The sequence below is a fragment of the Paractinoplanes brasiliensis genome (genome assembly GCF_004362215.1).
Lineage (GTDB): Bacteria > Actinomycetota > Actinomycetes > Mycobacteriales > Micromonosporaceae > Actinoplanes > Actinoplanes brasiliensis.
This window is the reverse complement of record NZ_SNWR01000002.1, coordinates 569,304-799,989: the sequence shown is the minus strand read 5'-3', so window position 1 is coordinate 799,989 and position 230,686 is coordinate 569,304. Positions and strand designations below refer to the sequence as shown.

Genomic DNA, 230,686 nt, shown 5'->3' with positions numbered 1-230,686 from the left:
CAGCCGCAACCAGGTGTGGGACATCGTGCGCATCGTCGTCGCCAACGGCACGACGGTGCTGCTGACGACCCAGTATCTCGACGAGGCCGACCAGCTGGCCGGCCGCATCGCGGTGATCGACCACGGCCGGGTGATCGCGGAAGGCACCCCGGGACAGCTCAAGTCGTCGATCGGCGCGGGCACGATCCACGTGCGTCTGCGTGACGCGGCCCAGCGTCCGGCCGCCGAAAAGGTGCTGGCCGAGGTGCTCGGCACAACAGTGCAGCAGGAGGCCGATCCGGTGGCGCTGACCGCCCGGGCCGAGGCCGGCGGGTCCGACCGGGGCGCGGCCGAACTGGCGTCGCGGGCGCTGGGGCGGCTGGCCGAGGCGGGCATCGTGGTCGACGACTTCTCGCTGGGCCAGCCCAGCCTCGACGAGGTGTTTCTGGCCCTGACCGATCGGAAGGTGGCGGCATGAGCACGACGACGGAGACCGCTGAGACCGTCACGACCTATGCGCCGTCGAGCGAGACGCTGGGCGCCGTGCTGGCGCGGGCCGACCGCCCGAAACGGCCGAGCGCGCTGGCGGCGTCGCTGACCTTCGGCTGGCGGGCCGTGCTGAAGATCAAACATGTGCCCGAGCAGCTGTTCGACGTGACCGCGTTCCCCATCATCATGACGCTGATGTTCACGTACCTGTTCGGTGGCGCACTGGCCGGCTCGACCCGTGAATACCTGCAGTTCTTCCTGCCCGGCATCATGGTGACCAGCGTCGTCATGATCACGATGTACACCGGCGTGGGCCTGAACACCGACATCGAGAAGGGCGTCTTCGACCGCTTCCGCACGCTGCCGGTGTGGCGCCCCGCCGCCCTGGTCGGCATGATCTTCGGCGACGTGCTGCGCTACATCCTGGCCGCGACCACCATCATGATCGTCGGCCTGATCCTGGGTTTCCGCCCCGAGGGCGGCGTGATGGGCGTGGTGGCCGGCATCGGCCTGCTGGTCGTCTTCTCGTTCGCGTTCTCGTGGATCTGGACGATGTTCGGCCTGTTCCTGCGTTCCGAGAAATCGGTGATGGGCGTGAGCATGTTGGTGCTGTTCCCGCTCACGTTCCTCAGCAACGTCTTCGTCGACCCGTCCACCATGCCCGGCTGGCTGCAGGCTTTCGTCAACGTCAACCCGATCTCCCACCTGGTCTCCGCCATCCGCTCCATCATGGCCGGCGCCCCCGACATGCCCGAGATCATGTGGACGTTCATAGCGAGCGCCGCCCTGGTCACCGTCTTCGGCACCCTGACCATGCGCCTCTACAACCGCAAATGAGCGAACGCCTCGGCGTGGCCCGCGACCACGCTCCCCGTCGACCACGTCCGCCCCCATGCGTGTCCGGCATGCCGGACACGGTAGGCGGCGGCACCTCGCCCACCCCATCGACCGCGTACGCCTCCATGCGTGTCCGGCATGCCGGACACGGTAGGCGGCGGCACCTCGCCTACCCCACCAGCAACCGGCGCCTCGGCTTGCGGACAGTGGCGGCCGACCGGCGGATCCTTCGACTGCGCCGCGCCGAGCGCCGCTCGGCCGGGGGCGTCGGAGCCTTCGCGCCGCCGGCTTGGAGCATTACGCAATGGGCTCGGTGGAAGCCTCCGCCGGCTCGTCGCGTGCGAGTTGCGGGGCGTCACAGGTGACCCGGGCCGGCCCGTGCGCGGCTCCCGACAGGTGCGGTCCGCTCATTGCGCGGCACCAGCTGCGTACGGGCGTGCTTGACGCCGGGCTGCCGGTCAAAGGCGTCCACGAGGCGCAGGCGCGGCAGGGTTCGGCAGGAAGACGGACGTCAACACCGGCCCGTGGGAGCCGGTGTTCCCGAAGCCGGCCCGAGCGAGGCCAGGTCGTCGACGCCGACATCGGCGAGCTCGACGCGGCTCGCGCGGTATGACCGCGGCCCAGCCGGAGGAGAGTGACAGCGGGACGAGCACCCGCACCGCAGTCAGGTCGGCGGGGTCTGCTGGGCCTACCGGCTGCGGCGGGCCAGCACCAGCCAGCAGTTCGGGGTGCCGTCGCGGCGCCGGCCCAGCGCGGCGAGGGGCTGCGTGCCGACGGTGAAGCCGGCAGCGGTCAGGTCCTTCTCGAGCGCGCGGATCGGAGTCGTGCGGTAGTACATGACGAAGGGCGGGCGCCATACGGCGTTGCGGACCCGCATGACCCCGTCGAAGCCGAGCAGCATCCAGTGCGCTATCGACGTCACGGGTGGTGGCTCGCCGATCGCGAAGGCGAACAGCCCGCCAGGTCGCAGCGCCCGATGCACGCCCTCGAACAACGCCGGCCGTTCGCTCGGCAGGAAATGTCCGAGCGCCCCGAAGCTGACGGCCAGGTCGAAGCTCCGGTCGAAGGGCAGGGCACGCACGTCCGCTCGTACGAAGGTGGCTTGCGGATGGTGACGGCGGGCCTGTGCGAGCATGCCCGCGCTGAAGTCGACGCCCGTGATCGGCCCCCGGCAGACCTCGCGGAGAACGGTCAGGCCCGCGCCGGTGCCGCAGCAGACGTCCAGCCCCGTGCCGAACGGCCCCAGGCCGGCCAGCGTTTCGGCGGTCGCGTCGATGATGCCGTCCGGTGTGCGGAAAGGCGTGTGATCGAATTTCGGCGCGAGCAGGTCGTAGCCGCGTTCGACCGAGGACAGCGCTTGAACGGTCAGTTCGCGCAGGGACGGGCCACGGGACGAGAACACGGCCCGAGCGTACCGTCCACCGCCACGCCCGACCGGTGGCCGGCGCTTCAGAACGCCCGTGCCCGCCGCGCGACCTCCCCCAGGTGCCGCCACGTGCCGTCGCCGGCTTCCTGCAGGACGACGTACATCGCAGTCATCGCCGCGCGCTCCGTTCCGTTGCCCGCCGGCCCGGCCGGCGTACCGGTCCGGGCCGTTTCCTGGCGCTTCGCGTTCCTGGCGCTTCGCGAGTTCCCACAGCACCGCGAGTGTTCCATCGGCGTTCCGCGAGGGTTGTCAGCGGTCGTTGGAGCGGCCACCGAGGATCTGCAGGAAGAACAGGAAGACGTTGAGGATGTCGAGGAAGATCGAGGCGGCCAGCACCGGGGCCGAGGCGACGCCGGTGTTGCGGCGCAGGCGCTGGAAGTCAACCATCGTGAGGACGGCGAAGATGACCAGGCCGAGGACGGCGTAGATCAGGGCGCCGTTCGGGATGCTGACGAAGATGAGCACGATGCTGAAGGCGATGAGCGCGACCAGGGCCCAGAAGGCGTACCGGGCCAACGCCGACAGGTCGCGGCGGGTGGCGTAGCCGGCGGCGCCGAAACCGGCGATGAACAGGGCTGTCGCGCCGCCGGACTGCCACAGCGCCTGCGGGTTCTCATTGGCGTAGAAGGCCAGGGTGGGGGCCACGGCCAGACCGATGAACAGGCCGAACAGCGCCAGCAGGCCGATCGTGAGCTCCCGGGAGCGCCGGGCCGCGAACTGCATGCCGATCAGGGCGGCGAACGACGCGATGTAGGCGATGACGGCCGCGCCGCCGCCGAAGTCGCGTCCGAGGTAGGCGCCGAGGGCGAACAGGCCGGCGGTCCCGGCGACGAACCCCATCGTCTGCGCGAACAACGTGTGGCTCTGGTCCCGGGTGGCGATGCCGCCGTATGCGTACGATTCCATGACCTCACCCTTGTCTCCCCACCCGCTGCTCGCGCCAGGGGCGATCCCTGGTCTCCACCGGCCACCGGGTACGGCATGCCAGTGCCCAGCCGAGGCCCCGCGGGCCCGGCCCGGTGGCGACGGTCACGGGGTGACGCCGGTTACGGGCGCCGGTGTTCACCGTGGAACTGAGTAGTCGAGCAGCAGCCCGCCCGAGGACGTCGATCGGGCGCTGAGCAGGTGAAGCCGAGTGAGCGGCCGGCCGTCGGCGAACAACTTGCGTCCGTTGCCGGCGACGGCCGGGTACACGACGAGGCTGATCCGGTCGACGAGCCCGGCGGCCAGCAGCGCACGCGACAGGCCGATGCTGCCGTGTACGCCGATGTCGCCGCCGGGCTGTGCCTTGAGTTCTCGGACGACGTCGAGCGAGTCCACAGTGCTCGTGCCCGTCCACTCGACCGTCAGCGGTGACGACGTGAACACGTACTTGGGAACGCTGTTGATGAAATCGGCGAACGGCTGCATGTCGGACTTCGGCCAGTAGGGGGCCCACTCCTGGTACTGGCGCCGGCCGAGCAGCACGGCGTCCTGCGCGCCGATCACCTCGGCGAGGTTGGCATGCATCTCCTCGTCGAATTCGAGGACGAAGGTGTCAGGGTTCTCCGCCACGCCGTCGAGGGACATCAGGGTGTAGAGCACAACGCTTCGCATGGCGGTAGGACCGCCGCGCCGGCCGGAACTAATCGGTGATGTCGACGATTTCGCGGCCCAGCGGCCAGAAGGCGACCGGCACCAGTTTGAAGTTCGCGATACCGAACGGAATGCCGATGATGGTCACGCACTGCGCGATGCCGGCCACGATGTGCGTGAGCGCCAGCCACCAGCCGGCCACGACCACCCAGACGATGTTGCCGACGCCCGAGGCCACACCGATTCCGGGGCGGCTGACGACCGTACGCCCGAACGGCCACAGCGAATACACGGCGAGCCGCAGCGACGCTATCCCGAACGGGATGGTCACGATCAGCACGAAGCAGATGAGGGCAGCCAGCCCGTAGCCGATCGCGAGCACGAAACCGCTGCCGAAGATGAACCAGAGGACGTTCAGTATCAGTCGCACACGTCAAGCATGCCCGGCCGGATCAATCCCCGTTGTTCTTGCGCTCCGCGTCGTCGGCCGTTTCCGCGATCGCCGTCGCGGTGGCCAAGGCTGCGGCGTCGTGGTCGGACGGCGGCAAGGCATCCCCCGGGTCGGCCGGATTGTCGTCGGGTTCGCCCTCGGACGGGCCGACCGCGGAGGCCAGCAGCGCCGAATTCGGAATGTTCAGCGGGCCCTCAGCGGTATCGAGAACCGTGTAGAGCAGCCCGGCCGAGATGATCGTGCCGTAGTGCGGCCCGCCGATGGCGCCGGAGAGGACCCGGACGTGTTGCCCGGGAATGTACGGACGCGCGAAGAGCAGCACGAGACCGGCGAAGAGGTTGCCCAGCACCGGCTGCGCGGCCAGGCCGAGGATGACCCCGGTGACCGCGCCGCCGACCAGCAGGTGTTGCAGGCCGACGCCGAGCAGGTCGCACACGGCGAACACGGTGACCAGGTAGCCGCCGAGCAGCGTGAGCAGGCGGAGCGGCGTGGCGGCCGAGACCCCGGCGCGCGCCTGAGTGATCCGGTGCACCTCGCGGGCGGCCGTGCGGCTGGCGAGGATGCCAGCCACCGCGACCACCACCGCACACCCGTACGCCATCAGCCGATCGCGCAGCACGGACGAGTCGATGTCGCCGACCTGGCTGCCGACGACCAGCGCGGCCAGCGCGATGAACCCGAACACCACCGCTTTGCGGAAGTCGGGACGGACATGCTGTTCCAGCAGCGGCATTCCGAACATGGTGCCGAAATCCTATCGGTGCCCTCCCACGATCAGATCCCCGCCCCGGAAACGTCCGACCATTCACCGAAACTTCCAGGAGGTCCTGACCGGTTTCGCCTACGAAGACCTGTCCGTTTGCAGGTTTTCGCAGGAGAACGACCCCCCTGAACAGCCAGTAAGCTCACCTGTACACCAAGCAGTTACCGCGAACTTTCCGGAAGTTGTTGACATCGCAGCACCGCCGCAACAGTATTAGTGCCATCGACGGACCTGAAAATCCGCCGAGCCGGGCTCCGCAAGGTCCCGGTGCCGGCGTCGTCCCCGCCGGGCGCCGGCCGGCAAATCCCGCGCTGCGACGGCGCCGTCGTGCGGTGGTCTCCACCCTTGACCACCGAATCCGCCACGCCGGCGTCGTCGCTCGCTCCCCCGGCACACCGACGGACGGTCACCTGTTGCTGGCGCGTCTGCCAACGTCGCCGGATCACGATCGCCAACCTGCGAAGCAGGCGGGGCTACCAGGCCCAGCTGACGGACATCGTGGTCGTGAGCAGGCTCTTCGCCGCCGCCCGGCCACGGGGCGACAGCAGACGCATCATCCGGAGCCCGTTGTACGGCCAGCTCTCCGAGCCGGTGACGACCCGGGTGCCGCCGGGGCACGGCAGCCAGCCTGCTCGCGCGTAGAACGATTCCAGATCGGGCGCGCAGAACAACGCGGCAGCGTCCGCGTCACTGCCGTCCAGCCACTCGTTGACCCGCTCCACCACCCGCCGGCCGTATCCCCGCCCGCGGTACGGCGTCGCGGTCAGCACATTGCCCACGCCGTCGATCGCGTAGTCCGTGCCGTCGTGCGAAACGGTCACCCTGATCACAGCGGCGTAGGACACGAGCACCTCGTCCTGGTGGATCACGACGTGGAACGTGGTGAGATCCGCCGGGTACGGCTCGCGTAGCCAGGTCAGCCCGCCGGTGAACAGTGACGGCCAGATCTGGCGCATGTACGCGACCGCTTGCCAGGAGAAAGCGCTCGGCAATTCGGCGTGCGCGAAGGTGGACAGAATCGGCACCCGGCAAACGGTACCCAAGAAGGATCGAAAATGGTGCCGCGCGGCAACGACCTGCGATGTTGCGGAACCGCGCCGAGCGGGGAGACGCAGCCGCAGACGGATCAACGGTTTCGCGTGCCGGCCAACGATGCCGGGCCGGCTGTGCGTTCTGCCGAGCGGTACTCCGACCACGGAACCGCCGGGCGGGGCAAGTTCCGCTTGGCCAGATAGCGGGCCGCCGTTTTCCGTAGACCCAGGATCGTCCGGAGCATGGTCAACGGCGTCATCCTGTCGGCCGTGGAGATGTAGCGTTCCGGGTTCAGAACCCACGCGCCGCTCGAGGGGGTCAGCGTTCCGGTCACCACGAAAGCCCGCAGAGCGTCCAGCTTGGCGTCGTGACTGTGCCACAGCAGGCTCGCCCGGCCGGCGACGAGCCCGTCGACGGCGTCGAGGACGAATCTGCCGTCGACCGCGGACGGGTGGACGCGGCGCATGGCGGGGGCTCCGGAAACGTCGTACGCGCTGAGCACCGCGCCTCCGAAGGCGGACATCCGGCGTACGGCTGGGAAGGAAGTGTCCCCGGACCGCGGGGGCGGCGGAGCCGGGCGGTAGGCCGGGAACGTCGTGACCTCGCCGGGAGTGATCGTGATCAGCAGGCGCATGTAGTACCAGTCCATCAGTCGGCGCAGGCCGGGCACGCGGTGGTAGGCGGACGAGGGCTGCACCCGGCGGATCCGCAGCCACAGGTCGGCCCACGGGCCGGGCGCGGTGACGACCTCGTCGGGGCAGGTGGCGGTCCCCTGGAGCAAGACCTGCGAAGGCTCGTCCAGGCCGCTGCCGGTCGGGTCGGAGAACAGCACGGCGACCCGGTTGTCGCGGCGGATGTTGAGGGCCTTCTGCGGCAGGCCGATCGACGTGCTGATCAGGAACGTGCCGTCGGCGCGCCGGATGCCGACCGTCGGCCACGCCACGGGGGTGCCGTCGCGCCCCACGGTCAGCAGTTCGCAGGTGCGGTAGGCGTCGATGAGTGAGTCCATGACAGGCAGCGTCCGGTGGGCGTCTTGTGGCCGGCTGAAGAAAGGCCTTCAGCCGCGCTCAAGCGGGCGCGCGCACGCTGCGGGGCATGACGACGACTGAGCAGCTGATGCTTCCGGGACAGGCCGCGGCGCCGGACGGGCCGAACGATCTGACCGGGATGTTCCTGATCCATCACGCGTTCCGGCGGGATCTGCGCCGGTTCGCGGCCGCGGTGACCGCCACCCCGGCGCACGAGACGCGGGTGTGGCGTGCCCTCGACCGGCGTTGGCGGATGTTCGGCACGTTCCTGCACCACCATCACACCATCGAGGACGCGGCGATCTGGCCGGTGCTGCTCGGCCGGGTCGACCCTTCGGGCCGCGCGACGCTCGAGGCGATGGAGGCCGAGCACGGCGAGATCGACCCGCTGCTCGAGGCGTGCGGGTCCGGGTTCGCGACGCTGGCCGCCCGGCCCGACGAGGACGTACGGCGGTCGTTGGAGATCAGGATCGTGGCGGCGGGCGAGCGGCTGAACGCGCATCTGGCGCACGAGGAGACCGAGGCGCTCGTGCTCGTGCAGAAGCACCTCACCGCCGACGAGTGGCAGGTCGTGGAGGAGAAGAGCGCGAAGGGCGCGTACTCGTTCCGGGAGTCGATGGCCGCGGTGCCGTGGGTGATGCACGAGCTGCCCGCCGACGCCCGGAAGCGGCTGCTCAAGATGGCCGGTCCGGTGCTGGCCGTGCTGTGGCGGCTGACGCGCGGCGGCTTCCTCAGGCGAGAGACAACAGCTTTCCGGTACGCCTGATCCACTCGGCCACGAGCGGGAGGCGCCACTGGTCGCACAGCGCGAGCGCGTCCCGTGCGTGGCGGACGGCCCGCTCCCGTTCACCCGCCGCGGCGGCCGCGATCGACAGGTACGCGTCGACGGGCGGCTGCCCGACCGCGCCGCCGGCCGAGCACGGCCTCCCCGCGTACGGGGAAAGCCTGTGATAGATCTTCGCGGCCAGCACCAGATCACCGAGTCCGGCGCTGGCCTCGGCCGCCTGGCACAGGTTGACCAGCGTGTACCAGTCCTCGGGGTGATCGATGTCGAGCCCGTGGGCCGCGTGCCACGCGCGGGCCTCGTCGGCGAGCCCGGCGCGCAGCAACAGCATCACGATGCTGGAGTCCAGCGGCAGGCGGCTGTGCGGGGCGAGCGCCTGCAGTTGCCGGGCCATCTCGGCGCTGTTGTCACCGCGGATCATGCGGAGCATCAGCGCCGAGCCGGCCGCGCTCTCCACGGCCTGCGGCATCGACGTGCGGGACATGAGGTCGTTGGTCTCGGCGAACAGCTTCTCGGCGTCGGCAAACCGGCCGCGCAGCGCCAGCCACGGCATCTCGAGCCAGCCCAGCGCGACCAGCGGCGTGGCGAGCCGGTACCGCTCGGCGTCGGCGCGGGCACGGGCGATCTCCTCGTCCATCTCGGCGATGCGGCCGGTTTCCTGCGCGCTGATCGCCACCAGCGTACGCACGGTGACCTCACGGATCCGGTTGCCGCTGCGGGTCGCGGCGGTCAGGGCCTCCTGCGCGAGGGCCCAGCGTTCCTCGGCGGTGGACGGCCGCCAGATCGCGAGCCACGCGACCGTGCACGACCAGTCGAGCAGGCCCGGGTCGGCCAGCCGCCGGGCCATCGCGAGGCCCTGTTCGACCAGCGCGCGGCGCTCGGCGGGCGCGTCGGCGAAGTACAGCTCGACCGCGAGGGCGAGCATGACCTGACAGCGCAGCTCGGAGTCGGCGGCCGGCAGCTTGCGCAGCACGCCGCGCAGGGTCGTGGGCAGGGTCGGATGCACCGTCGGGTGCGGGCGCGGGAGCCAGACCGCGCCGTCGACGGCTGCGATCGCCGCCCGGGCCTCGGCCCGCACATCGCCCGTCCCGGCCGCCACCTCCACGGCGGCGACCTGCGCCGCGTCGAGGCCGTCGAGGTCACCGCCCTGCCGGCACGCCACCACACGGTCCATCAGCACGGCGTAGCGCTCGCTTGCCGTCACCGCGGGATCGTTGCCCTGCGTGTCGATCGCGGTGGCGAGCAGGGCGGCCGCCTCGTCCCAGGCGTGCACCGCGGTCGCTTTGCGGGCCGCCGCCACGCAGGCCTGCCACGCGTCGCGGGCATGCCTGGGGCCGGCGGCGAGCCAGTGCCGGGCGGCGCGGGCCGGGTCGGTGACCCGCGCGGCGACCGACGCGTGGCGGCGGGCCCGCCGGGTGGCCGGGATGCCGTCGTGCACGGCGTCGCGGACCAGCGCGTGGGAGAACCGGAACTCCTCGGGCCCGGCCTCGGTCACCAGCCCCTCGGACAGGGCGGGTTCGAGCCGGTCGAGCACGTCGTCGGCGGACTCGCCGGTGACCGCCGCGAGCAGGTCGAGGTCGAAGTCGCGGCCGATCACCGCGGCGAGGCGCAGCAGGTCCCGGGCCGGTTCGGGCAGCTTGGCCGTGCGGGCGGCGACGACATCGGCGACGGCGGCCGGAACCACGCCGCCGCGGAGCGGGTCGCGCGGGCCGCTGTCGCCGACCGGTGTGTCCAGCTTGACGAGTTCGGTCAGCAGGAAGGCGTTGCCGCCGGTGCGATCCCGCAGCCGCGCGGCCTCGTCGTGGCCGGCGTCGCGGCCGGTGATCGATCGGACCAGCGCCCGCACGTCGGGCTCGGCCAGGCCCTCGAGGTCGATGCGGGTGGCGCCGTGGCGGGCCAGTGCCTCGAGGACCTCGCCGAGCGCGCCCGCCGGCTCGGGGTGGGAGCGCCGGGTGGTGAGGATCGCGAGGCGGCCGGTGGCGGTGGCGATCAGGTGGCGCAGGAGCTTGAGCGTGGACGGGTCGGCCCAGTGCAGGTCGTCGAGGACGATCAGCAACGGCCGGCGCTCCGCGGCGCCGGTCAGGGCCGCGGTGACCTCGTGCCAGAGCGCGAACTGGTTGTCCCAGGTTCCGGTGATCAGCCTTTCGGCCAGCGCCGTGTCCCGCAGCTGTCTGAGCACGCCGGACCACGGCCAGAGCGGCGGGGCGCCTTCGTCCTGGGAGCAGCGTCCGACGCCGACGGCGAACCCGCGGGCGGTCGCGTTCTCGACGACGGCTCCGGCCAGGCGGGTCTTGCCGATGCCGGGCTCGCCGACGAGCATGGCCACGGCCGGGGTCCCGGTTGCGGCGGCGTGCGCGAGGGTGCGGTTGAGCTGCGCCAACTCGGTTTCCCGGCCGGCCATCGGAGGGTCGCGGGGCTGCTGCGGGCGTACGGGGAAGGTCTCTTGCCGCGGGACGGCCGTCTCCAGCTCACGCAGCGCCGGGCCGGGCTCGATGCCCAGTTCCTCGTCAAGGCGCCGGCGCATCTCGCGGAGCAGCTCAAGGGCGCGGCCCTGATGTCCCGCGCGGGCGTGGGCCCGGACACGCAGCGCGCAGATCGACTCGCGCAGCGGGTGCTCGGCGGCGAGCGCGGCCAGTTCGGCGGCGACGGCCGAGGGCTCGCCGAGCGCCAGCCGGACGAGCGCGCGGTCCTCCAACGCGACCAGGCGCAACTCCTCCAGGCGCGCCCGTTCGGCCCGGGCCGGGTCGCTGTCACCCAGATCCGCGTACGGGGCGCCGGCCCACAACGCCAGGGCGGCGTCGAGCGTGGCGCGCAGCTGCTGCAGGTCCTCGGGGGGACGTTCGTCGGGCGGTGCGGTGGTGTTCAGGTCGCGGTGTGTCCGCTCGACGACGGCGGCGAACTCGATCGCGTCGATGCCGGCGACGTCCAGACGGTAGCCCTGCGGCGTGGTCAGCAGGATCTCGGGCGGGGTGCGGGCGGCGCGGCCCGGTTCGAGCGCCTTGCGCAGGTGCGCGACGTACGTCTGCAGCGCCGCGGCGGCGGCCGGTGGCGGGTCGTCCCCCCAGAGCAGGTCGATGAGCGCGTCGGCGGTGACCGGGCGCCCGGCGTGCAGGGCGAGCGCGGCCAGCAGCGCGCGATGCTTGGGCGCGCCGAGCACGACCGGCTCACCCGCGCGCGTGGCACGGGCCGGGCCCAGGACGGCAACCTGCACGGGCCGAGAGTAGGCCCGCTCCCCCGGCTCGCGGCACCGCCGAACGTCCGAATCACCGGGCCCGGGCGCCGGAGTAATACGCTGCGAGAACCCGCAAATGGATTTATTGACCGCAATATGTCTGGATGCAATTCCGCAGATCCGCCGGACACCCCGGGAACCGCAAGTGTCCCAGGCAATTGCTGTCAGGCCTCGTGAGGCTGGGCGGCCGGGCGGCCACCCCATGAGGTGTCACATCGGCAGGCCCGGCGGTGACGTGAGGTCGTACCCGGAAAGTGTGAGGAGACCTCGATGAACATCGCACTGTGGGTGGCGGCCGGACTGCTCGCCACGGTTGCCTTTTCCGGCGGTGCCGCCATCGCGTGGGGACGGTTCCCGGCATGAGCGACGCGAACACCGAAACCTTCGTCGCGCATCGGAATCTGCTGTTCACCGTCGCGTACGAGATGCTCGGCTCGGCCGCCGACGCCGAGGACGTGCTGCAGGAGACGTGGCTGCAGTGGACCAAGATCAACCTCGGGGACGTACGGGATCCCCGGGCGTTCCTGGTGCGCATCACAACCCGGCAGTCGCTGAACCGCTTGCGCACGGTGAAGCGCCGGCGGGAGGCGTACGTGGGATCGTGGCTGCCCGAACCGCTGCTGACCACGCCCGACGTGGCCGAGGACGTGGAACTCGCCGAGAGCGTGTCGATGGCGCTCATGCTGGTGCTGGAGACGCTGTCGCCGACCGAGCGGGCGGTGTTCGTGCTGCGTGAGGCGTTCGACCTGGGCTACGACGAGATCGCCGTCGCCGTGGAGAAGACCCCGGCCGCCGTACGCCAGATCGCCCATCGCGCCCGCAAGCACGTGGACGCCCGCCGCCCGCGCGAGGCCGTCACCGCCGCCGAGACCCGCGCCGCCCTCGACTCGTTCCGTCAGGCCCTCGAAACCGGTGACCTGCAGGGCCTGCTCGACGTGCTGGCCCCCGACGTCGTCCTGCTCGCCGACGGCGGCGGTCTCAAACAGGCCGTGCCCCGCCCGATCGTCACCGCCGGCAAGGTGGCCCGGCTCATGCGCGCCGGCTACGGCAGGGAAGGGCACCGCCTGTCGGTGGGCGCCGCCACCGTCAACGGCAGCCCGGCCCTGGTCATCAGCCTCGACGGCGAGCTCGACGGGGTGCTGGCCGCGCACGTGCGGGAGGGCCGGATCACGGCCCTCTACTACGTGCGCAACCCGCACAAACTGTCCCGGCTGGGCAGCGCGACGCCGTTGACCCGCTGATTCAGCTCGCGGCCGGCTCCCAGACGTACGTCTGCGGGGCCACCACGGCCGTCGAGCGGAAGTTGGCGTCGACCGTGGCCAGCTCGCGCGCATTCGGGTACGCGTTCGTGCACGAGCTGGGGCACGGACGAGAAACGCTCATACAGGGACGTCTGCACTGACACATCGGAGGCTGGGCGGGCCCCGTGTCGATGTGTCACGCTCGAAAACGAGCGTCCCGATCGGGAGGGGAGTGCCGGTGTTCGAGATCCCACGTCAGCCCACCACACCGGAGACAGCCTCGCGACCCCCGTCCGTCCCTGGGGCGAACCCAGAGCGCCCGGAGCTCCGCCACCTGCGAGCCGACACCGGCTACGTCCGTCATGAGCCGGACGCCTTCACACCACCAGCCGTCGCCGACTACCAGCGCCTGCACATCCTCCGCCCGAGCCGGGAGCAAACGGACACCCCCACACCACCCGCCACCGCCGACCACCAACGCCCAGACATCCTCCGCCCGAGCCGGCACCAAACGGACACCCCCACACCACCCGCCACCGCCGACCACCAGCACCCAGACATCCTCCGCCCAAGCCAGCACCAAACAGACACCGAGATCGATCTCGAGCGCGCGTCGCCCCGCAACGAAGAGGGCGACGTGATGCCCGAGGCGCAAGCCTCGGACGGAGACCTGTCGGAAGAGCTACGCGGCGCGGCCGGAAAGGTGGGCACGCAGCCACGCTCCACCCGTCTCCCGTCCCCTCCCGCCGTTGTCGCGAGGCGTCGCGCGCCCACCGACCGGCCGGAGACCGCGCAACGGGATACCCCCGCCCCGCCCCGCCCGGTCGATGCCACGCCAGAGGACAGACCTGCCCCCGACTCCGAGGTCGTCGGCGCGATTTCTCCAATCGAGTTGCCTCCGGGTCCAAACGGGCACTCCGACGGCGTCGGCGGCGCGGAGAACGACGAGCAGCCGGAGCCTGGCAAAGCGCGAGGGGTCGTCGTGCCAATCGACCGGCTGACCGGGCACTTCGTCGATGTCGGAATGAGTGGGCTGGAAAGCTCGCTCTGGAAGGTCGGCGAAGAGCTGGCAGACCGACTGCATTCGGTCGGGCCGCAAGTCGTGCGAGGGCTCTACCTCACCAAGCAGGTCGTCGAGATGTTCAAAGGGCACCAGTCCGGGGACGGGTTTTACTTCAAGGTCTCGGCACCCGGTCTCGATCTTCCCTCGGGTTGGAGCTCGTCTTCCGGATCCGCCTCGGGTGCCTGCACCGCGACGCGGCGGGTTATGGGTTCAGAGCGGAAATCCAGGTCTTCGAGCCGTGGTTCCCCGATCTGGACGTGAAGCACCGGCTGCCCGACACCGCTGGGAAGCTCGGCCGGGGCATACCTCCGACGTACACGCCGCCGCCGCGCCGCGATGACCCCTGGCGCGTGTGGCTCGTGCTGATCGGCGACGGCCTCATCCTGGACCTCGCTGGGACGCTCGCCGATACGACCGGCACGCCGGTTGACGAGATGACCGCGCGCCTGCTGGCCTTCCGCGCCTGCGGCCGAAGTGAGACTCGGCTCGCCGGCCCGGGATGGCTGTGATCGCTGGGCCGAGCTCACGATCGACTCCACTCCCTCGGCGCGGAGGTCGGCGGCCAGAGGCAAGAGGGTGAGGACCTGGCGGGTCGACTAAAGAGCCAGGGGGCAGGCGACTTCGTTCGGGGACCATCTGGGGACCGCACGTCATGCGCTCCGGTGCTCTGCCATGTCATCCCGACGTGGATGGTGTCGACTCGGCCGCGCCCGGCATCCGGGGTGCGATTTCGTCCGTACTGTCTTTACGGGTTCTTTATCGAAGATCTGGCAGGGTGGTGCTTGTGCGTGTGCTGATCGCCGACGACGAGAGGATCCTGGCCGACACCGTCGCCGACGGGCTCCGGGACTTCGCCATGGCCGTCGACGTGGTCTACGACGGCGAGGCCGCACGCGAACGAGTCACCGTCAACCGGTACGACGTGGCCGTGCTCGACCGCGACATGCCGGGCGCGACCGGCGACGAGGTGTGCCGCGAGATGATCGCGGCCGGTCTCGACACCCGCGTGCTGCTGCTGACCGCGGCGGCGGGCATCCGCGACCGGGTGGAGGGTCTGGGGCTGGGCGCCGACGACTACCTGACCAAGCCGTTCGCCTTCGCCGAGCTGGTCGCCCGGGTGCAGGCGCTGGGCCGCCGGGCCAACGCCGTGCAGGGACCGGTGCTCGAACGCGACGGCATCGTGCTCGACATCCCCCGCCACACCGCCGCCCGCGACGGGCTGCCGCTGCGGTTGTCACCCAAGGAATTCGCCGTGCTGCGGGTGCTGCTGCGCGCCGACGGGGCCGTGGTCAGTTCCGAGGAGCTGCTCGAACAGGCCTGGGACGAGCACACCGACCCCTTCACCCACACCGTACGGGTCACCGTGATGACGTTGCGCAAAAAGCTCGGCGACCCGCCGGTCATCCACACCGTGCCCCGCGTCGGCTATCGGCTCGGCCGGTGACGCTGCGCTCGCCGCGCTGGACGGCCACGCTGATCTGCGCGGCCGTCGTGCTCGTGGGCTACTTCACCCCCGAGCTGGCCGACCGGCTGGCCGGCAGCTGGCAGCGCATCCTGCGTACGGTCTGCGCCCCCTCCCGCGGCGGCGGCTCGACCAACTTCGTCTGCACGCACCTGTTCTACCCGGCCGACACGTACTGGATCTTCAAGGGCTTCGTGCTGGCCGTCGCGCTGGGCCTGGCGCTGCTGGCGATGAACTGGACGGTCCAGCCGATCCGTGACCTGGCCGCCCAGATCCGCGCCCTGGGGCCGCAGAACTTCGCTTTCCGCGTACGCACCTCCCAGCGCCGCGGCGAGATGGCGGACCTCGCCGCCGCGGTCAACGACATGATCGCTCGCGTGGCCGTCGGCTACGAGTCACAGCGCCGTTTCGCCGCCGACGCCGCGCACGAGTTGCGCACCCCGCTGGCGGTGCAGCGCACGCTGATCGAGGTCTCGCTGGCCCGCAACCCCAGCCCCGAGCGGCTGCGGGTGGTCGCCGAGCAGCTCCTGGAAACCAACGAGCGCAACGTACGCCTCATCGAGGCCCTGCTCGTGCTCAGCGAGAGCGACCGCGGTGTGGCCTCCCGCAGCCTGCTGCGCCTCGACGAGATCGTGGCCGACGTGGTGGCCGACCACGCGGGCGCGGCGGCCGACGCCAAGGTCACCGTCGGCACGACCCTGGCCCCCCGCACCGTGATCGGCGAACGGGTGCTGCTGGAACGCCTGGTCAGCAACCTGGTGCAGAACGCCGTCAAGTACAACCGCCCCGGCGGCACGGTGGCGGTGACCGTGGGCGACCAGCCCGCCCTGACCGTCGAGAACACCGGTGACGACGTCCCACCCGACGAGGTGGCGGGCCTGTTCGAGCCGTTCCGCCGCCTGCACGGCGCACGGATCGACCACTCCGGCGGCGCGGGCCTGGGCCTGACGATCGCCCGCTCGATCGTCCGCGCACACGACGGCTCGATCACCGCCCGCCCCCTCGGCCACGACGGCCTGCGGGTCGAGGTCACCCTGCCCTCGTCGAACACCCCTTGAGAACCCCCGCCGCGGGGCTGATCTGGGGCTGATCGCCGACCTCACCTCGGTCAAAGTCTTCTTCCTGATCTGCGTGGCAGTCGCCGGCCTGTACGGCGCAGCCACAGTCAACAAGCGCATCCTGTACATCCAGGTCGCGCCGGCCGCCCTCGCCCTGATCTTCGTGGCCCTCGCCCGCTGACCCCTCACCCCTGGCGGCCTCGTCTCGCTCGCCCACACTCAAGCCTGACCGGCCCGCCGCCCTCGCCGTCCGCCTGGCCCTCGCCCTCGCCGGCTCCCCTGTGGCCCGGTTCTGGTCGCTCACCGTCCCGGTTCGGGCTCGGCCACTGATCCTTGTCATGGCCGCGTGCTGCGCCCCAGCCACGCCCGCCGAGCCGTTTCCGGGCCGACGAGTTCCTCAGTGGGCCAGCTGTGTTCCTCAGGATCTCGGGGAGCCGATGCCCGTTGCGGACGGTGACCCGCCGATGGGCCGGCTGCGCGGCGGAGTCGTCGCCGAGCGCACCCGGCTGTAGCCGCCGATCCTTGTCGGTCATGCCGATCAGTTCCTGGGCGAGTGCTTCGTTCACCATGCCCGCAAGGCAAGCAACCAGGAACCCAGCCCAGCGGCCCGAGCCGCGCCGACCGTTACCCATGCGCTCACATTGCCAGGAGCCTGTCCAACCCCCGCTCGAACAGCGAGTCGTCGCTCCAGCGGGTGGTGTCGAGGTGACCGGACGCGTTGAGGATCGGATGGGCCCCCGGGTCCGCCGTGACGTGGCGGCGTGCGTCCGCCCCTCGCCGGCGATCGTGGCAGCCGCGGTCAGGGCCGCGCCGATCACATAGCCGTCAGCCCACCGGCGGCGTGGCAGCTCGGGTGGACCCCGCCGCCGAGCCCGTGTTCGTCGGCATCACGAACGGCGAGCCGGTCCGCCTGCTGTACGACGTCGAGGTCTGTCCGGAGACAACGCCGTGATCAGCGGGAAACGCGGAGGGTCACGATCTCGAACGGGCGGAACGTGATCTCGATCGGCTCGCCCGCCGACCAGCTGGAGGCCTGGACCGGCGGGCCCGTCGGCGGCCGTTCGAGCAGGTCGGTCGTCCAGGCCCGGCCGTACGGCTCGGACACCGCGACGCGGGTGGTCGTGCGGGCGCCACGGGCCTCGTACAGCCGAACGACCAGGTCGCCCGACCTGTCCTCGGCGAGTTTGACCGCCTCGACGATCACCGCCGGCGAGGCGACCGTGAGCAGCGGCTGGACCGGGGCGCCGCCGGGGACCGTACGGGTGGGCAGGTTGATCTGATAGCCGCTCGCCAGCGCCTCGAGCACGGTGGGCGCCGGGCCCACGGCCGACCGCAGCACGTGAACGCCCTGGTCGGCGTGGGGGTCGGGGTAGCGCGGGGCCCGCAGCAACGACTGCCGCACCTGGGTGAACGTGGCGCCGCCCGCCGTCCAGCGGCGGGTGACGTCGTGCCCGTACGTCGAGTCGTTCGCCACCACCGCGCCGAATCCGGGCTCGCCCACGTGCACCCAGCGGTGGGCCACGGTCTCGAAGCGGGCGCTGTCCCACGACGTGTTGGCGTGGGTGGGCCGGTGCACGTGCCCGAACTGAATCTCCGAGGTGGCCCTGTCGGCGTGCACGGCGAGGGGGAACGACAGTTTGAGCAGTTTCTGCGTCTCGTGCCAGTCGGCACGGGTCTCGACGTCGAGCCGGGTCGCGCCCTCGGCCAGGCGGAACGTCTGCACGAACGTCGAGTCGCGGTAGGAGCGGCGGACCACGATCGCGTCGGCCTCGGCGGTCACCGCGTCGGCCGAGCGCAGTTCGGTGACGTGCCGCTGGTAGTGGGCGTCGATGTCCCACGCGTCCCACCGGTTGGGGATGTCGCGGAACACCTGCAGCAGCGCGCCCGCTTCCCCTTCGGGGACGAGCTCGCGGCCCTCGAAGACGAACGACACGAGCAACCCGGCGTCGTCGAGGACCACCCGCACCAGCCCGTTGTCGAGCACACTTCCATCCGCAGGGGACACCCAGCCTGGCGCAGCCGCGACGGCCGCGCCGAGAGGCGGCACCCCGGCGGCGGGGACCGGGGCGGCGTTGAACACCACGCCGGACGAACCGGGGCCGGCGAGCAGTTTCTGCGCCTGGTCGATCAGCGTGGTCAGCGCCACCCCGGCCAGCGCGTAGTTCCGTTCGGCTTCCTGGTGCACCCAGGCGATCGACGAGCCGGGCAGGATGTCGTGGAACTGCTGCAGCAGCACCGTGCGCCAGACCGCGTCCAGTTCCTCGTACGGATAGGAGCCGAGCCCTCGCCACGCCGCCGTGGCCCACCACAGCTCGGCCTCCCGCAACAGGTGCTCGCTGCGCCGGTTGCCCTGTTTGGTGCGCGCCTGGGTGGTGTACGTGCCCCGGTGCAGCTCCAGATAGAGCTCGCCCGACCACGTCGCCGGCGCGGGGTGCCCGGCCAGCGCGGCGTCGAAGAACGAGCGCGGCGTGCCCAGCGAGACACGCGGTGAACCTTCCAGGTCGCGGGTGCGGGCGGCCGCCTCGAGCATGTCGCGGGTCGGTCCCCCGCCGCCGTCGCCGAACCCGAACGGCACCAGCGAGACGTCGCTCAGCCCGTTCTCGGCGTACTGCCGCTGGGCGCGGGCCAGGTCCGCTCCGGACAGGTCGGAGTTGTAGGTGTCGACCGGCGGGAAGTGCGTGAACACCCGGCTGCCGTCGATGCCCTCCCACCAGAACGTGTGGTGCGGCATCCGGTTGGTCTCGCTCCACGAGATCTTCTGGGTGAGGAACGAGTGGCTGCCGGCGGCCCTGGCGATCTGCGGCAGCGCGGCGGTGTAGCCGAACGAGTCGGGCAGCCACACCTCGTCGGGCTCGACCCCGAACTCGCGCGCGAAGAAGCCCTTGCCGTGCACGAACTGCCGGACCAGGGCCTCGCCGCCGGGCATGTTGGTGTCGGACTCGACCCACATGCCGCCGACGGGAACGAACCGGCCCTCGGCGACCCGCGCGCGAATGCGTTCGAACAGCGCCGGGTAGTGCTCCTTCATCCACGAGTACTGCTGGGCGCTGGAGCACGCGAACACGAAATCCGGGTGCTCCTCCATCAGGGCGAGCACGTTGGCGAACGTACGGGCGCACTTGCGGATCGTCTCGCGCACGGGCCAGAGCCAGGCGGAGTCGATGTGCGCGTGCCCGACCGCGACCACCCGGTGAGCGCTCGGGCAGGCCGGCGAGGCGAGCACACCGGCCAGCGAGGCTCGCCCCTCGGCTGCCGTCCCCGCCACGTCGTCGGGGTCGACGGCGTCGCACATGCTTTCCAGGGCGCGCAGGATCGAAGCACGCCGGGGCAGCGCCGGATCGAGCTCGCGCATCAGCCCGCTCAGGGTCCGGATGTCGTGCAGCAGGTGATGGACGGTGAGGTCACGCTCGACCAGGTCGATGCCGCGCAGAGTGTAGAGCGGCTCGTGCCCCGCGGTCGCCCGGTCGCCCATCGGCGTGGGCCGCCCGTGCGACACGTCCGGGTTGGACGCGGCCTCGATGAACAGCTCGACCGGCCCCGTGACGGCGACAGCGTCGTTCAGCGGCTCGATCCCCTTCACGATCTCACCGTCGGGCCGGAACACGAGCCCTTCGGCCTGGAACCCGGGATGCGCCGCCGAAAACCCCAGATCAACCACGATTTCCCGGACGACGTCAGGACCGCCCCACCCGTCGGGAACCTCGCCGGTGACGTGCAACCACGTCGTGCCCCACGGCCGGCCCCACGCGACCCCGGGTTTGACCGGCGTGAACTGCTGCCGCACCGCCTCGGCGAACGGCACCGGCTCGCCCGGCACGTCCCACGCGGACACGTCGAGAGGCGCCCGTCGTCGATACAGCGCGGGACGCAGGTGTTCCCGGGTGAAGCGCTCGACGCGGGCCTCGATCGTGCGTGCGGAGTCGTGCATGGCCCCGATCCTGCCGCCCGCCGTGGCGACTCGCCAAAGCCGTTGGAGCGGGACACGCGGCCCGGTAGCTTTCTGGCATGGCGAGATTGACCCGGCTGGCCGGCCTGATGGCGGACGTCGCGCTCGGGCTGCCGAGGCGCGCGGCGCGGTACGAGGTCCGCAAGGACGTGGCGGTGCCGATGCCCGACGGCGTCACGCTGCTGGCCGACCACTACCGGCCTGCCGGCCACGACGAGCCGCTGCCCGTGGTGCTCGTCCGGGTGCCGTACGGGCGGGCCGGCGCGTTCGGGCAGCTGTTCGCCGCGCCCCTGGCCCGACGCGGCTTCCAGGTGTTCATGCAGGCCACGCGGGGCACGTTCGGGTCCGGCGGCCAGTTCCGCCCGTTCACGACCGAACGCGACGACGGCCTGGCCACCGTCGACTGGCTGCGCAAGCAGTCGTGGTGCGACGGCCGCATCGCGATGGCCGGCGCCAGCTACTTCGGGCACACCCAGTGGGCCGTGGCGCCGTACGCGGAACCGCCCCTGACCTGCGTCATGCCGCACATCACCTCGGCCAACATGACCGGCCGGCTGTTCTACGAGCACGGCGTCCCGCAGATCCACACGGCGCTGAGCTGGTCGGCGACGATCGGCCGGCAGGAACGGCCGGGCCTGCTGAGCAGCCTGCCCGACCCACGCGACCGGTCCCGGGTCAACCGCGCGCTCGGCCGGCTGCCGTTGCAGGCTGTCGATGTGGCGGTGGCGGGCGCGCCCGTGCCCTTCTGGCGTGACTTCGTGGCGCACGCCGAGCCCGGCGACACGTTCTGGCAGCAGGCCGACCACGACCAGGCCGACCTGAGCCGGATGCCGCCGGTCAGCACGGTCACCGGCTGGTGGGATCTCTTCCTGGCCGGCAACCTGGCCGACTACACGGCGTTGCGGGCGGCCGGGGTGCAGGCGCGGCTGGTGGTCGGCCCGTGGATCCACGGCGAGCCGGGCGAGCTGCGGACGATCGCGCAGACCGACGCGGCGTGGCTCGGCCACCACCTCAACGGCGGGCCGGCGCCGGCGGGAGCGCCGGTGCGGGTCTACCTGCAGCAGGCGAAGCGGTGGCTCGAGTTCGAGACGTGGCCGCCCCCGGGCGTACGGGAAACGCTCCTGCATCTCGGGCGGGGCGAGCGGCTCGTGACCCGGCCGGACGACGAGGCCGAGCCCAGCCGGTTCACCTACGACCCGGCCGACCCGACCCCGACCGTCGGGGGCCCGCTGCTGTCCCCGCCCGGCAAGCAGGCCGACAACACGAGCGTCGAGAAACGCGACGACGTGCTGGTCTTCACCGGCCCGGCGCTCGACGGCGACTTCGACATCGCGGGCCCGGTGAGCGCGACGATTTTCGTGCGCACTTCCCTGCCGTACGCGGATGTGTTCGTCCGCCTGTGCGATGTGGACCCGAAAGGCGTGTCGCGCAACGTCGTGGACGGCATTCAGCGCCTCGACCCGCGCCTCTCCGAGGAGCCGGGGCCCGACGGGGTGCGCACGGTTCACGTCGAACTGTTCCCGACGGCGTACCGGTTCCGAGCCGGGCACAGGTTGCGGGTGCAGGTCAGCGGCGGCGCGTTCCCCCGGTACGCGCGCAACATGGGCACCCCGGAACCGTTCGGCGCCGCCACCGAGGGCGTGCCGTGCGACTTCGAGGTCCTGCACGACACCGCCCACCCGTCGCACGTTGCGGTACCCGCTCTGTAGCCCGGCCGCACTAACATTGACCCCTACGCATCAATAGAGGGGGCCCGTGCGTGCAATCAGTGATCTCCGGTTTCGGCGAGCACCTCGGGTCGGTCCTCGGCGCCTTGGTCGTCACGGTCCTGGTCGCGGCGTTCAACTGGCCGTTCCGGTGGCTGCGCCGCAAGGGTGAGAAGGCCATGGCCGTCTATCTCGGCGCCACCCCGGACGAGCTTTCCCGGCACCGTGAGGCGGTGGTGGCCCGGCTCGGCAAGGACCCCGTCACCCTGGTGGAGGACCCCGGGCCGGACGCGCGGGCGAAAGCCATCCGGGACGCGAACGTGTTCGTCGGCCTCTACGGCCTGGAGTACGGCCCGCGTGAGGACGGCGGCAAGTCGGCCGGGCACCGGGAGTTCGAGCTGGCCGCCGCGCGGCCGGGTGGCCGGAGCCTGCGGTTGTGGCAGGTCGACGAGGTCCAGGCCTGGCTGCGCGTCCCGCCCACTCCCGAACCGGCCCTGCTGCACGAGCTGACGGCCGAGGTGAAGGAACATACGCCGAAGTCCATGCCGCTCGAGCCCCGCGACCTGGCCCAGCAGGTCGCCGCGGCGGTGCGGGAGGTCCGGCGTGCCCAGGTGCCCGAGTCGCGCTACCTCGACAGCCTGCTCGAGCCCCGCTCGTTCGTCCTCGGCGCGCTGGTGGCCGTGGGCGCGTCGCTGTACTTCACGATCCGGATCGCGGCCACCGGCGCGCCGGCCTCGTTCACCACCGTCCTGCTCCTGTCGCTGGCCTGCGGGGTTGTCGCCTATCTGGTCCGGGCCGGCGCCTCCATCGCGTTCCTGAGGTGACGATGGATCCGAGCCGTGGTGGCCGCGTGCTGGCCGACCTGGTCGGCGGCCTGATCGCCCTGATCGTGGTCTACGGCGTGGGCCAGGTGGCGTTGCCCTCGGGAGACAGGTGCCACGGCACGTCGATCACGGTCTGGTCGTCGACCGAGCCGGGGAAGGCCCGCGCCGACACGACGGCCGAACTCGGAGTGCTGCAGCGAGCCGCCGAGGAGTACGGGTGCGTCGAAGTGGTGCCGAAAAGCTCCGGCTTCGCGCAACAAGAGATCGCCGACGCCCTCAACCACGACAACAACAGCCGGCTGCCGGACGTCTGGCTGCCCACACACTCGTTCTGGAACGAGCTTCTCAACGAGCACGACGGCCGCTACGACGACAGCCTGGGCTCGGTCACGACGAGCCGGATGCGGCTGTACGTCAAGTCCGGCACCCCGCTGGCGACCTCCCTGGGCAGCGCGAGCTCGGTCGGCTGGAAGGCCCTGGCCGAGCGGGCCCGAGCCGGCGAGCTCGACCTGGTCAAGGAGAACGCGCTCAACTCGACCTCCGGCGCGATGACCACGATCCTGGCCTTCGAGGCGGCGGCGGGCGGCGGCAGCGGCATCTCGGCCGACGACGTACGGGCCGGGAAGCTCGACACCTACGCCGCGCCGCTGGAAAGGTCGGTCGCCTCCTACCCGGGCGAGATCGTCGAGTTCCTGAGCTCGTTCCAGCCACCGGTCGACACCGCCACGCTGCCCACCGCGATGATCGTCGAGGAGGCCGTCTACAAGGGCTTCCCGCATCTCGCTCAGCACTACCGAGGCGTGGACCTGGCCGGTCCCGATCCGACCCTCGACCACCCGTTCCTGATCCGGCCCGGCCTCGACGACCGCCGGAAACGGCTGGCCACCGCCCTGCACCGGACGCTGGTCAGCGACGGGTGGCAGAAGCAGTTCGACCGGGCCGGTTTCGACCCCACCGGCACGGAGCATCCACTGACCGCGCGTGACGGCAAGGTCGTCGCGGCGGTCCTGGAGCGCTGGCGCGAGACCCTGCGCAAACGGATCAGCCTGGCCATCACGATCGACCAGTCGGGCTCGACCGAGCCCCACAAGGCCGAGATCACCGAGGCGATCTCGGTGGCGCTGGACAGCCTGACCGAGACCGACCGGGTGGCGTTCTACGGTTTCCCGGCCGGACGCGGCGCGGTGTTCGGCCCCCTGTCGGCCCCCGGTTTCTCCGACCCGAAGAAGCTGGCCGTCCCCGAGGTGGCGAACCTGGGCGGTTCCAGCCCGGTGATCCAGGCCGTCCGCGAGACCGCCGACCTCGTCCGGGACGAGGTCGGCGTCAACGCCGACAACCCCCGCAAGCAGGCCGTCATCGTGATCACCGACGGCGAGCAGGCGGGGGCCGGCACCGCAGAGGAGCAGAGAAGCGCCGCCGAGAGCATCCGGCGCTACCGGGCCAACGGCGTCCAGGTGTTCTTCGTGCTGGTCGGCGACAAGCCGCTGTGCACGGTCGACCGCGTCTACAGCACGGTGGCCTCGGACTGCCGCAGGCCCGGGAACCGGCCCGCCCAGATCGGCCACGACGAGCGGCACTGGGTCTATTGCGTGACCGAGCGCCCGGACTGCCCCACGCCGCTCGAGTCCCAGAAGGGCAAGAGCGACGAGGAGCACATCCGGGCGATCGTGCAGCAGATCTTCGACCAGCTGGGCGGCGCTCCGCTCTGACCGTCAGCGCCGCAGGGTGGCGACGTCGATGACGAAGCGGTAGCGGACGTCGGACTTCAGGACCCGCTCGTAGGCGTCGTTCACCTCGTCGGCCCCGATCAGCTCGACCTGCGGGACGATGCCGCGCTCGGCGCAGAAGTCGAGCATCTCCTGGGTCTCGCCGATGCCGCCGATGCTGGAGCCGGCGAAGCTGCGGCGGTTGTTGAACAGCGAGAACACCGGCACCGCGAGCGGCTCGGGCGGGGCGCCCACACTGACCAGGGTGCCGTCGAGGCGCAGCAGCCCCAGGTAGGCGGCCATGTCGATGGGGACGCTGACCGTGTTGATGATCAGGTCGAAGCTGTTGCGCAGGGCTTCGAACGTCGCCGGGTCGCCGGTGGCGTAGTAGTCCGACGCCCCGAACGCGAGGCCGTCGTCCTTCTTGCCGAGGGTCTGCGACAGCACGGTCACGTCGGCGCCCATGGCCACGGCGATCTTGACCGCCATGTGCCCGAGCCCGCCCATGCCGACAACCGCGACCTTCTTGCCCGGCCCGGCGTTCCAGTGCGCGAGCGGCGAATAGGTGGTGATGCCCGCGCACAGCAGGGGCGCAGCAGCCTCGTACGGGATGCTCTCCGGCACCCGCAGCACGAAGTCCTGGTCGACGACGACGTGCGTCGAGTACCCGCCCTGGGTGATCGTGCCGTCCCGGTCGACGGCGGCGTAGGTGCCCGTGGCGCCGTCGAGGCAGTACTGCTCCTGCCCGGCGCGGCAGTTGTCGCACTCCCGGCACGAGTTGACCATGCAGCCGACGCCGACCCGGTCGCCCACGGCGTGCTTGGTGACCTCGGCGCCCACCTCGGTGACCTCGCCGACGATCTCGTGCCCGACGGTCAGCGGGTACGCCACCTCGCCCCACTCGCCGCGCACGGTGTGGATGTCGGAGTGGCAGATCCCCGCGTACCGGATCTCGATGAGCACGTCGCGAGGGCCCACCTCGCGGCGCTCGATCGTGGTGCGCGCCAGCGGCTCGGTGGCCGAGGTCGCGGCAATGGCGTTGACGCTGAACATGTGTGTCTCTCCGTTGGTCCGGTGGTGACGGCAGTGCCAAGCACACTCCCTTCCCCGGGGCCCGGGGAAGTCACCGCCGATGGGTGTACTGGTAGTACATCTCAGCCGCGGCCGCCGCGTCGTACCGTCGGGGGCGTGGACAACCGAGCCGAGGTACGCGATTTTCTCACCACCCGCCGGGCGAAGATCACACCGGAGCGGGCGGGGCTGCCGGTGACCGGGCAGCGGCGCGTGCCGGGGCTGCGGCGCAGTGAGGTGGCCGCGCTGGCCGGGATGAGCGTGGAGTACTACGCGAAGCTGGAACGCGGTTCGCTGGCCGGGGTGTCGTCGGGCGTGCTCGATGCGATAGCGCGGGCGTTGCAGCTCGACGAGGCGGAAAGGGCCCATCTCGTCCGGCTGGCACACGCGGCCAACGGCAGCGCGGCGCTGCTGCGTCCAAGCCGGCGTCCGAAACCGTCGGCGGTGCGGCCCAGCCTGCGGTGGTCGCTCGACGCGATCACCAGCCCCGCGATCGTGGGCAACCTGCAGCAGGACCTGGTGGCGGCGAACCTGCTGGGCCGGGCCATGTACGCCGACGCCTTCGCCGGGGCGGGCGGCGTCCCGAACCTGGGGCGGTTCACGTTCCTCGACAACGCGGCGCACCGGTTCTATCCCGACTGGAACCTGGCGGCCGACATGCTGGTGGCCAACCTGCGGACGGCGGCCGGCAAGGACCCGCACAACAAGGGCCTGCACGATCTGGTCGGCGAGCTGTCCACCCGCAGCGACGACTTCCGGCGGCGCTGGGCGGCCCACAACGTCCGCATTCACGGGACGGGGGTCAAGCACTTCCGGCATCACGTGGTGGGGGAACTGGAGCTGGCGTACGAGAGCATGGATCTGCGCGCCGACCCTGAACTGACCCTCACCATCTTCTCGGCCGAGCCGGGTTCCGCGACGGCGAGCAATCTGACGCTGCTGGCCTCGTGGGCCGCGACCGACGAGGCCGCGGCCCAGCAGGTCTGACGAGCACGAACAGGGGCCGGTTCTTCGATGGTCCGGGCGTGACGAAACCTCGGCCCGACGGATTCAGCGCGTCACCACCGACCATCCATGAGCCGGAACGACAGCGGGGTCGCCGGAGACGGGCGACGACGACTCGAGCACCTGCGCCTCCGGCGGCACGTCCGGGAAGCGGTAGTCGCTGTCCGCCACGTTGAGCAGCAGCGTGACCGGCCCCGACGTGAAGGCGGCGGCAGTGTTGGTGAGGTGGGTCGCGGTCGTCACCGCGTACGTGATCTCGGGGTGCCTGCGCCGTAACCCGATCAGCCTCTCGTGCAGGCGATAGGTCGGCCACCCGAGCGGGGACAGCTCGGACGGCGAGCCGGGGAAGGCGGGGCGGATCTCGTCGTCGCCGCCCTCGCGTTCCTCCTTGACGCCGCGGAAAGCCTGCTCGTCGCCGTAGTAGATGCTCGGCACCCCCGCCACCGTGCACAGGATCGCGACCGCGTGGCCGAGGTGCCGCGGGTCGTCGAGCTTGCTGGCGATCCGGGTGACGTCGTGGTTGCCGAGGAACGTCATCGGCAGCCCGGCCGGCAGCAGCTCACCGTGCCGTTGCAGCGCGTGCGCCAGCTCATAGAAGTTGCCGTCGTTGAGGCTGCTCCAGATCGCCTTCCACAACTCGTACTGGGTGATCGCGTCGAGCCCCGAGTCGCGCAGGACCGCCGCGTAGTCGCCGTGGATGACCTCGCCGACGAACCAGGCGTCGGGGTGCAGCGGGCGCACCCGGTCGAGCGCGGCCTTCCAGAACTTCGGATCGACCGCGTACGCCGCGTCGAGCCGCCAGCCGTCAGCCCCGCGCGAAAGCCAGTGGTCCATCACCCGTACGACGTGGTCAAGGACCTCGGGTTGCGTGTGGTCGAGCTCGCGCAGGCTGTCGTGGCCCTCGAAGCTGCCGCCGGTGAACCAGTGCGCCGGCGCCTGGAATCCGCGCCCGACGTGGTTGAACACACCGTCCAGCAACACCCGTACGCCGCGTTGCCGGGCCGCCGCGATCAAGGCGTCGAAGTCCGCGTCGTCGCCGAGCCGCGGGTCGACCCGGAAGTGGTCGATCGTGTCGTAGCCGTGCGTCTCGGACGCGAAGAGGGGGCCGAGCTGCAGGCCGTTGGCCCCCAGCTCGACCTCGTAGTCCAACCACCCGGCGATCTTGTCGAGGCGCCCGAAGCCGAGCGGATACACGTGCCACCAGACGGCGTGGCCGACCCAGCTGCTCATCCCGGCGACCCTACCCGCCGCGCCCGGTTCAGGCAGCGGCAACGGCGTCCAGGATCGGCCACGGCCACGGCCGGGGGCTGCGAGACGCTCAGCGCGTGCGACCCGCCGGCCACTTCGCGCACCGATCTCGCGCCGGCCCGTGACAGAGGCGCTCGTCACTGGCTTTCCGCTGCTCGCGTGTCAGGATGAGTGGCCGGGAGGGGGCGGGCATCATGGGTCTGGGCGATCTGAACGAGGCTGCGCGGGTCTTCACGGAGGTGCGGCCGCGCCTTTTCGGGATCGCCTATCGCATGCTCGGCAGCGCCACCGAGGCCGAGGACCTCGTGCAGGACGTGTGGCTGCGCTGGCAGGCGTACGACCGTGACACCGTGGAGAATCCCGGCGCTTTCCTGGCGACCACCACGACCCGCCTCGCCATCAACAACCTGCAGTCGGCCCGGGTACGCCGGGAGACGTACATCGGTCCGTGGCTGCCCGAACCCGTCGACACCAGCGCCGACCCTTATCTGGGCGCGGAAACCGGCAACGCGCTCGAATTCGCCGTCCTCATGCTCCTGGAGAAGCTGACACCCACCGAACGGGCCGCCTACGTGCTGCGGGAGGCCTTCGACTACCCGTACGGGCAGATCGCCGACATTCTGCGGAGCAACGAGCCCGCCGTCCGGCAGTGGGTGTCCCGCGCCCGCAAACACGTGGCCGGGCAACGCAAAGCGCCGGTGTCGCCGTCGGCGCAGCGGGAATTGCTGACCACTTTCATCACGGCGGCCCGGTCCGGGGATCTGGCCGGGCTGGAGAAACTGTTCGCCGCCGACGTCGCCAGCATCACCGACGGCAACGGCGCCAAGCACGCGGCCCGCCGGATCGTCGTCGGCGCGGAAAGGGTCGCCAAGTTCATCGCCGCGTTCTCGCCGTTCTGGTGGGACGGGGTCGAGCCGAGGTTCGTCGTGCTCAACGGGCGGCCGGCCGCGGTGCTGGAGCACGGCGACGAGGTCAAGGCCGTGCTGGCGCTCGAGGCCTCCGGCGACGGCATCGACCGGCTGCTCTGGATGATGAACCAGGAAAAAATCGCCGCCGTCCGCTGAAAGCTGTCACAGAACCGAGGCCCACCCGGTCCAGCTCATCGGGAGGGCACAATGCGAACAATTCTGGTGGTGGGCGGGGGCTATGCCGGCTTCTACACGGCGTGGGGCCTGGAGAAGCGGCTGCGCCGCGGTGAGGCCCGGGTCGTTGTCGTCGACCCCCGCCCCTACATGACCTATCAGCCGTTCCTGCCCGAGGTGGTGGCCGGTTCCGTCGAAGCCCGGCACGCCGCTGTTTCGTTGCGGCGGCACCTGCGCACGACGGAGCTGGTCAACGGCAGCGTCACAAAAATCGACCACGAGCACCGTACGGTGACGGTCCGGCCCGCCGTGGGCGAGGAATTCCCCGTTCCGTACGACGTCCTGGTCGTGACCGCCGGGGCGGTGACCCGCAAACTGGCAGTTCCCGGGGTGGCCGACAGCGCGATCGGGATGAAACACGTGGAAGAGGCGGTGGCCATCCGCGACCGGTTGCTGACGGCTTTCGACCAGGCCGCCGTCCTGCCCGCACCGCAACGGCGCCGCCTGCTGACCTTCACATTCGTCGGCGGCGGCTTCTCCGGGGTCGAGGGTTTCGGCGAGCTCATGTCGCTGGCCCATTCCCTCGTACGCAAGTATCCCGCCCTGTCGCCGGCGGAGCTCAATTTCCATCTGGTCGAGGCGCGCGGCCGCATCCTGCCGGAGGTGACCGAGGAACCGGGCCGATGGGTGGTGCGGCACCTGACCCGGCGCGGCGGGACGGTCCACCTGAACGCGCAGCTGCGCTCGGCCGTGAACGGTCACGTCGTGCTGTCGACGGGCGAGGAGTGGGACTCGGAGCTGATCGTGTGGACGGCCGGCAACGGCGCCAACCCGCTGGTCCACAACCACACCGACCTGCCGATCGACGAGCGCGGCCAGGTGGTCGTACGGGCTGACCTGCGCATCGGGACGGACACGGCGCCGGTGGCGGACGCGTGGGCCGCGGGCGACGACGCCTCCGTGCCCGACCTGACCATCGCCCGGCCCGGCGCGGCGACCGTGCCGAACGCGCAGCACGCCGTACGGCAGGGACGGCTGCTGGCAAAGAACATCGTCGCCGTGCTGCGGGGGCGTGAACCGAAGCCGTACGTGCATCACAGCCTGGGCACCGTCGCGACGCTCGGCCTGGGCCGTGGCATCTTCCAATGGCGCCGCGTCGTGATCAAGGGTTTCCCGGCCTGGCTGATGCACCGCGGCTACCACGTCCTGGCCGTGCCCACCTGGGAGCGCAAGGTGCGGGTGGCAGCCGTGTGGGCGACCGCGCTGTTCTTCGGCCGCGACATCGTCTCGCTCGCCTCGGTGCAGAACCCGCGCCGGGCCTTCGAAACCGGCGGCGAACCAGCCCCGGCCGCTGCCCCGGCCCGTGCGCGCGGCTGACCCTTGGCCCCACGGGCATGCACCCCGTTCGCCGGCTTGCCCGCGCGTGCTCCCGCTCCGACGTCACCGCCGTCGAGGCATGCCTGGCCGCCGACGTGATCGCTGTCTGCGACGGCGGCGGGGTGGTCGACGTCCCGGCGGCGCCGGTGCGCGGCGCAGGGGAGGTGGCGGCGCTCCTGTCCGGGCTGCTGGGGCGTGGCTCGCTGACGGTCGAGAGCGTCAACGGCGAACCGGGCGTCGTGGTTCGCTCGTACGGCCGGACCGCCTTTGCCGTTGTGGCCGCCGACTGCTCCCCGACCGGGATCACCGCGCTCTGGCTCGTCCTCAACCCGGCCAAGCTGACCCGCTGGCACCGCCGCGACTAATCCCTGAGCGCCAGGGACAGACCGGCCGCGGTGAAGCCCAGGCCCAGGATGACGTAGAAGAGGACGCTGCGGACGTTCTCGCGGCGCTCGTCGAGGAAGGCGCTCGCCGGGTCACCGGCCAGGTAGCGGACGGTCACCGGCGAGCCGATCGGCATGGTCGGGACCGCGGACGACAGGTTGCTCGTCAACTGGCGCGGGGTGCCCAGCTCGTCGGTGTAGGCGACGATCACCGCGCGGCTGCCGCCGGCCCGGGTCTCGTGGCCGGTCACAGTGCCGGCGGCCGCACGACCCTCGGTGCGCAGGCGGCGCAGGTGCAGCCATTCCCGTACGCCCCGGTAGAGCACGAACACCCCGACGAGCCCGATGACGACCGCGAACACCATGCCGGTCATCCTCGGGCACGGCCGCGCGGCCGTCGACCACCTTGACGGTGACTTGTGGTGAGCGTTCGGCTGGTGGACGTGACGTCAGCCGGTCGGCGTGCTTTCGGTTCCGCCGGTCGCCGCCGGCCGCTGCGCCCTTTCCGGGTCGAGTGACGGTCCCGGCACGAGCAGGCTCACGATCTCGCTGGGCACCGCGACCGGCTTCACCTTGCCGTACCCCAGTTTCGCCAGCAGTTCCGGGCGGGCCAGCGGGAACATCGTGCCGGTGTCGGTGACGATCCCGATCGTGCCGAGCCGCGACGAGTCCGGATTGGGCAGTGAACCGACCACCGCTCCCCGGCCGCGCGGCACGTACACCGCATCGGCGCGAACCTGCCCCTGCACGGCCACCGGCGGCACCGCCGTACCGTCGGGAATGTCCGGGTCGATGCGGACACCGTCGCGTGCCGCGTCGCGGATGGGCAGCGTCACGCACGCGCGCTGCGGGGTGCCGTCGGCCAGCGCCGGGACGGTCGCCGGCAGCCCACCGGCCTGGCCCGCGTCGGTGATCCGGGTCCGCGAGGGCCGCAGGTCGACGAAGTTGTCCACCGGCACCTCCGACTCTGCGCCCGGAACAGCCTGCAGGAGCTTCGCCTGGAACGGCGTCACGGCGGCCACCCCGTCCGACAGCAGCACCGCGAACTGCGTACGCCCCACATCGGTGATCACCCGACCGATCTCGAGCCCCGGCACCGGCGACCGGTCGTCCCCGTCCGGCAACCGCGGCGCGGCCAGGTCGGGCCCGCTCGGAATCGCGTTGATCCACGCCGTCGTGACCGGCCACGGCGTCTGCGCGTTGTAGCCGAGTGCGCGCTGAGTACGCAACTCCGCGCCCGGCGGGATGCTGAACTTGCGGTTCCCGTCGATCAGCGACACCCGCCCGTTCGGCTCGCTCACCAGCAACGCCTCCCGCTTCGCCGAGGCAAGCCGCCCACCACCCGGCGTGGTGCCCACCAGCACGGTCGACCGCAGCCCCGCATCCTCACGCTGCGTGCACACCGACCACGACCCGTCGAGCAGCGCCGACTTCTCCGGCAGCGAATCGGGCGCCCCCGGAATACCGAGCGCCGGCCCCAGCGGCACATCGGCCAGCTTCCGCGCCGAAATCCCCTTCACCGCGGCCGGCGACCCCTCCGCCAGCAGAAGCCCCGACGTGTAATTGAGCACCGGATGCAGGCGGCTGTCCGCCTTGAGATAGACGAACTGCGCGCCCGTCCCCTTCTCCTGCAGAATCACGCTGGAATCGCGCGGACTGGTGTTCCCGTTCCCGGTCACAATCCCGTAGATCGCCGTCGCCCCCACCGCCAGAGCGGCAATCAGCAAACTGATCAGCGCCGTCGTCCCCGCCCGCCGCATGGGCGACCGCGCCGGATCCGGATCCCGGTTGACCAACGCCGCCACCACACGCTGCATCGCGTACTGATAGGAGTGAAGCTGGTCCTGACGCGTGGGCATGGCCTCACTGTAGAGCCCCCGCTCGATACCCCACCGTCCCCCTTGTTCCCCGAACCAACCCCTATCCCGTACGCGACATCGCCACCCACAACCGCACCACGCCAGCCCCCAAGCTCCCTCGCGACCTGCGCGAAACACCAGGCCGCAGCGCGGGCCCCGGCCGTGGCGCCGATACAACCCCTATCCCATACGCGACATCCCCTCCCACAACCACACCAAGCCAGCCCCCAAGCTCCCTCGCGACCTACGCGAAACACCAGGCCGCAGCGCGGGCCCCGGCCGTGGCGCCGATACAACCCCTATCCCATACGCGACATCGCCTCCCACAACCGCACTACGCCAGCCCCCAAGCTCCCTCGCGACCTACGCGAAACACCAGGCCGCAGCGCGGGCTCCGGCCGTGGCGCACCCCGAGCACGACACCCACCCGCCGGGCCTGCGCCTGACTTTCGCCCCGGGTTTCGTCGCAACCAAAACACCGACAGTGCTGCTCTCTCCATGCGTCGAGTCGTAGCCCCGCCATCCCACCGGCGCGTCCCCGCCGACTGCGATGACTCCACCCCCACCCCAGCCGTCCTGCTCGCGGCAGCTTCGCGTCCAGCCCGGCCCCCCAGCCCGACCTCAGCCCGACCTCCCAGCCCGACCTTCCGGCGCGTCCCGCCGACCCGTTCCCGCCGCCGTGTTACAGCAGCGCCAGCGGCTACCCGCACCGGATCCTGAGGGCACTGTCGGGGCTTTCCTGGCCGGGGGTTTGGGGGACCAACTCCTCACCGCACCCGTCACGCCGTCGCCGCTGGGCACAGCCAGATCGGCGGCTCCAGCACGAAGCCTCCTCGTAGGGTGGACGAGCCGAAACCATCCGATTCAATCCATTCCGCAAAGGTGAAATGCGACGTCAAAACCTGTTCGAGCACGCCGAGCGAACCCGCCACCGGCAACTATTCACGACCCAGGCCGAAAGTCGAGGCACCTCGAAGCGAGTGACCTTCTCCGGCCTTGCCCACGACATTATGAGCAGCACCCGGCCGTCGCCCGGAAACGGCATCGAGATTCACCGTGACCGTCGCAAAACAGCAACCCCGTTGGTGGCCGACGCGCTGATCCGGGTGCCCGGCCTGGTCACGGTCGACGACGCAATCCACCCGCGGTTCGTGCTCGGCAACCAGCCGCGGCTCGTTCCTGCGCGGGGCGCGTGGCAGGCGCAGCGACCCGGGGGGGGGACCCCTGCCCGCACATTCGCCGTTGCGCGTCGGCACCGATCGCGCGTACGTGCGCCAGAGCCTGCCGAAGAAGCGCGGACACCAGACCGTTGCCGTCGAGGTAACGGGCGCAGCGCCCTTGTGAGCCCCTGCCCTGAGCGCGGGACTGTCCCTCGGAAGAACCATCGCGCCGCCGGATCTCGTCGGCTGACACGGACTCGGCCAGCGCAAGTTGATGCCGCGCAGACGTCTTCCCACCGATGTGGACTGCACTCGCGGGCGGCCAGCCGGTCGGTCAGCTCGGCCAGCAGGGCCGCCGGGCACGTGCCGGTGGCCGTCCCGCACGATCGCGACAGCCCTCCAGCGGGATCGCTCAGGGCGCTTCGAAGGGCGCCCGCCGCAGGCTCGCGGTCCGCGCAAGTCGGGAGCGACATGAACGACCCTGCGAAGCTGGGCTGCCGGTGTGAGCTTCCGGCCCTGAACATCTGACCTGCCAGCGAACTTCAGCCCATGGATCACTGCCGCCGGCGCCGATTCCTGCCCACGGACGGCGGGCAGCCAGCGGGTCCTCGGCGCAGGCGCGAACTCCTGCCCGCAGGCTTCGGTGACGACCGGACCGACCGCGGACGTGATCCCGCATTCCCGGCTGCCGTCGCCGCGCGCAGATCCCCGTCGTTTGATCGCGTTCTCGCGGGCGCGACGACGTGAGGAGGCGTCGGGCGCGGGCCCTTCTCCGCGGGTCTCGGCTGTGGGCGCAGGCCCGCGTTCATGAGTCTCGGTTCCAGTCCCCTGTCCGCCGACCCCATGTGCAGGCGAAGCCGGCCCGGGTGCGTGTGGACTCGGTGACCGGGATTCCCCAAGAGCCGGCCGACCAGCCACGGCCGTGCGTACGGGGTCGGGTCGGCGAGCCTCACCCGCGGACTGCCCACGGCCTGGGGACCCACGCCGCACGGAAGCGTGGCCCTTATGTGCGGCCTCGCCCAGCACCACCGCTTCCAGGCCGTATGGCGCCCACCCCACGCCGAGCAGAGTTCCGCCGCCCTGCTGACGGAGCCAGGCAACTTCCGAGCATGACGCTGCCGGAGACCCCACTCACGACGACGTGCATGCTCGCGGCGGAATTCGTCAGTCGACGGGGAGTAATTACGTCGGCGCGTCCGATCCCGCATCGACGATATTTCCGCCCGGCTGAACAACGACAACTGCGGCATACCTCTATTGTTTCGAACCCGTCGCACGCGTTGTAAGCATTTGATCATGCCATTTCCGGCTCCTGAGGGATGTGCGGACCGTGCAAAAAGAACGACAAATCCACGACCGGCCGAGAAAGGCGCCACCACGGGGGATTCGACGGCTGACCTTGATGATTCGCGGGTGTTGACCCGACCCCTGAGCCGATCCTAGCGACACAAAAATCCCGATTTGGCACGACACCGAGATCGGACGGCTCCGGAAAGGAACGCGGAGCCCTCGGTGGGTAGTTCTCACCACAAGATCACCTACACGGTGAGGAGTCCGCGGGATCGCTGATCGTGCCATGATCGACGTCCCCAGGGAACTCGTGCAGTACGTCGGCCGGCTACTCGCCGCCGAACGCCGAGGCCGAGGAACCCGGCCGAGCGCCGAGGCCGAGGAACCCGGCCAGACGCCCCGCGAGGAGAGGACCGTTCATCAGTGGCAGCGGGCCGTTCTCGACCACGGAGTGGAGTGTCGTCGGCGCGGCCCGCGATCGGCCTCGAAGCGCTGTCCGATGGCTTCGAGGCCGAGTTCGTTGAGCCGGCAGAACGATGTCAGATCAGGACCACCGAGCTGTCCGTCGATGGTTGCTCCAGACAGCGGCTTCGGATGGTGACGCGGCCTGATGGCGCGGGCTTACCAGCTCACTGTCCCGTTGACGTCGACGAACGTCCCCGTGGCGCCGTCGGAGGACAGGGCCGCGGCTTGGACGATCACCTCAGCAGCTTCCTCGGGTGTGGTGGGCGCCTGCTCCTTGTTGGCGGGGGTGAGGTCGGTCCGCACGAAGCCCGGACACACTGAGGTCACCTTGATCGGAGTGTCTGCCAGGGCCTTGGCCAGCACGATCGTGATGGCGTTCAGCGCCGCCTTGGAGGACTGGTAGGCCGGCACGACCATGGAATGCCACGGGGAGTTGGGGTCGGTCTGATGCGCCAGGGATCCCATCGCGCTGGAGACGTTCACGATCCGGCCAGCCGAGCTCTTGCGGATCAGTGGCAGGAATGCCTCGATCACAGCGACCGGGCCGAAGACGTTCGTCGCATAGGTCTGTTCGAACATCGCCAGGTCGAGTGCTTCCTTCGGGTCAGCGTGGGTTGCCTCGGGCAGGATTCCAGCGTTGTTGACCAACACGTCGAGATGCCCGAACCGTTCCGACACCTCGGCAGCCGCGGCGCGTACCGAGGCGGCATTGGTTACGTCCATGGTCACGTTGCTGACGGAGAAGCCCTCGCGAGACAGCCGGTCGGCGGCTTGCCGGCCGGCCTCCGTGTTGCGCGCGGCGACGATGACGTGGCCGCATTCGCGCGCCAGCCGACGAGCGGTTGCCAGGCCGATGCCCTTGTTGGCACCGGTGACGAGCGCAATCTTCATGGTCAGAACTCCTCCGTAGACGCCATCGCGACCCCGCCGGGTGCCGCACGAAGAAGCACATCAGCCACCTGCTGCAAACACTCGCGAGAATCGGACGTCACGATCCGAGGAGCTTGCTGCCTCGTTCTGGAAACCCCGCTACACCCTCAAATGCGAAGAGCCGCGAAACCATCGACGCCTGGCTCTCCGGAAAGCACCGCGACTTCGGCGCGAATATCCAAGCCGTCATGCGCCCGGACGGACTTCCCATCTGGAACCTCCGCTGCGATGCCCGGCCATCTGCATGACACCGGCTGCGCCCGCGACCTCCGCGTCACCGCCGCGCTGAACTGGGCTGCCGCCGAACCCGGCCTATCGCCATGGCCGACTCCGGTTACGAAACACAGGCCACGGCATCAAGACACCGGTCAGGCAAACCTCTCGCCGTCGACAACCGGCTGCTACGCGATCCGCGCCGCCAGGGCGAACGCGGGTTCGCGATTCTGATCGGCCGCTGGAAAACTGCGTCACACCACCGTCAGCGCGCGCCGGATCGGCGGCATCGTCGCCGCCGCATTGCACCTGACTCACTACGAACACAAATGTCTATCCGGATCTTGGTGAGATCAGGTCACTTGATCGAGCCGTGTTGCTGATGATTGGGGCCTGGGCGTGCCGGCGGGCCGCCTGTCGCGGTGGTGGGCACGGTCTCCTGGGTTCTCCGGTCGTAGTTCGGGCCGACTCATCCGGGTGCGGGGTCGCCGTTGCGCAGATGGGCCAGGGCGAGCAGGGCCGGCCGGCCCGGGGTCAGCCGGCCCATCGGGATTTGCGCTGCTGGCGGCGGATGCGGATGCGGTCGGCGAGGTGGTTCAGGGTCCGGCTGGACAAGGTGATCGTGGCAGGTAGGAGAGCATGGCGAGACTCCGGGTCGGGGCATCGGGTTGTGGACGATTTGCTGTCCTACCTGGAGCCTCGCCTCTTCGATCAGCGCCCCTGCCGACCAGGCCTCACCTGCAAGGTCAGGCTGGAAAAGGCTCAATGAATATTTCGGTGCGGAACTCGGAAATGCCCGAGGTCCGCGGCAACCGGGACTCCTGGACGAACGGTCATGAGGAGATCCTGGAACAGGATCCGGCGTGGCACAGGTATTGACGGATGGCCGTGACATTGAAGATACTCTCCGCACATGATCGTTACGCGAGATGGAGCGTTCGTTTGTCCTCACGAAGGATTCTGCCCGCCGCCGTCACTGTAATCGCCTGCGCTCTTGCCCTGATCCCGGGCGGAGCCGCACAGGCCAAGACTGACGTATCCGCACAGACTCAGGATGACGGCTGGTTTCGAATCAAGAATGTCCGCAGCGGCCTTCTCCTCAAGCCCAATACCACGGAGAGTGGCGTCGCCGTCCTTCAGGACGTCAAAGGCAGCAACAGCAGCTTGTCCGAGTGGCATCAGATCTCCGACGGCCACGGATATGCCCAGCTCGTCAACGGCGCAACGTCGAAATGGTACGCATTGACGGTGAGCAACAGCGTCGATTGGATCAACCGGCCGGTCATCGCATATGAAAGAAGCTCCACCTCGCTGCCGTTCCAGAGCTGGCGGATCATCAATAACAATCTTGACCAGACCAAGCGCATCGTCAACACGGCCACCGGGAAATGTCTGCGCATGTACAACAAGTCTGAGCAGATCGGTGCGCAGGTGTATGCCTACGACACGTCTCTCTGCGTTGAGGGCGACAATTCTCTGATGTGGACCTTCGTCGACGACTGATGCGTCCTGCGCCCCGGGGGGCCGCGCGGCAAAGCTCGGGCGGTCGTCCGGTCGGCCGATGCTGCCGGCTTCCCATGTGCAAGGCGCGCTTCGGCCGCCGGGGGCGGGCACGGTCAGGCCGATCAGCGACCGGCGCGCCATGGCGAGCGGCCGGCCGGGGCAGCCAGGCCGTACGCTGGCGGGAAACCGGCCGGAGGAGCTTGAAGTGGCAGCCGACAACGACGCGAAGCTGGCGGTGCTCATTGATGCCGACAACGCGCAGGCGCGGATCATCGAGGCGTTGCTGGCCGAGATCGCCAAGTACGGCACCGCGCATGTCAAGCGGGCGTACGGGGACTGGACCGGGCCCAACCTGAAGGGCTGGAAGGATGAGCTGCTCGAGCAGTCGATCCAGCCGATGCAGCAGTTCGCGTACACGAACCGGAAGAACTCGACCGACTCGGCGATGATCATTGATGCGATGGATCTGCTCTACACGGGGCGGTTCGACGGGTTCTGCATCCTGTCCAGCGACAGCGACTTCACCCGGCTCGCGTCGCGTATCCGGGAGTCGGGGCTGACCGTCTACGGCTTCGGCGAACGCAAGACACCCAAGTCGTTCGTCGCGGCGTGCGACAAGTTCATCTACACCGAGAACCTGACCGGCCCGACCCCGTCCGAGCCCGTGCAGCTGAGCGCGCGCAGCAACTCGGCCCTGGTCAATCAGCTGCGCAACGCCGTCGAGGCGGCCTCCGACGACGACGGCTGGGCCACGTTGTCGCACGTCGGCCAGATCCTGACCAACCAGAGCCCGGATTTCGACTCGCGCACGTACGGGTTCAGCAAGCTGAGCGATCTGATCGGCGCGATCACCCTCTTCGACCTGGAACGACGTGACCTCGGTCCGGGCAAGAAGGCGGTTTTCCACGTACGGGACAAACGCCGCCGCATGAAGAAGGACGTGTAGGGCTGTCACACCCGGGAGGGCTGCCCGGTCGAAATGGGTGACCGAGGCAGAACACGAAGGGTGTGATGGAGATGAAGATCGCCGTGCTGGGCGGTACCGGGCTGATCGGTTCGCAGGTCGTCAAGCTGCTGGGTGAACATGGCCACGACGCGGAGCCGCTGTCCCCGTCGAGCGGCGTCGACCTGCTCACCGGTGAGGGGCTCGACGCGGGCCTCAAGGGCGCCGAGGTGGTGGTGAACCTGACCAATTCCCCGACCTTCGACGAGAAGTCGCCGGCGTTCTTCCAGCAGACGATGGACAACATGCTCGCCGCCGCGCAGCGTCAGGGGGTCGGGCACGCCGTCATCCTGTCGATCGTCGGCGTCGACCAGGTGCCCGCGCTGGACTACTACAAGGCCAAGGTGCTGCAGGAGGACGTGCTCAAGGCCGGCCCGATCCCGTGGTCGATCGTGCGCGCGACCCAGTTCTTCGAGTTCGTGAAGTCCGTGCTCTCCTGGACCACCGAGGGTGACACCGTACGCCTTCCCGCCACGCCGGTGCAGCCGCTGGCGTCGGCCGACATCGCGCGGGCCGTGGCCCAGGTGAGCGCCGGCGAACCGCTGCTGGGTGTCCGCAACGTCGGCGGTCCCGAGGTGTTCACGCTGGACGAGCTGGGCCGCATCGCGCTGCAGGCCACCGGCGATCCCCGTACGGTGGTGACCGACCCGGCGGCCGGAATGTTCGCCGTCGTCCCCGGTGACGTCCTGACCACCCCGGCCGACGCGGTGATCGCAACCACGACGTTCCGCGAGTGGCTGTCCGCCCAGAAGTAGCGCGCACCCCCGGGAGCACCGCTCCCCGGCCGGACCCGGCGGCGGCGTCCAGGACAGGCACGAGCGTGCCGATCCGCGACGCCCGCCGGGCCTGAGCCGGCCAAGAAGCCAACCGAAAGACGGCGGGCACGAAGCCAACCGAGAACGCCAGGAAAGAAGCCGACCGAAGGGCGCCGGGGCCAGAAGTCGAACGAAAGACCCCGGCCCAGAAGGCAACCGAAAAACGCCAGGCAAGAAGCCGACCGAAGGGCACCGGGGCCAGAAGTCGAACGAAAGACCCCGGGCCAGGAGCCAACGGGAAGACGCGGCCCTGGAGTCAGCTGAGGACGCCGGCGTGCCGGGCTTCTTGCGCCTCCCGCCGCAGCCCGTCCCCGGTCCGTTGTGCGGTCGCGCCCAGGGTTCGCCAAGCGCTGGCCGACGCCACCGCCAGCGGCAGCAACAGCAGGAACGCCAGCAGCACCCAGATCCTCGCGCCGAGCCCCGCACCGACGATCATGCCCGCGGCCAGCGTCGGCAGGACCACCGAGCTGACCAGGGTGAACATCGCCGTGGCGCGGGCGAGGGCGCGGCCGGCGTGGCGCCGCCGGTTGCCGACGCCGGTGGCGAGCAGGCCGAGGAACGCCCCGGCGATCATCGCGGCGCCGCCGAACTCCATCAGTTCGTCGAGGAACGCGAACCACCACGTGTCCGGCGTCTGCGCGGGGGCGGCCAGCTCGGCGAGCCGCAGCCCCTTGTCCCACAGGAACGGCTGGAACACCAGCGCCAGCACCAGGATCCCGGCCGTACGCCGGGAGGAGGCCACGGCCAGGGTCGTCTGATAGGCGTCGGCGATCTCGTCGAGCGGCCCGAAGTCGGCCTCGGCGCGCGCCCTGGCCTCTCCGGCCGGCCAGCCTTCGGCGACAAGCGCCTCGGTCGCGTCCTCCAGGTGGTCGGCGGCCTCCTGCAGCAGGTCACGTTTGGCCCGCCGCGGTCCGACGAGGGCGGCGTCGAGCTCCGCGAGGTAGGTCACCCAGCCATCCTGCCGATCAGCCGGGCCGGCCACATCCGGAATCACCCTTAGGCCGGTCTGAGGACGTCGCCGACCACGCGGGCGAACTGGTCCCACTCGGCGCGGGCGGCGGCCAGCTGTTTGTGGCCGGAGCGGGACAGGGTGTATGTGCGACGCCGGCGGCCGGTGTCGTCGGACCAGTCGCTGCGCAGGTAACCGGCCGCTTCGAGCCGCCGCAGGGCCGGGTAGACCGTGCCGGTGGGCAGGTCGAGCTCGCCGCCGCTGCGGGCGGCCAGCGCCTCGATGATCGCGTAACCGTGCCGGGGCTGGTCTTCGACGGTCGCGAGGATCAGCGAGTCCAGGTGACCACGGAGCGCGTCGGCCTTCATGTAGACAGCCTACACAACGTCGCTATATGTTGTCTGCCTACACGTAGGCAGACGATATGTAGGGAGCCTTCCGTTGACCACCACCGAGTCACCGCCTGCCGCGCCGCGCGGGGAGCGCCACACCCGGATGACCCGGCTCGCGGGCTGGTCACAACGCCACCACTGGGCCGCCATCGCGCTGTGGGTGGTCGCGCTCGCCGCGATCATCGGCGGGTCCGCCGCGGCGGGCAGCGACTACCGCAACGACTTCTCGCTGCCCGGCACCGAGTCCGGGCAACTGCTGGACGCGTACGCGAAACACAACCCGCAGCAGCGGGGCGACAGCATCACCGTGGTCGTGCAGTCCGCCGACGGTGTCGAGGCCCAGTCGGCCCGCATCGACGCGCTGCTCGCCGACCTGCGCGGGCTCGCGCACGTGGCCGCCGTTCAACCACCTGACCCTCGTACGGGGGGAGTCTCGCCCGACGGCACGGTCGGGCTAGCCACCGTGGTGCTCGACGACGCCGCGGGCTACATCCCGGCCGAGGACAAGCGCGCGATTCTCGACACCGCGCTCGCCCACGACCATGACGGTTTACGCGTGGAGTTGTCGGGCGACGCCATCCGCGAGGTCCAGGAGTCGGGCGGCGGCGCGAGCGAGGGCGCTGGAATGCTCGCCGCGCTGATCATCCTGCTGTTCCTGTTCGGCTCGCTGCTGGCCGCCTCGCTGCCCCTGATCACCGCGGTCTTCGCCGTGGGAACCACGTTCGGCCTGGTCGCGCTGGCGTCGCACGTGATGACGATCCCCGACTACACGGCGCCGATGCTGATCCTCGTCGGGCTGGGCGTCGGCATCGACTACGCGCTGCTGGTTTTCGCGCGCTATCGCTCGGAGTTGCTGGGCGGCGTCACCCGCGAGGTGGCCGGGCGGATCGCCCTGGACACCGCCGGCCGTTCGGTGCTGTTCGCCGGGGCCACCGTGGTGATCGCGCTGCTCGGTCTGTACACGCTCGGGCTGGGCTCGCTCGAGGGCGTCGCGCTCAGCGTCACGCTGACCGTGCTCATGACGATGCTGGCCTCGCTCACCCTGCTGCCGTCGCTGCTCACCATCTTCGGCCGGCGGCTGGAACGCAGCATCCGCAAGCACGCCGCCCGCAACGAGCGCCGCGGACGGGTTCCCGGGCGTCGCTGGCGTTCCTGGGCCGGCCTCGTGCAGCGTCGGCCCGTGCCCGCGCTGCTGATCGCGGTGGCCGTCCTCGCCGTCCTGTGCGCGCCGGCGCTCGGCATGCGGCTCGGGCTCGCCGACGAGGGCAACGACGCGCCGTCCAGCACCACCCGGCAGGCGTACGACCTGATCGCGTCGTCGTTCGGGCCCGGCGCCAACGGCCCGCTGGTCGTCGTGACACTCGGCGGTGACGAGCAGAAGGCGCAGACCGCGTACGGGGTCCTGCGCGGTTACGCCGGTGTCGCCGGCGCCACTGCCCCGCAGCCCTCGCCCGACGGGCAGCTCCTGACCAGCCTGGCGTTCCCGGCCACGGCGCCGCAGGACTCCGAGACGGCCGACCTGGTCGAGAAGCTGCGCGACGACCTGCCCGACGGGGTGCTGGTCGGCGGCCCGACCGCGGCCACTGTCGACTTCGCTTCTGCCGTGGACAAGCGGTTCCCGCTGTTCATCGGGGCCGTGGTCGGTTTGTCGGCGCTGCTGCTCCTGCTGGTGTTCCGCTCGGTGGCGATCGCGATCAAGGCGGCGATCCTCAACCTGCTCTCGATCGGCGCCTCGCTCGGCGTGATGGTGCTGGTCTTCCAGAACGGCTGGCTGTGGGCCGAACCGGGTCCGATCGAGGCCTTCGTACCGGTGATCATCTTTGCCGTGGTGTTCGGCCTGTCGATGGACTACGAGGTCTTCCTGGTCTCCCGCATGCACGAGGAGTGGACCCGTACGCGGGACGCCGGCCACGCCGTACGGGAGGGTCTGGCCACCACCGGCAGCGTCATCACGGCGGCGGCCGCCATCATGATCGTGGTGTTCGGCGCGTTCGTGCTGAGCCCCGACCGCATGCTGCAGATGATGGGCCTCGGCATGGCCACCGCCGTCCTGCTCGACGCCCTGGTCATCCGCTGCCTGATCGTCCCGGCGGTGATGCGCCTGCTCGGCGAGAAGGCCTGGTGGGGGCCACGCCGGCTGCAGCGGACGCCCGCCGGCCCGGCGCCCGGCTGGGGGCCCTGATCAGGAGAGCTCCCGGTAACGCAGGGCCATCAGGATGTCGGCCCGCACCAGGGCGGCCGGGGAGTCGACGCCCAACGCGTCGGTGATCTGGCGCAGGCGATAGGTCACCGTGTTCTCGTGCAGGCGTAAGGCGGCCGCGGTGGCCCGGGTCGACAGGCCGCTGTGCAGGTAGACGCGCAAGGTTTCGACCAGCGGTGGCTTGCCCAGCAGGGGGCCGAGGGCGCTGCGCACCACCTGCCGGGCGTCGAGCGGGTTCTCCAGCAGCAGCACGTCGGCGGCGACGGCCGCGAACTCGACCACCCCCGTCGTGCCGGCGCGGCGACCGGCCTCGGCCGCGGCCATCGCCTCACGGCAGGAGCCGGCCACCTCGCCGAAGCGGGGACGGGGCAGGCCCGCGCCGATGAGCAGGCCGGGGCTGCGGGCGACCCGGGTCAGGGCCGCGATCAGGCCGGGCACCTCGGGCGTGACGATCACCGCCACGTCGTCGCGGGTGCCGACCACTGTGCGGCTGTGCAGCATCGGGCGCAGCGCGTCGAGGACCAGGCGCTGGGCCCGCGGCAGCAACTGGGACCCCCGTACGGCCAAGGCTCTGTGCTCGCCCTGCACGGCCACACCGATCAGTTTGGCCCGCTCCTCGATGACCTGCGGGTCGAGCAGCTCGCCGCCGGTCAGCCGGGACACCAGGTCGGTCGCCATCTGCTCGAGGTGCGCGGCCACCTCCGTACGGGCCCGGCGGTAGGCCTCGGTCGACGTCGAGGTCATCAGGTCGACGGCGGCGGCGAGATCGCGGGTGACCTGGCGGTGCTCGTCGGGGGTCAGCGGCGCGTCCACGGTCGCCAGCCACGAGAAGACCTCACGCTCGGCCCTGTGCCACGACGTCACCACGGCCTCGATCGGCACGCCCTGGATGGCGCGGCGTTCGCCCAGGGCGGCCGCGGTGATCAGCTCGGGACCGGCCGGCCGGCGGTGCTCGGCCACGCAGCACAGCAGCGTACGGATGTTGGGCGTGATCGCGCCGGCCAGGTCGGCCAGGTCCATGCGGTCCTCGTCATAGCCCGGTAACTGCCGCCAAACATCGGAGACCAGCACTTGCGCCAAATCGGTCACACGGCTGAGAAGAAGGTGTGCTCGTTGTGGGATGTCCACAAGAACTACCCGCCGTTCTTCCAGTCTGCCTGGATAGCCTCCACGAAGCCGGTTCAAGACTATGTGAGGAATCGCCAAACGAGGAGGGCAGGATGACGACCGACGAACGAACGGCCGGCGCCGCCGAGGAAGATCTTGCCCGCGACGATGGACGACCACGCGCTGGAGCCGGTCCCGGCCGCCCGGCGCCGCCCGCTGCTGCAGCTGATCGTGGTGCAGGTCGGCTGGAACATCAGCGTCAGCAGCTTCCTGGTCGGCGGCGTCATCGGCGCCGGCACCACCTTCGGCGAGGGCATGCTGGCCATCGGGCTGGGCAACGTCGTGCTGGCCGTGGTCGCGTCGCTGATCGGCATCATCGGCTTCCGCACCGGCCTGACCAGCTATCTCGCGTCGCGGGCGGTGTTCGGCCGGGCCGGCTCGGTGCTCGTCTCGATCGTGCTCGGCATCGTGGCCATGGGCTTCATCGGCGTCCTGATGGACACCTGGGGCGGCGCGGTCAACAAGCTGATCCCGGCGATCCCGGCGTCGGTGTTCGTGCTGGTCTTCGCCGTCGCCATCCTGACCACCGCGATCTTCGGCTTCAAGGGCCTGCACACGTTCTCGATGGTCGCGGTGCCGGTGCAGGTGGCGATCGGCCTGTTCGCGCTGTTCCGGATCGGCACGCTGGACGGCGGTTTCGCGGAGGTGTTCGACGCGAGCCCGGTCGCCGCGATCGGCTTCTCGGCCGCGGTCAGCTCGGTCATCGCCACCTGGGTCACCGGCGCGGCGCTGGTCTCCGACGTCCAGCGGTACGCGCTCAAGGCCCGCGACGTGGTCATCTCGTGCGTGCTGAGCTTCGTCGTCGGCGTCGGCATCTTCGAGGTCATCGCCACCGTGTCGGCCATGAAGGTCGGCAACAGCAACTTCGTGGTCGTCATGCAGGGCCTGGGCCTGCTCGCCCCGGCCGCGGTCCTGCTGTTCCTGGCGCTGTGGAACACGGCCGACAACAACATCTACTCGGCCTCGCTGGCCTTCACGTCGGCCTCCAACCTGCTCAAGCTCAAGCTGAAGAAGCCGGTCTGGACGGTCGTGGCAGTGGTGATCGCGGTGGCCATCGCGTTCCTGGGCGTGGCCGACCAGTTCGGCAAGTTCCTCACCGTCATCGGCGTGGTCGTGCCGCCGTTCGCGGGCCTGCTGATCGCCCACTTCTGGGTCGTGCAGCGCAACGCGGCCGAGGCGTTGCGCAACCTGCCCGCCGTACGGTGGGAGTCCCTGATCTGCTGGATCGCGGCCGCGCTGCTCGCCTACTACGGCGACTTCCTGCTGGTCAACGCGATCGAGGGCCTGGTCGCCGGGTTCGTGCTCTACGCCGCGGCCGGGCTCGGGCTCAGGAAGGCAAAGGCCGGCGCATGAGATACGGACTCGGAGTGCCCACCGGAACCGAGGGGCTGATGTACGCCGTCCCGTACGCGGGCATCGACCAGGCCGTCGCGCTCGCGGTGAAGGCCGAGGAGTTCGGGTTCGAGTCGGTGTGGGGCAACGACCACGTCACCACCCAGCGGTACGTGCGGGACAGCTTCGACACGCCGCCCCGCTACTACGACCCGTTCGCGTACTTCAGCTACGTGGCCGCGGTGACCGAGCGGGTCCGGCTGGCCACCGCGATCATGGTGCTGCCGTTCCGCAATCCCGTGGTGGCGGCCAAGCAGGTGGCGACGCTCGACCACTTGTCGCACGGCCGGGCGGTGCTGGGGGTCGGTATCGGGGCCTACCGGGAGGAGTTCCAGGCGATGTCGCCGGGCGTGCCGCTGCACCGCGGCGAGCACGCCGAGGAGGCGATCGCCGGTCTGCGGGCGCTGTTCACCGAGCGGCGGGCCACGTACGAGGGGAAGTGGGTGAGGTTCGACGACGTGGAGAGCTACCCGAAACCCGTACAGGATCGACTGCCGATCCTGTCGGGCGGCAATTCCCCCGGCAGCCGGTCCCGGGCGGCGCGCCTGGGCGACGGGTGGCTGCCCGCGTGCCTCTCCCCCGCCGAGGCGGCCGACGGCCTGCGCAAGATCAAGGCAGAGGCGGAACAGCACGGCCGTACGCTCGACGACCGCTTCGAGGTGGCGTTGCAGGTGTGCGTCAGCGTGGCGCCGACCCGCGAGCAGGCGTGGCGGCGGTTCGAGTCGTCGCAGCTCTTCCACCACCTGGTGTCGCTCTCCAAGACGACGCTGAAGGACCAGGGCGTCGACGACCTCCTCACCCGCAACCTGATCGGCACCCCGCAGGACATCGCCGAGCAGATCTCCCGGTACGAGGCGGCCGGGGTCAACACGATGGCCGCGTTGCTGTTCGCGGCGGACTCGGTGGACGAGACGATCGACATGATGGCCCAGTTCGGGCAGGAGGTGATCGCGCGATGACGGGTGATCTCACGCGGGAGCGGCTGGCCCGGCTGCGCAAGGGACTGGCCGGCGCGCCGTTCGACGCGATCGTGCTGACCGAGCCCGAGAGCGTCCTGTACGCCACCGGCTACCGCAGCATGCCCGGTCAGGTGTTCCGCTCGCACCGCATGGCCGCTGTCGTCACCGGCGACGACCTGTGGCTCGTCTGCACCGCCGCCGACGCCCCCGCGGCCGCCGCGGCCGGGATCCCGGCCGACCGGCTCGTGCCGTTCGGGCGGTTCTATGTCGAGGGGCCGGACGAGGAACTGACCCGGATGGCTGACCGGCACACCGACCTGGAGAGCGCGCTGCGGGCCGCGCTGGGTCAACTGCCGCCGGGCATGCGGGTGGTGCGCGAGCCGGAGACCGACGTCGCCGCCGAGGCCCGCATGATCAAGCTGCCGGCTGAGGTCGCGTTGCTGCGGCGGGCTGCCCGGCTGTGTGAGGACGCGGTGGGCAAGGCCCTGGGGGCGGCGCGGCCCGGCATCACCGAGCGCGAGCTCGCGGCGGTCGTCGCGGCCACGATGGCCGAGGGCGGGGCCGACCCGCGGTTCGTCGTCGCGAGCGTCGGCGAACGCAGCGCCCTGGCCGACGTCGTGCCCGGCGACCGGGCGTGGCAGCCGGGTGAGATCGCACGGTTCGACGTCGGGTGCGTGATCGACGGTTACTGGTCCGACATCGGGCGTACGGCCGTGCTGGGCGAGCCGGACGAGCGGCAGCGCCGGGTCTACGCCGCCGTGCACGCGGGCGAGCAGGCGCAGCTTGACGCGGCCCGGCCCGGGATCACGGCCGAGGAGATGTTCCGGCTCGGCCTGGAGGCCACCGCGGCGCGGGTGCCCCGGTATCGGCGGCAGCACTGCGGGCACGGCATCGGGCTGTCGATCTACGAGCCGCCGATCCTCGCGCCGGGCGGGACGACGCCGCTGCGGGCCGGGATGACGTTCTGCTTCGAGACGCCCTACTACGAGCTGGGCTGGGGCGGCATGATGATCGAGGACACCGTGGTGATCACCGAGGACGGGTACGAGATGCTGTGCTCCGGCGAGCGGGAGCTGCTGGTGGTGCCGGCGTGAGCGCGTACACGGGGAATCTGGTCTGTGTCCGCTGCGGCGCGGTCCATCCCGAACCGGCGCTGGAGTTGATCGGGGCGGGGTGCCCGGCCTGCGTCGGCGCGAACGTCTTGCCGCAATACGACATCAACGTCCTGCCGGGTGTGCGGCCGGGTTGGTCTCGCGGGCGGGCGACGCTGCCGCTGGTGGACGGGCAGCCGGGCCTGTTCCGCTACCGGGCGCTGCTGCCGATCTCGGACGACGTCACGCCGGTCAGCCTCGGTGAGGGCGGCACGCCGGTGGTCGAGCTCCCCCGGCTGGCCGACAGCATCGGGCTACGGGGTGTCTGGGTCAAGGACGAGAGCCGCAACCCGACCTGGTCCTACAAGGACAGGCTGGCCGCGGTGGCGACGACCAAGGCGGTCGAGCTGGGCGCGGAAACGGTCGTGGTGGCGAGCACGGGCAACCACGGGGCGGCCGTGGCCGCGTACGCCGCGCGGGCCGGGTTGCGCTGCGTCGTGCTGACGCTGGCGTCGGTGCCGGCCACGATGAAGACCCTCATGCAGGCGTACGGGGCCGAGGTTGTTGCTCTGCCCACGCCGGCCGATCGCTGGCACCTGATGGGTGAGCTGGTGCGGGCCCGCGGCTGGATGGCGATGTCGGGCTACGCGGACCCGCCCGCCGGCTCCCACCCGTACGGGGTCGACGGGTACAAGACCATCGCGTACGAGCTGGTCGAGCAGCTGCCGGCGCCGCCCGACGCCGTGGTGGTGCCGGTCGCGTACGGCGACGGGCTGGCCGGCATCGCGCGTGGGTTCGCCGACCTGGCCGCCCTCGGGATCATCGCGCGGGTGCCCCGGTTGATCGCGGCCGAGCCGTTCGGGCCTCTCGCGCGGGCCCTGGCCACCGGCGCCGACACCGCGGGTCCTGTGCCGGTCGGCCCGTCGGTGGCGTTCTCGACCGCGTCGCCGTTCGGCACGCAGCAGAGCCTGGCCGCCCTGCGCGGCAGCAACGGCGCGGCCGTCGCGACCCCGGACAACGACGAGATCATGGACGCGCAGCTGGCCCTGGCCGGCGGGTCCGGGCTGTACCTGGAGGCGTCGAGCGTGACCGCGGTGGTCGCGCTGCGCAGGGCGGGGCTCGGGCCCGGCGAGACCGCGGTGGTCATCGGCACCTCGACCGGCCTCAAGGACGTCGGGGCGACAGCGGCCCGGCTCGGCGAGGTCCCGGTGATCGAACCGACGATCGTGGCGCTGGACAAGGTGCTGCGATGAGGCTGGCCTTCTCGATCTCGGGACAGCGCGACTCGGCCGGCGCGGTGCGTGCCGCGGTGGCCGCCGAGCGGGCCGGGTTCGACGACGTGTGGCTCACCGAGGACTACTTCGAGCGGGGAGCGTTCGCGCTGGCCGGGGCGGTCGCCGCCGGTACGGGCAAGGTCCGTGTGGGTTTGGGCGTGGTGAACCCGTGGACCCGGCACCCGGCGCTGACGGCCATGGAGTTCGCGACCCTCGACGAGCTGAGCGGCGGCCGGGCGGCGCTCGGGCTGGGCGCCAGCAATCCGCACTGGATGAGCGACCGGATGGGGATCCCGTTCGACCGTCCCCTGGCGCGCACCCTCGAGGCGACCGGCCTGATCCGGCAGCTGCTGACCGGCGCGCCGGTGACTTTCCGGGGCGAGTTCTTCACGGTGGACACCCGGCTGTCGTTCCCGCCGGCGCGGCCGGACCCGCCGATCGTGCTCGGCGTGAAGGGGCCGCGGGCGATCACCCGGGGCGGCGCGGTGGCCGACGGGTTGCTGCTGTCGATCCTGGCCGGGCCGGGGTATGTCCGCTGGGTGCGTTCGCGGGTGGGCGCCGGGCCGGAGCTGTCCGCGTACGTGGGGATCGCCCTCGACGACGACCCGGCGAAGGCGCGCGAGCGGCTGCGGCCGATGGTGGCCCGGTTCCTCGGCGTGCACGGCGACCACCTGATCACCCGTACGGCGGGGGTGCCGCCCGAGCTGGCAGCGGAGTTCCGCGCGGGCTGGTTGGCCGGCACACCCCGGGCCGACCTGGTCGGCGACGAGCTGCTCGACGAGGTGGCGGTGGCCGGTGACGCCGCGGGGGTCACGCGCGGGCTGTCCCGGCTCGCGCAGGCCGGTCTCGACGTCGCCGTGATCCGCGACGACCCGGCCGTCGATCCGGAGGAGACCCTGGCCGCCGCCCTGGCTACCCGAGCTCCTTGACCATGTTGCGGCCGGTCTCGAGGAAGCCGAGCTGCTCGTGGAGCGAGCGGGCGCCGGTGTTGTGGGCGAGAGGCGCAGGCCGATCAACGGCCGGGCGGGGCCTGACTTCCCGCCCGGCCGCCCGGGGAGGATCAGGCGTCCTCGGTGACGGTGGACTCGACGGCGGGGCGCTCGCCGGCCACGGTGATCGGGATGCGGCGCGGCTTGGCCGCCGCGGCCACCGGCAGTGTCAGCGTGAGCACGCCGTCCTGCCACGTGGCGGAGATGTCGGACACGTCGACGCCGTCGCCCAGGGTGAGCCGTCGCTCGAACGTGCCGGTCGGGCGCTCACGGCGGACCCATTGCAGGTCGTCGTCGGCGCGCGGGGACCTCTCGGCACGGATGGTCAGCACTCGGTTGTCCACGTCGACCTGCACCGAGCCGGGGTCGACGCCGGCCAGGTCGCAATGCAGCACGAAGTGGTCGCCGGACCGGTAGAGGTCGATCGGCATGGCCATCGTCGCGGGGCCGGCCGCGGAACCGAGCATCTGCTCGGCGAGCCGGTCGAAGTCACGGAAAGGATCGAAAGTCAGCACCACGAACACCTCCTCGGGACCCGCCCGCCGGCCTGTCCGGCGGACGCGTGGCGCTCGGCTAAAGATCAATTCTGCCGAGGTGTCGTCTGATCGTCCGAGGTGCATCACCGCGGTGACCAGCAGCGACTAAGACTTTTTTAGCACTCCTGCTCGCCGAGTGCCAACTCCTCGGCGGAAAAATTCCGGGCCCATTCCCGTACGAGGTCACGGAGCTCGGCGGGTTCACGCACGGTGAACGGCAACCCGAGGCCGCCGAGGACGCCGGGCACCCAGTCCAGCCGTTCGGCCCGGAACCGGACCACCACCCAGCCGTCCTCCGGATCGGGCTCGACGGTGGCCAGCCTCTGCGGGAGCCGGGCCCGGACAACCTGGGCCGAGCACCGGACCCGTACGACAACCTCGTGCCGCCAGGGCGTGCCGGCCAGTCCCGCGAGCACGGTGGCGGCGGGGTCGAAGCCGCGGGGCACGACGAACGGCTCCGCGGCCGGGCTGACCCGCGCGACCCGGTCGAGCCGGAACGTACGCACCTGCCCCGACCGCCCGTCGTGGCCGGTGACGTACCAGCGGCCGCGGTGCGCGACGATCCCGTACGGGCAAAGGGTCCTCTCGCCGGCCCGGTCGAGCCGGTTGGTGTAGCGGATCACGACGGCTCGCCGCTCGCGGGCCGCCTCGGCCAGGCTGAGCAGCACCGACGCCTCAGGATTCACGGGTGCGGGGCCGGGGGTGGCGAACTCGGCCGTCTCGAACAGCGCCTCCATGCGGGCCTTGAGCGCCTTCGGCAGGACCCGGCGCACCTTGGCGGCGGCGCTGTCGGCGGCTCCCCCGGCCTCCCCGGCTTCTTCCGCTGTCCGGGCGCCGGCGTTCACCAGGCCCAGCAGCACGGCCAGGGCCTCCTCGTCGGTCAGCATCAGCGGCGGCATCCGGAACCCGGGGGCCAGGCGGAAGCCGCCGTACCGGCCACGGACCGTCTCGACCGGCACCTCGAGGTCGAGCAGGTGCTCGACGTACCGGCGTACGGTCCGTTCGTCCACGCCGAGACGGGTGGCGAGCTCGGCGGCGGTGCGGGTGCCGCCGTTCTGCAGGATCTCCAGCAGCTGCAGCACGCGGGCGGTCGGGCGGGACATGTCTTCGATCATCCCGGAAAATCCGGGCGGAAGGTGCCCGGTATTGCTTCTAGCGTGGCCGCATGAACCTCACCTCGATCCGGCTCCTCACCACGGACGTCGACCGCCTGACCGCCTTCTACGAGTTGATCACCGGCGTCACCGCCCAGCGCCCGGCCCCGGTGTTCGCCCAGATCGCCACGCCCGGCGCGACGCTGGCCATCGGCGCCACCGCCACGATGCCGTTCCTGGACACGGCCGCCCTCCCCGCCGGACCGGCGATCGTCGAGTTCCAGGTGGACGACGTGGACGCCGAGTTCGCCCGGCTGCGCGAGGACCTCACGGACGTCGTACTGGAACCGGCCACCATGCCGTGGGGCAACCGCTCGCTGGTGGTGCGCGACCCGGACGGCAACCTGGTCAACCTCTTCACGCCACCGGTCGCGGGCTGACAGCGCCACGGCGACATCCGGCCGCCGTCCGCTCAGCGCTCGGCGGCCTGCTGGTGCAGCACCCGCATCTCGTCGTCGAACGGCAGGACCGGGCCGGTCACGGACAGGCCGGGCACGACCGTCGTGACGGGCAGAACGGCCACCGGCGACGAGGGCAACCCCCATCCCGTACGCCAGGCCGACAGCTGGGCGGCCGACGCGGCGTAGACGATCGGCCCCAGGCCGGCCCACCCGTGCGCGGCCGCACACATCGGGCAGTGCTCCCCCGACGTGTAGACCGTGCACCCGGCCCGCTGATCGGCCGGAACGTTGGCGACGGCCCACCGGGCGAGCCGCAGCTCCGGGTGCGCGGTCGGGTCGGCGTCGGTGTTCTCGCGGTTACGGTCCTCCGCGAGCACCGTCCCGTCCGGCCCGGCGAGCACCGAGCCGAACGGGTGGTCGCCCGCCGCCAGGGCCTCGGCCGCCAGCTCCACACATCGCCGCAAGTGTTCCGTCGTCATGGCACCATCATTCACCAGCCCCGGATCCGGCTCGCGAAAATACTCGGCCCCGCGACCCAACCGAACGTGCGCCGATCCGCGTCGGATACACAGTGACGGTGACAGGGGGCGGGACGGCGGATGCCGAGAAGAACCGACAGCGAATATCTGGCCTTCGTGCGCGGCCGGGTCGGCGGAATGCGACGAGCGGCCCATCTGCTCTGCGGTGACTCGCACGCGGCCGACGACATCGTGCAGGAGACGCTGACCAAGCTCTACACGCGCTGGCCGCGGATCAGCCATGTGGAGAACCTCGACGCGTACGTCAACACGATGCTGGTCCGGGTCTTCCTCGACGACCGCCGCCGCGGGTGGTGGAAGGTCGCGCTGCTCGACTGGCTGCCCGAGCGGACCCCGGCCGCGCCACCACCAGCCGAGGACCGATCGGTGGTGCGGCAGGCCCTGATGGATCTGCCACCGCGGCAACGCGCCGTCGTGGTGCTGCGCTATCTGTGCGACCAGCCCGTCAAGGAGGTGGCTCTGATCCTGGGCTGCTCCGAGGGCACCGTGAAAAGCCAGTCGGCGCACGCGCTGGACCGGCTCCGTCAGATCTTCGACGAGAAGATGCCCGAGATCACCGCCGCGCAGGACAGGCCATGACCGAGGAGAAGAGAACTATGACCGAGGACGATCGCGCGGTGCGGATCCTGCGGACGATGGCGGACGAGCCGCTCGCGCCGTCGACCGTCGACGTGGCGCGGACGATGCACGAGGGCCGCCGGCGCCGGCGGGCGCGCCACTGGTCGGGCGGGGTGGCCGTGGTGGCGGTGACAGCGGTCGCGGCCGGCGGGGGCACGATGGCCGTGGCGGCGATGCAGGACGCGCCGCAGCCACCGGTGGTGACACCCACGACGGTCGCGGCGGCGCCCACCCCCGTGCCGAAGAACTGCCGGGTCACCCTGCTGCCGTCCCGCGGGATCAGCAAGGCTCTGGTCACCGCGGGTGACCCGACCGGGCGATACCTGGCCGGGCGCGTCTATCCCCCGGGCGGGGTGGAAACGGTGCTGTGGAAGGACGGCAAGTTGCTGCCGGCGCCGCCGATGCCGGGCGCGGACGCGTCGTGGGACGACATCAACTCCTCCGGGCTGGCCGTGGGCTACAGCAACGACGCCAAGGGCCGGCAGTCGGCGTACAGCTCCCGGGCGGGTGGCACCAGGCTGGCCGGTGGCAGGGCCGTCGCGGTCGCGATCAACGACGCCGGGGTCATCGCCGGCACCCTGGCGGAGCCGCACTTCGGCGGGAAACCGGCCCGGTGGGCGTCGGACAAGGCGAGCCCGGAGGAGCTTCCGCTCCCGGCCGGGTACATCGGCGGCGACGCGACCGAGATCGACGAGGACGGCACGATCGCCGGGCGGATCTATCGCAAGGCCGGTGAGGGCCACGGCTACCTCTGGCTGCCCGACGGCACCGGCCGGCTGCTGAGCCCGCCCACCGTCGACGGCAAGAAGGCCGCCTTCTTCTGGCCCGAGTCGATCATCGAGGGCGTGGTCTACGGGCGCACGGTGGGCGACCTGAAGGACGGCACGGTCCGCCCCTCCGCCCCTTTCCGGTACACGATCGCCACCGGCGCGTTCGAGCGGCTGCCCGGCGGTGACCTCGGCACGCCGGTGCTCGGCGCCGCCAACGGCTGGGCGCTCGGCACGAAAGGCATCAACGACGCGGTCATCGCCGTCGGCGACAAGGTGGTCCCGCTGCCGCGCTACCAGGGCATGCGCGAGTACGTGGTGAGCGCGTTCAGCGCCGACGGCAAGGTGGCCGGCGGCTACACGACCGACATGAGCGACGAGGATGTCGCCAACCGCCCGCTGGTGTGGAACTGCGAGGCCTGACGGACCGTCGAAGCCCTCATGAGACTGGTCGCGGGGGCGTTGAGCGGGGTTCTGCTGCTGGGGGCGTGCGCCACGGGGAGCAGCGAGCAGGAGGCAAGACGGGAGGGCTGGCGGCAGGTGTCCGCCGGCCCTCTCGGCCCGAGGGAGCAGGCGCTCGGGTTGTGGACCGGGCGCGAAGTGCTGCTGATCGGCGGCGCCGGCGGTCCCCCGTGCCCGCCCAACGCGAGCTGTGCGACCGACCCGACGCCGCTCACCGACGCGGCCGCGCTCGATCCCGGCACGAACGGCTGGCGCACGATCGCCGCTCCCCCGGTCCCGACGCTCGGGGCGCAGGGCGTGGTGCTCGGTTCCACCGCCTTCGTCCTCCCGTACGGGTCCCGGCGCGAACTGCTCGTCTACCGCGTCGACCGGGACGCGTGGAGCCGGCTGCCCACCCCGTTCGACCCGGCTCGCGGCTTCCAGCTCGTCGCCGCCGGGAACGGCCTGGTCGCGTACGGGGGAACCGACGAGGCCGGGCCGGGCGACGACTTCCTGCTCGACCCCGGCACCGGCACGTGGACGACCCTGCCCGCGGATCCGCTGGGACCGGCCTTCGATCGGTCGATGGCGTGGACCGGAAGCGAACTGGCGCTCTTCGAACACGAACTGGTTCCCAACCCCGGCGCGGACGGTCCGTCCCTGACCCGGGCCGCGCTGCTGGACCTGGACAGCCGGTCGTGGCGGCGGCTGCCCGATCTGCCGATGCTCCGCACTGGCCCGTGGCTGGCCACCGGGGACGAACTCGTCAACCCCACCCTGGGCGGCGCGGACGGCGGGCAGGTCGGCAACTGGGGCCGCAGCTATCCGAACGGCGGCATCGTCGACCCGGCCACCGGGGCCTGGTCACCGTTGCCCGACCCGCCGGGCGGTCACTCGCTGGAGGCCGAAGCGCTGGGCGGCGGGGCTCGCACCGGCACAGCCGCGCTCTATCCCGGGCCCGCCGACGCCGTGCTCGACACCGTGACGAACACATGGGAGCGCCCCGGCGACCCGTCACCCCGAAACGTCACCGGCCGGACAGTCGTGGCGGCCGGCGCGGCGATGGTGATCTTCGGCGGCGCCCGATGGGACAAGGACGACGGCGGCACGCTGCTCGACGACACCTGGATCTGGACCCCGGGGCGTTGACGGTCAGGCCAGGCGGCCCCACGATTCGGTGCTTGAGCGTAGTGTCATACAGTCATACAATCCAGCGGTGACCGACCTGATACCGGCAGCGCTGCCGGACGGCTTCGGCGCCCTGCTCGACGGGGCGATCGACGTCCATGTGCACGGCCAGCCCGACCTCTCCCCCACCCTGGCCAACCGGGGCGCCGACGTCGAGGTGGCGCGCCTGGCCCAGGCGTACGGGATGGGGGGCTGGGTTCTCAAGTCGCATCTGTGGGCCACCACCGACCGCGCGCGGGCTGTGCGGGAGGCGCTGGACGGAACAGGGTTCATGGTGCACGGCAGCATCACGCTCAACCCGCCGGCCGGTGGGCTCGAACCGGCGGTGGTCGAGCTGGCGGCCGCCCACGGCGCGCGCGTGGTGTTCCTGCCGACCTGGGGCACGGTCGCCGACACCGCGCGCGGGGGCTACATCTCGACGCTGCTGGGACGGCTTGCGCCCTCGTTCGACACGTACGCGGCCCGCACCGCCGTCGCGCTGTGCGAACCCGGCGGCGCGCTCTGCGGCCGTACGAGGGAAGTGATCGATGCCTGCAAGGACCGGGGCGTGGCCCTGGCCACGGGGCACGCATCGATCGAGGAGAGCCGGGCGGTGGCCGCCTACTGCGCCGAGATCGGGCAGCGGCTGCTGATCACCCATCCGCTGCACTACACGTCGGACCCGGCCGTGCTGCGCGACCTGGCCGGCGCGGGCGCCTGGCTCGAGTTCTGCAACGCGCCGCTGGTGCACCCCGACGCGCACCTGACCGTCCGCGACGTGCACGCGGCGCTCACCGCGGTCGGGCCCGAACGGTCGATCCTGACGACCGACGTGTTCTCGCGCTGGGTGCCGCCCGAGCCGGAATGCCTGCGCATGTTCGTCGAGCAGCTGGCCTACCTGGGCTCGGCCCCCGCCGAGATCCGCACGATGGTGTGCGACAACCCCCGCCTGTTCCTGGGAGATCCGCTTGTTGCCGGGAACCGCTCGTCCCTGGGAGAGCCGCTTGAGAATCGATGACGTCGACCCCGCCGCCATGACCGCCGAGCAGCGGGAGCTGTACGACATCTACACCAGCGGTCCCCGGATCGCCCCGGCCAGCCCGTTCTCGCTCGTCGGCGACGACGGCCGGCTCCTGGGCCCGCCCGCGATCTGGATCATCAACCCGGTGTTCGGCCGGGCCATGCAGCAGATCGGCAGCGCCGTCCGGTTCGGCTCGCAACTTCCGCTGCGGGCCCGCGAGATCGCCATCCTGCTCGTCGGCCACCACCACAAAAGCCCCTTCGAGCTGTACGCCCACGAACGCGCCGGCGCCGCGGCCGGGCTCACCGCCGACGACCTGGCCGGGCTGGCCGACCGCAAGGAACCGGCCGAGCTGTCCGAGGTCGAGGCGTGCGTTTTCCGTACGACGGTGAGCGTGCTCGACCACGGCACGCTCGACGACGACGAGTTCCGTGCGGCGGCCGGACTGCTGGGCGAGGCGGGGCTGCTCGAACTGGTGACGCTGGTCGGCTACTACACGACGGTCGCGTGGCAGCTCGCCGTCTTCGACGTACGGCCGCCGGCGTGAACTGGTCGGTCACGGTCCTCGAATACGGCTACGTCGACAGGTTCCCGGCCAGCAACCTGTTCGCCGCGCAGCCCAACGAGGGGTACCGGCGCATGCCGTACTGCTTCGGACTGCTGCGCTCGGCCGACCGCTGCATCCTGGTCGACACGGGCTTCCACGACCCTGCCGTGCATCAGCGGCTCACCGGAAAATACGGGCGCACGCAGTGGGCGAGGCCGGTCGACGTGCTGGCCCGGGTGGGCGTACGGCCCGAGCAGGTCGACACGATCCTGCTGACCCACAACCACTTCGACCACGCCGGTTGCGTCGGCGACTTCCCCGGCGCGCACGTGTGGATCCAGCGGCGCGAAATCGATTCGTACGTGGCCGCGGCCGCCCGCCCGGCGCGTTTCGAGTTCCTGACCCGCTCGTGCCAGGCCGACCTGCCCGCCCTGCTCGACGCGGGCCGCGCCACCCTGGTCGACGGCCGAGCAACGGTCGCCCCGGGCGTCTCGCTGCGCCCGGCCCACGACACCCACACCGCGGGCTCGCAGGTGGTCGCCGTCGGTCCCTGGGTTTTCGCCGGCGACAACGTCTACAGCTACGAGAACCTGGAGGGCCTGCACGGCGACGGCATCCTGGCCCCCATCGCCATGACGACAGGCAGCGCCTCGCGGTGGCTCGACTTCGCCGACGAGCTGCTCACCTCGGTCGACGGCGACACCAGCCGGGTGCTCCCGTTCCACGAGGCCGCCCTGTGGGACCGCTTCCCCACCACCGTGGGCCCGGACGGCCTGCACATCGCCGAGATCTCCACCCTGGACAGCTCGCCCCGGTAAGTGAGCACTCGCAACCCTTGAGACGGCCACGCGCTCATCGGAAGTATCGATGAAGCGCTACCCTGTCCGTGTTTTTGGCGGGGCAAGCACGGGGGATGCTGTGGCAACGGCCGAGGAACAACCGCGTAAGGCGCCGGAACAACACGACCAGCCGTTGCATCGTGGGGATGAACCGGAAACGGCCCGGCCGACGGCAACGGAGGAGGCATCCGGTGGCGGCGCCCTGCCTTCTCCGGAACAGGGTTTTCTGCAGCGGCTGGATCAGCGGCCCGGCCTGACCGCCCTGGTCGCGCTGTCCACCTTTGCCGCGCTGGCGATCGGGGTGCTGGCCGCCGTGCCCGACTGGCGCGACATGCTGGCCGGTGACGAACCGGCGGCCGCCCCGCCGGCCACCAGCGCCGCGGCCCCGACCTCGTCGGCGGCGCCTCGGCCGACCGGCCCGCGTGTGATCGACCTGGTCGTGCGCGACTCCGAACTCAACGGTGACCCGAACGACGTGAACACCGGACTAACGCGGCCCGCGGTGGAGTTCACGCTGCTCAACCGGGCCGCGCAGCGGTCGGTGACCACGCGGGTGCTCGTGACGGTCGAGGAGTCGATTGTTGTCGAGCAGTGCGGTTCCCAGGGCGGGGCGCTCACGGTATCTGGAGCGTACGACGTCGAGCTGCCGCTGCGGCCGGCTCCCGGCACCGTGCTCAAGGTGCCGGTGAGTCAACAGCAGGCGGCCGACGAGGCCGACCGGTTCGCGCTGCGCTTCACCACCGCACCGCGGCAGGAACCCACCACGATTCATCTGTATCGGCTCACGTTCGAGCTACTGGCCGACGGCAACGCGACCGGGCTGCCCGCGGGCACGGCCGTCGTCAGCGTTCCGGACGCTCCGAGCGGCGCCGACGCATATTTCATGGACGAGGATCGCGAGAAGCGCCTGAACAATCCCGATCCGGATTCCTATCAGTACTCCGATGAGGAAATCGCGTGTCTCAAGGGGAACAGCACCGTCTTGAAGGAGTTCCTCAACAAGGACGCGGAGCTCTCCCCCGACATGGCTCAGGCGAAGGCGGAGATCAAGGCATGAGCGCCGTCGCTGTCAGCGGGTGCGCAGGCCCAGGCGGTCGATGAGGCGGGTCGCCAGCGCGTACGCCAGGTGACCGGCCGGCCATTGGGTCACGTTGTGGCCGGACGGGTCGTGGTAGTAGTTGTGGCAGCCCGAGTTCATCGCCGACGCGCTGGTGGCCAGGCGTTTGTCGACCCACGCGACGAACCGGCGGGTGGCCTCGGGCGAGGTGTCCACCGTCCGGCGTGAGCGCTCCATCCGGCGTACGGCCCGGACGACCACCTCGGCCTGCCGTTCGAGCTGGGCGATGACCGAGACCCCGCCGTTGGTGTTGGGGCCGTAGAGCATGAAGAAGTTCGGGAAGCCGGGCACCGTGATGCCGAGGAAGGCGCTGGCCCGTTCCCGCCACACGTCGTGGATGCTGCGCCCGTCACGGCCCTTGACGTCGAGGCTTGCCAGGAACTTCGTGGGCTGGAATCCGGTGCTGAGGATGAGCACGTCGACGTCGCGGGAGACACCGGTCGCGTCGGTCACCCCGTACGGGGAAACGTTTGTCACCGCGTGCGGCACGAGCTCGACGTTGTCGCGGTTGAGGGTGGGGTAGAACGTGGACGACAGCACCGGGCGTTTGCAGCCCCACGGGTAGCCGGGGGTGACGGCGGCGCGGGTGGCCGGGTCGGCGATGCTGCCCGCGATGAAGCGCTCACACACCTCGCGCATGCGGCGTTGCCGGCGGGACCGTACGTCGTAGCCGCGGAACCGCTGGTTTCCCTTGTGGAAGATCCAGGCGCGGTGCAGGCGCTGGGCGAGCGGGACGGTCCGGAAGATCCGCCGTTCGCGGTCGGTGTACTCACGTTCGTTCTTGGGTTCGATCCACCCGGGTTCGCGCTGGAAGACGTGGACGCTTGCGGCGACAGGCGCGATGGCGGGCACGATCTGCACGGCGGTCGACCCGGTGCCCACCACTGCCACGTTCTTGCCGGTGAGGTCGTGTTCCTCCCAGCGTGAGGTGTGGAAGCACGGGCCGGCGAACGTCTCGAGGCCCGGCCACTCGGGGTACCGCGGGACACTGAGCAGCCCGAGCGCCGAGATCACGACGTCGAACTCCTCGGTGTCGCCGGTGGAGGTCGACAGCGTGTACGTCGAGCTCGACTCCTCCCACACCAGGTCGGTGACGCGCGTGTTGAGGCGCAGGAAGGGGCGCAGCCCGAAGCGGTCGACGACGTGTTCCGCGTACTCGAGAAGTTCGGGCTGGGTCGCGTGGCTGCGTTTCCAGTCGTACTTGAGGAACGAGAACGAGTACGCGTGCGAGTGCACGTCGACCTCGCAGCCCGGGTAGCGGTTGTCGAACCAGGTGCCGCCGACGCCGGCCGACTGCTCGTAGATGACGATCTCGGCGGAGGTGCGGCGGCGCAGCTTGACCGCGGCCGCGATGCCGCCCATCCCGGCGCCGACGACGGCCACCCGCAGGCGCTTCACCGGGGTTCCGGGGCGGGGTAGTCGGCGGCGTTGAAGACCCAGCCCTCCATGGCGGAGAAGTCGAAGCGCGGCGGGCAGAACACGTCGATCAGGTGGTTGGTGCCGGCGCTGATCGCCTCGCTGGTGTGCAGCGACGGCGGCGGGATGACGGTCACCGCGGGGGCGGCCACGCGCTGGTGCTCGTCGTCGCGCCAGTTGGCCTTGTTGGTCGTCCACGGCCAGCGGATGTGGTGCACGTACTCCCCGGCCAGCACGATCGAGCACTGCTCGAAGTCGTCGTGCTTGTGCGGCGACATCTTCGACGGGTCGCGCGGGCCCTGCTTCGGGTCGATGAAGTTGACCATGAACGTGGTGCAGCGGTAGAGCCGGAACGGCGGGTTCTTCAGGGGCTCGACGGTCAGGTCGTACGTGCGGACGCGATAGCCGCCGACGGGTTCGGGCCACGGCTCGTACGGGGCGATGTTCTCGTGCCGTTCGTCGTAGGAGGCGGCGTTGGCGGCCAGCGCGGCGATGTCGGGCGACCGGGTGGTCAGCAGCCGGATCACCCGTCCCTGGCCGGTGACGGTCACGCTGCTGTCGCCGGGCGGGACCACGATCATGGTCTTGCCCGACACGGAGACCTCGCCGACGGTGGCGCTGAGCGTGTCGTCGGCCAGGAGCACCACGTACTCGTCGGGCTGTTCCGTGCGGCTGAACGTGGTGGCGCCGTCGAGCTCGGAGTAGCCGACCACGAAGTTCTGCCCCCGGGCGTACCAGGTCGAGACGGTGTCGTCCTTCTCGGCGGGGGCCAGGTCGCGGAACTGCACGTGTTCGGCGCCGGAGAACCGGTCGGGGGCAGGCGCCGCGGCGGCGGCCGACGGCAGGGTGGAGCGCAGGTCGGTGGAATCGAACGCCATGGGGGTCTCCTTACGAGCCGTGGAAGCCGGCTACGGCGGACGTCGCGGCCGACCTCAGCAGGCTGGTGTCGTTGCTGACCATCACGTACGAGTAGCCGCGGTCGGCCGCCTCGCGCGCCTGCTCCGGGGTCTGCACGGCGGTGCCGGCCGGAATGCCGCGGGACCGCGCGACCGAGAGCAGGAAGTCGACGAGCTTCTGGATGGACGGGTCGGAGGCGGGGAGCCCGGAGGACAGGCCGAGGTCGCCCATGCCGAGGAAGACGCCGTTGAGGCCGGGCACGTCGAGGATCTCCTCGGCCCGTTCGACGGCGGCGCGTTCCTCGAGCTGGACGGCGCGCAGCACCTCCTCGTCGCCGAAGCGCAGGTATTCCGAACGGGGCAGACCGCCCCAGCGCCCGGCCCGCGAGGTGGTGCCGAGGCCACGGTCGCCGCCGGGCGAGAACAGCATCTGCCGTACGGACGAGGTCGCCTCGGCCACGGTGGTGACCCGCGGCACGAGGATGCCGTCGACCCCGCTGTCGAGCAACCGCTGCAGGTGGCTGCCGCTGCGGTCGGGGACGCGGACGAGGACGGAGAGGCCGGCGCCCTGCGCCGCCACGGTCGCCTGATAGGCGAACTCGAGGGTGAGCGGGGCGTGTTCCTGGTCGATGACGATGTAGTCGAAGCCGGCGTCGGCCAGGATCTCGATCGGCTCCAGGGCCGGGATCTTGAGCCAGGTGCCGATGAGGCACCGGTTTGCCGAGGTCAGACGACGAGCGAAACCCATTCGCGGCATGCCGAGGATTGTATCATCGTCATACGATCTGGCAACCCGCTAGAATGTCCGACAAACACACAGGGGAGAAGCCGTGAGTCAGACGAACGGGTTGCGCGTCGAGCGGGCCCCGGCCCTGATCCGCTCGCAGGTGACGGACAACCTCCGGCAGGCGATCATCGACCGCCGGCTCGCCCCGGGTCAACGGCTGATCGAACGAGAGCTGGTCGAGCAGACCGGCGTCTCGCGCACCAGCATCCGCGAGGCGCTGCGCGAGCTCACGGCCGAGGGCCTGGTCACCGCGATCCCCAACAAGGGCACGGTGGTCACCAGCGTCAGCGCCGACGAGGCGCGCCAGCTCTATCAGGTCCGCTCCGCGCTCGAGGCCCTGGCCGGCCGCCTGTTCGTCGAGAACGCGGGCACGGTTCACCGCAAGGCGCTGGCCCGCGCGCTCGACAAGATCGAGCGGCTCAAGGACAAGGGGCAGCCGATCCTGGCGGCCAAGGACGCGTTCTACGACGTGCTGTTCTCCGGCGGCGGCAACGACGCGCTCCGGCAGGTCGCGGCCGGGCTGCACGCCCGGGTCAGCGTGCTGCGCTCGCTGTCGATGACCGTGCCCGGCCGGCTCGACCACAGCGTCGAGGAGTTGCGCGCGATCGTCCGGGCCGTCGACGACAACGACGCCGAGGCGGCCGCCGAGGCGTGTGCCCGGCACGTCGAACAGGCCGGGCTGGCCGGGTTGCGAGCCCTGGCCGAGCAGGACTGACGCTCGCCGTAAGGCCGTCCAGGCCCCTTCGGAGCAACACCGACCTTCTCAAGATTGTATGACCGTCGTACGCTGTCTCTGCCCTCGAAGGCACGAGACAGGAGCGATTCATGGAGGAAAGCAGGCTCGAGCGCGGCAACCGGGTGCGGCGTGAGGTGCTCGGCGACGCACACGTCGACCGGTCGATGGCGCGGGCGACCGAGTTCACCCGCCCCGTGCAGGAGTACGTCACCGCCGGCTGCTGGGGTGACGTGTGGTCGCGCCCCGGCCTCGACCGGCGCACCCGCAGCCTGCTCAACCTGGCCATGCTCACGGCGCTCAACCGGCCGCACGAGTTCTCGGTGCACGTGCGCGGCGCGCTGACCAACGGCTGCACCGAGAGCGAGATCCAGGAGGTGTTGCTGCAGACGGCCGCGTACTGCGGCGCGCCGGCCGCACTGGAGGCGTTCCGGCTGGCCGAGAAGGCCATCACCGAGTGGCAGCAGGAGCACGCCCCGGCCGGGACAGTCGCCGGATGACCCGCCGTGCCGGCGCCCGGGTCGTCGCCGACATGCTCGACGGCTACGGCGTGACCCACGTCTTCCTGGTGCCCGCGATCCTGCGGCGCACGATGGCCGAGCTGGAACGGCGCCACCCGCACATCGAGCGGGTGGTCACCCACGGCGAGAAGGCGGCCGCCTACATGGCCGACGGCTACGCGCGGGTCTCGGGCCGCCCCGGCGTCGCGGCGGCCCAGGTGGTCGGCGCGCTCAACCTGGCCGCCGGGCTGCGCGAGCCGTTCCTGGCCGGTTCGCCGGTGATCGCGCTGACAGGGGGCCGCTCCCCCGCGACCAAGTTCCGCGCGGTGTACCAGGAGGTCGACGACCTTCCGGCGTTCGACCCGGTGACCAAGCTGAACGCGACCGTCGACGACGCCGGCCGCTTCCCCGACATGCTGCGGCAGGCCTTCCGGGTCGCCACGACCGGCCATCCGGGCCCGGTGCACCTGCAGATCCAGGGCAACGAGGGGCAACTCGACACCGAGGAGACCGACGCCGAGCCGCGGGTGGAGGCCACGTTCGCGCGGGTGCCGGCCGTTCGGCCCGCGCCCGGCGACGACAGCGTGCGCGAGATCTTGCGGCTGCTGGGCGAGGCGGAACGGCCGGTGATCGTGGCCGGCGGCGGGGTGCGCGCCTCGGGCGCCGGGGCCGAGCTGGTCGCGCTGGCCGAGACGCTGGGCATCCCGGTCGCCACGTCGGCCAACGGCAAGGACACCATCCCCGGCACACATCCCCTCGCGCTCGGCGTGGTCGGCACGTACTCGCGCGAGTGCGCCAACCAGGCCGTCGCCCGATCCGACCTGGTGCTGTTCGTCGGCACCCGCACGGGCAGCATGACCACGCACTTCTGGGCCGTGCCGCCCGAGGGCACCGCGGCCGTCCAGATCGACCTGGAGCCCGCGCACCTGGGGCTCAACTACCCGCTCCGGGCCTTCCTGGCCGCCGACGCCAAGGCCGCCCTGTCCCGGCTGGCGGCGCTGGCCCGCCCGCTGCACAAGGACGGCTGGCTGGCCGAGACCGAGCGGCTCAAGGCGGAGTGGCGGGACCGCTATCGCGAGGTGCTGACCAGCGACGCCGTGCCGATCCGGCCCGAGCGCATCGCGGGCGAGCTCACGGCCGGGCTGCCCGCCGACGCGGTGCTGGTCGCCGACACCGGGCACGCCGGGATGTGGATGGCCCAGTTCCACGACGTCACCTCGCCGGGGCAGGGCTATCTGCGCAGCGCGGGCCATCTGGGCTGGGCGTTCTCGGCCGGGGTGGGCGCGAAGTGTGCGGCGCCGGAGCGGCCGGTGGTGGTGTTCACCGGGGACGCCGGGCTCTACTACCACCTGGGCGAGATCGAGACCGCCGTACGCCGGCGGGTCAACCTGATCACCGTGGTGAACAACAACCACGGGGGCAATCAGAGCAAGCGGGGCTTCGACCGGGCGTACGGCGGGGCCCCGACCGGCAAGTCGCGCGAGCTGTGGACGTACGAGGACGTGGATTTCGCCCGGATCGCCGAGGGGATGGGCGCGCTGGGCCTGCGCGTGGACAAGCCGGGCGACCTCAAGCCGGCGCTGGAAAGGGCGCTGTCGGCGGGGCGCCCGGCCGTGATCGACGTGCACACCGACATCGAGGTCGTCGCGCCGCTGCCCTACCGGCCGTAGAGCGAGCGGTCGTAGGCGGCGAAGTCCCACGCGCCGGCCCCGCCCGAGGGCCGGACCGTGCTGACGATGCTGGCCCCGCCGTCGACCGAGACGACCTCGCCGGTCATGTAGGCGGCGTCGTCGCTGAGCAGGAACGCCACCACGCCCGCGACGTCGTCGCCGGTGCCCGCCCGGCGCAGCGGCGTGCTGCTCGCGCGGCGGGACATGTCGTCCTTGCCGCCGGCCGCGGCCGGGGTGGCGGCGAACAGGTCGGTGGGCACGATGCCGGGGGCCACCGCGTTGACCCGTACGCCCAGCGGGCCCCCGTACATGGCCGCGCCCTTGAGGATGCCCAGCACGGCGTGCTTGGACGTCTGGTACGCGAGCAGGTCGGCACTGCCGCGCAGGCTGCCGATCGAGCCGGTGATCACGATGTTGCCGGCGGTGCCCTGCTCGGCGTACCGGCGGAAGGCGGCCCGCACGCCGAGGAAGACGCCGCGGACGTTGACCGCCATGACCCTGTCGAACTCGGCCGCGCTCAGCTCGGGCAGCGTGGCGAACGAGCCCGGGATGCCGGCGTTGAGGTGGTGCAGGTCGACCCGGCCGAACCGCTCGACGGCGGCGCTCAGGTAGCCGGCCACGCCTTCCTCGGACGACACGTCGGCGGCCACACCCAGCCCGCCGACCGACTCGGCGACCTTGCGCACCCGCTCCTCGTCGAGGTCGACCGCGACGACCCGCGCACCCTCCTCGGCCAGCCGGCGGGCGGTCGCCGCGCCTATCCCGCCCGCCGCGCCGGTCACCACGACGACCTTGTCCGCGAGTCCGCGCATGTCCACACCCTTCGATCCCGGTCAACACTGGCCACGGATTGTATGTCAATCGTACAATGTTGTCACCGCCGAGATTTAACTTCGGGGTAGTCGACAGGAAATCATCCGCGGACCTTGACATGTCGCGGGATGGATCACCTAGATTCCTCGGTACCGGATTTCCGGATGGCCACCCCGCAATGCGGGACAAGGCAAGGAGGACGCATGACGAGCACCTCTCGCAGCCCGCGCGCCGCGGCCGACGGGCTCGAGATCGCCAGCGGCGACCTCCAGGTGGTGGCGCGGGTCGCCCAACTGCTACGGCTGCTCGCGGCCCACGACACCATCGACCTGGTGTCCGCGGCCGAGGAACTGGGCGTCGGCAAGTCAACCGCCCACCGATACCTGGCGTCGATGGAGAACCACGGTCTCCTGCAGCGCCGCGACCGCAACCAGTACGAGTTCGGCGTGCTCCTGGCCGAGCTGGGCACGATGGCGCTGTCCCGGCTCGGCGTGCTCGACCTGGCCGGCCCGGTCATGGACGAGATCAGCGACCGGGTACGGCTGACCGTCGTGCTCAGCGTCTGGAACGGCGTCTGCCCCGTGGTGGCCCAGGTGCGCGAGGACAGCAGCCGGACGGCACACGTCTCGATAGCGGTAGGCAGCCGACTCGGCCCGGACGCGGCGCAGACCATGGTCTTCTGGGCCTTCCGCGACGAGTCCTACTACCGCTTCCGCGAAAGCGCCCCACCGGTCGACGCCACCGAGGCCGAGCTCGACGTGGTCCGCCGCACCGGAATAGCTTTCCGCCCCAGCCCGCAGAACGGCATCACCGCCGTCGCCACCGCCGTCCGGGACCCGGGCGGGCAGGTCGTGGCCACGCTGGCCGCCGTCGACATCGCCCAGTTCGTCCCCGAGGGAACCGACAGCGAGGTCGCCCGTGCCTTGCTGGCCGGCGCCGAAACGATCAGCCGTCGAATGGTCAGTCCGCTCGACTGACCCCGTAGGACACGTGCGCCCCGGCTGCCTGTCGGGGCGCGGTTTCCCGCTGCACAGAAGAGGCGATTAATATGAAAACCTACCGATTTCTGACGACAATAGCAGCGGCCGGCCTCCTCCTTTCCGCCTGCGGGGCCGGCGGCGACTCCGGCGGCGGGGGCTCCGACGAGAAGGCCCTGACCTGGGCCAGCACCGGCGGGCAGTTCCAGGAGGACGAGAAGAACGCCCTTCAGGTGCCGTTCACCGCCAAGACCGGCACCAAGTTCACCAATATCAGCCCGGCCGAGCAGGCCCAGGTCCGTACGATGGTGGCCTCCGGCAAGACCATCTGGGACCTGGCGAACATGAGCTGGATCTACGCCGGCGCCTACTGCGGCGAGCTGTTCGAGAAGCTCGACAACCCGGCGCTCGACCGCAGCAAGTTCCCCGAGGGCACGACCGGCGAGTGCTTCGTGCCGACGTACCGGTACGCCAACATCTTCAGCTACAACGCCGACCTCTACCCGAACGAGAAGCCGACGAAGATCGACGACTTCTTCGACACCAAGAAGTTCCCGGGCAAGCGGATCGTCTACGACTACCCCAAGGCCGGCCTGTTCGAGGCCGCGCTCGTGGCCGACGGCGTGCCGGTCGACCAGGTCTACCCGCTCGACCTCGACCGGGCGTTCAAAAAGATCGACACCATCAAGGACTCGCTGGTCTTCGCGCCCAGCTACGGCGCGATCCAGCAGGCGATGGTGGACAAGCAGGCCAGCATGGTGCTGACCGTGACCGCCCGCACGATCGTGTCGGCCCAGAGCGGCGCCAACCTGGTGCCGGTGTGGGACTTCAACACCACCGACATCGGGGCGCTGGTCATTCCCAAGGGCGCGCCGCACAAGGAGCTCGCCCAGGAGATGCTGGCCTTCGTCACCGAGCCCGCCCAGTCGATCGCGTACGCCAAGCTGACCGGCACCGCCCCGTCCCGTCCCGAGATCGACCTCAACTTGGTCGGCTACACCGACGAGCAGAAGAAGTTCAACGCCTTCCTGCCCGACCGGGGCCGCACCCTCGAGCAGGACAAGCAGTGGTGGATCGAGAACACCGACGCGCTGGTCAAGCGCTGGACCAGCTGGAAGGTCGGCTGACCATGGCTGTCGACACAGCCACGCGGGAGGCGCCGGCCCCGGCCCCGGAAAAGGTCCGGGTCCGGCGCACCTCCGGCTGGCTCTATCTGGCTCCGGCTCTCGTCGCGCTGGTCGTTCTCTTCGTCGCCCCGCTGGCGAGCCTGGTGGTCGACAGCTTCACCGAGCCGGAGACCGGGCTGGGCAACTACGCCTCGCTGTTCACCGACGGCTACACGGTCAAGGTGCTGGGGCGCACCCTGCTGGTCGCCCTGATCGTGTCGGTGGCCGGGGTGCTGATGGCCTACCCCTACGCGTACGCGATGACGCTGTGCGGCCCGATGATGCGCGCGGTGCTGGTGACCGTGGTGCTCGTGCCGTTCTGGACGAGCATGCTGGCCCGCAACTTCGCCTGGCTGGTGCTGCTGCAGGACGGCGGCGTGGTGCAGAAGATCCTCACGCCGTTCGGGCTGGGCGACGTGCGACTGCTCGGCACTCCCCTGGCCGTCGGCATCTCGATGACCCAGGTGCTGCTGCCGTTCCTGGTGCTGCCGCTCTACAGCGCGATGTCGCAGATCGACGGCCGGTTGGTGGCGGCCGGGCAGAGCCTGGGCGCGCCCCGGGCCCGCGCCTTCCGCCGCATCTATCTGCCGCTGTCGACACCCGGCGTGGTGGCCGGCATGTCGCTGGTCTTCGTGCTGGCGCTGGGCTTCTACGTCACCCCGGCCCTGCTCGGCTCGACCCGAAGCGCGATGATCGCCCAGGTCATCAACGTGCGCGCCCGGGACCTGCTCGACTTCGGCGGCGCCGGCGCGATGGGCATGTTCCTCCTGGTCGTCACGCTCGTCGTGCTCGGGCTGAGCCGGCGGCTGGCCGGGCAGAACGTGGCCGTGACGGCGGCCGGCGGGCAACCCACGCGGGCCGGCTCGACCGGCGGGGCGCAATCCTCCCCCGTACGCCCGTGGCTGCGCGTCCACACCATCGTCGTCGCCGTCATCCTGGTCGCCCCGACGCTGGTCGTGATCCCGATGAGCTTCTCGGCCTCGTCGACGTTCCGGTTCCCGCCCGACGAGTGGTCGCTGCGCTGGTACGAGAACCTGTTCACCTCGCCCGGATGGACCGCCGCCATCCTCAACACCCTGCAGGTCGGCCTGTACGTGGCCGTCATCGCGACGGTGCTGGGCACGATGGCCGCGTTCGGGCTGGCCCGGCTGAGCCCCCGCCCCCGGGGCGCGGTCAACGCCTTCCTGCTCTCCCCGATGATCGTGCCGCACATCCTGGTCGCGCTCGTGGTGTTCTCGGCGTTCCTGCGCACCGGCCTGAACGGCACCCTGTTCGGCATCATCCTGGCCCACACCGCGATGGCGCTGCCGTTCGTGGTGATCGCGGTGACGGCCCGCTTGCAGGGCATGGACGCCCGGCTGCCGGCGGTGGCGGCCAGCCTCGGCGCGAGCCCGGTCTCCGCCTTCCGGCGGGTCACCCTGCCGCTCGTGATGCCGGGCATCCTCTCGGGGGCCGTGCTGGCCTTCGTGTCCTCGCTCGACGAGGTCGTCATCGCGCTGTTCCTGCAGGCGCCCGGGGCGATCACCCTGCCCGTCCAGATGTTCAACAGCATCACCGTCCAGATCGACCCGACGATCTCCGCCGCCTCCAGCCTGATGGTCGTCCTGGTCAGCGTTCCCATTTTGCTCGCCCAACTCGCGGGGGCACGGAAGCGGAGGTCCCGATGACAGGCGCCCGGGTTCAACTGGCCGACCTGACCAAGCAGTACGGCTCCGGCACGCCCGCGGTCGACCACATCGACCTCAAGATCCAGCCGGGCGAGTTCCTGACGTTGCTCGGTCCCAGCGGTTCCGGCAAGACCACGACGCTCAACATGATCGTGGGCTTCACCGAGCCGACCTCGGGACGCATCGAGCTCAACGGCAAGGACATCTCGCGGACACCGGCCCACAAGCGCAACTTCGGCATGGTGTTCCAGAACTACGCCCTGTTCCCGCACCTCACCGTGGCGCAGAACGTGGCTTTCCCGCTGCGCGAGCGCAAGGTGCCCGCGGCCGAGACGGCCAAGCGAGTCACCGACGCCCTCGAGCTGGTCGACCTCGGCGGCATGGGCGAGCGCCGCCCGCACGAGCTCTCCGGCGGTCAGCAGCAGCGGGTGGCACTGGCCCGTGCGGTCGTCTTCTCGCCCAACCTGCTGCTGCTCGACGAGCCGCTGAGCGCGCTGGACCGCAAGCTGCGCCAGTCGTTGCAGCGCGAGATCAAGCGCCTGCACGACGAGCTCGGCCTCACGTTCGTCTTCGTCACGCACGACCAGGACGAGGCGATGACGCTGTCCGACCGGATTGCGATCTTCGACAACGGCCGGATCGTCGCCGTGGGCACGCCGACCGAGCTCTACCACCGGCCCACGACCCAGTTCGTGGCCCGCTTCCTGGGCGAGTCGAACGTTTTCGCGGGCCGCTACCGGCCCGAGTCCGACGTCTGGGAATGGCACGACCGCAAGTGGGCGGTCGAGGCCGGCAGCCGGGCCGGGGACAAGGCCCTGATCGTGCGGCCCGAGCGTCTGCGGGTCGCCCTCGACGAGACGTCGGTGCCCGCCGGGAGCAACGTCGCTCCGGCCACGGTCACCGACGTCTCCTTCTACGGCACGTACTACCGCATCGAGCTGGCCTACGCCGACGACTCGGCCGGCTGTTCGGTGCTGCCCGTCGGCGCCCCGGCGGCGATCGCCCCGGGCGCCCGGGTCGTCGCCCACTGGCGGCCCGAAGACCAGGTCCTGGTGAGCGAGTGAGGAACACGATGGAATTCGAGTACGGCTTCACCACCGAGAACGAAGACCGGCAGCCCGACGAGCAGGCCGACAGCCTGCTGGTGGGGGCGGTCGACCTGCACCAGCACCCCGGGCCCAGCCCGTTCCCGCGGCGCATGAGCATCCTGGACGCGGCCCGCGACGCCGCGGCGTACGGCTACCGGGCCATCGTGGCCAAGTCGCACCACCACAGCATGGTCACCGACATCCTGGCGCTGCGCTCGGCCGGGCTGGCCGACGTGACGACCGAGGTCTACGGCGGGGTCGCGCTCAACCGGACCGTGGGCGGCCTCAACCCGTACGCGGTGGAACTGGCCCTGCGCATGGGCGGGCGGATGGTGTGGTTCCCGACGCTGTCCTCCACCGCCCACGTCAAGCACCACGAGCACCACGACACCGGCTTCCCGACCCCCGAGGTCGACCTGCGGCCCAACGAGATCATCACGATCCTCGACGACACCGGCGCCGTGCTGCCCGAGGTGCGCGACATCCTCGACGTGATCGCCGCCGAGCAGGCCGTGCTGACCTGCGGGCACCTCGGCGTCGAGGAGTCCGACGCGCTGATCGGCGCCGCGCTCGAGGCCGGGGTGAGCCGGATCGTGGTCAACCACCCGATCTTCGTGGTGGGCGCGTCGATCGAGCAGGCAGTCGCGTGGGCCCGCAAGGGCGTGACCATCGAGCACTGCGTGGTCATGTACTTCGGCCGCGAGGAACGCCGGCGCGACCTCGACGAGCTGCTCACCTTCATCAAGGAGGTCGGCGTCGAGCGGACCGTGCTGTCGTCGGACTCGGGGCAGAAGAACAACCCGCTGCCGGTGACGCTGTTCCGCCGGGCCGTGCGCGGGCTGCTCGACGCGGGCATCGGCGAGGACGACATCCGCCGTCTGGTCGGCACGACGGCCGGGCAGCTGCTGGCGCCGTGAGCCGCTATCAGGTGACGATCGTCAAGTACGGCACCCGCCGGACCGTGCGCAGCGACGTCTTTCTCAACCACCACCTGTACGGCGAGCCGGACGGCCCGATCGGCATGGACTACTTCTTCTGGGTGGTCCGCAACGCCGAGCACACGATCGTGGTGGACACCGGGTTCTCGGCCGCGGGCGGGGCCGGCCGCAAGCGGACCACGCTGATCCGGCCCGTGGACGCGCTCGACGCGCTCGGTGTCGACCGGGACGCCGGGCCGCCGGTCGTCGTGACCCACGCGCACTACGACCACATCGGCAACCTCGACCTGTTCCCCCGCTCGCCGGTGATCATCGCGGCCGCCGAGTACGACTTCTGGACCGGCCCGTACGCGTCGCGAACCCTCGTGCACCACTCGGTCGAGGACGCGGAGATCGACTACCTGCGCCGGGCCCGCTTGCAGATCTTCGACGACGAGACCGAGGTGGCGCCGGGCGTGCGGGTGATGCGGCTCGGCGGGCACACCCCGGGTCAGAGCGTCGTCATCGTGCCCACGACGGCCGGGACGGTGCTGCTCGCCTCGGACGCCGTGCACTACTACGAGGAACTGGACCGCAACATGCCCTTCACCCAGGTCGCCAACCTCATAGACATGTACGCCGGCTTCGACCGGATCCGCGCGCTGAGAGCGGACCACATCGTCGCGGGCCACGACCCGGACACGCTCGGCCGTTTCACCCCCGTCGGCGGCGAGCTGGCCGGCTTGGCCGCCACCATCGGCCTCGCCCACTCCTCCTCCACAGGCCGCGCGTCATCCACAGGCCCCGTGTCGTCCACAGGCCGCGCGTCATCCACAAGCTCCGTGTCGTCCACAAGCTCCGTGTCGTCCACAGGACCCGCGTCGCTCACCAAGCCTGCGACGTCCGTGGGGCGTGGGGCGACGGGGCGGGGGGAGTTCTGATGAGGGTCGGCTTTGTGGGGCTGGGCAACATGGGCGGGCGGATGGCCGCCTGCGTCGTGCGGGGCGGGCACGAAGTACTCGGCTACGACGTCCGCGCGGAGAACGTCGCCGCGGCCGGCGCCAAGCCCGCCGCGTCGGTGGGTGCGGTTGCCGACGGCAGTGACATCGTGCTGCTGTCGCTGCCGGACAGCCGCGTCGTCGAGGCCGTGATGCAGGAACTGCTCCCGCACGCGCGGGCCGGCCTGCTCGTGGTCGACCTGTCCACCGCCGCGCCTGACTCGACCGTACGGCTGCACGGTTTGCTCGCTGCCCGCGGCGCCGCCTATCTCGACGCGGGCATCTCCGGCGGCGCGGCAGCGGCCGAGAACGGCGCGCTGACCCTGATGGTGGGCGGCGACGCCGACGTGCTCGATCGGGCGCGGCCGGTGCTCGACCTGTTCTCGGCGCACATCTTCCACTGCGGGCCCAGCGGCGCCGGGCACACGGTGAAGCTGCTCAACAACTTCCTCAACGCGATCGCGTTGTCGGCCACGGCCGAGGTGATGGTGGCGGGCAAGAAGGCCGGGCTCGACCTGGAGACTCTGCTGGCCGTGCTCAACGCGAGTTCCGGCGTCAACTTCGCCACCCTCAACCGCTTCCCCAAGATCATCCACGGGGACTACCTCAAGGGCGGGCTCACCAACACGTTGATGCTCAAGGACGTCAACCTGTACGTCGAGCTGGCGGCCCGGCTCGGGGTGGCCAGCCTCAACTCGGCCGGGCCCGTGGCCAGCTTCGGAACCGCTCGCGCGCTCGGTTACGCCGACGAGATCAGCAACACCGTGGTCGACGCGATCGGGGACCTGTCCGGCGGCGTCCGGCTGCACACCCCTGCCGACAAGGAGCACTCATGAGGATCGTCCGCACGTCCGAGCGCGGGCCGGTCGACCAGCGCACCACCGTGACCGGGCAGGTGTGGTTCGAACCGGTGCTGCCCACCACCGACGACGCCACGATCGCGTCGGTGACCTTCGCGCCGGGCGCCCGCACGTTCTGGCACGAGCACGAGCGCGGGCAGATCCTGCACGTCGTGACCGGCCGCGGCCTGGTCTGCTCGGACGGCGGCGAGCCGCAGATCATCCGGGCCGGTGACATCGTGTGGGTGCCCGCCGGGGAACGGCACTGGCACGGCGCCGCCCCCGACTCCGTGATGACCCACCTGGCGATCTCGCTGGGCGTCACCCGCTGGGCCGAGGAGGTCGCATGACGACGATCGGGTTCGTCGGCCTCGGCAACATGGGCGGTCCGATGTCGTCGCTGTTGGTCCAGGGCGGTTTCCCCGTACGGGGTTATGACGTCTCCGCCGAGGCCCGCGCGGCAGTGGCGTGGTCGGTGGAGAGCCTGGACGACGCCGTGCGCGACGCCGGCGTGGTCATCCTGATGCTGCCGGACTCGGACATCGTCGAGGCGACAGTCCGCTCGATGACGGTGGGGCCGGGCACGACCGTCGTCGACATGAGCTCGTCGGAGCCGCTGCGTACCCGGGCCCTCGCCGAGGAGCTGGCCGGGCGCGGGATCACGCTGGTCGACGCGCCGGTGTCGGGCGGGGTCGCCAGGGCCCGTACGGGGAAACTGACGATCATGACCGGGGGCGCGCCCGGCGATCTCGCGCTCGTGGAACCGATCCTGGCCTGCCTCGGCACCACCACGCGGGCCGGTGACGTGGGCAGCGGGCACGCCGTGAAGGCCCTGAACAACCTGATGTCGGCAACCCACCTGCTGGTGACGAGCGAGGCGATGCTGGCCGGCGAGCGTTTCGGGCTCGACCCGGCCACCATGCTGGAGATCTTCAACGGCTCCAGCGGGCGCAGCGGCTCGACCGAGAACAAGTGGCCCAGCTTCGTGCTTCCCGGGACGTTCGATTCGGGTTTCGGGCTGCGGCTGATGCTCAAGGACATGCGTATCGCGGTCGGGCTGGCCGCGCAGGTGGGCACGCCGGATCCGCTCGGGGAGGCCGCCGTCTCGTTCTGGGAGCGGGCCGCCTCCGTCCTGCCGGCCACCGCCGACCACACCGAGATCGTCAACTGGCTGCGAGAGGAGCTGCCGCGATGACGCTGACCGCCCGGCAGGAAGAGATCAAGAACGAGTTCATCCGCGTACGGGGGACGTGGAGCGACACCTGGGAAGGCGTGCTGCGGCTCGACCCCGAGTTCCTGCGGGCGTACCTGAACTTCTCGGCCGTGCCGTGGCGCTCGGGTGTGCTCGATCCCAAGGTGAAGGAGTTCATCTACATTGCGATCGATGCGAACGCCACCCACATGTACCTGCCGGGCGTCCGCCAGCACATCCGGGCCGCCCTGGCCCTCGGCGCGACCCCCGAAGAGATCATGGAGGTGCTGGAGCTGTCGGCGACCCTGGGCATCCACGCCATGAACATCGGCGTGCCGATCCTGGTCGAGGTGCTCGAGGAGAAGGGCCTGCGGGACGGGCCGGCGCCGCTGGACGAACGGCAGGAGCAGCTCAAGGCCGACTTCACCAAGACCCGGGGGTACTGGCACGCGTTCTGGGACGAGATGCTGGAGCTGGACCCGGACATGTTCGAGGCGTACACCGAGTTCTCGTCGGTGCCGTGGCGCACGGGCACGCTGGAGCCGAAGGTCAAGGAGTTCGTCTACATCGCGTTCGACACCGCGGCCACCCACCTGTACGTCAAGGGACTCAAGCTGCACATCGAGAACGCGATCGGGTACGGCGCCACGCCCCGCGAGATCCTGGAGGTCATGGAGATCGCGTCGGTCCTCGGCATTCACGGGGTGACCGCGGCCGCCCCGATCCTGCTCGAGGAGATCTCTCAGCGGGCGACGTAGCCGCCGTCCACGCTCAGGATCGTGCCGGTGATCCCGGCCGATTCCGGCGCGGCCAGGAAGACGATCGCGCGGGCCACCTCGCCGGGCGCCGACATGCGCCCGATGGGGTGGTTCGCGAGGGTCACGGCCAGGCTGGCGGCCGGGTCGGGGTCGGCCGCACGGGCCTCGTCCATGAACCCGGTGTCGACAGCTCCGGGCGCGACCGCGTTGACCCGCACCCCGCGGCCGGCCCACTCCACGGCGAGCTGCCGGGTGAGCTGCACGACGGCGCCCTTGGTCATCGCGTACACACTCTGATTGGCGATGCCGACCAGCCCCGAGATCGAGGCCGTGTTGACGATGCTGCCGCGGGTCTCGGCCAGGTGGGGCAGGGCGGCGCGGGCGAAGCGGAACGCCGGGCGCACGTTGGTGGCGAACAGGGCGTCGAAGTCGTCGTCGGTGGTTTCCAGCACCGGGCGGCGCAGGAAGCGGGCCGCGTTGTTGACCAGGAGGTCGAGGCGGCCGAACTCGTCGATCGCGCGCCCGATCGCGGCCGCCGGCGTCCCGGGAGCGGTCACGTCGGCCACCAGCGGGACAACCGCGCCGGCCTTGGCCAGGTCGTTCACCTCGGGCGAGAGGTCGACCGCGACAACCCGGTAGCCCGCCGCACTCAACTGCTCCACCACTTCACGCCCGATCCCCCGGGCGGCTCCCGTCACTACCGCGCTGAGTTCCATGGCTCCCCTTCGTATGATTGTATGACAGTCATACACTCTAGTCGTACGGAGGGCCGCTGTGGAAGATGTCGACCTCGCTGTCAGAACCGCCGCGGCGGCCGCACCGGGCTGGCGCCGGCTGGCCGCCTTCGACCGGGGGCGGGCGCTGATGGCGATCGCCCGCCGGATGGTCGCCGAACTCGAGGAGCTGACCCGGCTCGAGTGCGCCGAGACAGGCAAGCCGGCCGCGCTGGCCGAGGCAGAGATCCGCGGCGCCGCGGAGTACTTCGAGTTCTACGCCTCGCTGGTGCACCTGCCGTCCGGCGACGTCCTCGACGTGCGGCCCGACCTGCACGTGTACACGGTCCGGGAGCCGTACGGGGTGGTCGGGGTCATCACCCCGTGGAATCTGCCGCTCAACCAGGCCGCCCGCGCGGTCGCCCCCGCCCTGGCCGCGGGCAACGTCGTGGTCGTCAAACCCGCCGAGGTCACCTCGGGCACGACCGTGGAGCTGGCGCGGATCGCTGACGAGGAGGGGCTGCCGCCGGGTGTGCTCACCGTTGTCGTCGGGCCCGGGGCGACCGTGGGCACGGCGATCGTCGAGCACCCGCTGGTCCGCAAGGTGGCGTTCACCGGGTCGGTGCCGGTCGGGCAGAGCATCGGGCGGATCGCCGCGGAACGCATCCTGCCGCTCACCCTCGAACTGGGCGGCAAGTCGGCCACCATCGTGTTCGCCGACGCCGACCTGACGCGCGCGGCGTCCGAGGCCGTACGGGCGTTCACCACCAACGCCGGACAGGTCTGCTCGTCGGGCACCCGGCTGCTGGTCGAACGGCCCATCCACGACGAGTTCGTCGCGCTGGTCGCCGCGGCCGCCTCCGCCGTCACGGTCGGACCGATGATCACGGAGAAGCAGTTCGAGACCGTACGGCACTACCTGACGGTGGCCGAGGCCGAGGGCGCCCGGGCGGTCATCGGCGGCGCCGTGGGCGAGGGACGGCACGTCCCCCCGACGGTTTACACCGGGGTCACCAACGACATGACGATCGCCCGGGAGGAGATCTTCGGCCCGGTGCTGGCGGTGATCCCGTTCGACACCGAGGCCGAAGCGGTGGCGCTGGCCAACGACAGCGACTACGGGCTGGTCGGCGGGGTGTTCACGGCCGACATGTCGCGCGCGTTCCGGGTCGCCGGGGCGATCGAAGCCGGTCAGGTCTACATCAACTCGTGGTCGACGCAGTCGGTGCAGATGCCGTTCGGCGGGCACAAGGCCAGCGGGTACGGGCGGGAGAAGGGCATCGAGGCGCTCAACCACTACTCCCACGTGAAGAGCATCAGCGTCCAGCTCTGACGATCGCGGCCACTGCGTCCCGGCCCGCCCGGTTCGCGCCGACCGTGGACTGGGAGGGCCCGAAACCGATCAGATGCACCCGCGGCTCCGCGGCGGCCATGGTGCCGGACATCCGGATGCCGCCGTCGGCGTTGCGCAGCCCCAGCGGGTCGAGGTGCGCCAGGGCGGCCTTGAACCCGGTCGCCCACAGGATCACGTCGACCGAGGTGAAGGACCCGTCCGATTCCCGTACGCCGTAGGGCTCGATCGCCGTGAACATGGGCCGCCGCTTCCGCTCGGCCTCGGCGGCGAACGCAGTCCGCAGCAGTCCCGTGTACGAGACGACGCTGCCGGTCGGACGGCCCGCCTCGACGTCCGCGGTCACCCGGGCGATGACGTCGCGCCCGGCCGCCTCCGGCTCGAACCCGTCGGTGCGGAAGACCGGGACCCGGCGCGTGTACCAGAACGTGGTCGCCACTCGGGAGATCTCCTCCAGGTGCTGGAAGGCCGAGATGCCCCCGCCGACCACCGCGACCCGCTTGCCCGCGAACCGCTCGGCCGACACGTAGTCGCGGGTGTGCAGCTGCACCCCGGCGAACGTCTCCCGCCCCGGGTAGTACGGGAGCACCGGGTTGGTCCAGGTGCCGGTCGCGTTGATGATCGCCCCGGTGGTCCAGCGGCCGGCGCTCGACTCGACCAGCAGCCCGTCGGCCCCCTTGTCGTGCACGGCGGTGACGGTGACCGGCCGCAGGATCGGCGGGTCGAACCTGCGCTCGAACGCCTCGAAGTAGCGGGGCACCGCCGTACGGCTGGGCTCGGCGGGGTCGGGCTCCGGCTGGGCCAGGCCGGGCAGGTCGAAGATCCCGTTCACGGTGCCCATCCGCAGCGACTCCCACCGGTGCCGCCACGCCCCACCGGCCCCGGTCCCGGCATCCAGCACAACGAACGTCCGCTCCCCGCCCCCGGACCCGCTCCCCGCGGCATCGCTTCCGCGCGCGAAGCCGCCGTTCCCTGGGCCGCTCCTCGAGCCACCGCTTCCGCGGCCGCCACTTCCGGCGCCCCCACTGCCGAGGCCGTTGCTCTCCAGGCCGCCGCTCTCCCGCGCTCTGCTCTCCAGGGCGCTGGTGAATCCCCGCCGCAACAGGTGATACGCGGCGGACAGGCCGGACTGGCCCCCACCGATCACCACCACCGACGCCGATCTCTCTGCCACGCCCAGCAGAACACTTCCCGGTGCGGCCGCATTTCCGGCCGGCCCTTCCTGAACATTTCCGATATATACGGCAGCGCGTCAATGAAGCCGGTGCCGTACCTCCGGTAGGCCTGCGACCGGCTCGCCCCGTCGATGCATCATCCATGCTGGTCGTCACCCGGAAGGGGCCGGAGAGCCGCACGTTTTATCCGGTTTATTCGGTATAAATCTAGGGCGTGTTCATCACTCGCCTGCTCGCCGCCACGCTCGCCGGCAGCACCGCCCTCAGTGCCGCCGCGTCGCCGGCCATGGCCGATCCCGCGTCCGACCGGTTCGGACCGGCCCACGTCTTCCGGTGGACCCCGCAGCCCGCCCCGATGCCCGCGCCGGGTTCGATCATCAGTTCGGCTCCCCGCGCGCTGCCCGAGGGACTGCGCTCGCTGGCCCGGGCCAAGCAGATCAAGTACGCGACCACCGACGTACGGGGCAACGCCACCTTCGCCTCGGGCCTGGTGCTCACGCCGCTGAGGAACAAGAAGAACAAGACCGTCGTGTGGGCCCACGGCACGACCGGCATCGCCGACAGGTGCGCGCCTTCGGCCAACGACGACGTGTTCTGGCCGGAGGCCCGGGTCGCCGTCTCGTCGCTGCTGGAGCGCGGCTGGACGGTGGCCGCACCCGACTACCCGGGGCTCGGCACCCCGGGACCGCACCCCTACCTGATCGGCGACAGCGAGGGCCGCTCGATCATCGACAGCGTCCGGGCCGCCCGCAACCTCGACGACGACCTGTCCCGGGAGTACGTCGTGGACGGCCACTCGCAGGGCGGGCAGGGCGCGCTGTTCGCCAACCAGCTGGCCGGAGGGTACGACGGCGGCCTGCAGCTGCGTGGCACGGTGAGCATCGCGCCGACGAGCCAGACCCGGGTGCTGGCCGAGGCGATCCCGGGCACCGAGGGGCAGGGCTTCATGGCCATGGCCCTCTACGGGCTCAACGCCGTCGAGCCGTCGTTCAAGCCGGAGACCGTGCTGACCGGTGCGGCGCTCGGCCAGGGCGACGCGCTCCGCCAGGGCTGCCTCAACGAGGTCCTCGCGACCTACGCCCCGCCGCTGAAGCTGCTCAAGGGGGACAGGCTGCCCGAGGCCTGGGTGGACAAGCTGGCTGACTACGTCGACCCGGCGCAGACGCCGCTGACCGCGCCTGCCTTCATCGTGCAGGGCGCCGACGACGCGATCGTGCCGGCGGCCCTCACGGACATCCTGGTCGGACAGCTCAAGGGCGCCCCGGTCCGCTACGACACGCTGCCCGGCCGCGATCACGACAGCGCGGTCGTCGACTCGACCGGCCGGGTGGCGGCCTGGATCAACCAGCGCTTCGACCACCCCTGAACTGCGGAAACGCCGGAACCCTCAAGGTCAACCTCAACCTGAACCTCAAGTAGAGGTCGAGGGTTTCACGGGTTGTCCAGCAGGTGCGCCAGGCGCAGGATCGGGTCGAGCGGGACGGGCGGCCGCAGCGCTCCCTCGGTCCAGGTGATCAGCTGCCGGCCCGACATCGTCCACGGCACCGGGACGTGCCCGGACAGGTGGGCCGTCATCAACGACGGCGTGCACCATGGGCCGGGAGCACCGCGGATGCGGAACGCCTTGTCGAACCGCGGGTCGCCGCCGGCGGTGTCGCCCGGCCCGAGCAGCCCGGCCTTGGCCCGGGAAAGGCGTCCCCGCGCCGAGACGGTGACCGAGGGTTGCACGCGCTGCAAGGCGGCCACGGTCACCACGTACAGGTGGGTGTTCGAAGTGGTGGTCGGGTTGCCGTCCGCGTCCGTGGAGATCTGGGCGTCGGTGACCTCGTACTCACCCACCATGACCGGCCGCCCGTGCACCTGACCGGCCAGCATCACCCGTACGCCGTGGGGGTTGCGCCCGGGCAGGTGCCGCGCCCAGTCCACGGCGGGCCGGGTGATCAGCTGCCAGCCGTTCGCTGCCGCCCACTCCTGCAGCTGCCGCTCGCGCCGGCGCCGCTGCCGCACGGCGACAACGCCGATGAGCACCGCGAGCAGCAGCCCGGCAACGCAGAACACGCCGACGACGGTGACGAACGGGTCATCCATGACGCCGGCCGGCCCTCCCCGCAGCATGCCTCCCTGTCACAGGGGCGACACCTTCAGCGAACCGATGCCGCCGACCGCCTCGATGGTGAGGCCGCCCGACTTCTCGTCGCTGCCGCGCGAACGCACCACCTCGCCCCGGTCGACGCCCTCGTCGCGGTCGCCGTTGAGCGAGATCTCGCCGGCGCCCTTGCGCACCCGCACCTTCACCTCGAACTCGCCCTCGGTGCCGATCCGCCACTCCCGGACACCGCCGGTCATCCGGATCTCGATCTCCCGTTCCTGGCGGGGCAGCGTGAGCTCGAGCCGGTTGGCGCCGCCGTCGAAGAAGAGGTCCCGCACCGAGCCGGCCGCCAGGTCGAAGTTCCCATTCCGGACGCCGCCGTCCATCCGGATCGTCCACGTGATCCGCTCGTCGAGCACCACGGTGACGTCGCCGGTGCCCTCGTCGCTCTTGCGCTCGGCGGTGAGCGTCAGCTCGGTGCCGTCGAGTTTCGCGTCGGGCACCACGCCGCTGCTGTCGGGCGAGCTCACCTTGGCGATGCCGTTGCGGGGCGGCCGGCCCAGCGACACGTTGATCTCGGTGAGGCCGGAGGCGAGCACGAACGTGCCGGCCTCGAACGCCGGCCCGGCGGGCGGGGGCGGGGTGGTCACGGCCGGCGACGAGGCGGGTGTGGAGGCCGGCGTGGAGGGTGAGGTGGAGGCCGCGGGCGGGGCCGGCTCGATCGAGACCGGCGCGCTGGGCGCGGCGCCGACGATGATCTCGGGGTCGGGCGCGGCGGCCGGGGGCGGGACCGGGCTGTCGTCGCTGACCAGGCGGGTCACCACCACGCCGCTGACACCGAGGACGGCAAGGGCCGTGGCCGTCATCGCGACCAGGCGCAGGGGGAAGCGGCGGCGCGGCTGTTCCGGGGCGGCCCGCGGCCGGTCGTCCTGGTCCGGCCAGTAGTCCGAGATCCGCGGCAGCGAGATCGCGGCGGGCTCGGCCGGACCCGCGTACGTCCCGGAGTCGTACTCGGGAAGCAGTGTGTACTCCCCCGTCGGGGGCAGTTCGACGTCGTCAGTCTGCGGAGGGCGGGCGGAGCCGTCCATCGCGCCTCCTCGGTGCGGCCGCGGCAGCCCGCGGACCCGGGCGCCGTCACCCGGTGGTACGGGCCGGACCTGAGGAGAGTTCGATTCTCATCGGCTTCTCGTCGAAGAGCCCGAACCCTTGCCATTGGCGGCTTTCGCCGTAAGAATGCCTTTCCGACAGCTTAAGAATGTCTTAGCCGGCGGCTCGCGGATCGGATTTCACATGCCCGACGAGGATAAGCCCGAGGGGTTACGGATCGGTGGCTGGGTCCCGCCGTATCGCGACACCAAAGGTCCTCTCCGTCCCCCTGTCCCACCCCGCCGGCGCGGCGCCGCGGCCGCCTTCTCCGCGGCGCTGTGGAACGGTCCGATCCGCCGGCACTCCGGCGGCGGCCTGGGCCGCCGGGCGATCGCCGCGGTGGCCACGGGCGCACTGATCGCGGTCGTGGGCCTGACGGCGCTGACCCTCGGCGACGGTGACGACGACTCCTCCCTGGCGCAGCGGGTGGTGCTGCCGCCGTACACGCCGTCGGCGGCCATCGAGATCCTGCCCGAGCCGTCGGCGAGCAGCACCGCGGCCGGCTCCGTCACCCGTGCGCCCACCGGCGCCCGGCCGACCGACGCGGCGGCGAACGCGACGCGGCCCACGAGCCGCCCGCCGGCCACGACCCCGCCCCCGGCCACCACCGCCCCACCCGCGGCCCGGCTGATCGTCGACGAGACGGTCGGGCTCGCCCTGGCCGACTCCCCCGGCTTCCGGCTGCGCCACCGCAACTTCGTGGCGCAGGTCGACAACATCGACGCCGGCAGCTCACGGGACGCCCGGAGTGACGCTCAGTTCATCGTCCGGCGCGGCTTGGCCTCGGCCGGCTGCTTCTCGCTGGAAGCGGCGAACCACTCCGGGTTCTTCCTGCGGCACCGCGACTTCGTGCTCCGCCTCGACCGGTGGGACAGCTCGCAGCTGTATCAGAGGGACGCGACCTTCTGCACCCGCCAGGCGCGCGGCGGCCGGGCCCTCATCCTGGAGTCGATCAACTACCCGGGCTACTTCGTACAGGCCGGCGGTGGCAGCGTGCGCCTCCTGCGGGTCGACGACGCGCAGGCCACGGCGTATCTGGTCCGCGAGCCGCTGTGAGCCCCGGTCAGCGCGGATCGTCCTCCAGGTAGGGCCGGCCCACCGGCCGGCCCCCGCCCGACCACGACATCCGTACGACCAAATGCCCCTCGGCGGCGGTGCGCGCGAACACCGCGGCCTCGGCCTCCGCCTTGAACTTCACGCCGAACTCCAGCTCCACCTGGTCGGGGCCGCCCTCACCCTGGCGGAACGTGTCGAGGGCCTTGAGGGCGATGCTGCGCACCCCGTGCAGGGCCTCCTCCAACGTCTCGCGTGACTTGAAGACCCGGCCGTCGAACGCCACCTCACCGAACCCGGCGTCGGGCGCGTCGATCTCCATCAGCACGACGCTGCCGTCCTCGGCCTGCACCTGCATGAGCTCACTCGGCACGGCTGTCCTCCAGGGTGTCTCGGGCCCGCACAGCCCGACCCTATCGGCCGTACGGCCCGGCCACCGCCGGGCGACCCAGGTGATAGCCCTGACCGTGGTCGCAGCCCAGATCACGCAGGGTGGCCAGCTGCTCGGCGGTCTCGACGCCCTCGGCGGTGACGGTCATGCCCATCGAGTGGCAGGCGTCGACGACGTGGCGCAGCACCGCGCCGTGCGAAGCGCCGGTCAGGAACTCGGCCGCCAGCTTGGCCTCGGTGAACGGCAGCCCGGTGAGGACGGCCAGGCTCGAATATCCGGTGCCGAAGTCGTCGAGGGCCAGCCGCACCCCGAGACCACCCAGCGCGGACAACACCGACCGGTACGGCAGCGCCTCCCCGGTCTCGGTGATCTCCAGCTGGAGGCGGGCGGCGGGCAGGCCCGTACGGTGCAGGATGTCGGCCACCGCGGCGACCAGCCCGGGGTCGCCCAGCTGCACCGGGGACAGGTTGACGCTGATCAGCAGGTCGCCGCCCCACGCCGCGCCCTGCCGGCAGGCCTGCTCGAGCAGGGCCCGGCCCAGCCGGTGGATCAGCCCGGTGCGCTCGGCGACCTGGATGAACTGCAGCGGGCCGGGCGCGCCGGTCCGGTCCCAGCGGGCCAGGGCCTCGACCCCGATCACCTCGGCATCGGCCAGGCGCACCAGGGGCTGGTAGCGCAGGGTGAACTCGCCACGTTCGAGCGCGGCCGGCATCTCGGCGGCCCAACGCTGCCGGCGGCGTTCCTCCTCGGCCCGCGCGGGGTCGAACAGCTCGGGGCCGCGGCGGCCGTGCCGCGCCCACCGCATTGCCAGCCGGGCGTCGTGCAGCCAGCTGCCGGGGTCGCTGCCCGCGACCGGCCGCTCGACCAGGCCGATGCAGGCGGTCACGTGCAGGTTGTGGCCCTCGATCGGGAACGGGCCGGCCAGCAGGCGGGCGGCCTGGTCGGCCACCTTGATCAGGTCGTCGGGGCCGGTGGTGTCGGGCGCCAGCACGGCGAACTGGTCGTCGGCCAGGTGGGCCAGCACCCCCAGCGGCCGCAGCCGGCGCGCCACCGCGGCCAGCAGACGGGCGCCGCGGGCGTGCCCCAGGGTGTCGGTCAGCTCCTCGTAGCGGTCGAGGCTGATCAGCAGAAGGCCGAGCCGCCGGTCGCCGGCGAACTCGGCCAAGGTCTTGCGCAGGTGCTGCTCGTTGGGCAAACCGGTGTCGGGGCGGTGCAGGACGGCCTGCTGCAGGCGGCGTTGGAGGTCGACCTGCACGTTCCTCCAGTGAATCTTCTCGGAACGGTTCATCTCTTCGGCGGCGCGCACGGCGGCGTCGCGCTGGGCCGCCACGAAGCCGGTGACCAGACGATCGAGCAGGGCCAGCACCCGCGTACGGGTCTCTTCGTCCACGTTCGCACGATCGCCGGCCCGGCCCTGGTCGTCGCCGGCGTGTTGGACATGGCCGCTGCCCTGGGCCTGGCCGGCATCTTGAACCTCGCTGCCGTCGTGGCCACGGCCGCCGCCCTGAGCCTGGCCGACATCCTGGACCCCGCTACCGTCGTAGCCACGGCCGCCGGCTTGGACCTGGCCGACATCGTGGACCTGACCGCCGTCGTGGCCACGGCCGCCGGCTCGGATGTGGGCGTCGGCGCTGAGGATGGCGGGCAGATGTGCGGCGAGCAGGTGGACGGTTGTGCCGAGCACCGGAGGCGCCGACATACGCAGGTCGACCAGCTCGGCGCCGATCCTCGCCCCCGGCGACGGGTCGAACGGCTCGGCCCGGACGGCAGCCACGAACTCCTCGAGCAGATCACGCAGGGCGGCACGGGCCCGGGCGCGGACACCGGGAACGAAACCCGCGGCGGCGACGCCCCGCAACCATTCGTCGGTGAGCTCGCCCAGCGTCATGACCGGGCGTCTCGTTTCCGCGCGAGCGCGACCAGGGCGGTCGCCTGCGGCGGGTCACCGGCCTCGTCCGGGTCGGCCTGCCACTCGGACGCGGTGACCACACCCGGCTCGACCAGCTCGAAGTCGTCGCCGATGAGCGCGGCCACCTGCTCACGGGTGCGGATCACGACCGGGGTCGGCGTCTTCTCGTACAGCGCCCGCGCCCGCTCCTGCGCCTCGCGGCCCTCGGGCGTCGCGTCCGGCCCCAGGTGCGAGATCACCAGGTAGCTGCCGGAGACGAGCGGCTCGCCCAGCCGGCGCAGCAGGCCCGCGGGATCGGCCTCGTCGGGCACGAAGTGCAGCACCGCGACGGTGAGGACGGCGACCGGCTCGGAGAAGTCGAACAGGTCGAGCACCTGCGGGTGATACAGGATGCCGTCGGGTTTACGCAGGTCACCCTCGATGACCCGGGCGTACGGGTTGCCCGCGAGCAAGCTGCGGCTCTGCTGCACGGCGATCGGGTCGATGTCGACGTACATCACCCGCGCCTCGGGGTCGGCCTCCTGCGCGACCTCGTGCACGTTGCCCAGCGTGGGGATGCCCGACCCGATGTCGAGGAACTGCCGGACACCGTCCGCCGCAAGCCGGCGTACCGCCCGCCCCAGAAACGCCCGGTTCGCCCGCGCTACCAGCCGTGCGTCGGGGAACAGTTTCTCGGCCCGATGCCAGAACTCCCGATCCACGGCGAAGTTGTGCACCCCGCCCAGCGCATAGTCGTAGACCCGCGACGCGTCCGGCACCGTGATGTCCACACCCTCGGGCACCCATCCGTACGATTCGGTCATCTTCTCCCCAGACTCCGACCCCGCGGCACAGCCTACTGCCCATAGTGGAGAGATCGCCCCAAGTCGATCTTCGAGATGCGCGTTCGTCCACCGAAACCAGCCGGACGCCTCGGAACCGTTCCAGACTGCGGACGTGTCCCCCGCCGCCGAGCTCGACGCGGCCGTGCACAACAACGCGGACTGGGTCTCCTCGGTCTGCCGCGCGCACAGGATCGGCTGGTCCTTCAGCCCGCGCGCTCGGCGCAGCGCCAACCCGACGCCGCAGTTCCACCCCGGAGGCGATCACGCTCCGCCCGAACGCCACAGCCGCGGACGTCCACCCACTCGTCGGTTACGAACTCGGCGACGACCTGGCCCTGGCCCACGCGGCCGGTTTCCGCTCCCTCGGCTCCCTACGAATCTGGAGTCGCACCGCCGAGAACCACGTCGGCGATGTGCTCGGCGATGGCCATGCTTGACGTCGCCGCTGGCGAGGGCGCATTCCGCACTGCCGTCACCGCCCCGAGCCGATGGATGCGAAAGTCATCGACCAGGCTCCCGTCACGGTCAAGAGCCTGCGCCCGCACCCCGGCCCCCGCCCGGACCACGTCACCCACCCCGATCGACGGCACATAACGCTGGGCTCTACGCATGTAGGCCCGCTTCGACACCGACCCGTGCAGTTCCCCGAGCCCCGTCCGCCAGTGCCGCGCCGCCATCCGCCACGTCCCCGGCCACCCCGCGATCAACCTGAGTTCCGGCAGCGACACGTCGCTCAGCCGATACCCCTCACGAGCCCCAGCAAGAACCGCGTTCGGCCCGACCTCCACATCCCCGTTCACCCGCCGCGTGAAGTGCACACCGAGAAACGGATACCGCGGATCCGGAACGGGATAAATCATCCCGCGCACCAGGTGCGTCTTGCCCGGCAGGACCTTCATGTACTCCCCCCGGAACGGCACGATCCGCGGCCCTTTCCGATCCCCGGCCCGCTCGGCCAGCCTGTCCCCCTGCAACCCGGCACAGATGATCAACCGATCGACCCGGGTGCCGGCGGCCATGACCCCACCCCGGCCGGGCTCGATGGCGTCGACAGCCTGCCCGAGCCGGATCTCCCCGCCCGCCGCGACCACGTCCTCGGCGAAAGCCCGCGCGATCGCCGGATAGTCGGTGATCGCAGTCCGCGGCGAGTAAAGCGCAGCGACCCCGGCGGCGTACGGCTCGATGTCCCGGATCTCCCCGGCCCCGATCCGCCGCAACCCGGGCACGGAATTGCTCCCCGCCCGCTCGGCCAGCGCCTCCAGCCTGGGGATCTCCGCCGCTTCCACGGCGACAACCAACTTCCCGCATTCCTCGTACGGGATGGCCCGCTCCTGGCAGTACTCCCGCAGCATCGCCCTTCCCCGCGTGCACAATCGCGCTTTCAAACTGCCCGGCTGGTAGTAGATGCCCGCATGCACGACCCCGGAGTTGTGGCCGGTCTGATGCGCCCCGACCCGATCTTCCTTCTCGAACACCACCACCCTCGCCCCCGGCCGTCGCCTGCCAACCTCCCGGGCGACGGCCAGCCCGACGATCCCCGCGCCCACAACGCCGATCACACTGTCCGACACTCATCCCCCTCAACCGCACGCGAGGCGCCGCCACCAAGGCTGGCCCAGGTGGAGCCGCCGATGGGCACCCCACCGACGACGGCGGCGGCGGCAGGAAGGCCCAGGCGCAGGCTCGCCTACGCCGAGGCAAGGATCACCCCCGCATCCCCGCCATCCGGGCCGCGACTCGACCCCTGCGACGACCTCCCAGCCCGCACGCCACACAGCCAGGCGCCCCGCCGGGCTCCCAGCAGGGAAGCCCGTTCCGGCATATCGACACCTCCGTTTCCTTCCGGCTGCGAACCCGAACCTAAGCCATTCCCGGAGATCACCACGCGTTATCCACAACGCCGGGTTGTCCACAGGGCACCCCGTCAAGATCGATGAATTCGGGGAGAATGGAAGGTGGCGGTGGCCCCCTGGGAGGGCGGGCTATGCGGAGGGCAAGCTATACGGCAGGCGAGCTACACGGCAGGCGAGCTATACGGCAGGCGAGCTATACGGCAGGCGGGCTATGCGCCGGATCAGGCCGTTCACCGGGACAGCCGCAACATGACCGCTCGCGTGCCGCTCCCGGGCCGGTGCCGGCGCGACGTCGACGAGGGATGAGCGCGGCAACCCGGCCGCCGACGCCAGCGGCGTCCACACCGAGCCGGCCGACTCTGTCCGGACGGGACATTCACGTACGGCGTTCTTCTGTGCGTCGCGACGATCCACGAGCGTCCTTACCTCAACCCCAAGGTTTCTAGACGGCCGAAGGCGCGCGGTGCAGTGCCTCGTGGACGGTGTGGAGCAGGGTGTGGGCGGTGAACGGCTTCTCCACGAACGGCGCGGACGCGTCGAGCAGGCCCGCGGCGTCGAGCAGGCCCCTGCTGTAGCCGGACATGAAGATCACCGGCAGGTCGGGGGCGCGTTCGTGCAGCAGTTCGGCCAGGCGCGGGCCGGTCATGTCGGGCATCACGACGTCGGTGATCAAGGCGTCCACCGTACGGTCGTCGGCCACCACCAGGGCCTCGGGTCCCGTCGCGGCGGTGAGAACCTGGTAGCCGGCCACCGTCAGGATGCGCGTCGCCGCGCGGGCCAGGGCGGGCTCGTGCTCGACGACCAGGACCGTACGCCCGTCGCCGGACGGGGGCAACGTCGGCAGGACAGGCGGCGCGGACGCGGCCACCAGGGGCAGGTGGACCCGGAACGTGGTGCCGATGCCGGGTTCGGAGTAGACGGCGATCGACCCGCCGGCCTCGGTGACCATGCCGTACACGGCGGCCAGGCCCATGCCCGCGCCCTTGCCCGGCCTGGTGGTGAAGAACGGCTCGAACACGCGCTCCGCCACCTCGGCCGTCATGCCCGTGCCGGTGTCGGAGACCAGCAGGCGGGCGTGGTCGCCGGCCGTGTTGGTCTCGAGCACCAGGGTGCCGCCGTCGGGCATGGCGTCGCGGGCGTTGGTGCTGAGCTGTTCGAGGATGTTCTGCAGCTGGGCGGGGTCGGCGCGCACGGTGAGCGGCACCGGCGCGGGACGGGCGACGATCGTGATGTGCTCGCCGACCAGCGGTTGCAGGCGGGCGTGGGCCTCCTGCAGGGCCGCGTTCAGGTCGACGTCGACGGGCTGGCCGCCGGCGCCGCGGGTGAACGTGAGCAGCTGCCGGGTCAGCGCCTGCGCCCGGTCGGCTGCCGCCCGTACGTGCTGCAGGTCCTCCCGTACGGCGGGCTTGTCCTCGGTCTCGTCGATCGCGAACTCGGTGTAGTTGACGATGATGCCGAGGATGTTGTTGAAGTCGTGGGCGAGCCCGCCGGCCAGTTTGCCGAGGCTCTCCATGCGCTGGGCCTGGTGCGCCCGCTCCTCCTCGGCGTGGCGCTGGTCGGCTGCCGCCTTGAGGGCGCTGATCTCGCGAGCGGTCACCGAGACACCGGTGACGGCGCCGGTGGCGTCCCGGATCGGGGCCATGCTGATCGACAGCTCGAGCGGCGAGCCGTTGCGGTGCACGCGGCGGGTCTCGTAATGCACGGTGCGCTCGCCGTCGCGTACGCGGGCAATCATTGCCATCTGGTCCGCCGCGCCGGACCCGCCCGAGAAGATGGACATCGGCCGGCCTGTCGCAGCGCTCGCGTTGTAGCCGAACAGCCGCTCGGCGCCACGGTTCCAGGCGGTCACCCGGCCGTCCAGGTTCACCCCGATGATCGCGTCGTCGGTGTGTTCGACCACGGCGGCCAGGGTCGCGCGGCGCTTCTCGGCGGCGTCGTGGGCGGCCCGTTCGCGCGCCTCCTCGTGCCCCCGCTGCTCGCCGGGGGATCTGAAGATCGACCCGAGCGCCCTGTGACCGCGACGCAGGGTCACGAAGTAGAGGACGCCGACCAGCGCGGTGAGCAGGTCCCACACGGCCACGGGCCACGCCCAGCCGGGCTGCGGATACTCGCCCGCCGGCGTCACCCGGACGGCCATGAGGGCGTGCAGCCCATGGCTCACCGCACCGCTGAAGAAGACCACGGCGGTGGCCACGGCAAGCTTGTTGCCCCGCAGCTGCCCGGCCCGGATCACCGGCGTCAGGACCGCCGTCATGATGGACGCGTACGCGACCACGATCACCAGGTTGCCCAGGATGAAGAGCTGTTCCGGCACGATCGTCCTATCGGCGGCCGTCCGGGGCAACTGAGCCCGTGACCTGCCGTCCCGCGAAATTGTCGTACCCCCGGGGCAGACTCCCCGCCATGACCGAGCAGACGACACACCAGCACCACACGATCAACTACGTCGAGATCACGGTCGGCGACCTCGCCGAGGCCAAACGGTTCTACGCCGAGGCGTTCGGGTGGCAATTCAACGACTACGGGCCCGCGTACGCCGGCATTCGCGGCCCTGACGGCGACGGTGAGGCCGGCGGCCTGCGCCATGGCGAGCCGGTCGGGGTGGGCGGCCCGCTGGTCCTGCTCTACTCCACCGACCTCGACGCCTCCGTCGAGGCCGTTCGCGCCGCCGGCGGCCGGGTCGTCGAGGGGCCTTACAGCTTTCCCGGCGGGCGCCGGTTCCACTTCGCCGACCCCAGCGGCAACGAGCTGGGCGTCTGGGCCGAGAAATAGCCGTGTCAGCGCACCGCCGGGCCGACCTTCAGCGTGCCGGTCGCGGCGTCCAGCCGCGCGTGGACGCCGAGGCCGACAGCCACCTGTTCGTCACCGTGCCCGATCGGAAGACCACCCAGCACCGGTACGCCCAGACCGGCCAGCTGTTCCCGCAGGACGTCCACCACCGGTGGATAGTGGGGGTTCCGGTCGACGCAGTTGGTGAACTGCCCCAGCGCGATCCCCCGCACCCCGTCGAACCAACCGGCCCGGCGCAGGTGCACCAGCATGCGGTCGATCCGGTACGGCTCCTCGTCCACGTCCTCCAGCAGCAGGATCGCGCCCTCCGTCGCGAGCGCGTGCCGCGTGCCGACGGTGGTCGCGAGCATGACGAGGTTGCCGCCGAGCAACGTCCCTTCGGCAACCCCTTCCACCCGTACGCCGTAGGTCAGCTCCTCCGCGTCGGCCGGCACGGTGACAGGCTCGGCCTGCATGACGGCTCGCCGGGCCGCCCGTACGGTGACCGACGCGGCCCCCCGCTCGAACTGCCCCGCGGTCGGCCCGTGCACAGTCACCAGCCCCGCCTCCCGCCAGAGCGCCAGATGCAGCGCCGTGACGTCGGAGAACCCGATCACGACCTTGGGGTCGTCCCGCACGGCCCCGAAATCCACCCGATCGACGATCCGCTGCATGCCGTAGCCCCCACGCAGGCAGAACACGCCCCGCACCTCGGGGTCCCGCAGCGCCCCGTTGAGGTCGGCCAGCCGCTGCTCATCGGTGCCGGCGAAGAAGAGGTGCCGCCCGGCCGCGTGCTCCCCCAGCCGAACCCTCAGTCCCCATCCTTCGAGAGCCGCCACCGTCGCCGCCACCCGCCCACCGTCACTGGCCCCCGACGGCGAGACCAGCGCAACCAGGTCCCCGACCTGCAGACGCTCCGCTCTCACCACCCCCGGAGCCTACCCAGCAACCCACCACCCGCAGCCCACCGAACAGGCCACCGAAAAATGGGCACGCTCAACCCCGCGGCCGGCCGCTACCGCGCGGTGTCCCCGCCCCTTCGGTCGCCTCCACCACGCAGATCCACATCCGTGGTCAGCGCCTCGCAACACGCAGTCCGCACGCCACAGCGGACCGCCCTCTCGCCCCGTCCACCACAGCCGACCGCCGACCACAGCGACCGCTTTCTCGCCCGTCCGTCACAACCGCCCGTCCGCCAGAGCCGACCGCCCACCACAGCGACCGCTTTCTCGCCCGTCCGTCACAACCGCCCGTCCGCCAGAGCCGACCGCCTCTTGCCCACCCGCCACAGCAGACCACTCTCACCTGCCCGCCATAACCGGCCGCACTCCCCCGTCACAACCGACGGTCCTCCCCCGCGCTGAACCCACATCAGTCGTCTGCCGTCCACCGGGTCTGCAGGAACGCCGCAACCCTTGGGATGCAGGATCATCACGCTGACCTGCGCTGCGAGGTGTTCGGTCCACTCCTCGCCCAGCGCCGCCCTGAGAACATTCTTGGTGGACAGCTTCAACAACCCCGTCCGGGCCGGTCAGCTCCAGGCCCCGTTGCTGGCCTCGGCCACCATCGCGGCCACCGCGGCCTGCTCACGCGACAGCTGACGGACTCGGCGGGCGTTCTTCCTCGGAGAATGCACGATCTCTGTGGTCATTACTCACAGGCCCAAACCGCCGGACCAAATCCGACGTCCGGGAAGTCCGACCCCTCCGGCAGCTCGAATCGGGCCAGAAACACCGTTCGTAGACGTTCGCAATGCAGGATGCATCCACATTCCTGCTAAATGTAGCCATGGCTGTCACCTCGCGTCGCGGCGTCAGACCTGGGGTGGCACCGTGCCAGACCTGGGGGTGGGTCCGTCGCAGACCCGGGGTGGGGCCGTGCCAGACCCCCGGAGTGGCACCGTCCCAGACCCGGCGTGAGACGTGCCAGACCCCGGTGGCACCCCCAGACCCGGCTGCAGACCCCGGAGTGGCACCGCCCCAGACCCGGCGTGAGACCGTGCCAGACCCCCGGAGTGGCACCGCCCCAGACCCGGCGTGAGACCGTGCCAGACCCCCGGAGTGGCACCGCCCCAGACCCGGCGTGAGACCGTGCCAGACCCCAGGAGTGGCACCGCCCCAGACCCGGCGTGAGACCGTGCCAGACCCCGGAGTGGCACCGCCCCAGACCCGGCGTGAGACCGTGCCAGACCCCAGGAGTGGCACCGCCCCAGACCCGGCGTGAGACCGTGCCAGACCCCCGGAGTGGCACCGCCCCAGACCCGGCGTGAGACCGTGCCAGACCCCCGGAGTGGCACCGCCCCAGACCCGGCGTGAGACCGTGCCAGACCCCCGGAGTGGCACCGCCCCAGACCCGGCGTGAGACCGTGCCAGACCCCAGGAGTGGCACCGTGCCAGACCCCCGGGGTAGGCCGTGACTGAACTGGGAGCAGGGCCGTGCCAGACCTGGGGTGGGCCGGGGCGAGTGCCACGCGGGGGCGATCCCTGCGCCGTATGGACCGGAAGCGCGAGCGGCCCGGGGCTTCGCAGAACAGGCGCGCGGCCGAGGCGAGTGGGCGAAGCCCCGATGGGCTCGTCCCCGCCGCTGGTCCTGGGTTCGTGGCGGACCAAGCGGCGGGCGTCCGGGTATGGGCTACTCGCCTGCCAGTGCCTGTTTGTCGGGCTTGCCGCTCGGGGCCAGGGGCACGTGGTCGATCACTGTGACGCTGCTGGGCGCGGCGGGGTCGCCCAGGGTTTTGGCTACCAGGTGGGTCAGGGCTGGGACGTCCGGGGTCGAGCCTGGGGTGGGGACGACGTAGGCGTGTACCGATTCGCCTGTTGTGTCGTCGGGGCGGCCGATCACGTACGCCTCGGCGACTGTGGGATCGATGACGAGGACACGTTCGACTGCGCCGGCGTAGACGAGCTCGGCGTGGACGATGATGACGTCGCGGGCTCGGCCGGTCAGGCGGAGCAGGCCGTCGTTGCCGAGGGCGCCGAGGTCGCGGGTCCGGACCCAGCCGTTCACGAAGACTGCGGCGGTTTCCTCGGGGTCGTTCCAGTACGACGACGCCTGGGCGGGGGTGCGCACATAGATCTCGCCGTCGCGTACGTCGATGTGGACCGGGGGCCGGCCGACCGAGTCCAACGCGGACGGGGTCATCTCGTCGGGGGTCAGCATGGCGATCATGCCGGTCTCGGTCTGCCCGTATCCGTGGAACACCACCGGCCCGAGCACGTCCAGCGCTTCCCGCAGGCGTCCGGGCGGCAACGGCGAACCGGAGACCAGCAACGCCCGCAGACTGCCGAGGTCGACCGGCTTCGCACGCTGGTCGCGGACGAGCTGGTTCAGCTTGCCCACCGTGATCACGCCGGCGGTGGCCCGATGCCGCACGATCGCGTCCGGGAAGCCGGGTGGCCGCGCCGCGACCATCGTCCCGCCCGCGGCCAGCGTGAGCACGCCGTACTCGAGCATGACCTGGCTGCTCAGCGAGCCGAAGACGAGATAGCGCTGCAGCCGGGTCGCAAGCGAACGGACCGCGGGCGGCCACCGATCCGGGTGCGCGGCCCAGGCGGCGCTCATCGAGGCGTACGTCTGGCAGCAACCCTTGGGGGCGCCGGTGCTGCCGCTCGTCCACAGCACCCGGGCGATGTCCCGGGGCCGCCCCGCCGGCTCCTGTGGATTGTCCGGGCCCTTCATCCACATGTTGACGCGCTCGTCGTCAATCAACATTGATCCCGCATCGTCCGGCAACACTTGATCCCGTACGCCGGAGACCCGAGCCCCCACCACGAAGGCACCCATGATCGCGGCGAGCGCCTCCGGGTTGACGCCCAGCCGCAGCACCACCCCGTCCCCGGCCACAACCCCGTCCGAGCGCAGCCCACCGGCCACCCGCCAGATCATCGACAGCATCTCGTCGCCCGAGACGAACCGTTCCCCGTCCTCGAACACGATCCGCGAGCCGGCAGCCCTCAGCACATCGAGAACTCCTTGCGGCCACACCTCGTTCACACCCACCTTCACCTCACGCCCGCATCCCCGTGGACAACGGAACGGGCCCACCACCCACCCCTACCGCGGGCATCCCACCTCGCCAACATCCGGCCTGTGGACAACCAGGCAGCCCACCGCCCAGCCTTTACGCGACGGCCGATCGGTGGACGACCGCAGACACCCCGCCCGCTCAGCCAACCTGCGGAAACCGCTGCGGCTTACGCCCCGAAATACCGCTGCCACCGGCCCCCGCTATGAAGCACCCGCCGCCGACCACCCAGCCCCAACAAGACAGCCCACCAGTGAACGACCGCAGACATCCCACCACCCCACAACCAACCTGCGGACACCACTGCGGCTGACGCCCCGAATACCGCTGCCGCCGCCCCCGCTACGAAACACCCGCTGCCGACCGCCCAGCCCCAACAAGACAGCCCACCGGTGAACGACCGCAGACATCCCACCACCCCACAACCAACCTGCGGACACCACTGCGGCTGACGCCCCGAATACCGCCGCCGCCGGCCCCCACTACGAAACACCCGCCGCCGACCACCCAGCCCCAACACGACAGCCCACCAGTGAACGACCGCAGACATCCCCCAGCCAACCTGTGGACAACGGAACGGCAGCGCCCGGGCCCAGCCACGGGCATCCCACCCCAACGACCAACCTGTGGACAGCGGACCAGCCGGACAACCATCACGTCCGAGCTCCGAGCTCCGAGCTCCGAGCGACGAGCGACGAGCGACGAGCACAAAACCTCCGGTCCGTTTGTCACCGGATGTCGGCCAGGACGCCCTTGATGAAGACGGCCAGCGGCTCGATGTGCACGTTCGGCAGGTTCCAGTGGTTCTCCAGGTTCTCGGCAAGATGGTGGGTCGCCACCACCTCGCCGGCCCGGTAGGCGCGCACCACCGGGTGCAGGTACGAGGCGTCGGCGGCGGCCGCGGCATCGTTCTCGGCTATCCGCGGCACGGTGATGTCGAACGGGTCCACCTGGTCGTGTCCCGGCCCGTATTCGAGCGTCACCACGAACGCCGTGTCGTAGGCGCCCAGCTCCCCCGACTTGAAGTACGCGACCGGCACCTCCTCCAAGTAGGAGGCCGCCCCACCCCGGACCGTCACCACGTCGCCGAGGACGGCGAACTGCTGCCACAGCGCCGACGTGCGGTTGATCCGTGCGATGACCGCTCCGGTGATGGCCTCGGGCGTGTTGTCCACAGGCGCCGACGGCCACGGCCGGTTGTGGTGGCGGGCGCCGAGGATCCTGTGGAGGGCGCGCACCCCGTACCGGAAACCGTGGATGAACCCGCTCGTCGACTTCTTGAAGTCGCGCTGCTGGGTGAGCGTCCCGGCGAAGTACAACCCGGGCACGTTCACCGACTCGTACGCCGGGGTCTGCGACGGGAAGCGGTCGTTGATGACCAGTTCCGGGCGCGCCGACGCCTCGAACGGTGTGGCGTCGAAGGCGAAGCCCGTGCACAGGATGACCCGGTCGTATTCGAGCACCCGGATCGACTCGACCGTGCGGGCATAGCGGAAGTCGACCCGGTAGCCGCCCTCGGCACGCCGCGAGATCCGTTCGACGGTCCCGTCCAGCACGGCGTTCTGCGACTTCAGCTGGTACGTGTCGAGGAAGTTGTTGTTGACGGCGCGCAGATGCCCGACGTAGTGGGTCTGCCAGGCCAGCCGGATCGAGTGCGGCCCGGCCACGTGGATGACCGCCGCGGTCTCGATCAGCGCGTCGGCCGTCTCGAAGCCCGAGTTGCCCTTGCCGATGATGAGTACACGTTGATTGACGAAATCAACAGGGTCAACATTGACGGTGTCGTACCGTTCGGCCAGCGAAGCGCCCGGGATCGGCGGCACGTACAGCCGCGACACGCCCGTCGCCACGATCACCCGCAGCGCCGTGAAGGTCTGGCCGCCCGCGGTCACCACGAACTCGTCGCCCGTACGGGCAATGGACGTGACCGGCGTGTCGTAGCTGACCCGCAGCCCGCGCGCGAAGTCGCCCAGGTATCGGACCAGGTCGTCGGCGGCCGGGAAGTACCGTGTGCTGTAGTTCTTGAACAGCAGCGCCGGGTCGTCGGTGAGCAGCGAGTTCCAGTCGGCGCGCAGGTTGAACTCGGGATCCTCCGACCCCGTCCACACCTTGTTGATCGAGATGAGCGTACGGTGCCTCGGGTACGTCCGGAAGAACGTCCCGGGTCTCTCGCCCGCCTCCAGTACGAGGTAGTCGTGACCGTCGCGTTCCAGCAGGGCGGCGAGCTGCAGCCCGGCCGGTCCGGCTCCGATGATCAGGTACTCGTGCATCATGCGCCGGAACCTAGCCGGGCGATTTCAGAGGCTTCTGAGAATTCGGCTCTAGCGTCCGGCCCATGACGATTCAGGTAGACCTGGGCGGTCCGCTGAGGCCGTCCGACCTGCTGGCCGCCCGGGAACCCATCACGGTCACGACCGGTCCCGCCGTCCGCGAACGGATGGCTGCCGCCCGCGTTTTCCTGGACAAGGCGCTCGGCGACGACCGGGCCGTGTACGGCGCCACCACCGGCTTCGGCGCGCTGGTCGGCTACGCGGGCCGCACCGACCAGCGGGATCAGGCCGACAACACCCTCGCCCACCTCGGCGCCGGTCAGGGCCCCGACCTGGATCCCGCTCTCGTCCGGGCGGCCCTGCTCGTCCGCGCGTGGTCGCTCGCCCAGGGCGTGTCGGGCGCGTCGCCGCATGTCGTGGACGCGCTCACGGCGATGCTGGCCACCACGTTCACCCCGGCGGTGCCGCGGTTCGGGTCGGTCGGGGCCAGCGGTGACCTGATTCCGCTCGGCGCGGCCGCCCAGGCGTTGCGCGGCCGGGGACACGCGTACGTGGACGGCGAACGCCTGGAAGCGGCGGAGGCTTTACGCCGTACGGGAATCAAGCCTTTGACCTTGGACGGACGGGACGCGCTCGCCCTGGTCAACGGCACGTCGCTGACCACCGCCGCGCTCGCGCTCGCGCAGGCCGGCGTCCGCCGCTCGCACCGCTCGGCCCAGTTGCTGACCTGCCTGCTCGCCGACCAGCTGGGCTGCGACCCGCAGTTCCTCGACCCACGGCTGATCGGCCGCTTCCACCACCCGGGCGTGTCGGCGGTGGCCGCGAGCATGCGTGCCACGCTCGACGGCTGTGTCCCGTCGGGTGAGCGGCCGCTGCAGGAGCCGTACAGCATCAGATGTTCTCCACAGTTGCTCGGCGCGGCCGAGGACGCCTTGCGCTATGTGGACAACGTCGTCGAGGCCGATCTGGGCGGTGTCAGCGACAACCCGCTGCTCTTCCCCGACGACGACGCGGTGGTGCACGGGGGCAACTTCTTCGGGCAGCCCGCGTCGTTCGCGGCGGACCTGCTCACCATCGTGGAAGCCCAGGTGGGCAATCTGGTCGAGCGGCAACTGGACCTGCTCGTCGACCCGCACCGCAACGGCGGGCTGCCGCCCATGCTCGCGGCGGGTCCCGGCCGGCAGCACGGGTTGCAGGGGGTTCAGCTGGCGTCGACGGCGCTGATCGCCGAGATCCGCCGGGACGCGACGCCCGCGAGCATGCAGAGCCTGCCCACCAACCTGCACAACCAGGACGTCGTCCCGTTCGGCACCCAGGCCGCCCTGCGCGCCCTCGACCAGGCCGGGCTGCTGCGGCTGCTGTGCGGGTCGCTCGCGCTCGGGCTGCGCCAGGCCGCACACGTCGGCGCCCGGCGGCCGTCGTCGCACGGATGCGAGACGCTGCTCGCCGCGCTCGAACAGGCCGTGCCGCCGATCGATCCGGACCGTCCGCTCGAGGCCGATGTGCACATCTGCGCCCGGACCGTCGAGGATATTGAAATTTCTCTGATTTCCGGTTCGTAGCGTCCGGTCCGTGACGCTCGACTACCTGATCATCGGGGCGGGACCGGCCGGCCTGCAGCTGGCCGCCCTGCTCGAGGACGCCGGCGACCGACCCGACTACCTGGTGCTGGAGGCGGGCGACGGGCCCGGGACGTTCTTCCGGACGTACCCCCGCCACCGCACGCTCATCTCGATCAACAAGACGCACACGGGCACGGACGATCCCGAGCTCAACCTGCGCAACGACTGGAACTCGCTGCTCACCGACGACCCGGCCCTGCTGTTCACCGGTTACACCGGCCGCTACTTCCCCGACGCGAGCGTGATGGTTCGGTACCTGGCCGACTTCGCCGTCAAGACCGGCGTGAACGTCCGCTACAACACGCGGGTCACGACCATTTCCCGTACGGGCGACGAGTTCGCGGTCCGCGCGGGCGACGAGACGTACCGGGCCAAGCGGGTGATCGTGGCAACCGGCATGTCCCGGCAGCACCGGCCCGACATTCCCGGCCTGGAGCTGGCCGAGGGCTACGACGAGATGCCGGTGGACCCGCACGACTTCCTCGACCAGCGGGTGCTCATCATCGGCAAGGGCAACTCGGCGTTCGAGACCGCCGACAACCTGATCGAGACGACCTCGCTGATCCACGTGGCGGGGCCGCACTCGATCAAGCTGGCGTGGCGCACGCACTACGTCGGGCACCTGCGGGCGGTCAACAACAACTTCCTCGACACGTACCAGCTGAAGTCGGCCAACGCGATCCTCGACGGCACCGTGCGTGGCATCGAGAGGGACGGTGACGAGCTGAAGGTAACGTTCGCCTTCGCCCGAGCCGACGAGGTGGTCAAGGAGCTCCGGTACGACCGGGTGCTGGTCTGCACCGGGTTCGGGTTCGACGCGTCCGTCTTCGACGACAGCGCCCGCCCGTCGCTGGCCATCAACGACCGCTTCCCCGCGCAGACCTCGGCGTGGGAGTCGGTGAACGTGCCCGGACTGTATTTCGCCGGCACGCTCACCCAGCAACGCGACTTCAAGAAGTCCACCAGCGGGTTCATCCACGGGTTCCGGTACAGCGTACGAGCCCTCCACAGGATCCTCGATCAGCGGTACGGCGGCAGGCCGTGGCCATCGGCGCCGGTGGACAACACGCCCGAGGCACTTACGGACGCGATCGTCGCCCGGGTCAACCGCACCTCGGCCCTGTGGCAGCAGTTCGGCTTCCTCGCCGACGTCGTCAAGGCCGACGGCGAGTACCTGCGGGAGGTGCCCGTCGACTACTTCACCGAGGGCGGCGTGGGACAGGGTCCCGCCTTCGTCGTCACGCTCGAGTACGGGCCGCAGCACGACCAGGTGGACCCGTTCGACATCACGGTGAGCCGCATCGCCCAGGACTCCCCCGGTCAGGCCCACGACGCCGCCTACCTGCACCCGGTGGTCCGCTTCCACGCCGACGGCCAGGTCCGGGCCACCCACCACCTGGCCGAGAACCTCGAGAACCGATGGGACCGGCCGGACGTGCACGTGGCGCCGCTGGCCGCCTTCATCGCGCGATGCCTGGGCCGATGACCGAGCCGGACGGCGCCGCGAACCGCGCGGACCTGCCGGGCCGGGTCGCTCTGAACCCGGTCCACCGGGATTTCTTCGCCGGCGGCGCCGGGGAGGAACGCACGCTGCGGCGCAACGAGGAGGCGTTCGCGCAGCGGTGGATCGTGCCACGGGTGCTGCGCGGCGCGGGCGCCCGCGACCTGCGGACCACCCTGTTCGGCACCGACCTGACCATGCCCGTGCTCATCGCGCCGACCGCTTTCCACCGGCTCGCCCACCCCGCCGGGGAGGTCGGCACGGCCCGGGCAGCCGCCGCGGCCGGAACAATCATGGTGCTGAGCATGGCGGCCACCCAGCCGGTGGAGGACGTGGCCGCAACCGGCGCACACCTGTGGATGCAGGTCTATCCACAGCCCGACGAGGACTTCCAGCGCCATGTCGTCAAGCGCGCCGGGGCAGCCGGTTGCCGGGCGCTCGTCGTGACGGTCGACTCGCCGGTCCTCGGCCGCCGCGAACGCGACCGCCGCCACGGCTTCCGCGACCTGCCCGCCGGGTTCGCCTGCGAGAACATGCGCGACGCGGACGGCCGCCTCCGGGACATCGCCATGGATCCCGCCCTCAGCTGGGAGCACATCGACCGGCTGCGGGCGTCCACCGGGCTGCCGATCCTGCTCAAGGGAATCCTCCATCCACAGGACGCGCGGCTCGCCGTCGAGCACGGTGTGGACGGGCTGATCGTGTCGAACCACGGCGGACGCCAGCTTGACGGCGCGCTCGCGACTGTGGACGCGCTGCCCGCCGTGGTCCGGGCTGTGGACAACCGGATCCCGGTGCTGCTCGACGGCGGGGTCCGGCGGGGCGCCGACGTCGTGGTCGCGCTGGCCCTGGGCGCCACGGCCGTGCTGGTCGGCCGCCCCGTCATCTGGGGTCTTGCGGCCGGCGGCCCCGGCGGCGTACGGGATGTGCTGGAGACCCTGCGCGACGAGCTGGACCACACCCTGGCCCTGGCCGGAGCCCGCCGCCCGGCCGACCTGAGCGCGGACCAGGTCGCGTGAACGCGCCGACGGCCGTGGCGGTCATTGTGCTCCTGGGCGCCGGGCTGTGGACCCTGCCGGGATGGCTGCCACCGGCCGTGATCCGGCTGCGCGAGCACATTTTCCGGCGGGTCAACGGAACGGAAGGCATCCCCGTGCCGGGTCCGCTGATCGGGGCGGAGGACTTCGAGCGCGTCTACAGCAACCCAGCCGCCGACGGGCGCAGCAGGGGCGCCGGGCTGTCGGACCTGTTCTGGTACTGGCTCGCGCCCGGCCCACAGATGCACCAGGAACACCTCGAACCCGGGGACCGGTACCGCGCCGTGGCCCGCACGACCCGCCAGGTCCTCGCTGTCCCGCACAGCCGGTCGGACGAGCTGGCCACCGCGGCCACCCGGCGTGTCCTCGACGAGCTGCCCCTCGACCGTACGAGTTTCACCCGCGTACGGGATCTCATGATGCCCGTCTGGGCCGAGGTCTACCACGAGCTCGTCTTCCAGGAACCGTGCGACCGGCGTGTCCGCGACCTGATCGTGGCCAACGCGGACGACGTCGTCACCGCGCTCAAGGGCACCCGGCCCCGCAGGATGTGGCGGCGCGCCAGGCTCACCCGGCATCTGCGGGCGCGGGTGGACGACGGCGCCTGCCCGGTCGTGCTGCCCGAGCCGTTCACCGCCGAGGAGACGACCTGGTATCTGCAGGGCGCCTTCTTCAACACCGCCGTCGTGCAGATGTCCGAGGCGATGGCGCACATCCTGCTGTGCGCGGCGAGCACCACCGCCGACCCGGACGACGACGACGCGCTCGACCGGCTCATCGACGAGACCCTGCGGGTGCATCCGCTGTTCGGCATCGCGCACCGGATCACGTCCGCGCCGATCGAGCTGGACAGCGGCGTCACCGTTCCCACCGGGTCGGTTCTGCTCTTCAACTACCTCGCCTTCCAGCGCACCGGGCCGGCCGGCGACGACGAGTTCCGCCCCGGCCGATGGCTCACGCTGCGACGCAAAGAGGCCCACTTCATCCCGTACGGGATAACGGCGAACCGGGCCTGTCCGGCGCGCGGGGTCGCCCCGGTGATGCTGCGCGCCGCGACCCGGGAAGTGTTGCGCCGCTTCGCCGTGACCTCGACCGCCGCGCACACCCGTTCGCTGCCGAGCCGGGGACCGGCCTACCTGACCCCGGCCGGACGGCGCGAGCCCGGCTCGTCGCGGCGGCAGTGGATGCGCGTACGGGATCGGTGGGAGAACGCCGGACGTTCGGTGCTGCAGCTCGGCTTCGGCACGTGGATGGTGTTCGACGCCCGTCGTCAGCGGCTCTGCGCCACGTATTTCGACCAGGTCCATCAATGACCGAGGAGGCACGGCAGTGACCCCGACCGAGTTGGCGCCGCGGTTCTTCATCGCCGTCGCGGTGATTCTGCTGTTCTGCAAGCTCATCGCCTGGCTGCTCGGCAAGGTGGGCCAGCCGCCGGTGGTGAGCGAGATGCTCGCCGGCGTGCTGCTCGGGCCTTCGCTGCTCGGTCTGCTGCTCCCCGGCGTACAGGGATCGCTCTTTCCCCCCGCCCTGTACCCGGTGCTCTATGTGGTGGGCCAGGTCGGGCTGGTCCTGTTCATGTTCCAGGCCGGGTACGCCTTCAAGAGCCATCGCACGCCGCGGCTGGCCGGAACGGCGGGTGCCGTCTCGCTCGCGGGCATCACGGCGCCGCTGATACTCGGGGTGCTGCTCGTCCTCGTGGCCGGTGGGCCGGTCCGCAAGGAGGGCGTGTCGACCGGGGTGACCGCGGCCTTCGTCGGCGTGGCGCTGGCCATCACCGCGTTCCCCATGCTGGCCCGCATCATCACCGAGCGCGGGCAGGCCGGCACCCGGCACGGGTCGTTGTCGCTGGCGTCCGGCGCGATGGACGACCTGGTCGCCTGGATCATGCTGGCCGTGGTGCTGGCGTTCGCCTCCGGCGAGTCGGGCCCGGCGCTGGTCACCGCGGGTGGCGCGGTCATCTTCGGCCTGGTGATGTGGCTGGCCGGCCCCCGGGTGGCGCGGGCGCTGATGTCCAGCGACCGGATCGCCGAACGCGGCCGGCTGCTCGGCACGGTGGCGCTGCTGTTCCTGGTCGCCTGGTACACCGACGAGATCGGCCTGTACGCCGTGTTCGGCGCGTTCGCGGTCGGGGTCGTCATGCCGCGGCACGAGCGCACCGACAGGGTCGTCGAAACGCTCTCGCCCGTCGCCACGGCCGTCTTCCTGCCGCTGTTCTTCACGTTCTCGGGCCTGCGTACGGAGTTCGGCCTGCTCAGCGACCCGGCGGTGCTGCTGTTCGCGGTGGTGTGCGTGACGGCGGCCATCGTCGGCAAGTTCGGCGCGTGCTGGGGCGCGGCCCGGCTGCGGGGCGAGACGAACGGCGTGTCGCTGCGTGTGGGCGCGCTAATGAACGCCCGCGGGCTGATGCAGCTCATCGCGCTCAACGTCGGTCTCGAGGCCGGGGTGGTGAACTCCTCGCTGTTCACCGTCCTGGTGCTGGTCGCGCTGGTCACCACCATCATGACGACGCCGCTGCTGAGCTTCATCGAACGCCGCGAGCGCCGGGCGGAGCCCGTACGGGAGAAGCTCGCAGTCAATTGAGAGGTTGTGAACTCAACTTTCGCCTTTGCAAGCACCAAGACATATGCGACTGTCGATGGATGCGCCGCCTTCTGCTCGTCGAGGACGACACCGAGCTGAGCGAACTGCTGACCGACGCGTTACGCGACGAGGGTTACGCGGTCGATCGGGCCCCCGACGGGCAACGCGGCCTGCACCTCGGGCTGACCAGGCCGTACGACGTGATGGTGATCGACCGTCTGCTGCCCGCGCTGGACGGGCTGGACCTGCTCGCGCGGCTCCGCTCCCGTGCCGTGCCCGCTCGCGCCCTGATGCTCACCGCGCTCGGCACCGTGGCCGACCGGATCGCGGGCCTCGACGTCGGCGCCGACGACTACCTGGCCAAACCGTTCGACCTGGACGAGCTGAGCGCCCGGCTGCGCGCCCTGTGCCGGCGCACGCCGGACACGGCCGAGGTGCTGCGCGTCGGTGACGGGCTTCTCGACCTGGCGATGCGCGACGTCGTGCTGGCCGACGGCGGCCGGGTGGCGTTGTCCTCGCGCGAGTTCGAACTGCTGCGTGTGCTGGCCGCACGGCCGTCCACGGTGCACTCCCGCGATCAGCTGCGGGCGGGCGTGTTCGACGAGGCGCCGGCCGCGTCCATCGTGGACACGTACGTCTATTACCTGCGGCGCAAACTGGGCCGCGGCGTCGTGCGTACGGTGCACGGCCTGGGTTACCGGCTGGGCACGCTGTGACCGAGCCCGAACGCGCGATCATACGCCGCGCCCGGATCCGGATGAGCCTGCTGGTCGGCACGGCCGTCGGGCTGCTGCTGGCGTTGGTCGGGGCGGTGGCGTACACGACGCTGGTGGCCGGCCAGGAACGCCAGATCCAGCGGGAACTGGCGTGGGGCGCCGAGAACGGCAGCGTCACCGGGCCGGTCGGCTGCACCTGGATCATCGTGCTCGAGCAGGGCCGCATCACCGCCGGCCCGGCACAGCCCCCGGCCGGTTTCCCCTTGCGCGACGCCATCTATCGGGTCGCTGCCGGTGGCGACCGCGAGATCGTGACCGTTCCCCGGGACGGCACCGTCTATCACGTACGCACCCAGGCCACCGACACCGGCGTCGTCCAGGCCGTGTTCGACGCGCGCTACCAGCTGGCCGACCGGCGGCACCTGCTGTGGGCGTTCGCGCTGGCCGCCACGATCGGCGTGCTGGCCGCGCTGGCCACCGGGCTCGTCGTCGCGCACCGCTCGGTGGCTCCGCTGGTCGAGGCGCTCGCCCGGCAGCGCCGGTTCGTGGCCGACGCCAGCCACGAGCTGCGCACCCCCATCGCCCAGGTGCACACCCGCGCCCAGCTGCTCGCCCGCCGCGCCCGCAGCTCCGACCGCCGCGACCTGGAACGGCTGGTCGGCACCACCCGCCGCCTGGGCGAGATCGTCGAGGAGCTGCTGCTCTCGGCCCGGCTGGCCGGTTCCCCCGACGACCGCCCGCCCACCGCTCCGGTCGACCTGACGGCGCTGGCCGAGGCGGCGGTGGCACACGAGTCCGACCGGGCCGCCGAGCGATCGGTCACCGTCACCCTGAGCACACCGGAGCACCCCGTGGAGGTCGACGGCGTGCCCTCGGCCCTGCGCCGGGTGGTGAGCGAGCTGCTGGCCAACGCGCTGACGCACACTCCCCCGGGCGGCGCCATCGGGGTCACCGTACGCTGCACCGAGCGCAACGCCGAGGTGCGTGTGGAGGACACCGGCCCCGGCTTCCACCCCGCCGACGCCTCCCGCCTGTTCGACCGCTTCCACCGCGGCGCGGGCGCCGGTGACCGCCGGTTCGGGCTGGGTCTGGCCCTGGTGCGCGAGGTCGTCACCAGCCACGGCGGCACCATCGCGGCCGAGGGCCGCCCGGGCGAGGGCGCCACGTTCACGGTCACCCTGAAGCGTCACCGGGCTCGGCCCGCGGCACCAGTTTCCGCAGCAGAGCCGCCGGCGTCTCCCGCTCGGTCGCGGTGAGCGGGGGCCGGCAGGGCCGCTCCGGCCCCATAGCTTGACCCTGCCCCCCACGGCGCGACCGGCGTCGGCAGAATCATGCGACATGACGCTCAGCGAGGCCGAGACGGCCGTGGTGGCAGCCGCACGGGCGGGCACCCGGGTGGACGTACGGGAAGACCCGGTGCTGCGCGGGCCACAGCTTGCCGAGGCGTTGCGGACTGCGGGTGACCTACGTTCCGTCCACATCGCCGGCGCGACGGTCGAGGGCGCGTTCGACCTGGGGTTTGCCGAGATCACGGCGCCGCTGCGGTTCGAGGACTGCGACTTCGACACCGCGCCCGACCTGAGCTGGACGCATCTACGGTTCGTCAGCTTCACCGGCTGCACGTTGCCCGGCTTGAGGGCGGCCAACGCCACCGTGAACGGCGACATCTCGGCCCGCGGGTCCACCCTGCGGGGGCGGCTCAACCTCTTCCACACCCGGTGTTCCGGCAACATCACGCTCGACGACGCCACTCTGGGTTCGGGTATCTCGGCCGACAGCGTCGTGGTGGAGGGCGGCTTCTTCGCCCGCCGCTGCACAGTGGACGGTGAGGTACGGATGCGGCACGCCCGCATCGGGGACGCGCTCACGTTCACCGGGTCGACGCTGCGCAACCCGGGCCGCGTGGTCGTCCGGCTCGACCGGGCCACCCTGAGCGGCGGGTTGTTCCTGGGCAACGGCACCGAGATCACGGGCGAGGTGCGGGCCCTGAGCACCGAGATCCACCGCACGCTCAGCCTGGCCGAGGGCGTCTTCGAGCGTACGGGCGGGGTGGCTCTTCGCTTCGACGCCGCCCGCATCGAGGGGGAGCTCGACGGGCGGCACAAGCTCCGGGTGCGGGGCGCCTTCCGGATGGAGGACGCCGTGGTCAGCGGTCCCGTCCGGCTCGAAGGCGCGTCGCTGGCCAACCCGGGCGGAGCGGCGCTGGCGGCCAACGGGCTGCGCGCCGGCGGCCTGCTCAACTGCTGCGACGGTTTCCGGGCCGAGGGCAGCGTGCATCTGACCGGGGCGCAGATCGGCACCCGGCTCTGCTTCGACGACGCCGCCGTTGAGGAACTGCACTGCTGGCGGGTGCAGGCGGGCGAGATCACGCTGCGGTTCGCCGCGCCGCCCGGATCGATCGACCTGCGTTACGCCCGTACGGGGGTCCTGCGCGACGACCCGGCGACCTGGCCGGCGGTGCTCCTGCTGGACGGGCTCACCTACGACATCCTCGACCCGCAGACCACCCCGGCCCGCCGCGTCGACTGGCTGTCACGCGACCCCGGCGGGCACCACCGCCAGCCGTACGAGCAACTGGCCACCGTGCTGCGCGCCCAGGGCCGGCCCGACGCCGCCCGCGTGCTGCTGCTGGCCCGTCAACGCCGCGACACCCGGCGCGCGAGCCGGGCCGCACGGGTGTGGGGTTACCTGCAGGACGCGACGGTCGGCTACGGTTACCTGCCCCAACGGGCCGCGGTCATCTTCGCCGCCCTGCTCGTGCTGGGCACCGTCGTCTTCGGCGCCAGTCCCCCCGCCGCCGCCGAGCCGGCCAAGGCGCCGCCGTTCAACGCCCTGATCTACACGCTCGACCTGCTCCTGCCGATCCTCGACTTCGGCCAGCAGTCCGCTTTCGTGCCGCGCGGCGCCCACCAGTGGGCCTCGTACGCCTTCATCATCGCCGGCGTCATCCTGGCCACAACCATCGCCGCCGGCCTGTCCCGCTCCCTTCGCAGAACCTGAAAAACACACACCCATCGATGGAGTGAGCCGGGGCGGTACGGCTCGCCTCGGGCGGCTATGGTCGGGCGCATGCCGACGTTGCCCCCGGCTGAACCAGCCGCACTCGACGACCTGCGCGCCCGGCTGCGCGCCACCCGCTGGCCCGACACGCCCGAGGAAGCCGGCTGGGAGCTCGGCGCCGACGTCGGCTATCTGCGCGAGCTGGTCGAGTACTGGGCCGACGGTTTCGACTGGCGCAAACAGGAGGCCGCGCTCAACGAGTTCCCGCACGTGCGGCGCAACGGCATCCACGCGATCCACGCCCGGGGCCGGGGCCCGGCGCCGTTCCCGCTCCTTCTCTGCCACGGCTGGCCCGACTCGTTCTGGCGCTACCTCAAGGTGATCCCGCTGCTCACCGACCCGGGCGCCCACGGCGGCGACCCGGCCGACGCGTTCGACGTGGTCGTGCCCGACATGCCGGGCTTCGGCTATTCCGAACGGCCCGCTCAGCCGCTGAACTCGATCGACGTCGCCAACCTGTGGGCAGCCCTGATGACCGACCTGGGCCACCGCCGTTTCGGCGCCGCGGGCGGCGACATGGGCAGCCACGTCGCCCGTTACCTGGCGCTCGACCACCCCGCCCGCGTCACCGCCGTGCACCGCACCGACGCCGGCCTGCCCGTCTTCACCGGCGACCCGGCCACGCTGACCCCTTCGGAATCCGCTTACCTGCGCGAAGCCGCCGAGTGGGGCGCGCGCGAGGGCGCGTACGCGATGATCCACCGCACCAAGCCGCAAACCGCGGCCGTCGGCCTCACCGACTCCCCCGCCGGCCTGGCCGCCTGGATGGTCGAAAAGATGCGCTCCTGGAGCGACTGCGCCGGCGACCTCGACCGCAGCTTCACCCGCGACGAGATCCTCACCAACGTGACGATCTACTGGCTGACCGGCACGATCGGCTCGTCCATGCGCATGTACAGGGCCAACGCCGCCATCGACCCCGCCCAGCACGCCCGGCGCGTCGAGGTCCCCTCCGGCTTCACCCTCTACCGCGGCGACGTGCTGCAGCCACCCCGCGCCTGGCTCGACCGCGTCGCCAACACCGTCCGCGTCACCGAGGCCCCCCGCGGCGGCCACTTCGCCCCGTTCGAGGAACCCGAGTCCTACGCCCACGAACTGCGCGAGTTCTTCCGCCCCTACCGCAACCCCTGATCCCGTACGCCTCGTCACCTCCCCCAACCGCACCCCCCACCGAACCGGGGGCGCCTCGCGAGCCCGCCGGGGCGCAAGGTCCGTGCCGCGAGCTCCGGCCGTGGTGGTCCAAGATGGGGCATGCGACCCGTCCCGCCCACCATCGCGCCCGGAAGCCTCGCCGTGCGCCCCCAACCCACCATCGCCGGACCCGGCGGCCTGGTGCTGCGGCCGTGGGAGGCCGGTGACGCGCCGGTGTTCTTCGCCGCCTACCAGGACCCGGCCATCCAGCACTGGCACGGCCGCCACCCCGAGTCCGAGGCCCAGGTCCGCGAATGGTTCGAGCAGTACCGCCAAGGCTGGCAACAGGAGCGCGGCGCCAGCTGGGCCGTGACCCACGAGAACGGCGAAGTGCTGGGCCGCACGGCGCTCGGCCGGTTCGACCTGCGGGAGGGGTCTGCCGTCTGCGCCTACTGGGTTCTCCCCGCCGCCCGCGGAACGGGCGTGGCACCCCGGGCTCTCATCGCGGTCAGCGCCTGGGCCCTCGGCGAGGCGGGCTTCCACCGCCTGCATCTCAGCCACTCCACCCGCAACAACGCATCCTGCCGTGTCGCCGTGAAGGCCGGCTTCCAGCTCGAAGGCACCAAGCGCAGCGACGCCGTCCACTCCGACGGCCGCCACGACATGCACCTGCACGCCCGAATCCGGGGCGACGCGTAGCCGGAGCACAGCTCACCAACCGCCGGCGCGGCTCCCCCAATCCCGCAAGTCAGTCGGCACGGCACCCCCACCCCAGCCCACCAGCGGGCACGACACCCCACCCCCGCAAGTCAGCCTGCGCAGCTCCGCCACCCCGCCCACCAGCAGGCACGGCATCCCCCTCCGCCCACCAGCGAGCACGGCGTCCCACTCCCGCCCACCAGCAGGCACGACGTCCCACTCCCGCCCACCAGCAGGCACGACGTCCCACTCCCGCCCACCAGCGAGCACGACGTCCCACTCCCGCCCACCAGCGAGCACGACGTCCCACTCCCGCCCACCAGCGGGAGCCGTGGCCCCGAGCGGCCAGCCATCCGCCGGCGCTCACGACGTCGGCGACCCCCGTTGCCGGCGCCGCGGGACCAACGCCACCATCCACGAACGAGTCCCACCCACTCCGGCTCCACCCGTAAGTGAGTACTCGCATCCGACCCGGTCGCTGCGCCGCTCGGGCTGTGCCGGCTACAACGGTCTGCGGGCTGGTGACGCCGGTCAGGCGGTGCGGCGGTAACGGATGTGGGTGGTCAGGGGCGAGTGCAGGACCTCTACGGGTTCGAAGCCGAACGACTCCACGCCGTCGAAGATGCGTTCGCCCGAGCCGAGCAGGACCGGCGTGATGTCCAGGGTCAGTTCGTCGATCACACCGGCGAGCAGGGCCTGCCGGACGGTTGAGGCGCCGCCGGCGATGTCGATGCCCTTGTCCCCGGCCGCCTCGCGGGCAGCGGCGTAGGCCGCGTCGAAGCCCCCGGTGACGAAGTGGAAAGTTGTGCCGCCTTCCATCTCGATCGGGTCGTGGGCGTGATGGGTCAGCACGAACACCGGCGCGTGGTACGGCGGTTCGGCGCCCCACCAGCCTTTCCAGTCCTCGTCCCAGTCACCGCGGATCGGGCCGAACATGTTGCGGCCCATCACGTACGCGCCGCGCGGGCGCAGCAGCCATTCGCTCGCGAGCTTGTCGGCGTCGGTGGCCCGTGGATCGCCGATGTGCCAGGCGTGCAGCTCCAGCCCCCGCCGGCCGAGTGGATGCTCGCGGCTCTGATCTGGCCCCGCGACGAATCCGTCCAGCGATATCGACATGTGACAGGTGGTGTCCGGCACTGCGAGCCTCCCAAGTGATTGCGTTTTGCAACCGGTAATGCGCACAATAGCAGCCGACGAGTCCGCCGGTGCGCCCCACTGTTCCGCCGCCCGCCAGGCTCGCAAGACCCAACCGGAGGCGACGTGGACGACGGCGGCCCCGGTCACGCGGCGCTTGACAGACGAAAGGCCGACCACCACACGGACGGAGCACCAACCCAACCCGGACAGGGTCGGTCGGCAGGGCCGCACAGGGCCGGACATCACGACGGTGACCGCGCAGGGCGGCGTGTAGGGATTTGAGCCGCTGAGGGCGCTGCGTCAGGAGGGACGATGGCCACGTTCGTGTTGATTCATGGGGCCGGAGATGTCGGGTGGTATTGGCATCTGGTCGAAGCGGAGCTCCGCCGGCGCGGCCACGACACGGTTGCGCCCGATCTGCCGTGCGACGACGACACCGCCGGGCTGACCGAGTACGCCGACGCCGTGATCAGCGCGGTCGGAGCCAGTACCGGGAATTTGACCGACGAGCACACGGGGAAGCCGGCCGACAACCGTACAGGGAAACCAGCCGACGAGCGCACGGGGAATCAAGCCGGAGAGCGCACAGGAAAACCAGCCGACAACCGCACGGGGAAACCAACCGACGAGCGCACGGGGAATCCGGGCGGGGGGCGTACGGGGAAGGTGGTTGTGGTTGGTCAGTCGCTGGGCGGCTTCACGGCTCCGCTTGTCTGTGAGCGGCTCAGGGCCGACCTGCTCGTGCTCGTGGCGCCCATGATCCCCGCCCCGGGTGAGTCGGTGATCGAGTACTGGAGGAACACCGGGTACGACCAGGAGCCGACCGGCGACCACAACGGCACGATCGAGCTGTTCTATCAGGACGTGCCGCCCGCCCTGGCCGCCGAGGCCGTTGAGCGCGGCAAGAATCAGTCCGACGCCCGGATGGGTGAGCCGTCGCCGCTGACCCGCTGGCCCGACGTGCCGACCCGCGTGGTCCTGTGCCGTGACGACCGGCTGTTTCCACCCCGCTATCTGCGCCGGGTCGCCGCCGAACGGCTCGGAGTCACGCCGGACGAGATCGAGGGCGGCCACACCCCCGCGTTGAGTCGCCCACGGGAGCTGGCCGCCCTGCTCGATTCGTTTCTGAGCCGTTAGGCCGGAACCGGCACCGGGCCGGCCGTGGGGCGGGTCAGCAGCAGGGCCCAGGCGGCGACCGCGAGCACGGCCCCGGCGACCGTCAGCTGCAGCAGCATCCACGGCGTCCCGTACGACCAGTACGGGCCGGCGTTCAGGGCGCTGTGCACCGTCCAGGCGACGTCGTCGGACGAGGCCAGCACCCGCCACACGTTGACCCAGAAGGCGAACGCCGGCAACGCGAGGGTGGCCAGCCCGGCGGCCGCGAGCGCGGAAGCGAGTCGGCGGCGCGGCACGGTCAGCGCGCGCACCCGATAGGCCCCCGCGGCCGCCACGAGCCATCCGCCGACGAGGCCCAGCAGCGCGCCGGCCAGCGCGGCCGGGATCATCGCGCCCGTGCCGGCCGGCCACACGTTGACGGAAACCGTGCCGTGACCGTTGCCGACGTAGCCGCTGACCTCGAGACGCAGCCCGTCACGGGTGGCCTCGAACTCGCTGCCGTGCAGGGGCACCTCGGCCACGGCGCCGGTGTCGGGATCCCACGCGAAGGACTTGCCTGTACGGGGTGCGATCGCGCCGGTCTGCCACCCGTCGGCCGCAAGGCGCTGCTGGGCCGCCTCGGGTGTCCAGCCGGGTTGGTCGGTCGTGGCCGAGGCCATCGTCGTCCACCAGGGCGACGCCGAGCGGTCGGAGCCGAACTCGACCCCGCCGCCTGCCACCTGGCGCGTCAGGGCCTCGAGCCGGGCGTCGCCGGGCAGGTCGGCGAACGTCCGCTCGGCCGCCCACGAGCCCGCGGCCGCCCCGAACGCGCCGCCGATCACCGTGATCAGCACCGCCGCGAGCCAGGCCAGCGGGCGGCCGGAGGGCAGGCGAAAGCGTTGACGCGCGCCGCTGAGCACCAGATGCCAGGAGTCGGCCCGGGTGGGGCGGGTCTGCTCGTCGCCGGCCATCTCGAGCAGGGTGGTGACGATCTCGGCGCCGTGACCGCGCCGGTAGGGACCGGGGTAGGCGAGCAGGAGGCGGCGGTAGCGGCGTTCGATGCTCACGCGGCACCGCCGAACGACAGCTTGGGGCGCTTGCTCAACCTCTTCTCAGCGGCCGCGGCGTTGCGCCGCAACCGCTCGATCTCGGACGCCAGCGCCCCCGCGCCGCTGTCGGTTATGCGGTAGTAACGCCGCAGCCGGCCCTCGACCACCTCTTCGCGGTCGACCTCGATGTGGCCCTGCTCAGCAAGGCGTTCGAGAGCGCCGTAGAGCGTGCCGGCGCGCAGATTGACGTGGCCGTCGGAGAGCTCGGCGACGGCCTGGATGATGCCGTAGCCGTGCAATGGCTGGTCGGCCACCGAGGCAAGGATCAGGAAAGTCGGTTCCCGCATGGCCCCCACAGTACGGCTAGCGATATATACCGTCAACCGTGTGCTCGAGCATCGACCAGCAGCCCTTCCCGTCACGCTTGGCGGCGTACATCGCCGTGTCGGCCCGGTGCAGCAGGCCGCCCACGTCGTCGCCGGGCGCGGCGCAGGCCACCCCGATGCTGGCGTTGGCATGCACGGCGGTGCCCTCGAACGGAATTGGTTCTTCCAGCGCGGCGAGGATCCGGTCGGCCGTGCGCACGGCCTCGCCGGTGTCGCAGTCGCGCAGCAGCACCGCGAACTCGTCGCCGCCCAGCCTCGCGGCGAGGTCGCCGGGGCGTACGGAGGAACGCAGTTTTTCCGCCACGCCGATCAGCAGCGTGTCCCCGGCGGCGTGGCCGAGCGTGTCGTTGACGGCCTTGAACCCGTCGAGGTCGATCAGCAGCACGCCGATCCGGCCGGGCAGCGCCGGCGCGACCTGGTCATGGAAGTGGGTACGGTTCGCCAGCCCGGTCAGGCCGTCGGTCTCGGCCTGCCGGCGCAGCCTGACCTCGTGTTCGCGCAGCTCGGCCAGGGTGGCGTCGAGCCGTTCGATCAGGCGGGTGTTGTCGTGGAAGGCGGCCAGCTGCCGGCACACCACGAGCGCGAAGATGAGGCCCAGCCCGGTGAGCGCACCCCACAGGCGGGTGCTGGGCTTGTCGGGCAGCACCACGAGCACCGAGGCAAAAGCCACCGCGATCGACCCGTACGGGAGGAGGCTGTAGGGCTTGCGACGGCGCGTCCCGGAAGTCGTGGCCTCGGAGTCGCGCACGACGATCTCCTGCAACCGCGGGCCGATCAGGATGAGCATCGACGGGAGCAGCCGTACGGCGTAGACGTGGGCGGGCATGGGGCCGTCGGCCGCCGGGGCGAGGAAGAAGCCGATCGTGTTGACGACAGCCGAGCCGATCATCGGCAGGGCCGCGAAGCGGTGCATGGGCGCGTTGCCGCTGAGCACCAGCTTCACCGCGGCGAAACCCGAGGTCAAGATGACCGCGCCGGAGACCAGCGTGCTCAGCACGTTGCCCGGCTCGCTCGGGGCGACAGCGAAACACCAGGCCACGACGGCGCCGCCGATGAGCACGGTGGCCGCGTCGAGCCAGAACGCGAGCATCTCGCGGCGGCTGCGACCGGGCATGGGATGGGCCAGCATCGCGACGATCAGCACGCCGACGCCGACCGCGAAGCAGCCGCTCTGGATCGGGCCGCCGACCGTCGACCACTGGTCGTGTCCCCGCAGAGCGAGAACCACCTGGGACGTGTCGCCGATCGTGAACGTGGCCGCGACCAGCGTCAGCACCGCCCAGAACCGGCGGGCCGGCATCGTGGAGATCCGGTATACCCGCCACGACGAATAGACGAGCACCAGGTCGAGCGGCGGCTGGAACAGCCAGAAGAGCTGGACCTGCCGGTTGGCGTCCCCGGCGGCGGTGAGGATCAGCAGGCAGCCGGTCAGCACCCACAGGGCGGACGCGATGATGACGGGGTCCCGTCGGAAAGCGGTGAGACCCGACCTGTGCTGCTTCACGCAGTCGCTATCGGCTGCCGGGGCGAAGGTCTGAGGTTTCACCCCGTACGGTCGCCGGGGTCAGCCCGTCAGGAGCGCCGCCTTGGGGCGCGCACCCCGCCCGGCCGCCGCGACGAGCGCCGCAGCCTGATCGGCGGCGTGTCGGCCGGCTTGACCCGGCGGCATCCCCCACCGGTCACCGGCCGCGCGGCGACGCTCGCGGAGCACTGCTTCCGCCGCCAGAAGAACGACCATTGCCCAAGACCACGCATGCGGGCTCCTCCCCCGTCCCGACCCGGAGCCCCAGTCTCGGCCACACCTCCGACCGGCGCCAACCTCCCTCAGCCCGCTGTCAGCTTCAGCACACCGGCCCGACCGCGATCGTGCGCCGGCACGCCGCCCCGATCCCGGCCGGCCGAACCGGGAACGGCCCCCCGATGCCATGCGGCCCGTGGCCCACGGGCGGCCACCCGGGATCCGGGCCGGGATTCCTGAGCCGGGGACGACGTTGGTCTCAGCGATCCGTGTTGAGCTTGGAATGGCGACGGCCGCAGAAGGCGTACAGGATCGAACCGAGCAGAAACCACGCGGCGAAACGCGCATCCACAACGGCCGATCCGTCACCCACGGGCCAGGGCGATGGCGATGAACAGCCCGTAAAAGACGACGAAGCCCGCGATCAGGGCAATCGTCGTGCCGGGCCCGATCGTGTGCTCCCACTCCTCGTCATCCACAACCACCCAACGACACTCCCGCCACAGATCGACGACCTTTCACCCGTACGGGGGGCCGGCGGCGACGGGGTCGATCGGGACCCCGTACGGGGTCGGGCGGCGAACACGCGACCGACCAGGACGCCCCACAGGGGCCAGCAGCGAACACGCGACCCACCACGACCCCGCACAGCGGCCAGCAGCGAACACCCGACCCACCACAACCCCGCACAGGCGCCGGCGGCGAACACGCGACGACCAGGACGCCGTACAGGGTCAGCGTGAGAGGCGGGCCGTCAGCTCGTCGGCGGCCGCCTGCCAAGCGCCCTCGGTGTCGCCGGTGAGTTTCTCCAGCAGGGTGGGGACGCCGTCGACCTGGCGGGGGTCGCCCGACCAGCGCAGCAGCGTGTTCGCCGCGTGGTAGCGGACCAGGTATTCGGGGTCGCGGACCGCCGTGGCCAGCGCCCGCACCAGGGCTGTGCTGGGCGGGAAGCTGCCCAGGGCGACGGCGGCGTCGAGGCGTACGAGCTCGGAAGTGGCCCCGGACAGGGCGCCGGCGATCGGCATGGCCCAGCCGGGGTCGCGGGTCAGGGTGTAGAGGGCCTCGGCCACGCGGATGCGGAACTCGTCGGTGGCGCGGACGAGAGCTGTGCGCAGGATGCTCACGGCGTCGGCGGGGGCGAGCCCGGCGGCGGCCAGCGCGGTGAACGACTGGGCCGCCAGCATGTCGCCGGCGGCCAGTCCGGCTCGCAGCATCCGTTCGACGCGGCGCGGCTCGCGGCGGGCAGCCTCGATCAGGCCCGTGAACTGCGGCCCGTCACGCCGCACCGTGCCGGGGACGCCGAAGGTCTCGCGCCGCCACTGCTGCCACTCCGCATCCCCGTTCATCGACGGACATTATTACCATGGCTAGCTGAGAGTGGTCACATCGCCACCCGGCGAGGCGCGGAAATCAGCGGGACACGGCCGGCGACCCACAGAAGACCGGAACCCGGCGGGCCACGGCCTTCGGCGTTCGGAGCCGAAGGCCGTGGCCCGATGCGGAACGGAAATCGACGTGCCACGGCCTTCGACGCGTCGGGGTCGGCGGCCGGCTGCGGAGTCAACGGACCACGGCCTTCGACGCGTCCCGGGTCGGCGGCCGGCTGCGAAGTCAGTCGGCCACGGCCTTCGACGCGTCCGGATCGACGGCCGGCTGCGAAGTCAGTGGGCCATCGCCTTCGGCGCGTCCGGGTCGACGGCCAGCGGGCCGCTGCGGAACAGCAGCGCCGAGACGACCGCGCAGGCCAGGAACAGGCCGCACGACCACCAGAACACGGTGTGGTAGCTGGCGAGCGAAGCCTCGGCCATCAGGGTGGCCGAGCGCGGGTGCGAGGTGGCGTAGTTCGTGGCCGCGGTGGCCGCGAACGAGCTCAGCAGGGCCGTGCCGATCGAGCCGCCGATCTGCTGCACCGTGTTGATCATTGCCGAGGCCACGCCGGCGTCGCGGTGCTCGACGCCGCTGGTGGCGGCGTTCTGCGTGGGCGCGAAGACCAGGCCGAGACCCAGGCCGATGACCAGCAGGCCGGGCAGCACGCCCGACGCGTAGGTGGAGTCCAGGTCGAGGCGGGTCAGGAACGCCATGCCGCCCGCGGCGATCAGCGCGCCCAGCGGAACCAGCGGGCGCGGGCCGATCCTGGGGGTGAGCATCGAGCCGGCCGTGGTGGCCGAGAGCATGATCGCGCCGAGCATCGGCAGGAACGCCAGGCCGGTCTGCACGGGCGTGAAGCCGAGGTTGCCGACCAGGTAGTACGTGAGGAACAGGAAGATGCCGAACATGCCCATGCCGGAGATGCTGATCGCGGCGTAGGAGCCGCCCCGGTTGCGGTCGAGCACCACGCGCAGCGGCAGCAGCGGGTTGGCGACCCGCAACTCGATCACCACGAACGCGACCAGCAGCACCACACCGCCGATCATGGGCGCCAGCGCGGTGGCCGAGCCCCAGCCGTCGGTCTCCACCTTGCCGAGGCCGAAGACCAGGCCGACCAGACCGAGGACCGAGGTGACCACTCCCGGGATGTCGATCCGGGCGCGGGACGTGACCGGCTCGTCGGTGAGACGCCACAGCGCACCGGCCACGGCGACCGCCGCGATGACCAGGTTGACCAGCAGGCACCAGCGCCACGAGGCGTACTCGGTCAGGAAGCCGCCCAGCAGCAGTCCGACCGCGCCGCCGGCGCCCGAGATCGCGCCGAAGATGCCGAACGCCTTGCCGCGCTCGGTGGGTTCGGTGAAGGTGGTGGACAGCAGCGAAAGGGCGGCCGGGGCGAGGGCGGCCCCGAAGGCGCCCTGCAACGCGCGGGCCGCGATCAGCATCTCGAGCCCGTCGGCGACGCCGCCGAGGGCCGAGGCCAGCGCGAAACCGACGAGGCCGATGAGGAACATGCGCTTGCGGCCGAAGAAGTCCGACAGGCGCCCGCCGAGCAGCAACAGGGAACCGAAGGCGAGCGCGTACGCGGTGACGACCCACTGCCGGTCGGCGTCGGAGAACGCGAGGTCGGCCTGGGCCGTCGGCAGCGCGATGTTCACGATGGTCGCGTCCAGCACGACCATGAGCTGGGCGGTCGCGAGCACGACGAGCGCCCACCAGCGGCCCGTCTGTGCCGGTGGCGCGGGCGGCGGCACAGCCGGGCGCGCCTGAATGTCGGTGGTCATCCGTAACCTTCCACGTACGCGGGTTGGTGTCGTTCCCCGCATCGGCAGAGGTCCGGACGGTCATGAGACGCCCGCTCGGGAAAGCTACCGATCGGCGACCATCTCGCGCCGGACCCGCTCCTGACGGACGGCGAGCCCCCAGCCGGCGTCACCTGGGCGTTCTGCGCCGGCCCGCGTTCGAGCACCTCGGCGCGCAGCCCCGGCGGACGGGCCGGGTGCGACCCGGTATCGACCACTGTGGTTCCCGGCTGCGACCATGGTCGTCATGCGTCGGCCGCGACTGCCCGGGAGCAGATACTGGTTGTCCTACCTGTACGCCGGGATCGGCATCCTGTTGTTGCTGGGCAGCTTCCTGACGCTCTATCCGCTGCGGCACACCGAGGGTTTCGGCACCGAGCTGCGCATCAACATCGGGGCGAACCTGTTCGACCTGGTGCTGGCGGTGCTCGTGCTGCAGCCGCTGGTGTTGTCGCTCAACCGCAACGCCGTACGCTGGCGCACCCGGCTCGACTACCGCGACGTCATCCGGCGCATCGACAGCGCGACCGACCGCGTCGACATCTGGAAGCACTGGACAGGCCTGCTCGAGACGGAGCACCTGGACGGGTTCCGGGCCGCTGTGATGGCCGCGCTCGACCGGGGTGTGCACTTCCGCATCATGCTGACCGACCCGTCGTGCCCCGACGCCGCCGAGCGGGCCCGGCAGGTGGCCCCGACCGACGCGATCGCGCTGATGCGGCTCAACATCGAGCAGCTCGACGCGTTCCTGCGGTCGCTGCCGGGGCGCCACCGCGAGCGGTTCCAGGTGCGGATCAGCCAGATCGGCCCGGCCCACGCCTTCTATCGCGTCGACAACTGGCTCTCGTACGGGCTGTTCCGTGACCGCCGCGTGAGCGAGAACCACCAGCGTGAGGTACGGGTGCGCGGTGACGTGGGCGGGCTCGCGCTGGAGGCCTTCACGACCCGGTGGGGCGCGGCGGGCCTGCTGGACCTCGCCGACCACTACCGGCTGCGGGTCGGCGAGCTGACCCTGCGTTACGTGCTGCACGAGGGCGAGCACTGGGTCGACATCGACGAGAGCGAGCTGCCGCGCGAGGTCGCCACCACGACGCTGGCCGACGTCAGCCCCGAGACCAGGAAGAGCGTGCTGGCCCTGTACTCCGCGAAGTACGGGCCGGGCCGGCACGCCGTCCTGCTCCGGCTGGCCGCCGCGTGATCAGGCCAGCAGCTTGCCCACGTTCTCGGGGGCGAAGAACTCGACGGGCGACGTCACCCCTGAGTTGAGCCGCGCGAACGCGTCCATGGCGGGCTGCTTGCCGGCGATGCCCGACACCAGCGCGATCATCTGCTCGTCGGGCGGCTGCAGCGAGGCGATGCCCAGCGTCATCCGGTAGTGCGGCATGGCCCGGGTGTCGCGGCGGCTCTGATAACCGGCCAGCGCGTCGTCCCACGGCTTGCCGCCGCCCAGCGTCTCGGCGAGCGCCTCGGCCAGGCCCTCGGCGTCGAGGAAGGCGTCGGTGATGCCCTGCGCGGTGATGAAGTCGCGCGAGTAGCCGGCGTCGCCGACCAGGGCCCAGCCCGGACCGTACGGGACCCGGAAGTAGTTGGGGACCGAGGCGCCGACCAGTTTCTCCTCGCGCTTGGCGTCGCGGATGCGCTCGGCGAACCCGGGCGACGACTCGAACATCGCCATCAGCGTGCCCTCGACGTCGTTGCGGTGCTCGGCCAGCTCCGCGTGCGGCCAGCCGCCGATCACCAGGGTGAGGTCGTCGTTGGTCGGGCACACCGCCCAGCCCCGCCCGGGCCGGCTGTACGCCTCGAACGTGTCGGTCGGCAGGTTGCTCCAGTACGAGTAGTAACCCACCGTCAGGGGCGGGTGATCCTCGTACGCGGGTGCCTGTGCCGCCTTGGCCACCACCGAGTTACGCCCGTCGGCGCCGACCACCACCCGCGCCCGCTCGACCTGCCCGCCGCTGCCCCGGATGCCGGTGACCCGCCCGTCCTCGACCAGCACTTCCTCGACACCGAAACCTTCGCGCACCTCGGCCCCGGCAGCCGCGGCGGCGTCCAGGAGGATCTTGTCGAGCAGGAGGCGGCGAGGCGCATACGCGTACGGGGATTCGGCCGTGCCCGGCGCGCCGGCGAGCTGGACCGGCCCGAAGTCGAACGAGTAACGCCCCACCGGCGGGCACCCGGTCGCCGCGACCTGGCCGAGCAACCCCCACCGCTGCAGCGCTGCCGCGCCCGGCGGGTGGATCACGTGGGTGGAGACGGTGTCGCTGGGAAAGGTGGCCCGGTCGACCAGCAGCGTCCGCAGGCCCCGGCGGGCGAGCAACATGGCCAGCGGAGACCCGGCACAGCGGGCACCGATCACGATGACGTCATACACCTCGCCATAGTGGATGACGCGCGTCACCCGTGTCGACGCCCGATCAACCATCATTGTCCGACTTTTCCGGCCCTTGCCTCCCGGACGACCGCCTCACAGCCAGTCGTGTTCGCGGGCGTAGCGGGCCGCCTCGTGCCTGGTCGAGGTCTGGGTCTTCTGCATGGCGCTGGACAGGTAGTTGCGGACGGTTCCGGGGGCGAGGTGCAGCCGGGCAGCGATGTCGGCCACCGAGTAGCCCTCGCCGGTCACCCGCAGGACGTCCAGTTCGCGGTCGGTGAGGGGGACGTCGTCGATGACGGCCAGCGCGGACACGTCCGGGTCGATCCAGCGTTTGCCCCCGTGCAGTGTGGCGATGACCGTCGCGATGTGCGCCGGGTCGGCTGACTTGCTCACGAACCCCTGCACCCCCAGTTTCAAGGCCTTCCGCAGCACGCCGGGACGGGCGTGCCGGGTGAGCATGAGGATGACCTGCTGGGGCCGGGACTTACGGATCTCGGCGACTGCCCCCAGCCCGTCCACGTTCGGCATCTCCAGGTCGATCACCAGCACGTCCGGGGAGTGCCGCAGGGTCGCGGCCACAGCCTGCTCGCCGTCGGAAGCCTCGGCCAACACGGTGATGTCGCCCTCGAGCGGCAGCAGGGCGGCGATCGCCTTGCGCAGCAGCGCCTCGTCGTCGGCCAGAACCACGCTCGTCATCGAGCACCCACCCCAGGAAGGCCGGCCGGCTCCACGCTCGTCATCACGCACCCACCCTCGGGAAGCCGGCCGGCTCCATGTTCGTCATCACGCACCCACCCTCGGGAAAGACGCCGCTGTCGTGAACTCGCCGGATGCGGACGCCACGGTCAATTCTCCCCCGTCCCCGGCGATCCGCTGCCGCAGCGCCGAGAGCCCGTGCAGTTCGAGCTTCCCGTTGCTCGCCGCGCCGTCGTTGACGATCGTGATGCCCGCCGCGCCGAGCGTGATCCGTACCCGTGTGGCCTGGGCGTGCCGCAGGATGTTGGTGGTCGTCTCGCGCAGCACCTGCCCGAGCATCTCGCTGACCCGTGGGTCGGCCTCGGACTCGCGGGTGACACGCACCCGGATCCCGGCCGCCTCGAACAGGTTCTTCGCGTTCTCGAGCTCGGCCGCCAGGTTCAGCCGCCGTTGCCCGTACGCGAGCTCCTTGGTCTGCCGGATCGTGTCGCTGACCAGTTCGTGGATCTCTTGCAGCTCGGCCTCGGCGCGGGCCGGGTCGCTGTGCACGAGTTTGCACGCGAGCGCGGCCTTCAGCTTGACGACGTGCAGCGTGTGCCCCTGGATGTCGTGCAGGTCGCCGGCGAACCGCACCCGTTCACGGGTCACGGCCAGCTCGGCCTCGCGTTCGCGGGCGACCTCCAGTTCCTGCACCAGGTCGTAGAACCGCTCGCCGACGAAGGAGAGCACGATCACCAGCGTGGTCAGTCCGGTGGGGATCAGCACGAACTTGACGAACACATCGCCCTGGGACAAGAGCTGGAAGACGCCGACGCCGGCCGTGGACCCGTCGCCGGAGTCGATCAGCAGGCGGGACGCGCCGGCCGCCGCGACGAAGACCACCAGGGCGCCCGCGGCCTCGTACCGCCGGCGGGACAGCCGGGGAATGGCCATCGAGGCCACGGTGGCGATTCCCCAGTACGCGTTGGGGCTGCCCACCACGAGCGCGCCGACCGGCCACACCACGGCCGCGACCACCGCGCACGGCAGAGCGACCCGGCCGATGTCGTTGGCCGTCCATCGCTCGAAGGCCACCACCGCCGCGATCACGCCCGGCGCCAGGACCAGCGCGTGCCACCAGACCCGCACGTCGACAGCCACCACGACCACGGCCGCCAGCATGAGCGGCGGCAGCGCGGTGTACAGGTTGAGCCGGCGCAGGCGTCCCTGGGTGGCCTCGGTGATGCGCAACGCCCGTGAGTTCACCTCACCAGTATTCGCGGTGCCGGGGGCCGCCAGTAGTGACACCATGTCATGTCCGCTCATGACACAGCGGCACTGACCGTACGGCGATTCCGCTGGTTCTCTCGACTCATGTCCACATCGCCAGTCATCGAAGTCGACCACCTCAACCTCACGTACGGCGACTTCCACGCCGTCAAGGACCTGTCGTTCGAGGTCCGGCCCGGGGAGCTGTACGCGCTCCTGGGCACCAACGGCGCCGGGAAGACGTCGACCCTGGAGATCGTCGAGGGTCACCGCGCCCCGTCGTCGGGCACCGTGCGCGTTTTCGGCCGCAGCCCCGGCGACCGTACGGCGGTGCGCCCCCGGATGGGGATCATGTTGCAGGAGAGCGGGTTCTCGCCCGACCTCACGGTACGCGAGTCGGTCGGCCTGATCGGCAAGCTGACCCGGCGTACGGATGATGCCGACCGCGTGATCGACGTCGTCGACCTGACCCGCAAGGCCGGCACCCGGGTCGGGCAGCTCTCCGGCGGTGAGAAGCGGCGGCTCGACTTCGCCACGGCCGTCTGGGGCACCCCGGAACTGATCTTCCTGGACGAGCCGACCACCGGCCTGGACATCCAGTCGCGCGACCACCTCTGGAACGCCGTCGACCGGTTGCGTGAGAACGGCTCGACCGTCGTGCTGACCACTCACTACCTGGAGGAGGCACAGCAGCGCGCCGACCGCATCGGGCTGATGCACCAGGGTGTCCTGAACCGCGAGGGCACAGTCGCCGAGCTGACCCGCACGCTGCCCTCGGTCATCAAGTTCACCCTGGCCACGCCCGTACCGGCCCTGCCGCTGCAAGGCGCCGTGGCCGCCGACGGGTCGGTGGTCGTCGAGACCTTCACCCTGCAGAAGGACCTGCACGTGCTGCTCACCTGGGCGCAGGAGAACGCCCTGGACCTGCGTGACCTGTCGGCCGGGGCGACCCGGCTGGACGACGTCTTCCGCGCCATCGAATCCTGAAAGAGGCTCCCGTGCTCGCCATCGCCCGTTCCGAACTCACCCAGATCTTCCGCAACCGGCTGGTGCTGGTCACCAGCCTGATCATCCCGATCGCGATCGGCGCGTTCTTCGTCTACCGGCACGAGGTTTTCGCCGAACAGGCCAGTCTGGGCTACATCGCCGCGATCGTGATGTTCACCGTCGGCGCCTTCGGGCTCTACACCTCGACGGTGACGACGCTGGCCTCGCGCCGGCAGAACCTGTTCCTCAAACGGCTGCGGTCCACTGCCGAGAGCGACCGCGGCATCCTGGCCGGGCTGGTGCTGCCCGCCACCGTCATCGCGCTCGTGCAGCTGGCCGGCATCCTGGTCGTGTTCGGCGTGGTCGCCGGGCAGCCCGACAACGTTCCGCTGCTGGTGGTGGCCGTGATCGCCACGGTGGCCATGATGATCGGTCTGGCCCTGGCCACGGCCGGTGTCACGAACTCCCCCGAGCACGCCCAGGTCACCACGCTGCCGGTCAGCCTCGGCGTGATCGCCGTGGCGAGCTGGGTCGGCATCACCGGCACCGAGGAGCTGGCCCGGGTCAAACGGATCCTGCCCGGCGGCGCGGCCACCGAGCTGGTGCTCAACGCCTGGAACGGCGGGGTGGCGCTGAGCGACTCGCTGCTGCTGCTCGCGCCCACGTTCGCCTGGGTGGTCGTCGCGGTCACCTTCGCCCGGCGCATGTTTCGCTGGGAACCGCGCCGCTGACCCTGCTCAGCGGCGGTGGCTGCGGGGCCGCACCACTGGGAGCACCACCGTCGCGTCGGCGTCGGTGGCTCCCAGCCGGCGGGCGCGCAGGCGCTGCCAGATGAAGTAGCCGATCCCGATGGCCACGGCCGCGATCACGAGCTTCTGGAAGACGCCCGCGTACCCCTCGACCCGGTGCCAGTTCTCACCCAGCGCATACCCGGCGCTGACGAACAGGGTGTTCCAGATGAAGCTGCCCAGCGTGGTGAGGGCCGTGAACTTCCAGAAGCTCATCCGCTCGACCCCGGCGGGCAGCGAGATGAAACTGCGGAACAACGGCACCATGCGGCCGAAGAAGACCGCCTTGGTGCCGTGCTTGGCGAACCACTCCTCGCAACGGTCGAAGTCCTGCACCTTGACCAGCGGGATGTAGCCCACCAGGGTGCGGGTGCGCTCACGGCCGAGCAGGGCGCCTGCCCAATAGACGATGATCGCGCCGAGCACCGAGCCCAGCGTCGTCCAGAACAGGGCCTCGGGCAGGCTGAACACGCCCCGGCTGGCCGAGAAGCCGGCCAGCGGCAGCACCAGTTCGCTCGGGATGGGCGGGAACAGGTTGTCGAGGCCCACGATGAGGGCGGCGCCCACGCCACCGAGCGATTCCATCAGGCCGACGGCCCACCCGGTCAGCCCGCCGGCAGTTTCGGGGGCGGCTTCGGCGAGCACAGTCACAAACGCTCCTCGAGGTCGTCGTCGGCGGGTCCGGTCTGTGGCCCCCTGCAGTATCGACGGCCTGCCTGAGAGTTCCCTGGTTGAAGGTTGCTCACAGTCCGTGACGAACGGCGCGACTCCTCCCTCCGTCCGCCCCGGCGAGCGGTGAATCCTGTCCGCGTGCTCCCATCCGCGGTTCGACCCCATCCGCGCCGCCTGAGCTGGGGGTTCGTGGATTTAAGGATCTTTAAGGTTCCTGTTCTGATCCGTCGTTGCGGGGCCGGGCGTACTTGTCGGTACCTGCACGAAGCAGCCCGACGACCTAGGAGCACGCATGTACCGGAGCCAGACGCGCAAGATGTCCTCGACGACCCGCAAGGTGGTGCTGGGCGCCTCGGCCGTGGTGCTCGCGGGTGGGGCCTTCGCGATCAGCACCGGGATGAGCAGCGCGGGCGAGAACTGTGCCGGGCTGGACCAGGCGCTGCGGCAGAACCTGCAGTTCATCGCGGGGCAGCGGGCGGCGCCGGACGCTCAGTCGGAGGCGCGGATCGCCAACCGGCAGGCCGTTGTCGACCTGATCAACCAGCGACGGGGCGTGGCGGGCTGCACCGCCGACGTGGCAGCCGAGGTCCCGGGCGCGGCCGCCGGCAACCAGGGCGCCGGCCAGCAGGGCGGGAACAAGGGTGGGCAGCAAGGCGCCAACCCGCCGGCAGCCGCCAACCCCCCGGCCGCGCCGCCCGCCGCGGGGAACGGCTCGGCCAACGGGCCAGCGAACGGCACCGGGGCCGGCGAGGTTGTCTGCAAGGGCTCGACCGTCACGCTGTCCGGCGAGGCCGGCGCCCCGTTCGCGTCGAGCGGCACGTTCCCGATCGGCACCACTCTGAAGGTCACCAACCTGGACAACAACAAGAGCATCACCGTCAAGGTGGAGACGACGTCAGGTAGCTGCGTTCTGCTCAACAACGCGGCGTTCGAGGGTGTGCGGGAGCCGGGCAAGTTCCTGATCCGCCGTGCGGTGATCGAGCGGGTCGGCTGACCCGCGGAGTCCGGCGGGAACCGCCCGGCGCGGCGTCAAAGCTCGCCGGGCGTTCCCGCGTTCAACGGCTGAACCCGCAACGGCGCCTTGCGCACCTTGCCGGATCCGGTGCGCGGAAGGTCCGGGACCATCTCCACGTACACGGGCATCTTGTAGCGAGCGAGCCGCCCGGAGAGGAACGCGCGCAACCCGGCCGCGTCGACCCGGCGCCCGGCCACCGGCACCACGAAGGCCCGCCCCACCTCGCCCCAGCGGTCGTCGGGCACGCCGACCACGGCCACCTCCGCCACGTCGGGGTGTTCGAAGACGGCCGCCTCCACCTCGGCCGGGTAGACGTTCTCGCCGCCTGACACGTACATGTCCTTGAGCCGGTCGACGATGTGGAAATGCCCCTCGTCGTCGACCACCGCGACGTCACCCGACCGGAACCACCCGCCGTCGGCGAACGCGCCCGCCGTGGCCTGGGGATCCTCCCAGTATCCGGGCGTCACGTTCGGCCCCCGGATCAGGACCTCCCCCGGCTCGCCCGGTTCGGTGTCGGTGAGGTCGGGCCGCACGCATCGCACGTCGGCGAAGAACACCGGCACCCCCGCCGACCCTTTGTGCGCGTGGCTTTCCCGCGCCTCCAGGAACGTCGCGCCCGGCGCGGTCTCCGTCATGCCGTAACCCTGGCAGAAGGTCAAACCCCTTTCCTCGTACGCGGTGATGAGCGCGGCGGGTATGGAGGCGCCCCCGCTCATGACGCTGCGCACCGACGACAGGTCCGCCCCCGCCCAGCGCGGCGACCGGGTGAGCGCCGCGAACATGGCCGCCACCCCGAACATCCAGGTGACCCGCTGCTCCTCGATGAGCTCGAGCGCACGGTCGGCGTCCCAGGCCGGCATGATCACGCTGGTTCCGCCCTTGAGGAAGGTGGGCAGCAGGCACTGGTTGAGCGCGGCCACGTGGAACAGCGGCGCACCGATCAGCCCGACCTCGTCTCCGGCGACGTCCACGCCGACGAGCAGGTTGAAGCAGTTCCAGATGACGTTGCCGTGGGTGAGCACCGCCCCTTTCGGCCGCCCGGTGGTGCCCGAGGTGTAGAGGATGAACGCCGGATCGTCGTTGTCCACAGGCACGTCGAACGCGGGCCGCGGCGCGTCCACCAGCCACTGCTCGTACTTGTCCACCAGGCCGACAAGCATGGGTCCTGTGGACAACGCCCGGACGACCGGCTCGCTCGTGGGTGCGTACACCAGAACCTTGGGGCCGCTGTGGGCGAGCATGTAGTCGATCTCGGGCGCGGTCAGGCGGAAGTTGAGCGGCACGAACGTCGCCCCGAGCAGGTGGGTCGCGAACATCGTCTCGACCGCCGACGGGTGGTTCGGCCCCAGGTAGGCGACCCTGTCACCCCGGTCGACGCCGGCCTCCCGCAGCCGGCCGGCCAGCCGTGTGACACGGTCGTGCAACTCGGCGTAGGTGATCCGCCGTCCCTCGAAGACGAGCGCGGTGCGACCCGGCGAGATCGCGGCACGCCGGGCCGGCCACGCTCCCAGGCCGGCGTTCCTCATGCGTAGTAGCGGTACACCGGCCGGGCCACACAGGCGGGCTTGTCCACACCGTCGATCTCCACGGTGAAGTCGAGCACCATCTGCACGCAACCGGGCTTGATCTCCTGCACCTCGGCGACCGCGGCGGCCAGGCGGATCTTCGAGCCCACCCGTACGGGGCTGGGAAAACGCACCTTGTCGAGGCCGTAGTTGACGCCCATCTCGATGCCCTCGATAGTGAGAATCTCGGAGAAGAACGGGATGACGAGCGACAGCGTCAGGTACCCGTGCGCGATCGTGCCTTTGAACGGCCCGCCGCGCGCCCGTTCCAAGTCGACATGGATCCACTGGTGGTCGCCGGTGGCCTCGGCGAACGCGTTCACCCGCTCCTGCGTCACCTCGAGCCAGGAACTGTGCCCCAGATCCCGGCCGGCCAGCGCCTTCACCTCGTCGAGTCCGTTCACGGTGATCATGCGATGGTCTCCTTGTCGTCGGCGAGCCCGAGCACCCGGGCGGCGTTGTCCTTCAGGATTTTGGACCGCACCCCGGGTTTGATGTCCAGTGCCGCGAAGTCGGCCAGCCAGCGGTCGGGGGTCAGCACGGGGTAGTCGGAGCCGAACAGCACCTTGTCCTGAAGCAGCGTGTTGGCGTACCGGATGAGCTGCGGCGGGAAGTACTTCGGCGACCATCCGGACAGATCGATGTGGACGAGCGGTTTGTGGGTGGCCACGGCGAGCGCCTCGTCCTGCCACGGGAACGACGGGTGCGCCAGGATGATGGTCAGGTCGGGGAAATCCACAGCCACGTCGTCCACAAGCATCGGGTTGGAGTACCGCAACCGGATGCCGCCGCCACCGCGCACACCGGCGCCTATCCCGGTCTGGCCGCTGTGGAAAAGCGCGGGAACACCCATCTCCTCGATCGCTTCGTACAGGGGGTAGGCGATTCGGTCGTCCGGCGCGAACCCCTGCAGGCTCGGGTGGAACTTGAACCCCCGCACGCCGTGATCCCGCACCAGACGGCGAGCCTCCCGCACCCCCGCCCGGCCCCGATGCGGGTCGATCGACGCGAACGGGATGAGCACATCGCCGTGCGCCGCGCAGGCCTCCGCGACCTCCTCGTTGCGAATGCGGGGATGCCCGGTCAGATGTTCGGCGTCGACAGTGAACACGACCGCGGCCATACGGCGCTCGCGGTAATAGGCGGCAGTCTCGTCGACGGTGGGCTGCCGCGGGCCACCGGCCTTGAAATAGGCGGCCGAGGCCTCGAGCAGTTCCGGGCTGAGCGAGACATGCCCGTCCCGGCTGACCTCGCAATGCGTGTGCACATCAATGGCCGTCAAGTCGTCAACATTCATACCGGCGTCCGAAATGTCCAAGCGAGCGGGCGGGACGGGCGAGAGGAGCGGGGCACAACGTCCGAGCAGGAGGACGGGGCGGGCGAGAGGAGCGTGGGAACGACGTCCGAGCAAGAGGTCGGGGCCGACGAGACAACGGCGGGCAGCCGGTCATTGCAGGCTTCCCGGGGCCGGAATGCCGTACGTCTCGGGTTGCGCGCCGATTCCCGTGGGCCATTCGGCGGCAATGGCCTCGGCCGACCATCCCCCGCCCGCGAACGCGACGGCTTTCTCGCTCGGATGCGACCACAACGACAGCCGGTCCCCACCGATCCCGATCGCCTGTCCGGTGACGTCCGCGGCCGCCTCCGACGCCAGGAACACGACCAGCCCCGCGGCGTCGTCAGCGGTTCCCAGACCTTCGTCGCGCCGCAGCCAGTCGGGCAAAGGCTCCCCCGTACGCTCCGACTCCTCGATCAGCGGCGCGAAGGCGGGAATGGTGCGGGTCATCTCGGTCGCCGCCACCGGCACGACCGCGTTGACGGTGATCCCCGCACGGGCGAGCTCAAGAGCCCACGTACGCGCCATCGCAGCGATCCCGGCCTTGGCGGCAGCGTAGTTGGTCTGCCCGAAGTTGCCGCGCTGCCCGGCCGGCGACGACACCAGGATCAACCGGCCGCCCTCCCCCTGCTCGCGCATGCGCGCCGCCGCCGCCCGCGCGCACGTGAACGTCCCGCGCAGGTGGACGCGCACGACCGCGTCGAAGTCGTCGTCGGTCATCTTCCACAGCACCCGGTCCCGCAGGATCCCGGCATTGGTCACCATGATGTCGAGCCGCCCGAACTCCCGTACGGCGGTTTCGACGAGCTGGTCGGCGGCGGCGCTGTCACCCACCGCGGCCGCCACACCGGTCACCCGCCCGCCGTCCGCGCCGATCGCCGCGACCGCCTTGTCCACCACTTCCGGGTCGAGGTCGTTGACCACAACGGCAGCCCCCGCCGCCACCAGCGCTCGCGCGTACGCGAACCCGAGCCCGCGACCGCTCCCGGTAACAATGGCCACCTTGCCGCTGAGATCCATCACTCCTCCTGTTCCGCCGAAGGCCCCGTCGTCTCCGCGCCGGACACGTCCGTTCGCGGCACCCGAGCCGATTCGGACGCCCCCGTCCGGCTCATCACCGGCCGATCGCCCGAGTCCGCCCGATCTCGCCCCTTCCCGCCACCGAACGGCAGGGGCCCACCCGTTGTCCCCGGCTCCTCACCGGCACTCCGTGGCCCCGAAACCGTGGGCCCGCTGCCTGTGCGGTCCCCGGCACTGGTTCCTGCGCCGACCCCGGAACCCGAAGCCGCTCCACCCCCGGCCCCTGCGCCGACCCCGGAATCCGAAGCCGCTCTGTTCCTGGTGCCGGCTCCTGCGCCGACCCCGGATTCGAGTGCCGCCGGCGCATCGTCGGTCCGGGGGCCGACCGTCACCGACCCGGCCCGCCCGCCGTCTGCTGCGGGCCCGCCCGGCCCGCCGCCCGTCGCAGACCCGCCCGACCCACCGCCTGTTGCCGACCCGCCCGGCCCACGGCCTGTTGTAGACCCGCCCGGCCCGCGGTCCGTCGCAGACCCGCCGTCTGTTGCCGACCCGGACAGCCCGCCGTCTGTTGCCGACCCGGACAGCCCGCCGTCCGTCGCAGACCCGCCCGGCCCGCCGTCTGTTGCCGGGCCGGTGAGGATCGCGGGAAACAGCCGGCGCGTGAGACGCTGGGCGGCGGGCACCAGACCGCCCGGCAGGTAGCGCACCGCGATCACCAGCAGCAGCGCGTACACCGCGTACGAGAGCACGCTCGGAGCGTACGAGGGCATGCCGGGCTGGGTGCCGAGCGTGTTGAGCGCCTGCACCAGCAGCACGATCACGACCGCGCCGACCAGCGGACCGGACAATGTGCCGAGCCCGCCGACGACCGCCATCACCACGAACTCGATCGAGAGCAGCACGGGGAACGATCCCGGCGACAGGTAACCGAGATAGAACGCGTACACGCCCCCGGCCAGGCCCGCGAACCCCGCCGACAACGCGAACACGGCCAGCCGATACGCCCCCACGGGAACACCACTGGCCGCCGCCGCGGTCTCGCTCGTCGCCGCCGCGCGCAGGGCCCGGCCGGATCGCGACCGCACGACGTTGCGCGAGACGAGCAGGGCCACCGCCAGAACACCCCAGGCCACGTACGCGTAACCGACGTCCTCGCGCAGTTCGAAGCCGGCCACCGACAACCGTGGAATGCCCTGCAACCCGATCGCGCCGCCCGCCCAGGTGCCCTGGCTGAGCAGCGACAGCAGAATGAGCTGGACGGCGAGCGTCGCGAACGCCAGGTGATGCCCGCGCAACCGCAGCAGCGGCGCCCCCAGCAGCACGGCCGCCACCGCGGCGATCAGCGGCGCGACCAGCAACCCGAGCAGCGACGGGAACCCGTGCACCGCGAGCAGCCCGGCCCCGTACGCCCCGATCGCGTAGAACGCCGCCTGCCCGAGCGGCACCTGCCCGGCGTACCCCATCAGCAGCGAGACCCCGACCGTGACCGTCGCGGTCAACCCCAGCAGCACGTACGTGGCCAGGTGCCGTTCCGGAAGCAGCGGCGGCAGTGCCAGCGTCACCAGCACGACCACCCCGGCCAGCCATTTGTTCATGTGGCCTCCCGTACGCCACCCGCACGCGCGGCCTGCACGATCATCACGGTGAGCATGAGCAGCAGCGCCACCTCGAGCTGGTACGCGCCGCCGCCGTAGCCCGCGATCAGCGTCTGCGCGACGCCGAGCAGCAACCCGCCCGCCAGCGCCACGAACGGCCTGGTCAACCCGCCGAGCACGGCGGCCGCGAACCCGTTCACGATCAGCGTCACGTCGCTGTCGAACGTCACCTGTTGCACCGGCGTGGTCAGTACCCCGGCCAGCCCGCCGAGGGCGCCACCGATCGCGAACGCGAGCAACCCCATCGCCCGTACGTCGATGCCGACCACCCGCGCGGCGTACCGGTTGCTCGCGCACGCGGTGAGCGCCTTGCCCAGGTCGGTGCGTGTGAAGAAGGCGGCCATCGCCACGAACACCGGCACCGTCACGCCGAGGATCAGCAGGTAGTGGGCTTGAATACGGGCGCCACCCACGGAAACGACGCCCGGCAGACCGCCGTACGAGCGCGGCTGGTCACCCCAGAGGACGATCTCGACCGCGTACGCGAAAACCCCCAGCCCCAGCGTGATGATGAGCGCGGCGCCCGGCTCCGTACCCGGCTTCCCGATCGCCACCACGCCGACGAGCAGCCCGACGCCGGCCGCCACCAGCACCGCCGCGAGCTCCGACAGCACGTGCGGGAGCCCGATCCCGAGCAGCGTGGACGTCAGCATCGCGGCCAGCACCGCGAACGCCCCCTGCGCGAAGTTGACCACGCCGGTCACCCGATAGATGGCGACCAGCCCACTGCCGACCAGCGCATAGCCCGCGCCCACACCCAGGCCCGTGACCACGTACGCGAGGAGGTCGTTCATCCGACCGGCCCGCCCAGGTAGGCGGAGACCACACGGGGGTCGCGGGCCAGGTCGGCGGTCGGCCCTTCGAGCACCATCCGGCCGGCTTCGAGCACGTACGCGCGGGCACAGAGCTCGAACGCGAGCGCCGCGTTCTGCTCGATCAGCAGGACGGCCAGCCCACGCTCGCGGTGCAGGGCACGAAGGTGCGCGGCGAGCGTGTCGACGACCATCGGGGCCAGGCCGAGGCTCAGCTCGTCGATCGCGAGCACGTCCGGCCGCGCCATCAGCGCGCGCCCGATCGCCACCATCTGCTGCTGCCCGCCCGAGAGTGTCCCGGCCGGGCGGCGGCCCAGCCCGTTCAGTTCCGGCAGCAGCTCGTAGATCGCGCTGGTGTCCCGCCCGTGCCGGCCGTTGCGCCAGCCGCCCAGCCGCAGGTTGTCGTCCACGCTCAGCTCCGCGAACATCTCGCGCCCCTCGGGGACCTGAGCGAGCCGCCCCTGGACATGCACCGTCCCGCCGGCCGCGGAGACCAGCCCCGCGAGCGCCTTGACCAGGGTGGACTTCCCCGCGCCGTTGGCGCCGATGAGGGCCACCATCTCGCCGGGGCCGACACGCAGATCGACACCGTCGAGCGCGGTCGCCGCCCCGTACCGGACGGTCAGCCCCGCCACGTCGACCACCGCCTGCCCGCTCATGCGGCCGATCCCTGGTGGTCGCCCAGGTAGGCCGCGATGACGGCCGGGTCGGCGCGGACCTCGGCCGGGCTGCCCTCGGCGATGACCCGGCCCAGGTCGAGCACTGTCACCCGGTCGGCCAGGCGCATGACGAAGCCGACGTCGTGTTCGACCAGCAGCATCGTCAGGCCCTCCGAGCGCAGTTCGGCCAGCAGCGCCGCCAGGTGCTCGCGTTCCCCCGTACGCAGGCCGGACGCGGGCTCGTCGAGCAGCAGCAGACGCGGCCGCCCGCACAGGGCCCGGGCGAGCTGGAGCGCACGCTGCTGCCCGAGCGGCAGCGACTCGGCCGGCCTGTCCGCCCACTGGGCCAGGCCGACCCGGTCGAGCGACGCCCGCGCCCGGGAAGCGATCAGACGCTCCGACCGTGCGTGCGCGGGCAGCCGCAGCGCCGCGGTCAGGAAGCCCGACCGGGTCGCCGTGTGCGCGCCGACCATGACGTTCTCGAGGGCCGTCATGCGGGGGAAGATGCGGGCGCCCTGAAAGACCACGCTCACCCCGAGCCGCGCCCGGCGGTGGGCGGGCAGCCGGTCGATCCGGGCGCCGTCGAGCCTCACGGTTCCCGCATCGAGGGCGAGCTGCCCGCCGATCAGGGCGAACAGGGTCGACTTGCCGGCCCCGTTCGGCCCGATGACCGCGCGCAGCTCCCCCGGGGGGACGTCGAGGCCGACCTCGCGTACGGCGTAGACCCCGCCGAACGCCCGCGACGCCCCCGCGACGCTGATCGAGACTCCCATCATTTGCCGCCCAGGCCGGCCAGCTTCTCCTGGGAGTAGGTGGTGGGTTCCATCTTTCCGGCCCTGACCGTGTTGACCGAGATGAACTCGGTGGTCAGGCCGCTGTGGTCGGTGGCCGAGTACTTGTACGTTCCGTTCGGGGTGGTCAGCGTCAGGCCTTCGAGCGCGTCGCGGACCTTGGCCCGGTCGGTGCTCCCGGCCTGGGTGATGGCGGCCGCGAGAAGCTTGACGCCGCTGTAGCCGTCCTGCGCGAACTGCGGCGGCGCGTAGCCGTGCTTGGCGGTGAACGTCGTCGACAGTTCCTCGATGGACTTCTTCTGTTCCCCGTCGGGCAGGGCGTCGCCGACCACGCCGATCGAGCTGATGATGGTCACGCCCTCGGCGGCGGGTCCGGCCGGTTCGAGGAACAGCTTGCTGGCCTGGGAACCGGTCAGCACCAGCGGAATCTTCAGGCCGCTGGCGGCGTACTGCTTGGTCAGCGCCACGGCGGGGGCGCCGGTGCCCCACACCATCAGGGCCTGCGCGTCCGACGAGCGTACGTGGGTGAAGACGGCGCTGAACTCGGTAGCGGTGGTCTGGAACTGCTCGATCGGGTTCAGCGTGACCCCGTACTCGGAAGCCTTTGCCTGCAGGCCCTTGAAGCCGGCCGTGGCGTAGCTGCTCTTGGTGTCGTAGGCGACCGCGACGCGGGTCAGCTTGCCCGCCTGGAAGTACTGGAGCGCGGCCTCGGCGTACGTGCCGGACAGGGCGGGCACGACGAAGACGTACGGGTGGACGGGGTTGACCTGCTCGTCGGCCGGTGTCAGCGAGATGTACGGGATCTCCTCGCGGTCGACCAGCGGGACGACGGCCAGCGCCGCGTTGGAGAACGGCGATCCGATGATGGCGTCGGATCCGTCCTTCAGCTCGTTGAAGGCGAGCACCGCCTGGTCGGGCAGGCTCTTGTCGTCGCGTACGGAAAGCTCGATCTTCCGGCCGTTGACGCCGCCGGCGGCGTTGATCTGCTCGACGGCGAGGGCGACCGATTTCTGGTTCTCGGTGCCGAGCGGTGAGTAGTTGCCGGTCAGCGAGACGATCTGACCCACTTTGATGGGGTCGTCGCCGCCGGAGGACGAATCGGAGTTGCCGCCGCAACCGGTGGCCACGACGAGCACGAGAGCGGTGATGAGGACGGTTCTGCGCACGTATACCTCCCAAAGCCGGGAGCACGTTGACGAGGAATATCGGAACCGAAGTTAGGCGCATCGGTGACTGCCGTCAAGAAAATGCCTAACATCTTCCGTATGGTGCAACCGCAGACGCTGCTGCTGATGTTCTTCGGCGACTTCGTGCTCGACCGGCAGGTCTGCGTCTTCTCGGGCAGCGTGATCGACGTGTGCGCCCGGCTGGACATCTCGGAGCACGCGACCCGGTCGACGCTGACCCGGATGGCCGGGCGCGACCTGCTGCGACGGGAGCGTTCCGGGCGGCGGGTCTACTTCGGGCTGACCGAACGCTCGACCGAGATCCTGCGTGACGGCCGTACGCGCATCTGGGAGACCGGCGCGGTCAACGACGGCTGGGACGGAACCTGGACGCTGCTCAGCTTCTCGCTGCCCGAGGCGTGGCAACGGCAGCGGCACGACCTGCGTTCGCAGCTGGCCTGGGCGGGGTTCGGGCCCATCCAGGGCGGCCTGTGGATAGCGCCCGGGGCCGTCGACGCGCAGCAGATCGTCTCGTCGCTCGGGCTGAACGCGCACGCGCGGGTCTTCACCGCCCGCGCGGGCTCGCTCACCGACGTGGACGCCATGGTCCGCGACGCGTACGACCTGACCGCGCTGGCCGCACGGTACGAAGCCTTCCTCGACCGCTGGGGTGGCCCGTCCCCGCTGCGCGACCCCCTCGCCGCCCGGCTGACGCTCACCGCGGAGTGGCTCGAGGCCATCCGCCGCGACCCGCGCCTGCCGGTCGAGCACCTGCCGCCGGACTGGCCGGCGCGGCGGGCCCAGAAACTGTTCCGCGAGCTGGAATCCGCGTACCGGCCGCCCGCCTACGCCATCGCCGAGGAACTGCTGCAGGTCCTCTGATCAGAGCGGGCTGGCGCTCGGTGGCGGTTCCTCGTCCGTACGGTCGGCCGCGGGCAGCCACAACACGAACGTGCTGCCGTTGCCGGGCGGCGAGAACGCGGCCACCCGGCCCCCGTGCGACTCGATGATCTGCCGCACGATGGCCAGGCCCAGACCGGTGCGGCGCTCCCGGCGGACGCCGTTCGCCTCGCCGTCCTGACCCCGCCAGAAACGATCGAAGACCCGCGCCAGATCGGCCGGGGCGATGCCGGGGCCCTCGTCGGCCACCGCCAGCCACAACCACGACCCGGACTGGCCGGTCGCCACGGTCACCGTCGAATGCGAGGGCGCCAGCCGTACGGCGTTCGACAGCAGGTTGCCCACCGCCCGCCGCAGCGCGTCGGCGTCGCCGATCAGCCGCAGGCCGGCCGCCGTCTCGTAGCGCAGGTGCAGCGGACGCTCGGTGACGAACGACTCCTCCCCCGCCTCGCGCGCCACCGCCGACAGGTCGACCTCCGCGTCCACCGTGGCGTTCGAGTCGCGGCGCGCGGTGGCCAGCAGATCCTCGACCAGGCGGGACATGCGGGTCGTGGCCCGGTCGACCACCGCGACGGCCCGCGTGCGTTCCTCCGGCGTGGCGTCGGGCGCGGTGAGCGAGGCGTCCAGGTTGGTCCGGATGATCGCGAGAGGGCTGCGCAGCTCGTGCGAGGCGTCGTCGATGAGCTGCCGCTGCGCCTGGAACGCGTGGTCGAGCCGGTCGAGCATCGAGTCGATGGTGTCGGCCAGGTCGCGCAGCTCGTCGGGCGGCCCGCCCAGCCGGATCCGCCGGGACAGGTCGGTCGCCTGGATCTCACGCGCCGTCCGGGTGATCGCGCCGACCGGCCGCAGCACCCGCCCGGACAGCACCCAGCCGATGCCGAGGCTGGCCACGAACAACCCGCCCAGCCCGATGAACGACCACCGCCGCAGGCTGGTCAGCGTGTTGTAGTTGACCGCCGCCTCGATCTCGCTGACCTCGGCCACCGTGGTGGTGCCGAGATATTCGCGGTCGGTGCTGTAGACCTTCGCTATGCGCTCGGTCACCGGCCGGGGCGACGTGCTCTGGGCCACCGCGAGATAGACCACCCCGAGGGTCAGGCCGGCCAGCGCGAAGAGCACCGTCGAGTACACGACGGTGAGCCGGAACCGGACCGACCGGAACACCTCGGGGCGTTTCACGACCTATCCCTCCCGCAACCGGTAGCCGCGGCCGACAACCGTCTCGATCGAACCCTCGCCCAGCTTGCGGCGCAGCGTGCCGACGGTGACCCGCACGGTCTGGGTGAACGGGTCGGCGTTGGCGTCCCAGACATGCTCGAGCAGCTCCTCGCTCGAGACCACGTGCCCGGGCCGGGTCATCAGGTATTCCAGCACCCCGAACTCCTTGGGCGTCAGCGCCAGGGGCCGCCCGGCCACGGTCACCTGATGCCGGGCCGAGTCGAGCACGATGTCACCAACGGTGAGCCGGGCCGACCCGCCCCCGGTGTCCCGGCGCAACAGGGCCCGTACGCGGGCCTGAAGTTCCGCCAGATGGAACGGCTTGACCAGGTAGTCGTCGGCGCCCCCGTCCAGACCCCGGACCCGGTCGTCGAGCCCGCCGCGCGCGGTCAGCATCAGCACCCGCAGGTCGCCGTCGCCGGGCGTCTCCACGTCACCGGCGCGCAGCGAACGGCACAGCGTGAACCCGTCGCCGTCGGGCAGGTTCACGTCCAGCAGCATCAGGTCGTACTCGTTGACGGTCAGCCGGTCGTACGCCTGGGCGGCGTCGAGCGCGACATCGACCGCGTAACCGCTGCGGGCGAGCCCGACACGCAGGCCCTCCGCCAGATCCTCTTCGTCCTCCACCACCAGCAACCGCATCTGTCGACTATCCCCGCGCGATGAGCGAATCGGCCACCTGCCGGGCCCGCTCGATCGGCACCGCGAAGCCGATCCCGATCGATCCGCCGCCCTCGAGCGTCGCGATGGCCGTGTTGACGCCGATCACCTCGCCACGGGCGTTCACCAGCGGCCCGCCCGAATTGCCGGGGTTGATGGAGGCGTCGGTCTGCACCGCCGTCTGCCGTGTTTGCCCACCCAGCCGTACGGGCCGGTCGAGCGCGCTGACGATGCCGGCGGTCACGGTTCCGCTCAGCCCCAGCGGCGAGCCGACGGCCAGCACGGCCTCGCCGACCCGGGTCGCGCCGGGGTCGGCCAGGGCCAGCGGGGCGGGCGGGGAACCGTCGGTGACCCTCAGCACAGCGATGTCGCTGCCGGGGTCGGTGCCGACGATCTCGGCGTTCCGGCGCTGCCCGTCCGAACCGACGATGCTCACGCTGCCGCCCCGGCCGGCCGCGACGACGTGGTTGTTGGTGACGATGTGGCCGCGGTTGTCGAAGACGAAACCAGAACCGGAGGCGCCGCCCTGGCCGGTGCGCACCTGCACCGAGACGACGCCGGGCAGCACCCGGGCGGCCGCGCCGACCAGGTCGGCCGGGACGTTGCCCTGGGGCAGCGGCGCGGCGGTGGCAGCCTCGCCGGGGCCGTCCTCGCGTCCGGCCAAGTAGCCGGCCGTGCCGCCGGCCCCGGCCGAGAGACCGACGACGGCGAGCGCGGCGAGGGCCGCCGCGGGGAGGCGCTTGCCGCGGGTCGCCGCGGGTGGCGGGGTGTGGGCGGGAGCGGGCGCGGCGGCCCAGTCCGGCGAGTGGAATTCGGGTCCGCGCGGTGTCCCCAGTCCAGACATGGTGTTCCTTCCGTTCGCGGCAGGCGGGTTCGCAGGGAGTCGGGTTCTCAGGGGAGGCGGGTTCTCAAGGGCAGCTGGTTCTCAAGGGCAGCGGGTTCTCAAGGGCAGCGGGGTCTCAGCCTCACGGGAGGCGGGCGAACCAGAACATCGACGCCAGCGCCGCGATCAGGGCGAGCCCGAGTCCGATGCCGATGAACCGGGCCGACACGTCCCGGACCTCGGTCTGGTAGCCCACGGAACTGCCGATGTCCCCGTACGCGTCGCGCAGCTCCTCGGTGCTGGTGGCCTCGAAGTAGCGCCCGCCGGTGGCGTCGGCGACCGACCGCAGCGTCTCGCCGTCGACCGGCACCTGCTGCCCGTCGCCGATCGTGCCCGCCGCCGTGCCGAACGAGATGGTGTCGACCGGCACGCCCAGCTCGGTAGCCATCCGGGCAGCCTCGGCCGGGTCCTGCCCCGACGTGTTCGCGCCGTCGGACAGCACGATCACCCGGGCCGGCGGCACGTCCTCGTCCGCCGCCGCGTCGACCGAGCGGATCTGCTCGAGCGCCGAGGCGATCGCGTCGCCGATAGCCGTTCCGGCCTGCCCGGCCGATCCGTCGGCCAGCCGATCGATGCCCGCGCCCAACTGCGTACGGTCGGTGCCCGGCGGCACGAAGACCGACGCCTGCCCGGCGAACCCGACCAGACCGACGTTGAACTGCTCGGGCAGGTCCTCGACGAAGCCGCGGGCCGCCGCCTTGGCCGCGTCGAGCCGGTTGGGCGCGACGTCGGCGGCCAGCATCGACCGCGAGACGTCGACCGCGACGAGCACGGTCGCCCGTTCCCGCGGGACCCGCACCTCGGCCTGCGGCTGGGCGAACCCGACCACGAGCAGCCCCAGCATGGCCAGGAACAGCGAGGCGGGCAGGTGCCGCCGCCAGCCGGGACGTTTGGGCGCGACCCGGTCGAGCAGCTTGAGGTTGGTGAATCGTACGGCGTACTTGCTGCGGCGGCGCTGCGCGACCACGTACGCCACGGCGAGCGCGGCGACACCGAGCAGCAGCCAGAGCCGTTCCGGGGAGAGCCAGGTCATCACGTTGTCCTTTGTGGTTTCGCCGCGGCCCGGCTCAGGCGACGCCGCGCGTGCACGTGACGCACGATGTCGGCCACCCAGTCGCGGTCGGTCCGGAGGGGAAGATGGGCGGCGCCCGCACGTTTGACGGCGTCCGCGATGGTGGCCTGCTGTTCGGCCGCGGCCGCCGCGTACTTGGCGCGCAGCTTCCGGCTCGCGGTCGGCACCTCACGCCGGCGTCCGGTCTCCGGGTCGATCAGCGTGAGCAGCCCGACGTCCGGCAGCTCCTGCTCCCGCGGGTCGCCGACCTGCACGGCGAGCACCTGATGGCGGGCGGCGAGCCGGCGCAACGGCTCCTCCCATTCGGGAGCGCCCGGTCCGAGCCCGTCCTCGTCGAGGCCGTCGAGAAAATCGGACACCACGACCACCAGCCCCGTACGGGGTGCCTGGCGGTGCAGGGCCTCGATCCCGGCGCCGAGGGACACGGGCCGCTGATTGCGCGGCGTGAGCATCATCGCTCGTAGCAGGGAAAGCAGGGCCACGCGTCCGCCACGGGCGGGGAACCGCCGTACGCCCTCACCGGAAAGCAGGTGAGCGCCGAGCCGGTTGCCGTTGCCCAGCGTGAGGAAGCCGACGGCCGCGACCGCCGCCAGGGCCAGCTCCCGTTTCTCGAGTTCGGCCGTGCCGAAATCCATGCTCGCGCTCGCGTCGACCAGCACGTGCGTGGCGAGTTCCCGGTCGGCGTCGACAGTGCGCACATGCGGCACGGTGGTGCGTGCGGTGACAGCCCAGTCCATGCGGCGCACCTCGTCCTCCCCGGGCCGGTACTCGCGGCTGCCGGCGGGCTCGCTGCCGATGCCGGGGAGCAGACCCAGGTACGACCCGTGCAGCAACCCGTCGAGCCGCCGCGTGATCATCAGTTCGAGCCGCCGGAGCCGCCGCTCGGGCACCAGCTCAGGCGCGAATCCACCCTCGTTCACGCGGCCCTCTTCTCGTTCGTCATGCCGCCATCCCCAGACCCGGACCGTTCTGCTCCTGCTGCGGGGCGATCACCGGCAGCGGGACAGCGTCGATGATCCGGCGCACCACCTGCTCGGGCTGCACGCCGTCGGCCACCGCGTCGAACGAGAGCACGAGCCGGTGCGCGAGCACGTCCGGGGCGATCTCGAGCAGGTCGGCCGGGAGCACATAGTCACGGCCACGCAGCAGGGCGAGGGCGCGGCCCGCGGCCACCAGACCGAGCGTGGCGCGCGGGCTGGCCCCGTACGCGAGCTGGGTTGCGACCTCGGGAAGGCCGAACCGCTCGGGCTCACGGGTCGCCAGCACCAGCCGTACGACGTACTCGGCCAACGCGTGATGCACGAAGACCCCGCGTGCCTTCTGCTGCAACTCGTTCAGCGTCATCGGGTCGAGCACCGGCAGCGCGACCGGCCGCGCCCCGCCCATGCGGTAGAGGATGCCGAGCTCCTCCTGCTCGGTCGGGTAGCCGACGACGACCCGCATGAGGAAGCGGTCCCGCTGCGCCTCGGGCAGCTGATAGACGCCCTCGCTCTCGATCGGGTTCTGCGTCGCCAGCACCAGGAACGGCTGCGGCACGGGATAGGTCCGCCCGCCGATCGACACGTGCCCCTCGGCCATCACCTCGAGCAGCGCCGACTGCACCTTGGCGGGCGCCCGGTTGATCTCGTCGGCCAGCACGATGTGCGCCATGATCGGGCCGAGCTCGACGTCGAAGCTCTCCCTGCCGGCCCGATAGATCCGGGTGCCGAGAATGTCCGACGGCACCAGGTCCGGAGTGAACTGGATGCGGTGGAAGGTCCCGCCCACCGCCACGGCCAGCGTCTCGGCGGCCAGGGTCTTGGCCACGCCGGGCACCCCTTCAAGCAGGCAGTGCCCGCCGGCCAGCAGCGCGGTCAGAAGCCGCTCGACAAGCCGATCCTGCCCGACGATCACCTTCTTGACCTCGAACAGGGTCCGTTCGAGCCGGCGGTCCGTAACGTCATCTGTCATGTACCGATGACAGCAACCGACCCCGAAAACCAGCCGAAGCGGAACCGAAAAAAGACCGAAGGACCCTGTGGACAACCGCCACCCGAGCCCCGCCGGACGCTTCTCCGGCCTGATCCTGAATGGCCCACTGGAACGCCGTTGCGGTGACAGCGCGCTCGCCTCATGAGTGTGCGCTGTCGAGCAAGCAGGCGACGTGATGCCCCGATCTACTGCAGTTGAGCCGTTGCGAGGGCCGACCACATGCCGGTGGCGACGGGGCCAACAGCTTCATGTCTCCCGTCGGCGGCCTTCACCAGACCTTCGCGCGCCGGTCGGCCAACAGCACACCTCGCCGGCGCGCGCTAATCGCCCGAGGAGCGATGCCGGACGTCGACGGATGCTAACGCCTCAACTGCTTTGGGGAAAACGGTCGAAAGATGCCAGCACACGGAGGACCTTCGCGGCAGCCAGATGCTCCTCCGGCGCGATGGGCCAGTCGTGCGACAAGTTCGTCGTCTCCGGCGCCGACCTGCTGTATTGGCGGCGCAAACGCGAGCAGTGGCGCTCCATCGCCGAACGCGCCCCCGACGACACCACCGCCGACCAGATGCTCAAGGCCCGGACCTGCGTCACCTTCGCGGCTGCGGCCCGCCGCTCCGGCGTCTCCCGCACATTCCTCTACGAGCACGACCGGGCCCGAGCCCTTGTCGAAGCCGCGATGAGCAAAGCCGCCGATGACAACAACCGCCTGAAGAAGCAGGTGCGCCAGCTCACGAATGAGAACAACGACTTCAAGAACAAACTCTCCGCGCCCGAGACAACGTACGGTTCGCCGACAAACGCATCTCCGTGCTCGAAGCCGAGTTCGCGACCGCAGCCCAATGATGGCTCGCGGATGGAACGCGCCACAGTCCCGTGGTGTCGGCGCACGCCTTCCGGTACAGATACACGCTCGCCTGACCTCCTAAGGCCCCGGGACCCTTCGCGCTTCGGCGCGAAGGGTGGTAGCCACCGAAACGGTGGCCACCACCCTTCGCCGGCTTATATGCTGTCATCGCAGGATGCGGTCCTGCGCCGGAATCGCGGCATGAGAGAGTATTCTTTATCGGCCGCGCCTATAGTTCGGAGCTGCGGGGTTTAGCTGTACATCGGGATCGTCTCTGTCGTACACCGGATGATCGCCTCTGATGTGCCTGAGAGCCCGGTCGCGTTCGGCCTCGCTGTCGAAATCAACGGTATGATAACCGCCCTCGGTCTTGTCGACAACCATGCCGGTCTCTCCGTGAGTATAGATGATGTAGGACTCATTCTTACTGACGGTGAAGGTGCGACCTTCAGAGTTGGTGAACTCGGCATCGGGTGTCATATCTCCCTGGCCTCGCATGGCATTCCCCTGTCGTCTCGAAGATATACTGAACGAGCGGCCCGCGATTCGATTTCAGCCTTTAATCTAGTTCCGACCCTTCAAAGTCAGAAGCAACTCCCTCGGTCAGGTCAACAGCCTGGCCGTTCTCTATTCCGCCTCAGTATCGCGTCGTCGCTGGTCAGCAGGCGTGGCTGAGATTGGGGACAAACCCCGTCCGGCAGGGCTGCGGCCATACTGCAAACGAATCATCGGCGGATTCCCTCGACGAGCGCCCCCTCCGTTCTTCGTCGAGTCCGAATGGACGGCCGCGTTCTCCCGACAGCGACGCTTCAGTCCAGCGATACTCGCTTGACCTCCAGATCACCAGAGACGAACGTTCCTGACCTGGAACCGAAAAGTCGACTTCCTCCTGCGTTTGGAGATCCAGTTCGCCTAAGCGGCAGGGCGGCATGCCGTCGCATCGAAAAACAATCACCGTTCACCGGATCCGCGCGAGTCCACGCCCGGGGTCAGTCTGGTTTGCACCATCCGTTGCGCCGCGACCATTGGGGGGCGGAGATGTCCAATGGTGACCGCCGGGTCGTTGTCTACGGCACAGGCACCTCGGAGTTCGGCGCGTCGCTCCGGGCGGAGTTCCCGGAGTGTGCTGTGGATGTTATCGATCGCCCTGGGCCACCGGAATTCGTCCGCCGTCCGGTGTTGGCCGATGTGGTCAAGAGTGCCGACTGGCTTTCGCCTGAGTGTATCTACGTCATGCTCGGATGGCTCGGCGGCACGGTTGGCCAGCAGATCGTCCAAGCGGGCGTCGAGGCCGTCATCACGGCGACCAGGAAATGATGGCGCAACCACGGCCGCAAGTGGGTGTGGTCGGGAATGACACCGGCGTACGTTAACCCGTTCGACACGTTTCAATCCGCTGCGCAATTGCGACGAAGTTGGCAGCTTCAAACGGTCACAAGAAGAACCGCGACATCGCGATGGTCGTGGCATCCAGCACCACCCGGTCCCAAGTTGAACGGGAATGAAGCGCCAATCGCGAGATCAACGCTCGGCCGCCTTGGCCGGGCTGCTCCCGCCGGCCTGCTCGGAACCTGTCGTACCCGGAGGGCAGGATGGGGGCATGACGTATCCACCACCGCAGTACCACGGGGAAACCGGAGAAGTCAGCGCCACCTACCGGCCCGATGCCACGCCGCCCGAACTGGTCTATCCGAACGGGACGACGGTGCGTTACCTGTCGAGCGGGGCGTCCACCGGCGGGCTGTTCGGGCTCTACCGCTGGGAGTGCGGGCCCGGCGTCACCGGTCCCGACCCGCACTTTCACCGGTCGATCTCGGAGTCGTTCTACATTTTGAGCGGCAGCATGCGCATCTACAACGGCGAGAAGTGGCTCGACACCGAACCGGGCGACTACGTGCACGTGCCGATCGGCGGCATCCACGCGTTCAAGAACGAGTCGGGTGAGCCGGCGTCGATGCTGCTGCACTTCTCGCCGGGCGCGCCGCGTGAGGGCTACTTCGAGGGCCTGGTCAACATCGGGCAGATGAGCGAGGACGAGAAAGCCCGGTTCTACCTCGAGCACGACAACATCTGGCTCGACTGACCGGAACGCTCGACCGACCGGAACGCTCGGACCGAGCGGAGCGCTCGAACCGACCAGAGCGCTCGAACCGACCAGAGCGCTCGAACCGACCAGAGCGCTCGAACCGACCAGAGCGCTCGAACCGACCAGAGCGCTCCAACCGAGCGGAACGCTCGACCAGCCGAACGCGAGCTTCCGGCGGACACCGGGACGGCGGGCCGCAAGGCGAGCCCGCGCGGCGGGCTTATCGAGGCGTGGGCTTCGCGCCCCTCACCCCCGTACGAGGCCGGCGGGGCGGGTGGCCCTCATGCCGGGATGGTGACGCCGCCAGGTTCCCTTGCCCTGGTGCTTGGCGGCGTACATCGCGATGTCGGCCTCGCGCAACAGAGACGTCACGTCCACGCCGGGGCGGGCGGTGGCGACACCGATCGACGCGGCCGCTTGCACAGCGACGCCCTCGATCTGTTCGGGGACGGTGAGCGCGGACAGTATGCGTACGGCGGTCTGTTCGGCCTCTTCGGGTGTGCACTCGGGCAGCAGGACGGCGAATTCGTCGCCGCCGAGCCGCGCGGCGACGTCCCCGGCCCGGATGGCGCCGCGCAGACGGTCGGCGACCGCCGTCAGCAGCGCGTCGCCGGCCGCGTGGCCCATCGTGTCGTTCACGGCCTTGAAACCGTCGAGGTCGACCAGCAGGACGGAGACGGACGTGGGCGCCGTCTGCAGCGCGTGCCCCGCCTGCTCGTACAACTGCCCGCGGTTGACCAGCCCGGTCAAGCCGTCGTAGTGGGCCTGGTGCCGCAGCCGGCTCTCGTGCTCGCGCAGCTGCTCGATCAGCTCCTGGTTGACGTGGAACGCCACCAGCTGCCGCCACGCGACCAGCGCACAGATCAGCGCCAGCCCCACCACCACACCCCACAGCCGCGCGTTCACGCCGCCTGGCAGGGTGACGGCCAGCACAGCGAAGGCAACGACCATGGCCGCGTACGGGAGAAGGCTGTACTGCTTGCGACGACGCTCACCGAAGGCCGTCCGGTCGCTGCTCGCGAGCAGGAACTGCACGCGCGGACCGGCGCAGATGAACACCGACGGCAGATAGCGGATGAAGTACACCGACCAGTGCGGCTCGGTGCCCTGCGGGGCGATGAACATGCCGACGCTCATGATGACGGCGGCGATGATCATCGGGATCGCGGCCGCCTTGTGCATGGGCGCGTTCCCGCTGAGGATCATCTTGACCGACGCGAACGCCGAGGTGATGGCCACGCCGGTCGCCGCGAACACGGCCAGCATGCCCGAGCGGGCCACCCCGTCCGGCGTCACCAGCGAGCACCAGGCGACCACGGCGCCGGCGACGAGCACCGTGGCCGAGTCGAGCCAGAAACCCAGCCTCTCCCTGCCGGTCCGGTTCGGGTGGGGGTGCACGAGCATCGCCACCACCATCGCCGCCATGCCGATCCCGAGGCAGATCGTCTGCACGGTGCCGCCGTTGGTGGACCACTCCCCCGGCAGGAAGGTCAAGACCGCCTGGGTGGTGTCGCCGAGCGTGAACAGGCTGCCCGTGGCCGTCAGGACGAGCCAGAATCGCCGGGTCGCCCCGGTCGCCAGCCGCGCCACCCGCCACGAGAACAGCGCCAGCAAGAAGTCGACCCCGGGCTGGAAACCCCAGAAGAGCCGTACCTGCCACTCGTCGTGCTCGGCCAGCAGGACGAACGAGACGAACGTGAGTCCCGTCCAGGCGAGCAGGCCGAGCAGCCACGGGTCACGGCGCAGCGCGGACACGGCCGGAGCCGTTCCGTTCGCGGGCGCCGAGCGGGCCATGAGGGCTCCCCCTGATGTCGATGCGGACCACACCGGTCCGTGGTGGTCCCATCGACACTGCGCCGGGCGCCTTGAGGAAACGCCGCCTGGGTCATGCCTGTGAAACTGTCAGGTGCGCGCCGGGCTCGTCAGGGCCCGCCGGGCCAGCACTCCGCCGACGCCGGGAACGAGTGCGAGCAGCCGGGGACGGGTGCGTCCGGTCTCGGCGACGGTCGCGCCGATGACGACCAGGTACGCGCATCCGTGCAGCGGCCCGAGCAGGGTGGCCACCCACGAGACGTGAACGGTGGCAAGGTTGGCCAGCAGCACCAGCAGGCTGAGCAGCTCGACGCCCGCGGCCGTACGAAGCAGCACGGCCGCGCTCGCCTCGTCGTGGCGGGCCGCGCGATCACGAAGCAGCACGGTCATGCTCCCGTCGTCGAGCCGGGCCGCACGATCATGAGCACGACCACAGTGGCCCAGAGCAGGTTGAAGATCCCCGACACCATGCCGAGCCGCCGGGCCAGGACATGCGGCGGCGTCGCCCCGGCATGCGCGGTGAGGGCCTCGGACTGCGCCGGCAGGATCCGGTACGCCAGGACGACCGCGGCCACCACGGTGAGCGCGATCGACACGAGCAGCCACGCGTCGGTGAGCACGCCGAGCGAGGCCGCCGTCGCCAGCCCGAACACCGGCACGGTCAGGCCGAGCACGGCGTAGACCCGGCAGATCCGGTTGAGCATGCGCATCTGGGCGAGGTCCCCGCGGCGGACGGCGGCGGGAAACATGCCGGCCGCGACGGTGACCGGGCCGATGGCCACGATCGCGGCCAGGACATGCACGGAGAGCAGAACTTTTGTCACGATCAACGACCGTATGGCGGTTGCCGCGAAGACAACAGTGGCGGGAATGCCACAGGGCAACGGATTCCGGCCATATGCTGAGAGGCGTGCATCGGATCGCCGTCCTCGCCCTTGACAACGTCGTCGCCTTCGACCTCGCCACGCCCCTCGAGGTGTTCGACCGTCTGCTTCTCGACGACGGGACAAAGCCGTACGACGTACGGGTGTGCGCGCCCTCGGCGCCGGTCAGCGCGCGGGCGTTCACCTTGCGGGCCCCGTACGGGCTGGACGAGCTCACGAAGGCCGAAACGATCATCCTGCCCGGCTGCCACGACGGCTCCGCGGGTGTGACGCCGGAGGTGGTGAACGCGCTGAGGGCCGCGGCCGGCCGGGGCGCCCGCCTCGCGTCGATCTGCTCCGGGGCGTTCATCCTGGCCGCGACGGGCCTGCTCGACGGGCGCCGGGCCACCACGCACTGGGCCGCCGCGGCCCGGTTCGCCGAGGAGTTCCCGCGGGTCGAGCTGGATCCCGGCGTGCTTTACGTCGACGAGGGCCAGTTCCTGACCTCGGCCGGCGCGGCGGCGGGACTCGACCTGTGCCTGCACCTCGTACGCGGCGACCACGGCTCAGCGGTGGCCGCCCGGGCTGCCCGCCTGTCGGTGATGCCGCTGGAGCGCGAGGGCGGCCAGGCCCAGTTCATCGTGCCCGAACAGCCACCGGCCCCGCGCGGCTCGCAGATGGAACCGTTGCTGCGCTGGCTGGAGGAGAGCGCCGGCCGTGACCTGACCCTCGACGAGATCGCGGCACAGGCGGGCATGAGCACCCGTACGCTGAACCGGCGCTTCCGGGAGCAAACCGGCACGACCCCGTTGCAGTGGCTGCACCTGGCCCGGATCCGCCGGGCACAGCACCTGCTCGAGACGACGGCGCACCCGGTCGACCGGATCGGCTCACAGGTCGGGTTCGGCTCGCCGACGGCTTTCCGCGACCGCTTCAAACGCGTGGTCGGGACAAGCCCGCAAAGCTACCGGCGCAGCTTCCGCTGACCGCCGGCCGTCCTGTTCAGGTGGCGCCGGCTGTCTCGAGGAGGGCTTCGCCGGCGATCTCGACGCGGACGGTCTTGCCGACCAGCACGCCCCCGCTCTCCAGCACGACGTTCCAGACCAGGCCGAAGTCCGCACGCTCGAACTCGGTCCACGCGCTGAAACCGAAGATGTCACGCCCGTACGGGTCACGGCGGGCGCCGCCGTACTCGACGTTGAGATCGACCGGGCGGGTCACGTCCTTGATCGTGAGCAGGCCGTGCACCACGAACTTGCCGCTCGGCTTGGCCGCGGGCAGCCCGGCGGGGTTCGGCCGGCGGGACAGCGGGTTGTTGCGCAGCCGGGCCCACAGGAAGATCGCGTCGTTGTTCTCCTGCCACTCGACGCTCGTGCTGCGGAACTCCAGCGTCGGATATTTCGCGACGTCCAGGAAGTCGGGGCTGGTGAGATGCGTGTCCCGCTCCGGGTTGTGCGTGTTGAGGCTGGTGGCGTCGATCGTGGCGGTGACCGACGAACGCGCCGGATCCTCGGCGACGAGGATGGTCGCGCTCCCCCGCGCGAATTCACCGCGAACCGGGCTCACCATCATGTGCTGGGCATGGAATCCGAGCCGCTTGTGCGCCTCGTCCAATTTGTACACACCCGGGTCGGGAATGGTCAGCCCGTTCCACTCACGGATCGGTCGGTCGACCATAGCTTCGCTCCACTCCTCGGCCACTCGGTCACATTCTCCGAATTCAAAGGATCTTATGCCCACCACGCGAGTCGTGGCGTCCCACCCGGACACTCAGGGTGCGCACATGCAGGCCAAGGGGCCCGACAGTCGTCGGGATGGGGCGGTAATAGCCCGTTTTATACAGCGACCGGCGTCACATTTTTCAGGCTGTCGTGACGCAGTGTTTCATCCACGGAAACAAAAGCGTATCGCGTGATGATGAACACTCCGAGTCAGTCATTCGACCCATTTCAATATCCGCACCTGTCAGCGACCCGACAGAAAGTGAATATCCATTCTGGACCCCAACCCGCACAAGGAACAAAACGGCCGGACGCCCTGAGCCGGAGCAGGGCGCGGATCCGGGGAGCGGGCCGGCACGGATTCCTGTACGCGGCGCTTGCTCAGGTGGTGGGTGGCGAGCAGAACTCGAGCGAAGACGCCCTGGTTCCGCGAGGTGTGCCCTGGGGCTTCGGAACCGGGTCATGTAAGGAACTCCGGTACTTGATCAGTCCGGTGTCCTGGGGTTGCATGAGCATCCCGGTTGGTCCGGTGGGGAGGCGACGAGTTGGGGTCTGAGGGAGAGCCTCGTACGACTGATTGCCACCGCTGGTCTGGCCACGGATGCCCCGGATGAGGGAAGTGGGCCGGTCCAGTCAGAGGCCGGGCCCGGTTGCAGCACATGAGTGGGAGCCGTCGTCAGATTGCTCTGCCTCCTTGGGACCGTGGCTGTCGTGCGGTGTGACCTGCGCGGGCGGGCCGGAGCCGTTACTACTGGCTGTGGTGTGGGGAGGTTCGGTTGGTGCAGCGCAGGCTGGTCGGGATCGATCTGGGGATCGCGTCGGCGCACACGGTGCGGGTGCGTGACGAGGCCGGGCGGGAGGTGTGCCGGCGGCGGTGTATGCCGACGGTGGACAGCCTGACCGTCATTGAGCAGGCTGCTCTGGCCGGGGCGGTGCCGGGCACCCGGTTGGAGGTGGTGATGGAGCCGACCGGGCCGGCGTGGTTGCCGATCGCGGTGTTCTTCACCGCCCGTGGGCATCTGGTGTTCCGGGTGTCGAGCGCGAAAGCGGCGGACCTGCGCCGGTTCCTGAAGCGGCATGCCAAGTCCAACGGTATCGACGCTGACACCCTGGCGCGGTTGCCGTTGATCGATCCGGACGGGTTGCGGCCGCTGGAGTTGCCGGACGCGGCCGCGGCGGCGCTGGACCGGCGGGTACGGGCGTGTGACCGGCTGACGATGGCCGCCTCGGAGCACAAGGTGCGGATCAAGGACCTGGTCCGGCAGGTGATGCCGTGCACCCCGCTGACCGGGGACCTGGGCAAGACGGATCTGGCGGTGCTGGAACAGTACGCCGACCCGCGTGCCCTGCTGCGGCTCGGCCGTGACGGGCTGACCGCGTTGATCGTCACCGAGTCGAAGAACCATCAAGGCCAGGCCCGGGCCGAGCAGTGGCTGGCCGCGGCGCGGGCGGCGGTCGAGCTCTACGGCGATCATCCGGCCGTGGCGTTCACCGACCTGGCCGACGAGATCGCCACCGAGGTCCGGTTGCTGCGTGCCATCGACGCCGAACTGGCCGCGCATGCTGCCGAGCGGGAGTCCTGCTACCGGTGGGTGGACCCGATGCAGCTGGCCCGCAGCCTGCCCGGCCTGGCCGAGGTCGGCGGCCCGGCGATGACCGCGGTGATCGGTGACGCCGCCCGGTTCCCGACCGCGGCGCACTTCAAGTCCTACCTCGGGCTGGCGCCGCGGGCGTCGGAGACCGGCGACACCGACCGCAAGGGCCAGCCGATGTCCAAGGCCGGCTCCCGCCTGGCCCGGGCCACGCTGATCCGGGCCGCGGACTGGGCCCGCAAGCAGGATCCGCAGCTGGCGCAGGTCTACCACCAGCAGATGGTCGAACGCGGCGCCGAACACCTCAAAGCCAGCTGTGTGGTCGCCGGCAGGCTCGCCGAACGGCTCTGGACCGTGATGCGCCGCCGGATGCCCTACGTCATCTGCGACGTCGACGGCACCCCGGTCACCGGACAACAGGCGAAACAACTCATCGCCGAGCAATGGACCGTGACCGAACAGATCCGCCGACGGCGGCGCAGCAACAAGAACAGCAGGGCGGGGAAGGCCCCTCAACAAGCCCTCACGGGACATGATCGAAAAGACGCTCAAGGCGTACGAACGAGGCGACCTTCCCCACACGAATCCTCCACGGCCCAGTCACGGACCGTCAAGCCAACCCACGCTTGACAACAAATCCTCGATAGGGAATCAGGCGTCGGCTTTGAGGGCCTGGCCCGTGAGCTCGACGGAGCGGACCCGGTCGTCCAAGCCCAGGGCGTGATGGGCGGTGATCAGCTCGTCGGCGCCGGCCTCCGTGGCGAACTTGAGCAAGTATTCGCGTACCTCGTCGGGGGTGCCGACGGCGGTGTAGCGGGTCATGTTGGCCAGGCTCGCGCCCGCTGGGGAGGCCAGGAACGCGTCGATCTCGGCGTCGGTGAAGTTGCCGCCGCGGGCGCCCCGGGTGATGAAGGCGCGAGTGCGGGAGCGGTAGGCGCGGACCTTCTGATCTTCGGCCGCGGCGTGGTCGGGGGCGGCGAAGACGTTGACGCCGGCGATCACGTACGGCGTCTCGAGCTGGGCGGACGGGCGGAACGTCTCGCGGTAGACCTCGACGGCCTGGTGCAGTGCGTCGGGGGCGAAGTGCGAGGCGAACGCGTACGGCAATCCGAGCTGGGCGGCCAGCTGAGCGCCGAACAGCGACGAGCCGAGGATGTAGAGCGGGACCGGGCCGTCGGGGGTGGGCACCGACTGGACGCCGGGCACACGGGAGTGGCCGGTGAGGTAGCCGTTGAGCTCGAGCACGTCCTGCGGGAAGGACTCGGCCGAGGCGTTGTCGCGGCGCAGGGCCAGCATCGTGTTCTGGTCGCTGCCGGGCGCCCGGCCCAGGCCCAGGTCGATGCGGCCGGGGTAGAGCGTGGCCAGGGTGCCGAACTGCTCGGCGATCACCAGCGGCGAGTGGTTGGGCAGCATGATGCCGCCGGCGCCGAGGCGGATGGTCGACGTGTGGGCGGCCACGTAGCCGATGACGACGCTGGTGGCGGACGACGCGATGGTCGGCATGTTGTGGTGCTCGGCGTACCAGACCCGCTCGTAACCGCTCGCCTCGGCCGCCCGGGCCAGCGCCACGCTGCCCTCGAGGCTCTCCCGGGCGGTGAGCCCCTCGCTGATGGGGGCCAGGTCGAGAATCGAGATCGCGATCGACATGGGTTGAACCTACTCCGCGGTCCTTACATCGACACTGTGCGCCGGAACACGTCCGCCGCTAGAAAGACACCCGGCGGAACACGTCGAGCACGAACCACTCGTCCTCGTGCCGGACGACACGCTCCAGCCCGGCCTGCGCGTCCAGCGCCGCGCTGACCTGGAACCCGTCGTAGTTGCCGCCGTTGCCCCGGTCGCGGAAGTGCACCGAGACCAGGTCGCCGTCCACCTCGAGGCAGCGCACGAACCCGTCCAGCGCGGCGGCGAGGTCGGCGGCCGAGAAGTAGTACAGCAGGTCGCCCACGACGATCAGGTCGAAGGTCCCGGCGGGAAGCTCCGCGGGCAGGTTCGCGCGCTCCACCCGTACGTGGGGAAGGTCTTTGACTGTCTCACGGGCCTGCTCGACGGCCGACGGCACGCTGTCGACGGCCAGCACCTGGTCGCAGCGGGCGGCGAGCAGCCGGGTGAGGAGCCCGATCGAGGCGCCCGGCTCGTAGCAGGCGCGGTAGCGCTCGCGGGGCAGGCTGGCCATGGTCACCGCGTACTTGCGCTGGTTGTGCCATTTCGTGGCCACGTCCCACGGGTCGTCCTTGGCCTCGTAGAGCCCGGAGAAGTAGTCCAGCGACACCGTGTCGGCCGGCGGCTGTGCGTCGTCGAGTGCTCGTACCACCTGTGAAAACTTACAGACCGCTTGTCCGGATCGTCTAAGGGGTCACCGCCTGCTGCCGATGAGACCTCGCGAGGAGGACGTGAATGCGGGGTAAGGACCACGGGCGCGCGAGCGGCACCGGCGATCAGGGTTTCACGCTGGTCGAGGTGCTCGTCGCGCTGGCCGTGCTGTCCATCACGCTCCTGGCCGCGACCCCGTTCTTCGTCGGCAGTCTGCAGAGCGTCAACAAGCAGCGGACCCGGCAGGCGGCGATCCAGCTGGCCAACACGACGATGGAGCAGGTGCGCGGGCTCAAGGGCAGCTCGCTGCTGAGCGGGCACGGGCAGCAGGCCGGCGAGCAGCAGTTCGCGGCCGCCCCCGCCGTGGTCAAGCCCTACCTGGCCACGATGCAGGTCGAACGGGACGCGGACAGCACTGTCGCCCCCACCGACGGCGCCGACGCCCCCATTTCGACGGCGGCCCAGGTCACCGTGGTGGAGGGGACCCCGTACACCCGGATGGTCTATGTCGGGGCCTGCGAGGTCTATCTGATCCCGACCAGCTCCGGCGCGTGTGTCTACCCGCTGGGCAAGCCCAAGGCGCCGGCCGACCAGACCAAGATCCTCAAGTTCTTCCGGGCCGTGGTCCTGGTGAGCTGGCCCGACACCTCGTGCCCGCAAACCCCCGGCATTTGCCAGTACGTGGCCTCGACGCTGGTCTCGCGAGCCCCGGAACCCAATTTCGACATCAAGCGCCCCTCCCCGACAGTTCTGACGGCGGCGGCCGTCTTCTACCGCGGCATTCCGGTCTCGTTCCAGCTGGAGGCGCGGGGCGGCCAGCTGCCCAACACGTGGACCATCGCCCAGCTGCCGGCCGGTCTGACGATGAACGGCGCCGGGCTGATCACCGGAACGCCGGCCGCGGCCGGTGTCACTCCGCTGGTCTCCACCACCGTCACCGACCGGCTGAACCGCAGCGACTCCTCGTTCATCACGTTCACGGTGGTGCTGCCGCCGACCGTGACGCCGCCGACGACCCCCGGCAACCATGTCGGCGAGGCGGTCAGCTTGCCGGTCACCGCCGCGAACGGGGTCGGCCCGTACGTCTTCACCGCCGCGGGCCTGGCCCCGGGGCTGAGCATCGACGCCGCCACGGGGCAGATCACCGGGACGGTCACCACAGCCGGCACGTACGCCACCACGATCACCGCCACCGACCAGAACGGCGTCGCGGGCACCGGCAGCTACAGCCACGTGGTGCTCCCCGCCGTCGCCCTGGGCCCGCTGACCGACCGGACGATCGACCTCGGCGACAAACTCACCCTGACCGCGACCGCCACCGGCGGCGACGGCAAGTACACCTTCAATGCCTCCGGGCTGCCGCCCGGCGTGTCGATGAACAAGAACGGCATGATCAACGACACGGTCTCGATCTCCGGGCGTTTCCTGCCCACGATCAGCGTCACCGATAGCCTCGGCGGCACCGGCGGCGTGGCCAGTCAGCGCATCGTCCTGCTGGTGAACCCCACGGCCGGCTCGCTGACGTTCACCTCGCCCAGCCCGGCCGCACCCGACCGGAGCACCCCGCGGGGCACGCCGGCTTCGCTGCCGCTGACCACCAACGGCGGCCTGCTCGGCCTCAACCCGCTGATCGCGGTGACCGGCCTGCCACCGGGCCTGACCTTCAACCCCGTCACGGGAGTCATCTCGGGAACGCCGAACACCGCCGACACGTACGTGGTGACCGCGACCGCCACCGCTGTCGCCGCCACCACCGTCCTCACCTTCGTCTGGACGATCACATGACCGGCGCCCGCAAGACCGACGACCGCGGGGTCAGCCTCATCGAGCTCGTGGTGGGCATGGGGATCATGTCGGTCGTGCTGGTCATCGCCCTGGGCGGACTGGTCGAGGTCTACCGGAACGTCAACCGGGTCGACTCGGTCAGCGTCGCGCGCGACCAGCTCACCAACAGTTTCCGCCGCCTCGACAAGGAGCTGCGGTACGCCTCCTGGGTCTCCGTGCCCGGGCAGGTCGGCGCCGCCTGGTACCTCGAGTACGCGACCACGGGCGGCTGCCGCCAGCTCGTCCTCAAGGACGGCGTGCTGACCACCGCGTCGTGGACCCCGCCCGCCACCACCCCGGGCGCGCGTACCACCATCGCCACCGACCTGGCCCCCACCGGGAACACCCCGCCTTTCACGGTTTACCTGCCCAATTCCACCCCGTACGCGTCGGCCAGTCCCGGCGTCTCCGGAGTGGGACGGAAATACCAGCTCGCGCACAGCCAGGTGCGGCTGCGCTTCACCGGGCACGTGGGCGTGACCAGCCTGCCGCTCGACGTGCTCTTCACGGCCCAGAACACCATGGCCAGCAACGTGTTCTCGGACGCCGGCAAGCTGGTGGACAACGACTGCGGCAAAGCGAGGCCGGCCTCATGATGCGCGTACGGCACGAGGACGACGAGGGCTCGATGCTGATGGCCCTGCTGGTGGTCACGGTCGTGATGACACTGTCGGCGCTGCTGGGCCCGATCGTGGTCCGCCAGATCCGGACCAGCGTCAGCCTGGCCGACCGCAACACGGCGCTCAACGCCGCGCAGGCGGGCCTGGACGTGATGATGGCCCGCGTGCGGGCGGCCGCCGACCAGGAGAACCAGACCGGTTACCTGGAGAACCTGCCGCCGTGCACGCTGACCGGCGACGCGGGCGTGCCGGCGACCGGCGAGAAACTCCCGTACGTGGTGACGTTGAGATACCGCGACCAGGACGGCCTCGACATGCCCTGTCCGGCCATGGACGTGCCCGCCACGGCGGTCGTCAGCTCCACCGGAACCGGCGGCCCGGTCAAACGGACCCTGACAGCCACATATGTCTTCTCGACCAGCAACACCAACATCCCGGGCGGCCAGATCCGGATCGCCACCTCCACGCTGGGCAACCAGTGCTTCGACTCCGGGACGGCCACCGCCCCGGCCGACAACACCCCGGTGCTGATGGCCCCCTGCGACGGCAGCAGCCGCCAGCAGTTCGGCTACACCGCCGACCTGTACCTGCGGCGCATCAACTCGGAGTCGTCCAGCGCGCCGCTGGGCATGTGCCTGTGGGCGAGCGACGCCCGTAAGGCGGGCACCGCCGTGGTGTTCAGGCCCTGCCCGGCCCTGCGGACCACGACTTTCCAGTGGGCCCTGGACGGCAGTTCGCTGTTCCACTCCACCACGACGGCCAGCAAGTCCGACAGCGGCTCCTGCGTCAACGTCGACTCACCGGGCTCCATCGCCAACCGGGCCGTCGTGCTGGGCAACTGCACGGTCAACAACGCGAAGACGGTCTTTCGCTCGGCCACCGGCGTCGGGGCCGGCATGGCCGGGGACCCCACCAACCAGCTGGTCAACTACGCCCAGTTCAGCCGCTGCCTCGACGTCACCAACAAGTCGACGGGTTCGGCGTACATGATCGCCTGGTTCTGCAAGCAGGACCCGGGCGGCGTCGTCGACTTCAACCAGCAGTGGGTCCACCCCACCCCGGTCAGCCCCGCCGTCACGGCGACCGGCCCGATCATCGTCAACAACCAGACCGCCACCAGCAACAGCAAGAACGGCTCGCCCAACAACAACTACTGCCTGCGCTCGCCCGGCGTGGTGAGCGCGACGTCCTGGGTGACCGTCGTGCAGTGCGCGACCCCGGCGTCGCAGACCGGCACAAACCTGCAGTGGACCGTCTATCACGACACCGGCGACTACGGCACGAGCTACCGGATCAAGGACTTCAACGGCTACTGCCTGCAGCCCACCGACCAGAACAGCGGTGTGTCCAACGACTTCCACGGCGACGGCACGAGCAAGGTCAAGGTGGCCGTCTGCAACACCTCGGAGCTGCAGAAGTGGAACGCCCCGGCGAACATCAGCCAGCCGACCCCGCTGGTCGACCTGACCGAGAAGTAACCCCGCGCACGCTCCGGCCGGCGATCGGATCCGGTGCTCGTACGAGATCCGGTCCGGGTCGTCCCGGCCCTGATGGCCCAGCCGGCCGCGCTGCTCAGTTGTAGGTGAGGATCTTGTTGATCAGGCCGCCGCCGGGGAAGTCGAGCATGAGCATTCCCGTACGGGTGACCGGGGTGTGCACCTCGGGACCCTCGGACAGATAGGTCAGCAGGAACGGGTTGACGCCCTGCACGCCGAGGGCGCCGCCCGCCACCTGTTGGGGCTGGGCGAACAGGCTGGACCCGGAGGCGAAGTTGACGTACATCTTCGACGGGTCGCCGGCGCTGGTGGCGTCGAGGAAGCGGCGCACCTGGTCGCGTTTGGTGGCGATGGCGCCCACGTTCGGCACGTTGTAGTTGTCCTGCACCCATTCCGACGAGCCGTCGTGCCAGCCGGAGAACTGGGCCAGCCCGTACCGGTCGATGACGCCGCCGCGGGGGCCGTTGAGCACGGCCAGCACCACTTTGCCGCGGATCTGGCCGAGCGCGGGGGTGGGAGCGGCGGCCGACCGGGTGACCGAGGGCGTCCAGAAAAGGCCGGGGCGACCACCCACGTACGCGTCGAAGATGTCCTGGAAAGCACGCTGCCCGGAAGCGTCGGCGCAGGAGCCGAGCTCGCCGGTGCATTCCTGTTTGAGGCGCAGCACGACGGCCTCGCCGGGGTGGGCGCTCAGGAACTCGGCGAGCCGGGCGAGCACGTCGTCGAAGTTCGCGTTCTGATACGTCGCGCCGTGGTGGATGGTGAACGTGTTTCCCGAGTTCACCCGGGCCCGTACGTCGATCATCCGGATGCCCGCCCGCAGCTGCGCGGTCAGCGTGTGCGCGCTGTCGCCGTAGTTCTCCTGGGTCTGGGTGAGCGCCCCGCCGTGGATGGACAGCGTCTCGTGTGTGCCGGGGATCGACAGCGCGGCCAGGCTCCGGCCGTCGGGCAGCGCGCGCATCCAGTCGGGGTTGGTTGCCGAGGCCAGGGTGCGATAAGAGCTGTCGGCCCCGTACGCCGGCACGGGCGCGACGAGAACGAGGGCGGCCGCGAGAAGCACGGCGAAGGCACGCTTCATGCGCGCAGAATATATCGAAGGACGTGAACTTATCGACGGGCCATGGCCTCGGCCGCGAAGTTCATCAGCTGTTCGATCGGGTCGGCCGCCACCGGGGGCAACGACGACGCCGTCAGGCAGCGTTCCAGCAGCAGCTCGGCCAGCGCGGCCCGGTTGACGATCTCGCCCGCGTCGATCGAGCCGGGCAGGATGCGGACCTCGATCGTGTCGCGGACCGGGTGCTCGGCGAACAGCTGGGTCAGGTTGACGTCGAAGAACTTGGTGAGCCCGCCCTCGGTGGCCGCCCGGCTCAGCTCGTCCCACCCGGGCCGCCCGGCGGTGGCGGCCACCAGGGGCTCGGGCAGCGGGGCGAGGCGCCGGCAGGCCGGGTTGGTCTGCAGCAGCGCCCGCAACGGCTCACGCCAGTGCGCGAACAGGCGCACCACGTTGGCGAGGGCCTGCGGCCGGCGGAACGGCCCACCGTCGAGGTGCAGGTGGACGGCGGCCTCGGCCGGGACGGTGAAACCGAGCTCGCGGGCGGGGGCGAGCAGTTCCTCCAGGGCCTCGTGGTGGTTCGCGGCCAGCGGCGGGGTGATCACCTCGCAGGGGCGTTCGCGTTCGCCGCCGGCCGGGGCGGCCAGGGCGATCGTGCTGCCGGCGGTGTCGTCGAGGCGGAAGACGTCGCCGATCTGCTCCGGCTTGACGCCCCACAACGCCGCCGCCGGGTCGAGGACCGTTTCGAGAGGCGCCGCCGGGTCGCACCGCTCGGCCAGCAGGCCGAGCAGGCGTGAGTCGTCGCTGAGCACACGGAACCAGCCCGGTGGGGCGGGCGTGCGCGGATCGAGGCCGTCGATCAGGGTGATGTCGTCGACCAGGGTGCACAGAGGGCTGCCGTCCGGCCGGTCGACCGCGTAGCCCAGGGTGAGGTTGAGGAACCGGCCCAGGCCCGGCACCAGCGACGGCTCACTGTCGCGGTGCCAGACCGGGCGGGACCGGCCGCCGGAGCGGGCAGCCAGGTCGTCGGCGAGGCTGCGCCGGCTGACGCCGGGAGGCGCCATCAGCTCGATCTCGAAGCCGACGCGCCGGCGCAACCTGGTCGTCACGGCTTGATCGGCAGCGTCTGGCCGGCCAGCAGGCGCTTGCCCGCTTCGACCTTGGCCGACCACGTGTCCTTGAGCTTCCAGATCTTGGCCAGTTTCTCGGCGTCCTCCGCGTCGTAGCCCGCTGCCCAGAACGCGTCGGCCCGCTTGGTCTCGAGGGCCGCGGCGACGTTCTCCTTCTTCGGCTTGACCGGCAGCTCCTCGCCCGCCAGCAGACGCTTGCCACCCTCGAGCTTGGCGTCGGCAGGGTCGGCCAGCTTCCAGATCTCGGCCAGTTTCTCGGCCTCGTCCCAGGTGTAGCCGGCGTTGAAGAACGCCTGGAACTGCTTGTCGTGCTCGGGGGAGATCGTCTCCTCCTGGGCCGGGGTGTCCGGCAACGGCTTGAACGGCAGGGTCTCACCGAGGAGCAGCCGGCGACCGGCCTCGGCCTTGACCGCCAGGCGGTCGTCGTCGTTCATCTTCCACAGCCGGGCCAGCACACCGGCGTCCTCGTAGCCGTAACCGGCCTCCGCGTAAGCCTGCAGGTTGGCATCGACGCCGGCAGCGGCCGGGACCGAGGACGACGGCTTCGCCGCCGGAGCACCCGCCGGCACACCGGCAGCCGTGTTGGTGGCGGCGTTGTTCGCGGGAAGAAAGGCGGGCAGGTTGATCGCGCCCGCGATGAGGCCGGCGCCGAGCACGCCACCGGCCGCGACCTGGGCGCCCCGCCTGCGCCGCTTGTACTTCTGGGAAAGCTGCTGCACCCGGGCGTAGACCGCGGCCGGGTCCGGGGTGTTGTCCTCGTGCAGTTCAAAGGCCTCGCGCAGCTGATCGCGGTGCGGCTGCTCAGTCACGACTTCTCCTCGGCGGGAATGCGTTCCATGAGCTCCGGTGAGAGCCGGAGCGTTTTCAGCGCCCTCGAAGCGTGGCTGCGGACGGTTGCCGGGGAACACCCCAGCAGGTCGGCGATCTGCTCGTCCTCCAGCTGCTCGTAGTAGCGCAGCACCAGGACCGCCCGCTGTTTGCGCCCCAGCGTGGCCAGGCGTTTCCAGAGGACGTCGGCCATGACGACACCGTCGGCGTGGTCGCGCACACCACCCCGGGCGTCGTCGAGGTCGACGAGACGTTCACCGACCGCGTGCACGTGACGGACCGCCCAGCTGCGCCGCCACGACAGGTACTCGTTGAGCACCATGCGCCGCACGTACGCCTCGGGGACTTCCGCCTCGCTGATCCGCCGCCATCGGACCTGGGCCCGGGCCAGAACCTCCTGGACTATGTCCTGTGCGAGATCACGGTCGCCGGTGAGGACGACCGCGTACCGCAGGAGACTCGGGAGCCGGGCCATCGCGAACTGCTCGAAGGTCACAACCACTACGACGCCCCCCGCCGCGGATCTGTGCAGTCCCGTCGGAACATTTCTCGTCAGCGGTCGGGCGCGCCGGCCGGGGCCATCACCCGCAGCGCGTTCGCGGCCAGGCCGATCCGCAGCGGGGTGCTGCCGCCGGGCTCGCCGTCGACCTCGACCCGCGCCGGGCGATCGGTCTCGAGCCACAACTCCCCCGTGGCCAGGAACGGTTCCTCCCGCAACGTGCGCGAGGGACCTTTTGCCGCGTTGCGGGCCGTTTCGACCAGCAGCTCGCGTCGCTTGGGACCCCCGACCGCGTACGTGGCCAGGAGCCGGTCGTCGGCGTCGGCGTCACCGGCGATCGGGCGGCCCGCGTGGTGCCCGCCGTTGGCAACGTACACCTGGTGGCTGCGGAACTCGTGGCTGCGCCCGTCGGTGCGTACGGTGATGCGCAGCGGCTGGTGGCGGGTGAGCAGGCCGAGCGCGGTCAGCGGGTACGCCAGCCGGCCCAGCACGCGTTTGAGCGGGCGCGGCGCCTTGAGCATGACCTCGGCCGAGAGCCCGACTCCGACGTGGTTGGTGAACGGCTCGCCGCCCGCCAGGCCCAGGTCGAGGTCGATCACCTTGCCGTCGACCAGCACGTCGACGGCCTCGCCGAGGTCGAGCGGGGTGTGCGCCGTACGGGCGAAGTTGTTGGTGGTGCCCAGCGGCAGCAACCCGAGAGCGACGTCACGGTGCGCGAGCAGGCGGGCCGCGGTGCTGATGGTGCCGTCGCCGCCGCCCGCGATGAGCAGGTCGGGTCCCTTGGCCAGGCCCTCGGCGAGCACGTGCTGGAGCTCGCGGGGACGGTCGACCGCCTTGGCCCCGAGCAGCGTGAACCCGGCCAGCTTCAGCCGCTCGAACGCGGTGTCGTAGAGCAGCCGGCCCCGCCGGGAGTGGGCGTTGACCACCAGCACCGCACGCTTCTTCTCGCGGATGTCGGCGGTCAGCTGCTCCTTCGTACGCACCTGGTCGACCCTACTGGGTGCGGGTGGCCGCCCCTACGCGTTGGCGGCGCGGCGGGCCGTGTATTCCGGGGTGCGGCGCGACGGGTACTGGATGAGGTTGTCGGGGGCCTCGTCGAGCCCGCCGCTCCAGCTGCGCCGGGATTCCATCGGCGGCTCCTCCTCGTACGACCGGACGCGGAACTGGCGGCCGTAGTCCATCATGCCGTCGATGAGCCGGTCGACGTCGCGGGCCGGGCGCACCACCAGACGCATGAACTGGCTGGTCATGCCGAGCTTGTTGCCGCACTCGCGGGTGTAGACGCCGTGGTTGGCCACCAGGTAGTCACGCAGGGCCACGCCGGACCACTCGGTGGGCAGCTTGACCAGGATGAAGTTGCCCTGCGAGGGGAACACGGTCAGCCCGGGGATGCGGGCCAGCTCGCCGGCCATCGCGCGGCGGTCGCGGCTGAGCAGGCGCAAGCTGTCCTCGTACTCCTCCTCATGGTCCTGGATCATGAAGACGACCTTCTCGGCCAGCGAGTTGAGGTTCCACTTCGGCAGCGCCTTGCCGATCTTGCCGGCGATCGACGGGTTGGCCATGAGGTAGCCGAACCGGATGCCGTGCAGGCCGAAGTTCTTGCCGAGGCTCTTGAGCACCACCGTGTTGGGGCGGATGACCGCGTCGGGGCCGACCGACGGGTACTGCTCCATGTCGCTGAAGTCGATGAACGACTCGTCGATGACAACCAGGTCGAGGTCGCCCAGCATGTCCATGAAGCGGATGACGTCGCGGCGCGGCAGGTAGCAGCCGTCGGGGTTGTTGACGTTGCAGACCACGGCCACGCGGGAGCCGCGGTCGCGGATGAAGCGCACGTAGTCGTCGAGGTTGAGCCGGAAGCCGTCGCGTTCCTGCAGCGGGAACATGTCGACCCGTTTGCCGGTCTCGAGCGGCTGGTCGGTCCAGCGGCCGAACGTCGGGATCGGGATGGCCACGCTCTCGGAGATCAGCAGGTGGTCGATCCAGGTGATCAGCTCGGTCGAGCCGTTGGCCATGGCGACCGTCTGCGGGTGCAGGCCGAGCACGCTGCACAGCTTCTTGGTGATGCTGGTGGAGTCGCTCGGGTAGTACTTCAGGATGTTCTTGAGGTCGCGGCTGAGCTCGTCGAACATGTCGGGGGTCGGGAAGTACGGGTTGCAGGGGATGCAGAAGTCCACGATCTCGACGCCCTCGCCCGCGCTGCGCGACAGGTCGAAGTAGGAGGCGCTGTGCGCCCCCTTGTGCAGGATCGAGGTGTCGATTCCGGTCCCGGCCATCGCGACTCCCTAACTCGTCCGACAGCACGCCACTGAAGCAGTGACACGCCGTCCACGAGTACGGGACTCACCCAGGAAGGGTTCAGGCTTTTCGAAACAGATCCCGTTTACGCAGGTCAAGGGGTTGCGCCGGCTTAAGGGCCGCTTAACTCCGTCGATGCCCGAGCCATGCCCAGTGACTCAGATCACCGTGCTGCGAACGCCCAGCTTGTCGCCGGTACACAGAGGACCGTTCCCCCGGCGTACCGGAAAATGTCGCACCCCCGCCCTAAGTTCGGGGGCATGACCAAGAGCGTACGGCTGCTGACGGACGGTGAGGCCACCGCGACCGTCCTGCGCACCCAGAGCGAGGTGGAGGCGCGCATCCGCGCCATCTGCTTCAAGACCGGCCCACCCGAGCTGATCGGCGCCGAACTGGAATGGACCCTGCATCACACCGCGGCGCCGTCAGCGCCGCTGTCGCCCGGGAAACTGCGGCAGGCGCTCGGCCGGCACACCCCCGTCACCCTGAGAGCCCCGGGTGACCTCGATCCGCCGCTGACCCTCCCCGCCGGAGGCACGATCACCGTCGAGCCCGGCGGACAGGTCGAGATCTCCTCCGCCCCGGCCTCGTCGCTCGCCGCGCTGCACGCGGCGCTCAGCGCCGACACGGCCCACCTCATCGGTCTGCTCGGCTCGGCCGGTCTCACGCTGGGCCGGCACGGCATCGACGCGTATCGCGAGCCCCGCCGCCTGGTGCACACCCCGCGCTATGCGGCCATGCAGCAGTCCTTCGACGCGCGTGGCCCCGACGGCCGGGTCATGATGTGCAGCACGGCCGGCCTGCAGGTCTGCCTCGACGCGGGCACGCCGTCCGAGCTGGCCGTCCGCTGGGCCGCGGTCATGGCGCTCGGGCCTCCGCTGCTGGCCGCGTTCGCCAATTCGCGCCATCACGCCCGCCGCGACACCGGTTACGCCTCCGCGCGCATGGCCGCCTGGTGGGCGATGGATCCGCGGCTCACCCACCCCGTCGGCGTCTCGGACGACCCGGCCGGCGACTGGGTGCGGTACGCGCTGGCCGCCCCGCTGACCTGTGTGCGCCGCGACGGCGGCTGCTGGGACGCGCCGCCGGGCGCCACGCTGGCCGACTGGCTCGCGGGCGCGTTGCCGCAGCCCCTCACCGCCGACGACGTCGACTACCACCTGACCACTCTCTTTCCCCCCGTACGCCCCCACGGCTACCTCGAGGTGCGCTACCTCGACGCGCAGCCTGCCGGTGACTGGTTCCCGCCGGTCGCTGTGCTCGCCACCCTGCTGGCCGACCCCGCCACCACCAGCACAGCGCTCGACCTGGCCCTGCCGACCGCCGGCCGGTGGGAACAGGCCTACCGCTACGGCCTGGACGACCCGGCCCTGCGCCGCACCGCCGCCGCCGTGCTCGGCCTGGCCGCCCGCCGCCTCGAGCCCGGCCCGTTCCAGGCCGGCGTGCTCGACTCGATCGAACGGACACTGCGATGACCATCGAGACCGAACGGCTGCGGGAGCGTGTCGCGGCCGAGCTGCTGCGCACCCGCGACCGCACAGCCCTGCTCACCGACGCCGTCGACGACGGCGACCTGACCCGTCAGCACTCCCCGCTCATGTCGCCGCTGGTGTGGGACCTCGCCCACGTCGGCAGCCAGGAAGAGCTGTGGCTGGTACGCGACGTCGGCGGCCGTGACCCGCTGCGGCCCGACATCGACGAGTTGTACGACGCCTTCAAGCACCCCCGCCGCGACCGCCCGTCCCTGCCGCTGCTCACCCCGGTCGAGGCCCGCCGTTACGTCGCCGAGGTACGCGACAAGGCCCTCGACGTGCTCGGCCGGGCCCCCGTCGACGACGGCCGCCGCCTGGTGGCCGACGGGTTCGCCTTCGGCATGATCATTCAGCACGAGCAGCAGCACGACGAGACGATGCTGGCCACCCACCAGCTGCGGGTGGGCGCGCCCGTGCTCACCGCGCCGGAGCCCCCGGCTGCGCCGGCCCCCGTCGCCGGCGAGGTGCTCGTGCCGGGCGGGCCGTTCACGATGGGCACCGACACCGAGGCGTGGGCGCTCGACAACGAACGCCCGGCGCACCAGGTGCGGGTGCCGGCGTTCTGGATCGACCGGGCCGCCGTCACCAACGGGCAATACACGGCGTTCATCGACGCCGGCGGCTACGACGACCCGCGCTGGTGGAGCCCGGCCGGGTGGGATCACCGGCAGGCCGCCGGGCTCACCGCGCCCGGCCACTGGGTGCGTGACGGCGACGGCTGGGCGGCCACGACGTTCGGGCGTACGGCCCCGGTCGTGGCGGACGAGCCGGTGGTGCACGTGTGCTTCTGGGAGGCCGAGGCGTACGCGAGATGGGCCGGCAAACGGCTGCCGACCGAGGCCGAGTGGGAGAAGGCAGCCCGGTGGGACCCCGCGACCGGACGCTCGCGGCGCTACCCGTGGGGTGACGAGACCCCGCAGGCGCGGCACGCGAACCTGGGCCAGCGGCATCTGCGGCCCGCCCCGGCCGGCGCCTACCCCGACGGCGCGTCCCCGCTCGGCGTGCACCAGCTGGTCGGCGACGTGTGGGAGTGGACGTCCACCGACTTCCACGGCTATCCCGGGTTCGCCGCGTTCCCCTACCGCGAATATTCGGAGGTGTTCTTCGGCCCCGACTACAAGGTGCTCCGCGGCGGCTCGTTCGGCACCGACCGTAGCGCCGTCCGCGGCACCTTCCGTAACTGGGACTACCCGATCCGGCGGCAGATCTTCAGCGGCTTCCGGCTGGCCCGGGACGCCTGATGTGCCGTCACCTGGTCTATCTGGGGCCGCCCGTCCCGTTGTCGCGGCTGCTGTTCGAGCCCGCGCACTCGCTGGCACATCAATCGTGGGCGCCGGCCGACATGCGCGGCGGCGGCACGATCAACGCGGACGGGTTCGGCGTCGGCTGGTACGCCGAGGGCGGCCCGGTGCGATACCGCCGGGCCACCCCGCTGTGGAGCGACACCACGCTGCCCGGGCTCGCCTCCGCCGTGTCGGCGGGGGCGGTCCTGGCCGCGGTCCGCAGCGCGACCATCGGCATGCCGGTGACCGAGCACGCGGCGGCCCCGTTCGGCGAGGGGCCGTGGCTGTTCAGCCACAACGGCAAGGTCAGCGGCTGGCCCGGGTCGGTCGCCAAACTCGCCGCCACGCTGCCGCCCGTGGACCTGCTCACGCTCGACGCGCCCACCGACGCGGCGCTGCTGTGGGCGTTCGTGCGCGACCGGCTGCGCGGCGGCGCCGGCCCGCGCGAGGCCGTTGCGGACACGATCGCCGAGGTGGCCGCGGCCGCCCCAGGCTCCCGGCTCAACCTGCTGCTCACCGACGGCGAGACCGTGGTGGCCAGCACGTACGGCCATTCCCTGTCCGTTCTCAGGCGAGCCGGCAGCGTGCTGGTCAGCTCCGAACCACTCGACGACGACCCGTCCTGGCAGCCCGTCGACGACCGCACCCTCGTCGTCGCCACGGCCGCCGAGCTGCAACAGATCCCGTTGGGAGAGTCATGAAGGTCCTGCTCGACAACGACGTCCAGGAGACCGCGCTACGCGCCGACGTGCTGGCCGGGCTGACCGCACCCCGCAAATGGCTGCCGCCGAAATGGTTCTACGACGCCCGCGGCAGCGAGCTGTTCGAACAGATCACCGAGCTGCCGGAGTACTACCCGACCCGCAGCGAGCGCGCGATCCTCACGGCACGCGCCGACGAGATCGCCCGGCTCACCTCGGCTCGCACGCTGATCGAGCTGGGCGCGGGCTACTCGACCAAGACGAAGCTGCTGCTCGAGGCGCTGCCCCTGACGTCGTTCGTGCCGATGGACGTCTCGCCCTCGGCCCTGGCCGCGGCGGCCGGCCAGATCGCGGACGACTTCCCCGGCCTGGCCGTGCACCCCGTGGTCGCCGACTTCACCGAGCACCTCGGCGAGCTGCCCGAGGGGCCCGGCCGCCTGGTCGCGTTCCTCGGCGGCACGATCGGCAACTTCGAGCCGGCCGACCGGGCCCGCTTCTTCACCGGCGTGCGCGGCGTGCTGCGGCCCGGCGAGCACCTGCTGCTCGGCACCGACCTGGTGAAGAGCCCGCGCGTGCTGGTGCCCGCCTACGACGACGCCTCCGGGGTGACAGCGGAGTTCAACAAGAACGTGCTGCGGGTGCTCAACCGCCGGCTGGACGCCGACTTCGACGTCGACGGCTTCGCCCACGTCGCCCTTTGGGACGCCGACGCGGAATGGATCGAGATGCGCCTGCGGGCCCGCTGGCCCATGCGTGTCACGATTCCGGCGGTCGGCTTGGTCGTCGAGCTCGCGGCCGGTGAGGAGATCCGCACCGAGATCTCGGCCAAGTTCCGCCGCGGGGGCGTCGGGAAGGAGCTGGCCGAAGCCGGTTTCACCCTCGACCGGTGGTGGACCGACCCGGCCGGCCGGTTCGCTCTCTCCCTCGCCCGCGCCGTCCCGTGACCGCCTCGCGGCGTTTCCACGCCGTCACCAACGCGGGCCGTGTCCTGACCGCCCCAGCCGTTCCGCGCTGTCGCCAACGCACGCGGCACCCTGACCGCCCCAGCCGTTCCGCGCTGTCGCCGACGGGCGCGGTGCTCTGACAGCCCCGGCCTACGGTCGTGCTCGGGCCGCCTCGGCTGCGCGGGTCAGCACGCCCTCGATGAGGTGGCGCGTCAGCTCCACCTTGTATGCGTTGTCCCGCAACGGCCGGGCGGCGGCCAGCTCGGCGTCGGCGGCCGCCCGGAACCGATCCGCCGTGGCCGGCCCGTGCCGCAGGAGGTTCTCGGCGGCGGACGCGCGCCAGGGCCGGGCCGCGACCCCGCCGAGAGCAATCCGTACGTCGCGCACGATGCCAGCGGTGACCTCGAGCACCGCGGCGACCGAGACGCCGCCGTCCCGCGCCTTGCGAAACACCGAGGGCGGGGCCGGCGGCAGCTCGACCGCCGTGATCAATCCGGGCGGCCCGCCGAGGGAGTGCACGGTCACGTCGAACACGGACAGGGCGACCGCCATGTCGGAGGGGTCGACGGCGACGCAGCGCTCGTCCCATCCGAGGATCGCGTGGTTGCGGTTGCGTCCGCCGATGGCCGCGCATCCGCTGCCCGGCAAGCGCTGGTTGCACGGCCTGGCCAGATCGGTGAAGTACTCGCACCGGGTGCTCTGCCGCAGGTTGCCCCCGACGGTGGCCCGGTCACGGATGGGGCCGGGCGCCCCGGCCAAGATCGCCCGGGCCAGAGCCGGGTAGCGCCGCCGCACCAGCGGATCGGCCGCGACGACGCTGTTGGTGGTTGTCGCGCCGATGACCAGTCCGCCGTCCGGGGTCTCCCGGATGCCGCTCAGCGGGAGCCGGCTGACGTCGACGAGCCTGTCCGGGGCCTCCACGCCCCGCCTCATCAGGTGAACCAGATTGGTGCCCCCGCCCAGAAAGCGCCCGTCCGACGCCAGCGCCTCGGGCACGCTGCCCGCACGGACGTACTCAAACTCCTTCATAGCCCTCGATGGTCGTGATCGAGGCGCCGTCGACGGCCACCGCAAGGGTGAGACAGGACGCCGCGAGCCGGCCGTCGATCAAGACGGTGCACGCGCCGCATCCACCGTGGTCGCAGTTCTCGCGCGTGCCCTCCGAGCCGAAGTCGTCGCGCAGCACGCCGACCAGAATCCGCCGATGGTCCAGCCGCAGCCGCCGCGTCACGCCGTTGACATGCAGGGTGACCTCGCTGACGGGGGACATCGGTAACCGCCCCCATCTCTGCCCTGCCGGCCGCCGGCACCCGTTCCGCTGGGTGTTCCCGGCACCTTCGCCACCGCCAAAATCGTGCGGACAGCGTACCCGCGGAACCGCACTCCCCGAAGCGTTCTCCGGTCACGCTCGTTGATGCCGTCGCGGAGAACGACCGGACCCGGCCGGCTCGAGGACGTGGTCCGGCAGCCAGAGACGCCGACCTGGTTACGCGAGCTTGAGCAGCAGGGCGGCCAACTCGTCGGGGGCGGTGATCATGCAGTCGTGGCCGCTGTGCAGTTCCCAGACCTGGGCCGGGCTGCCGTTGGGCTGGGTGGGCGGGACGGGTCGCCGGGTGATGCCCTCGACCTCGAAACCGACGCAGTGGATGTGCGTACGGGGAACGGCGTCCGCGACCGGGTTGTCCAGCCGCACCGGTTGCTCGTAGGCCCGCACCGGCTCGTCGACCAGCGTCGCCCGCAGCCGGGCGATGTCGCCGGGGTCGGTGACGCCGAACAACCCGTGCGGCGCGGGCATCTCGGGCAACGGCGGAACCCGCTCCGGGGTGTTGGACCTCGCGGCCGCCTCGACCAGCACGCCCGTGATCGGCATGACGTCGAGGGCGGTCTCGCCGTGCACCGGCACCATCGCGTCGAGGTAGACCACGTGACCGATCCGCTCCGGCACGTCGTTGACCACCGACGACACGATCAGCCCGGCGTAGCTGTGACCCACGAGCACCACGTCGGCGAGATCGTGCTCGTCCAGCACCCGCTTGACGTCGGCGACGTACGTCTCCAGCCCTGCCTCGGGGTCGAACGGCGCGCTGCCGTGGCCGGTCAGCGTGGGCGCCAGAACCCGGTGGCCGGCGGCGGTGAGCAGCGGAGCCACTCGCTCCCAGGCCTGTCCGCTGTGCCAGGCGCCGTGCACGAGCAGGTATGTGGTCATGAGGGATCCTCTCGTCGGCTAAAATCCGGGACATCGTCCCGTTTGAAGATACGGGACAGTGTCCCGTTTAGGTACGACGGAGGTGGTGTGGTGGGCGACACAGCCCCGAGGCACAAGCGTGCTGACGCCCGGCGCAACCAGGAAGCCCTGCTCGGCGCGGCCGCGACGATCTTCGTACGCTCCGGCGTCGAGGCGCCCCTCCGCGACATCGCCGCCGAGGCCGGGGTCGGCACGGCCACCATCTACCGGCACTTCCCCACCCGCGCCGACCTGATCGTCGCCGTCTATCGCCACCAGGTCGAAGCGCTCGCCGAGGCCGGCCCCCGCCTGCTCAGAACCAGCCCTTCCCCGTACGCCGCCCTGCAGACCTGGGTCGGCCTGCTCGTCGACTTCGTGGTCACCAAGCTCGGCCTGGCCCGGGTCCTGCAGTCCGACGACAGCTGCTACGACCCGCTGCACTCCTACTTCCTGGACCGCCTCGAACCCGTCTGCACCGAGTTGCTCGCGGCCGCGGCCGACGCCGGCCAGATCCGCCCGGGCCAGGACGCCGCCGAGCTCATGTACGGCGTCGGTGGCCTCTGCGCGGGCAGCAACCCCCGATACGACGCCCGGCGCCTGGTCCGCCTGCTGGTCGCCGGCCTCGCCAACACCCCGGACATGCCCGCCACGGCCGAACAGCCACCGTCAGAGACACCTGAGGCCGGCGATAGAGACACCTGAGGCCGGCGATCGCGCGGGACGGCTCGGCGCTGGGCCGCGGAAAGTTGTCGGGGGGTGCGGATAGCCTGCCGGGCATGGCGGATCGGGAGTTGGAAGAGCTGGTGGTGGCCGACGCCGAGGGGCTGCGGGTGTGGCTGCTGGAAAACCACACCAGCTCGGACGGGGTGTGGCTCGCGCTCGGGCGTAAAGGTGGCACCGTCACCACGCTGACCTGGCAGCAGGCGGTCGACGAGGCCCTGTGCGCCGGGTGGATAGACGGCCAGGCGCGGAAGGGGAACGAGTCGATCTCGTGGATCCGCCTGACGCCGCGGCGGGCTCGGAGCGCGTGGTCGCAGCGCAATGTTCTTCATGTGGCCCGGCTGGAGGAGCAGGGGCGGATGCTGCCCGCGGGCCGGGCGGCGGTCGAGGCGGCGAAAGCGGACGGGCGGTGGGCGGCCGCCTACGCCCCGCCCTCGGAGGCCGAGGTGCCCGCCGACCTGCTCACGGCGATCGCTGCCGACCCGGACGCCCAGGCCATGTTCGACGTCCTGACCAAGGCCAACCGGTTCGCGATGATCTACCGGCTGAACGCCGTCAAGCGGGCCGAGACCCGCGAGCGGAAGATCGGCGAGTTCGTCGCCATGCTCGCCCGCCACGAGTCGATGCACCCGCAGAAGGCCAGACCGGCGACCGGCCCACGGCAGAAATAGGCGCGGCTTACCTTCGAAAGGAGACTTGTGAGAGGCCATTGACCGGGCGGAACAGGCGCGGATGAGGGCGGGCCGCCCGGTCGGCGGGATCGACGTCGTCGCGGATGTCCACGTCGCAGGGATCAGCGCCACCTCGTCGGGGTCGACGTTGTCGCGGGTGTCCGCGCTGCAGGGGTCAGTGCCAGCTCGTCGGGATGCCGGTGACGGACAGGCTGCGGCCGGCGTCGCCGCGGGCGGCGGCCGGGCGCAACCACACCTGCGGGCCGGTGGCGCCGGCGGCCTGACGGCCGAAAGCGAGCACCCGGCTGTCGGGCGACCAGATCGGGCTCGACTCGGCCACCCCGGGCGTGGCGGTGAGGTTGGTGACCGCGCCGGTGCGCACGTCGATCGTCCACAGGTCACCCAGGGCCTCGACGGCGAGCGTACGGCCGTGGGGGCTCCACGCGATGCGGTACGGGTCCCAGGTTTCCGCGCGGGTGGTCAGCCGGCGAGCGACGTTCGAGCCGTCCGAGCGGGCGATCCAGATGTCGCGGGCGTAGACCGGGTCCCACGGCTCGCCGCCGACCGCCCACGACTGCACGACCGCGACGAAGCGGCCGTCGGGTGACCAGTCGAAGGTCAGCGACCCGCTGTCCGACGCCGTGTAAACCGGACGCCCGGCCGGTGCTGCGACCGCGCCCGCCATGATGTTGCCGGACTCGAAACCGACCTCGGTGCCGTCCGGCGACCAGCGCGGATAGGCCGGAACCGAGGGGCCGTCGATGACCCACCGCCGGTCGGTGCCGTCGGCCTTGACGGTGTAGACGCTCCAGACGTCGGTGTAGGCGACGCGCTTGCCGTCGGGCGAGTAGTCGGGATGCCCGTACGGGGGAATGTTGAGGTTGAGGCGGCGCACGTCACCGCCGCGGGCGCGCATGCTGAAGACTCCCTGCCCGCCGTCACGGTCGTCGAGCACAAGGAGACGGCCGCCGGGCGCCGCGGCACTGGCCGGGGCCGCCTCGACCAGCACGAAAGCCAGCGAGAGCGCGAGAATTCCGGGGATGAGCCGCACGTGGACCCCCTCGTCGTCACGGAACGTGCATTCACCGTATGCGAGGCGAGGCGGCTTCGTGACCCCGCCCGGCGCCCGAGTTTGCACATAGGCGTAGACGTTTTGCTTCTTTCACGCGGGCGGCTCGAGCTGCCGGGCCAGCCTGTCCAGGCCGCTGCGGATCAGCCGCCCGTAGTCGTCGTCGGCAAGCGCGCCCATCCCGGCCCGAGCCTTCTCCAGGTGCTCACGGGCGCGGTCGAGGTCGTCGAGCTTCCGATAGCAGTCGGCCAGGTTGAGGTGCAACGACGGATACAACCCGGCGACCTGCAGCGGCACGCCGGCCTCCCCGACCCGATCGTCGGTGAGCCGCCCGGCCGCGGCCAGCGCGCGCAGATCCCACAGCAGTTCCTGCGCGACCTCGTCCTGGACGTCGGCCATCGAGTGGGCCAGCACGCAGACATGCAACGGATCGCCCCGCTCCCCGCCGATCTCGTCCCAGATCCGGGCGAACATCCCGTACGCGTCCGCACGCCGCCCCTGTTGATGGTGCATGGCGACGGCCTCGCCGATACGGGCCATCACGGCGTCGGCGTTCATCGGCAGCGCCCTTCGTTCGTGGGTTCAGCTGTTCAGCAGTTGCCAGCCACGGTCCAGCCACGGCTCCGCACCGGCCTTCAGCAACTCGGCGCACGCCTCCGCCGTGACGCGCGCCAGCTCGGCGTCCCGCTCGGTCATCCAGCCCCGCAGGCGCGCCTCCTCGTACTCGTCCCAGTCCTCGATCTCAACCCGGCCGTCCCGCACGTGCAGCACCGGGTCCAGCTCCAGATCGACGTACCGCCAGCCGTCCTCCACCGGCTCCGGAGGCAGGCACACGTCGATCTCCAGCCGCCTGTCCCCCGGGTCGCCGACCCACCAGGCCGCCCAGGGCCGCCCGGCCGCCAGCCACACGACGACCGGCACGGGAAACGTCCCACGATCGTGCGGGGCGCACCAGGGCGTTCCGACCGGCCCCCCGAGCCAGCTGCCGTCCGGATCCTCGGCGATCACCCGGAGGTCGAACCAGTAGACGCCGCCGGGCCGCTTGATCTTCCACAGCCGGGCGCGCTTCCCTGGCTCCCCGATGTCCACGAAGGCACCATAGCCATCCACGGCGACGGATGTCGGCCCACAGCGGGCGCAGGGTCCGCTGCGCGGGCCTGCTCGACCAGCCCGCCGACCAGCTCAGCGTCCACCCCTTCGGGCGTAGATGCCGGAGTCTTCTTCTTCGCCACCGCGGACGTATCCACGGCATCCGTCGTGACAGTCATCAGGTGCGTCTCCTCGATCAGGAGTTACACCGTTCGTTCGTTTTACAGTCCCCAAGTGGATTCGGGGGTGGCCGCAGGACGCCCGGTCCGCACGAATGCCGGCACGTCGCCGCCTGTGGACAAAGCCGGTTGCCGGCTTGACAAGCGGTACTGTCGCTTCCTGTCTCCCCCGGGTGGGGGATCGTCGCCCCCGACCGCGTACGGGGTCGCCACCGGGTGGCTGTGGCTCCTACCGGGGATCGGGTTGAGGATGCCGGAACGGGTGGGCAAAGAGGCGTTCGGGGTTGGGCTCTTTCGTTGAGGGGTGGTCGGCCGAAGTGACGACGCGCGGGCGCAAAGGGACGTTCACACTGGCCCGGTGACCTATCGGACACCGCACCAACAGGGATTTTGGCGGCGGCTCACGCCGTTGCAGCGCGTGGGACTGATCGCGGCGGCACTTCTTCTGCCATGTTGCGGGGGCGTGGTGGTGGGTGGCGCCTTCGCGGGGGACGACGGTTCGAAGACCGACCGGGTCGCCGACGTCGGGGCGATCGGGACCACGGCCGCCGGCCCGCAGGAGACGGAGCCGCCCGCAGAGACAGAGTCAGACCCAGCGACGGCGACCGCAGCGGAGACAGCGACCGCAACGGCAACGAGCGCGCCGCCTCCCACGGCGGCCGTCGTCAAGAAGAACATGACCGTCGACGGGACGATCCCGTTCAAGACCCGGAAGGTCAAGGACAGCAACCTGGCCAAGGGCGAGACCCGCGTACGGGAAAAGGGTGTTGCCGGGGTGAAGACGGTGACGTGGGAGATCACGTACACCGACGGCGAGATGACGGGCCGCCGGGTCGTCAAGACCGTGGTCAAGCGGCAGCCCGTCACCGAGGTGGTCGCCGTGGGGACCAAGCGGGCGAGCAAGTGCGACCCGAACTACAGCGGGTGCGTGCCGATCGCGAGCGACGTCGACTGTGCCGGTGGCAGCGGCAACGGTCCCGCGTACGTGCGTGGCCCGGTCACCGTGATCGGCGACGACATCTACGACCTGGACCGCGACGGCGACGGCGTGGCCTGCGACAAATAGCGGCAGACCACGGCAGACCGGGACAGCGGGACAGCGTTCGACGCGGGCGCTACCGACGCCGGGACAGCGGGACAGCGTTCGACGCGGGCGCCACCGACGCCGGGACAGCGGGACGCTACAGGGCGGCCTGGATCCGCTTCAGGTCCTCGTCGAGGCGCTCGGCGGGCACGTTCGGGTCGACGCGCGAGAAGTCGAAATCGGCCATCTCGTACGCCGGGAACACGTGCACGTGGGCGTGCGGCACCTCGAAACCGGCGATCACCATGCCGACCCGCGGGGAGCCGTACGACTTCTTGAGCGCCGCGCCGATCGTGTGGCTGACCGACATGAGGTGGCCGTGCAGGTCGGCCGGCAGCTCGGTCCAGTCGTCGATCTCCTCGCGCGGCACGACCAGCGTGTGCCCGGCGGTCAGCGGCGCGATCGTGAGGAACGCGGCCACCCGCTCGTCGGACCAGACGATCCGCCCGGGCAGGTCGCCGTTGATGATCTGCGTGAAGATGGTCGGCATGGTGGCAGAGTAGCGCTGTGGACATTGCCGCCGGCGCAGGCCCGCTGCACGCGTTGCCGAACACCGGCCGGAGGACGGGCGGCGACGAGCCGCCGTGATCCCTCGCCCGATGAGCCACGGACGAACCCGGCCGGGCCGACGACGCACGGGACGAACCGGCCGGGCCGACGACTCACAGGACGAACCCGCCGGGCCGACGACTCACAGGACGAAGCCGCCGGGCCGACGAAGCACCGGCCGGAAGACGGGCGGCGACGAGCCGTCGTGAATCTCGCCCGGCCGATGAGCCAAGGACGAACCCGGCCGGGCCGATGAAGCACTGGACGAAGCCGCTGGGTCAGGCCGCCGCGGGGGTGTCCTGCTCGAACGACTCCTGCCAGACGGCCCAGCGGGTCTGCGGTCCCAGCCGCTTGGCCCGGCGCATGGCCACGTCGGCCCGGTGCACAAGCAGGTCGTGGGTCAGCTCGCCCGGCCCCGAGACGGCGATGCCGATGCTCGCGGCGAGCGGCACCAGCCGGCCGTCGACCACCACGGGCGACAGCACCGAGGTCACGGCGCCGGCGACGTCGTACGCCTGCTCGGGGAAGTCGAGGTCCGGAAGCACCACCGCGAACTCGTCCCCGCCGAGCCGGCACGGCACCCCCCATGGCGGCACGCTCGCGCGCATCGCCTGGGCGAACGCGACCAGCACAAGGTCGCCCCCGTCGTCCCCGAGGGTGTCGTTCACCTGCTTGAAGCCGTTCAGGTTGAGCACCAGCACGGCGCTGAGCCGACCGGAGCGCTCACCGCCGGCCAGCGCCCGCCTCGACGTCTCACGGAAGCGGGCACGGTCGGCCAGGCCGGTCAGCCCGTCGGTGACCGCACGCCTGTCGCTTTCGCGCCGCACGAGCGCCAGCCGGCTCAACGCGATCACGCTGATCCCGCCGGTGAGGAGGGACAGGCCGCCCCACAGCAACGGGGCGTCCACCCGGATCGCCGCGAACAGGATCAGCGCACCGAGCACGGCCGCACAGAGCAGCGCCGGCCCCACGCGGGCGACCGGCACTCGTCTTGTCAGCACGCCCACCAACGATCGGACGCGGCGCCGGCTACTTGAGGGACTTGAAGCCCAGTTGCGCCGAGATCCGGGCGGCGACGGCCAGCAGCTGGTCGGTCACGGCCGGGTCCTCGCCCGGGTGGAAACGCTGGGCCGGGCCTGCGACGCTGATGACGGCGGCGACGTGGCCGTCGTGGTCGAAGACGGGGGCGGCGATCGAGGCGGCGCCGGGTTCACGTTCGCCGTGGGAGGTGGCGTAGCCGCGCTCGCGGATGACGGCCAGCTCACGAAGCAGGCGGGCCGGGTCGACGACGGTGTGCTCGGTCAGGGCTTCCAGCCGGCCGCGGTCGAGGTAGCCGTCGAGGTGGTAGGCGAGGAACGTCTTGGACGAGGCGCCGGCGTGCAGCGGGAACGGGACGCCGACGGTCACTTCGAGGCGCAGTTCCTGGTCGGGCACGACCTGGTCGACGTACAGGCGGGTGTCGCCGCGCCGCAGGGAGAGCGTGGCGGTCTCACCCGTACGGGCGCTCAGGTATCTCAACTCGGGAGCAGCCATTTCCCGTACGTCGGTACGTGTCAGATAGGCGCGGCCCAGCGTGACGGCGGCGTGGCCCAGCGCGTACCGCCGGCTCCGCGGGTCCAGCGTGATCAGGTCACGGTTGCGCAGCGCGGTCAGGATGCGGTGCACGGCCGCCTTGGTCAGCCCGAGCGCGGTGGCGATCTCGGTGACCCCGAGGTCGGGACGATCGGTCCGGCCGAACAGCAGCAGCACGTCCATCGCCCGTTCGACAGCGGCCACGGACCTCGACCGGCTCTCCTCCATAGAGATGATCGTAAATCTCTTGGGCGGGCTGTCGGCCCCCGGGCGGCCTCGGATTGAATATTCGGTCTTGACATCCTCCCCGCCCACTTAAGGGCGGGGAGTCCGTTGGTCGCCCTCGGGGTTCCTGTTTCGCCGACGACTGCCCCGTCCGAGAGGACTCTCGTTGAGGTCTTACACCGTCTCCGCAGGCTGTCACTGCCAGTCCGGCAGCCAGAATGTTGCGTGCCGCGTTGATGTCGCGGTCGTGGATGGCCCCGCAGGGGCAGGTCCACGACCGGATGTGCAGCGGCATCTTCTCGGCCAGGCGTCCGCAGGCCGAGCACAGCTTGCTGGAGGGCAACCACCGGTCGACCGCGATCACGGTGCGGTCGTGCCAGTCGGCCTTGTACTCCAGCATTTCCCGGAAGGTCCGCCAGGCCGCGTCGCTGATGGCGCGGGCCAGGCTGTGGTTTTTGACCATGTTGCGCACGGTCAGATCCTCGATCACGATCGTTTGGTTCTCACGAACGAGCCGAGTGGTCACTTTGTGGAGCACGTCGCGACGTCGGTCGGCGATCCGGGCGTGGATGCGGGCGACCTTGATGCGGGCCTTGACCCGGTTCTTCTTGTCGTCGCCTTTTTCCTTCTTCGCCAGCTTGCGTTGCGCGCGAGCCAGCCGGGCGCGGTCGCGGCGCTCGTGCCGCAGGTTGGTGATCTTCTCGCCCGTGCTCAGCGTGAGCAGCGAGTCCAAGCCCGCGTCGATCCCGACCGCGGCGGTGCCCGCCGCCGGGGTGATCGTGTCTTCGCACAACAGAGACACGAACCAGCGGCCGGCCGCATCGCGGGAGACGGTCACCGTGGACGGTGCCGCACCCTCGGGCAGCGGACGCGACCATACGACGTCGAGCGGCTGGTCAAGCTTGGCGAGGTACAGCCGGCCGTCGCGGTACCGGAACGCGGACGGGGTGAACTCGGCGGACGCCCGCGACTTCTTTCTGCTCTTGAAGCGCGGGTACTTCGCCCGACCGGCGAAGAAGTTCGTGTACGCACCTTGCAGGTGTCGCAGGGTCTGCTGCAACGGCACAGACGAGACCTCGTTGAGGAACGCCAGCGCCTCGGTCTTCTTCCACGCCGTCAGCATCGCGCTGGTCGCGTTGTAGTTGACCCGCTCCCGCCGCTGGTACCACGCCTCGGTACGCGCGGCCAGCGCCAGGTTGTAGACCTTGCGGACACACCCGAACGTCCGGTTCAGCAGGTCAGCCTGCTTCGAACTCGGGTAGAAGCGGTACTTGAACGCCCGCTTCACCGCCCCTGTGGCCATGCCTTACAAACTCGCAAACCATCATGTGAAAACCGAGACGACGCGCCGTACGGCCGTAGCCTCCGTTGCCTCCCGGCCCTGTAGGACCGAGTCCCCACGGAAGGAATCCGATGAACGCATTCCGAGAGCTGCTGTCGGCCGGGCGCGTGACCCACGTGCCGGGCGTGTTCGACCCGTTGAGCGCGACCTTGGCGGTGCACGCCGGTCACCGCGCGGTCCACCTGGCGCAGGCGGCTGTGGCCTCGGTGATGATGGGCCGGCCCGACATCGGCTACGTGCCGGCCACGCAGCTCGCGGATCGTGCCGCCACCCTGGGACCGGTGCTCGGCGGCGTCCCTTTGCTGGCCGACGCGGGCCCGGGGTTCGAGACCGAGCGGGACGCGGTGTGGACCGCGCTGTCGTATCAGCGGGCCGGCATCTCGGGGGTGGTCGTCACGGAGATGTTCGCCGAGCTGCGCAGCCAGGTTCCCGACATCGCCGTCATCGCGAGGACCAACGCGTACGGGACCGGCGGGCTGGACGCCGTGGCCGAGGACTGCCGCGTCTTCGCAGAGCTGGGCGCCGACGCCGTGCTGCCGGCCGGGGTGTGCACGCACGGCGAGTTGTCGCTGCTGCAGGCCACGCTGCCGGGTGTCCCGCTGGTGCTGTCCCGCTCGGAGGCAGCCGGCGCGCCGGACCTGCTCCCCGACGTGCAGCTGGCCGCTCTCGGCGTACGGCTGGTCCTGCACCCGCTGGCCGCGCTGCTGGCCGCGGCCCGGTCGGCGTCGCAGGCGTACCGGTCGATCCTGACCGACGGCAACGCCGACGCGGTGGACCGGATGCCGTGGGCCGCCCTCACCTCGCTGGCGCCGTCACCTGAGAGTGCCGCGGTCCCCGCCCCGCCCGGCGGCGCCGCGGGTCCCGCACCGGTTTTCGTCCCGGCCAACCTCGACACGTGAGGCAGGCCTTCCTCGAGGCAGCCGAGGTCGTCTCCCCGCTGCTGCGCTCCGCCGCCGCCCGTGGCCGCCGACGCGGTGACCGTCTGCCTGGCCCGGTTGTCGGGAACGCGGCACGGCTTCCTGCCTGTGCTGCGCACGCTGTCACGCCGGGAGCGGGCCGGCGGATCGGTTGCGGCGTTCTGACCTCGGTTTAGGTTGGACTCATGGCCTTGCTGCAGGTGACCCCGAACGGCCCGTACGGGAAGGACGTGCACCCGCGGATGCCGGTCACGCCCGACGAGGTGGCCGCCGAGCTGACGGAGTGCTTCGCGGCCGGGGCCACGGGCGTTCACCTGCACGTACGCGACGAGTCGGGCGCCGAGACCCTCGACCCGGCGGTGGTCAACGAGACGTGCCGCCGGGCGCGCGAGGTGGCGTACGGGGAAATCGAAGTGGGTCTGACCACGGGGGCTTGGATCGTGCCCGACCTGGCCGGCCGGATCGCCATGATCCGCGAGTGGGAGGGGGTCGACGTCGCCACGGTGAATCTCTCGGAGGACGGGTTCGAGCAGGTCATGGCGGCGATGCTCGACGTCGGCATCGGCATCGACGTGGGCCTGTGGGCGCCTCAGGAGATGCCTGCGCTGCTCGCATCGGGGCTGCTGCCGCACGCGGCCCGTGTCAGCATCGAACTCGACCCGGGTGAGCCGTACTTCCACAGCGGGCCGCCCGCGGCCGTCGCGCGGCGGGTCAACGACCTGCTCGACGAGGCCGGGTCCACCTGCCCGCGCCTGACCCACGGGATGAACGACTGGACGTGGCCGCTGGTACGCGACGCCTTCGCCCGCGGTCACGACACGCGGGTCGGTTTCGAGGACTCGATCCTGCTCCCCGACGGCTCCCCGGCGACGAGCAACGCCGACCTCGTGAGGGCGGCGGTCGCGCTCCGGGACAACGCCTGACCCCGGCGCCAATCTCAGGCCGCACCTTCCGTCGCCGCGCCCTGATCTCATCCGGGTGTGTCCGGGGTAGCGGCCGGCGTGCGCCCGGGTGAGCACAATGAGGGCGTCGCGCCGACTTTGGGGGAGGAAACGCGATGGACACTTGTGAGATGCACGCCAGGCTGGTGACCGAGTTGCGGGCGCTGCGCGCGGAGGCCGGCCTGACGCTGCGCGAACTCGGTTTGAAGGTGCACGTCAGCGACTCGTCGTTGTCCCGGTACTTCACCGGCCAGGCCCTGCCTCCGTGGGAGGTGGTGCGGGCCCTGGCCGATCTGGGCGGGGGCGATCCCGCGGAGTTGCGCCGCCTGTGGGAGGCGGCGCAACGGGAACGCCGGCTGTCCCGATGGCCGTCCCCGCAAGCGACCACTGTGGAGCGCCGGATCGGGCCGCTGGTGGGCCTCTGTGCCCTGATGGCCGCGTCGGGCGTGGTCGGCTGGGCGCTCGGCCGGCGTTGACCCGGGCCGTCCCGGGAAGTTCCCGAGAAGCGTTGCCGCTGGTCGCAGCGTCGTGGCCGGCGGCACGCTGAGATCGTGCCCCGTCGGACGCGGGGCGAGACCGACAGACGGGGGAATGATCGTGAACCGCATCGCACGCCGCAGCCTGATCCTGCTGGGAACCGGGACCGCCGTCGTGGCCGCCGCGCTGCTGGGCGCCGGGGTGGGCGGGGCCGCGCAGGCCGGCAAGGGTGTCACGGCCGTGGAGACGAGCGTGGCCGGAACCAACTGGGACCGTACGCCGGTCGGCGCGGGCTGGGCCGGGCCGACGTGGGCGGGACCGACCTGGGCGGGGCCCACGGCGGCCGAAGTTTAAGAGCGGCTGGGGCGCAGATCACGTTTCCATTGCCGCGCGTTGATGTCTCACCCGCCGAGAAGTCCGGTGCCCTACGGTGATCCGATGGCGACGGACGAGTGGACGCGGTGGTTGTTGACGCGTCGCGACGGCGGCAATGCCGAACTGCGCGCGCAACACGCCGTCGACCTTCAGGTTTTCCGCGACGAGGTGCTCGACCGGGCCGGCCTGGCCGCGGACGACACGCTGCTCGACGTGGGCGCCGGAACGGGGCTCATCGCGTTCGGCGCCCTCGATCGGCTCGGGCCCGACGGGCGCGTCATCTTCAGCGACGTCTCCGACGCCGGTCTCGAGGAATGCCGGCGCCGGGCCGGCGACGACAAGCGGTGCAGTTTCGTGCACGCCTCGGCCGAGGATCTGTCGCCGATTCCGGACGCTTCCGTCGACGTTGTCACGACGCGTTCCGTTCTCATCTATTGCGACCACAAGGCGGCCGCTTTCCGCGAGTTCTTCCGGGTGCTCAAACCGGGCGGCCGCCTGTCCATTTTCGAGCCGATCAACCGTTTTCTGCTCGTGCACCGGGGCGACAGCCTTTTCGGGCTGCGCGATCCCGAGGTCGCCGATCTGCTGGCCAAGGTGGTCGCCGTCTATCGGGACGGCGCGCGGCGCGGCGAGAACCCGATGACCGATTTCGACGAACGGGATCTGCTGCGCTGGGCGGCCGAGGCCGGGTTCGACGGCATCGAGATCGACTACCGGGCGCAACTGGACGTGCCGGCCGAGCCGATCGGCGACTGGGAGGCCCGCAAGAAGGTGGCCCCCAACCCGCTCGCCCCCACCTACGGCGAGGCCATGGAGGCGGCTCTCACCGCCGAGGAGTACTCGCGCCTCGACTCGCGGATGACGCAACTTGCCCAGTCAGGTACCCCTACGCGGCGTACGCTCGCGACCACGTATCTGCGCGCCCTGCACCCCTGATTACCAGCCAAAATCCACGCTCTGCGATCACGCAGTCACGGTACGTGCGTGCGTTATGCCCGAAGGCCTAGCCTGCGAGTACTACGCACGTGCGCACTTGAAGGTCACGGGAACCCAGGCAGAATCACCTGCATGACGTACGGCAAGAACGACCTGCCCTACCCCTACTGCGCGGACTTCTCGGGAATCGTCACCCGGGTCAAGGGGGTGCGCGAGTCGACGCGTGCCGCCCTGGTGAACTCGCTGAAGGTGGCGTCGTACCTCAAGGCCGGCGCCAACCTCATCGAGCGGAACCTCGGTGCCCAGCGGCCGGCCACGGCGACCGGCGACGGCCGCAAGCAGTACTGGTCGGGCCTGAGCTTCCTGACCGAGCGTGCCCTGTCGGCCGAGGTCGAGGAGCTTGAGCTGCCCTTCCTCCGGCAGAAGGGCGCCGGCCCGTACAGGTCGACGTGGGCCAGCCACGACGACTACCTCAACGACCTGCTCGCGTTCATGCTGCACGCCATCAACTACGACCCGCAGTACGGGGCCGATGTGGAGACGCGCGGTGACTGGCTGGCCACCGACGACAGTCTGGTCGACGCCGTGGACAGGTCGAGTTATCACGAGCTCATGGCCCTTTGCCGGATGCCCCTGTTCAAATTGCAGCTCATCATGGTGGCAACCGCTCACCGCAACGACGGGATCCGCGGCGCCATCGCGAACAACTACGCGGGCGCGCTCGAGCCGTGGATGAAGATCTACGAAGAGACGATCGCCGCGCGGGGTTATCAGCTTCGCCCCGGCATCACCATCCAGGAGTTCACGAACCTCCTGGCCGCCGTCACGGAGGGTCTCGCGGTGCGGCACCTCGGCGACCCGAGCGCGGACATCGCCGACCACGGCCCCACCGAGAACCTGGTGGGCAAGGGGGTGCTCGGGATCATGGCGGCGTATCTCGAGCCCATCAAGAACCCGACTGGTTTGACACTGCGCGAGGTGTTCGAACGAGCGGCCGACAACGGGGGACCCTCATGACAAGTACGACGGAGCGCCCTGTGGCCTCCCGGGAACCATCCTGGTGGGACAAGCAGGGCGATCTGATCATGCGCCGGCCGTTCAACGAGTGGACGTTCACCCACATGAACTGGCTGATGCCGACCGAACGGGTCGCCCGCGGCGCCACCCACCTTCCCCTCCGGGCCGACAACCGGCCGCTACCCGTGAGGTACACGTTCTCCGGGCACGAGCACACCCTGGCCGAGCTGCACCGCCGCACGTTCACCACCGCGTTCGTCGTGCTGCACCGCGGCGTGATCGTGCATGAGACGTACCCGGGGGCCTTCACCGGACCCCGTACGCGGATGCAGTTGTTCTCACTGTCCAAGTCGGTGACGTCCATCCTGGTCGGCATCGCGCTCGACGAGGGGCTGATCGGCAGCGAGAAGGACCAGATCACCGACTACCGGCCCGACTTCCTCGGGACGGCGTACGAGGGCAACACCATCGCCGAGCTCCTCGACATGACCACCGGCGTCGGCGACCTCGAGACCTGGGAGGTGCCCGACAGCGGCATCAAACGGTTCGAGCAGACGATCATGGGTGGCGGGGACATCGCCGACGTGGTCCGCGCGGCAACGCGGACCGCGCCGGCGGGCGAACGCTTCAACTACTCCACCTTCGACACCCAGATGCTCGGCTGGGTCCTCGAGGCGGCAACGGGGCAAAGCCTTGCCTCGTACGCCTCGACCCGGCTCTGGCAGAAGCTGGGGTGCGACCGGGACGCGTACTACTGGCTCACGCGTGGACGGCCGCGCACGGCCATCGGTGGCGGCTCACTGAACGCGACCGCCCGCGACGTGGCCCGGATAGGCCTGCTGATGGCCGGCGACGGCGTGGCCGGCGGTGAGCAGATCGTGTCGCGCGACTGGGTGCGCCGCAGCCGGGGCAACGACAAACCGCAACTCGCAGTGGGTTCGCTCGGCCCCAGCGGCTACGACCACTACGGCTACGCCAACCAGTGGTGGACGCTCGGCAGTGAGCACTCCGGCGCGTTCACCGGCCTGGGCGTGCACGGCCAATACCTCTACGTCTACCCGGACGCCGAGGTCGTCATCGTCAAGTGCAGCGCCTGGCCCACCCAGGACGATGCCCGCCGCGACGCCGAGACCGTCGCCGCCCTGCGCAGCGTGGCCGACCACCTCGCCCGTACGCGCTAAAGGGTTTTCCGCAGTTCCCTTTGTTGTCCGGACCTGGCCCGCCCATGGCCAGGTCCGGCCTTTTCCTTTGCGTCCTCGCCGCGCCCCACACCCATTCCTGAAAGGCACTGTTGATGAACCCTGCCCTGAAAAGGCACCCTGTCGTGGCATTTCTCGCGGCGACCACGGCCATTCTTCTCGCCATTTCCGCGGCCCTTCTTCCCGGGAAACCGGCCCGCGCCGCTCAGCTCGCCGGAACCGTTCTGTCCAGCGCCACGGCCACCTTGCCGCCCGAGTTGGCGCCGCTGGCCAACGGCAAGCGCATCTCGTACCTGTCGACCGATGTGAGGTCCATTCCCATCACCGCGACCGGGCTGATCCTCACCCCGAAGACCGGTAAGAACAACAAGATCGTGGTGTGGGGTCACGGCACGACCGGCCTGGCCGACCAGTGCGCCCCGTCGGTGAGCCAGGCGGTGTTCTGGCCCGAGGCGCGGGCCGCCATCGCCGAACTGCTGCGGCGCGGCTGGACGGTGGCCGCACCCGACTACCCCGGCCTCGGCACGGCCCTGCCCCACCCGTACCTGGTCGGCGCGAGCGCGGCCCGCTCGATGATCGACAGCGCGAAGGCTGCCAAGAACCTCGACGCCACCCTGGGCACCCAGTACGCGATCGACGGCCACTCGCAGGGCGGGCAGGGCGCCCTGTTCGCCAACGAGCTCGCCCCCTCGTACGACGGGAACTTGACTTTGAAGGGCGTCGCCGCGATCGCGCCGGTCTCGAACGCCGACCTGTTCGCGCCGCTCATCCCCGGCACGCCCGCCCAGGGTTACCTGGTGATGGCCCTGTACGGCCTGCAGGCTGTGGACCCGACGGTGGCGCCGCAGCTGATCCTCGCCCCGCCCGCGCAGGCCCGCACCGGCGTGCTGCAGAGTGGTTGCCTGTACGAGATCCTCGACGCCTACGACGACCTGACCGCGTCGGAGCTGCTCGTCGGGGGCGCGTTGCCGGCTCCTGTGGTCGCCAAGCTGTCCAAGTACGCCAACCCGGCCCAGAAGGCGCCCAGCGCCCCCATCCTGCTGGTGCAGGGCACGGCCGACGAGGCGGTCCCGTACGTCATCACCGCCGGCCCGCTGCTGACCCAGCTGAGCGCCTACCGGCAGCCGGTTGAGTTCATCGAGATCGAAGGCGCCACGCACGACGGGGCAGTGTTCGAGAGCACCGTCCAGGTCGCGAACTGGATCTCCGGCCGCTTCTCCTGAAGCCGACGGCCTCCCACGTGCCACGACCCCACACGTGGGAGGCCGTCATCCCCGCTCCGCTCCGACCCGGCCCCGGAGGGCACCTGAGGCGACGCTGAGAATCATGTAAAGAAACTTTGACTTGGTGTCCGTGATTCTTTACCTTCGTTGGCATGACAACTCAGGAACGGCGGGCCTGGACCCTCGCCGTCACCAGCCTCATCGGCTACGGGGTCTATCTGGCGCTCGTGGCCGCGGACATCTCGTACGTCCGTGCCCTGCTGTGGATTGTGGGCAGCGGGATCGTCCTCAACATGGTTGTGGACATGCTCTCCGGCGGCGCGCAGAAGCCCGACCAGCGCGACCGCGAGATCGGCCGCTTCGGCGACCACATCGGCCAGTCCCTCGTCGTCGCCGGCGCGGTCACCGCGATGCTCATGGCCATGTTCGAGGTACGCCACTTCTGGATCGCCAACGTCATCTACCTGGCGTTCGTGCTCTCCGCGGCCCTCGGCTCGATCGCCAAGATCTTCGCTTACCGCAGGGGTTTCCACCCGTGGTGAAACCGACCCGCATCACCAACCAGATCCGCGCCCTGCGCTTCACCGCCGGCGAGATGACCCAGGCGGAACTGGCCGACCGCATCGGCGTGACCCGCCAAACGGTGATCGCCATCGAACAGGGCCGCTACTCGCCCTCCCTCGAGGTCGCTTTCCGCATAGCCCAGGTCTTCGAAGTCAACGTGGACGACGTCTTCCAATACCCGGCCGACGAACCTTCCTGAGCGCCCCGTCCACCACTGTCAGATCGGAGCCGCTGTCGTGAAAGCCGTTGTCCACAACGTGTACGGGGATGCCGACGTTCTCCACATCGACGAGGTGCCCAAGCCCACCGTCAAGCCCAATCAAGTTCTGGTACGCGTCCGTGCCGCCGGCGTCGACCGCGGGGCGTGGCACATGATGACCGGTCTGCCGCTGGTCGCCCGGCTCGGGCTCGGCCTGCGCGCGCCGCGCAACCGCATCCCCGGCCTCGACCTGGCCGGCGTCGTCGAAGCCGTCGGCGAGCAGGTCACCGACTTCGCCGTGGGCGACGAGGTCTTCGGTGAGGGTTCGAGCAGCTGGGCCGAGTACGCCAGGGCCAAACCGGGCCGGCTTCTCCACAAGCCCGCACACCTGTCGTTCGAACAGGCCGCCGCCATCCCCACCTCGGGCGCGACCGCACTGCACATGTTGACGCCGAAATCCACCCAGTCAACACGTGAGGTCCTGGTGATCGGCGCGGGCGGCGGGGTCGGCTCGTTCACGGTGATCCTGGCCAGGTCCCAGGGCGACCACGTCACCGCCGTCTGCAGCACGGCCAAGATCGACGCCGTACGCCGTTTCGGCGCCGACCGCGTCATCGACTACACGAGCGAGCCGCTCACCGGTTCGTACGACCTGATCGTCGACATCGGCGGCAACCGCCCGCTGTCCACATTGCGCGCCCTGCTCAAACCCACCGGCACCCTGTCCCTGGCCGGCGGCGAGAACGGCGGCCGCTTCTTCGGCGGTCTCGAGCGCAGCCTGCAAGCCTTCGCCACGACCCCGTTCATCAAGCAGAAGCTACGAGCCCCCATCGTGATCGCTGGCCGCGACGACCTGGCCGCCCTCACCGACATCGAGTCGCCGCTGGGAAGCACCTACCCCTTGAGCGAGGCCGCCACGGCCATGCGCGAGCTGGCGGCAGGCCGGATAACCGGCAAAACGGTCCTGACAATGCCCGCCGACACTGACTGACCCCCGACCGCGCACGCCCGGTCCCGGCACCTCGCCCACCGCACGACACAACGCCCGGGTTCGCCGACACGCCCGGCGCCCCCGACACGACACACCCCAGCCACGCCCGACGCGGGATTCGCCCGGGACCTGCACAGCTTCTCCACCAGCGGCGGGATGTTGAGTGGTGGGGTGAGGTGTGACCGATCAAATCGCGTACATGGATGACGCCGCCGCTACTGCGGTGGGGCGGGACTACAAGGCGCGGCTGCTCCGAGGGCTTGAACTCTCCGCCGGGCAGACCGTTGTCGATCTGGGGTGCGGGCCGGGGACGGATCTGGGCGCCCTGGCCACGGCGGTCGAACCGGGCGGGACGGTCATCGGGGTGGATCGGGAACCGGGCATGCTGGCCGAAGCCGCGCGACGGCATCCGGGCGCCGACGTTCGCCACGGGGATCTGGGGGCGCTGCCGCTCGAGGAGGGCGAGGTTGACCGGGCAAGGGTTGATCGGGTGCTTCAACATGTTGATACACCTGGTCGATCCGTTGCGGAGGCGGCGCGGGTCCTGAAGGCGGGCGGGCTCTTCGGGGCGGCCGAGCCGGACTGGGACACCCTCGCCGTCGCGGACGAGGACCTCGGGACCAGCCGGGCCTTCGCCCGGTACACGGCGAGCAGGGTGCGGAATCCCAGCGTGGGGCGCGACCTGGTGCGGCTGTGCACGGCGGCGGGACTGACAGTCCATCGGGTCGAGGCCGTGCCGGTGTTGTTCCGGGACTTCGCCACGGCTGACCGGATCCTGGGGCTGCAGCGCAACACCGAGAAAGCGATTGCGGGCGGGGCGGTGGAACCGGCGTACGGGCAAAGCTGGTTGCGAAGGCTCGAGGCGGGGCCGGTCGTCGCCGGGTTCACGCTCTATCTGGTCATCGCGGTGAAGTGACGGCGTAAACGGCGGTGTTCACCGGCCCCGCAAGGGCAATCGAGTACCGATCGTGAGGCGGGCCACTTTCAGGAAGCTCCCAGCTCAGGCGAAGCGGAACGCCGCGGGAGGACCCAGTACCGTGGGCGCGGTGAACTGGACCCGGAAGACGACGATCTTTGTCGTGGCGGCCCTCATGGTCCTGGTTGTGGCGGTGGTCGTGCTGGTGCGGCGTAACTCGAGCGGCAACGAGAACAACGAGGCCACCCCCACCCCGACGACCCCGAGCAGCGCATCCCCCACCCCGGCCGAGACGCCGTGGACGGGCACGTGGGCGGTGGCCGTGCAGAACGGTGGGCGCGGGTTCGAGCGGCAGACGGTCCGGCAGATCATCCGTACGAGCATCGGCGGCGACACGGTCCGGGTGCGGTTGTCGAACGAGTTCGGCAGTGACCCGCTGACCGTCAGTTCCGTCCACCTCGCCCAGCATCTGCGGGGGAACACGGTCGACGCCGGCACGAACGCGCACGTGACGTTCGGCGGCGGCGACTCGGTGACGATCGAATCCGGTCAGACCGCGGTGAGCGACCCGGTCCGGTTCAGCCTGCCCGCTGGTGGGGACGTGGCGGTCAGCGCCTACGTGCCGGAGCGGATCGGGTCGGTGACCCAGCACGCGTTCGCCAACCGTAACAACTACGTGGCGGCGGGTAACCAGGCGACGAAGGCCGGCCTCGACGGGGTGCAGACCTTCGACAACTACGCGTTCCTGGCCGGCCTGGACGTGCAGAATCCGCAGTCCGAGGGCGCGGTCGTGACGCTCGGCGCGTCGATCACCGACGGGTTCGACTCGTCGTTCGGCGAGAACAGGCGCTGGCCCGACCAGCTGGCGCGGCGGCTGATCGCGGCGAACCGCACTGTCGGCGTGCTCAACGCCGGGATCAGCGGGAACATGCTGCTCAAGGACGGCGCGGGGCAGAGCGCGGTCAACCGGTTCGATCGGGACGTGCTCGCGCAGACCGGCGTCAAGTGGGTGGTCTTCTCCGACGCGGCGATCAACGATCTGGGCGACAGCAACCCGCCCAGCGGCGAGCAACTGATCGCGGGACTGCAGCAGCTGATCCAGCGCAGCCACGACGCCGGCATCAAGATCTTCTGCGCGACGCTGACCCCCTACAAGGGCACCGACTACTGGAGTGAGCAGGGCGAGGCCGGGCGTACGGCGGTCAACGAGTTCATCAAGGGCGACGGCAGCGGCTGCGACGCGGTGATCGATTTCGACACGGCGATCCACGACCCGGGCGACCCGCAGCGGTACAACCGGCGCTTCAACACGGGCGACAGCCTGCACCCCAACGACGCCGGCATGGAGGCGATCGCCGCCGCCGTCGACCTGCAACTGTTCCGATAGCGGCACACATCAGGAAGACAGCGGCAAACATCAGGAAGACAGCGGGGCACATCAGCAAGACGGCGGGGCACATCAGCGAGACAGCGGGGAACATCAGCAAGACGGCGGGGCACATCAGCAAGGGGTAGCGAACGGCACGTCCGGGAACGAGGCACGCCACACGTCCTCGGTCAGCACGCCCCGAGTCGTACGGCAGATCCGGTCGATCGCCCGCGCCGGGTCGAGCGGCCACACCCGGCTGCCGGTCCCTCCCGTGCTGACCACCGCGGACGCGTCCGCGGTGAACAGCACCCCGGTCACCGGCCCGACGTGCCCCGTGAACGCCTCCCCCACGGCCTCCGGCGCGCCCGGATCAGAGATGTCCCAGACCCGTACGGTCTTGTCCGCCCCGCCGGTAGCCAGAACCCGCCCGTCCGGCGAGAATGCCGCCGCCGTGACCCCGGCGCTGTGCCCCGCCGGCAAGCCACGAGCCACCGGCCGCCGGGGGTCGCTGACGTCCCACAGCCGTACGGTCTTGTCGAAGCTCGTCGTGGCCAGCAACCGCCCGTCAGGGCTGAACGCCACCCGCAGGTACCCCGACGCCTGCGCGGTCAGCGGCGGCCCCACCTGCACCGGTCGCGCCGGTTCAGTAACGTCCCACAGCACCACCCGATCGCTGTCCCCCGCCGCGAGCAGCGCCCCCGACGGGCTGAACGCCACGTTGGTCAGCGCGGGCGGCAAACTCGACGGCAGCAGAGCCGGACGCGCCGGGGTGTGAAGGTTCCACAGCCGCACCGAACCGTCGAGGTCCGCCACCGCGAGCAGCTTCCCGTCGGCCCGCAACGCCACCGAGTGCACCTGCCGGGTGCCCGCCCGATGCACCAGCGCCAGCCGCCGCCGCGTACGGGCATCGAAGACGGCGACCCGCCCGTTCGTGTCACCCGCGGCGAGCAACCCCGCCGCCTCCGCCATGGCCCACACACCCCCGGTGAGCCCGCTGCCGAACCCCTCCCCCGGGCGCGGCGCCGCCGGGTCGCGCAGGTCCCACTCCCGTACGGTGGAATCGCCCTCCACCACGTGCAGCAGTTGCCCGAACGAACCCGCAACCCCGTCCAGCATCGTCGGCGGGAACCGCCACTGGTAGACCCGCCCGTCGTCCCCCGCGGTCACGAAGCTGCGCCCGTCCGGGCTGACCGCCGCCGTCCAGGCCCCGCTGCGGCCGCTCAACGTCTGCGTGGTCAACGCCCGGGGCGCCCCCGGATCGGCCGTGTCCCACAGCCGTACGGTCCCGTCCAGATCCCCCGCGACCAGCACCCGCCCGCCCCCGCCGAACGACACCGACCCGAACCCGGTGTCCGACCCCTCAAGCGGCGCGCCGACGCTCTTGCGGGCGCGCACGTCCCACAGCCGCAGCGTGCCGTCGAACGCCGTGGTCGCCAGCACCCGCCCGCCCGGGTGGAACGACATCGCGCTGATCTCCGCGGTGTGTCCCCGGGGCAACTCAGCCGACGGGACGCCGCGGGTCATGTCCCACAACCGGATCCGCCCGTCGCGATCCGCGGTGGCCAGGGCCTTCCCGTCGGGCTGGAACGCGACGACCTCGACCGCGCTCGCCCCGTTGACCAGGGCCGGGCCGAGCGGTTTGCCGGTCGTCGACCACAGCCGCAGCCGTCCGTCCGCTCCCCCGGTGGCGACCGCCTGCCCGTCCGGCCGGAAAGCCACGCTCCAGGCCGCGCCGCGATGCGCCGTCCACCTGACCGCCGTACGGGAATCCACGTCCCACAACCGAACCGAGCCGTCGATGCCCGAGGACGCGAGCATCCGCCCGGACGGCGAGAAGGCGACCGACCGCACCTCGTCGTCGTGGCGCAGCGGCTCGCCCAGCGGCGCCGGCCGGTCGGGGTCGCGGGTGTCCCACAGCCGTACGGTCCCGTCCCCGCTCGCCGTGGCCAGCAGGCCCCCGTCCGGACGCCAGGCCGACGACCACACCGTCCGGGTGTGCCCCGCCAGCGGCCGCGCCAGCAGCAGGTTCTGATCGTTGAGCAGCTTCGAGCGCGCCGCAACCGTCGGCCGCCGCCGGTACGACACGACGTCGAGCTGGGCGGCCAGCGCGGCGTCGGTGGCCCGCAACCGGTCGGCCTGCGCGATGATCTCGTTGGTGACGGCGTTGTCGCGCTGCCGCAGCGCCTCGGCCCGTTGCGTCCCGGCGGTCACCGCCGCGCCCGAGGCCAGCAGGGTGAGCGCGGCCAGCAGCCCGATCCCTGCCCGCCTGCGGGCGACCGTTCGCCGGGCCAGCCGCTGCGACGCGTCCAGGAAGCTCCGGGCGTTCTCGTCCACCATCTCGTCGTGCGCCTTCGCCCACGTCGTGGCCTGTTCGAGACGGCTGCCCCGCAGCAGCAGCGCCGGGTCCCCCGGTTCCGTCTGCCAGGCCGCCACCGCCGAGGCGAGCTCCTGCCGCTGCCGGGCGGCGTCGCGGTCCTCGTGCAGCCACCCGGCGAGCCGGTCCCACGAGCCGATCAGCGCCTCGTGCGCGATCCGCACCTCGGGCCCGTCGGCGTTGACCAGCCGCGCCCGGACGAACGCCTCCAGGGCCGGGGTGTGGCTCGCGGGCAGCGCCGAGCGGTCCACGATCGCCCCGGTGTCCGCTCGCGCGTCCGCGCCCACGCTGACCAGCTGCAGCAACAGCCGGCGAGCGGCGCGCCGGCCCGGTTCGTCGAGCCGCTGGTACGTCCGTTCGGCCGCTTGCTCGATGGCCCCAGCAACCCCGCCCACGGCCGCGTACGAGGAGGCCTTGAGCACCCTGTTCTCGCGCAGCTGCCAAGTACGCAACAACGCGTACGACAGGTACGGCAGCGCGCCGGTCCCCGCGTCGCGGACCAGCAGCTCGACCAGCCCGTCCTCGAGCCGCAGCCCCTTCACCGTGGCCGGTTCCACGATCGCCGCGCGCAACTCGTCCCGGCTCATCGGACCGACCACGACATGCCCGTCGGTGAGCGCGGCGGCCAGCGCGGGCAGCGCCGTGCAGTGGCCGTGGAAGTCCGAGCGCACGCCCAGCACCACGATCGCGGCCGGCCCGTACCGGGTTCCCGCCGCGGCCACCGCCAGCAGCTCGACGAACGAGCGCCGTTCCTCCTCGTCCTCGACCAGCGTGAAGATCTCCTCGAACTGGTCGATGACGAGCACCGGCCGGGCGCCGCGCGGCGGGATCCGCGCCAGGAACCGCGCCGGGTCCTGCAGCATTTTCTCCCTTACGCCCGGCAGCGCGAGCCCGGTCAGCTCGGCCAGCCGCCCGGCCAGCGTGCCGAACGGGTCCCGCCCCGGCGTCATCGAGACCGACGGCCAATGCTCGCTTCCCGGCAACGCCCCCGCGCGCAGCTTGGCCAGCATCCCGGCGTGCAGGACCGACGACTTCCCGCTGCCCGACGGCCCGATCACCACACAGATCCCGCCCGACCAGCTGGCCCGGCGCACCCGCTCGACGAGCCGTTGGGTCACGGTGGCCCGGCCGTGGAAGACGCTCGCGTCCTCCTCCAGATAGGCGTCGAGCCCCCGGTAGGGCGACCGGCCGTCGTCCGGCGTCGCGGGGCCCGCGGGTGGCTCGTCCACGACCGGTTCCGCGTACGCGCGGTTGATCGTGACGACGACGTCGCCGACCTGGTTGGTGGTCTGGAACTGCGGAACCGGTCTGTCCTGCGCGATCATCCGCCGGGCCAGCAGCTCCCGCACGTAGTGCAGGGTGAGCCGGCGCGGCCCCTGTTCGTCGCCCTCGCGCAGAACACGCAGAAACGCGCCGGCGAACGAGGTCAGCTCGGCCCCCGGCTCGGCCAGCGCGAACGCGTCCCGCTCGGCCGAGGCCAGCACGGCGCTGCGCAGGGTGGGCGGTTTCGCGCGCCCCGAGAAGCAGCAGTCGAGCACCACGATCGACGTGCCCACCCCCGTCTCGCCCAGCGCGAGCGCCAGCTGGTGGTAGTCGAGCGCGGTGAACGGCAGCAGCGGGTCGTCACCGCGGACGGTGGTCTGCGTGGCCAGGTGCAGCTCGCCGTCCGGGTTGAGCAGCCCGTGCCCCGAATACCACAGCACGAACGTCTCCCCGGCCTCCCGCGCCGCCGCGACCGTGGCCTTGAGCAGCTGCATCGGCCCGGCCGGATCGATCAGCACCTCGACCGAGTCCGCGTCCACCCCGCAGTAGCCGACCAGCGCGTCCGCCACCGCCCGGGCCGACCGGGCCGCCGCCGGCACGTCGAGCAGCGGCGAACCGCCCCGGTACGTCGCGGCCCCGACCACGAGCACGCGCACCCCGCTGCCCGTCAGGTCGGCCATCAGTCGACGTCCCGCAACGTCCGGCTGACCTCCGCCGTGAACTCGGCCATCTTCGCGGGCGACATGTCGCGCACCCGCTCCGCGTTCAATGTCACCGCGGCGCCGTCCGAGCGGGTCACCGTCACCTCGACGCGCCCCTTACGCGTACGCAGGAACTCCACCAGCATCGTCGCGAGCGCCCCCGACGACGACCCGAGCAGCACGCTGAGCGCATCGAGCGCGGGCCCGAGATGCCCCGGCACGACGGGCGCCTCCACCAGCTCGACCCGTCCGCGGAACTCCTCCTCGGCCACCAGCCACCGGCGCATGGCGCGCAGCTCGTCCCCGCCCGACTCGGCGCCACGAGCGGTCAGCAGTATTCGCACGTGGACAGTAGTACTCGCGCCCGCCCTTGCCCCGGGACGGCGGACAGGCCGAGTTTTTGCACCCCAACCGCTTACCCCGATCGAGTGCGTCCATTTTCGAAGATCAAGTTCGACACCGGTTTCCCGTACGCCACGTCGCCTCCATCAACCGCACCAGCGCCGCTCGCGGGGTTCCTCGCAAGCCAGGCGAAACGACAGGCCGTAGCGCGGCCACGGGCCGTGGTGGTGGGCTGAGCAGGACGCGCGCCACACCCATCGCCGTGCGCCGTCGCCAACCGCACGACCAGCGCGAGGTCGTCAGTGCGGACGCCCGCCGCGTCACTGCCACCGCGCACCTTCGTGACCTCACAGCCGGGCGGCACACCAGGACCAGCGCCGGTGCGGGTCAGCTCCGCTGACCGCGCCCCGGTCCGACGTGTCCGATCGACCAGCGTGCCACTGCGAAAACAGCCGTCACGCGTCGGTCAGCCGCTCCTCGAACGTCGGGCCGCTGATGCCCATGGTGGCTGACGCGTGTTCACCGCCGCGTGATCGAACCCGGTCATCGCCCCGCCAATCGCGTGGGGCTGGCCGAGCGGGTCGACAACCACATCCGCGCCGGGCCGCTCGCCGGCGCCGGCCCGGCCCTGAACCAAATCGCCGGACAGGTGATCGCCGTCAAGCCGTTGAGCGCTCGACCCGTCGCGTAGGGCCGGTCAATGCAGCATGCCCGCGGTGTAGAGGAGCTCGCCCAGGTCGGCGACGCACTCGCCGGTCCAGATGAGCGAGCCCGCGGCCACCGCCAGTGGCACTGTGACCAGGGCGAGCAGGCCCGCGGCGTAGCGCGGCGCCAGCAACGACGCGACCCGGCGGGGAACCACGCCCGCACGGCGCAGGTCGCTGCCCGAGGGGGCCATCGGCAGGCCGACCCGGCTGCCGGAAGCGCGCAACGCCGCCACACCGATCGCGCGGGCCACCACCCGGCGGTCACCCACCTGTTCCGCGGCGCGTTCGTCGGCCGCGCGCTCGACCAGGAACTCGATGCGCCGGGTCAGCCACCGGAACACCGGGTGCGCGGCCGCGGCCAGCCGCGCGAACAGCACCAGGTGGTGGTGCCGCGCGTCGAGGTGGGCCCGTTCGTGGGCGAGCAACGCGCTGTACTGCTGGTCGTCGAGGGCCGACCGCATGCCCGTCGTCACCACCACCCGCCCGGGGCGGCCGGGCACCGCGAACGCCTCGGCCCGTACGTCGTCGATCATCGCGACCCGGTCGGCGTCGACCGGCAGCCCGCGGAACTCGGCGGCCACCGCGTTCTCACCCCGGTGCCGCTGCCAGACCCGGATCATGCCGGCCACCGCGGCCAGCAGCAGCACCACGGACAGGCCGGACACCCACGGCTCCCGCGAGGTGTCGGCGCGCACCACCGCGTCGGAGAACCCGAGCCGGACGGCCACCGGGTGCAGCTCGGCCATCGCCTTCACCGTGAACGTGCCCAGGCTGACCAGACCCGCCGCGGCAGCGCTGACAACCGAGATGACCAGCACCGTCACGGCCGCCTCGGGGCGTAACCGGTCGGCCAGCCACCGCACGGCCAGCGCGACCAGCACGGGACAGACGACAACAGAGACCACAAAATGATCGAACACGGGGCCTCCTCCACGGCCCCCCAGTCATACACCCGGCGGTGCTGGACCTGAAGGGTGCTTCAGGTCATACGGTGGGGGCCATGCCGGTCATCCAAGGTCACGTGCGCGTCTTCTACCAGCTGCTGGTCAACACGCTGCTCGTGTCGGTCACGAACTTCACCGTCTGGTTCGCGATCACGTTCTACACGTACCTGGAGACACGGTCGGTCTTCGCCACCGGCGTCATCTCGGGCATCTTCCTGGTGATGACGGCGCTGACCGGGATCTGGTTCGGCAGCCTGGTCGACCACCACCCCAAGAAGACGATGATGCAGATCTCGGCCGGGATCTCGCTCACCACGTACGTGCTGGCCCTGGTCCTCTATCAGCTGACGCCGCGCGAGCAGTTCCGCGATCCGGCGAGTGTGCCGTTGTGGGGGCTGATCGTCCTGCTGATGGTCGGGGTGATCGCGGGCAACATCCGGACGATCGCGCTGCCGACCATGGTCACCGCGTTGATCGCGGAGGGCACCCGCGACCGCGCGAACGGCCTGGTCGGCACCGCGTCGGGCGTGTCGTTCCTGGTCACCTCGGTGATCAGCGGCCTGCTGGTCGCGCTCGGCGGCATGCTCTGGGTGCTCGTCACCGGCATCGTCGTGCTGGCGCTCGCCCTCACCCACCTCGCCCTGGTACGGGTGCCCACCAGCCTGACCACGGCGTCCGACGCATTTCCGGCCGACGCCCCCTCGTTCCCAGCGCCCGCGATCACTGCGGACCCGGCCCTTGCGCCCCCGATCTCCGCAGCCCCAGCCTCTACGCCTCCGATCTCCGCAGCCCCGGCCCCTGCGCCTCCGATCTCCGCAGCCCCGGCCCCTGCGCCCCCGGCCGGCGCTCCCGCGGTCCCCGCCAGGATCGAAGCAGCGGCGGGAGCCACCCCGCCCCCAGCCGCTCCCCAAGACCGCGCCGCCGTTCCGAATCCAGGAGCTTCCGCCGCAACCACCGCCCCAGCAGGTGCCGGCGCGCAACTCGGCACGGAAGCCTCAGCCTCGCAGCGGGCCGACGCCGATCCGCGGGTAAAGATCCCACCGGTTCCCGGCGCCGAAGCGAACTCGGGCGGGATCGACCTGCGGGGCACGATGCGCGTGATCGCCGGCGTCCCGGGCCTCACCGCCCTGATCATCTTCTCGGCGTTCAACAACCTGCTCGGTGGCGTCTTCATGGCGCTGCTCGACGCGTACGGGCTCTCGATGATGTCCGTGCAGGGCTGGGGCCTGCTCTGGGGCGTACTGAGCACCGGCTTCATCGTCGGCGGGCTGCTCGTCTCGCGCACCGGGCTGGGCCACAACCCGGTGCGGCTCCTGCTGCTGATCAACATCGTGTGCTGGACCGTGACCCTGCTGTTCCCCCTGCGCGCCTCGATCATCTGGCTCGCGATCGGCCTGTACGCGTACATGCTCGTCGTCCCGTACGCCGAGGCAGCCGAGCAGACGATCCTGCAGAAGGTGGTTCCGTACGAGCGTCAGGGCCGGGTCTTCGGGTTCGCGCAGAGCGTCGAGCAGGCCGCATCCCCGCTGACCGCGTTCCTGATCTCGCCGCTGGCCCAGTTCGTCTTCATCCCGTTCATGACCGACGGCGCCGGCGCCCGCCTGATCGGCTCGTGGTTCGGCACCGGCGCCGCCCGGGGGCTCGCCCTGGTCTTCATGATCACTGGAGTGGCCGGCCTGATCGTCACGGCCGTGGCGTTGCGCAGCCGCCCCTATCGAAGGCTCAGCACCCGCTACACCACGGCCGCGTAGCCGTCGATCAGAACGCGGGCAGGACCGAGCCCTGGTACTTGTCCTCGACGAACTTCTTGACCTCGGGCGAGTGCAGCAGCTTCTCCAGCTTCACGACCCGCTCGTCACCCTCGTCGCCGGTGCGGACCACAACCAGGTTCGCGTACGGGTTGTTCTCGCCCTTCTCCAGGGCCAGCGAGTCGGTGGCCGGCTTGAGCCCGGTCTCGATCGCGTAGTTGCCGTTGATCACCGAGATCGCGGTGTCCTCGAGGCTGCGCGGCAGCTGGGCCGCCTCCAGGCTCTTGAACTTCAGGTTCTTCGGGTTGCCGGTGATGTCCTTCTCGGTGCCCTTCACGCCGACGCCGTCCTTCAGCGTGAGCAGCCCGTTGGCGGCGAGCAGGTTGAGCGCGCGGCCCGAGTTCGACGGGTCGTTCGGGAGGCCGACCACACCGCCGGCCGGCACGTCGTTGATGCTCTTGACCGTCTTGGAGTACACGCCGAGCGGCTCGATGTGCACCGGCTTGAGCGCGGTGAACTTGTAGCCCTTGGACGCGACCTCCTCGTCCAGGTACGGGATGTGCTGGAAGTAGTTGGCGTCGAGCTGCTTCTCCTGCAGCGCGACGTTCGGCTGGACGTAGTCGTTGAACTCGACGATCTCCAGCTTCAGGCCTTCCTTGGCGGCCAGGTTGTCGGCGACGTACTTGAGGATTTCACCGTGCGGCACGGGGCTGACCCCGACCTTCAGCGTGTCGCTGGAGGATGCGGACTCGCTGTCATTGCCACCGCACGCCGCGAGGCCCAGCAGGAGCGCGGCGGACGTGACGACTGCGGCGAGTGAGCGGCGCATGGTCGACCTTTCTTACTACCTGTTTGTGGGTGGCCGGCTCCGTGGAGAGCCGGTCCTACTTGTGGGAGAGCCGGCGGACGAGGACGTCGCCCGCCATCTGGACGAGTTGGACGAAGACCACGAGGACGACCACGGTGGCGACCATGACCTCGGTCTCGAAGCGCTGGTACCCGTACCGGATGGCCAGGTCGCCGAGACCCCCGCCGCCGACCACGCCGGCCATGGCCGAGTAGCCGACCAGGGCGATGACGGTGATGGTGAGACCTGCGACCAGGCCGGGACGGGCCTCGCGCAGCAGCACCTTGCCGACGATCTGGGTGCGGGTCGCGCCCATCGCGGTGGCCGCGGCGACCACGTCGGGCGGCACCTCCCGCAGCGCGGCCTCGACAATGCGGGCGAAGAACGGGATCGCGCCGATGGTCAGCGGCACGATCGCGGCGTCGGTGCCGATCGTCGTGCCGACCACGGCCCGGGTGAACGGGATGACCGCGACCAGCAGGATGATGAACGGCAGCGAGCGGGCCACGTTCACCACGAAGCCCAGCACCGACGACACCACCGGCGCGGCGAGCAGGCCACCGGGCGCGGTCAGCACGAGCAGCACGCCGAGCAGCAGGCCGCCGATCGCGGTCAGCACGGTGGAGACGCCGACCATCCACGCCGTCTCCCGCAGCCCGACGGCCAGCAGGTCGGACAACTCGGACCAGGTCACGGCTTCTCCTCGGGCAGGGTGACGACGGCGCCACGCGAGCGCAGGTGGTGGATGGCGGCGGCGCCGTCGCCGGGGACGCCGAGCCGCCACCGCCCGGCCCGCCCCGCGGCCAGGGTCTCGACCGAGCCGCTGAGCACCCGTACGTCGATGTCGAGCTCGCGGGCGACCTCGGTGAGCAGCGGCGCGTCGGCGTCCTCGCCACTGACCGAGACGTCGATCACGGTCTGCCCCGGGACCGTCGTGAAGTCGTCGAGCGGGAACAGGTCGCGGGCAAGCTCGGAGCCGGGCCGGTGCAGCAGCTCGGCGACCGGGCCCGACTCGACGAACCGCCCGTCGCGCATGACGGCGGCGGACCGGCAGATCCGCTTCACGACCGTCATCTCGTGGGTGATCAGCAGGATGGTGAGGCCGAGCCGCCGGTTGAGGTCGAGCAGCAGCCGCAGGATCGAGTCGGTCGTCTCGGGGTCGAGCGCCGAGGTCGCCTCGTCGGAGAGCAGCACCTTGGGACGGGCGGCGAGGGCGCGGGCGATGCCGACGCGCTGCTTCTGACCGCCGGAGAGCTGACCCGGGTACGCGTCGGCGCGCTCGCTGAGCCCGACGAGCTCGAGCAGCTCCGCGACCCGGGTCCGGCGCTCGGCGCGGGGAACGCCGGTCACTTCCAGCGCAAAAGCAACATTCCCCGCCACCGTACGGGAGGAGAGGAGCGCGAAATGCTGGTGGATCATCCCGATTCCGTGGCGGGCCTGGCGCAGCCGCCGCCGGCTGAGTGTGGTGAGCTCGACCCCGCCGACCGAGACCGTGCCTGCGTCGGGGCGTTCGAGCATGTTGACGCAACGCAACAGCGTGCTCTTGCCGGCGCCGCTGCGCCCGAGCACGCCGAAGACGTCGCCCTCGCCGATCGTGAGGTCGACGCCGTCGACTGCCACGACCTCGTGGTCACGCCGCCCCTTGCCCCGGTACGCCTTCCGGAGCCCACTGATCTCAATCACACCGCACCCTGACAGACACCATCGACGATCTCGAAAACCCACATTACCGATAGGCTTGAAGACATCGACACGCTAGTCCGTCGCGGCGCAGGGCTCCACCCGCTGTAACGACCGTCACCGCTGTCGGCCCTGACCGATGTGCTCACTCAACGTTAACCATCGCCGGGCCGCCCCGTTCGTGATGCCGATCACCAGCACCCGACCGAGCGACCCCTCAGCACGTACGGGCTCCGCAGGGTCGCCGCCGGGGAGCGGGTGATCCGGCCGTACGGGGGTCCGGACGCCGAACGGGAGAGGACGGTATGTGGCCGAATGAGAACCTTGTTTTCCCTGTTCAGGAACCATCTGTCGCGTCCCGGCGGTTCGTTCCGCGCCACACTGTCGCGGCCGTAAACCCATTGCGTCGCAGTAACCGTCCGGCCGAGGCAGCCGGCAGCGGCCGACCCGCGCTGTCGGGTAGCCCCGATGCGCTGCTGCGTCGGGGCTACCTCGGAACCGTGCGTGCCACTCGTCGCGGCATACAGCTCGGGCAAGCCCCGGAGGGTGTGGGTCGCGTAGAACGGTGCCGGGTCTTTGCGGGCGCCGGTTGCCCGGCGCAGTGCGAGTGGACCAGGCGGGTGCTGTCCGATGTGGCCCTGTCCGCGAGGGTGGTCACGTGCTGCTTGGTGATCGCTGTGCGGGTGACCCGATGCCATTGTTCCCATTCGGCAGGGCCCGCCAAGGCGCCCGCGGTCTCAGGCGACTGCGCGGAAGAAGGCGTAGTGCCCGGCGATCCGGCGGCTGCCGTGGCCGGTCTGGGAGACCTCGGTCAGCCCACCCTGGCGCATGACCGCCTGGATCCGTTCCGGGGTGTGCCCGGCCAGCCGCGGGTGCTGGTGGCCGCGCGTGCCCGGGCGTGGTGTCCCGTCCGCGTCCAGCAGGTGCAGCTCGCCACCGGGGCGCAGGATCCGGCGGATCTCGCGCATCGCCGCCACCTGTGGCTCCTCGTCGAGGTGGTGGAGCATGTAGGAGGACAGCACCCGGTCGAGGCTGTCGTCCGGCAGCGGCAGCTCGTCAGCGTACGCGAGCGTGAACTGCACCGTCAGGCCACGGCGGGCGGCCTTGCGGCGGGCCTTGCGCAGCGCGGCCGGGTCGGGGTCGATCCCCATCAGGCCGGCTTCCGGCACTCGGCGGCCGAGCCGCATGAGCAGGTCGCCGGGTCCGCAGCCGACCTCCAGCACCTGGTGGCCGGGCTGAACGCCGGCGCGATCGAGCAGCTGCCCGTGCACCTGGGAGATGCCGGCCGCCCGGGTGAACGGGTCGTAGAGAAACAGCATCCAGTGCCGGCCCATCGCCGGGATGTACGGCCGTACGGCTCCGGTCATGACAGCCTCCCGTGGTAGTGATCAGACGAACTTCGGTCGTACCCTCAGCGTTGTGCCCAAGAAGAGCGAGGACATCGCCGGATCCGTGGCAGGGATAGGACATTCTTCCGATGCTCCGGCGCACGCACGACCGACTCGCATGGCCCGGCGGACCACCGGCGGCGTGCCGGTCGCGGTGTTCCGCCGGTTACCCGGCATCCCGCCGGTGGCGGTGACCCGGCTGCCCGACCAGCCGCTGACGCCGCAGCCGCTACCCGGCCCGCAGACGCATACGCACGACTTCCTGGTCCTCCTGTACGCACATCGCGCCGGCGGCAGCTTCCTGATCGACGACCGCGCATGGACCGTGACCGACGGCGATCTGTTTGTGATCGCGCCAGGCCAGGTGCTGACCTTTCCGCAGCCCGCCGACCGAATCATCGAGGACGGATGGGTCGTGTTCTTCCCGGCCGATGTGATCCGCGGCGGGGCATACTCGTGGCGAGCCCACCCCCTGCTCTTCCCGTTCGCCTGCGGCGCCGACCGGACGCAGCGGCTGCGGGTCCCACCGGAACAGCGGCCCAGCTGGGTGGAGCGGATCAGCGCACTCGACAGCGAGCTGCAGACCCGTGGAACCGGATGGTCGGAGGCATCGCTCGCACACCTGATGCTCGTGCTGGTCGCGGCAGCCCGGCTGGCCCGTGACGTCGCCGGTGAACTGCGCGCGGCCGACGAACCGCTGCTGGCCGCGGTGTTCGACGTCATCGAGCACCGGTTCGCCGAACCGATCTCGCTGGCCGACGTGGCCGGCGAACTGGCGCTGACCCCGGGACACCTGACCACCTCGGTACGCCGCCGGACCGGCCGAACCGTGCAGCAATGGCTCACCGAGCGGCGCATGCAGGAGGCCCGTCAGCTACTGACCGAGACCGACCTGACGGTGGCAGCGATCGCCCACCGGGTCGGCTTTCCCGACGCCAGCTACTTCATCCGACGTTTCCGGACCGAGCACCAGATCACACCCGCGCTCTGGCGGCGCCGCTGACCGAGTGGCCACAAGCCGACCGATCAACAAGATCAGGTGCTCGCACATCGGCCATCAGCATGCGCAGGGTCCGCAACGGCGTCACATTCTGTAGCCGATCCCCGTGGTCCGCACGCGCTCGGCGGCAGATCCGCGCACGTGATCATGCGGTCGGAGGGCCGGAACGACTCAGATCGGGGGCGGCGAGAGTTCGGCAATGGCGCCGTTGCCGCTCGATACGGTCTGATCGGCCGCTCGGTCTCGGGTCGGGCCTCGTCCACCATCATCGATAGGAAACGGTGTCAGGACCAGCTCAGCGCATAGTGGAAGAAGGGGCAGCAGCTGGGGTTGCGCTTGTCGCCAGTTGGAAGTGCCAGATAATTTGGCTCGGTGTTCCGTCCCAGGCGGCGCCGAATGCCGCCGGGACGATGCCCAGCAGCGACCAAGGCCATGCGTCCCACGGTCCCGTCACGATTTCCGCGGGCATGTTCCCGCTGGCATCGCCGAGCATCCGAGGTTCCTCGCACCGCCGTACCTGCAGGCCCAACGGCAAGGCGACGCGGAGATAGTCACTAGCCCGATGCCGGAAAGCCGGAAGTAGCCCAGGATCACCGTCGGCAGCACGAACGCGCGGCACTGAGCCCAACGCCACGAGTTCCTGGTGCACGTCCGTGATCACCAGATGGCCGCCAGGACGCAGGACTCGGGCAAACTCGGTGATCGCCGGCCCGACATCCGGAAGGTGAGTCAGCGCCAGCGCACACACGACGACGTCTACATGGTCGTCAGGCAGGGGAAGATCGCGCAGGTCGCCCTGCCGCAACTCCGCGTTCGGAACGCGGATACGAGCGTGAGCAAGCATGTCCGGGGAACTGTCGACGCCGATGACGTGGTGGCCCTGCTCGGCCAGGTACCCGGTGTACCTGCCGGTGCCGCAAGCCGCGTCCAAGGCCACGCCCAGAGGCAGAGCGCCGAGGATCTCGTGCACGATGGGTTCTTCGACAGCGAACAACCCATTACCTGGCTGATCATAGGTCGCGGACCACACCTTGTAGCCGTTCAGGGAGTCGACCTGCTCCGCGGTGACTCCGGCACCGTCCAGTGCAGGGCTGTCCAGAAGGCGCCGGACCTCGCTGATCCGCGCTTCGACGAAGTCCCGGTCGTAGTCGCCGGCGAAGGCACGCAGCAACGACACGCCCTCGAGCCCCAACGTGTAAGCGAGCGGATGCTGGTAGGCCACCACGCGACCGTAGCGACGACGTGCGGATCGGACCACCCAATTCCCGCACGACTCAGCCGTGCTCTGGTTTACGCCGACACGTGCCTGGTCACCGCGCGGTAACAAAGGATGACCGATTCACCGCACAGGCGGAAGCCGTACCGATCGTCGGCCCTGCCATCAAGATCACGTGTACCCACATCGGCACGACAGTGCGACGGTCGCCGCAGCGGTAGGCACGCAGCGTGATGGTCGAAGCCCTGGCCGGGTGGATTTCTCGGTGGCTCGGTGCCAGCCGGGTGGGTGAGGATCGGGCCATGGCCGAGATTCCCCTGGCCTGCTCCGGGCCGTGGGAACCTGAAGCGCGAGACGCGATGCGCGCCGGACTCGCGGCGGCCGACGCCCGCACCGGTCACGGCACGACCTGATCGACACCTTCCGGACACGCTCTCTCGACGGCAAATCCGGATGTCGCAGCGCCGATAACTCCCTACGATTCGCTGATGCGCAGGAGTACGGCTGCGGTCCGCGCCCGGCTGCCGGGCAATGGGTGAAGACCCGAACTGGCGATGGGCGGAAGCTGTCGCCGCTGCCTTCGACGTCGGTCGGCCGGTCGCACCGCTGGCCCGCGTCGACGCAGGCATCTCCCACGCGGTGTTCCACCTTCATACAGGGACCGGGCGATACGCCGCCAAGCGGCTGAACGTCGTCGCTGAGCAGTGGTGGTGGGACGCCTACCACGCCGCGGCCGACATCGAACGGGCCGCGTCCGCCGACGGTGTCAGCGTGCCCGAACGGCTGCGCCCCCGGGTAGCCGAACTCGCCCTCGACGGCATCCAGCACCGCTGGCAGCTGCACCGCTGGTGCGAGGGGCAGAACCCCACCGAACCCGACGACGATCTCGCCGACTGGACCGGCGCCACCCTCACCGTCCTGCACCGCCGAGACGGCGGCACCCTGACCCCGCAGCCCTGCCTGTACCCGCTGGACGCCTGGCACGAATGGCTCAGGGGTCACGACACGCACTTCACCCAACGGATCCGCCGGCACCTGCCGACGGTTGCCGCGGCGCTGGCGCACCTCGCCCGGCCCAGCCCACAGCTGACGCCGGTCGCCAGCCACCGCGACATCAAAGACGACAACGTCCTGCTCACCGCAACCGGGCCGGTCCTGCTCGACTGGGACAGCGCCGGCCCCGACTCAGCCGAACACGAACTCCTGCGCTCCGCCCTGGCCATGGGATTCGAACAGCAACGACCCTTCGCACGCACCATCGCCGCTTACCGCCGGGCCGGAGGTCGCCCGATCGCAGCCGACCCGGCCCTGTTCCACGGCATCGTAGACGGGCAGCTGCGCACAGCCGAGTGGCTCCTGTGGCGCGCTCTGGGCCACCGCGGCGACGATCCCGCCGGCCGCGCACGAGCGGCCACCGAATGCCTCGCCCGCCTGAACGGCACCGCGAAGTCGCTGCGCCGGATCCCCGAATGGACCGGCTGGCTTACCGAATGTCAATGAACCACAACAGCCGCAACACGCACGATCGGCGGCTGATCCGTGCGTCTACCGACCGAGTGCGGCAGGTTGTAGGAATGGCCGGGCCTTCGCCCTCCCGGGAAGAGATCGAAGAGTGGTTCACCGCCGTGCTGGCCGGCACGCGTACCCGTGACGAAGCAGACCGGTGGGCTGCTCAATGGCACGTGACTCCAGGCGATCAGCTGGTCGTCGACGATGCCGTGTGGTGGGCGCTCGGACTTCTTTACGGCATCGATCTGCCCGGCATGGACGGCAGCTACTTGCACGATGGCGAACAGGTGGAGCAATGAGCCGGTGTGTACACGGGACTCACCACGGTACCGGCCCAGGTACGCGGCCACTGCTGCGCGCAGCACACGCTCGTCGACGGGGGACAGCAACAGGCTGATCGGAAACAGAAGAGGTAGTCGTAACTCACGGTGCGTCGCTGCCGACAAGGGCGGCAACGCCCTCGACGCGGCAAATCCGTGCACGTGACCTTGGGTCGTTCGACGGCGAGGGTGGGGGCGGGGACGTCCCTGTGGGTAGACGGTGCCGATCTTCTCGACGCCACGCCGGTACTCCGAACCGTTACCGTTGGCCGATGATGCGAGGCCGGACGGTCGTCCTGAACGGTGATCTCGGCGGTGGCAAGACCACCGTGTCGGTGATGCTGGCGGACCGGCTGGGGGTGCGCCGGGTCAGCATCGGGGATCTTTATCGTCGGATGGCCGCGGAGCATGGCATGACCGCATTGCAGTTCAACGTGCACGCGGAGTTGGACGACAAGGTTGACCACTACATCGACCAGCTGCAGCATGACATCGCGGCCGGCGGCGAGCGTCTGGTGGTCGACAGCCGGCTGGCCTGGTACTTCTTCACTGACGCCTTGAAGGTGCACCTGGTCACCGAGCCGATCGTGGCGGTGCGGCGCGTGCTTGGCCGGGTCGGCGACCCGGTCGAGAACTATCGCGACCTGGACGAGGCCGCTCGCCAATTGGGCCTTCGCAGCGACAGCGAACGGCAGCGGTTCCTGTCGCGATACGGCGTCGACAAGACCTGGCTGCGTAACTACGACCTCGTCGGCGATACCACGAGAGCGGCGCCGGAAGATGTCGTCGAACGAATCGTCGAATCGCTCGAGACGCCTGCCGGCACCGTGCCGGCACCGGTCTGCTACCTCGATCCCCGCCGCGTGCGCCGGACCGCCACGACCGACGAGGACGGTTGATTGTGGAGCGCATTACATTCCGTGGGGCACCGCGTCCAGTTCGGGACCGGCGAGCACGAGAAATCGTTCGAGGAAACGGGTGTCGGCCGGTGACAATACGGCTATGCACCATCGAAACATTGTCAAGTTGAGCAAGCGGATGTCGTTGGCGTTGAGGCACGCGCCTGACCGGTTCGGCCTACTGCTGGAGAGGGGCGGCTGGGTTCCGGTCGATGAGTTCCTCGCCGCTCTGGGCATCAGCCGAGCGGAACTCGACACTGTCGTTGCCGGCGATGACAAGCAACGCTACACCGTCCAGTGCGGTACGGACGGAATCGAACGCGTCAGGGCGAATCAGGGGCATTCAGTCCCGGTCGACCTCCTGCTCGTGGCGCAGCCACCACCACGATGGCTTTACCACGGGACCAGCGCTGCCGCGCTTGACTCGATCCGCGCTACGGGCCTGAACCGCGCTCGCCGTCACCATGTGCACTTGTCCGCCGACACAGACACCGCTCGGCGCGTCGGTTCCCGCCGCGCCGGCCCGGTCATCGTCCTCACGGTCGACGCGAAGGCGATGGCAGACGACGGGCACCTCTTCTACCGCAGTGCCAACGGTGTCTGGCTCACAGATGCCGTGCCGGCGCAATACCTGAACGCCGGGGACATGGACTAATGCTCGGATCGCGGTATGAGAGTGCCCTGGACGTTCTTGCTGGACTCCATGGGCGCCGCAGGATCACCGGTCCGGGGAGCAGGCCCAGTAACTTGTGCCCATGAGTCGAGGAACCGACCTGGTCGCGTTGACTGGCGTAGCCGTCGCGGGCATCGTCGCAATCAGCTCGGCCGAGGGCCGCTATGAGCCGTTTGATGCCACCTCCGGCATAGTCCTCACGATCTTGCTTGTTTGCCTCTACCGTTTGCCACGCTCGGCCGGCTGGCGCGACGCACTCCGCGAGGCGACCCCGGCGGCCGCGGTCGGCGCGTTGCTCTTCTGCATCATGATCGCCCCAATCATCGATGCCGGGGTCGCGCCCTTGTCGGCCAACCTCAGCGACACCCGGGCCACGGAAGTCACCGTGGTGGTGAGTTCCCGCCTGTCCTGGACGTGGTTGATGGCATTCCTTCCGCTATGGATCACCCTTTTCGGCGCCGCGATACGGCCACCTGCTCAGAGTGCGCGGACAAAGTCGCCCGGCCCTACCGCCTGGACGACGGACTCATCTGGGCACGAGCGTGCGCTGAGCTAACCCGATTGGCGCGACACGGCGTGACGGGGGTCCGTCCACCTGCCGCCGCGTACGCTCGGCGGCCGACGATGAGCCCCTCGCGCGAGTTCGTAGCCGCAGTCTGGGTATGTCAAGGACGCATGAAAACAAATCCACTTTCAGGCGCCGTCGACACCGAGCGAGACCTTGGTACGCCGTTTACTTCTTCCAGCCGTCGATATCTGCGGTCATCGAGCGAACGACGATCATCCCCAGAGCCTGACTGGCACACTGACGTGGTGCCTGATGCCTTCGAACCCAGGCCGGCCGATATCGTCTGGAACCGCGCATGCATGCACCAGGGCGAGGGCATCGGTGACCGCCACCTTGGTGCGCTACTCCTGGTCCACGGCATGGTGATGAACGGCGGCCCGAATCATGCAGCCGACAGCTGCGATCCCGCTCAGATCGCCGCCGCCGCCAGCGCTTGCCGCTACCTCGGGCTGGACGACCTTGGCTCTCTGATCCGGGAGCTCCCGGCTGCTTCCAGCGATTCCGACGACGAGGACGCGGAGAACCGGCTCAGCGATGCCTACCATCAGCTGGTTCCCGGCGACTCGACGTTGTCCGGCGCCTTCGAGGCTCGATACGCCAGCACGCCAGAGGACTTCGATCCGGCCATTGCATAGCGGCACCGAACAAACCGCCGCGCCCTCATCTCGGCTACGGGCGTGCGGCCAAGCCAGGCCGGCGCTGATCACACCGCGTGACAGCGCTCAGTAGCCAGCACGCGCGGTCGGCGGCCGAACCGGATATCCGATCGAGGCGTCGCCTCCGGTGACGCGGCTCGCGGCGACCGACCGCAGAGACAGAGATACTGTCGCGATCAGGAATCGCTGTGCTCGAAGCGGATATAACCTGGCGGCAACGTCTTCAGAGCCGTGGCGCCGCCGGCGAAGATCAGAACCAGCACACCGATCCAGGCGATGCCGGAGTCTTCCCGCCCGTCGTTCGTAAGCACCGTAAGCAGAGCGACCGCCACGATGAGCATGACCGCTGACCAGGTGGCGTACCAGCGGCGAGAACGAGGCCGAGGAAGCGGCTCGATGGTAGGAACAACTCCTGGGTTCAGTCTCACCCATTCCTTGGCGACCTCGATCGGAACCTCCGGTACACGCAGGTCACCTGCTGGGGTCACGTACGGCGTCTGTCGCGGCAACGCGCCACCGAGAGGAGGGATGGACCACAAGAAGAGAGCGAGCCAGGCGACGAGCATGATCGGCCGGCTGACCGCGAACGGGTTCAAGGCGTTGACGGTCGCCCAGGCAAAGAGCAGGGCCAGCCGCGCCATCGAGGACCACGGCTCGAACCGGATGTACCGACGTGCACGTCGCGCGCTACGCGGATCCAACGGGAGCCTCTGCATCGGCCGCCGCATGGCTCGCCAGCGACTTATCGGGACCTCCACCCAATCGACGTCCATCCCACCGGTAGTGACGGCCAGCGCCGGCATCCGCACACTCGAAATCAAACGTGCCGGCACGACGAGATCCACTCGACTAATGACGACCAGCCCATCTATTCACGGAGGGATGCAGAGCCTAAATCAATGCCAGGACACGACGCATCCGCCGTCCGGCCGACGTCACGACGAACTCCGACAACCCCTATGCCGAGGGCGCGGCTCGCGGCTACGGGGAGCTCGGGGGCCGGGCACGAATGACGGACCACCGGGAGCTAACTGCGCTCCGACCCGGCGGGGCGCCCCGCGGAGGAACGCTTCGTACGCCTCACGGCCATCACGCGTGCGGCGCTTCATGGGCCACGTCCGCTCTCGCCCGCACTTACCTGCATATCAAGCAAATCCGGACGCCGCTGCGCTCGGCGATCCTCCCTTATGTAGTCGAATATCGCCAGCGGCAGCCGGAGGCGCGATAGCCGGACCGCCCGAGAAGATCGCTTGCAGGCGTACACGCTCGCGGACGAGTCGGACGCGTGAAGCAATCAGATGCGGTGGCTGAACTTTCGAACAAAGGCCGTATCACATGTAAACGTCCCATGACGCCTGCCGTTGAATGCGGCCATTACTGCGTGCCTGACCCTTCAGGGCCCGGCTCGTCGAGCTCTTAGCGCAAGACGGCGGCCTCTCAGCCGAGGCCAATGCCTGCTCCCGACGCCCCAGCTCCGACAGAAAAGCGCCTACCTGCCCGACCCCGCGAGGTCGGGCAGGTAGGCGTCCGGGTTCGCCGCGGCCAGCCGACGGTAGATGCCGGTGGCTTCCTCGGCCGAGGCCAAGGCCTGCTCTTGACGGCCGGCGTTGGCCAGGCGGACGGCATGGGTGGTGTGGCCAACCCACCGCGTAGACGGCGGAGAACTCACCGCCCGCGTCATCTGCGATCCGGCGGGACCGCGCCACGCGTGGTCACGGTCCCGCCGGATCGGGGGTTTCAGATGCCGGTGACGACGACGATGAACCGCTCACCGTCGAGCACCCGGTTGTCCCGGTAGAACGCCTTGAGCAGCAGACCACCGGCGGTGTTCTCGGTCGCCGGGATCAGGCAAATGTTGTAGCCGCCGGCGTCGCCGGGCTGACGGATGGGGATGTCCGGCAGGTCAATCTGGCAACCCGCGAACGTGCGGCCGTACGGTGCGTTGCTGGTGAACGCCCCCTGCAAGGTGGAGCGGAACGGGTATTCGTCGCAACTCCAGTCGCTCGACGGCTTGGGGATCCTGGCCGGACAGGCCTTGTTGCCGTTCTGCGTGGCGTTGAACTCGTCGCGCATACGGGTCAGGACGCGTGGTAGCTGGTAGTCCAGCGACATCTTGACGTGCTTGGCGAAGCTCATGATGCCGGGCCTGGCCGCGATGGTGAAGACCGGCCGGACCGGGAAGGTGCAGCCGACGACGGTATATTCGCCGTCGCACCGAATTTGTCCCGGCTCCAGCGGGATCTTGTCGGACGCCCGGTATTCCCAGGCGACGTTGTGGAACCAGTGACGCATGGTCGTGCGGTGGTTCTGCACCGCATTGGAGCCCGGCGTGATCGACGTCGAGGTCGACGTGTTGGTGGCGCTCATTTTCGCGCCAACGGTCGAAAACGGCCGGTTCGGGAACGACACGTCCGCGGTGCACGACGGCTGGCAGGCTCCGTCGCCGGTGAAGAACGTGCCGGCCAGGTTGCCCGAGGTCTCCAGGATTTCGAAGTCCTGCTGGAGCGTCCAGTGGTTCGACGACGCCGACGTGGTGATGTAGGAGTCGAAGCGGTACTTGATGTGGCCGACGACTCTTCCGGTCGGTATCTCGTAGACGTACATGATGGCGGCCCGGATGACGCACGCGGTGAACCGGGTGTAGATGAAGTCGTTGTCAGCACAGGTGCTGGGCACCGCCAGCGCGGTCGTCGTGCCGGTGTTCGGTGCCACCGTGTCGACGCAGGTCATCTTCGCGGTGGTCGCCCGCGATCTGGCCAGGGCCGCGTCGTTGCGGGCCTGCTCGGCACACTTCGGGGTCATTGCCGGCGATGCCGGTTGGGCGCTCGCCGGCAGCGGCATGGCGGTCGTCGCGATGAGCACCGCCACCGCCGTGGTCACCAGTCTGCGGATCAGCATGGGATCACCCGCCGGCCTAGTAGTACGGGTTGGGGTAGAAGGCGCCGTCGCCGACGGGTCGTGCGGTCGAGCCATCGAAGTACACGCCCTGGATGCCGATCGAGATGTTCTCGACGACACCGGGGTAGGAGAAGGTGCGAACCAGTTCCCCGGACAGACCGTGCCCACCGCAGATCTGCGACCGGTACACGCTGTCCTGCTGGATGCTGTGCTCCAGTACGCCGTTGACGTTGACCCGGACGGTGGGTGTCGTGTAACTGGACTGCCGGCACAACACCAATGACAACCGGTAGGCGGAGGCGCCGTCGTCGAACTCGATCGTGCCGACGACCCGACCGACCAAGACCTGGTAGGCGCCCGACGAACCGCGCAACTGGATGTCGACCTGCACCGGCGGTCCGAGCGTCGCGTGGGCCGGTGGCGGTGCCAGGAAGGTGGCCAGGGCGGCGGCCACGAGGGTGGCGGACAGTAACCTGCCCACGCGACGGCGCACGGCGTTGGTAGCGGACATCTGTGACCTCCATCGACGAGAGTGAGCGTCCGCACCAGGTTCACCCGTCGCGATTGACACCGGGTTGACGGGGAGTCGACGCAAGCGCGGCGAGGTGCTCCCGTACCGTGTCCGCCTCGAGGGACCGCAAATCCACGTAGATCGCGAGCGCTAGGCGGTAGTGGTGGCCGGCCCGGTCCGGGTCGCCCAGCGTGCGGTGGACGTGGCCCAGCCCGGTGTGCGCACGGGCCTGCTGGGCGCGGGCGTCGATGTCCGTGGCGATGGCGAGCGCGGCGGTGTGCTGGGCATCGGCGTCTCCGGGCCGGCCGGCGCTCAGGGCCGCCTCGCCGAGCCCGTTGAGCGCCCAGGTCTGCCCTTCCTGATCGCCCATCTCGCGGTAGAGGGCGAGCGCCCGGGTGAAAAAGCCAGCCGCCCGCTCGGGCTGGCTCAGTCCGCTGTGGAGAATGCCCAGGTTGTCCAGCGCGGCGGCCTCGCCGGAGCGGTGGCCGAACTGCTCGAACAGCGCCAGGCCGTGCTCGAGGTGCTCGGCCGCCGCACGGTGGCGGCCCAGCCGCTGTTCGGCGAGGCCAAGGTTGGTCGACGCGTTCGCCTCACCGAACCGGTTGCCGGCCCGGCGATACAGGGCCAGCGCCTGCTGGAGGTAGCCGGCGGCGACATCGTTGTTGGCCCGCCGCTGTTCGACGTTGCCGAGGCCGTCCAGCGCACGGGCCTCGCCCGACAGGTCGCTCAGCTGCCGGGACAGCGCCAGCGCGTGCTGGTGGTGCGCGGCGGCCGCCTCGTAGTTCCCGCGCAGCGATTCGACGTTGCCGAGATTGTTCAGCGTGCGGGCCAGCCCGGTGCGGTCACCGGCCAGCCGGAACCGCACCAGCGCCAGCCGGAGGTGCTTGACGGCCGGACCGTACCGGTCCAGTCGAAGGTGCGTGGTGCCGAGGCCGAACAACGCCCACCCCTGCCCGGCCACGTCGCCGGCGAGGCGGGCGGCCCGGTGGGCGTGCGTGTGCAGGTCCAGCGCATCGGTGTAGTGGCCGCTCTCGAGGTAGCGATGCAGGATCGAGGACAGCCGCACGGCCGGTGCCGGGCGGCCGCTCATAGCACTGCGCGCGGCGACCGCGACCAGGGTGGGCCGCTCGGCGTCCAACCAGCGCCGCGCGGAGCCCTTGTCGCCAAGGACCGGCATGGGGGTGGTGGGGTGTTCGACATGGGGTCGCTGGCGGCGCTCGTCGGAATACAGGACGTCCATGGCAGCACCGGCCGCGGCGACGTACAAGTCGAAAAGCCGTAGCTGGGCCGCCCACCGGTCATCGTCGGACTCATGCGTGGCGGCAAGCTGGTTGGCGTAGGCGCGCAGCAGGTCATGCATGCCGAACCGGCCCGGAGCGGTCGGCTGGACGAGATACGCCCGGGCGAGCCCGTCCAGAGCGGCCTCGGCGTCGGCCAGGCCGGTGCCGGTCACGGCGGCTGCCGCGTAGCGGTCGAAGTCCGGACCTGGGTGCAGCCCCAGCAGCCGGAACGCCCGAGCGACTTCCGGCGGCAGACTTCGTACCGACCACGAGAACACCGAGGCCACGGCGGCTCGCGGGTCGCCGTCGGCGTTCAGCAGCGCCAACCGCCGCTGCAGGTCTGCCAGCTCGTTGGCGAGTTCCCCGAGCGGCATGCGCGGGCGCCCGACGGCGAGCTCCGCGGCGACCCGCAGCGCCAAGGGCAGCCGAGCGCACCGCTCGGCCAGCGCGGTGGTCGCCTCCGGCGCGGCATGGGCCCGGTGGCCGATGAGCCGCCGCAGGAGGGCGCGTGCCTCCGCGATGGGTAGCAGATCCAGCTCGATGCGCTGGGCGCCGTGCAGCGCGACCAGCCCGGCGAGGCGGTCCCGGCTGGTGACCACCGTGGTGCACGACGCGGTGCCGGGCAGCAGCGGGCGCACCTGTTCGACGGTCGCGGCGTTGTCCAGCACCACCAGCATGCGCCGTCCGGCGAGTTCGGTGCGGTACCGCGCGGCCCGCGCGTCCAAGTCGACGGGCACGTTCTGCGCGGCCACGCCCAGCGCGTCGAGCAGCAGGGCAAGGGCACCGGCGGCGGTCATCGGTCGGTCGGGGTCGTAGCCGCGCAGGTTCACGTACAGCTGCCCGTCGGGGAAGCGGTCGCGGACCCGGTGCGCCCAGTGCATCGCGAGTGCGGTCTTGCCGACGCCAGCGGGGCCACAGACCGCCGAGACGACCGCCGTCCCGGTTGCGCGGGACACCGCGTCGAGCCGGGCCAGTTCGTCGGCACGGCCAACGAACGCCGGGACGTCGGCGGGCAGCTGCGCCGGCACCACCCGCTGCGCTGCCACGTCGGGCCGCGGCCGCACTTCCGGTACGTCGAACTCGCCGCGCAGGATCGCCTGGTGGACGGCCCGCACCCGCGCACCGGGATCGGTGCCCAGCTCTTCGACCAGGCGTCCGCGCAGCTTCGCGTAGTGGTCCAGGGCTTCCGCGCCCCGCCCGGCCACGGCCAACGCGCGCATCAGCGTCGCCACGAGCGGTTCGACGAGCCGGTGCTGCGCCGCCTCCGGCACCAGCGCGTCAATCACCACGGACGGGTTGCCCGCCTCCAGTTCCGCCGCCGCCCAACCCAGTAGCGCTGCTAACCGCTGTTGGTTCCACGCGTGCCGGGCCTGCTCGGCCCACGAGCCCGGCAGCCCGGTCAGCGCCTCGCCCCGCCACAGCGCCAGCGCCTGGCACAGCAACGCGATCCGGTCGCCCGGCGGACCGTCGCGCGCCTCCGCCCGCGCCGCCAGGCGACGGAACCGGTGCAGGTCCACCCGGTCGGGCTCGACGTGCAGCACATAGCCGCCGGCCCGGCGGGGCACCTCGATCACCGCGTCACCGGCGGCGGTGCAGGCCTGTTCGAGCATCCGGCGGATCCGGGTGATGTGGGTGTTCAGCAGCCGCGCCGCTCCCGACGGCGGCGCACCACCCCACACACACCGCACGAGCGTCTCCACCGGCACCGGGCGGCCGGCCTGCTCAGCCAGCACCGCCAACGCGACTCCCTGCTGCGGGCGCCCGTGTCCCATCGTGAGGTGACCGGCGCACACCTCGACCGGACCCAACACCCGAATCTCCAAACCCACCGACCCCACCGGCCTAGCGAACCGCAGCCATTCGAAGGGCGTCAACGTGACCGGAGCCGAAGCCCACTGGAGACGGAGCTGACGGGAACATTCCGCGCTGTTGACGAACGGCTCAGAGCATGCACACCTCCACACGCCGACGCGGCTCCGTAACAGACCTTTGGCCGGTCTCGACCGGGCCGCGCCGGCGTTGTGATCTTCACCGGGCGGAGACGCTCGGCGCCGGCACCGCTGGCGCCGGGCCGGATCGGGAGAACCAGGTCGTGCCTGTCGCGCACGGGCCGAGGATGAACCCGATGACCGGGCAGACGACCGCGATCTTGAGTAGGACCGAAAAATCGGCGAACACTTTCATGCCGCGCTCCAGGGCAGGCGTGAGTCAGTTCCTCTGTTCGCCAACGCCTCAATGAAGTTGCGTCAAAAAGCATTTTGATGCGCCGAGGGCGTGCCCTGTCATCGGCTACTTGCAAGCGTGATCATGAGCTCGTGGGCGGATGCACGGAGAAGTCCAGGAGCATGGACGGCTCACCAGACCGCCCAGTAGCGCAGTGGCCGCCCTCATCCCGGCGCCGGACACGTCTCCCGCCGCGGCGATCCGCTACGACCTCGCCGCGGGACGGCAGCGCGACTCACAGCCGCCGAGGTCTGCCGCCGCCGCAAGGCGGGCGGCGCCGGAGCGGCTGCGGCGGGGCAGCCGGACCCGGCCGGCCGGGGTGAACCGGGCCTGTTCACCATGCAGCTGCCGTTCGAGAACCGCGACCTGTTGCCGTAATGCGAGGATTCCGGCGTCCTTGTGGCGGTCGCTCGTCGGCAACAACCGCAGCAGAGCGAGCGCGTTGGTTACGCCGAGGTAGGAAGGTCGCCGCAACACGACAGAACTTCCTCGCCGAACGCCCTGGTAGAGATCACCGTCGCGGACGGCAGGCTGTCGCCGATCGCTTGCGGGCACGCTATCGTCGTGGACGCCAGGCAGGCTGGCGAGGGCCCGCTGGCACATTGTTCCGGTCGATTCGGGGTCGAACGTGGCTTCTCCTGCACCTTCCCTCCCATCCGGCGGCGGGCGCGGCCTCAAAATCCAGATCCTCGGTCCCTTGCGGGTACGGCGTGACGGTGTCGAGCTGGACCCGGGCCCTCCGCAGCAGGCGCTCCTGCTCGCTCTGCTCCTGGCCCGCTGTGGCCATCCGATGGGCGTGCACGAGCTCATCTCCGCCATCTGGGAAGAGGACATCCCCAGCAGCGCGCGCAACATCATCCAGAAGTACGTCGGGGCGCTCCGGCGTCTGATCGAGCCGGGGCTCGCTCTTCGCGACAACGGCTCCTTTCTGCGCCGGCACGGGGATTCCTACTCGTTCACCGGCCCTCCCGACATCCTGGATCTCGTTCGGTTCCGGCAGCTTGTCGCGGCCGCGCGAGCCGACACGGCAGGCCACCGGCCAGAAGCCGCGCTCGACAGCTACGTCGAAGCGCTCGCGCTTTGGCACGGCCCCGCGGGTGACGGCGTCGCTTGCGGCACCCGGGCGACCCCCATCTTCGCGGCTATCGACGATGATTTCTATGACACTTGTGTCGCGGCGGCCGAGCTCGCCGTGTCGCTCCGGCGGCCCGAGCCGGTGCTGCGGGCGCTCCAAACGGCCGCGGCAGCGGCGCCGTTCCACGAGCCGATGCAGGCCGCGCTCGTCCGGGTGCTCGGCGCCGCCGGCCGTCAGGCCGAAGCGCTGTCGGTGTACCGGACGGTCCGCGAACGCCTCGCCGACGAGTTGGGCATCGATCCGGGCCCGCCGCTCGAGGAGGCGCACCGATCGGTGCTGGGGCGGCCGACCTCCCCGCCGGTCGAGCCGCCGGCCGTGGTCGTGTCCGCCCTGGTGGGCCGGGCCCGGGAGCTTGCCGTTCTGCGAGCCGTCGCCGGTGAGGCGAGGGCTGGGCGGACGGCGGTCGGCATCGTCGAGGGCGAGCCGGGCGTAGGCAAGACCATGCTGGTCAAGGAGGCCGCGGCCGACGCCGGGCGGCTCGGCGCTCTGACCGTGTGGGGCGCGTGCCTGCCGGGTGACGGGACACCGTCATTGTGGCCGTGGGAGCAGGCATTGGGCGCGGTTGTCGACAGCCTGCCTCCGGCGTCGCGGGAGAAGTGGCGGGCCGGCGACCTCGGGCGCCTCCTGGAGCCGCGCGACGACGACGCCGGGATCGCGGCCGACTCGGCCGGCAACGGCCAGTTCCGGTTGTTCGAGCTCGTCGTGGGGGTGGTCGGCCACGCTGTGGCGCAACGGCCGGTGCTGCTCGTCCTCGACGACCTCCAGTGGGCCGACACGGCCTCCCTCCGGCTGTTCGGCCATCTGGCTGGACGGCTGCCCGGCGGCTGCGCCGTCATCGGAATTCTGCGCGACCGCGCGCCCGTGCCCGGCTCGGATCTGGCTGGTGTGCTCGCCGCGGCCGGTCGTCTGCCCGGCCACCGGCGGATTCGGCTGGGACCGCTGCGGACGGCCGAGGTGGCCGAGCTCGTACGACGGGAGACCGGCCACGAACCCGACGCCGAGGTGGCCCGTACGATCCATGCGCGGACCGCCGGCAATCCGTTCTTCGCCCGGGAACTGGCTCGGATGCTGAGTGAAGGCGAAGGCGAAGACGATGTGCCCGGCGCTGCCAAGGTGCCGTCGACCGTCCGCGACGTGGTTCGCGACCGTATGGCGGTTCTCGGCGATCAGGCCCGTGAGCTGCTCTACCTCGGGGCGGTCATCGGCCTCGACATCGACCTCGGCCTGCTCGCCCGGGCGGCCGTGCTGGAGGTGGCCGACTGCTGGGAGCAACTGCGGCCGTCGCTGGCGCAGGGCATGATCGAGACGAGGCACGACGATCCGTCCGCTGTCCGCTTCGCCCACGACCTTGTCCGTGAGTCCGTGCTGGGGACGACTCCCCCCGAGCGGGTGCCTCGGCTGCACCTGGCCGTCGCTGATGCGCTGGAACTGACGCACGCCGATGACGAGTCCGCCGTCGAGCCGCTGGCCTATCACCTGTGGGCGGCGGGACCGCTGGCCGATCCGGCACGCGCCGGCGCGGCTCTGATGCGTGCCGGTCACCGGGCGGCGGTCAAATTCGCTTTCGAGGCCGCGGCCCGGCACCTCCAGTCGGCGGCCCGCATCGCGCGGGCGGCGGGGCTGCCGGAGCTGGAACTGTCCGCCCTGTCGACGTTCAGCGCGGTGGCCCGTCGGCAGGCGTCGTACGCCGGACCCACGGTCGATCTGGTGGAGCGGGCCGCGCACCTGGCCACGCGCCTCGGCCGGCCGGCCGAGGCGGCCGACCACCTGTACGTGCGTCTGAACGCCGCGTATTTCTCCGGTGAGCGGGACCGCAGCCGATGGGCACATCAGCTGTCCGAGCTGGGCCGGTCGTCCGACGATCCCGTGGTGCAGGTGACTGCCCGCCAGGCGATGGGGCTGCATCACTGGGATCAGGGCGACATCGCTGCGGCCTACCTGTCGTTCAGCGGGAACGACTACTACACGATCTCCGACGGCGTGGTGTCGCGGCGCCCGGAGCTGGCTCTGCGGCGCGACATTCCGCCTGGCGGCGGCCCCGGGTGGCATGCGGTGGTGACGGCGTTGCACGGTGATCCCGGTGCGGCGTACTCCTTCCTCGACGCCTGGGACGAGCCCGGCAACGAGGTCGTGGCGTCGATCTGGGTCTACTACACGGCCATGGTCGCCACGATGGCCGGCGACCTTCCGTCGGCCCGGCGCGCCGTCGAGCGGTGGACCGGCGAGAACCTGGAACGGGTCAATGCCGAGCGCTCCCGCTACGTCCGGCAGTACTGGCACTGGGTTCGGGCGCTCAGCGGTGACGATCCGGCGTCGGCCGCGGCCGAGGCGCAACGACACCTGGCGTCAACTCTGCTCGACCCGCCGCGGTGGGGCATCGCCTACCACCATGCGCTGGTCGCGGAGATGTGGTTGGCGGCGGAACGGCCGCACGAGGCCGGGGCCGCGCTCGCGAGAGCCGCCGAAGCCCTGGACGAATACGACCAGCGTTATGCCGAGGGGCACATTCTGCTGGTGCGGGCACGCCTGCTGCTGGCCCGCGGGGCGTCCGGCGAAACCGTACGCGCGGCGGCGGAGGCGGCCCGCGCCCGATCCGCCGCGCGCGGGGCGCATCTGTTCGCCCGCCGGGCCGAAAGTCTCCTCGCGGGAATCAAGCCCGATCACGACCGGTAGGTCCACGCGGCGGGACGGCCGGGATCGCGGCCAGCAGGTGTCGTGTGATGTCATCCGCCGGTGCGGCGAATACCTCGTTTGTCGTGCCGTGCTCGACGAGTCGGCCGTGGTCCAGGACAGCGACGTGGTCGGCCAGCCGGGCGACGACGGCGAGATCGTGGGAGACCAGAAGGTAGCTGAGTCCCAGGTCCCGTTGCAGGGTCGCCAGGAGCGTCAGGATCTGGTCCTGGACAGCGGCGTCGAGGGCGGACACCGGCTCGTCGAGCAGCAGCAGGGAAGGGTGCAATGCCAACGCCCGCGCGATCGCCACGCGCTGGCATTGCCCGCCGGACAGCTCGTCCGGGCGGCGGTTCAGGTACGCCCGGGGCAGACCGACGCGGTCCAGCAGTTCGCGGGCCGCCGCCTGCCGTGTCGTTCGGTCGCCGATCCGGAAGCTCAGCAGCGGCTCGGTGACTGTCTGCTCGACGGTGAAGGCCGGGTCGAGCGACGCGTACGGGTTCTGATGCACGAGTTGGAACCGCCGTCGCAGCGGTCGCAGGCGGCGCGGGCTCCACCCGGTGATGTCGACACCGTCGAGGATGACACGGCCGGTGTCCGGGCGTTCCAGCGCGCCGGCGATACGCAGGGTGGTTGTCTTGCCGGCGCCGGACCGGCCGACCAGGCCGAGCGTCTGTCCACGAGCGACCGTGAGCGTCAGCTGGTCCACTGCCCGCACCGTCTCCCCCGCCCGGGAAGCGCGAGGGAGACGGAAGACCTTGCTCACGTCCTCCAGCCGGAGTATCGGCGGCGCCTCGGCGAGAGGCGGCCGGCGGGCGCCGTTCTGGCCCGGGGCCGCCTCGAAGCGCCGCACCGGGCGGTGCTCGATCACCCGCCCGGCGTGCATCGCCACGATCCGCTGGGCGTACTCGGCCGCCACCGCCAGGTCGTGGGTGATCAGCAGCAGCGACAGGTTCCGGTGCGCCGCCAGGCGGCGAAGATGATCGAGGACGCGGGTGCGGGCGATGACGTCCAGTGCGCTGGTCGGCTCGTCGGCGATGAGCAGCCGGGGGTTGCCGGCCAGCGCCATGGCGGTGAGGACGCGCTGTCGCATGCCGCCCGACAACTCGTGCGGGTACTGCCGTGCCCGCCGTTCGGCCTCGTCCAGTCCGGCGGCCTCCAGCAGTGCGACGACCTCGGCCCGCACGGCCCGCCGGGCAACGTCCGGGCGGCGGCGGACCGCCTCGGCGACCTGGGCGCCGACGCGCATCGTAGGGTTCAGGGCGGTAGCCGGGTCCTGCGGGACGAAGCCGACGACACTGCCCCGTACGGTCCGGAACGCGCGGTCGTCGGCATCCTTCAGTTCCCGGCCGGCGACCTCGATCGTGTCGGCAACCACCTGGGCCGCAGCCGGCAGGAGGCCGACGAGCGCGCGGGCGAGGGTGGTCTTGCCGCACCCCGACTCGCCCACCACCGCGACCGTCTCCCCTGGCCGGACCGCCAGGCCAACATCGTGGAGGGCGTCGATGCGCCGGCCTGCGACGGTGTAGGCGACCGACAGGCCCCGCACCCGAACGAGCGCGTTCACCTCATGCCTCGGCCGATCGACCGGGCGAGACGGTCGAGGCTGAGCAGGACGAGCCCGACGAAGATGCCGGGCAGAAGGGTCAGCCAGGGGGCGGTGACGAGGTAGTCCCGGCCCTGCGAGATCAGACTCCCCCATTCGGCGGCCGGTGGGGGCGGGCCGAGCCCGAGGAAGCTCAGGGTGGAGACCACCAGGATGGCGGTGCCCGCGTCGAGCAGGGCGAGCACCAGCACCGGCGCCCAGGAGCGGGGCAGAACGTGCCGCACCGCCGACCGTAGCCACGACGCGCCGCCGGCTCGCGCCGCCTCGACGTACGGCAAGGTCCTGACCTTGAGGACTTCGGCCCGGGCGACGCGGGCGAGTCCGGGGAAGATCCCGGCCGCGACGGCGACGGTGGCGGACACCGCGCCGAACCCGAACGCGGTCACGATCAGCAGCGCGAACAGCAGCCGGGGCAGGCTGACCAGCACGTCGACCGCACGCATCACGACGACGTCGGGCCATCCCCCGGTCATCCCCGCCAGTAGGCCGACGACGAGCCCCGCCGCCAGGGCGAGGCCGACCGCCGCCGCGGTGATCCCGATGGTGTGGGACGAGCCGTACAGCACGCGCGTGAACTGGTCCCGGCCGAGTTCGTCGGTGCCGAACACGTGCGTCGCGGTGGGCGCGTGGAGCTTCTCGGCCGGTGCAGTGGCGTACGGGTCGTAGACGGTGAACAGACCCGGCGTGACCGCCGAGATCACGACGAACAGCAGGAACAGGCCGGCCAGCAGCGCCCCGGGCCGGTGCCGCGCCCCGGCGGCGGTCATCCGGCGCGGCGCGCGGCGACGACGCGCGGATCCAGCAGCGGATGGATCAGATCGACGACCAGGTTGATCAGGGCGACCGCCGCGCCCGCCACGAGCACGACGGCCTGCACGACAGGGATGTCCTGGTCGAGCACGGCCTCGTGGGCGAGTCGGCCCAGGCCGTCCCGACTGAACAGGGTCTCGGCGACCACCGCCTCGGCGACGGTCGCGCCGAGCAGGAGGCCGGACAGGTTCACCGCCGCCGGCGCGGCGTTACGCAGGCCGTGCCGGGTCACCACGGCGGTCCGGGAGAGTCCCTTGGCGCGGGCGGTGACGACGTACGGCTCAGCCAGTGTGCTGTCCAGACTCCGGGTCAGCACCTGAGCGAGCATCGCCGCGGCCGGAAGAGCCATCATCAGGGCCGGCAGGATGAGGGTTCGCCCGCCGTCCGACCCGATCGCCGGGAACCAGCCGAGCCGGAACGCGAAGACCTGGATCAGCAGCAGGCCGACGAAGAACGGCGGGAGCGACACAGCCGCCGCGGGCAGGCGCCGCAGCAGATCTCGAACCCTCCCGGACCGCGCCGCCACCGCCAGGAAGGCGAAAGCGCCCCCGCCCACCACCGCGAGCAGGATCGCCAGCGAGCCGAGGGCGAGTGTCGGGCCGAGGCGGTCCGCCAGCAACTCCGACACCGGCACGTTTCGCGAGAAGGACTCGCCGAGGTCCAGATGGGCAAGCCGCCACAGGTGATGGGCGTACTGGTCGTGGATCGGCTGGTCAAGGCCGTACTGCGACTTGAGCCCGGCCAGGTGCTCCGCGCTGAGGTTCTCGGCCGGCACGTCCCCGGCAGCCAGCAGCATCGTGACCGGGTCGCCGGGCAACAGATACAGCACCACGAACGTGACCGTGTACACGGCCCAGAGCGCGCCGAGGGCAGTCGCGACCCGGCCGAGGACGTAGCGCGTCACCTCAGCTGTCCGGTCCCGACAGCCACAGGTCGTTCGTCCGGAGGAAGGCCTCGCTGGTGAAGGCGAAGCCCTGGACCCGGGGGGAGAGGCCGACGGTCTGGACCCGTTCGCAGACCGGGAACGAGACGCCTGTCTCGACGACGTATCGTTGCAGCTCGGCGTAGGCGCGGCCGCGCTGGGCCGGATCGATGGACTGCAAACCCTGCGCGAACAACGCGCTCACCTTCGCCGCGGTGGCGGGGTCCTGGCTGTATCGGGCTGTTCCCTGTTTGCTGACGGCCTGGTCGAGCGCGGAGCCGAGCACGCTGGGGTCGGCTCGCGTCAGGAAGGCGAGTGCCAGGTCGAAGTCGCCGGCGGCGAACAAGTCGACCCGCTTGGCCGCGGTGACCACCATCAGCCGCAGCTCGATGCCGGCCCGCCGCATTTGGTCCTGGATCAGCTGATCGCCGGGCAGCGCCGCGGTGACCGGGTCGAGCAGCGTCAGCTTCCGCCCGTCCCGGTACCGGTATCCGTCCGGGCCGAGCAGCCAGCCGGCTTCGTCGAGCAGCCGGCTCGCACCGTCCGGATCGTGGGCGAGGGCGGCGGCCTGGGCGGTGAAGTACGGTGTGGTGGAGTCGAACACGCTCGCCACGACCGGATAGCCGGGCCAGTAGACCGTGGCGGCGTAGGTTTCCCGGTCGATGAGCTTCTGCACGGCTTGACGCACCCGCAGATCGGCCAGCGGCCGTCCGCTGGTCACGTTCGGCACGAGCTGGTAGCTGACCCCGGGCAGCGGGCGCGACTCGATCCGGCCGCCGGTCCTGCGGATAAGGTTCTGGTCGGGTTCGGAGATCGGCTCACGGGGCCAGACGACGTCGATGGCCGCGCTGGTCAGGCTGCCCACCCGGACGCTCGCCTCTTTGATGTAGCTGAACGTGATGGCGTCCAGGTGGGCGGCTCCGCGGTTGCGTACCAGGGGTGACGGCCAGGCGTAGTCCTTGCGCCGGGTCAGGTGCACCTTCTTGCCCGCGGTGAACTCGTCGAGGACGAACGGACCGGACGCAACAATGCGTCCCGCGCAGCGCCGCTCGGGTGTCTCCCGGTAGCTGGCGGGCGACAGGATCGCCAGGGTGGTTGTCGAGGTGGCCTGGAGGAACGCCGCGTTGGGCCGGTCGAAGCGCACCGTCACGGTGTCCTGGTCGACCACTGTCGTCGACGCGTATCCGGCCAGGTAGGTCAGACCCAGCACCGACTTCGCGCCCAGGGCGAAGGTGGCGTCGAACGCAGTCTTCACAGCCGGCGCGTCCAGCGGTGCGCCGTCGCTGAATGTCACGCCGTGGCGGAGGTCGAAGGTGTACTGGCGTGCGTCGTCCGAAACCGTCCAGCCGGTCGCCAGCCACGGCACGATGGCCCCGGTCGCTGGGTCCTGGTCGGTCAGGGAATCGGCGATTTGGCGGTCCACCGATCGCGTCTCGATCCAATAGACCTGATTGGGGTCCACACAGCGTTGCGCGTCGTCCCAGAACGCGACGCGCAACGTGCCACCGGTGGTGGGCAAGCTGTCCTGGGCCGTTTTCCCGGCATCGCCGTCGCAGGCGACGAGGCTGAGCACGGCGACGAGCGACAGCGTACGGATATGGCCTTTAGCATGAGAACTCACTGTCACGGCCCTTTCCGGAGACGGGCCCAGGCTACGAACCGGCTGTTGACATGAACGGAATGGTGCTCAGCTCGGTGCGCGTCCGGCGTTCCGGAACCGTTCCGTTCGCGTCAAGTGCGGGGTCACCTCCGCCGGTCGACGGGCTCCCGGCGGCTCCGTCGCTGCTCTACAGTGCAACCACGCGGTGCCCGCGGCGGACGATCGGAGGTAGGGACGGCACGGTGAGCAGGTCATCGCCGCCTCGGCCGGACGAGGCCGAAGGTCTTCGTCTGCGAATTCTCGGCCCGCTGCGGATCCGGCGGGACGGCGTCGAACTGGATCCCGGGCCACCGCAACAGGCCTACCTGCTGGCGCTGCTGCTCATCCGGGCCGGCCGGCCGGTCAGCGGGAGCGAGCTGATCGACCTCATCTGGGCCGACGACGTCCCCACCTCGGCGCTCAACATCCTCCAGAAGTACGTCGGGTCGCTGCGCCGGCTGCTCGAACCGTCGGTCTCCACCCGCGAGAACGGTTCCTACCTGCACCGGCGGGGCGGGTTCTATCTGTTCACGGCAGGGCCGGACGTGCTCGACCTGGTCCAGTTCCGTCAGCTCGTCGACGCCGCCCGCGCCCACGACCGGCCCGACGTGGCGCTCGATCACTACGTTCGGGCGTTGAGCCTCTGGCACGGACCCGCGGGCGACGGGCTGGGGCGCCGATCGAGCGCCGACTTCAGCGCCCTGAACCTCGAATATCTGGGTGCGAGTGTGGCGACGGCCGAGCTCGCCGTCGCGCAGGGCCGGCCGGAGCTCGCACTCCCCGCGGTGGTCCGGGCGGCGGAGATGGCACCGCTGGACGAGCAGGTTCAGGCTGCGCTGGTCACCGTCCTGCACGCCGCCGGCCGGCCGGCGGCGGCCTTGTCGGTCTTTCAGAGGGTACGGGCGCACCTGGCCGAGGAACTGGGCATCGAGCCCGGACGGGCTTTGCAGTCGGCTCATGAGCGGCTGCTGAGCCGGCCGGGTGTCGCGGACACCACCGGGCCGGCACCGCCACCGCCGGGCGGAAGGCTGGTCGGGCGCGCGAACGAACTGGCCACTGTCCGGCAGGCAGTGGAGGCGACGTTCAGCGGCGGGTCGGGCCTGGCAGTCGTCGAGGGTGAGCCAGGCGTCGGCAAGACACGGTTGCTCGTGCAGGCCGGCGCCGATGTGGAAACGAGAGGTGGGCTCGTCGTATGGGGCCGCTGCGCGGAGGGCCCCGGGACGCCCTCGATGTGGCCCTGGCTCCAGGTGATCAACGCTCTGGTCCGGAGCCTGCCGGTCCGGGCCCGCCGACAGTGGCAGACCGGTGAGCTCGGCCGGCTGGTGGGGTCGCCCGGCGAGGTTGCCGAGACGCCCGTGCTGCCGGACAGCGGCGCCCGTTTCCGCCTCTACGAGCAAGCCGTCGCCCTGATCGGGGCAGTCTCCTCCCGGCGACCGGTGCTGCTGCTCATCGACGACATCCAGTGGGCCGACGTGGCCTCGCTGGACCTGCTCGGCCACCTCGCGGCCAGGCTGCCGGGCGGGACGGCCGTCGTCGGCGCGCTTCGCGATCGGGCGCCGCTGCCCGGCCCCGAGGTCGCGCATGCTCTGGCCGTCGTGAGCCGGCACGCCGGGCTGCGCCGGATCCACCTGGGCGGGTTCAGCCAGGCCGAGGTGACCGAACTGGTGCGGCGGGAGACCGGGCGCCTGCCCGACGTCGTGGCCGCGCGCGACATCCACGCCCGCACCGGCGGCAACGCGTTCTTCGTCCGCGAGCTGGCGCGCCACCTACGCGACAGTGGCCGGTTCAGCGATGCCGACCTCGGCGCCGGCGTGCCCGGCACCGTGCTGGACGTCGTGCGCGACCGCATGACCGAGCTCGACGACGTCGCGGCGGACCTGCTCAGGACGGCCGCGCTGATCGGCCACGACGTCGGCCTGGCCCTGCTGACCTCCGCCGCCGGCGTCGACATGCCGACCTGCCTCGACCACCTGGGACGTCTGCACGCCCTCGGCCTGGTCGAGCCCGTGGCAGGCGACCCGTACTCGTTCCGCTTCACCCACGACCTGCTTCGCGAGTCGGTCGCCGCCACCACCTCGATGGCCCAGGCCCCTGGCTTGCACCTTCGCGTCGCCGAGGCGATCGAGGCGACGACGTTCGACGACAACGCGATGGTCGAGCGGCTCGCTCACCATCTCTGGGCGGCGGGCCCGCTCGCCGAGCCGGCCCGCACCGGGCGGGCGTTGCTGGAGGCCGGCCGGTGCGCCGCCGGCAAGTCGGCGCTGGAGGCGGCCGCGGGTCATCTGCGGCTGGCGGCACAGGTGGCGCGCGGCGCCGGCCTGGCCGAGCTGGAACTGTCCGCCCTGTCGCTGTTCATCGCGGTGGACGGCATGCGGGCCGGGTACGTCGGGTCGGCGCTCGACTTGCTGGAGCGGGCCGAGGAGCTGGCCCGCGACCTCGGCCGGGAGCGTGAGGCGGCCGATTTCCTGTTCTCCCGATGGGCCGCCTTCTCGCAGGGCATCCAGCTCGAGCAGGCCGGCCGGCTGGCCCGCCGGCTGCTCGATCAGGGCCAGGCCTCGGCCGATCCGATCGTGCACGCCTACGGGCGGCACGCCTGGGGCATTCACAACTGGGACATCGGGAACATCGCGGAGTCGTACCGGTACCTCAGCCGATCCGTCCCGCCCCTAGGAGCCGATGTGACCCGGCGGGACCAGGCGCCGCTGCGACACGACCTGCAGCTGCTCTCACCGGTGATGCTCGGCCTGATGACGGCGTTGCACGGCGACGTCGACGCCGCGCGGGCCCAGCTCGACGCCGTGGAAGACGCCGCGGGCGACGATCCGTACGCGATCACAGTCTGGTCGGCCTTCTCGGTGACTGTCGCCGCATTGGCCGGCGATCCGGACTGGGCGCTTCGCGCGGCGCAGCGGGGCATCGCCCAGGATCCGGAGTTCTCGTTCGTCTTTCTCGGCGGCTATCAACGTCTCGGGCGCTGCTGGGCACGGGCCATGTCCGACCGCGACACCGATGCCGCTGCCGACGCGGAGAGGCTGATTGCCGTCGCGTTGCTCGACCCGCCGCGCTCGGGGCTGGCCACCTGGTACGGGTTGCTCGCCGAAATGTGGCTGCGGGTCGGCCGGCTTGAGGATGCGGCCGAGGCCCTCGATCGGGCTGACTCGTACGTCGCCACCTACGGTCAGCGCTACGCCGAGGGCTTTCTCATGGTCGTCCGGGCGCAGCTGATGCGAGCCCATGGCATGCCGCCGCCCACGGTCCGGGCTGTCCTCGAACAGGCTCGCGCGTTGTCCGGCAAGCGCGGCGCACACCTGTTCGCGCGCCGCGCCGAGCAGCTGCTCTCGTCAGGCGAGCCGGGACCGCAGCACCGTGCGGACCGCCCAGATGTGGGCCACCAACCCGATACCCCAGCCGACGATCGACCATAGCGGCCAGAAGAAGACGTCCGGCGTCACCACTGCCCAGACGATGACCTGAGCTACGTTGGCCACCACGTACCAGAAGGTGTGGATCCACATGCCCCACCTCAGGGCCTGTTCGCTCTTGTGAACGGTCATTGCTGGGCCGCCTTCTCGATCAGAGCTACGGTCGCTCCCGGCCGGGAGACGAAGACCATGTGCGAGGCGCCTTCCACCACCTGGATCTGACCACCGGTGCGCCGGGCCATGAATTCCTGTGCCATCGGCGGGATGATCCGGTCGGCCCCGCTGATCAGGTGGTGACAGGGAATCTCGTGCCAGGCCTGAGCGCCGGTGGCCGGTTCACCGAGGGCAGCCCCAGTGGCCGGCCGCTGGGTGATCGCGTAGACCTCGGCCTCGTCGGCGGGGATGTCGCCGGCGAAGTGGGGGTGAAAGACACGGGGGTCGACGTAGAGGTCGACCTGCCCGTCGGCCAGGGGCACCGGTTTCAACGAATCTCCGATGGTGCTTCCCGGGAACTTCTCGACCAGGGCCTGTGCGCTTTCGCCCTCCTCCGGGACGAATGCCGCCAGGTACACCAGCGCCCGGATGTTCGGGTTGCCGGTCGCGGCGGCGGAGATCACCGCGCCGCCGTACGAATGGCCGACCAGCACGATCGGCCCGCTGATGTCTTGCAGCCGGGCCCGCACCTGTGCGGCGTCGGAGGAGAGCCCGCGCAGTGGGTTGGGCGCGGCCACCACCGGGTAGCCGTCCGAGACAAGTCGCTTGATGATCGCGGTGAAACCGCTGCTGTCGGCGAAGGCACCGTGCACCAGCACGATGGTGGGATGGTCGGGCATCATTTGTCACCTCTGTCCTCAGTGGTGACAAGAAGCTATGTCCGCCTACTTGACGGAGACTGCACGTGACGACTCGGGGCGCGTTCCGTTGCCGTCAAGTCCCCTGCGGCCCGGCCGGTTCCCGCAGCATCCGGGCGGCGCGGTGCGCGTAGAGATGGGCTTCGCGGTCGACCGACAACGAGTACGCCCGCTCAGCCGCGGCCCGGACCACGCCGGGGGATGCGCCGGACGCCCGCAGCACCTTCGCCCGGATGAGCAGGATCAGCCCTTCGGGATAGCGTTGCCCGAACGTGTCGAGTGCCTGCTGCGCGCAGTCGAGGGCCGTGGCGGCCTCGTCGAGCTGCCCTGCCGCGAGCCGGGCCTCGCCGAGCAGCCCGAACCAGGTGGCCACGCAGGAGCGGGGCGTGTCGAGCAGATTCGACCGGATCAGTCGCTCGGCCCGGTCGGCGGAGCCCGCCGGGTCGTGGCCGCTCATCGCCAGCGCCCACAGGCGGGCCAGCCGCAGATATGACCCTTGGAAGACGAAGGTGAACTCCGGGTCGACGGCGATTCCCCGTTCGGCCACCCGCAGCGCCTCCGGGGCATCGCCCACGTTCGCGGCGGTGCGCGCGGCCATGGAGGCCCACACCGTGGTCATGTACGGGTCGTCGCCGGCCAGGGCCTCGAGCTCGGCGAGCAGCGCCTGAGCGGTGCTCAGGTCACCGTGTTGTGCCGTCATCTCGGCGAAGATCGCGGCCGGGAGCATCTGGAGGTCGTGCCGTAACGGATCGTCGTCGCGGCGGGCGGCGTGGCCGTCGAGAACCTCGGCGGCTCGGCCCAGGTGCCGGACACCCTCGCCGACGTTTCCGATGCCCCACTGGTGAATGCCCCACGCGTTCAGACCATAGGCGCGGATGGTCGGATCGGCGGCGGCCTCGCCCTGCTCGAGCAGTCGGCGGGCGAGCGGCGCGGCGCGGTCGAGCTCGATGGCCTGGGCGTGGCCGGCCCACCGGGAGAAGAGGAAGTCGGCGGCCTCCCGTTGCCGGCCGAGGCGACGCGCGAGGTGCTCGGCCCGCTCCAGCAGGTCAAGAGCCGCGGCGCCACCGTACAACGACCGCATTCCCACCACCGCCGCGAGCTGCTTGAGCGCGTACAGCTCCGGTTCTGCCAGGCCGGCCGCGCGGGCTACCGAGGCGGCCGAGCGCAGTTGCCGTTCCGCGACGTCGAGCGCCGATTTCGCCGCCGCGCTGCGGCCGGCGTAGACGAGCGCGGTTGTCGTCCGAGCCGGATCGGCGAGCGGACCGGCGACCCAGAGGTGGTGGGCGAGGCGCTCGGCGACGGCTTCGGTGTCCGGAGCCAGGTTTTCGAGCGCATCGGCGACACGCAGGTGCAGCCGCGGAACCATCGAGGCCGGCGTGACGGCGATGACGGATTCGCGAACCAGGTCGTGCGGGAAACGCAGCGAGAACGGATCGCCGGGAGGGAACGCGAGCAGGCCGAGGGCATCCAGGGTGTCCAGGAGAAGGACGCACGCCCGGATCTGGAGGCCGGCCGCTCGGGCAAGCAGACGGACCTCCACGTCCCGGCCGATCACCGCGGCGATCTCGAGTACGGCCAGGGCCTGCGGGTCGAGCCGCGCGGTGCGGTCCCGGACCACGTCGCGCACGGTCGCCGGCACGTCGGCCCGCTCCACCGCGGCCGCGGTGATGATTCCCTCGTCGGTGGCGAGCAGCCGGGACAATTCGTGAACGAAGAACGGGTTGCCTCCGGTGCGGGCGTGAATCCGCTGCGCGACGCCCACCCCCGGATCATGACCGACCTGGCCCTGGACGAGCTCTGCCACCTCGCCCGGTGCCAGCGGGGCGAGCCGGATCCGGCGGTGGCTCGGCATCCGGCCGGCGGTGGCGAGGAACCTGGTCAACTCCGAGCCGGGAACAGGCGCGCGGTTACGAAGCGCGCCGATCACCGCGGTGCCACCGGGGAGCCTGGTCGCGAGGTGACCCAGCAACCGCACGGACGAACCGTCGGCCCACTGAAGGTCGTCCACCACGAGTACGGTCGGCCGTCCGGCCGCGACCTCCGCGATCAGGGCCGTGACCTCCTCGAACAACCGGAACGGGGCCCCGCTGTCCGGCATCTCCGGCCGCTCGCCACGCGACCGGACGAGACGGCCGAGCTCGCCGGCGAGGCTCTTCCGGCGGACCGGGGACGTCACGTTCTCGATCAGCCCGCCGACAATCTGCGTCCACGGCCACATCGCCGGCGTGCCGTCGCCCTCCAGGCAACGTCCCCAGACGACCAGCGTGCCCTGCCGAGCGGCCGCTGCCGCGGCTGCCTCTTCGAGGAGACGGGTCTTGCCGATTCCCGGCTCACCCTCCACCAGCACGAGACCGGTGCCCCCGGACATCGCGGCCGCCACGGCCTGCCCCACGATATCGAGCTCATAGGTCCGGCCGACCAGACTGCCGGACGTTGCCGAGGCGCCGACGGCGCCCGTCCACCCGATCGCGGCAAGGCCCACGTCGTCGTTTCCGGCCGCGTCGTCGTTTCCGGCCGCGTTGTTTCCGCGCGGCCGGCGGACCGGCCGCAGCACCTGCTGATAGGCGTCGAGAACGGCCGGCCCAGGATCGGTGCCCAGTTCCTCGGCGAGCCGGGCGCGGAGTGCTCCGAATATCGACA

At 70.9% G+C, this 230,686-nt stretch carries 209 protein-coding genes and 4 pseudogenes (2 of these 213 only partly in view); 105 read left to right on the top strand and 108 right to left on the bottom strand.

Annotated features, from left to right (window positions below; all coding sequences use genetic code 11):
- A protein-coding gene (locus tag C8E87_RS35690; RefSeq protein WP_133877810.1) for an ATP-binding cassette domain-containing protein crosses the window boundary here: on the top strand, positions 1 to 457 show its final stretch. It extends 509 nt beyond the left edge of the window; only the last 457 of its 966 coding nucleotides appear in the window; its start codon lies off the left edge, out of view; its stop codon occupies positions 455 to 457.
- On the top strand, positions 454 to 1,305 hold the full coding sequence (locus C8E87_RS35685) for an ABC transporter permease (protein WP_133877809.1): 852 nt from the start codon (positions 454 to 456) through the stop codon (positions 1,303 to 1,305). Before C8E87_RS35690 ends, C8E87_RS35685 begins: the two co-directional genes overlap by 4 nt.
- A gap of 688 nt (positions 1,306 to 1,993) precedes the next feature.
- Here the strand turns inward: C8E87_RS35685 and C8E87_RS35680 are convergent.
- From C8E87_RS35680 to C8E87_RS35650, 7 genes are all read right to left on the bottom strand, one after another.
- On the bottom strand, positions 1,994 to 2,707 hold the full coding sequence (locus C8E87_RS35680) for a class I SAM-dependent DNA methyltransferase (RefSeq protein ID WP_133877808.1): 714 nt from the start codon (positions 2,705 to 2,707) through the stop codon (positions 1,994 to 1,996).
- A 273-nt stretch (positions 2,708 to 2,980) separates the two neighbouring features.
- Positions 2,981 to 3,637: a Bax inhibitor-1/YccA family protein gene (locus C8E87_RS35675; RefSeq protein ID WP_133877807.1), complete on the bottom strand. Its 657-nt coding sequence runs from the start codon at positions 3,635 to 3,637 to the stop codon at positions 2,981 to 2,983.
- A 156-nt stretch (positions 3,638 to 3,793) separates the two neighbouring features.
- On the bottom strand, positions 3,794 to 4,327 hold the full coding sequence (locus C8E87_RS35670) for a dihydrofolate reductase family protein (protein WP_133877806.1): 534 nt from the start codon (positions 4,325 to 4,327) through the stop codon (positions 3,794 to 3,796).
- A gap of 28 nt (positions 4,328 to 4,355) precedes the next feature.
- Complete coding sequence (locus C8E87_RS35665) at positions 4,356 to 4,736, bottom strand: YccF domain-containing protein (protein WP_133877805.1); 381 nt, start codon at positions 4,734 to 4,736, stop codon at positions 4,356 to 4,358.
- A gap of 22 nt (positions 4,737 to 4,758) precedes the next feature.
- Entirely contained in the window at positions 4,759 to 5,499 is a 741-nt protein-coding gene (locus tag C8E87_RS35660; protein ID WP_133877804.1) for a mechanosensitive ion channel family protein, read from the bottom strand.
- A gap of 494 nt (positions 5,500 to 5,993) precedes the next feature.
- Positions 5,994 to 6,545 (bottom strand): GNAT family N-acetyltransferase, encoded by a 552-nt coding sequence (locus C8E87_RS35655; protein WP_133877803.1) that lies wholly within the window; start codon positions 6,543 to 6,545, stop codon positions 5,994 to 5,996.
- A gap of 101 nt (positions 6,546 to 6,646) precedes the next feature.
- Positions 6,647 to 7,561: a pyridoxamine 5'-phosphate oxidase family protein gene (locus tag C8E87_RS35650; RefSeq protein WP_133877802.1), complete on the bottom strand. Its 915-nt coding sequence runs from the start codon at positions 7,559 to 7,561 to the stop codon at positions 6,647 to 6,649.
- 86 nt (positions 7,562 to 7,647) lie between these two features.
- On the opposite strand from C8E87_RS35650, the gene C8E87_RS35645 reads away from it, so the two are divergent.
- Positions 7,648 to 8,346, top strand: a complete 699-nt coding sequence (locus C8E87_RS35645; RefSeq protein ID WP_133877801.1) for a hemerythrin domain-containing protein — start codon at positions 7,648 to 7,650, stop codon at positions 8,344 to 8,346.
- On the opposite strand, the gene C8E87_RS35640 is transcribed toward C8E87_RS35645, so the two are convergent.
- Positions 8,312 to 11,575, bottom strand: a complete 3,264-nt coding sequence (locus tag C8E87_RS35640; RefSeq protein ID WP_166661390.1) for an ATP-binding protein — start codon at positions 11,573 to 11,575, stop codon at positions 8,312 to 8,314. The two genes, C8E87_RS35645 and C8E87_RS35640, sit on opposite strands and share 35 nt — an antisense overlap.
- Before the next feature lie 380 nt (positions 11,576 to 11,955).
- Here C8E87_RS35640 and C8E87_RS35635 point away from each other — a divergent pair, with 380 nt between their 5' ends.
- Positions 11,956 to 12,837 carry an RNA polymerase sigma-70 factor gene (locus C8E87_RS35635; protein ID WP_133877799.1) on the top strand — a complete coding sequence of 294 codons (882 nt, stop codon included), beginning with the start codon at positions 11,956 to 11,958 and terminating at the stop codon, positions 12,835 to 12,837.
- A 1-nt stretch (position 12,838) separates the two neighbouring features.
- Here C8E87_RS35635 and C8E87_RS44000 read toward each other — a convergent pair whose 3' ends face one another.
- Complete coding sequence (locus C8E87_RS44000) at positions 12,839 to 12,979, bottom strand: hypothetical protein (RefSeq protein ID WP_166661389.1); 141 nt, start codon at positions 12,977 to 12,979, stop codon at positions 12,839 to 12,841.
- Between the two features lie 1,070 nt (positions 12,980 to 14,049).
- Here C8E87_RS44000 and C8E87_RS35630 point away from each other — a divergent pair.
- The 4 genes from C8E87_RS35630 to C8E87_RS35615 all read left to right on the top strand — a co-directional run bounded on the left by C8E87_RS35630 (position 14,050) and on the right by C8E87_RS35615 (position 16,601).
- A complete protein-coding gene (locus C8E87_RS35630) occupies positions 14,050 to 14,409 on the top strand; it encodes a hypothetical protein (protein ID WP_133877798.1) in 360 nt (119 codons plus the stop codon).
- A 275-nt stretch (positions 14,410 to 14,684) separates the two neighbouring features.
- On the top strand, positions 14,685 to 15,344 hold the full coding sequence (locus tag C8E87_RS35625; protein WP_133877797.1) for a response regulator transcription factor: 660 nt from the start codon (positions 14,685 to 14,687) through the stop codon (positions 15,342 to 15,344).
- Positions 15,341 to 16,420: a sensor histidine kinase gene (locus C8E87_RS35620; RefSeq protein WP_239080436.1), complete on the top strand. Its 1,080-nt coding sequence runs from the start codon at positions 15,341 to 15,343 to the stop codon at positions 16,418 to 16,420. The genes C8E87_RS35625 and C8E87_RS35620 overlap by 4 nt, the downstream gene beginning before the upstream one ends.
- Before the next feature lie 22 nt (positions 16,421 to 16,442).
- Positions 16,443 to 16,601: a DUF1304 family protein gene (locus tag C8E87_RS35615; protein WP_133877796.1), complete on the top strand. Its 159-nt coding sequence runs from the start codon at positions 16,443 to 16,445 to the stop codon at positions 16,599 to 16,601.
- Positions 16,602 to 17,372: 771 nt separating this feature from the next.
- Here the strand turns inward: C8E87_RS35615 and C8E87_RS35610 are convergent.
- Positions 17,373 to 20,348: an alpha-mannosidase gene (locus C8E87_RS35610; RefSeq protein WP_133877795.1), complete on the bottom strand. Its 2,976-nt coding sequence runs from the start codon at positions 20,346 to 20,348 to the stop codon at positions 17,373 to 17,375.
- 77 nt (positions 20,349 to 20,425) lie between these two features.
- Between C8E87_RS35610 and C8E87_RS35605 the strand changes: the two genes are divergently transcribed.
- Genes C8E87_RS35605 through C8E87_RS35595 form a run of 3 tightly spaced genes read left to right on the top strand, consistent with a single transcriptional unit; the run spans position 20,426 to position 24,605 of the window.
- Positions 20,426 to 22,075, top strand: a complete 1,650-nt coding sequence (locus tag C8E87_RS35605) for a CocE/NonD family hydrolase (RefSeq protein ID WP_203720815.1) — start codon at positions 20,426 to 20,428, stop codon at positions 22,073 to 22,075.
- A 50-nt stretch (positions 22,076 to 22,125) separates the two neighbouring features.
- Entirely contained in the window at positions 22,126 to 22,896 is a 771-nt protein-coding gene (locus C8E87_RS35600; RefSeq protein ID WP_133877794.1) for a DUF4062 domain-containing protein, read from the top strand.
- Complete coding sequence (locus C8E87_RS35595) at positions 22,893 to 24,605, top strand: vWA domain-containing protein (RefSeq protein WP_133877793.1); 1,713 nt, start codon at positions 22,893 to 22,895, stop codon at positions 24,603 to 24,605. Before C8E87_RS35600 ends, C8E87_RS35595 begins: the two co-directional genes overlap by 4 nt.
- A gap of 3 nt (positions 24,606 to 24,608) precedes the next feature.
- Here the strand turns inward: C8E87_RS35595 and C8E87_RS35590 are convergent, their stop codons facing one another.
- Complete coding sequence (locus tag C8E87_RS35590; RefSeq protein WP_133877792.1) at positions 24,609 to 25,655, bottom strand: NAD(P)-dependent alcohol dehydrogenase; 1,047 nt, start codon at positions 25,653 to 25,655, stop codon at positions 24,609 to 24,611.
- 135 nt (positions 25,656 to 25,790) lie between these two features.
- Here C8E87_RS35590 and C8E87_RS35585 point away from each other — a divergent pair, with 135 nt between their 5' ends.
- Positions 25,791 to 26,660 (top strand): helix-turn-helix transcriptional regulator, encoded by an 870-nt coding sequence (locus C8E87_RS35585; RefSeq protein WP_133877791.1) that lies wholly within the window; start codon positions 25,791 to 25,793, stop codon positions 26,658 to 26,660.
- Between the two features lie 63 nt (positions 26,661 to 26,723).
- On the opposite strand, the gene C8E87_RS35580 is transcribed toward C8E87_RS35585, so the two are convergent.
- Complete coding sequence (locus tag C8E87_RS35580; RefSeq protein ID WP_133877790.1) at positions 26,724 to 27,908, bottom strand: alpha-amylase family glycosyl hydrolase; 1,185 nt, start codon at positions 27,906 to 27,908, stop codon at positions 26,724 to 26,726.
- Between the two features lie 185 nt (positions 27,909 to 28,093).
- On the opposite strand from C8E87_RS35580, the gene C8E87_RS35570 reads away from it, so the two are divergent.
- The 3 genes from C8E87_RS35570 to C8E87_RS35560 are packed head-to-tail and all read left to right on the top strand — an operon-like array spanning position 28,094 to position 30,750.
- On the top strand, positions 28,094 to 28,990 hold the full coding sequence (locus C8E87_RS35570; RefSeq protein ID WP_239080438.1) for an RNA polymerase sigma-70 factor: 897 nt from the start codon (positions 28,094 to 28,096) through the stop codon (positions 28,988 to 28,990).
- A 51-nt stretch (positions 28,991 to 29,041) separates the two neighbouring features.
- Entirely contained in the window at positions 29,042 to 30,385 is a 1,344-nt protein-coding gene (locus C8E87_RS35565; protein WP_133877789.1) for an NAD(P)/FAD-dependent oxidoreductase, read from the top strand.
- Between the two features lie 17 nt (positions 30,386 to 30,402).
- Positions 30,403 to 30,750, top strand: coding sequence for a sigma-70 family RNA polymerase sigma factor family protein (locus C8E87_RS35560; RefSeq protein WP_133877788.1), 348 nt, complete (start codon positions 30,403 to 30,405; stop codon positions 30,748 to 30,750).
- Here the strand turns inward: C8E87_RS35560 and C8E87_RS35555 are convergent.
- The 5 genes and pseudogenes from C8E87_RS35555 to C8E87_RS35530 form a co-directional block, all read right to left on the bottom strand.
- On the bottom strand, positions 30,747 to 31,133 hold the full coding sequence (locus C8E87_RS35555; protein WP_166661388.1) for a DUF3592 domain-containing protein: 387 nt from the start codon (positions 31,131 to 31,133) through the stop codon (positions 30,747 to 30,749). The genes C8E87_RS35560 and C8E87_RS35555 overlap by 4 nt on opposite strands.
- A gap of 84 nt (positions 31,134 to 31,217) precedes the next feature.
- Entirely contained in the window at positions 31,218 to 32,627 is a 1,410-nt protein-coding gene (eccB, locus tag C8E87_RS35550) for a type VII secretion protein EccB (protein ID WP_133877786.1), read from the bottom strand.
- A gap of 779 nt (positions 32,628 to 33,406) precedes the next feature.
- The gene (locus C8E87_RS43995; protein WP_166661387.1) at positions 33,407 to 33,559 is read right to left on the bottom strand and encodes a hypothetical protein; all 153 of its coding nucleotides are present in this window, start codon (positions 33,557 to 33,559) and stop codon (positions 33,407 to 33,409) included.
- Between the two features lie 2,139 nt (positions 33,560 to 35,698).
- Positions 35,699 to 36,433 carry an SDR family oxidoreductase gene (locus C8E87_RS35540; RefSeq protein WP_133877784.1) on the bottom strand — a complete coding sequence of 245 codons (735 nt, stop codon included), beginning with the start codon at positions 36,431 to 36,433 and terminating at the stop codon, positions 35,699 to 35,701.
- A 736-nt stretch (positions 36,434 to 37,169) separates the two neighbouring features.
- Positions 37,170 to 37,306, bottom strand: a pseudogene (locus C8E87_RS35530) (IS5/IS1182 family transposase); the annotation flags it as partial.
- Between the two features lie 261 nt (positions 37,307 to 37,567).
- Here C8E87_RS35530 and C8E87_RS35525 point away from each other — a divergent pair.
- The 3 genes from C8E87_RS35525 (at position 37,568) to C8E87_RS35515 (ending at position 39,946) form a co-directional block, all read left to right on the top strand.
- Positions 37,568 to 38,188 (top strand): RICIN domain-containing protein, encoded by a 621-nt coding sequence (locus C8E87_RS35525; RefSeq protein WP_166661386.1) that lies wholly within the window; start codon positions 37,568 to 37,570, stop codon positions 38,186 to 38,188.
- A 205-nt stretch (positions 38,189 to 38,393) separates the two neighbouring features.
- Positions 38,394 to 39,134 (top strand): NYN domain-containing protein, encoded by a 741-nt coding sequence (locus tag C8E87_RS35520; RefSeq protein ID WP_133877782.1) that lies wholly within the window; start codon positions 38,394 to 38,396, stop codon positions 39,132 to 39,134.
- A gap of 65 nt (positions 39,135 to 39,199) precedes the next feature.
- Complete coding sequence (locus C8E87_RS35515; RefSeq protein WP_239080439.1) at positions 39,200 to 39,946, top strand: SDR family oxidoreductase; 747 nt, start codon at positions 39,200 to 39,202, stop codon at positions 39,944 to 39,946.
- A 316-nt stretch (positions 39,947 to 40,262) separates the two neighbouring features.
- Here the strand turns inward: C8E87_RS35515 and C8E87_RS35510 are convergent, their stop codons facing one another.
- Together C8E87_RS35510 and C8E87_RS35505 are read right to left on the bottom strand one after the other, a co-directional pair.
- On the bottom strand, positions 40,263 to 40,955 hold the full coding sequence (locus C8E87_RS35510; protein WP_133877781.1) for a permease prefix domain 1-containing protein: 693 nt from the start codon (positions 40,953 to 40,955) through the stop codon (positions 40,263 to 40,265).
- Positions 40,956 to 41,002: 47 nt separating this feature from the next.
- On the bottom strand, positions 41,003 to 41,323 hold the full coding sequence (locus C8E87_RS35505; protein ID WP_133877780.1) for a PadR family transcriptional regulator: 321 nt from the start codon (positions 41,321 to 41,323) through the stop codon (positions 41,003 to 41,005).
- Positions 41,324 to 41,396: 73 nt separating this feature from the next.
- Here C8E87_RS35505 and C8E87_RS35500 point away from each other — a divergent pair, with 73 nt between their 5' ends.
- Positions 41,397 to 43,529, top strand: coding sequence for an MMPL family transporter (locus C8E87_RS35500; RefSeq protein ID WP_239080440.1), 2,133 nt, complete (start codon positions 41,397 to 41,399; stop codon positions 43,527 to 43,529).
- Here C8E87_RS35500 and C8E87_RS35495 read toward each other — a convergent pair whose 3' ends face one another.
- Positions 43,530 to 44,636: a PucR family transcriptional regulator gene (locus C8E87_RS35495; RefSeq protein ID WP_133877779.1), complete on the bottom strand. Its 1,107-nt coding sequence runs from the start codon at positions 44,634 to 44,636 to the stop codon at positions 43,530 to 43,532.
- 174 nt (positions 44,637 to 44,810) lie between these two features.
- Between C8E87_RS35495 and C8E87_RS35490 the strand changes: the two genes are divergently transcribed.
- From C8E87_RS35490 to C8E87_RS35470, 5 genes are read left to right on the top strand one after another with little or no spacing between them, the layout of a single operon-like run.
- Positions 44,811 to 46,067 carry a cytosine permease gene (locus C8E87_RS35490; protein ID WP_133877778.1) on the top strand — a complete coding sequence of 419 codons (1,257 nt, stop codon included), beginning with the start codon at positions 44,811 to 44,813 and terminating at the stop codon, positions 46,065 to 46,067.
- Positions 46,064 to 47,065 carry an LLM class flavin-dependent oxidoreductase gene (locus tag C8E87_RS35485; protein WP_133877777.1) on the top strand — a complete coding sequence of 334 codons (1,002 nt, stop codon included), beginning with the start codon at positions 46,064 to 46,066 and terminating at the stop codon, positions 47,063 to 47,065. Before C8E87_RS35490 ends, C8E87_RS35485 begins: the two co-directional genes overlap by 4 nt.
- The gene (locus C8E87_RS35480; protein WP_133877776.1) at positions 47,062 to 48,159 is read left to right on the top strand and encodes a M24 family metallopeptidase; all 1,098 of its coding nucleotides are present in this window, start codon (positions 47,062 to 47,064) and stop codon (positions 48,157 to 48,159) included. The genes C8E87_RS35485 and C8E87_RS35480 overlap by 4 nt, the downstream gene beginning before the upstream one ends.
- The gene (locus C8E87_RS35475; RefSeq protein ID WP_203720817.1) at positions 48,156 to 49,409 is read left to right on the top strand and encodes a threonine synthase; all 1,254 of its coding nucleotides are present in this window, start codon (positions 48,156 to 48,158) and stop codon (positions 49,407 to 49,409) included. Before C8E87_RS35480 ends, C8E87_RS35475 begins: the two co-directional genes overlap by 4 nt.
- Positions 49,406 to 50,359 carry an LLM class flavin-dependent oxidoreductase gene (locus tag C8E87_RS35470; protein ID WP_133877775.1) on the top strand — a complete coding sequence of 318 codons (954 nt, stop codon included), beginning with the start codon at positions 49,406 to 49,408 and terminating at the stop codon, positions 50,357 to 50,359. The genes C8E87_RS35475 and C8E87_RS35470 overlap by 4 nt, the downstream gene beginning before the upstream one ends.
- A 131-nt stretch (positions 50,360 to 50,490) precedes the next feature.
- On the opposite strand, the gene C8E87_RS35465 is transcribed toward C8E87_RS35470, so the two are convergent.
- On the bottom strand, positions 50,491 to 50,937 hold the full coding sequence (locus C8E87_RS35465; RefSeq protein WP_133877774.1) for an Hsp20/alpha crystallin family protein: 447 nt from the start codon (positions 50,935 to 50,937) through the stop codon (positions 50,491 to 50,493).
- 134 nt (positions 50,938 to 51,071) lie between these two features.
- The gene (locus tag C8E87_RS35460) at positions 51,072 to 52,058 is read right to left on the bottom strand and encodes a helix-turn-helix transcriptional regulator (protein WP_133877773.1); all 987 of its coding nucleotides are present in this window, start codon (positions 52,056 to 52,058) and stop codon (positions 51,072 to 51,074) included.
- Positions 52,059 to 52,120: 62 nt separating this feature from the next.
- On the opposite strand from C8E87_RS35460, the gene C8E87_RS35455 reads away from it, so the two are divergent.
- Positions 52,121 to 52,489 (top strand): VOC family protein, encoded by a 369-nt coding sequence (locus C8E87_RS35455; protein WP_133877772.1) that lies wholly within the window; start codon positions 52,121 to 52,123, stop codon positions 52,487 to 52,489.
- A 32-nt stretch (positions 52,490 to 52,521) separates the two neighbouring features.
- Here the strand turns inward: C8E87_RS35455 and C8E87_RS35450 are convergent, their stop codons facing one another.
- Entirely contained in the window at positions 52,522 to 52,989 is a 468-nt protein-coding gene (locus C8E87_RS35450; protein ID WP_133877771.1) for a nucleoside deaminase, read from the bottom strand.
- 120 nt (positions 52,990 to 53,109) lie between these two features.
- Here C8E87_RS35450 and C8E87_RS35445 point away from each other — a divergent pair, with 120 nt between their 5' ends.
- The 7 genes from C8E87_RS35445 (at position 53,110) to C8E87_RS35415 (ending at position 59,506) form a co-directional block, all read left to right on the top strand.
- A complete protein-coding gene (locus C8E87_RS35445; RefSeq protein ID WP_133877770.1) occupies positions 53,110 to 53,628 on the top strand; it encodes a SigE family RNA polymerase sigma factor in 519 nt (172 codons plus the stop codon).
- Positions 53,629 to 53,645: 17 nt separating this feature from the next.
- A complete protein-coding gene (locus C8E87_RS35440; protein ID WP_133877769.1) occupies positions 53,646 to 54,857 on the top strand; it encodes a hypothetical protein in 1,212 nt (403 codons plus the stop codon).
- A gap of 18 nt (positions 54,858 to 54,875) precedes the next feature.
- Complete coding sequence (locus C8E87_RS35435; protein ID WP_133877768.1) at positions 54,876 to 56,024, top strand: Kelch repeat-containing protein; 1,149 nt, start codon at positions 54,876 to 54,878, stop codon at positions 56,022 to 56,024.
- Positions 56,025 to 56,091: 67 nt separating this feature from the next.
- Positions 56,092 to 57,060, top strand: a complete 969-nt coding sequence (locus C8E87_RS35430) for a DUF6282 family protein (protein ID WP_133877767.1) — start codon at positions 56,092 to 56,094, stop codon at positions 57,058 to 57,060.
- Positions 57,047 to 57,610, top strand: a complete 564-nt coding sequence (locus tag C8E87_RS35425) for a carboxymuconolactone decarboxylase family protein (protein ID WP_133877766.1) — start codon at positions 57,047 to 57,049, stop codon at positions 57,608 to 57,610. The genes C8E87_RS35430 and C8E87_RS35425 overlap by 14 nt, the downstream gene beginning before the upstream one ends.
- The gene (locus C8E87_RS35420) at positions 57,607 to 58,428 is read left to right on the top strand and encodes an N-acyl homoserine lactonase family protein (RefSeq protein WP_133877765.1); all 822 of its coding nucleotides are present in this window, start codon (positions 57,607 to 57,609) and stop codon (positions 58,426 to 58,428) included. Before C8E87_RS35425 ends, C8E87_RS35420 begins: the two co-directional genes overlap by 4 nt.
- A gap of 100 nt (positions 58,429 to 58,528) precedes the next feature.
- Positions 58,529 to 59,506, top strand: a complete 978-nt coding sequence (locus tag C8E87_RS35415) for a hypothetical protein (protein ID WP_133877764.1) — start codon at positions 58,529 to 58,531, stop codon at positions 59,504 to 59,506.
- A gap of 12 nt (positions 59,507 to 59,518) precedes the next feature.
- Here the strand turns inward: C8E87_RS35415 and C8E87_RS35410 are convergent, their stop codons facing one another.
- From C8E87_RS35410 to C8E87_RS35400, 3 genes are read right to left on the bottom strand one after another with little or no spacing between them, the layout of a single operon-like run.
- Entirely contained in the window at positions 59,519 to 60,964 is a 1,446-nt protein-coding gene (locus tag C8E87_RS35410; RefSeq protein WP_133877763.1) for a flavin-containing monooxygenase, read from the bottom strand.
- Positions 60,961 to 61,860 (bottom strand): cupin domain-containing protein, encoded by a 900-nt coding sequence (locus tag C8E87_RS35405; RefSeq protein WP_133877762.1) that lies wholly within the window; start codon positions 61,858 to 61,860, stop codon positions 60,961 to 60,963. The genes C8E87_RS35410 and C8E87_RS35405 overlap by 4 nt, the downstream gene beginning before the upstream one ends.
- A gap of 10 nt (positions 61,861 to 61,870) precedes the next feature.
- Entirely contained in the window at positions 61,871 to 62,635 is a 765-nt protein-coding gene (locus C8E87_RS35400) for an HpcH/HpaI aldolase family protein (protein ID WP_239080441.1), read from the bottom strand.
- A gap of 73 nt (positions 62,636 to 62,708) precedes the next feature.
- On the opposite strand from C8E87_RS35400, the gene C8E87_RS35395 reads away from it, so the two are divergent.
- From C8E87_RS35395 to C8E87_RS35385, 3 genes are all read left to right on the top strand, one after another.
- Positions 62,709 to 63,380: a GntR family transcriptional regulator gene (locus C8E87_RS35395; protein WP_133877761.1), complete on the top strand. Its 672-nt coding sequence runs from the start codon at positions 62,709 to 62,711 to the stop codon at positions 63,378 to 63,380.
- Positions 63,381 to 63,490: 110 nt separating this feature from the next.
- Positions 63,491 to 63,898: a carboxymuconolactone decarboxylase family protein gene (locus C8E87_RS35390; protein ID WP_133877760.1), complete on the top strand. Its 408-nt coding sequence runs from the start codon at positions 63,491 to 63,493 to the stop codon at positions 63,896 to 63,898.
- Positions 63,895 to 65,568: a thiamine pyrophosphate-binding protein gene (locus C8E87_RS35385; protein ID WP_133877759.1), complete on the top strand. Its 1,674-nt coding sequence runs from the start codon at positions 63,895 to 63,897 to the stop codon at positions 65,566 to 65,568. The genes C8E87_RS35390 and C8E87_RS35385 overlap by 4 nt, the downstream gene beginning before the upstream one ends.
- Here the strand turns inward: C8E87_RS35385 and C8E87_RS35380 are convergent.
- On the bottom strand, positions 65,556 to 66,380 hold the full coding sequence (locus tag C8E87_RS35380; RefSeq protein WP_133877758.1) for an SDR family NAD(P)-dependent oxidoreductase: 825 nt from the start codon (positions 66,378 to 66,380) through the stop codon (positions 65,556 to 65,558). The genes C8E87_RS35385 and C8E87_RS35380 overlap by 13 nt on opposite strands.
- Before the next feature lie 204 nt (positions 66,381 to 66,584).
- On the opposite strand from C8E87_RS35380, the gene C8E87_RS35375 reads away from it, so the two are divergent.
- The 10 genes from C8E87_RS35375 (at position 66,585) to C8E87_RS35330 (ending at position 75,983) form a co-directional block, all read left to right on the top strand.
- Positions 66,585 to 67,358, top strand: coding sequence for an IclR family transcriptional regulator (locus C8E87_RS35375; protein ID WP_166661385.1), 774 nt, complete (start codon positions 66,585 to 66,587; stop codon positions 67,356 to 67,358).
- 71 nt (positions 67,359 to 67,429) lie between these two features.
- A complete protein-coding gene (locus tag C8E87_RS35370) occupies positions 67,430 to 68,485 on the top strand; it encodes an extracellular solute-binding protein (RefSeq protein ID WP_133877756.1) in 1,056 nt (351 codons plus the stop codon).
- 2 nt (positions 68,486 to 68,487) lie between these two features.
- Positions 68,488 to 70,191, top strand: a complete 1,704-nt coding sequence (locus tag C8E87_RS35365) for an ABC transporter permease subunit (protein ID WP_133877755.1) — start codon at positions 68,488 to 68,490, stop codon at positions 70,189 to 70,191.
- Complete coding sequence (locus C8E87_RS35360; RefSeq protein ID WP_133877754.1) at positions 70,188 to 71,255, top strand: ABC transporter ATP-binding protein; 1,068 nt, start codon at positions 70,188 to 70,190, stop codon at positions 71,253 to 71,255. The genes C8E87_RS35365 and C8E87_RS35360 overlap by 4 nt, the downstream gene beginning before the upstream one ends.
- 8 nt (positions 71,256 to 71,263) lie before the next feature.
- Entirely contained in the window at positions 71,264 to 72,196 is a 933-nt protein-coding gene (locus C8E87_RS35355; RefSeq protein WP_133877753.1) for a DUF6282 family protein, read from the top strand.
- Complete coding sequence (locus tag C8E87_RS35350; protein ID WP_166661384.1) at positions 72,193 to 73,137, top strand: N-acyl homoserine lactonase family protein; 945 nt, start codon at positions 72,193 to 72,195, stop codon at positions 73,135 to 73,137. Before C8E87_RS35355 ends, C8E87_RS35350 begins: the two co-directional genes overlap by 4 nt.
- Positions 73,137 to 74,030, top strand: coding sequence for an NAD(P)-dependent oxidoreductase (locus C8E87_RS35345; protein WP_133877752.1), 894 nt, complete (start codon positions 73,137 to 73,139; stop codon positions 74,028 to 74,030). Before C8E87_RS35350 ends, C8E87_RS35345 begins: the two co-directional genes overlap by 1 nt.
- Positions 74,027 to 74,383 (top strand): cupin domain-containing protein, encoded by a 357-nt coding sequence (locus C8E87_RS35340; protein ID WP_133877751.1) that lies wholly within the window; start codon positions 74,027 to 74,029, stop codon positions 74,381 to 74,383. The genes C8E87_RS35345 and C8E87_RS35340 overlap by 4 nt, the downstream gene beginning before the upstream one ends.
- Positions 74,380 to 75,228, top strand: a complete 849-nt coding sequence (locus C8E87_RS35335) for an NAD(P)-dependent oxidoreductase (protein WP_133877750.1) — start codon at positions 74,380 to 74,382, stop codon at positions 75,226 to 75,228. The genes C8E87_RS35340 and C8E87_RS35335 overlap by 4 nt, the downstream gene beginning before the upstream one ends.
- On the top strand, positions 75,225 to 75,983 hold the full coding sequence (locus tag C8E87_RS35330) for a carboxymuconolactone decarboxylase family protein (protein WP_133877749.1): 759 nt from the start codon (positions 75,225 to 75,227) through the stop codon (positions 75,981 to 75,983). Before C8E87_RS35335 ends, C8E87_RS35330 begins: the two co-directional genes overlap by 4 nt.
- Here the strand turns inward: C8E87_RS35330 and C8E87_RS35325 are convergent.
- Positions 75,968 to 76,699 (bottom strand): SDR family NAD(P)-dependent oxidoreductase, encoded by a 732-nt coding sequence (locus C8E87_RS35325; RefSeq protein WP_133877748.1) that lies wholly within the window; start codon positions 76,697 to 76,699, stop codon positions 75,968 to 75,970. The genes C8E87_RS35330 and C8E87_RS35325 overlap by 16 nt on opposite strands.
- Before the next feature lie 52 nt (positions 76,700 to 76,751).
- Between C8E87_RS35325 and C8E87_RS35320 the strand changes: the two are divergent.
- A pseudogene (locus tag C8E87_RS35320) lies at positions 76,752 to 78,029 on the top strand (aldehyde dehydrogenase family protein); the annotation flags it as partial.
- Here C8E87_RS35320 and C8E87_RS35315 read toward each other — a convergent pair.
- Positions 78,013 to 79,221, bottom strand: a complete 1,209-nt coding sequence (locus C8E87_RS35315) for an NAD(P)-binding domain-containing protein (protein ID WP_239080442.1) — start codon at positions 79,219 to 79,221, stop codon at positions 78,013 to 78,015. The pseudogene C8E87_RS35320 and the gene C8E87_RS35315 sit on opposite strands and share 17 nt — an antisense overlap.
- Positions 79,222 to 79,436: 215 nt before the next feature.
- Here C8E87_RS35315 and C8E87_RS35305 point away from each other — a divergent pair, with 215 nt between their 5' ends.
- Entirely contained in the window at positions 79,437 to 80,588 is a 1,152-nt protein-coding gene (locus C8E87_RS35305; protein ID WP_133877746.1) for an alpha/beta fold hydrolase, read from the top strand.
- A 65-nt stretch (positions 80,589 to 80,653) separates the two neighbouring features.
- Here the strand turns inward: C8E87_RS35305 and C8E87_RS35300 are convergent, their stop codons facing one another.
- Positions 80,654 to 81,337, bottom strand: coding sequence for a hypothetical protein (locus tag C8E87_RS35300; RefSeq protein ID WP_166661383.1), 684 nt, complete (start codon positions 81,335 to 81,337; stop codon positions 80,654 to 80,656).
- 9 nt (positions 81,338 to 81,346) lie between these two features.
- A complete protein-coding gene (locus C8E87_RS35295) occupies positions 81,347 to 82,399 on the bottom strand; it encodes a hypothetical protein (RefSeq protein WP_133877744.1) in 1,053 nt (350 codons plus the stop codon).
- Between the two features lie 202 nt (positions 82,400 to 82,601).
- Between C8E87_RS35295 and C8E87_RS35290 the strand changes: the two genes are divergently transcribed.
- Positions 82,602 to 83,513: an AbfB domain-containing protein gene (locus C8E87_RS35290; RefSeq protein WP_133877743.1), complete on the top strand. Its 912-nt coding sequence runs from the start codon at positions 82,602 to 82,604 to the stop codon at positions 83,511 to 83,513.
- Between the two features lie 7 nt (positions 83,514 to 83,520).
- Here C8E87_RS35290 and C8E87_RS35285 read toward each other — a convergent pair whose 3' ends face one another.
- The 5 genes from C8E87_RS35285 to C8E87_RS35265 form a co-directional block, all read right to left on the bottom strand.
- Complete coding sequence (locus C8E87_RS35285) at positions 83,521 to 83,883, bottom strand: CU044_2847 family protein (protein ID WP_133877742.1); 363 nt, start codon at positions 83,881 to 83,883, stop codon at positions 83,521 to 83,523.
- A 40-nt stretch (positions 83,884 to 83,923) separates the two neighbouring features.
- A complete protein-coding gene (locus C8E87_RS35280; protein WP_133877741.1) occupies positions 83,924 to 85,789 on the bottom strand; it encodes a putative bifunctional diguanylate cyclase/phosphodiesterase in 1,866 nt (621 codons plus the stop codon).
- Positions 85,786 to 86,613 (bottom strand): SAM-dependent methyltransferase, encoded by an 828-nt coding sequence (locus C8E87_RS35275; protein ID WP_133877740.1) that lies wholly within the window; start codon positions 86,611 to 86,613, stop codon positions 85,786 to 85,788. The genes C8E87_RS35280 and C8E87_RS35275 overlap by 4 nt, the downstream gene beginning before the upstream one ends.
- 392 nt (positions 86,614 to 87,005) lie before the next feature.
- On the bottom strand, positions 87,006 to 88,205 hold the full coding sequence (gene lhgD, locus C8E87_RS35270; RefSeq protein ID WP_133877739.1) for an L-2-hydroxyglutarate dehydrogenase: 1,200 nt from the start codon (positions 88,203 to 88,205) through the stop codon (positions 87,006 to 87,008).
- Between the two features lie 724 nt (positions 88,206 to 88,929).
- A complete protein-coding gene (locus C8E87_RS35265; RefSeq protein WP_239080443.1) occupies positions 88,930 to 90,801 on the bottom strand; it encodes a hybrid sensor histidine kinase/response regulator in 1,872 nt (623 codons plus the stop codon).
- A gap of 89 nt (positions 90,802 to 90,890) precedes the next feature.
- Here C8E87_RS35265 and C8E87_RS35260 point away from each other — a divergent pair, with 89 nt between their 5' ends.
- Positions 90,891 to 91,259 carry a VOC family protein gene (locus tag C8E87_RS35260; RefSeq protein ID WP_133877738.1) on the top strand — a complete coding sequence of 123 codons (369 nt, stop codon included), beginning with the start codon at positions 90,891 to 90,893 and terminating at the stop codon, positions 91,257 to 91,259.
- A 5-nt stretch (positions 91,260 to 91,264) separates the two neighbouring features.
- On the opposite strand, the gene C8E87_RS35255 is transcribed toward C8E87_RS35260, so the two are convergent.
- From C8E87_RS35255 to C8E87_RS35245, 4 genes and pseudogenes are all read right to left on the bottom strand, one after another.
- Positions 91,265 to 92,185: a S66 peptidase family protein gene (locus tag C8E87_RS35255; protein ID WP_133877737.1), complete on the bottom strand. Its 921-nt coding sequence runs from the start codon at positions 92,183 to 92,185 to the stop codon at positions 91,265 to 91,267.
- A gap of 521 nt (positions 92,186 to 92,706) precedes the next feature.
- Positions 92,707 to 92,907 (bottom strand): annotated as a pseudogene (locus C8E87_RS47025) (IS256 family transposase); the annotation flags it as partial.
- A 980-nt stretch (positions 92,908 to 93,887) separates the two neighbouring features.
- Positions 93,888 to 95,216 carry a class I adenylate-forming enzyme family protein gene (locus C8E87_RS35250; RefSeq protein WP_239080447.1) on the bottom strand — a complete coding sequence of 443 codons (1,329 nt, stop codon included), beginning with the start codon at positions 95,214 to 95,216 and terminating at the stop codon, positions 93,888 to 93,890.
- 792 nt (positions 95,217 to 96,008) lie between these two features.
- Positions 96,009 to 97,553: an NAD(P)-binding domain-containing protein gene (locus C8E87_RS35245; RefSeq protein WP_133877735.1), complete on the bottom strand. Its 1,545-nt coding sequence runs from the start codon at positions 97,551 to 97,553 to the stop codon at positions 96,009 to 96,011.
- 62 nt (positions 97,554 to 97,615) lie between these two features.
- Between C8E87_RS35245 and C8E87_RS35240 the strand changes: the two genes are divergently transcribed.
- From C8E87_RS35240 to C8E87_RS35195, 10 genes are all read left to right on the top strand, one after another.
- A complete protein-coding gene (locus tag C8E87_RS35240; RefSeq protein ID WP_133877734.1) occupies positions 97,616 to 99,112 on the top strand; it encodes an aromatic amino acid ammonia-lyase in 1,497 nt (498 codons plus the stop codon).
- Between the two features lie 10 nt (positions 99,113 to 99,122).
- Complete coding sequence (locus tag C8E87_RS35235; RefSeq protein WP_133877733.1) at positions 99,123 to 100,658, top strand: NAD(P)-binding domain-containing protein; 1,536 nt, start codon at positions 99,123 to 99,125, stop codon at positions 100,656 to 100,658.
- On the top strand, positions 100,655 to 101,692 hold the full coding sequence (locus C8E87_RS35230) for an alpha-hydroxy acid oxidase (protein WP_133877732.1): 1,038 nt from the start codon (positions 100,655 to 100,657) through the stop codon (positions 101,690 to 101,692). The genes C8E87_RS35235 and C8E87_RS35230 overlap by 4 nt, the downstream gene beginning before the upstream one ends.
- Positions 101,689 to 103,023, top strand: a complete 1,335-nt coding sequence (locus C8E87_RS35225) for a cytochrome P450 (RefSeq protein ID WP_133877731.1) — start codon at positions 101,689 to 101,691, stop codon at positions 103,021 to 103,023. Before C8E87_RS35230 ends, C8E87_RS35225 begins: the two co-directional genes overlap by 4 nt.
- 16 nt (positions 103,024 to 103,039) lie before the next feature.
- Positions 103,040 to 104,290, top strand: a complete 1,251-nt coding sequence (locus tag C8E87_RS35220; RefSeq protein WP_133877730.1) for a cation:proton antiporter — start codon at positions 103,040 to 103,042, stop codon at positions 104,288 to 104,290.
- Between the two features lie 59 nt (positions 104,291 to 104,349).
- A complete protein-coding gene (locus C8E87_RS35215) occupies positions 104,350 to 105,006 on the top strand; it encodes a response regulator transcription factor (protein ID WP_133877729.1) in 657 nt (218 codons plus the stop codon).
- Positions 105,003 to 106,262, top strand: coding sequence for a sensor histidine kinase (locus tag C8E87_RS35210; protein WP_133877728.1), 1,260 nt, complete (start codon positions 105,003 to 105,005; stop codon positions 106,260 to 106,262). Before C8E87_RS35215 ends, C8E87_RS35210 begins: the two co-directional genes overlap by 4 nt.
- A gap of 82 nt (positions 106,263 to 106,344) precedes the next feature.
- A complete protein-coding gene (locus tag C8E87_RS35205) occupies positions 106,345 to 108,006 on the top strand; it encodes a hypothetical protein (RefSeq protein WP_133877727.1) in 1,662 nt (553 codons plus the stop codon).
- A gap of 69 nt (positions 108,007 to 108,075) precedes the next feature.
- Positions 108,076 to 109,197, top strand: coding sequence for an epoxide hydrolase family protein (locus C8E87_RS35200; protein WP_239080448.1), 1,122 nt, complete (start codon positions 108,076 to 108,078; stop codon positions 109,195 to 109,197).
- A 120-nt stretch (positions 109,198 to 109,317) separates the two neighbouring features.
- Entirely contained in the window at positions 109,318 to 109,896 is a 579-nt protein-coding gene (locus C8E87_RS35195; RefSeq protein WP_133877725.1) for a GNAT family N-acetyltransferase, read from the top strand.
- Between the two features lie 531 nt (positions 109,897 to 110,427).
- On the opposite strand, the gene C8E87_RS35190 is transcribed toward C8E87_RS35195, so the two are convergent.
- A complete protein-coding gene (locus C8E87_RS35190; protein ID WP_203720824.1) occupies positions 110,428 to 111,012 on the bottom strand; it encodes a dihydrofolate reductase family protein in 585 nt (194 codons plus the stop codon).
- A 333-nt stretch (positions 111,013 to 111,345) separates the two neighbouring features.
- Here C8E87_RS35190 and C8E87_RS35185 point away from each other — a divergent pair, with 333 nt between their 5' ends.
- Positions 111,346 to 112,170, top strand: a complete 825-nt coding sequence (locus C8E87_RS35185; RefSeq protein ID WP_133877723.1) for an alpha/beta fold hydrolase — start codon at positions 111,346 to 111,348, stop codon at positions 112,168 to 112,170.
- Here C8E87_RS35185 and C8E87_RS35180 read toward each other — a convergent pair.
- The 5 genes from C8E87_RS35180 to C8E87_RS35155 form a co-directional block, all read right to left on the bottom strand.
- The gene (locus tag C8E87_RS35180) at positions 112,167 to 113,195 is read right to left on the bottom strand and encodes a hypothetical protein (RefSeq protein WP_133877722.1); all 1,029 of its coding nucleotides are present in this window, start codon (positions 113,193 to 113,195) and stop codon (positions 112,167 to 112,169) included. The two genes, C8E87_RS35185 and C8E87_RS35180, sit on opposite strands and share 4 nt — an antisense overlap.
- Entirely contained in the window at positions 113,192 to 113,524 is a 333-nt protein-coding gene (locus C8E87_RS35175; RefSeq protein WP_133877721.1) for a PadR family transcriptional regulator, read from the bottom strand. The genes C8E87_RS35180 and C8E87_RS35175 overlap by 4 nt, the downstream gene beginning before the upstream one ends.
- A gap of 16 nt (positions 113,525 to 113,540) precedes the next feature.
- Positions 113,541 to 115,067 carry a GGDEF domain-containing protein gene (locus C8E87_RS35170; protein WP_239080450.1) on the bottom strand — a complete coding sequence of 509 codons (1,527 nt, stop codon included), beginning with the start codon at positions 115,065 to 115,067 and terminating at the stop codon, positions 113,541 to 113,543.
- A gap of 968 nt (positions 115,068 to 116,035) precedes the next feature.
- Positions 116,036 to 116,647, bottom strand: a complete 612-nt coding sequence (locus C8E87_RS35160; protein WP_133877719.1) for a HEAT repeat domain-containing protein — start codon at positions 116,645 to 116,647, stop codon at positions 116,036 to 116,038.
- Positions 116,648 to 116,962: 315 nt separating this feature from the next.
- Positions 116,963 to 118,453 carry a DHA2 family efflux MFS transporter permease subunit gene (locus C8E87_RS35155; RefSeq protein WP_133877718.1) on the bottom strand — a complete coding sequence of 497 codons (1,491 nt, stop codon included), beginning with the start codon at positions 118,451 to 118,453 and terminating at the stop codon, positions 116,963 to 116,965.
- A gap of 265 nt (positions 118,454 to 118,718) precedes the next feature.
- Here C8E87_RS35155 and C8E87_RS35150 point away from each other — a divergent pair, with 265 nt between their 5' ends.
- Positions 118,719 to 119,669, top strand: coding sequence for a putative type IV secretion/conjugal transfer ATPase (locus tag C8E87_RS35150; RefSeq protein WP_133877717.1), 951 nt, complete (start codon positions 118,719 to 118,721; stop codon positions 119,667 to 119,669).
- Here C8E87_RS35150 and C8E87_RS35145 read toward each other — a convergent pair whose 3' ends face one another.
- The 3 genes from C8E87_RS35145 to C8E87_RS35135 all read right to left on the bottom strand — a co-directional run bounded on the left by C8E87_RS35145 (position 119,670) and on the right by C8E87_RS35135 (position 122,783).
- Positions 119,670 to 120,842, bottom strand: coding sequence for an NAD(P)/FAD-dependent oxidoreductase (locus C8E87_RS35145; protein WP_239080451.1), 1,173 nt, complete (start codon positions 120,840 to 120,842; stop codon positions 119,670 to 119,672).
- Positions 120,843 to 120,935: 93 nt separating this feature from the next.
- Positions 120,936 to 121,538 carry a response regulator transcription factor gene (locus C8E87_RS35140; RefSeq protein ID WP_133877716.1) on the bottom strand — a complete coding sequence of 201 codons (603 nt, stop codon included), beginning with the start codon at positions 121,536 to 121,538 and terminating at the stop codon, positions 120,936 to 120,938.
- 87 nt (positions 121,539 to 121,625) lie between these two features.
- Positions 121,626 to 122,783, bottom strand: a complete 1,158-nt coding sequence (locus C8E87_RS35135) for a sensor histidine kinase (protein WP_203720825.1) — start codon at positions 122,781 to 122,783, stop codon at positions 121,626 to 121,628.
- Positions 122,784 to 122,891: 108 nt separating this feature from the next.
- Here C8E87_RS35135 and C8E87_RS35130 point away from each other — a divergent pair, with 108 nt between their 5' ends.
- Positions 122,892 to 123,773: an ABC transporter ATP-binding protein gene (locus tag C8E87_RS35130; protein ID WP_133877714.1), complete on the top strand. Its 882-nt coding sequence runs from the start codon at positions 122,892 to 122,894 to the stop codon at positions 123,771 to 123,773.
- An 11-nt stretch (positions 123,774 to 123,784) separates the two neighbouring features.
- Entirely contained in the window at positions 123,785 to 124,504 is a 720-nt protein-coding gene (locus C8E87_RS35125) for an ABC transporter permease (protein ID WP_133877713.1), read from the top strand.
- A 6-nt stretch (positions 124,505 to 124,510) separates the two neighbouring features.
- Here C8E87_RS35125 and C8E87_RS35120 read toward each other — a convergent pair whose 3' ends face one another.
- Positions 124,511 to 125,212, bottom strand: a complete 702-nt coding sequence (locus C8E87_RS35120; RefSeq protein WP_438866217.1) for a DedA family protein — start codon at positions 125,210 to 125,212, stop codon at positions 124,511 to 124,513.
- Positions 125,213 to 125,525: 313 nt separating this feature from the next.
- Between C8E87_RS35120 and C8E87_RS35115 the strand changes: the two genes are divergently transcribed.
- A complete protein-coding gene (locus C8E87_RS35115) occupies positions 125,526 to 126,227 on the top strand; it encodes an SCO2207 family protein (protein ID WP_133877712.1) in 702 nt (233 codons plus the stop codon).
- Positions 126,228 to 126,262: 35 nt separating this feature from the next.
- Here the strand turns inward: C8E87_RS35115 and C8E87_RS35110 are convergent, their stop codons facing one another.
- From C8E87_RS35110 to C8E87_RS35070, 9 genes are all read right to left on the bottom strand, one after another.
- Positions 126,263 to 127,777, bottom strand: a complete 1,515-nt coding sequence (locus C8E87_RS35110) for an acyl-CoA synthetase (RefSeq protein ID WP_133877711.1) — start codon at positions 127,775 to 127,777, stop codon at positions 126,263 to 126,265.
- Positions 127,774 to 128,229 (bottom strand): MaoC family dehydratase, encoded by a 456-nt coding sequence (locus C8E87_RS35105; protein ID WP_133877710.1) that lies wholly within the window; start codon positions 128,227 to 128,229, stop codon positions 127,774 to 127,776. Before C8E87_RS35105 ends, C8E87_RS35110 begins: the two co-directional genes overlap by 4 nt.
- Positions 128,226 to 129,098 carry an amidohydrolase family protein gene (locus C8E87_RS35100; protein ID WP_438866215.1) on the bottom strand — a complete coding sequence of 291 codons (873 nt, stop codon included), beginning with the start codon at positions 129,096 to 129,098 and terminating at the stop codon, positions 128,226 to 128,228. The genes C8E87_RS35105 and C8E87_RS35100 overlap by 4 nt, the downstream gene beginning before the upstream one ends.
- A 165-nt stretch (positions 129,099 to 129,263) precedes the next feature.
- Entirely contained in the window at positions 129,264 to 130,172 is a 909-nt protein-coding gene (locus C8E87_RS35095; protein WP_133877708.1) for an SDR family oxidoreductase, read from the bottom strand.
- Positions 130,172 to 131,767, bottom strand: a complete 1,596-nt coding sequence (locus C8E87_RS45985) for a branched-chain amino acid ABC transporter permease (RefSeq protein ID WP_239080452.1) — start codon at positions 131,765 to 131,767, stop codon at positions 130,172 to 130,174. The genes C8E87_RS35095 and C8E87_RS45985 overlap by 1 nt, the downstream gene beginning before the upstream one ends.
- Entirely contained in the window at positions 131,764 to 132,621 is an 858-nt protein-coding gene (locus tag C8E87_RS35085) for a branched-chain amino acid ABC transporter permease (protein ID WP_133877707.1), read from the bottom strand. The genes C8E87_RS45985 and C8E87_RS35085 overlap by 4 nt, the downstream gene beginning before the upstream one ends.
- Entirely contained in the window at positions 132,618 to 133,298 is a 681-nt protein-coding gene (locus C8E87_RS35080) for an ABC transporter ATP-binding protein (protein WP_133877706.1), read from the bottom strand. Before C8E87_RS35080 ends, C8E87_RS35085 begins: the two co-directional genes overlap by 4 nt.
- A complete protein-coding gene (locus C8E87_RS35075; protein ID WP_239080453.1) occupies positions 133,295 to 134,074 on the bottom strand; it encodes an ABC transporter ATP-binding protein in 780 nt (259 codons plus the stop codon). The genes C8E87_RS35080 and C8E87_RS35075 overlap by 4 nt, the downstream gene beginning before the upstream one ends.
- The gene (locus tag C8E87_RS35070; RefSeq protein WP_133877704.1) at positions 134,071 to 135,255 is read right to left on the bottom strand and encodes an ABC transporter substrate-binding protein; all 1,185 of its coding nucleotides are present in this window, start codon (positions 135,253 to 135,255) and stop codon (positions 134,071 to 134,073) included. Before C8E87_RS35070 ends, C8E87_RS35075 begins: the two co-directional genes overlap by 4 nt.
- Positions 135,256 to 135,354: 99 nt before the next feature.
- On the opposite strand from C8E87_RS35070, the gene C8E87_RS35065 reads away from it, so the two are divergent.
- Positions 135,355 to 136,137, top strand: a complete 783-nt coding sequence (locus C8E87_RS35065) for a PaaX family transcriptional regulator (RefSeq protein ID WP_133877703.1) — start codon at positions 135,355 to 135,357, stop codon at positions 136,135 to 136,137.
- Here C8E87_RS35065 and C8E87_RS35060 read toward each other — a convergent pair whose 3' ends face one another.
- The 6 genes from C8E87_RS35060 to C8E87_RS35035 all read right to left on the bottom strand — a co-directional run bounded on the left by C8E87_RS35060 (position 136,138) and on the right by C8E87_RS35035 (position 141,938).
- Positions 136,138 to 137,334, bottom strand: coding sequence for a sensor histidine kinase (locus C8E87_RS35060; protein WP_133877702.1), 1,197 nt, complete (start codon positions 137,332 to 137,334; stop codon positions 136,138 to 136,140).
- 3 nt (positions 137,335 to 137,337) lie between these two features.
- Entirely contained in the window at positions 137,338 to 138,015 is a 678-nt protein-coding gene (locus C8E87_RS35055) for a response regulator transcription factor (RefSeq protein ID WP_133877701.1), read from the bottom strand.
- Between the two features lie 7 nt (positions 138,016 to 138,022).
- Positions 138,023 to 138,877: a S1C family serine protease gene (locus C8E87_RS35050; RefSeq protein WP_133877700.1), complete on the bottom strand. Its 855-nt coding sequence runs from the start codon at positions 138,875 to 138,877 to the stop codon at positions 138,023 to 138,025.
- A 121-nt stretch (positions 138,878 to 138,998) separates the two neighbouring features.
- Positions 138,999 to 139,949: a VWA domain-containing protein gene (locus C8E87_RS35045; RefSeq protein WP_133877699.1), complete on the bottom strand. Its 951-nt coding sequence runs from the start codon at positions 139,947 to 139,949 to the stop codon at positions 138,999 to 139,001.
- Positions 139,949 to 140,908 (bottom strand): DUF58 domain-containing protein, encoded by a 960-nt coding sequence (locus tag C8E87_RS35040; protein ID WP_239080454.1) that lies wholly within the window; start codon positions 140,906 to 140,908, stop codon positions 139,949 to 139,951. Before C8E87_RS35040 ends, C8E87_RS35045 begins: the two co-directional genes overlap by 1 nt.
- Positions 140,909 to 140,927: 19 nt before the next feature.
- A complete protein-coding gene (locus tag C8E87_RS35035; RefSeq protein WP_133877698.1) occupies positions 140,928 to 141,938 on the bottom strand; it encodes an AAA family ATPase in 1,011 nt (336 codons plus the stop codon).
- A gap of 466 nt (positions 141,939 to 142,404) precedes the next feature.
- Between C8E87_RS35035 and C8E87_RS44740 the strand changes: the two genes are divergently transcribed.
- The 3 genes from C8E87_RS44740 (at position 142,405) to C8E87_RS35020 (ending at position 144,886) form a co-directional block, all read left to right on the top strand.
- The gene (locus tag C8E87_RS44740; RefSeq protein WP_203720826.1) at positions 142,405 to 143,058 is read left to right on the top strand and encodes a DUF6262 family protein; all 654 of its coding nucleotides are present in this window, start codon (positions 142,405 to 142,407) and stop codon (positions 143,056 to 143,058) included.
- A 783-nt stretch (positions 143,059 to 143,841) separates the two neighbouring features.
- The gene (locus C8E87_RS35025; RefSeq protein WP_133877697.1) at positions 143,842 to 144,120 is read left to right on the top strand and encodes a hypothetical protein; all 279 of its coding nucleotides are present in this window, start codon (positions 143,842 to 143,844) and stop codon (positions 144,118 to 144,120) included.
- Between the two features lie 283 nt (positions 144,121 to 144,403).
- A complete protein-coding gene (locus C8E87_RS35020; protein ID WP_133877696.1) occupies positions 144,404 to 144,886 on the top strand; it encodes a cupin domain-containing protein in 483 nt (160 codons plus the stop codon).
- 249 nt (positions 144,887 to 145,135) lie between these two features.
- Here C8E87_RS35020 and C8E87_RS35015 read toward each other — a convergent pair whose 3' ends face one another.
- From C8E87_RS35015 to C8E87_RS35005, 3 genes are all read right to left on the bottom strand, one after another.
- Entirely contained in the window at positions 145,136 to 146,683 is a 1,548-nt protein-coding gene (locus tag C8E87_RS35015; protein WP_133877695.1) for a GGDEF domain-containing protein, read from the bottom strand.
- Between the two features lie 108 nt (positions 146,684 to 146,791).
- On the bottom strand, positions 146,792 to 147,091 hold the full coding sequence (locus tag C8E87_RS35010) for a DUF3817 domain-containing protein (RefSeq protein WP_133877694.1): 300 nt from the start codon (positions 147,089 to 147,091) through the stop codon (positions 146,792 to 146,794).
- Positions 147,088 to 147,525 (bottom strand): hypothetical protein, encoded by a 438-nt coding sequence (locus C8E87_RS35005; protein WP_133877693.1) that lies wholly within the window; start codon positions 147,523 to 147,525, stop codon positions 147,088 to 147,090. Before C8E87_RS35005 ends, C8E87_RS35010 begins: the two co-directional genes overlap by 4 nt.
- A gap of 86 nt (positions 147,526 to 147,611) precedes the next feature.
- Here C8E87_RS35005 and C8E87_RS35000 point away from each other — a divergent pair, with 86 nt between their 5' ends.
- The gene (locus C8E87_RS35000) at positions 147,612 to 148,550 is read left to right on the top strand and encodes a GlxA family transcriptional regulator (protein ID WP_133877692.1); all 939 of its coding nucleotides are present in this window, start codon (positions 147,612 to 147,614) and stop codon (positions 148,548 to 148,550) included.
- Positions 148,551 to 148,566: 16 nt separating this feature from the next.
- Here the strand turns inward: C8E87_RS35000 and C8E87_RS34995 are convergent, their stop codons facing one another.
- Entirely contained in the window at positions 148,567 to 149,241 is a 675-nt protein-coding gene (locus tag C8E87_RS34995; RefSeq protein WP_133877691.1) for a YceI family protein, read from the bottom strand.
- Positions 149,242 to 150,064: 823 nt separating this feature from the next.
- On the opposite strand from C8E87_RS34995, the gene C8E87_RS34990 reads away from it, so the two are divergent.
- Entirely contained in the window at positions 150,065 to 151,507 is a 1,443-nt protein-coding gene (locus tag C8E87_RS34990) for an IS110 family RNA-guided transposase (protein WP_239080767.1), read from the top strand.
- 21 nt (positions 151,508 to 151,528) lie between these two features.
- Here C8E87_RS34990 and C8E87_RS34985 read toward each other — a convergent pair whose 3' ends face one another.
- Positions 151,529 to 152,524: an LLM class flavin-dependent oxidoreductase gene (locus C8E87_RS34985; RefSeq protein ID WP_133877690.1), complete on the bottom strand. Its 996-nt coding sequence runs from the start codon at positions 152,522 to 152,524 to the stop codon at positions 151,529 to 151,531.
- A gap of 58 nt (positions 152,525 to 152,582) precedes the next feature.
- Positions 152,583 to 153,191, bottom strand: coding sequence for a class I SAM-dependent methyltransferase (locus C8E87_RS34980; RefSeq protein ID WP_133877689.1), 609 nt, complete (start codon positions 153,189 to 153,191; stop codon positions 152,583 to 152,585).
- Positions 153,192 to 153,274: 83 nt separating this feature from the next.
- Between C8E87_RS34980 and C8E87_RS34975 the strand changes: the two genes are divergently transcribed.
- Genes C8E87_RS34975 through C8E87_RS34965 form a run of 3 tightly spaced genes read left to right on the top strand, consistent with a single transcriptional unit; the run spans position 153,275 to position 157,112 of the window.
- On the top strand, positions 153,275 to 154,975 hold the full coding sequence (locus C8E87_RS34975) for a putative Ig domain-containing protein (protein WP_133877688.1): 1,701 nt from the start codon (positions 153,275 to 153,277) through the stop codon (positions 154,973 to 154,975).
- The gene (locus tag C8E87_RS34970) at positions 154,972 to 155,610 is read left to right on the top strand and encodes a type II secretion system protein (RefSeq protein ID WP_133877687.1); all 639 of its coding nucleotides are present in this window, start codon (positions 154,972 to 154,974) and stop codon (positions 155,608 to 155,610) included. The genes C8E87_RS34975 and C8E87_RS34970 overlap by 4 nt, the downstream gene beginning before the upstream one ends.
- Positions 155,607 to 157,112: a ricin-type beta-trefoil lectin domain protein gene (locus tag C8E87_RS34965; protein ID WP_133877686.1), complete on the top strand. Its 1,506-nt coding sequence runs from the start codon at positions 155,607 to 155,609 to the stop codon at positions 157,110 to 157,112. Before C8E87_RS34970 ends, C8E87_RS34965 begins: the two co-directional genes overlap by 4 nt.
- Before the next feature lie 94 nt (positions 157,113 to 157,206).
- Here the strand turns inward: C8E87_RS34965 and C8E87_RS34960 are convergent, their stop codons facing one another.
- From C8E87_RS34960 to C8E87_RS34935, 6 genes are read right to left on the bottom strand one after another with little or no spacing between them, the layout of a single operon-like run.
- On the bottom strand, positions 157,207 to 158,208 hold the full coding sequence (locus C8E87_RS34960) for a phosphatidylinositol-specific phospholipase C (RefSeq protein WP_133877685.1): 1,002 nt from the start codon (positions 158,206 to 158,208) through the stop codon (positions 157,207 to 157,209).
- A 29-nt stretch (positions 158,209 to 158,237) separates the two neighbouring features.
- Positions 158,238 to 159,290 carry an amidoligase family protein gene (locus tag C8E87_RS34955; RefSeq protein WP_133877684.1) on the bottom strand — a complete coding sequence of 351 codons (1,053 nt, stop codon included), beginning with the start codon at positions 159,288 to 159,290 and terminating at the stop codon, positions 158,238 to 158,240.
- Positions 159,287 to 160,120 (bottom strand): hypothetical protein, encoded by an 834-nt coding sequence (locus C8E87_RS34950; RefSeq protein WP_133877683.1) that lies wholly within the window; start codon positions 160,118 to 160,120, stop codon positions 159,287 to 159,289. The genes C8E87_RS34955 and C8E87_RS34950 overlap by 4 nt, the downstream gene beginning before the upstream one ends.
- On the bottom strand, positions 160,117 to 160,635 hold the full coding sequence (locus C8E87_RS34945) for a SigE family RNA polymerase sigma factor (RefSeq protein WP_239080487.1): 519 nt from the start codon (positions 160,633 to 160,635) through the stop codon (positions 160,117 to 160,119). Before C8E87_RS34945 ends, C8E87_RS34950 begins: the two co-directional genes overlap by 4 nt.
- A gap of 56 nt (positions 160,636 to 160,691) precedes the next feature.
- The gene (locus C8E87_RS34940) at positions 160,692 to 161,621 is read right to left on the bottom strand and encodes a diacylglycerol/lipid kinase family protein (protein ID WP_133877682.1); all 930 of its coding nucleotides are present in this window, start codon (positions 161,619 to 161,621) and stop codon (positions 160,692 to 160,694) included.
- 33 nt (positions 161,622 to 161,654) lie between these two features.
- Positions 161,655 to 162,914: a pyridoxal phosphate-dependent aminotransferase gene (locus tag C8E87_RS34935; RefSeq protein ID WP_133877681.1), complete on the bottom strand. Its 1,260-nt coding sequence runs from the start codon at positions 162,912 to 162,914 to the stop codon at positions 161,655 to 161,657.
- A gap of 300 nt (positions 162,915 to 163,214) precedes the next feature.
- Here C8E87_RS34935 and C8E87_RS34930 point away from each other — a divergent pair, with 300 nt between their 5' ends.
- Genes C8E87_RS34930 through egtD form a run of 4 tightly spaced genes read left to right on the top strand, consistent with a single transcriptional unit; the run spans position 163,215 to position 167,396 of the window.
- On the top strand, positions 163,215 to 164,411 hold the full coding sequence (locus C8E87_RS34930; protein WP_438866660.1) for a glutamate-cysteine ligase family protein: 1,197 nt from the start codon (positions 163,215 to 163,217) through the stop codon (positions 164,409 to 164,411).
- Positions 164,408 to 165,709, top strand: a complete 1,302-nt coding sequence (gene egtB, locus C8E87_RS34925) for an ergothioneine biosynthesis protein EgtB (protein ID WP_133877679.1) — start codon at positions 164,408 to 164,410, stop codon at positions 165,707 to 165,709. The genes C8E87_RS34930 and egtB overlap by 4 nt, the downstream gene beginning before the upstream one ends.
- Entirely contained in the window at positions 165,709 to 166,452 is a 744-nt protein-coding gene (gene egtC / locus C8E87_RS34920) for an ergothioneine biosynthesis protein EgtC (RefSeq protein WP_133877678.1), read from the top strand. The genes egtB and egtC overlap by 1 nt, the downstream gene beginning before the upstream one ends.
- A complete protein-coding gene (gene egtD, locus C8E87_RS34915) occupies positions 166,449 to 167,396 on the top strand; it encodes an L-histidine N(alpha)-methyltransferase (RefSeq protein WP_133877677.1) in 948 nt (315 codons plus the stop codon). The genes egtC and egtD overlap by 4 nt, the downstream gene beginning before the upstream one ends.
- Before the next feature lie 150 nt (positions 167,397 to 167,546).
- Here the strand turns inward: egtD and C8E87_RS34910 are convergent, their stop codons facing one another.
- From C8E87_RS34910 to C8E87_RS34900, 3 genes are all read right to left on the bottom strand, one after another.
- Positions 167,547 to 168,425, bottom strand: coding sequence for an FAD binding domain-containing protein (locus tag C8E87_RS34910; protein WP_133877676.1), 879 nt, complete (start codon positions 168,423 to 168,425; stop codon positions 167,547 to 167,549).
- Positions 168,412 to 168,666, bottom strand: coding sequence for a (2Fe-2S)-binding protein (locus tag C8E87_RS46525; protein ID WP_133877675.1), 255 nt, complete (start codon positions 168,664 to 168,666; stop codon positions 168,412 to 168,414). The genes C8E87_RS34910 and C8E87_RS46525 overlap by 14 nt, the downstream gene beginning before the upstream one ends.
- A 216-nt stretch (positions 168,667 to 168,882) precedes the next feature.
- Positions 168,883 to 169,602 carry an alpha/beta fold hydrolase gene (locus C8E87_RS34900; RefSeq protein ID WP_133877674.1) on the bottom strand — a complete coding sequence of 240 codons (720 nt, stop codon included), beginning with the start codon at positions 169,600 to 169,602 and terminating at the stop codon, positions 168,883 to 168,885.
- A gap of 87 nt (positions 169,603 to 169,689) precedes the next feature.
- On the opposite strand from C8E87_RS34900, the gene C8E87_RS34895 reads away from it, so the two are divergent.
- Together C8E87_RS34895 and C8E87_RS34890 are read left to right on the top strand one after the other, a co-directional pair.
- The gene (locus C8E87_RS34895; RefSeq protein ID WP_239080484.1) at positions 169,690 to 170,322 is read left to right on the top strand and encodes a TetR/AcrR family transcriptional regulator; all 633 of its coding nucleotides are present in this window, start codon (positions 169,690 to 169,692) and stop codon (positions 170,320 to 170,322) included.
- Positions 170,323 to 170,396: 74 nt separating this feature from the next.
- Entirely contained in the window at positions 170,397 to 171,011 is a 615-nt protein-coding gene (locus C8E87_RS34890) for a YdeI/OmpD-associated family protein (protein ID WP_133877672.1), read from the top strand.
- A 175-nt stretch (positions 171,012 to 171,186) separates the two neighbouring features.
- On the opposite strand, the gene C8E87_RS34885 is transcribed toward C8E87_RS34890, so the two are convergent.
- The 3 genes from C8E87_RS34885 to C8E87_RS34875 all read right to left on the bottom strand — a co-directional run bounded on the left by C8E87_RS34885 (position 171,187) and on the right by C8E87_RS34875 (position 173,169).
- Positions 171,187 to 172,062, bottom strand: a complete 876-nt coding sequence (locus C8E87_RS34885; protein WP_133877671.1) for a TolB family protein — start codon at positions 172,060 to 172,062, stop codon at positions 171,187 to 171,189.
- 111 nt (positions 172,063 to 172,173) lie between these two features.
- Positions 172,174 to 172,638, bottom strand: a complete 465-nt coding sequence (locus tag C8E87_RS34880) for a hypothetical protein (protein WP_133877670.1) — start codon at positions 172,636 to 172,638, stop codon at positions 172,174 to 172,176.
- A 24-nt stretch (positions 172,639 to 172,662) separates the two neighbouring features.
- Positions 172,663 to 173,169, bottom strand: a complete 507-nt coding sequence (locus C8E87_RS34875) for a ribonuclease FAU-1 family protein (protein WP_166661382.1) — start codon at positions 173,167 to 173,169, stop codon at positions 172,663 to 172,665.
- Between the two features lie 537 nt (positions 173,170 to 173,706).
- On the opposite strand from C8E87_RS34875, the gene C8E87_RS44735 reads away from it, so the two are divergent.
- Entirely contained in the window at positions 173,707 to 174,414 is a 708-nt protein-coding gene (locus C8E87_RS44735; protein WP_239080483.1) for a G5 domain-containing protein, read from the top strand.
- 115 nt (positions 174,415 to 174,529) lie between these two features.
- Here C8E87_RS44735 and C8E87_RS34860 read toward each other — a convergent pair whose 3' ends face one another.
- The 4 genes from C8E87_RS34860 to C8E87_RS34845 all read right to left on the bottom strand — a co-directional run bounded on the left by C8E87_RS34860 (position 174,530) and on the right by C8E87_RS34845 (position 178,081).
- Complete coding sequence (locus C8E87_RS34860; protein WP_133877667.1) at positions 174,530 to 174,922, bottom strand: HIT family protein; 393 nt, start codon at positions 174,920 to 174,922, stop codon at positions 174,530 to 174,532.
- A gap of 337 nt (positions 174,923 to 175,259) precedes the next feature.
- Positions 175,260 to 175,982: a GGDEF domain-containing protein gene (locus C8E87_RS34855; RefSeq protein WP_239080482.1), complete on the bottom strand. Its 723-nt coding sequence runs from the start codon at positions 175,980 to 175,982 to the stop codon at positions 175,260 to 175,262.
- A gap of 28 nt (positions 175,983 to 176,010) precedes the next feature.
- Entirely contained in the window at positions 176,011 to 176,730 is a 720-nt protein-coding gene (locus C8E87_RS45975) for an IclR family transcriptional regulator (protein WP_239080486.1), read from the bottom strand.
- Entirely contained in the window at positions 176,612 to 178,081 is a 1,470-nt protein-coding gene (locus tag C8E87_RS34845) for an RNA-guided endonuclease InsQ/TnpB family protein (protein ID WP_203720845.1), read from the bottom strand. The genes C8E87_RS45975 and C8E87_RS34845 overlap by 119 nt, the downstream gene beginning before the upstream one ends.
- 110 nt (positions 178,082 to 178,191) lie before the next feature.
- On the opposite strand from C8E87_RS34845, the gene C8E87_RS34840 reads away from it, so the two are divergent.
- From C8E87_RS34840 to C8E87_RS34780, 14 genes are all read left to right on the top strand, one after another.
- On the top strand, positions 178,192 to 179,019 hold the full coding sequence (locus C8E87_RS34840; protein ID WP_133877664.1) for an isocitrate lyase/phosphoenolpyruvate mutase family protein: 828 nt from the start codon (positions 178,192 to 178,194) through the stop codon (positions 179,017 to 179,019).
- A gap of 60 nt (positions 179,020 to 179,079) precedes the next feature.
- A complete protein-coding gene (locus C8E87_RS46520; RefSeq protein ID WP_279536923.1) occupies positions 179,080 to 179,202 on the top strand; it encodes a hypothetical protein in 123 nt (40 codons plus the stop codon).
- A 20-nt stretch (positions 179,203 to 179,222) separates the two neighbouring features.
- A complete protein-coding gene (locus C8E87_RS34835) occupies positions 179,223 to 179,960 on the top strand; it encodes a 3-keto-5-aminohexanoate cleavage protein (protein ID WP_239080481.1) in 738 nt (245 codons plus the stop codon).
- A gap of 134 nt (positions 179,961 to 180,094) precedes the next feature.
- A complete protein-coding gene (locus tag C8E87_RS34830; RefSeq protein ID WP_133877663.1) occupies positions 180,095 to 180,454 on the top strand; it encodes a helix-turn-helix domain-containing protein in 360 nt (119 codons plus the stop codon).
- Positions 180,455 to 180,575: 121 nt separating this feature from the next.
- The gene (locus C8E87_RS34825) at positions 180,576 to 180,809 is read left to right on the top strand and encodes a hypothetical protein (protein ID WP_133877662.1); all 234 of its coding nucleotides are present in this window, start codon (positions 180,576 to 180,578) and stop codon (positions 180,807 to 180,809) included.
- A gap of 84 nt (positions 180,810 to 180,893) precedes the next feature.
- Positions 180,894 to 181,766 carry a class I SAM-dependent methyltransferase gene (locus C8E87_RS34820; protein WP_166661381.1) on the top strand — a complete coding sequence of 291 codons (873 nt, stop codon included), beginning with the start codon at positions 180,894 to 180,896 and terminating at the stop codon, positions 181,764 to 181,766.
- Positions 181,767 to 181,898: 132 nt separating this feature from the next.
- On the top strand, positions 181,899 to 182,783 hold the full coding sequence (locus C8E87_RS34815; RefSeq protein WP_133877660.1) for a hypothetical protein: 885 nt from the start codon (positions 181,899 to 181,901) through the stop codon (positions 182,781 to 182,783).
- On the top strand, positions 182,780 to 183,964 hold the full coding sequence (locus C8E87_RS34810; RefSeq protein WP_133877659.1) for a serine hydrolase domain-containing protein: 1,185 nt from the start codon (positions 182,780 to 182,782) through the stop codon (positions 183,962 to 183,964). The genes C8E87_RS34815 and C8E87_RS34810 overlap by 4 nt, the downstream gene beginning before the upstream one ends.
- Before the next feature lie 143 nt (positions 183,965 to 184,107).
- Complete coding sequence (locus C8E87_RS34805) at positions 184,108 to 185,205, top strand: alpha/beta fold hydrolase (protein ID WP_239080480.1); 1,098 nt, start codon at positions 184,108 to 184,110, stop codon at positions 185,203 to 185,205.
- Between the two features lie 152 nt (positions 185,206 to 185,357).
- Positions 185,358 to 185,747 (top strand): hypothetical protein, encoded by a 390-nt coding sequence (locus C8E87_RS34800; protein ID WP_133877657.1) that lies wholly within the window; start codon positions 185,358 to 185,360, stop codon positions 185,745 to 185,747.
- Entirely contained in the window at positions 185,741 to 185,968 is a 228-nt protein-coding gene (locus C8E87_RS34795; RefSeq protein ID WP_133877656.1) for a helix-turn-helix transcriptional regulator, read from the top strand. Before C8E87_RS34800 ends, C8E87_RS34795 begins: the two co-directional genes overlap by 7 nt.
- A 37-nt stretch (positions 185,969 to 186,005) precedes the next feature.
- Positions 186,006 to 186,959: an NAD(P)-dependent alcohol dehydrogenase gene (locus C8E87_RS34790; protein WP_203720844.1), complete on the top strand. Its 954-nt coding sequence runs from the start codon at positions 186,006 to 186,008 to the stop codon at positions 186,957 to 186,959.
- Between the two features lie 178 nt (positions 186,960 to 187,137).
- Entirely contained in the window at positions 187,138 to 187,875 is a 738-nt protein-coding gene (locus C8E87_RS34785; RefSeq protein WP_239080479.1) for a methyltransferase domain-containing protein, read from the top strand.
- 130 nt (positions 187,876 to 188,005) lie between these two features.
- Positions 188,006 to 189,262 (top strand): SGNH/GDSL hydrolase family protein, encoded by a 1,257-nt coding sequence (locus C8E87_RS34780; protein ID WP_133877654.1) that lies wholly within the window; start codon positions 188,006 to 188,008, stop codon positions 189,260 to 189,262.
- Between the two features lie 114 nt (positions 189,263 to 189,376).
- Here the strand turns inward: C8E87_RS34780 and C8E87_RS34775 are convergent, their stop codons facing one another.
- Together C8E87_RS34775 and C8E87_RS34770 are read right to left on the bottom strand one after the other, a co-directional pair.
- The gene (locus C8E87_RS34775; protein ID WP_133877653.1) at positions 189,377 to 193,561 is read right to left on the bottom strand and encodes an nSTAND1 domain-containing NTPase; all 4,185 of its coding nucleotides are present in this window, start codon (positions 193,559 to 193,561) and stop codon (positions 189,377 to 189,379) included.
- Complete coding sequence (locus tag C8E87_RS34770; RefSeq protein ID WP_133877652.1) at positions 193,561 to 193,926, bottom strand: effector-associated constant component EACC1; 366 nt, start codon at positions 193,924 to 193,926, stop codon at positions 193,561 to 193,563. The genes C8E87_RS34775 and C8E87_RS34770 overlap by 1 nt, the downstream gene beginning before the upstream one ends.
- Before the next feature lie 527 nt (positions 193,927 to 194,453).
- Between C8E87_RS34770 and C8E87_RS43990 the strand changes: the two genes are divergently transcribed.
- Positions 194,454 to 194,615: a hypothetical protein gene (locus C8E87_RS43990; protein ID WP_166661380.1), complete on the top strand. Its 162-nt coding sequence runs from the start codon at positions 194,454 to 194,456 to the stop codon at positions 194,613 to 194,615.
- A gap of 6 nt (positions 194,616 to 194,621) precedes the next feature.
- Here C8E87_RS43990 and C8E87_RS34765 read toward each other — a convergent pair whose 3' ends face one another.
- The gene (locus C8E87_RS34765) at positions 194,622 to 195,551 is read right to left on the bottom strand and encodes a M56 family metallopeptidase (protein WP_133877651.1); all 930 of its coding nucleotides are present in this window, start codon (positions 195,549 to 195,551) and stop codon (positions 194,622 to 194,624) included.
- Between the two features lie 80 nt (positions 195,552 to 195,631).
- On the opposite strand from C8E87_RS34765, the gene C8E87_RS34760 reads away from it, so the two are divergent.
- Positions 195,632 to 197,326, top strand: coding sequence for an MFS transporter (locus C8E87_RS34760; RefSeq protein WP_133877650.1), 1,695 nt, complete (start codon positions 195,632 to 195,634; stop codon positions 197,324 to 197,326).
- Between the two features lie 7 nt (positions 197,327 to 197,333).
- Here C8E87_RS34760 and C8E87_RS34755 read toward each other — a convergent pair whose 3' ends face one another.
- From C8E87_RS34755 to C8E87_RS34740, 4 genes are all read right to left on the bottom strand, one after another.
- Positions 197,334 to 198,152 (bottom strand): MetQ/NlpA family ABC transporter substrate-binding protein, encoded by an 819-nt coding sequence (locus C8E87_RS34755; protein WP_133877649.1) that lies wholly within the window; start codon positions 198,150 to 198,152, stop codon positions 197,334 to 197,336.
- 55 nt (positions 198,153 to 198,207) lie between these two features.
- A complete protein-coding gene (locus C8E87_RS34750) occupies positions 198,208 to 198,864 on the bottom strand; it encodes a methionine ABC transporter permease (RefSeq protein WP_203720843.1) in 657 nt (218 codons plus the stop codon).
- On the bottom strand, positions 198,861 to 199,853 hold the full coding sequence (locus C8E87_RS34745) for a methionine ABC transporter ATP-binding protein (RefSeq protein WP_133877648.1): 993 nt from the start codon (positions 199,851 to 199,853) through the stop codon (positions 198,861 to 198,863). The genes C8E87_RS34750 and C8E87_RS34745 overlap by 4 nt, the downstream gene beginning before the upstream one ends.
- Before the next feature lie 734 nt (positions 199,854 to 200,587).
- On the bottom strand, positions 200,588 to 201,217 hold the full coding sequence (locus C8E87_RS34740) for a class I SAM-dependent methyltransferase (protein WP_133877647.1): 630 nt from the start codon (positions 201,215 to 201,217) through the stop codon (positions 200,588 to 200,590).
- Between the two features lie 163 nt (positions 201,218 to 201,380).
- On the opposite strand from C8E87_RS34740, the gene C8E87_RS34735 reads away from it, so the two are divergent.
- Complete coding sequence (locus C8E87_RS34735) at positions 201,381 to 202,241, top strand: helix-turn-helix transcriptional regulator (RefSeq protein ID WP_133879145.1); 861 nt, start codon at positions 201,381 to 201,383, stop codon at positions 202,239 to 202,241.
- A gap of 292 nt (positions 202,242 to 202,533) precedes the next feature.
- Here the strand turns inward: C8E87_RS34735 and C8E87_RS34730 are convergent, their stop codons facing one another.
- Complete coding sequence (locus C8E87_RS34730; RefSeq protein ID WP_133877646.1) at positions 202,534 to 203,460, bottom strand: class I SAM-dependent methyltransferase; 927 nt, start codon at positions 203,458 to 203,460, stop codon at positions 202,534 to 202,536.
- Positions 203,461 to 203,985: 525 nt separating this feature from the next.
- On the opposite strand from C8E87_RS34730, the gene C8E87_RS34725 reads away from it, so the two are divergent.
- The 6 genes and pseudogenes from C8E87_RS34725 to C8E87_RS34700 all read left to right on the top strand — a co-directional run bounded on the left by C8E87_RS34725 (position 203,986) and on the right by C8E87_RS34700 (position 208,058).
- Positions 203,986 to 204,954: an aminoglycoside phosphotransferase family protein gene (locus tag C8E87_RS34725; protein ID WP_133877645.1), complete on the top strand. Its 969-nt coding sequence runs from the start codon at positions 203,986 to 203,988 to the stop codon at positions 204,952 to 204,954.
- On the top strand, positions 204,951 to 205,262 hold the full coding sequence (locus C8E87_RS34720) for a YxzC family protein (RefSeq protein ID WP_239080478.1): 312 nt from the start codon (positions 204,951 to 204,953) through the stop codon (positions 205,260 to 205,262). The genes C8E87_RS34725 and C8E87_RS34720 overlap by 4 nt, the downstream gene beginning before the upstream one ends.
- A 293-nt stretch (positions 205,263 to 205,555) precedes the next feature.
- Positions 205,556 to 206,060: pseudogene (locus C8E87_RS34715) on the top strand (AAA family ATPase); the annotation flags it as partial.
- 225 nt (positions 206,061 to 206,285) lie between these two features.
- A complete protein-coding gene (locus C8E87_RS34710) occupies positions 206,286 to 206,837 on the top strand; it encodes an RNA 2'-phosphotransferase (RefSeq protein WP_133877643.1) in 552 nt (183 codons plus the stop codon).
- Positions 206,838 to 206,937: 100 nt separating this feature from the next.
- Positions 206,938 to 207,411 (top strand): hypothetical protein, encoded by a 474-nt coding sequence (locus C8E87_RS34705; RefSeq protein WP_133877642.1) that lies wholly within the window; start codon positions 206,938 to 206,940, stop codon positions 207,409 to 207,411.
- Between the two features lie 257 nt (positions 207,412 to 207,668).
- Positions 207,669 to 208,058 carry a hypothetical protein gene (locus tag C8E87_RS34700; protein WP_133877641.1) on the top strand — a complete coding sequence of 130 codons (390 nt, stop codon included), beginning with the start codon at positions 207,669 to 207,671 and terminating at the stop codon, positions 208,056 to 208,058.
- Between the two features lie 197 nt (positions 208,059 to 208,255).
- Here the strand turns inward: C8E87_RS34700 and C8E87_RS34695 are convergent, their stop codons facing one another.
- From C8E87_RS34695 to C8E87_RS34670, 6 genes are all read right to left on the bottom strand, one after another.
- Positions 208,256 to 208,924: a hypothetical protein gene (locus C8E87_RS34695; protein WP_133877640.1), complete on the bottom strand. Its 669-nt coding sequence runs from the start codon at positions 208,922 to 208,924 to the stop codon at positions 208,256 to 208,258.
- Between the two features lie 644 nt (positions 208,925 to 209,568).
- On the bottom strand, positions 209,569 to 209,760 hold the full coding sequence (locus tag C8E87_RS34690) for a hypothetical protein (protein WP_133877639.1): 192 nt from the start codon (positions 209,758 to 209,760) through the stop codon (positions 209,569 to 209,571).
- A gap of 56 nt (positions 209,761 to 209,816) precedes the next feature.
- Positions 209,817 to 210,977, bottom strand: a complete 1,161-nt coding sequence (locus C8E87_RS34685; protein ID WP_133877638.1) for a NucA/NucB deoxyribonuclease domain-containing protein — start codon at positions 210,975 to 210,977, stop codon at positions 209,817 to 209,819.
- Positions 210,978 to 210,993: 16 nt separating this feature from the next.
- Positions 210,994 to 211,488 (bottom strand): hypothetical protein, encoded by a 495-nt coding sequence (locus tag C8E87_RS34680; protein WP_133877637.1) that lies wholly within the window; start codon positions 211,486 to 211,488, stop codon positions 210,994 to 210,996.
- A 40-nt stretch (positions 211,489 to 211,528) separates the two neighbouring features.
- Positions 211,529 to 214,501 (bottom strand): AfsR/SARP family transcriptional regulator, encoded by a 2,973-nt coding sequence (locus C8E87_RS34675; protein WP_239080485.1) that lies wholly within the window; start codon positions 214,499 to 214,501, stop codon positions 211,529 to 211,531.
- A 694-nt stretch (positions 214,502 to 215,195) separates the two neighbouring features.
- Positions 215,196 to 215,468, bottom strand: coding sequence for a hypothetical protein (locus tag C8E87_RS34670; protein WP_133877636.1), 273 nt, complete (start codon positions 215,466 to 215,468; stop codon positions 215,196 to 215,198).
- Between the two features lie 220 nt (positions 215,469 to 215,688).
- Between C8E87_RS34670 and C8E87_RS34665 the strand changes: the two genes are divergently transcribed.
- Positions 215,689 to 218,799 (top strand): ATP-binding protein, encoded by a 3,111-nt coding sequence (locus C8E87_RS34665; RefSeq protein ID WP_133877635.1) that lies wholly within the window; start codon positions 215,689 to 215,691, stop codon positions 218,797 to 218,799.
- Here C8E87_RS34665 and nikE read toward each other — a convergent pair.
- From nikE to C8E87_RS34645, 4 genes are read right to left on the bottom strand one after another with little or no spacing between them, the layout of a single operon-like run.
- Positions 218,777 to 220,363, bottom strand: a complete 1,587-nt coding sequence (gene nikE, locus C8E87_RS34660) for a nickel ABC transporter ATP-binding protein NikE (protein ID WP_203720840.1) — start codon at positions 220,361 to 220,363, stop codon at positions 218,777 to 218,779. The genes C8E87_RS34665 and nikE overlap by 23 nt on opposite strands.
- The gene (locus tag C8E87_RS44730) at positions 220,360 to 221,169 is read right to left on the bottom strand and encodes an ABC transporter permease (protein ID WP_133877633.1); all 810 of its coding nucleotides are present in this window, start codon (positions 221,167 to 221,169) and stop codon (positions 220,360 to 220,362) included. Before C8E87_RS44730 ends, nikE begins: the two co-directional genes overlap by 4 nt.
- Positions 221,166 to 222,116 (bottom strand): ABC transporter permease, encoded by a 951-nt coding sequence (locus tag C8E87_RS34650; protein ID WP_133877632.1) that lies wholly within the window; start codon positions 222,114 to 222,116, stop codon positions 221,166 to 221,168. Before C8E87_RS34650 ends, C8E87_RS44730 begins: the two co-directional genes overlap by 4 nt.
- A gap of 1 nt (position 222,117) precedes the next feature.
- Positions 222,118 to 223,755: an ABC transporter substrate-binding protein gene (locus tag C8E87_RS34645; protein ID WP_203720839.1), complete on the bottom strand. Its 1,638-nt coding sequence runs from the start codon at positions 223,753 to 223,755 to the stop codon at positions 222,118 to 222,120.
- A 221-nt stretch (positions 223,756 to 223,976) separates the two neighbouring features.
- On the opposite strand from C8E87_RS34645, the gene C8E87_RS34640 reads away from it, so the two are divergent.
- Positions 223,977 to 227,198, top strand: a complete 3,222-nt coding sequence (locus C8E87_RS34640; protein WP_239080477.1) for an ATP-binding protein — start codon at positions 223,977 to 223,979, stop codon at positions 227,196 to 227,198.
- Here C8E87_RS34640 and C8E87_RS34635 read toward each other — a convergent pair.
- The 3 genes from C8E87_RS34635 to C8E87_RS34625 form a co-directional block, all read right to left on the bottom strand.
- The gene (locus C8E87_RS34635) at positions 227,115 to 227,288 is read right to left on the bottom strand and encodes a 2TM domain-containing protein (RefSeq protein WP_243755205.1); all 174 of its coding nucleotides are present in this window, start codon (positions 227,286 to 227,288) and stop codon (positions 227,115 to 227,117) included. The genes C8E87_RS34640 and C8E87_RS34635 overlap by 84 nt on opposite strands.
- Positions 227,289 to 227,323: 35 nt before the next feature.
- Positions 227,324 to 228,028, bottom strand: a complete 705-nt coding sequence (locus tag C8E87_RS34630) for an alpha/beta fold hydrolase (protein ID WP_239080476.1) — start codon at positions 228,026 to 228,028, stop codon at positions 227,324 to 227,326.
- A gap of 94 nt (positions 228,029 to 228,122) precedes the next feature.
- A protein-coding gene (locus C8E87_RS34625; protein WP_133877629.1) for an ATP-binding protein crosses the window boundary here: on the bottom strand, positions 228,123 to 230,686 show its 3' portion. It continues 661 nt past the right edge of the window; only the last 2,564 of its 3,225 coding nucleotides appear in the window; the start codon falls outside the window, past its right edge — the gene reads right to left on this strand; it ends in the stop codon at positions 228,123 to 228,125.

Coding starts and splice junctions, on each gene's coding strand:
- C8E87_RS35685 (WP_133877809.1), top strand. CDS start 454: ATGAGCACGACGACGGAGACCGCTGAGACCGTCACGACCTATGCGCCG.
- C8E87_RS35675 (WP_133877807.1), bottom strand. CDS start 3,637: ATGGAATCGTACGCATACGGCGGCATCGCCACCCGGGACCAGAGCCAC.
- C8E87_RS35670 (WP_133877806.1), bottom strand. CDS start 4,327: ATGCGAAGCGTTGTGCTCTACACCCTGATGTCCCTCGACGGCGTGGCG.
- C8E87_RS35660 (WP_133877804.1), bottom strand. CDS start 5,499: ATGTTCGGAATGCCGCTGCTGGAACAGCATGTCCGTCCCGACTTCCGC.
- C8E87_RS35650 (WP_133877802.1), bottom strand. CDS start 7,561: ATGGACTCACTCATCGACGCCTACCGCACCTGCGAACTGCTGACCGTG.
- C8E87_RS35645 (WP_133877801.1), top strand. CDS start 7,648: ATGACGACGACTGAGCAGCTGATGCTTCCGGGACAGGCCGCGGCGCCG.
- C8E87_RS35635 (WP_133877799.1), top strand. CDS start 11,956: ATGAGCGACGCGAACACCGAAACCTTCGTCGCGCATCGGAATCTGCTG.
- C8E87_RS44000 (WP_166661389.1), bottom strand. CDS start 12,979: ATGAGCGTTTCTCGTCCGTGCCCCAGCTCGTGCACGAACGCGTACCCG.
- C8E87_RS35610 (WP_133877795.1), bottom strand. CDS start 20,348: ATGCACGACTCCGCACGCACGATCGAGGCCCGCGTCGAGCGCTTCACC.
- C8E87_RS35605 (WP_203720815.1), top strand. CDS start 20,426: ATGGCGAGATTGACCCGGCTGGCCGGCCTGATGGCGGACGTCGCGCTC.
- C8E87_RS35590 (WP_133877792.1), bottom strand. CDS start 25,655: ATGTTCAGCGTCAACGCCATTGCCGCGACCTCGGCCACCGAGCCGCTG.
- C8E87_RS35580 (WP_133877790.1), bottom strand. CDS start 27,908: ATGAGCAGCTGGGTCGGCCACGCCGTCTGGTGGCACGTGTATCCGCTC.
- C8E87_RS35570 (WP_239080438.1), top strand. CDS start 28,094: ATGAGTGGCCGGGAGGGGGCGGGCATCATGGGTCTGGGCGATCTGAAC.
- C8E87_RS35565 (WP_133877789.1), top strand. CDS start 29,042: ATGCGAACAATTCTGGTGGTGGGCGGGGGCTATGCCGGCTTCTACACG.
- C8E87_RS35560 (WP_133877788.1), top strand. CDS start 30,403: ATGCACCCCGTTCGCCGGCTTGCCCGCGCGTGCTCCCGCTCCGACGTC.
- C8E87_RS35555 (WP_166661388.1), bottom strand. CDS start 31,133: ATGGTGTTCGCGGTCGTCATCGGGCTCGTCGGGGTGTTCGTGCTCTAC.
- eccB (WP_133877786.1), bottom strand. CDS start 32,627: ATGCCCACGCGTCAGGACCAGCTTCACTCCTATCAGTACGCGATGCAG.
- C8E87_RS35540 (WP_133877784.1), bottom strand. CDS start 36,433: ATGAAGATTGCGCTCGTCACCGGTGCCAACAAGGGCATCGGCCTGGCA.
- C8E87_RS35525 (WP_166661386.1), top strand. CDS start 37,568: ATGGCCGTGACATTGAAGATACTCTCCGCACATGATCGTTACGCGAGA.
- C8E87_RS35515 (WP_239080439.1), top strand. CDS start 39,200: ATGGAGATGAAGATCGCCGTGCTGGGCGGTACCGGGCTGATCGGTTCG.
- C8E87_RS35505 (WP_133877780.1), bottom strand. CDS start 41,323: ATGAAGGCCGACGCGCTCCGTGGTCACCTGGACTCGCTGATCCTCGCG.
- C8E87_RS35485 (WP_133877777.1), top strand. CDS start 46,064: ATGAGATACGGACTCGGAGTGCCCACCGGAACCGAGGGGCTGATGTAC.
- C8E87_RS35480 (WP_133877776.1), top strand. CDS start 47,062: ATGACGGGTGATCTCACGCGGGAGCGGCTGGCCCGGCTGCGCAAGGGA.
- C8E87_RS35470 (WP_133877775.1), top strand. CDS start 49,406: ATGAGGCTGGCCTTCTCGATCTCGGGACAGCGCGACTCGGCCGGCGCG.
- C8E87_RS35460 (WP_133877773.1), bottom strand. CDS start 52,058: ATGTCCCGCCCGACCGCCCGCGTGCTGCAGCTGCTGGAGATCCTGCAG.
- C8E87_RS35455 (WP_133877772.1), top strand. CDS start 52,121: ATGAACCTCACCTCGATCCGGCTCCTCACCACGGACGTCGACCGCCTG.
- C8E87_RS35450 (WP_133877771.1), bottom strand. CDS start 52,989: ATGACGACGGAACACTTGCGGCGATGTGTGGAGCTGGCGGCCGAGGCC.
- C8E87_RS35445 (WP_133877770.1), top strand. CDS start 53,110: ATGCCGAGAAGAACCGACAGCGAATATCTGGCCTTCGTGCGCGGCCGG.
- C8E87_RS35440 (WP_133877769.1), top strand. CDS start 53,646: ATGACCGAGGACGATCGCGCGGTGCGGATCCTGCGGACGATGGCGGAC.
- C8E87_RS35435 (WP_133877768.1), top strand. CDS start 54,876: ATGAGACTGGTCGCGGGGGCGTTGAGCGGGGTTCTGCTGCTGGGGGCG.
- C8E87_RS35405 (WP_133877762.1), bottom strand. CDS start 61,860: ATGGCGTTCGATTCCACCGACCTGCGCTCCACCCTGCCGTCGGCCGCC.
- C8E87_RS35400 (WP_239080441.1), bottom strand. CDS start 62,635: ATGCCGCGAATGGGTTTCGCTCGTCGTCTGACCTCGGCAAACCGGTGC.
- C8E87_RS35390 (WP_133877760.1), top strand. CDS start 63,491: ATGGAGGAAAGCAGGCTCGAGCGCGGCAACCGGGTGCGGCGTGAGGTG.
- C8E87_RS35385 (WP_133877759.1), top strand. CDS start 63,895: ATGACCCGCCGTGCCGGCGCCCGGGTCGTCGCCGACATGCTCGACGGC.
- C8E87_RS35380 (WP_133877758.1), bottom strand. CDS start 66,380: ATGCGCGGACTCGCGGACAAGGTCGTCGTGGTGACCGGCGCGGCGGGC.
- C8E87_RS35375 (WP_166661385.1), top strand. CDS start 66,585: ATGACGAGCACCTCTCGCAGCCCGCGCGCCGCGGCCGACGGGCTCGAG.
- C8E87_RS35370 (WP_133877756.1), top strand. CDS start 67,430: ATGAAAACCTACCGATTTCTGACGACAATAGCAGCGGCCGGCCTCCTC.
- C8E87_RS35365 (WP_133877755.1), top strand. CDS start 68,488: ATGGCTGTCGACACAGCCACGCGGGAGGCGCCGGCCCCGGCCCCGGAA.
- C8E87_RS35360 (WP_133877754.1), top strand. CDS start 70,188: ATGACAGGCGCCCGGGTTCAACTGGCCGACCTGACCAAGCAGTACGGC.
- C8E87_RS35355 (WP_133877753.1), top strand. CDS start 71,264: ATGGAATTCGAGTACGGCTTCACCACCGAGAACGAAGACCGGCAGCCC.
- C8E87_RS35345 (WP_133877752.1), top strand. CDS start 73,137: ATGAGGGTCGGCTTTGTGGGGCTGGGCAACATGGGCGGGCGGATGGCC.
- C8E87_RS35340 (WP_133877751.1), top strand. CDS start 74,027: ATGAGGATCGTCCGCACGTCCGAGCGCGGGCCGGTCGACCAGCGCACC.
- C8E87_RS35335 (WP_133877750.1), top strand. CDS start 74,380: ATGACGACGATCGGGTTCGTCGGCCTCGGCAACATGGGCGGTCCGATG.
- C8E87_RS35330 (WP_133877749.1), top strand. CDS start 75,225: ATGACGCTGACCGCCCGGCAGGAAGAGATCAAGAACGAGTTCATCCGC.
- C8E87_RS35325 (WP_133877748.1), bottom strand. CDS start 76,699: ATGGAACTCAGCGCGGTAGTGACGGGAGCCGCCCGGGGGATCGGGCGT.
- C8E87_RS35300 (WP_166661383.1), bottom strand. CDS start 81,337: ATGCTGCGGGGAGGGCCGGCCGGCGTCATGGATGACCCGTTCGTCACC.
- C8E87_RS35295 (WP_133877744.1), bottom strand. CDS start 82,399: ATGGACGGCTCCGCCCGCCCTCCGCAGACTGACGACGTCGAACTGCCC.
- C8E87_RS35290 (WP_133877743.1), top strand. CDS start 82,602: ATGCCCGACGAGGATAAGCCCGAGGGGTTACGGATCGGTGGCTGGGTC.
- C8E87_RS35280 (WP_133877741.1), bottom strand. CDS start 85,789: ATGACGCTGGGCGAGCTCACCGACGAATGGTTGCGGGGCGTCGCCGCC.
- C8E87_RS35275 (WP_133877740.1), bottom strand. CDS start 86,613: ATGACCGAATCGTACGGATGGGTGCCCGAGGGTGTGGACATCACGGTG.
- C8E87_RS35260 (WP_133877738.1), top strand. CDS start 90,891: ATGACCGAGCAGACGACACACCAGCACCACACGATCAACTACGTCGAG.
- C8E87_RS35245 (WP_133877735.1), bottom strand. CDS start 97,553: ATGATGCACGAGTACCTGATCATCGGAGCCGGACCGGCCGGGCTGCAG.
- C8E87_RS35240 (WP_133877734.1), top strand. CDS start 97,616: ATGACGATTCAGGTAGACCTGGGCGGTCCGCTGAGGCCGTCCGACCTG.
- C8E87_RS35230 (WP_133877732.1), top strand. CDS start 100,655: ATGACCGAGCCGGACGGCGCCGCGAACCGCGCGGACCTGCCGGGCCGG.
- C8E87_RS35215 (WP_133877729.1), top strand. CDS start 104,350: ATGCGCCGCCTTCTGCTCGTCGAGGACGACACCGAGCTGAGCGAACTG.
- C8E87_RS35205 (WP_133877727.1), top strand. CDS start 106,345: ATGACGCTCAGCGAGGCCGAGACGGCCGTGGTGGCAGCCGCACGGGCG.
- C8E87_RS35200 (WP_239080448.1), top strand. CDS start 108,076: ATGCCGACGTTGCCCCCGGCTGAACCAGCCGCACTCGACGACCTGCGC.
- C8E87_RS35195 (WP_133877725.1), top strand. CDS start 109,318: ATGCGACCCGTCCCGCCCACCATCGCGCCCGGAAGCCTCGCCGTGCGC.
- C8E87_RS35190 (WP_203720824.1), bottom strand. CDS start 111,012: ATGTCGATATCGCTGGACGGATTCGTCGCGGGGCCAGATCAGAGCCGC.
- C8E87_RS35185 (WP_133877723.1), top strand. CDS start 111,346: ATGGCCACGTTCGTGTTGATTCATGGGGCCGGAGATGTCGGGTGGTAT.
- C8E87_RS35175 (WP_133877721.1), bottom strand. CDS start 113,524: ATGCGGGAACCGACTTTCCTGATCCTTGCCTCGGTGGCCGACCAGCCA.
- C8E87_RS35160 (WP_133877719.1), bottom strand. CDS start 116,647: ATGAACGGGGATGCGGAGTGGCAGCAGTGGCGGCGCGAGACCTTCGGC.
- C8E87_RS35155 (WP_133877718.1), bottom strand. CDS start 118,453: ATGACCACCGACATTCAGGCGCGCCCGGCTGTGCCGCCGCCCGCGCCA.
- C8E87_RS35150 (WP_133877717.1), top strand. CDS start 118,719: ATGCGTCGGCCGCGACTGCCCGGGAGCAGATACTGGTTGTCCTACCTG.
- C8E87_RS35140 (WP_133877716.1), bottom strand. CDS start 121,538: ATGACGAGCGTGGTTCTGGCCGACGACGAGGCGCTGCTGCGCAAGGCG.
- C8E87_RS35130 (WP_133877714.1), top strand. CDS start 122,892: ATGTCCACATCGCCAGTCATCGAAGTCGACCACCTCAACCTCACGTAC.
- C8E87_RS35115 (WP_133877712.1), top strand. CDS start 125,526: ATGTACCGGAGCCAGACGCGCAAGATGTCCTCGACGACCCGCAAGGTG.
- C8E87_RS35110 (WP_133877711.1), bottom strand. CDS start 127,777: ATGAGGAACGCCGGCCTGGGAGCGTGGCCGGCCCGGCGTGCCGCGATC.
- C8E87_RS35105 (WP_133877710.1), bottom strand. CDS start 128,229: ATGATCACCGTGAACGGACTCGACGAGGTGAAGGCGCTGGCCGGCCGG.
- C8E87_RS35095 (WP_133877708.1), bottom strand. CDS start 130,172: ATGGATCTCAGCGGCAAGGTGGCCATTGTTACCGGGAGCGGTCGCGGG.
- C8E87_RS45985 (WP_239080452.1), bottom strand. CDS start 131,767: ATGAACAAATGGCTGGCCGGGGTGGTCGTGCTGGTGACGCTGGCACTG.
- C8E87_RS35085 (WP_133877707.1), bottom strand. CDS start 132,621: ATGAACGACCTCCTCGCGTACGTGGTCACGGGCCTGGGTGTGGGCGCG.
- C8E87_RS35080 (WP_133877706.1), bottom strand. CDS start 133,298: ATGAGCGGGCAGGCGGTGGTCGACGTGGCGGGGCTGACCGTCCGGTAC.
- C8E87_RS35075 (WP_239080453.1), bottom strand. CDS start 134,074: ATGATGGGAGTCTCGATCAGCGTCGCGGGGGCGTCGCGGGCGTTCGGC.
- C8E87_RS35065 (WP_133877703.1), top strand. CDS start 135,355: ATGGTGCAACCGCAGACGCTGCTGCTGATGTTCTTCGGCGACTTCGTG.
- C8E87_RS35055 (WP_133877701.1), bottom strand. CDS start 138,015: ATGCGGTTGCTGGTGGTGGAGGACGAAGAGGATCTGGCGGAGGGCCTG.
- C8E87_RS35050 (WP_133877700.1), bottom strand. CDS start 138,877: ATGTCTGGACTGGGGACACCGCGCGGACCCGAATTCCACTCGCCGGAC.
- C8E87_RS35045 (WP_133877699.1), bottom strand. CDS start 139,949: ATGACCTGGCTCTCCCCGGAACGGCTCTGGCTGCTGCTCGGTGTCGCC.
- C8E87_RS35035 (WP_133877698.1), bottom strand. CDS start 141,938: ATGACAGATGACGTTACGGACCGCCGGCTCGAACGGACCCTGTTCGAG.
- C8E87_RS44740 (WP_203720826.1), top strand. CDS start 142,405: ATGGGCCAGTCGTGCGACAAGTTCGTCGTCTCCGGCGCCGACCTGCTG.
- C8E87_RS35025 (WP_133877697.1), top strand. CDS start 143,842: ATGTCCAATGGTGACCGCCGGGTCGTTGTCTACGGCACAGGCACCTCG.
- C8E87_RS35020 (WP_133877696.1), top strand. CDS start 144,404: ATGACGTATCCACCACCGCAGTACCACGGGGAAACCGGAGAAGTCAGC.
- C8E87_RS35015 (WP_133877695.1), bottom strand. CDS start 146,683: ATGGCCCGCTCGGCGCCCGCGAACGGAACGGCTCCGGCCGTGTCCGCG.
- C8E87_RS35010 (WP_133877694.1), bottom strand. CDS start 147,091: ATGACCGTGCTGCTTCGTGATCGCGCGGCCCGCCACGACGAGGCGAGC.
- C8E87_RS34995 (WP_133877691.1), bottom strand. CDS start 149,241: ATGGTCGACCGACCGATCCGTGAGTGGAACGGGCTGACCATTCCCGAC.
- C8E87_RS34985 (WP_133877690.1), bottom strand. CDS start 152,524: ATGTCGATCGCGATCTCGATTCTCGACCTGGCCCCCATCAGCGAGGGG.
- C8E87_RS34975 (WP_133877688.1), top strand. CDS start 153,275: ATGCGGGGTAAGGACCACGGGCGCGCGAGCGGCACCGGCGATCAGGGT.
- C8E87_RS34970 (WP_133877687.1), top strand. CDS start 154,972: ATGACCGGCGCCCGCAAGACCGACGACCGCGGGGTCAGCCTCATCGAG.
- C8E87_RS34965 (WP_133877686.1), top strand. CDS start 155,607: ATGATGCGCGTACGGCACGAGGACGACGAGGGCTCGATGCTGATGGCC.
- C8E87_RS34960 (WP_133877685.1), bottom strand. CDS start 158,208: ATGAAGCGTGCCTTCGCCGTGCTTCTCGCGGCCGCCCTCGTTCTCGTC.
- C8E87_RS34935 (WP_133877681.1), bottom strand. CDS start 162,914: ATGGCCGGGACCGGAATCGACACCTCGATCCTGCACAAGGGGGCGCAC.
- egtB (WP_133877679.1), top strand. CDS start 164,408: ATGACCATCGAGACCGAACGGCTGCGGGAGCGTGTCGCGGCCGAGCTG.
- egtC (WP_133877678.1), top strand. CDS start 165,709: ATGTGCCGTCACCTGGTCTATCTGGGGCCGCCCGTCCCGTTGTCGCGG.
- egtD (WP_133877677.1), top strand. CDS start 166,449: ATGAAGGTCCTGCTCGACAACGACGTCCAGGAGACCGCGCTACGCGCC.
- C8E87_RS34910 (WP_133877676.1), bottom strand. CDS start 168,425: ATGAAGGAGTTTGAGTACGTCCGTGCGGGCAGCGTGCCCGAGGCGCTG.
- C8E87_RS46525 (WP_133877675.1), bottom strand. CDS start 168,666: ATGTCCCCCGTCAGCGAGGTCACCCTGCATGTCAACGGCGTGACGCGG.
- C8E87_RS34900 (WP_133877674.1), bottom strand. CDS start 169,602: ATGACCACATACCTGCTCGTGCACGGCGCCTGGCACAGCGGACAGGCC.
- C8E87_RS34890 (WP_133877672.1), top strand. CDS start 170,397: ATGGCGGATCGGGAGTTGGAAGAGCTGGTGGTGGCCGACGCCGAGGGG.
- C8E87_RS34880 (WP_133877670.1), bottom strand. CDS start 172,638: ATGAACGCCGACGCCGTGATGGCCCGTATCGGCGAGGCCGTCGCCATG.
- C8E87_RS34860 (WP_133877667.1), bottom strand. CDS start 174,922: ATGCCGACCATCTTCACGCAGATCATCAACGGCGACCTGCCCGGGCGG.
- C8E87_RS34845 (WP_203720845.1), bottom strand. CDS start 178,081: ATGGCCACAGGGGCGGTGAAGCGGGCGTTCAAGTACCGCTTCTACCCG.
- C8E87_RS34840 (WP_133877664.1), top strand. CDS start 178,192: ATGAACGCATTCCGAGAGCTGCTGTCGGCCGGGCGCGTGACCCACGTG.
- C8E87_RS34835 (WP_239080481.1), top strand. CDS start 179,223: ATGGCCTTGCTGCAGGTGACCCCGAACGGCCCGTACGGGAAGGACGTG.
- C8E87_RS34830 (WP_133877663.1), top strand. CDS start 180,095: ATGGACACTTGTGAGATGCACGCCAGGCTGGTGACCGAGTTGCGGGCG.
- C8E87_RS34820 (WP_166661381.1), top strand. CDS start 180,894: ATGGCGACGGACGAGTGGACGCGGTGGTTGTTGACGCGTCGCGACGGC.
- C8E87_RS34815 (WP_133877660.1), top strand. CDS start 181,899: ATGACGTACGGCAAGAACGACCTGCCCTACCCCTACTGCGCGGACTTC.
- C8E87_RS34810 (WP_133877659.1), top strand. CDS start 182,780: ATGACAAGTACGACGGAGCGCCCTGTGGCCTCCCGGGAACCATCCTGG.
- C8E87_RS34800 (WP_133877657.1), top strand. CDS start 185,358: ATGACAACTCAGGAACGGCGGGCCTGGACCCTCGCCGTCACCAGCCTC.
- C8E87_RS34775 (WP_133877653.1), bottom strand. CDS start 193,561: ATGGCCGACCTGACGGGCAGCGGGGTGCGCGTGCTCGTGGTCGGGGCC.
- C8E87_RS34760 (WP_133877650.1), top strand. CDS start 195,632: ATGCCGGTCATCCAAGGTCACGTGCGCGTCTTCTACCAGCTGCTGGTC.
- C8E87_RS34755 (WP_133877649.1), bottom strand. CDS start 198,152: ATGCGCCGCTCACTCGCCGCAGTCGTCACGTCCGCCGCGCTCCTGCTG.
- C8E87_RS34740 (WP_133877647.1), bottom strand. CDS start 201,217: ATGACCGGAGCCGTACGGCCGTACATCCCGGCGATGGGCCGGCACTGG.
- C8E87_RS34725 (WP_133877645.1), top strand. CDS start 203,986: ATGGGTGAAGACCCGAACTGGCGATGGGCGGAAGCTGTCGCCGCTGCC.
- C8E87_RS34720 (WP_239080478.1), top strand. CDS start 204,951: ATGAACCACAACAGCCGCAACACGCACGATCGGCGGCTGATCCGTGCG.
- C8E87_RS34710 (WP_133877643.1), top strand. CDS start 206,286: ATGCACCATCGAAACATTGTCAAGTTGAGCAAGCGGATGTCGTTGGCG.
- C8E87_RS34705 (WP_133877642.1), top strand. CDS start 206,938: ATGAGTCGAGGAACCGACCTGGTCGCGTTGACTGGCGTAGCCGTCGCG.
- C8E87_RS34690 (WP_133877639.1), bottom strand. CDS start 209,760: ATGACGCGGGCGGTGAGTTCTCCGCCGTCTACGCGGTGGGTTGGCCAC.
- C8E87_RS34685 (WP_133877638.1), bottom strand. CDS start 210,977: ATGCTGATCCGCAGACTGGTGACCACGGCGGTGGCGGTGCTCATCGCG.
- C8E87_RS34680 (WP_133877637.1), bottom strand. CDS start 211,488: ATGTCCGCTACCAACGCCGTGCGCCGTCGCGTGGGCAGGTTACTGTCC.
- C8E87_RS44730 (WP_133877633.1), bottom strand. CDS start 221,169: ATGACCGCCGCCGGGGCGCGGCACCGGCCCGGGGCGCTGCTGGCCGGC.
- C8E87_RS34635 (WP_243755205.1), bottom strand. CDS start 227,288: ATGTGGATCCACACCTTCTGGTACGTGGTGGCCAACGTAGCTCAGGTC.
- C8E87_RS34630 (WP_239080476.1), bottom strand. CDS start 228,028: ATGCCCGACCATCCCACCATCGTGCTGGTGCACGGTGCCTTCGCCGAC.